Below are 169273 nucleotides of genomic sequence, written 5' to 3' on the forward strand. Positions count from 1 at the left end.
CAGCAGCACCGCCCAGGGCCACCATGGGCACGTCTACATCGACGAGTATTTCTGGATCCGCGACTTCGAAAAGCTGAACAACCTGGCCGGCGCCATGGCGTCGCATGCGAAGTGGCGCAAGACCTACTTTTCCACGCCGAGCGCCGTCACCCATCAAGCCTATCCGTTCTGGACGGGCGAAGAATTCCGTAATAGCAAGCGCGGGAAAAAGACGGCCCAGGAGTGGCCGAGCGAGGCCGCCATTCGCCAGGGGGCGCTGTGCCCGGACGGGCAGTGGCGCAAGGTAATCACCGTCGAGGATGCGGCGGCGGGCGGGTGCGACCTGTTCGATATCGACCGCCTGCGCCTGGAGAACGACGAGGACCGCTTCGACCAGCTCTACATGTGCAAATTCATCGACAGCACACAGAGCGTCTTCACCCTGGCCGACCTCGAACGCTGCTACTCCGATCAGAGCCTATGGAAAGATTACGACCCGGACCCTAAGGCTCTGCGCCCCTTCGGCAACAGCCCGGTCTGGCTGGGCTACGACCCCAGCCGGACCCGCGACGACGCCACCTGCGTGGTGCTCGCCCCGCCTCTGGAGCAGGGCGGCCGGTTCCGGATACTGGAAAAGCATTCCTGGCGCGGCCATTCGTTCACCTATCAAGCGGCCCAGGTGAAGAAGCTCTGCGAGCGCTTCAACGTCCAGCACATCGGGATCGACGTCACTGGTGTGGGCTATGGCGTCTTCGATCTGGTGCGCGACTTCTTCCCCCGGGCGACGCCGATCCACTACAGCCTGGAAACCAAGAACGCCTTGGTGCTCAAGGCCCAGGACACGATCCAGGGCGGACGCCTCGAATGGGACGCGGGCTGGAACGATATCGCCGCCGCCTTCCTGACCATCAAACGCGGCGCCACCGCCAGCGGACAGATCACCTACAGCGCATCCCGCACCGACGCCACCGGCCACGCCGACGTGGCCTGGGCCGTGATGCACGCGCTGGCCAACGAACCCCTCAACACCAACAAGAAGCGGCGCAGCCGCTGGTCGACACTCCCACAAGGCAGTTATGGCAACGCACGCACCGGAAACAACACCGCAGCAATCACCGCGCACTCGGGTCTTTACGTTCGGGGCGCCAGAGTCCGTCCTGACCGGCAACATGGGCGAGTACCTGGGCGTGTTCGCCAGCGACGACGGCCGCCTCTACACCCCGCCGGTGTCTCGCACCGGGCTGGCCAAGCTGCTGCGCGCCAACCCGCACCACGGCACCATTCCGCGCTTCAAGCGCAACCTGCTGTTGCGTGACTTCCGTCCCTCCAGCGGCTGCAGCGCCCACACCATGGGCCGGGCGGCCCTGGACTTCATGGTGTTCGGCGAGGCCTACCTGCAGCGGCTGCGCAACGTCATCGGCCAGGTGGTCGAACTGAAGCATCTGCCGGCCATCAACATGCGCCGCAAGGTGGACGGCGGGTTCGCCATGCTGCTGCCGAAGGGGCAGGCGCTTCACTTCGCCGAGGACGAGGTGGAGCACATCATGGAGTACGACGTGGAGCAGGATATCTACGGCGTGCCGGACTACCTGGGCGGCATGCACTCGCTGTTGCTCAACGAGTCCGCCACGCTGTTCCGGCGCCGCTACTACAACAACGGCGCCCACGCCGGCTATGTGTTCTACACGAACGACCCGGACCTGTCCGAAGAGGATGAAGAAGCCCTGAAAGCCCAGATCAGTGCGAGCAAGGGGGTGGGCAACTTCCGGTCGATGTTCGTCAACATCCCGGGCGGCAGCGAGAAAGCGATTCAGATCATCCCGGTGGGGGACATCGCCACCAAGGACGAATTCGAGCGAGTGAAGAACATCACCCGGGCGGACGTGATCGCGGCTTGGCGCATGAACCCGGCCCTGGCCGGGATCATGCCGGAGAACGCTGGCGGCTTCGGCGATATCGAGAAGATCGACCGGGTGTACACCAACAACGAGATCCGGCCGATCTGCCAGCTATTCCTGCAGGTGAACGCGACGCTGCGCGGAGATCGCCAGATCGCGTTCGACCTGCCCTGAAAGGGCAAACAACGGCACCGGATCAGACCTCACACAGCGCGACGCAGCCGTCCAGATTCTGGACGGCGTCCAAGCGCTCAGCAGGAGGCAGGTTGATGATCAGCCGTTCTTGCCTCGGTGAGACTTCCGCTATCCACCAGCGCACGGGCTGATCCGGATCGGTGCGGTGAACCAGAAGATGGCGATTGGGCGGGCTGAATTGAGCGGCGGCGAAGTGTTCGTTGGGGGCATCGCAAAAACGAACGAACAGGCCTGAGCAGACGACATAACGCTTCGTTGGCAAGAGCATGGCTTCCATTCCATTGAGATGAAACAGGAACACCGTACCAGTCGATCCGAGGCACGACTGCGAAATCCCTGGCTTTCATCGGGTGAAATTGGTCAAGAAATTAGGCTTCGCGATCAGACAGGATCGGGGCCGCACTGCCTCGATGACACAAGATGTTGTGGCAAAATAGGTGTACGTTCGAACACCTTGGAGGCAGCAGTGCGGATTTACTGCAAGGAATGTGGTGGCAAGGCCCGGATCGGTTCGCGTGACGAGCTGTCGGTGGAGTTCGCCCGGCTGTACTGCCAGTGCCTTGACCCTCGGTGTGGCCATACGTTCGTCATGAACCTGACCTATTCGCATCCGCTTCGGCCGGCGGCGGGGGCAATCGATCAATTGCTGTTCGACCGCCTCCGCGAACTTCCCGTGGCGAAACAGCGCCAGCTGTTCGATCAACTGGGATCGTTGGCTTCACCGTAATATCGTAACTTTTCCTCCACGGCGATAATTCGTTGTTGGCTGTAGTGGCCAAATTCCAACAAGCCAACTTGTCCGCGCTCGGATAATGGTATCCCGGAGGCCATTATGTCCACCAAGAGCGCTAGCGAATTCGCGAAGTCTTGAATCTCTCCCCGTAACTCAGTTACGTCGATTGCAGTTGCAGCCATAAACTACGTACTCCCTATCTGGCCGTTACAACGGGGCGGGAGTTTAGATAGTGGCATTTTGATTCGTCAAGGGTCTTTCCGACGAAAAAATTTTGAGACACGTTTTTGAGAAACCCCCTTGGCACAAGGCTGTCCGTGAACTAAGACGTTTTACGGACCGATCCTGTCTCTGTATTCAGATAATTCGGATTTACTCATTTCTTTAAATGAAGAATTCTTCAAGACCGCTTTACTCCGCAAAAGCCAAACAGGTAATTATGGGCAAAATTACTTTTGTACAAAAGTACCATTCCGAGTGATTGGCTTAATAACAAAAGCGTGATCGACCTCATGGACAAACACCTATCTAAATCAGATGAAAGGCATTGTGATTGGGTATAAATGGGATTCGTTTTTTTCATATGAAAACGGTATAAAAAAGGGCGCCGAGGCGCCCTTTGTTTCGGATCAAATATTCAGTTTTGAGCCCATCCCTCCGAATCAGGCAAGCCTTCAAACCGGACAACGCCGTACCGACGAACGCCGACCTGATCCTGCAGCGCTACCAGGAATTCGCCCGGCGGCAGCGCCACCTGGACCACCCCGAAACCGGTATAGAGGTCCAGGACCTGGGAGGCCTCGAACAACTGAAAGGCTGAGCCCAGCCCCAACTGCTCGCGAATCTGGCGCATCCGCTCAGCGCTCACTGGTATGGGTGGTCTGAGCAGTTGGCCCGCCTCGCGGCACAGTTGGCAGAAATCGCAGCTGTCCGAGCCGCAGAAAAAGCACTTATCCATGGGTTTGGATCTCCACGACCAGTCTCTGCACGGGGTGAGTATTGCGGGCCGCCAGGCTGACCAAGTGCAAAAAGGCAGCGCGGATTTGCTGGCATAGAAGCCCCCACATAGAATGCGGACGGGGCCGGCGCATCAATTGGCAATGCAGCAGGATCAGTGCTTCGGAGCGCCGTAGGCGCTGCTGTTGGTAAGGGTTCATGTTGTGCTCCTCTTAGTTGCTCTCTGGTGCCGTAGGGAGGGTGGCCGGCAAGCTCACTCCCTCGGCCCCACCTTTCTCGGCCTGTCCCAGCAGGGTGGCCGTGAAGACCGGGCGCATATCGCGCCGTACCTCGAAAATACCCAGGTCCACCCCGTCCACGTCCTGCAGGTGGATTAGCGTCATCAGCGGCGGGGTTTCAGTGGGGCGGTTACGCCAGAAATCGCTGGCAGCCAGCTCTGCCAAGTCCTCGGCGCGGCAATCCTCGACAAAGCTGGAAGGCAACGGCAACTGGCCGCTGACGCCGTTGGCGCTGTAGTACACGATCATTTCGCTACCGCCCCCGGTGCCCACATGGCAATCAGGCGCTGCCAAATCTCGGCGCCATTCGGAACGCGGTCATGCACTTCCACTTCGGGGGTGTAATCCAGCATCAACACCCGCAGGCTGTCCTCGAACAGTTCCAGATCCAGCAGGCGCAGCTCAGTCAGATCGAACGGGTAGGTGCTTCCGTCGTAGAGGTTCAGCAAAAGACGGGCGACGACCCGGCTTTGGCTGGTGTCTCGCAGGGCGACGGGGATAAGCCGGTGCAGCGCCTGCTCGCCGGCAGTGACGATGGCGGGGCGTTGCAGTTGGTAGGCCAGGGCCTTGGCCAGTGTTGCACTAATGGATCTGCCCATGGTTGCTCTCCTTTCAGTTGCTTGAGGTATCGCGGTAGCTGGCCAGCAGCCCTACCACGACGGTGAAAATCTCATCGCCCAGGTGGGCGGCGCCGAGGTGGCCGTAATGCAGGCCGAATTCACGTTGCAGCCAGGTCGCCCAGCCCGGGTTGGCGAGGCAGGCCATCGTCAGCAGAAGGGATCGGCGTTGAACGTCCAGAACGTGCAGGGCTTTCAGCAGATGCGGCATGCTCGCCAGTTGCAGATCGGCCCAGGTGTTGGCTGTAGGCGACAGCATGGGGAAGGCCACCGCACCGATCAGCTCAGCGCCTTGCCGCCACCAGTCCAGAAAGTCGGTGGATTGGTTCGTCATCCCGGGAGCGTCTGCCGGTAGGGTGTGGGGTTGGTGATAACTGGTCATCGTTGTTTCTCCTGTGCTCTCAATCGATTCAGGCGGACCCGCATGTCTTCGCGGAAGGCTTCGCCGTGCTTCGGATCATTCAGCCACTCGACGATGGCTGCCCGGCGCCAGCAGCTCAGCAGGTGGCGCGCCAGGCAGTCGCGGCGGCGGTGTTCATCGGGGCTCAGCTCGGCCATGGCGGGCACCTTGGCGGCTGAAAGGCGAGCGCGAAAAACAAAACCCCGCGCATGCCCCCGGAACGTCCGGAACATCCGGAACAACGGCAGGGGGGAAAGTCTGGAGCCCGCGCCATTCGGGGCTTTCGCCTGCTGAGAAATGTTCCGGTCCATCCGGAACACTCTGGAACGGTTTTTTCTGGATATCCGCCGTAAGCCGCACGGCACTAGGGCTGCGACGGATTGGGTCGAATCTTGAAAAGCGGAACATCCGAGGAACATGGAGGAACGATTCTGTTCCGCTGTATTCCAGATTGTTCCACTCATTCCGGAACAGGAATTCCCATCTAATACACTGATTTATCTGATGTTTTTTCTTTCTCTTATCGTTGTTCCGGATGTTCCGGACAGATTCAGGCAGTACGCACAAATCCGCTGTACGGCTTCCAGGCACACCCAGGCCTACTTTCATCCCCCGCTTCATCACTCCGCCCCCCGCTTGGCGAACACCCAGCAGTTGAGGGGACGCTTCTCCAGCTTGGAGCGCACCTTGCGCACTTCGATAAAGCGGTGGGTGGTGCTCAGTGGCAGCACGCGGCGCAGGGTGACGGCGGGAATCGCCTCCAGTCCGGCCTGCCGGCAGGCCTGCTGAAAGTGTTCCAGGTTGATGGCGATCAGCTCGCGGTCGTTGCTGTGATTCAGCCGTTCGCGAATCTCTTCGCGTGTGCCGTCGGCGTCGGTGATGGTCACCACGTCCTCGTTCAGGAAGTGGTAGTTCTGCCAGAACTGGGCGGCGCTGCGGTTTTCTGCGCTGATGCTCTGCTGACGCTCCAGGGCGCAGCCTTCCAGGTGTTTGGCCAAGTCCTCCAGGTCGTTGTCCGTCCAGGCCGGAAACAACGCCTGGGTGGCCTTGGCTGCGGCCATCACCTGAGCGTGACATTGCACGATACGGCCATGCTCCACGCCGCTCAGGGCCTGGAAGCGTTGTTCGTAGTGCGTGAATGCGGCGAAATAGCGCTCCAGCCAGCCACGCTCATCGGATAGCGCGGCACGCAGGAAGCCGGCCAGGTTCTCCACGTCCATGCCGCGCAAGCGCTGGGCCAGCGGCTTGAGCGCCGGGCGATGATGGGCGCGGGTCATGTGCAGGTAGACGATACGGGTGATGATCGACTCATGCCCCTCCACCTTGGTGTTCTGGGAAATGCAGATCGCCCCGCGAAACAGTAACGCTTCGGTGTCGCTGTTGGTGCTCTTCACGCCCGTCACACGCAGCTTGGCGTTGTAGTCGAACAGCGACTTGATTTCCTCCCAGTTGTACTGAACGACCACCTCCCGGCCCAGGGCATCCGTGGTCGTCTTGTCCGACTCCAGCAGCACCACCGGAAGGTTGCTGACGGCCGCCATGGCACGCAGCAGGCCGATAGCCGAGGCGCCGCTGCCGCTGGGCTTGATACCTTCTTCATTGCGCCGGCCGACCAGCATCCACAGGAAACGCAGCAGGGTGGACTTCCCCGCACCGGCAGCGCCGGTCAGCTCCAGGAATGGCCAGGATGCCTGCGCTGTACGAATCTGCTGAGCGAACAGTGAGCCGGTCCACCAGGCCAGTGCCGCCAGGCCATTGACGTCGAACACGGCACGGAAGTCGGCGAACCATGCCGGGTCGAAGTCGCCACCGTGTGTCACCGGCAGGGTGCGGATGGAGGTTTTCAGTCCTTCGCCATTGATCTCCAGGTAGCCGTGTTCGTTGCTCATCAGTTCTTTCCCTTTGTGAAAGCCGAAGGTCGGATAGCAATAGGTCGCGGTGTCGTCGTCGTAGCCAATGAAAGGCAGGGTGCGCACGGTGCGGGCGTCGCGCTGCCATTCCTTGCGCAGCATGGCCAGCACCTTCTCGCCACCCTCGAAGGTGCCGAAGGGCGTCTTCTCGATCAGGGCCTTGGCGAAGTTGCGCGGGTCGTTCACTGAGCTGGGCGGCAGGGCCTCGCGGCAGCTACGCCGGGCGTTGGGGAACACGAAGCTGAAAAAGAAGCGCTGCTCGCCGGTAACGGCATCGCGCTCGATGTACTCGAAGCGCGGTACGCAGTTGGCCACCTCCACGATGGTGGTGTGCTTGGCGAACTCGGGCTGGTGGCCCTCGATGTCGTCGCCCTCGATCTCTTTTTGCAGCTCGGTCAGGTTCACCCGGGCTGAATACAGGCAGCTTCCAAACTCCAGCAGGAAGAAACTGGTCCGCTTTTTCAGGTAGATCAGATAGGCCTTCTTCATCGGCGTGGCCGCGCAGAACAAACGGCCCTGATAGCAGGCTTCCTGCAGGTAGGCGTCGTCCAACTGGCCGTCTCGATAAACGTCGTCCCAGTCGCGGTCGGGATCGCCGAGTGCCACCCAGCCGATTTCCTTCATCTTGCGAATCTGCGCCAGGTACTTGGGCACCACGGCGCGCCCGGCCTTGTCGTTGTCCAGGGCGATCACCCAAGTGATCAGCTTCTCCTTGTTGGCCTCGATGATCTGCCAGGGGAAGTTGTTGCAGCTGATGGCGGCAATGGCCTTATAGCCAGCCAGGTGCAAGGCGATGGCGTGGAAGATGCCTTCCACGATGTACACACGATCGTTCTTCTCGAACGTCTGGCCAGGCGGTACCCAGCCCTGCCCCTTGTAGCTCATGCCGTACTTGATGCCGGCTTTGTCACCGTCGTTGCGGGCCACCGCTCGGGCGTCAATCAGGCGCTCCCAGTAGCCATTGCATACCGGGAAGCGCACGGTGTCGCCCCAACTGTCGTCGGCCAGTTGGCGGCGCCCCTGGGTGTACCAGCCTTGCATCTTGCTGGTGTCGAAGCCGCGGTTGCGTTGTAGGTAGGCGTCGGCCGTGGCGGTGGGGTTGGCCTCGGTGCGCGGAAAACGCTCGCTCAGGTTCTCGAACAGGTAGCTGTAGCGCTCGCGGGTCTTCTCGGTGTGGCGGCACTCGTTCAGCCGGTTGCATGCCAACTGATAGGGCTGCTTGCGGCTGATGTACAGGGTTCGATGGCCACACTTCGGGCAGACGCCCTTCTGCAGGTAGGTGTCGCCGATGTCCTTGAAGTCCAGCTGGGTGTCGCGCTCCAAGGCTTCCAACACGTCCAGCCGATAGATGTCTTCGTAATTCATCGTCTGGCCTTAGCGAGTGCTGGCAATGTTCTTGTCGCGCACGCGCTCGGCCTGTTCGGCGGCTTCTATGGCCAGGTGAATCATGTTGATGAAGACCGTGCCCTTCTCTCCGGCTGACTTCTCCCGAACCAGAATCACACCTTGCTCGATCTTGTGGCGGACAGACCGCTCGCTGAGTCCTGCCCGGCGCGCAAACTCGTTTGGTGTTACGTAGGGCGTGTCGATGGTTATCTGCATTTTGATAAGCTCCCCGTAAATATTTTCGGAAAAGGTGTACAAGCGCGACCAAGGTTATGGTCGCGTTCGTACACCTGTCAAGGGGGCATATGGAACTGTTCGAGAAGCTGAAAGCGATCCGTTTGCGGGAGGGGCTCACACAGGCCGAGCTGTGCGAGGCAACGGGTATCAATCTGTCGACATGGAAAAGCTATGAGCTGATGCGTAGGAAGGAAGTCAGTTCGCTGGAACTGCTGAAGCTCACGGCACACCCTCGTTTCATGAAGTACGCGTTGTGGCTTGTGACTGACACAACTGCGCCGGAGTGCGGGCAGATCAGCCCGGTTTAATCACTATGACGATCAAGAAACTAGACGATGGGCAGTGGTTGGTGGACTGTCGGCCGGAGGGGCGCAACGGCCCGCGAATCCGGAAGAAGTTCCGTACCAAGAACGAGGCAATGGTTTACCAGAACCGGATCATGGGGGACGGTGCCAAGGGGGAGTTTGAGAAGAAGCCGAAGCGAGATGAGCGTCGGCTGAGTGAATTGGTGACTCTCTGGTTCACTCTGCACGGTAGCAGCTTGAAACAGGGCGATAAGCGGCGGAGGGAGATGCTGACAACAGTCGAGCGTATCGGGGATCCGAAGGCTTGCCATTTTACCGCCGAGATGTTTGCCGACTATCGGGCTGCACGGCTAGCCGGCCAGTGGGGGCGTCTCAGTGTTGGATCTGGTAAGCGAAAGGGAGAAGACGCCCGCCAAGTGGCCCCCAAGACGTTGAATCACGAACTGACCCATCTGCGAGCGATGTTCAACGAGCTGGAGCGCCTGGGCAAATGGTCTGGGGAGAATCCGCTAAAGAAAGTCCGGGCGCTAAAGCACGATGAGGCTGAGATGGGATATCTAAGCGCCGACGAAATTCCGATCCTTTTGGCGAAGCTTGATCGGCACCCGTCCACAGTTGGAATGGTTGCCAGAGTCTGCCTTGCTACTGGGGCTCGGTGGGCAGAGGCGATGGCTTTGCAGCCTAGCCAGGTACGCGATGGGCGTATCTATTTTGTTCGCACCAAGTCAGCTAGGAACAGGGCGGTGCCAATATCATCCGAACTGCAGAAGATGCTCGAGGAGAGTTTGCCATGGCGCTCATCGTACTCTGCGACTTACAAAGCGTTTGAACTGGCAGTTGCAGAACTTGATTTGAGCTTGCCGAAAGGGCAACTCACCCATGTGCTACGTCATACCTTCGCGAGCCACTACATGATGAATGGTGGGGACATCTTGACCCTTCAGCGGGTGCTTGGGCATTCGAACCTTACGATGACAATGCGCTATGCACATTTCAGCCCGGGGCATTTAGCCGAAGTGGTCAATCTCAACCCATTGGCGAAAGGCTGTGGACACTTTGTGGACAATAAGGCGGATTGTGAAATTGGGGTGGACACTGAGAACGAAGCTGCCGCCTAGATTTCATGCGGTTTTCGTCCTCGCTGTTCTCCTGTCTATTCTCCTTCGTCGAATCTATTGTTGATCAGTTCGATCAAGGCGTTCAGGGCGTCGTCGTCCTGTTCGCCTTCGGTGTGGAGATGAATCGGTGTTCCCTTCCCGGCGGCGAGCATCATGACAGCCATGATGCTCTTGCCATCGACGAGGCTTTCCGGTGAGCGGCCAACCTTGACTTGGCAGGGGAAGCGGCCGGCAACGCCAACGAACTTGGCGGCTGCGCGGGCGTGCAGGCCGAGCTTGTTGATAATGGTGATTTCGCAGGCAGGCATCGCGCTTGAATCCTTCTTTCAGCGGAGGTCGCGGTGGCGAACCTGAACGTTCTTCAGTTGTTCTTTCAGGACTTGGCCTAGCCGTTCCGCCAGGTACACCGAGCGGTGGTGCCCGCCGGTACAACCGATGGCGATGGTGACATAGGCGCGATTGCTCGCGGCGAATCGCGGCAGCCACTTCTGCAGATAGCCGCGAATGTCCTGATACATGTCTTCGACATCGGGTTGCGCTGCAAGATATTCGATCACCGGCTGGTCCAGGCCGGAAAAGTCGCGCAGTTCCGGTTTCCAGTACGGATTCGGCAGGCAGCGCACATCGAATACCAGATCCGCATCCACCGGCATGCCGCGTTTGAACCCGAACGATTCGACCAGAAAGGCCGTGCCGGGCTCCGGCTTGTTCAGCAGGCGCAGCTTGATCGTGTCGCGGAGCTGGTAGAGGTTGAGGTGGGTGGTATCGATCTTGAGGTCGGCCAGATCGGCGATCGGGCCGAGAAGGCCGCCTTCGTCATGGATCGCTTCGGCCAGAGAGCGTGTTTCGTTGGTCAGCGGGTGCCGTCGTCGGGTCTCCGAGAAGCGCTTGAGCAACGTCTCGTCGTCGGCGTCAAGGTAGAGCACATCACAGAGGATGTGGCGGGCGCGGACCTCTTCCAGCAGATCGGGAAAGCGCTGCAGATGGCTGGGGAGATTGCGTGCGTCGATGGACACCGCAACCTGCGGATGCAGCAGTTCGGTATGGAGCAATGCGCGTTCGGCCAGTTCAGGCAGCAAGCCGGCGGGCAGGTTGTCGATGCAATAGAAGCCATTGTCCTCGAGTACGTCGAGGGCAGTGCTCTTGCCCGAACCGGAGCGTCCGCTGACGATGATCAGGCGCATGTCGGAAACCCTATCGGCCGTTCTGGATGTCTACCACCACCTGATACAGGGCTTCGCCGCTCGGCGCCTGGCGCAGACGTTCGCGTACGTCGCCACGGTCGAGCATGCTGGCGATCTGGCGGAGCAGTTCGAGGTGTTCATCGGTGGCTGCTTCGGGAACCAGCAGGACGAACAGCAGATCGACCGGGGCACCGTCGATGGCATCGAAGTCCACGGGGGAGTCGAGTCGGAGCAGGGCACTGATCGGCGAAGTACAGCCGGGCAACCGGCAATGGGGGATCGCGATGCCGTTGCCGAAGCCGGTGGAACCGAGCTTTTCGCGGGCGATCAGGCTCTCGAATATATCCTGGCTATCGAGCTCGGGCACTTCGCGAGCAACCAGGTTGGCTATCTGTTCGAGTACACGTTTCTTGCTGCCTCCCGGCACGTTCACCAAGGAACGGCCGGGGGTCAGGATATTTTCTAGTCGGATCATAAGAAGGGAGAAAGCGTCAGCGGGCCATTGCACCCTGCTGGCGATTGAGCTGCTTTTCCTTGTGCTTGATCAATTGACGATCGAGTTTGTCGGTCAGAAGGTCGATGGCCGCGTACATGTCTTCATGTTCGGCGTTGGCGACGACCTCGCCGCCAGCGATGTGCAGGGTGGCTTCGATTTTCTGCTTGAGTTTCTCAACCTCCATGATCACCTGCACGTTGGTGATTCGGTCGAAGTGGCGTTCCAATCGACTGAGTTTTTCAGCGACATAGTCGCGTAGGGCGTCGGTCACAACCAGTTGATGTCCACTGATGTTGACTTGCATACCGCTTCTCCTTGTTGCCCGTGTGTATTAGAGACAGGCTAACGGGCCTGTCACCGGAACACTTTGGCTTGGGTCAATGCCACGTCACATCAGGCGCTTGCGTTCGCTGGAAGGTGCTATCCCGAGCGACTCGCGGTACTTGGCGACCGTGCGGCGGGCTACTTGAATGCCCTGTGCCTCCAGTAAACCAGCGATCTTGCTGTCGCTCAACGGCTTTTTCGGATTTTCCGCCGCGACCAGTTTCTTGATGATCGCCCGGATCGCCGTGGAGGAGCATTCGCCGCCTTCGGAGGTGCTGACGTGGCTGGAGAAAAAGTACTTCAGTTCGTAGATCCCGCGCGGGGTATGCATAAACTTCTGGGTGGTCACCCGGGAAATGGTCGACTCGTGCATGCCCACCGCTTCGGCGATGTCGTGCAGGACCAGGGGCTTCATCGCCTCTTCGCCGTATTCGAGGAAACCGCGCTGGTGTTCGACGATCTGGGTCGCCACCTTCATCAGGGTTTCGTTGCGGCTTTGCAGGCTCTTGATGAACCAGCGTGCCTCCTGCAACTGATTGCGCATGAAGGTGTTGTCGGCACTGGAGTCGGCACGTCGGACGAAGCCGGCATAATGAGGATTGACCCGCAGGCGCGGCACTGCTTCCTGGTTCAGCTCCACCAGCCAACGGTCGTTGTGCTTGCGCACCACCACGTCGGGCACGACATATTCGGGCTCGCTGGCCTCGATCTGCGAACCGGGGCGTGGGTTGAGGCTCTGGATCAGTTCGATGACCTGGCGCAGTTCGTCTTCCTTGAGCTTCATGCGCCGCATCAGTTGGCTGTAGTCGCGGCTGCCGAGCAGGTCGAGGTAGTCGCTGGACAAGCGCTTGGCTTCGTCCAGCCAAGGCGTGTCGGCGGGTAGCTGGCGCAGTTGCAGGGTCAGGCATTCACGCAGGTCGCGGGCACCCACGCCAGCGGGCTCGAACTGTTGGATGCGGTGCAGGACAACTTCGACTTCATCCAGCTCGATGTCGAGCTCGGGGTCGAAGGATTCGAGGATTTCCTCGAGGCTTTCCTCGAGATAACCGTTGTTGTCGATGCAATCGATGATGGTGGTGGCGATCAGGCGATCGGTGTCCGACATCGGTGCCAGATTCAATTGCCAGAGCAGGTGGCTTTGCAGGCTTTCACCCGCAGAGGTGCGGGAAGTGAAGTCCCACTCGTCGTCATCGCTGCTGGGTAGACTGCTGGCGCTGGTCTGGTAGACGTCTTCCCAGGCGGTGTCGACCGGCAGTTCGCTGGGAATGCGTTCGTGCCACTCGCCATCTTCCAGGGTTTCCACCGTCGGTGCGGCGTCTTGGAAGGATACTTCCTGACTGCCGGGATTGGGCAACTCTTCGCCATCGGCCAATGGGTCGGAGTTGTCGAAGTCGTCACCTTCCTCCTGACGCTCGAGCATCGGGTTGGATTCGAGAGCCTCCTGGATTTCCTGTTGCAAATCCAGGGTGGACAGTTGGAGCAGGCGGATGGCCTGTTGCAGCTGAGGTGTCATCGTCAGCTGCTGGCCCATCTTAAGGACTAGCGATGGTTTCATGGCGACCTTATTTGCCGGCGCGTCTGCGCCATCCACTACAGGGCGCTGAAGCGCCACCAGGAAGCAAATTATATGCCTGACTTCGTCTGCTTTGACTAGGCCGTGTCTTCAAAAATTTCCCTTCTCATGCCGCTCGGGAAGCGGCTCGATGCCGCCGCGGCAGGGAAGGAAAAGGCAGCAGGCGATGCGCTGCATCCGTGCGCCCATCCGGAATCGATCCGGGTGGGGTTACAGGCGGAACTCGTGGCCGAGGTAGACTTCCTTGACCAACTGGTTGGCCAGGATTGTCTCGGCATCGCCTTCGGCGATCAACTGGCCGTCGTTGACGATATAGGCCGTTTCGCAGATATCCAGTGTCTCGCGGACATTATGGTCGGTGATCAGTACGCCGATGCCCTTGCCCTTCAGATGGTGGATGATTTGCTTGATATCGCCCACGGAAATCGGGTCCACGCCGGCAAAGGGTTCGTCGAGCAGGATGAACTTGGGCGAGGTGGCCAGTGCCCGGGCGATTTCCACGCGGCGCCGCTCGCCGCCCGACAGGCTCATGCCAAGGCTGTCGCGGATATGGCTGATGTGGAATTCCTGCAGCAGCGCTTCCAGGGCCTGCTGGCGGCCGGCGCGATCGAGGTCCTTGCGGGTTTCCAGGATCGCCATGATGTTGTCGGCCACGCTGAGCTTGCGGAAGATCGAGGCTTCCTGCGGCAGATAGCCGATGCCTGCGCGGGCACGGCCATGCATCGGCTGGTGGCTGACGTCGCGATCGTCGATCAGGATGCGGCCCTGATCGGCCTGGACCAGGCCGACGATCATGTAGAAGCAGGTGGTCTTGCCGGCGCCATTGGGGCCGAGCAGGCCGACGATCTGGCCGCTGTCGATGGACAGGCTGACGTCGCGGACGACCTGGCGGCCCTTATAGCTCTTGGCCAGGTGCTGGGCTTTCAGGGTGGCCATTACTGGGGCTGCTCCGCAGGCTGTTCCTTCTTCCTCGGCTGGATGACCATGTCGATGCGCGGGCGTGGCGTCGTCACCTCGGCGCCGCTGGCGCGCCCTGCGTTGACGATCTGGCGCTGGGTGTCATAGACGATCTTTTCGCCTTCGAAGGTGTTGCCTTCCTGGATGACCTTGGCCTGGTCGAGCAGGACGATGCGCTCGTTGGCGGCGAAGTACTGAATGGTCAGGCCGTAAGCCTTGACGATCTCCTTGTCCACCGCCGGCTTCTGCTCGTAATACGCGGGCTTGCCGACGGCCGTGAAGACTTCGATGTCGCCGTTCTTGTTCTGCGTGATGGTTACCGTGTTGCCGGTGATCTTCAGGGTGCCCTGGGTGATCACGACGTCGCCGCGATAGACGGCTACGCCCTGCTTGTCGTCGAGCTCGGCGCTATCGGCCTGGACGCGGATGGGTTGATCCCGGTCGCTGGGCAATGCCCACGCGCTCACGCTTCCTAGCGCGGCGCTCAAGCTGAGCAGAAGGGGGAGGGGGTTAACGAACCTCATGCTGGCCTCTTACGTTGGACAGCAGGAGCATCCTGCCATCATTCAAATACGCTTTCATTCCCTGTGCCGTGGTCACCCCGTTGGCGGCCTCGATTCTAACGGCTTGCTGGGTCTGCGCATATTCCTTCTCGGGGAACACGGTCAGACGGCTGGTGGTGAGAATGGTCGGGCGGCCCTTGGCATCGGTGCGTTCGACGCGGACGGCTTCGATCAGCTCGACTTCCTGGCCTTCGGGGGCGACTTCGCCGCGGTCGCTGCGCACGTGCCAGGGCAATTCAGTGCCGCGATAGAGCAGCAGGTCCGGCTTGTTCAGCAGGGTGATGTCCGTGGCCTTGACGTGCTCCAGTCTGTCGGCGCGCATCTCGTAACGAAGTTTGCCGTCCTCCTGGAATTGCACGCTGCGTGCATTGATCGCATAGAAGTCGATGGCGCTTTCGTCGACGGCTGCGACGGGGCGGTCCAGAAAGCTTTCCGGGCGAATGTTCCAGTAGCCCACGGCGGCCAGCAGGGCCGCGATCAGGCTGAGCAGGACGATGAAGCGCAGTTTACGCAGCATGGTCGACCTTACAGATAGGCGGCCTGGGCGGCTTCGAGGCTGCCTTGGGCACGCATGATCAGTTCGCAGAATTCCCGGGCGGCACCTTCGCCGCCGCGAGCCTGGGTCACGCCGTGGGCGTGCTGGCGAACGAAGGCATCGGCGCTCGCTACGGCCATGCCCAGGCCGACGCGGCGGATCACCGGCAGGTCGGGCAGGTCGTCGCCGAGGTAGGCGACCTGCTCGTAGCCGAGGCCGAGCTCGCTGAGCAGTTCGTCGAGTACCGCCAGTTTGTCTTCCCGGCCCTGGTAAAGATGTTGAATACCAAGATTCTGCGCACGTCGCTCGACCACCGGGGTCTTGCGTCCACTGATGATGGCGGTGCGCACGCCGGAGTTGATCAGCATCTTGATGCCGTGGCCGTCCAGGGTGTTGAACGTCTTGAATTCGCTGCCATCGGTGAGGAAGTAGAGGCGGCCGTCGGTGAGGACACCGTCCACGTCGAAGATCGCCAGCTTGATTGCCTTGGCGCGTTGCGACAGGTCGAGGCTCATTACATGACTCCCGCGCGCAGCAGGTCGTGCATGTTCAAGGCACCGATCGGCCGGTCGTCCTTGTCGGTCACCACCAGGGCATTGATCTTGAAGTCTTCCATGATTTTCAGAGCCTCGGCGGCGAGCATTTCCGGGAGAATGGTCTTGCCGTGCACCGTCATCACTTCGTCGATGCTGGCCTGGCGGACGTCGATGCCGCGGTCCAGCGTGCGACGCAGATCGCCGTCGGTGAAGACGCCGGCCAGGCGTCCGTCCTGCTCCAGTACCACGGTCATGCCGAGGCCTTTCTCGGTCATTTCCAGCAGCGCTTCGCGCAGCGATGTGCCGCGTTGAATGCGGGGCAGGCGCTCACCGCTGTGCATCACATCCTCCACCTTGAGCAGCAGGCGACGGCCGAGCGCGCCACCCGGATGGGAGAACGCGAAGTCTTCGGCGGTGAAGCCGCGTGCTTCGAGCAGCGCGATGGCCAGGGCGTCGCCGAGGACCAGACTGACGGTCGTCGAAGAGGTCGGCGCCAGGTTCAGCGGACAGGCTTCCTGCGGGACACGGGCATCCAGGTTGACTTCCGCTGCCTTGGCCAGCGGCGAGTCCGGGTTGCCGGTCATGCTGATGAGCGTGATGCCGAGACGTTTGATCAGCGGCAGGAGGGTCACGATCTCGGCGGTGGACCCGGAGTTGGACAGGGCCAGAACGATGTCGTCGCGGGTGATCATGCCCATGTCGCCGTGGCTGGCTTCGGCCGGGTGTACGAAGAAGGCGGGAGTGCCGGTACTGGCCAGGGTGGCGGCGATCTTGTTGCCGATGTGCCCGGATTTGCCCATGCCGACCACCACGACGCGCCCCTTGCAGGCCAGCAGCAGCTTGCAAGCCCGCTCGAAATCGCCATCGATGCGGGAGAGCAGGGCCTCGACGGCTTCGAGTTCGAGGCGGATGGTGCGTTGAGCGGACTGGATCAGGCTGCTGGGCTGGCTCATGGGTAAATGGCTGTGCTGAACGAAAAGGCGACGATTATACCGGCAAAGGAGAATTCGCTCACCTTTCTTGGTGCAGAACATCTGCGAAGCTGTCTCCAGGCTGAACAAAGACCTTTCCAGCCTTGGGGCACCCAGTGCAGCGATGTTATAGTGCGCGGCTTGTCCGGCCGGCCCGGCAGGCGGGTGCGGTGTCCCCATTGCGGGTCGCGGCGTCTGCCAGGGAGGCTGCATCGATAGGAGTCCAGATGAGCGCCGAGAACGACTATGCGGTCGAACTGAAGGGCGTGACCTTCAAGCGCGGTGCGCGCAGTATCTTCAACAACGTCGACATCCGAATCCCGCGCGGCAAGGTAACGGGGATCATGGGGCCGTCCGGCTGCGGCAAGACGACCCTGCTGCGCCTGATTGCCGCCCAGCTCAAACCATCCGCCGGCGAAGTATGGGTCAACGGACAGAACCTGCCCAGGTTGTCGCGCAGCGAATTGTTCGACATGCGCAAGCAGATGGGTGTCCTGTTCCAGAGTGGCGCCCTGTTCACCGATCTCGATGTGTTCGAGAACGTGGCCTTTCCCCTGCGGGTGCACACCAAGCTGCCGGACGAAATGATCCGCGACATCGTGTTGATGAAGCTGCAGGCGGTCGGGTTGCGGGGTGCCATCGAGTTGATGCCGGATGAGCTGTCGGGTGGCATGAAGCGCCGCGTGGCGCTGGCTCGTGCCATCGCGCTGGACCCGCAGATTCTCATGTACGACGAGCCTTTCGTGGGACAGGACCCGATTGCCATGGGCGTTCTGGTGCGCCTGATCCGTCTGCTCAACGACGCGTTGGGTATCACCAGCATCGTGGTGTCCCATGATCTCGCCGAGACGGCCAGCATTGCCGACTACCTGTTCGTGGTGGGGGATGGCCAGGTACTCGGGCAGGGCACGCCGAAAGAGTTGATGAATTCCGATAACCCGCGTATCCGCCAGTTCATGCAAGGCACGCCGGATGGCCCGGTGCCTTTTCACTATCCGGCGCCTGATTACCGCGACGATCTTCTGGGGGGGCGCTGATGCGCAAGACATCCGTGCTCGAACGCATCCGCCTGCTCGGCAAGGCGGGTATCGACGTGGTCGAGGCAATGGGCCGCTCGACTCTGTTCCTGTTGCATGTGCTGTTCGGCCGGGACGGTGCGGGCAACGGCTTTCAGTTGCTGGTGAAGCAACTGTATGCGGTGGGCGTGCTGTCCCTGGCGATCATCGTGGTGTCCGGGATTTTCATCGGCATGGTGTTGGCGCTGCAGGGCTACAACATCCTGGTCGACTATGGCTCCGAACAGGCCGTCGGACAGATGGTGGCGCTCACGCTGTTACGTGAGCTGGGGCCGGTCGTAACCGGTCTGCTGTTCGCCGGGCGTGCCGGCTCCGCGCTGACCGCCGAGATCGGCAATATGAAATCCACCGAGCAGCTTTCCAGTCTGGAGATGATCGGCGTCGATCCGCTCAAGTACGTGATCGCGCCGCGCCTGTGGGCCGGTTTCATTTCCATGCCGCTGCTGGCGATGATCTTCAGCGTGGTCGGCATCTGGGGTGGAGCGATGGTCGCGGTGGACTGGCTCGGCGTCTATGAAGGCTCGTTCTGGGCCAATATGCAGAACAGTGTCGATTTTTCCGAAGACGTGCTCAACGGCGTGATCAAAAGCATCGTCTTCGCCTTCGTCGTGACCTGGATCGCCGTGTTCCAGGGCTACGACTGCGAGCCGACCTCGGAAGGGATCGGTCGCGCAACGACTCGAACCGTGGTCTACGCCTCGCTGGCCGTGCTGGGCCTGGACTTCATCCTGACCGCCTTGATGTTTGGAGACTTCTGATGCAAATCCGCACCCTGGAAATCGGTGTCGGCCTGTTCCTCCTGGCCGGGTTGCTGGCCTTGCTGTTGCTGGCGCTGCGGGTCAGTGGCCTGTCGGTGGGCAATAACGGCGATACCTACAAGCTCTATGCATATTTCGACAACATTGCCGGTCTAACCGTCAGGGCCAAGGTCACCATGGCTGGCGTCACCATCGGCAAGGTGACGGCGATCGACTTGGATCGCGACAGCTTCACCGGTCGCGTGACTATGGAAATCGAGGACCGTGTCGACAACCTGCCGGTGGATTCCACCGCGTCGATCCTCACTGCCGGCCTGCTCGGCGAGAAATACGTCGGCATCAGCGTGGGCGGCGAGGACGAGTTGTTGAAGGATGGGGGCACCATCCAGGACACCCAATCGGCGCTGGTGCTGGAGGACCTGATCGGCAAGTTCCTGATCAACTCGGTCAATAGAGAACAACCCAAGTGAGGACGTCTTTCATGATCTCTGTTTTGCGTCGCGGCCTGCTGGTGATGCTGGCCGTTCTTCCTCTTTTCGCCGTGGCTGCGCCGAGTGCGCATCAGGTCGTGCAGCAGACGACCGACGAGTTGCTCAGCGACCTGAAAGCGAACAAGGATGCCTATCGCAGCAATCCCAGTGCGTTCTACGATGCCTTGAACCGTATTCTCGGCCCGGTGGTGGATGCCGATGGCATTTCCCGCAGCATCATGACCGTCAAATACTCGCGGAAGGCCTCGCCGGAGCAGATGAAGCGCTTCCAGGAAAACTTCAAGCGCAGCCTGATGCAGTTCTACGGCAATGCGCTGCTGGAGTACGACAATCAGGACATCCGCGTCCTGCCGGCCAAGCAGGAAGGTGCCGACCGCACCAGCGTCGGTATGGAAGTGCGCGACAGCAAGGGGACGGTCTACCCGGTCTCCTACACGCTGGTGAAGATCGACGATCAATGGATGCTGCGTAACGTGATCATCAATGGCATCAACATCGGCAAGCTGTTCCGCGACCAGTTCGCCGATGCCATGCAGCGCAACGGCAACGATCTCGACAAGACCATCGATGGTTGGGCCGAAGTGGTGGCCAAGGCCAAGAATACCGAGGAAGGCCAAAAGGCTGCCGGTCATGAGTGAGGCGAGCGTCAGCCTGGGGGCGAACGGCGAGCTGAGGCTGGCCGGCGTTCTCGATTACAGCACGGGGCCAGCGCTCCGGGCCGAGGGCCAGGCGCTGGTTCGTCGCAGCGAGTCTTCCGAAGTCGTGTTGGACTGCTCCGCCGTGGAGAAATCCAGCAGCGTGGGGCTGGCCCTGCTGCTGGCGTTCATGCGTGATGCCGAGGCGGCAGGCAAGAGCGCCAGGGTGCGTGGCCTGCCCGCTGACATGCGGCAGATTGCCCAGGTGTCCGAGTTGCTCGAGCTCTTGCCGCAGGAGGCTTGAGCGACTCGAGCCGAAGAGGAAGCCCTCCGTCCGGGGCCCGCGTTGCGGGGTTCGCAGGCGGAGGGCTTTTTTGTATGATGGCCGACCCGCGCGCGTAGGGCGCCGATTGAGGTTGAGCATGCAGGCCGTAGAAGTGAAAGACCTCCTGGAGGCAAAAATGCCGGGAACCCAGGTAGAAGTGGAAGGGGAAGGCTGCAACTTCCAGTTGAACGTGATCAGCGACGAGTTGGCCGGCATGAGCCCGGTGAAGCGTCAGCAGCAGGTTTACAGTCACCTGAATGCCTGGATCGCCGATGGCAGCATTCATGCCGTCACCATGAAATTCTTCAGCCGCGCCGCCTGGGGCGAGCGTTCCTGAGGCCTGCCGCCGAGACTCCTATGGACAAATTGATCATTACCGGCGGAACCCGCCTCGACGGCGAAATCCGCATTTCCGGCGCGAAGAACTCCGCCCTGCCGATTCTGGCCGCCACGCTGCTGGCCGACAGCCCGGTCACCGTGTGCAACCTTCCGCACCTGCACGACATCACCACCATGATCGAGCTGTTCGGCCGCATGGGCGTGCAGCCGGTGATCGATGAGAAGCTCAGCGTCGAGGTGGATGCCACCAACATCAAGACCCTGGTTGCACCCTACGAGCTGGTGAAGACCATGCGTGCGTCGATCCTGGTGCTCGGCCCCATGGTCGCCCGTTTCGGCGAGGCCGAAGTGGCGCTGCCGGGTGGTTGCGCCATCGGCTCGCGTCCTGTGGACCTGCATATCCGCGGTCTCGAGGCGATGGGGGCGAAGATCGACGTGGAAGGCGGCTACATCAAGGCCAAGGCTCCCGCCGGTGGTCTGCGCGGCGCGCACTTCTTCTTCGATACGGTCAGCGTGACCGGTACCGAGAACATCATGATGGCCGCGACCCTGGCCAACGGTCGCAGCGTGTTGGAAAACGCCGCCCGCGAGCCAGAGGTGGTCGACCTGGCCAACTGCCTGAACGCCATGGGCGCGCAGATCCGTGGCGCCGGCACCGACACCATCATCATCGACGGTGTGAAGCGCCTGAGCGGTGCGCGCTACAGCGTTATGCCCGACCGTATCGAGACCGGCACCTACCTGGTGGCCGCCGCTGCGACTGGCGGCCGGGTCAAGGTGAAGGATTCCGATCCCACCACCCTCGAAGCCGTTCTGCTCAAGCTGGAAGAGGCGGGTGCCCAGATCGATACCGGCAGCAACTGGATCGAGTTGGATATGAAGGGTAACCGGCCCAAGGCGGTCAACCTGCGTACCGCACCCTATCCGGCATTCCCGACCGACATGCAGGCGCAGTTCATCTCCATGAACGCCATTGCCGAAGGCACCGGTGCGGTAATCGAGACCGTGTTCGAAAACCGCTTCATGCACGTCTACGAAATGAATCGCATGGGCGCGCAGATCCTGGTCGAAGGCAATACCGCCATCGTCACAGGCGTGCCGCACCTCAAGGGTGCTCCGGTCATGGCCACCGACCTACGTGCTTCCGCCAGCCTGGTGATCGCAGGCCTGGTTGCCCAGGGCGATACGCTGATCGACCGCATCTACCATATCGATCGCGGTTACGAGTGCATCGAGGAAAAACTCCAGTTGCTCGGCGCCAAGATTCGTCGCGTGCCGGGCTAGGAATAGTCGGGCGGGGTTTTCGCCTCGCTCGATGTTCGGATTTCCGGAGCCGCCTGGCGGCTCTTGTTGGGCCTGGAGCCGCTATCCGGGCCCGTTTCGAAGGACGCAGTTCATGTTGACCATCGCGCTGTCCAAGGGCCGCATTCTCGACGATACCCTGCCGCTGCTGGCCGCAGCCGGCATCGAGCCGACCGAGAATCCGGAAAAGAGCCGCAAGCTGATCATCCCCACCACACAGGAGGATGTACAGCTGTTGATCGTTCGCGCCACCGACGTGCCGACCTATGTCGAGCATGGTGCCGCCGATCTCGGCGTGGCCGGCAAGGACGTGTTGATGGAATACGGTAGCCAGGGGCTTTATGAGCCGCTGGACCTGAAGATAGCCAACTGCAAGCTGATGACCGCCGGCAAGGTAGGCGCGCCGGAACCGAAAGGGCGCCTACGCGTGGCCACCAAGTTCGTCAACGTTGCCAAGCGCTATTACGCCGAGCAGGGCCGTCAGGTCGAGGTAATCAAGCTGTACGGCTCCATGGAGCTGGCCCCGCTGGTCGGTCTCGCCGACAAGATCATCGACGTCGTGGATACCGGCAATACGCTGCGTGCCAATGGCCTCGAACCGCAGGAGCTGATCGCCACCATCAGCTCGCGGCTGATCGTCAACAAGGCATCGATGAAGATGCAGCACGGGCGTATCCAGGCGCTGATCGATACCCTGCGCGAGGCCGTGGAGCGACACCGGGCCTGACCTCGCCGCGACGCCAGTCGCGCGGTCGCCCTGGATGGGGCGGCCATGCCGAAAACGCAGGAGCATCTTCGGCCCGCCTATCCGTGTCATAGCCAAATTTTCTCGGGTGCCCGCACGGTGGGCTTGGTAGTCTAGCGGCGCCCGAGACATGCCATCACTGTGAGGCCACGCTATGACCGCTCCAATCACCATCCGCCGTCTCAACGCTGCCGATCCGGATTTTGCGCGTCATCTGGATCATCTGTTGTCCTGGGAAAGCGTGTCGGACGAAGCGGTCAACCAGCGCGTGCTGGATATTATCCAGGCGGTGCGAGAGCGCGGCGATGCGGCCCTGGTCGAGTTCACCCAACGTTTCGACGGGCTCGAGGTCGCTTCCATGGCCGATCTGATCCTGCCGCGCGAACGTCTGGAACTGGCACTGACCCGGATCACCCCGGCGCAGCACGAGGCCCTAGAGAGCGCCGCCGCACGGGTACGCAGCTACCACGAGAAGCAGAAGCAGGATTCCTGGACTTACACCGAGGCCGACGGCACCGTCCTCGGGCAGCAGGTCACCCCGCTGGACCGTGCCGGCCTCTACGTGCCGGGCGGCAAGGCCTCCTATCCCTCGTCGGTGCTGATGAACGCCATTCCGGCCAAGGTCGCCGGTGTCGCCGAGGTCGTCATGGTGGTACCGACCCCACGTGGCGAGGTGAACGAGCTGGTACTGGCTGCCGCCGCCATCGCCGGGGTCGACCGGGTCTTCACCATCGGTGGCGCCCAGGCCGTCGCCGCGCTGGCCTATGGCACCGAGAGCGTGCCCCAGGTGGACAAGATCGTCGGTCCGGGCAATATCTATGTGGCGACCGCCAAGCGTCACGTGTTCGGCCAGGTTGGCATCGATATGATCGCCGGGCCTTCGGAAATCCTCGTCGTGTGCGACGGGCAGACCGATCCGGACTGGATCGCCATGGACCTGTTCTCCCAAGCCGAGCACGACGAGGATGCCCAGGCGATCCTGGTCAGCCCGGACGCGGAATTCCTCGACCGGGTCGCCGAGAGCATCGGTAAGCTGCTGCCGACCATGGAGCGCGCCGAGATCATCCGCACGTCTCTGGAAGGCCGCGGTGCCTTGATCCAGGTGGCCGACATGGCCCAGGCGATCCAGGTGGCCAACCGCATTGCGCCCGAACATCTTGAGCTGTCCGTAGCCGACCCGCAGCAGTGGCTGCCGCAGATCCGCCATGCCGGTGCGATTTTCATGGGGCGCTACACCGCCGAAGCGCTGGGCGATTACTGCGCCGGACCGAACCACGTTCTGCCGACGTCAGGGACCGCCCGTTTCTCATCGCCGTTGGGTGTCTACGACTTCCAGAAACGCTCGTCGATCATCTTCTGCTCGGCCGACGGGGCCTCCGCATTGGGCAAGACCGCCTCGGTGCTGGCCCGTGGCGAGTCGCTGACGGCTCATGCGCGCAGCGCCGAATATCGCATCAAGAACTAGCGGCAAGCTTCAAGCGAAAAGCTTCAAGCAGATGGGAGCGCCTGGCGATACCGTCTGCCGCACCGGATTTCACGCTTTGTAGGATGGGGCGGGCCGCGCAGGTGAGTGCAGCGATACCCATCAGTCCATGAACGTATTCGAGGAGAGAAGGGCAGATGAGCAGATTCTGGAGCCCTTTCGTCAAGGACCTGGTGCCCTATGTGCCGGGTGAACAGCCGAAGCTGGCCAAGCTGGTCAAGCTCAATACCAACGAGAACCCCTACGGCCCCTCGCCCAAGGCGCTCGCCGCCATGCAGGCCGAGCTGGGTGACAGCTTGCGCCTGTACCCCGATCCGAACGGCGAGCGGTTGAAGCAGGCAGTGGCTGATTATTATGGCGTCCAGACCAGCCAGGTCTTCGTCGGCAATGGGTCGGACGAGGTGCTGGCGCATGCCTTCCATGGCTTGTTCCAGCACGGCAAACCGCTGCTGTTTCCGGACGTCACCTATAGCTTCTATCCGGTCTATTGCGGACTATACGGCATCGACTACGAAGCCTTGCCGCTGGATGAGCAATTCCAGATTCGAGCCGAAGACTATGCGCGGCCGAATGGCGGCATCATCTTCCCGAACCCCAACGCACCAACCGGTTGCCTGCTGCCGTTGGAAGCCATCGAACGCATCCTGCAGGCCAACCCGGACAGCGTGGTGTTGGTAGATGAGGCCTACATCGACTTCGGTGGCGAGACGGCTATCGCGCTGGTGGACCGCTATCCGAATCTGCTGGTCACCCAGACACTCTCCAAGTCGCGCTCCCTGGCCGGATTGCGGGTCGGTCTGGCGGTAGGACATGCAGACTTGATCGAGGCGCTGGAGCGGATCAAGAACAGCTTCAACTCCTATCCGCTGGACCGCATGGCGATGGCCGGCGCGGCGGCGGCCTTCGAGGATCGGGCTTATTTCGAGCAGACTTGCCGGCAGGTCATCGCCAGCCGCGAGGCGGTGGTGGCCGGGCTGCAGGGCCTGGGTTTCGAGGTGCTGCCATCGGCGGCCAATTTCGTCTTCGCCCGCCATCCGGGGAAAGACGCCGCCCAGTTGGCGGCGGCATTGCGCGAGCAGGGCATCATCGTGCGTCACTTCAAGCAGGCGCGGATCGCCCAGTTCCTGCGCATTACAATCGGTGCGCCGGAGCAGAACCAGGCGCTGCTCGATGCGTTGAAAGGTCTGGTCTGAGATTCCCCACCAGGGTGCGCCCCGGTGGGGAAATGTCATTTCGCTGCGACGAAGCCTACGCCGTTACCGATGGCGCATTCGAACGAAACCTGGTTGACCAGACTGTAGTCGGGCAGGTTGAAAATGGTGGATGTGAAGGTGATGGAGCCATCCTGGCGTACGCGATAGCGCAGGATCTGGTTGATCGGCTTGCCCTGGCTGGAAACGGTGACATGGGTATCGGCGAACGACAGGGTCGAATCGACGACCCGGTAGGACTCGATGCTGGTCAGGCCGCCCACCGTTTGCGAAGCCGCTTGCCCTTCGTTGCTGGGTGTGCAGCGTCTGAGATCGATGGTCACGGCGACGCGCTTGCCCCTGTCGAGAGCGTCGATGATAGAGGCTTGATCGTTCAAGGCGCGGGGTTGCGCATGGGCCGCTGTGGCGAAAGCCAGGGTGACGGCGGAGAGAAGGATCGTCGTTTTCATTGTGGAATCTCCCTATACGGATGGTCGGGCCGGCGCTCCTCGTGAGAGTGGCGGCGACGGACACCGTACAGGGACGATTGCAGGTTTCGATGTGAGGTTTCCCGAGTTCCCTGTGTGAAATGGTTGGGTATTTCGCGGCAGGGATTCAGGGTGATATCACTCGGTCGTGCTGCTGACGGGAGGCCGCACGCCCACTTCCGCCTGAAGTTTCAGCTCTTTGCCGTTGCGCATCACGTCGATGTCGATGACTTCGCCGGGACGTGTCCTGGCTACCTGGTTCATCGATGAACGACCGTCGTTGGCGGGTTCGCCATCGATGCTGAGAATCAGGTCGCCCGGTTGCAGGCCGGCGCGCTCCGCCGGGCCATCGCGGTAGATGCCGGCGACGACGATGCCTGGGCGGCCTTCCATGTCGAAGGATTCGGCCAGCTCCGGCGTCAACGGTTGCACCTCGATCCCCAGCCAGCCACGGATGACCTGGCCGTGTTCGATGATCGCCTGCATCACTTCCATCGCCAGTTTGGCGGGTATGGCGAAGCCGATGCCCTGCGAGCCGCCGGACTTGGAGAAGATCGCGGTATTGATGCCGATGAGGTTGCCACGGGCATCCACCAGGGCGCCTCCGGAATTGCCGGGGTTGATCGCCGCGTCGGTCTGGATGAAGTCTTCGTAGGTGTTCAGCCCGAGCTGGTTGCGCCCGGTGGCGCTGATGATGCCCATGGTCACGGTCTGGCCCACGCCGAAGGGGTTGCCGATGGCCAGGGCGACATCGCCGATGCTGATGTTGTCGGAGCTGCCGAGGGTGATGGCGGGAAGATTTTCCAGGTCGATCTTGAGGACCGCCAGGTCGGTTTCCGGGTCACTGCCGATCACGCGCGCCAGGGTTTCCCGGCCATCCTTCAGCGCCACCACGATTTGGTCAGCGTCGGCGGTGACGTGGTTGTTGGTCAGCAGATAGCCTTCCGGGCTCATGATTACCGCGGAACCCAGGCTCGACTCCATGCGGCGTTGGCGCGGCAGGCTGCGTTCGCCATAGAAGCGGCGGAACACTGGGTCTTCGAACAGGGGGTGGCTCGGCCGGGTGACGACCTTGGCAGTGTAGAGGTTGGCCACAGCAGGTGCGGCCCGGCTGACCGCCTGGGCATAGGAAACCGGCCCTTGCTGGGGCAGCAGCGAAATCGGAGCCTGGCGTACCTGTGCTTCCTGATGCGGGAGGCCGACCCATTGCGGATAGCGCTGAATGATCAGGAGTGCCAGCAGCACACCAACCAGCAGGGGCCAACCGAGAAAGCGCAGGGCCTTGAGCATCGAGAGAAAATCCTTGGGGTTGCGGGGGCGGGAGGGTGCCCTTAAGGTGGCGGCCATTATACGAGGGCGCTGTTAAATAAAGGAGTCGCCATGGCCATTGCGCTGAGCACCCTGGTGGAAGAAGCGGACCGCTATCTCACGGCGGCGCGTATCCAGGATTACTGCCCGAACGGGCTGCAGGTCGAAGGGCGGCCGCAGGTGCGCCGCATCGTCAGCGGTGTGACCGCCAGCCAGGCCCTGCTGGATGCGGCGGTCGAGGCGGATGCCGATGTGGTCCTGGTGCACCACGGTTATTTCTGGAAGAACGAGAATCCCTGCATCGTCGGTATCAAGCAGCGGCGCCTGAAAACCCTGCTCAACCACGACATCAGCCTGCTCGCCTATCATCTGCCCCTGGACGTCCACCCCGAGGTGGGCAACAACATGCAGTTGGCCAGGGTGCTGGATCTGATCGTCGAGGGGCCGCTGGAGCCGGACAATCCCCGCTCGGTCGGGCTGGTCGGTTCGCTGGTGGAGCCCTTGGCGCCGCGCGATTTCGCTCGCCGGGTGCATGAGGCGTTGGGGCGCGAGCCCTTGCTGATCGAAGGCGAAGGGCCGATCCGCCGGATTGCCTGGTGTACCGGGGCGGCGCAGGGCTACATCGACCAGGCCGTCACTGCCGGAGTGGACGCCTATCTCACTGGCGAAGTGTCCGAGCCCACGGTTCATGCCGCACGGGAAAACGGCATCAGCTTCATCGCCGCCGGTCATCACGCGACCGAACGCTACGGCGTGCAGGCGCTGGGTGACTATCTGGCACGGCGTTTTGCCATCGAACATTTGTTCGTCGATTGCCCAAACCCTGTGTAAGGACAGATATAAATCTAGATCATTCCGGTCTAAGCAGCGGCCTGATTAGAAGACAGTGCTGTGCTAGAGTGCGCCCTCGTCCTCGGCCCGCCGGCCGTACAACAAGCAAATCCGTGAGTAGCCATGGTCGACAAACTGACGCATCTGAAACAGCTGGAGGCGGAAAGTATCCACATCATCCGTGAGGTGGCCGCCGAATTCGACAACCCGGTGATGCTGTACTCCATCGGCAAGGATTCCGCCGTCATGTTGCACCTGGCGCGCAAGGCATTCTTTCCGGGCAAGCTGCCGTTCCCCGTGCTGCACGTGGATACCCGCTGGAAGTTCCAGGACATGTACCGCTTCCGCGAGAAGATGGTCAGCGAGATGGGACTTGACCTGATCACCCACATCAACCCCGATGGCGTGGCGCAGGACATGAATCCCTTCACCTACGGCAGTGCCAAGCACACCGACGTGATGAAGACCGAGGGCCTCAAGCAGGCACTGGACAAGTACGGCTTCGACGCTGCCTTTGGCGGTGCCCGCCGCGATGAGGAGAAGTCCCGGGCCAAGGAGCGTGTCTACTCCTTCCGCGACAGCAAGCACCGCTGGGACCCGAAGAACCAGCGTCCGGAGCTGTGGAACGTCTATAACGGCAAGGTGAAGAAGGGCGAGTCGATCCGCGTCTTCCCGCTGTCCAACTGGACCGAGCTGGACATCTGGCAATACATCTACCTGGAGCAGATCCCTATCGTACCGCTGTACTTCGCCGCAGAGCGCGAAGTGGTGGAACTCAACGGCGCCCTGGTGATGATCGATGATGAGCGCATCCTGCAATACCTGACCCCTGAGCAGAAGGCCGGCATCACCAAGAAGATGGTGCGTTTCCGTACCCTTGGCTGCTACCCGCTGACCGGTGCAGTGGAATCCACCGCGACCACGTTGCCGGAAATCATTCAGGAAATGCTCCTGACCAAGACCTCCGAACGCCAGGGCCGCGTGATCGATCACGACCAGGCCGGCTCGATGGAAGAAAAGAAACGCCAGGGGTATTTCTAAGATGTCGCACCAATCCGATCTGATCAGCGAGGACATCCTCGCCTACCTGGCCCAGCACGAGCGCAAGGAACTGCTGCGCTTCCTCACCTGCGGCAATGTCGATGACGGCAAGAGCACCCTGATCGGCCGCCTGTTGCACGATTCGAAGATGATCTACGAGGATCATCTGGAAGCCATCACCCGCGATTCGAAGAAGGTCGGCACCACCGGCGATGACGTCGACCTGGCGCTACTGGTGGATGGCCTGCAGGCCGAGCGCGAGCAGGGCATCACCATCGACGTGGCCTATCGCTATTTCTCCACCGCCAAACGCAAGTTCATCATCGCCGACACCCCCGGTCATGAGCAGTACACGCGCAACATGGCCACCGGCGCGTCGACCTGCGACCTGGCGATCATCCTCATCGATGCCCGCTACGGTGTGCAGACCCAGACCAGGCGGCACAGCTTCATCGCCTCGCTGTTGGGCATCAAGCACATCGTCGTCGCCGTCAACAAGATGGACCTGAAGGACTTCGACCAGGGCGTCTTCGAGCAGATCAAGGCGGATTACCTGAAGTTCGCCGAAGGTATCCAGCTCAAGCCGACCACCCTGCATTTCGTGCCGATGTCCGCCCTGAAGGGCGACAACGTGGTCAACAAGAGCGAGCGTTCGCCTTGGTACGAGGGGCAGTCGCTCATGGAAATCCTGGAGACCGTCGAGGTCGCCGGCGATCGCAATTTCAACGACATGCGCTTCCCGGTGCAGTACGTCAACCGGCCGAACCTGAACTTCCGCGGCTTCGCCGGCACACTGGCGAGCGGCATCGTGCACAAGGGCGATGAAGTGGTGGCGCTGCCGTCGGGCAAGAGCAGCAAGATCAAGTCCATCGTGACCTTCGAGGGCGAGTTGGAGCAGGCCGGTCCCGGCCAGGCCATCACCCTGACCCTGGAAGACGAGATCGACGTTTCCCGCGGCGACATGCTGGTACATGCCGACAACCGTCCGCAGGTGACCGACAGCTTCGAGGCCATGCTCGTGTGGATGGCCGAGGAGCCGATGCTGCCGGGCAAGAAATACGACATCAAGCGCGCCACCAGCTACGTGCCGGGCTCGATTCCGAGCATCGTCCACCGTGTCGATGTGAATACCCTGGAGCAGGGACCGGCGAGCAGCCTGCAATTGAACGAAATCGGCCGGGTGAGAGTGGCGCTGGATGCGCCGATCGCACTGGATGGATACGAGTACAACCGCACCACTGGTGCGTTCATCGTCATCGATCGCCTGACCAACGGCACCGTCGGTGCCGGCATGATCATCGCCGATCCGGTGGGCGCCCAGAGCGGCGGCCACCACGGCAAGCTGGCCCACGTCTCCACCGAGGAACGCGCCGCCCGCTTCGGCCAACAACCGGCGACGGTGCTGTTCAGCGGCCTGTCCGGTGCGGGCAAGAGCACCCTGGCCTATGCCGTCGAGCGCAAGCTGTTCGACATGGGCCGTGCGGTCTACGTCCTCGATGGGCAGAACCTGCGTCACGACCTGAACAAGGGGCTGCCGCAGGACCGCACCGGACGCAAGGAAAACTGGCTGCGCGCCGCCCATGTGGCCAAGCAGTTCAACGAAGCCGGCCTGCTGACTCTGGCCGCCTTCGTCGCGCCGGATGCGGAAGGCCGCGAGCAGGCCAAGGCGTTGATCGGGGCCGAGCGCCTCATCACCGTTTACGTCCAGGCCTCACCGCAAGTCTGCCGGGAGCGCGATCCTCAGGGCCTCTATGCGGCCGGCAAGGACAACATCCCGGGCGAGTCTTTCCCCTACGATGTGCCGCTGGATGCCGATCTGGTGATCGACACTCAGAGCGTCTCGGTGGAAGAGGGCGTCAAGCAGGTACTTGACCTGTTGCGTAGTCGCGGCGCCATCTGACGCGCGTCCGACGTACCCGATGCCCTCGCGGTCCAGGCTGCGGGGGCATCGTCGTTTCAGGGCGTCTCGGTTTCCTGGAGGGCGATGATCAGGCCTTCATGGGGGCGCAGCAGGCAGTGTTCCTTCACATCCAGCTCGTGCCGGCCAGGATGGCTGGACAGCAGGATTTCCCCCCCCAGCATTTCCAGATCGATCCGCTGTTCACAGGGCTGGAAATTCAGCATTACCAGCAGGCGGCGATTGCCCCATTCGCGCATATAGCCCAGCACGCCCGGCGGCGTGCAGAAGCTGCGATAGCGGCCAATGCTCAGCGCGGCTTCACGGCGGCGTAGCTGGATCAGCTCGCGGTACAGCGTCAGCAGGGATGATGGATCTTCCTGTTGCGTTGACACGTTCGTTGTCCGGTAGTCCGGGGCGAGAGGGAGCCAGGGCGTGCCGCTGGTGAAGCCGGCGTTGGCGCTGCCGTCCCATTGCATCGGGGTACGCTCGGGATCGCGCCCCAACCCCAAGCCGGGAATGTTCTTCTCGAACGGGTCCTGTACCTGCTCCGGGTGGATGGTTACGTCGATCATGCCGATCTCATCACCGTAATAAAGGGTCGGTGTGCCGCGCAGGGTCAGCAGCAGCATCGCGGCGATACGGCTGTGCTCGGTGCCGAAGCGGCTGGCCAGGCGGTGGTTATCGTGGTTGCCGAGCACCCAGTTCGGCCAGCCGTGGGGCGGTAGGGCGGCTTCGTAATGGTCCACCGCCTGGCGGATGGTTTCGGCCTGCCAGGGCAGCAGGATCAACTGGAAGTTGAACGGCAGATGTACGCCGTCGCCGCCGGTACCGTAGTAGGTCACCAGGCGTTCCACCGGCAGGTAAATCTCGCCGACCATCATCCGCTCGTCATAGCTGTCCAGCAGTTGGCGCATCTTGCGGATGACGTCGTGCACTTCCGGGCGGTCGGTGGTGTAGGTGGCCAACAGGCGCTTGTGCGACCCGATATCGGGCCGGTAGTCCGGGTTCTCCGGGTTGTTGCGAAAGTCCTCGTCCTTGATCAGGTGCCAGATCACGTCGACCCGGAAGCCGTCCACGCCGCGTTCGAGCCAGAAACGCATCTGTTCGAGCATGGCGTCCTGCACTTCCGAGTTGCGCCAGTTGAGGTCGGGTTGTTCCTTGAGGAACGCATGGTAGTAGTACTGCTGACGCGCTTCGTCGTAGGTCCAGCCGCTGCCGCCGAAATTGGACAGCCAGTTGTTCGGCGGTCCGCCATCGGGAGCGGGATCCCGCCAGATGTACCAGTCGCTCTTCGGGTTGTCCCGCGAGCGGCGCGACTCCTGGAACCACGGGTGCTGGTCCGAGCTGTGGTTGGGTACGAAATCGAGAACGAGCTTCATGCCGCGCCGATGCACGTCCGCCAGCAGGGCATCGAAGTCAGACAGGCTGCCGAATTGCGGATCGATATCCACATAGTTGGACACGTCGTAGCCGAAGTCGGCCATCGGCGACGGATAGATGGGCGACAGCCAGACGGCATCCACGCCCAGCCACTCCAGATAGTCCAGCCGGCTGCGGATGCCCCGCAGATCGCCAATGCCGTCGCCGTTGCTGTCCATGAACGAGCGGGGATAGATCTGGTAGATGATCCCGGACTGCCACCAGAGAGGTTGCTGCATAGTCATCGTCGCTCCGTAGCTGCTCCATGAACCTATGCATGGGGACGCGAAGGAGCCGGGAAAGGTTCCGACCGGTTGGCGGCATTTGCCCCTACTTCGGAACTCGGGCTCCGGCTGGCGACCAAAGTTAGTGAAGCCTATCGAGGCGGTGGTAGCGCCTCTGAGCGAGAGGACTATGGAAGCGAACGATGTCTGGTACGACAACGCGGTTGCCTACCAAGTGGATGTGGCGACCTTCTACGATTCCAACGATGACGGTATCGGCGATTTTCCCGGGCTCACTTCACGCCTGGATTACCTGCGCCAACTGGGGATCAACTGCCTCTGGCTGATGCCTTTCCATCCCTCGTCCGAACAGGACGATGGCTATGACGTGATCGATCACTACGGTATCGATCCGCGCTTCGGCAGCTTTGGCGATTTCGCCGAGTTCCTCGACGAAGCCAAGGTACGCGGTATACGCGTGCTGATGGACCTAGTGGTGAACCATACCTCCGACCAGCACCCCTGGTTCCAGGCTGCCCGGCAATCGAAGGATTCCCCGTTCCGCGACTATTACATCTGGGAGCGGGAGCCGAAGGACCATCAGCGCGACAAGCTGGTATTTCCGGATCGCTACGATAGCGTCTGGAAGTACGATGAGGCGACTGGAGAGTATTACTTCCATCGCTTCCATGACTTCGAGCCCGACCTCAATCACGGCCATCCGGCGGTTCGCGACGAGGTGCGGCGCATCCTCGGCTTCTGGCTGGCGCTGGGGGTGTCCGGCTTCCGTGTCGATGCCGCGCCATTCCTGATCTGGCCCAAGGGGCCGGCCCAGCACTTCGACGATCCCCACGAGTACCTGCGCAAACTGCGTCGGCATGCGGTGCGCTATGGCTCGGGGGCGGTGCTATTGGGGGAGGCCAATGTGGCGCCGGACAAGCTCGGCGAGTTCTTCGGCAACGGCGATGAGCTCAACCAGCTCTTCAACTTCCTCGGGGCCGAGCGGATATTCCTGGCGCTCGCCCGCCAGGACGTCGGGCCGATCTGCCAACTTTCCGATTTGCTGCCGGACCTGCCTCCGGGAACCCAATGGTTGAACTTCCTGCGTCACCACGACGAGTTCAGCCTCGAATGGTTGAGCGAGGAGGAGCGCCAGGAAATCTTCCAGGCTTTCGCCCCCGATCCGTCGATGCAGATATACGGCCGTGGCCTGCGCCGCCGCTTGGCCGGCATGCTCGACGGCGACCAGGCGCGCATCCGACTGGCGCTCAGCCTGCTATTCAGCCGCAGCGGTTCGCCGATGCTGTTCTATGGCGACGAGATCGGCATGGGCGAGGATCTGTCCCTTCCCGACCGTTATCCGGTCCGCACCTGCATGCAGTGGTCGGACGAGGCCAGCGCCGGCTTCTCCAAGGCCCCCCGCAAGTGCCTGACGCGTCCGGTGTTGGAGAAGGGGCCATTCGCGTTCGACAAGGTCAATGTCACCGTCCAGTGGCTGGACCCGAACTCCCAGTTGCATTGGGTTCGCCGGCTGATCGAGGTGCGCCGCGCCTGTCCCGAACTCGGGCTCGGCCAACATGAAGTGCTGGAGTGCGATGGTGGCTCGGGTGTACTGGCGGAGACGTTCTACCTCGACAGCGGGCGGGTGGTCTGCGTGCATAACCTGAAAGACCAGCCTTGCACGGTTCGTATCCAAGACCAGGCGCTGGCGGGGAAGCACTGCTTCGATCTGTTGCGGCGAAAACCCCACGACGCTTCGGCGGACGGGGAGCTGGTCGTCGATCTGGAGGCGTATGGCTATTGCTGGTTGCGGGTGGGCTCGATTTTCGCCCCTACCGAGGTCGGCGCCACCATCGCTAGCGCAATTGCGGAAGCACCTCGCTCGCAAAAGTCTCGATGAAGGTGCGTTGCTCACGGTTGACGTTGTGCAGGTAGAGGCGATCGAAACCTTGCGCGATATCGCCTTGCAGCCAGTCCACGTGGCGAGCCGGGCTGGCCGATATGCGCACCGACCGGTGCATATCCTCCGGGCGAAGATGTGCGGTCGCCAGTTCGAACTGCCTGGGATGACAGAGGTTCTGCGACAGCTCGCCGGGTAGCGCGTTGGTGCGCCATTGGTCATGCGCCCCGGCCAGGGCCGTGGCCTCATCGGTGGCATAGGACAATTTGACCTGCAGGTACAGCGGCTTGCCTTCTCCACCGCCTTCGCGGAACGCATCGATGAGGCGCTGCTGGGTCTCCGGTTCGCTGGAGACGGTAATCAGCCCATCCGCCCATTCGCCAGCCCAGTGGGCAGTCTCCGGGGTCAGGGCGGCGGCGAACAACCTGGGCGCTTCAGCCGGCAGGCTGTAGAGACGTGCACGTTCGACGGTGATCAGGCCGTGGTGCGTGACTTCTTCGCCATTCCAGAGTGCACGGATGATATCCACCGCTTCGCGCAGCATGGCGTTGCGGGTCTCCTTGAGCGGCCAGTGGCGGCCGAGAATGCCCTCGTTGATCGCCTCCCCGCTGCCCACTGCGAGCCAGAAGCGTCCCGGAAACATTTCCGTAAGCGTTGCCGCTGCCTGGGCGATCAAGGCCGGGTGATAGCGAAAGATCGGCGCATTGACCACGCCCAGGTCCAGCGGTGTAGCCTGCAATGCGGTGCCGAGCCAGGCCCAGGCGAAACCGCTATGCCCCTGGTTTTCGCTCCAGGGATGGAAGTGGTCCGAACACATCCCGCTGGCGAATCCGGCTTCGGCGGCCGCTTGGAGATGGCGCAGCAGTTCGCTGGGGGAGAATTGTTCGTGTGAAGCGTGGTAGCCGATCGGGGTCATGGGAGCCTGTCGGGAACAGTCGGTTTTCTTTCGAGGCGGGCGCTCGAACACAAGTTCCGGTCAGTCATGGCGGGCGGCTGAAATGAAAAGCCCCGGTCGGACCGGGGCTCTGTTCGGCGATGAAAGTCAGGACTTGCCTTTCAGTCCGAAGCTCTCGTCGAGCGTGCCGGGGGCGTCTCCGCTCTTGGGTGCATAATCCTTCGGCGCTTCGGTGCCGGCCGGCGGCTTCAGGCGCTCCCGTGGGCTGCGGTAGTCCTCGTCCGCCTGCAGGGCGGCGAGCAGGCGTTGGCGGGTCAGTTCGTCCAGGGCCAGGTTCTTGGCACCTTCGGAGAGATGCTCCTGAACCTCCTGGTAGCTCTGGGTCAGCTTCTTCACCAGGCCGGCGGTGGTCTTGAAGTGGGTGACCACTTCGCTCTGGTAGGTGTCGAAGCGTTCCTGCAGTTCGTCCAGTTGGCGCTGCGTCCGGTTGGGCGCGGCGTTGGGCATCAGGCGCGCCGCCACGAAACCGATGGCGATGCCGGCGAGCAGGGTGAGGGCTGGTAGCAACCAGGCCGTGAGCGTCTGTTCCACGAGTCCTTCCTCTATAAACGGCTTTGCTTTACGTTAACGGCTCTAACCTGCGCTGTATACCGCGATGCTCCATCGGGGTGTCGTGACGTGCAGGTCACTTATGGGCTCCCGGAGCCCAGGCGCCTGCGCCACTCGTCATCAATCGAGTCGCGCGAGGCTTAACCAAGACGAGTCGACCCGATCCGGGGTCACGGAGTTTTCCCGTTTGCTCATGCGTGAAGTTTCCCAGACGCTCGAAGGTCCCTGCGGGGCGCTCGAAGCGCTTTATCTCGATGTACCCGAGGCGCGCGGCCTGGCGCTGATCTGTCACCCCAACCCGATCCAGGGCGGCACCATGCTGAACAAGGTGGTTTCCACCCTGCAACGCACCGCCCGCGATGCCGGCTACACGACCTTGCGCTTCAACTACCGCGGCGTCGGCGCGAGCGCCGGCAGCCATGACATGGGCAGTGGCGAGGTGGACGATGCCGAAGCCGCCGCCCGCTGGCTGCAGGCCCGGCACCCCGGTTTGCCGTTGAACCTGCTCGGTTTCTCCTTCGGTGGCTTCGTTGCCGCCAGTCTGGCCGGTCGTCTGGAGGGACAGGGCATTGCGGTGGACAGGTTGTTCATGATCGCCCCGGCGGTTTCCCGGCTGAAGGCCGACATTCCGCTGTCCCGGCAGGCCGTACTCACCGTTATTCAGCCTGAAAACGACGAAGTGGTTCCGCCGGAAACCGTCTACGCCTGGAGCGAAGCGCTGGATCGTCCCCATGAGCTGCTGAAAGTGGCAGAATGCGGCCACTTTTTTCATGGCAAGCTGACCGACCTCAAGGAGCTGGTGCTGCCGCGCCTGTGATCCGGCGATCCGGAGCGAGGCGGCTCCAGACGCTCCGTCAGCTTGCAAACCGATCCGCCGTACCGCGAATAAGTGAATCGACATGACCACGCGTATCCTCACCGGCATCACCACCACCGGCACTCCGCACCTCGGCAACTACGCCGGCGCCATCCGTCCGGCGATCGTCGCCAGCCGCGATCCGCAGGCCGACTCGTTCTATTTCCTCGCCGACTACCATGCCCTGATCAAGTGCGACGACCCGCAGCGCATCCAGCGCTCGCGCCTGGAGATCGCCGCCACCTGGCTGGCCTGCGGCCTGGACACCGACCGCGTGACCTTCTACCGCCAGTCGGACATTCCCGAAATTCCAGAGCTGACCTGGTTGCTCACCTGCGTTGCCGGCAAGGGGCTGCTCAATCGTGCCCATGCCTACAAGGCGGCGGTGGACAAGAACCTGGAGAGCGGGGAGGATCCGGACGCCGGCGTGACCATGGGCCTGTTCAGCTACCCGGTGCTGATGGCGGCAGACATCCTGATGTTCAACGCGCACAGGGTGCCGGTCGGGCGTGACCAGATTCAGCATGTGGAGATGGCCCGCGATATCGGCCAGCGCTTCAATCACCTGTTCGGCAAGGGCAGAGAGTTCTTCACCCTGCCTGAAGCCGTGATCGAAGAAAGCGTGGCGACTCTGCCGGGCCTCGACGGGCGCAAGATGTCGAAGAGCTACGACAACACCATCCCGCTGTTCGGCAGTGCCAAGCAGCTCAAGGAGGCCATTGCCCGCATCGTCACCGACTCCCGCGCGCCGGGCGAGCCCAAGGACCCGGATAGCGCCCACCTGTTCACCCTCTACCAGGCATTCGCCACGCCGGAGCAGACCACCGGGTTCCGTCAGGAATTGCTCGACGGCCTGGCCTGGGGCGAAGCCAAGCAGCGCCTGTTCCAGTTGCTCGACGCCGAGTTGGGCGAGGCCCGCGAGCGCTATCACGCGCTGATCGAGAAGCCGTCCGACCTGGAGGACATTCTGTTGGCAGGTGCCGCGAAGGCGCGCAGGATTGCCTCGCCGTTCCTCAATGAACTGCGTGAGGCCGTGGGGTTGCGCTCGTTCCGCAGCGACGTGCAGGCCAGCGGCCCGGCGAAGAAGAAGTCCGGCAAGAGCGCCCGGTTCGTCAGCTTCCGCGAGCAGGACGGTACGTTCCGCTTCCGTTTCCTCGCCGCCGATGGCGAGGAGCTGCTGCTGTCGCGTCCGTTCGCCGATCCCAAGGCGGCGGGCGCCATCAGCCAGCAACTCGTGGCCCAGGGGGCCGATGCACTGGAATTGCGGGCCGACGAAGGCGATCGGTTCACCCTGTGGATGGATGGCCAATGCCTGGCCGACAGCCCGGCCTATGCCGATCCGGACGCGCGCGACGCGGCGATGTTGCGCCTGCGCGACGCCATTGCCGGCCTGGCAGAGCAATAACATCGGGAACACTGCCGCCGCTGCGCTATCAAAAAACTGTAGCAGCGGCTCTGGCATGCTGTTCCGGAACCATCTAACGAAGGGCGGCCATCTTGAACGATCTCAGCACATTGCCAACAGCGGAGGGCGCGGCTAAAGTGTCGGCCCCGTTTCACTACCCCGACCCCGCCATGACCCCCCTTGAGCGCTATCAGGCCGACCTGAAACGTCCCGATTTCTTCCATGACGCCGCGCAGGAAAACGCTGTGCGTCACCTGCAGCGCCTGTACGACGACCTGCTGGCCGAGTCTCAGAGCAAGCCGGGCCTGTTCGGCAAACTGCTCGGCAAGCGCCGCGAAGCGCCGGTCAAGGGGCTGTACTTCTGGGGCGGTGTCGGTCGCGGCAAGACCTATCTGGTGGATACCTTCTTCGAGGCCCTGCCGTTCAAGGAGAAGATGCGGACCCACTTCCATCGCTTCATGAAGCGCGTCCACGAGGAAATGAAAACCCTCAAGGGCGAGAAGAACCCGCTGACCATCATTGCCAAGCGCTTTTCCGACGAGGCGCGGGTGATCTGCTTCGACGAATTCTTCGTTTCCGACATTACCGACGCCATGATCCTGGCCACCCTGCTGGACGAGCTGTTCAAGAACGGCGTGAGCCTGGTGGCGACGTCCAACATCGTGCCGGACGGTCTGTACAAGGATGGCCTGCAGCGCGCCCGCTTCCTGCCTGCGATCGCTCTGCTCAAGGAGCATACCGAGATCGTCAACGTCGACAGCGGCGTCGATTACCGCCTGCGTGCGCTCGAGCAGGCCGAGCTGTTCCATTGGCCGCTGGGGCCGGAGGCCGAGGCCAGCCTGGAAAAGAGCTTCAAGAGCCTGCTGCCGGAGCACTGCGGCATCGAGGAAAACGAAACGCTGATGATCGAGAACCGTCCGATCGTCGCGCGCTGGGTGGGCGACGACGTCGCCTGGTTCGATTTCCGCGAATTGTGCGATGGCCCGCGCAGCCAGAACGATTACATCGAGTTGGGCAAGATCTTCCACGCCGTACTGCTGAGCAACGTCGAGCAGATGAACGCGACCAAGGACGACATGGCGCGTCGTTTCATCAACCTGGTCGACGAGTTCTACGATCGCAACGTCAAGCTGATCATCTCCGCCGAAGTCGAGCTGAAAGACCTCTATGCCGGTGGCCGTCTGGAGTTCGAATTCCAGCGTACGCTGAGTCGTCTGCTGGAAATGCAATCGCATGAGTTCTTGTCGCGGCCGCACAAGCCGTAAGAGCCTGTTGGTGAACAGCGAAGCCCGACGGAAATATTCCGCCGGGCTTTTTCGTTTTCTGGGAGGAGGAGCGCTCAGTTGTGCGCCAACTGCTCCTGCGTTTTCAGCAGCTTCTGCGCGTGGGCCACTTCCAGGGCTTCCATGGCACTGATCGGTTTGATCGCCACGGCGCGCTTCAGGTGTTCCAAGACCTTCTTCTGCTCGTCGTCCCCATACACGTAGGTGAGGGCATTGGCGTATTCGTAGTGGCCGATGGGCAGGTCGTCGGCCTGCTTGAAGGAGCGGTTGAAGTACAGCTCCATCTTGTCTGCGCTGACCCCGTAGGTCATCCGGCCGACCATCTTGCCCACCTTGCGGATCACCCCGGCTTCGTAGCCGCCATACAACGCCAGGGCGAAAGGCTGCTGCGGTTGGCGGGCGAGGAGGGCGTCCAGTTCCTTGGGAATCTGGCTGGTGTAGCCGCGCTTGAGTACCACCGGAACCGACAGTTCTTCACCGAGGCGGGCCTTGGCATAGACCCGGCCGAACATGGCGACGATATCGGCCTGGACCAGTTCGCCGGCCTGGTCGGTGTACTCGATGACTTCTTCCAGCAGGCGATGCTTCTCCTCCTGGGTCGGCGCCAGGAACATGGCGTAGAGAACCTGGGCGAACATCGCCGGGACCTGCCCGCCGACGCCCAGCGCGAGGCCTTGCTCCTTGGCTTGGGCGAAATCGCCTCGGAACAGCAGGCGCCAGATGTCCTGCAGCTTGGCTGCATAGGCTTCGGCTTCCTCCGGCTTGCCGGTGAAGCCGGTGCCGCCGGCTACGGTCATCTCCAGGGCCTTGGGATTACGGGTGGCCGTTTCGATGACCCAGTCGGCGTCCGGGAAGGGATAGTCGCCGAAGCCGCGGGTCAGGCGTGGCCAGGCTTCACGCAGCTTGTCGCCGGAATAGTCGTAGGCGCTCTGGTCGTAAGGGAAGGGTTTCCACGAGGGATCGGCAATGGCGCCGAGGCTGAAGAGCATCAGCAGGGCAAGCAGATAGCAACGCATGGCACGGACCTGTTCTTGTTGTTAGGAACGGGTCCGATCATAGGGCGGTACCAAGGTCAGCCAACCCATCCTTGGTTCTGTCGCCCGGCTCAAGCAGCGGTGTCCTTTTGCTGGAACTGGCGCCGGTATTGGTTGGGCGATAGCTCCGTGTGCTGACGGAACAGGCGGGCGAAGAAACTCGCGTCGTCGTAACCCACTTCGTAACTGATGGTCTTGATGCTTTTGCGTGTCGAGGAAAGCAGGCTCTTGGCTGTTTCGATGCGTAACCGTTGCAGGTAGTGCAGCGGCTTGTCACCGGTGGCGGCCTGGAAGCGGCGCATGAAGTTGCGGATGCTCATGCCGTGGTCGCGGGCCACGTCCTCGAAGCGGAACTTGTCGGCGTAATGTTCCTCCAGCCATTGCTGAATCTGCAGGATGGTCACATCCTGGTGCAGCTTCTGCCCGCCGAAACCGATCCGGCCGGGCGTATAGCTGCGCTGTACCTCATAGAGAATGTCGCGTGCCACGCCCTGGGCGACGCCCGCGCCGCAGAAGCGCTCGATCAAGTAGATGTAGAGGTCGCAGACCGAGGTGACACCGCCGGCGCAGTAGAGATTGTCGGCGTCCGACAGGTGCTTCTCGGTGTTCAGCAGCACCTGGGGGAAGCGTTCGGCGAATTCGCGGAAGAAGCGCCAGTACGTGGTGGCTTCCTTGCCATCGAGCAGACCGGCCTGGGCCATCCAGAACACACCGGTGGCTTCGCCGCAGAGGGTACTGCCGGCCGCGTGCTGCTTGCGCAACCAATCGAGGACTTGTGGATAACGTGTGCAGAGCGCGTCGAAGTCGCCCCAGAAGGCGGGCAAAAGGATTACATCCGCCTCGTCCAGCGGGCCGTCCACGGGCACCTGCACATGACTGAAGCTGCGCACGGGCTGGCCATCCGGGCTGACCAGGTGGATCTCGAAGGCGGGCGTGAGGCCGAGGCCTTGCTGCTTGCCATAGCGCAGGCTGGCCATGTGAAAGAAATCTTTCGCCTGCATCAGGGTGGAGGCGAAGACGCCCTCGGTGGCCAGGATGCTGACGCGACGCAGGGTGGCGGATGGTCTGATGGGCATGGTTTTTATTCTTGTCGAGGGTGAAGCGGTCAATTGGCGGCTGGATCGTCTTATTTTTTGTCGCATGTGTCCAGTGCGACCGAGCATTTGCTTGGCCTACAGTCGTGCCCAGCCAAGACAGCCATCAGGTGCCCACCATGATTCCAAGAACCCTGTTCAGTTCGGATCACGAACTCTTCCGCGACAGCGTGCGCAAATTCCTCGAACAGGAAGCGGTTCCCTACCACCACCAATGGGAGAAGGACGGTCATATCGATCGCCAGCTATGGAACAAGGCCGGCGAGGCGGGGATGCTCTGCTCGCACATCCCCGAAGAGTACGGCGGCATGGGGGCCGACTTCCTGTATAGCGCTGTGGTGATCGAGGAGATCAGTCGGCTCGGTCTTACCGGCATCGGTTTCTCCCTCCATTCCGACATCGTTGCGCCCTACATCCTGCATTACGGCTCCGAGGCGCAGAAGCAGAAATACCTGCCGAGGATGGTATCCGGCGAGCTGGTCACTGCCATCGCCATGACCGAGCCAGGCGCTGGTTCCGACCTGCAAGGCGTGAAGACCACCGCGGTCCTGGACGGCGACGAGTACGTCATCAACGGTTCCAAGACATTCATCACCAACGGTTACCTGGCCGACCTGGTGATCGTCGTGGCAAAAACCGACCCCAAGGCCGGTGCCAAGGGCACCAGCCTGTTCCTGGTGGAGGCGGGTGCGCCCGGCTTCGCCAAGGGCAAGCGCCTGGAAAAGGTGGGCATGAAGGCGCAGGACACCTCCGAGCTGTTCTTCCAGGACGTCCGCGTACCCAAGGAAAACCTGCTCGGTCAGGCTGGGATGGGCTTTGCTTACCTGATGCAGGAGCTGCCCCAGGAACGGCTGACGGTGGGGGTCGGGGCCTTGGCCTCGGCCGAGGCGGCGTTGAAGTGGACACTGGACTACACCCGCGAGCGCAAGGCGTTCGGCAAGGCCATCGCCGATTTCCAGAACACCCGCTTCAAACTGGCGGAGATGGCGACCGAAATCCAGGTGGGGCGAGTCTTCGTCGACCGTTGCCTGGAATTGCACCTTGCCGGCAAGCTGGATGTGCCGACCGCGGCGATGCTCAAGTACTGGGGAACCGACCTGCAGTGCAAGGTGCTCGACGAGTGCGTGCAGCTTCACGGTGGCTACGGCTTCATGTGGGAGTATCCGGTCGCGCGGGCGTGGGCCGATGCGCGGGTGCAGCGGATCTATGCCGGCACCAACGAGATCATGAAGGAAATCATCGCCCGCTCGCTTTGATGGGGTAGATCCTGCCGGTGCGGCTAGGCGCCGGCAGGCTGTTCTCGCAACGAACCTGCCGGTAGTGTGCCCGTCCAATGCTTTGGATTTCGGGAGCACAGGCATGACCACACCCCTCGCGCAGATCGAACCTTTCACCGGTTGGGACGGCAGCATCGCTAGTGCGCGGGCGTTGCAGAAGGAACTGGCCGCGCGTGTCCGTCTGGTCGACGACTACCCACCGCTGCATCTGCTGGCCGGACTCGATGTCGGGTTCGAAGAAGGAGGGAGCGTGACCCGGGCGGCAGCCGTCCTGCTGGATGCCCACACCCTGGCGCCGATCGCCACCAGCTTGGTCAGGGTTCCCACCCGAATGCCTTATGTACCGGGGCTGTTGTCCTTCCGCGAACTGCCCGCGCTGTTACAGGCGTTGGGTGAATTGCCGGCGGTTCCGGACCTGGTTTTCGTCGATGGCCATGGGATTGCCCATCCCCGGCGCCTGGGAATCGCCGCGCACCTGGGCGTGGTGACAGGACTACCGACCATCGGCGTGGCGAAGAAGATTCTGACGGGCAACCACGAAGAGCTGGGGCTTCAGCGGGGCGACAGGGTCGACCTGCTGGAGAAGGGCGAAGTGATCGGTACGGTGCTGCGCAGCAAGGACGGAGTGCGCCCGCTGATCGTTTCGCCGGGCAACCGGGTCAGCTTGGCAAGTGCGCCGAGCCTGGTAATGGACTGCCTGACCCGCTATCGCCTGCCCGAGCCGACCCGGCTGGCGGATCGGCTCGCGTCACGACGGGACGCCGGCAAGGAGCCCCGGCAGGGCGAACTGCTGTAGAGGCTCAGGGCGCCGGGTTGGGCTGGGTTACGTGGATCGCCTCGATGGCGGTCAACACCTCGTCCGACAATTCCAGCTCGGCACTGGCCAGGTTGCTTTCCAACTGTTCCAGGCTGGTCGCGCCGATGATATTACTGGTCACGAAGGGCTGGCGGGTGACGAAGGCCAGCGCCATCTGGGCCGGATCGAGTCCGTGGGCGCGGGCCAGCGCTACGTAGCGACTGGTCGCCGCCACGCTCTGTGGATTGTTGTAGCGCTGGAAACGGCTGAACAGGGTCAGCCGCGCGTTGGCCGGGCGCGCATCGTTCTCGTATTTTCCGGAGAGCATGCCGAACGCCAGCGGGGAATAGGCCAGCAGTCCGCATTGTTCGCGCATGGCGATCTCCGCCAGGCCCACCTCGAAGGTGCGATTGAGCAGGTTGTAGGGGTTTTGGATCGAAACCGCGCGCGGCCAGCCACGGCTTTCGGCGAGTTGCAGAAACGTCATGGTTCCCCAGGGCGTTTCGTTGGACAGGCCGATATGTCGGATCTTGCCGGCCTTGACCTGTTCGTCGAGCACTTCCAGGGTTTCCTCCAGTGGAGTGAAGCGCTCTTCCCGGTGGCGATAGCCGAGCTGGCCGAAGAAATTGGTGCTGCGCTCCGGCCAATGCAACTGATAAAGATCGATCCAGTCGGTCTGCAGGCGCTTCAGGCTGGCATCCAGCGCGGCGACGATGTGTTCGCGATTGTGTTTGGGATTGCCGCCGCGAATGTAGTCGATACCGTTGCCCGGCCCGGCGACCTTGCTCGCCAGTACCCACTCGGCGCGGTTGCCGCGGTTCTTGAAATAGTTGCCGATGATGCGTTCGGTGGTGGTGTAGGTTTCGGCTCGCGGCGGCACCGGGTACATCTCGGCGGTATCGATGAAATTGATACCTGCGGCCCTGGCCCTGTCGATCTGGGCGAAGGCATCCGCTTCGGTGTTCTGCTCGCCCCAGGTCATGGTGCCCAGGCAGAGTGCGCTGACCTGGATGTCGGTGCGCCCCAGACGTCGAAATTCCATCCTGCTTCTCCTCGGACATTAGGAAAACGCCCATCAAAGCAGGTTGCTATTTTCGTAGCAATCGGCATAATTCCGCGACTTTCTCGACGGGGATGCCTAGCCCGTTCGAAAAAACAGGTAGGGGATGCCTAGCCTACCGAACCCCGCCGTAGCGGACGCGCTGACCCGAGCCCCCGACAGCGTCTGTTTCCGGCTGCCTTTGACCTTGTCAAAGCAAGCACTATTCAGTAAGATCCGCCGTCTTATTTTCAGGGCGGCCCCTGAGGCTATAACGAATGAAGACTTTTACTGCTAAACCGGAAACCGTCAAGCGCGACTGGTATGTCGTCGACGCTGCGGGTCAGACCCTGGGTCGTCTGGCCACTGAAATCGCTAGCCGCCTGCGTGGCAAGCACAAGCCTGAATACACTCCGCACGTGGATACCGGCGACTACATCGTCGTGATCAATGCCGAGCAGGTTCGCGTCACCGGTGCCAAGACCACCGACAAGATGTACTACTCCCACTCCGGCTTCCCGGGTGGCATCAAGTCGATCAACTTCGAAAAGCTGATCGCCAAGGCGCCCGAGCGCGTGATCGAGACCGCGGTCAAGGGCATGCTGCCGAAGAACCCGCTGGGTCGCGACATGTACCGTAAGCTGAAGGTGTACAAGGGTTCCGTCCACCCGCACACCGCTCAGCAGCCCCAAGAACTGAAGATTTAACGGAATAGTTCATTATGTCGGCGACTCAAAACTACGGCACTGGCCGTCGCAAGACTGCAACCGCACGCGTTTTCCTGCGTCCGGGTACTGGCAACATCTCCATCAATAACCGCAGCCTGGACAAGTTCTTCGGTCGTGAAACCGCCCGCATGGTGGTTCGCCAGCCGCTGGAGCTGACCGAGACCGTCGAGAAGTTCGACGTGTACGTTACCGTCATCGGTGGCGGTGTCAGCGGCCAGGCCGGTGCGATCCGTCACGGTATCACTCGTGCGCTGATCGAGTACGACGAGAGCTTCCGCAGCCCGCTGCGCAAGGCTGGCTACGTTACTCGCGATGCTCGTGAAGTCGAGCGTAAGAAGGTTGGTCTGCGTAAAGCGCGTAAGCGTCCGCAGTACTCCAAGCGTTAATTCGCTGCTACCTTCAAAAACGCCCAGTCTCCTTTGGAGCTGGGCGTTTTTTATGGGCGCAAAATATGTCTGCGACAACTTGCCGCATCGCTGGATGCCCCGTGGTACAAGGCTTGGACCTGTTCTGAAATAAGTTATTACCTTGTCAGAAAAGGGGCTTTTCTTTACCATTTGGCGAATTTTTTGCGCGGCTCGAATTTTTACTTAGAGGCCTGAACAACAGGCCACAAAGCTGATGGGAGACGACTGAATGAGCAATGACGGCGTGAATGCAGGCCGGCGTCGCTTCTTGGTAGCAGCCACTTCCGTGGTGGGTGCTGCCGGAGCGGTAGGTGCTGCGGTTCCGTTCGTGGGGTCATGGTTCCCCAGTGCCAAGGCGAAGGCCGCTGGTGCTCCGGTGAAGGTGAATGTCAGCAAGATCGAGCCGGGCCAGCAGATGGTGGCCGAATGGCGTGGTCAGCCTGTCTTCATCGTTCGTCGCACCGAGGAAATCCTGGGCAACCTGGAAAAGATCGCCTCGAGCGTGGCTGACCCTGAGTCCAAGGAGTCGGTCCAACCCGAATACGTGGATCCCAAGGTGCGCTCGATCAAACCGGAAATCCTGGTCCTGGTCGGTCTGTGCACTCACCTGGGCTGTTCTCCTTCCTTCCGTCCCGAAGTGGCTCCGGCCGATTTGGGACCGGAATGGGTGGGCGGTTACTTCTGCCCTTGCCACGGTTCCCGCTATGACCTGGCCGGCCGTGTCTACAAGTCGCAGCCCGCGCCCTTGAACCTGCCGGTACCGCCGCACTCGTACGAGTCGGATGATGTGATCGTCGTCGGCGTGGACCAGGAGAAAGCCTGATGAGCAAATTCATGGATTGGGTCGATGCGCGCTTCCCGGCGACCAAGATGTGGGAAGACCATCTGTCCAAGTACTACGCACCCAAGAACTTCAACTTCTTCTATTTCTTCGGTTCGCTGGCGCTGCTGGTGCTGGTCAACCAGATCCTTACTGGCATCTGGCTGACCATGAGCTTCACGCCGTCTGCCGAAGAGGCCTTCGCCTCCGTCGAGTACATCATGCGCGACGTGGAGTACGGGTGGATCATCCGTTACCTGCATTCGACCGGGGCTTCGGCGTTCTTCATCGTGGTCTACCTGCACATGTTCCGCGGCCTGCTCTATGGTTCGTACCAGAAGCCGCGCGAGCTGGTGTGGATCTTCGGCATGCTGATCTACTTGGCGCTGATGGCGGAGGCCTTCATGGGCTACCTGCTGCCGTGGGGACAGATGTCCTACTGGGGTGCCCAGGTGATCATCTCTCTGTTCGGTGCTATCCCGGTGATCGGCGATGACCTGACGCAGTGGATCCGTGGTGACTACCTGATTTCCGGTATTACCCTGAACCGCTTCTTCGCCCTGCATGTGATCGCCCTGCCGATCGTGCTGCTTGGCCTGGTCGTGCTGCACATCCTGGCACTGCACGAAGTGGGTTCGAACAACCCGCTGGGCGTGGATATCAAGAAGACCAAGGACGAAGCCGGCGTGCCGCTGGATGGCATTCCGTTCCATCCGTACTACACCGTGAAGGACATCGTCGGTGTGGTGGTATTCCTGTTCGTCTTCTGTGCCGTTGTGTTCTTCTTCCCGGAGATGGGCGGTTACTTCCTTGAGAAGCCCAACTTCGAAGTGGCCAACGCATTCAAGACGCCTGAGCACATTGCTCCGGTGTGGTACTTCACCCCGTTCTACGCCATCCTGCGTGCGGTTCCGGACAAGCTCATGGGTGTTATCGCCATGGGAGCGGCCATCGCCATCCTGTTCGTGCTGCCGTGGTTGGATCGCAGCCCGGTCAAGTCCATGAAGTACAAGGGCTGGTTGAGCAAGATCTGGCTCTGGGTGTTCTGCATCTCCTTCGTCATCCTCGGTGTGCTCGGCGTTCTGGCTCCGACCCCCGAGCGTACCCTGTTGTCGCGGGTGTGCACGTTCCTGTACTTCGCCTACTTCATCCTGATGCCGTTCTACACCAGGATGGAAAAGACCAAAGCGGTTCCGGAAAGGGTGAATGGCTGATGAAAAAGCATTTCGCTGCATTGATTCTCGCTGCACTGCCAGTCTTCGCCTTTGCTGCGGGTGGTCATGTCGAGCTGGACAAGGTTGACATCGATCTGACCGATAAGGCCGCCATGCAGGATGGGGCGCGTACGTTCGCCAACTATTGCATGGGCTGCCATAGCGCACAGTTCCAGCGCTACGAGCGTGTTGCCAAGGATCTGGGTATTCCGGAAGAGCTGATGCTGGAAAACCTGGTCTTCACCGGCGCCAAGATCGGCGACCACATGAAGATCGGTATGAAGCCCGAGGATGCCAAGGTTTGGTTCGGTGCCGCTCCGCCGGACCTGACCCTGGTTGCCCGCGTGCGTGGCAATGACTGGCTGTATACCTATCTGCGCACGTTCTATGAAGATCCGGCCCGTCCGTGGGGCGTCAACAACAAGACCTTCCCGAACGTCGGTATGCCGAACGTCCTGGCTCCTCTCCAGGGCCGCCAGGTGATCGGTTGCAAGCAGGTGCAAGTGGTCGATAACGGCAAGAAGCAGTTCGATCCTTTGACCGGTACGCCGATCACCCACGAGGCGTGCGATCAGCTGACCGTAGTCCCGAAAACCGGCAAGCTGAGCGAGGCGGAGTTCGACGAGAAGGTCAAGAACCTGGTGACCTTCCTGGCCTACTCGGCCAACCCCGTGAAGCTGGAGAGCCAGCGCATCGGTACCTATGTGCTGCTCTACCTTGCCTTCTTCTTCGTGTTTGCCTATTTGCTCAAGCGCGAATACTGGAAGGACGTTCACTGAGAACCCAGCCGTTTCGGCTGTGACGCGCGCGCCCGCTTTGGGCGCGCGCGCTTTTTTGCTTCTTGATAAGCGAGGAGGACGCCATGGGCGTGACCAATAGGTTGGCCTGTTATTCCGACCCCGCCGACCACTACTCCCACCGCGTACGTCTTGTGCTCGCCGAGAAGGGTGTCAGCGCCGAAATCATCGATGTCGAGCCGGGGCGTTGTCCGTCCAGGCTGGCTGAGGTGAACCCCTACGGCAGCTTGCCGACGCTGGTTGATCGTGACCTTGCGCTGTACGAATCCACCGTAGTGATGGAATATCTGGACGAGCGTTACCCGCATCCCCCCCTGTTGCCGGTCTACCCGGTGGCGCGTGCGAACAGTCGATTGCTGATGCACCGTATCCAGCGTGACTGGTGTGCCTTGGTAGACCAGATCCTCGACCCGCGCAGCAAGGAGGCGGTTCGCGCCCAGGCGCGCAAGGAACTGCGGGAAAGCCTGACCGGCGTATCGCCCCTGTTCGCCGATAAGCCGTTCTTTCTTAGTGAGGAGTTGAGCCTGGTGGATTGTTGCCTGTTACCGATTCTCTGGCGCCTGCCCGTTCTGGGGATCGAGCTGCCGCGCCCGGCCAAGCCCTTGCTGGACTACATGGAGCGGCAGTTCGCCCGTGAGGCCTTCCAGGCCAGTCTGTCCACCGTCGAGCGTGATATGCGCTAAGCCGAGGAGGCCCTGATGAAGTCCAGTCGTCCCTATCTGGTTCGTGCTCTTTACGAGTGGATCGTCGATAACGATTGCACGCCCCATCTGCTGGTGAATGCCGAATTTTCCGGTGTTCAGGTGCCGCCTGGTTTCGCCAGCGACGGGCAGATCGTACTGAACGTTTCTCCCAGTGCCGTGCGGCACCTGCACATGGATAACGAGGCAGTCAGCTTCGAAGGCCGCTTCGGCGGCGTTGCACACAGTCTCTATATTCCGACCTCTGCGGTGCTGGCGATCTATGCCCGTGAGAACGGGCAGGGCATGGTGTTCGATCTGGAGCCTCCGATTCCAGAGGAGGATGACGAGGAACCGGGGCCGGACGATGACGGCCCTTCCGGCGGCGAGCCGCCCCGGCCCAGTGGGCGACCCAGCCTGAAAGTGGTCAAGTAACAAAAAAAGGCGATCCGAGGATCGCCTTTTTCATGCCCGCTCGGAGCGGGTGATGGGTCAGTCCGTGTATTCGAACAGCTTGACGATCTTCTGTACCCCGGACACGCCCTGTACGAGGTTGGTGGCACGGGCGGCTTCCGGGCGCGTGACCAGGCCGAGCAGGTAGACGATGCCGTTCTCGGTGACGACCTTGATACGGGAGCTGGCGATATTGCTATCGGCCAGCATCTGCGTCTTGATCTTGGTGGTCAGCAGAGTGTCGTTGCTGCGTGCCAGTGCCGAGGAGGGCTGTATGACTTGCAGTTCGTTGTGTACCTTGCGCACGCCCTGTACCGAACGAGCAGCCCGCTCGGCCATTTCCTTGAGTTCGGCGCGTGGGGTCTGGCCTGCCAACAGGACTACGCCGTTGTAGCTGGTCACCACGATATGCGACGAGTGAACCAAGTCCTGGTGGGCTTCGGCCATGTTGGCCTCGACCCGTCCAGGGATGAACTGATCGTCGATCTTCTTGCCGATGGTGCGGCTACCGCAGCCGCCTAGAACCAGGCTGAGGGCCAGGACAAAAAGGATCAGCGGGTTGCGCATCATTCTTCACTCCCGAACAACTGACTATCGATGAGATCGCACAGGCAGTGGATGGCCAGCAGGTGCACTTCCTGAATGCGCGCGGTGACCTTGGACGGCACGCGGATTTCGACGTCTTCGGGAAGGAGCAGGGAGGCCATGCCGCCGCCGTCGCGGCCAGTCAGTGCCACGACCACCATCTCACGGTCGTGCGCGGCCTGGATGGCCTGGATGACGTTTGCGGAGTTACCGCTGGTGGAAATCGCCAGGAGCACGTCGCCCGGTTGGCCGAGCGCGCGAATCTGCTTGGAAAAGACTTCGTTGTAGCTGTAGTCGTTGGCGATCGAGGTGATGGTCGAGCTATCGGTGGTCAGTGCCACGGCCGGCAGGCTCGGACGTTCGCGCTCGAAGCGGTTGAGCAGCTCGGAGGAAAAATGCTGGGCATCGCCGGCGGAGCCACCGTTGCCGCAGGAAAGGATCTTGCCCTCGTTGAGCAGGGCATGAACCATGACCTGGCTCGCCTGCTCGATGAACGGTACGAGAACTTCCATGGCCTGTTGCTTGGTGTCGATGCTGGCCTGGAAGAGCTGGCGGATACGGGATTGCATGTCCATCAGGTAAGTGACCTTCAGTGGGGCGGCTGATCAGGTATCGAAGGCATTCTGGACCCAGTTCAGGCGCGGGGGCGAGCGACCATCGTCATTGATGGCGACCACATCGAAGCGGCACGGGTATCTGGCCCAGCGCGCCTCCTTCTGCAGAAAAAGCTGGGCGGCGGTGGCGAGCCTGGTGCGCTTGCGCGCATCCACGCTTTCCAGAGCACCGCCCCAGGCGGAATGCCGCCTGTAGCGTACTTCGACGAATACTACTGTATCGCCATCGAGCATGACCAGATCGAGCTCGCCGCGCCGGCAGAGCCAGTTCTGCGTCAGCAGGCGCAGGCCCTGCTGTTGAAGGTGGCGAAGCGCCAATGCTTCGGCGGATCGACCGCTGGCCTGCGTGCTGCCCATCAGTAGCTGTCGTCCGGCAGTCGCTGGACCTGGCCGTCGCGGAATTCCGCCCACGGCAGCTGGCGCTCGATGCGTTGTGCGGGGCTCAGGCTGAGGCGGCCGGAGAGGCCATCAATCTGGGTCTCCGGCAGGGTCTTGAGCTGGCTCAGTCGGGGAGCGAGGCGGTAGGCATCGGCCCCCATGGCATAGAGTCGGCCAAGGCTGCCGCCGGCTTGCGGCCATTGCGCACTGACCTGCTGGCGGAGCGGGTCGCTGACGTTCAACAACCAGGGGGTTTCGCAGAAGCGGATACCGTTCAGGTCGAGGTACTGACGTTGTTCATTGCTGCCGGTGAACAGGTGCGAAGTGGCATAGACGGGCACGTCTCCCGCGTACTGGAAGGCGAGGGTCGGCTTGATCTGCTGGGCCTGTTGTGGGGTGGCGGCGAGGAAGATGAAGTCCACGTCCTGGCGGCGGGTCGGCTGCGCGGCGACCGGAGTACCGAGCACATTCTGCAGGCGCTTGGCGCGTGCTTCGCTCTGGCGCAGTTGGAACAGGTCGGCGATCTGCTGGGCCAGTTGCACCGGCTGCTCGACGTGCTCGGCGGCAATCAGGCTGCCACCGGCCGCTTCCCAGCTCTGCCGGAACGCGCCCAATACCCGGTCGCCCCATTCGCCACGCGGCACCAGGGCCACGGCGCGGCGCATGCCGTCTGCCCAGGCGCGCCGAGCTACTTCGCGGGCTTCATCTTCGGCCGCGAGGCCGAACTGGAACAATTGTGCCGGGCCTTCCTGACCTGCTTCGCTGTAGTTCAACGCCAGGGTTGTGATCGGCAATTGCTCGTGATCGCTGAGTTGCTTGACCAGCGGTTTCTCCAGCGGGCCGACCACCAGTTGTACGCCGTCGGCCTGGGCCTGGCGATAGAAATCGTCCATGGAGCGGAGTTGCGAGCTGTCGTACAACGCGATGTCCGGTGGGGTCTGGCCTGCCTGCTGGGATTGGTAGTGGGCAGCGAGGAAACCGTCGCGCAGAGCGCGGGATACGGACGCCAACTGGCCCTCTTGGGGCAATAGCAGGGCGATTTTGGTGAGTGGTTGACTGGCGAGTTCCTTAAGCTTGACCAGGGCTTCCGGTAGTTGCTGGGCGGCAGGATGTTGAGGATTCTGGGCGCGCCAGGCGTCGATGGCGGCCTGCTGCTGCTCTAGGGTTGCCGAACTTTTGGTGATGCGCGCCAGTTCGAGCCAGCCGGTCAGGTCGGCGTCGCCATTCCCCTGTAGCTGTTCAAGCGGCAGGCTGGAGACCAGTCCCCAGATCGCTTCCTGGTTGGTGGCTTGCGCCTGGCCGCTGAGCAGCGGCGCGATGAATACACGCTCACGGGCGGCGGCCAGCGTCTGGCCGTCAGCCTCCAAGGCGGAGGCGCGCACCAGTTGAGTGCGAATCTGCTGCTCAACCGGCAACTCGCTCAGGTGGTCCAGGCTCGGGTGGCTCAAGGCCTTGAGAGCTGCCTTGGGTTGGTTGCGGGTCATGGCGAGCTCGGCCGCCAGTGTGCTGGCGAAAATCTGTTGTGCCGGCTTGAGTCCGTCCAGCGGCACCTGCTCGAGAATGCGCGTGGCGCGTCCCGTGTCCTTCTGTTTGTAGGCCAGATCGGCCGCCGACAGACGCAGCAGAGCCGCCTGCTCCGGCTTGCTCTCGGCTGCCTGTTGCAGCAGTTGCTCGATACTGGCCTGGGGCGTGCGCGGTAGTTCCCCGAGGCTGGACGTGGGCGAGCTACCGCAGGCGACCAGCAGGCCGGCTAGACACAGGGCGGAGAGCGGGCGCAGGCGAGCGATCATGTAAGCGTTCCTGTTTACTCGTGCAAATGAGTCCCGGATTGTACCCAAGCGTCACCGGGGGTGCGATGCCGATGGCGTGAAACCGGCTACAATGCCCGCTTTCCATGTTGCGAGGTGTGTTGTGACGGCTCCGGGTGCTCTGAATTCCTCTGTCGGCACGCTCTTCGTTGTCGCCACGCCGATCGGCAACCTGGACGACATCAGTGCGCGGGCGCTGCGGGTGTTGCGCGAGGTATCCCTGATCGCGGCAGAAGATACTCGCCATTCGGCCCGACTGATGCAGCACTTCGGTATCTCCACGCCCTTGGCGGCCTGCCACGAACATAACGAACGGGATCAGGGCGGCCGTTTTCTCGCCAGGTTGGAAGCGGGAGAGGATGTCGCGCTGATTTCCGATGCGGGTACGCCGCTGATTTCCGATCCGGGGTTCCATCTGGTTCGGCAGGCGCGCGCGGTCGGAATCCCCGTCGTGCCGGTTCCTGGCGCTTGTGCTCTGATTGCCGCATTATCGGCGGCGGGCTTGCCATCCGATCGCTTCGTCTTCGAGGGGTTCCTGCCGGCCAAGGCGACGGCGCGCCGGGTGCGTCTGGCCTTGCTCAAGGAAGAGCCGCGCACGCTGATCTTCTATGAGGCGCCGCATCGGATTCTCGAATGCATCGAAGATATGGAAGCGACGTTCGGCGGTGACCGGCAGGCTGTCTTGGCGCGCGAGCTGACCAAGACCTTCGAGACGCTCAAGGGGCTGCCCTTGGCTGAATTGCGCGCCTGGGTGGCAGCCGATAGCAATCAGCAGCGCGGCGAATGCGTGGTACTGGTGGAGGGCTGGCAAGCGCCCGAGGGAGACGAGGCCTTGAGTGCCGAGGCTTTGCGCGTGCTCGATCTGTTGCTGGCGGAGTTGCCGCTCAAACGGGCGGCTGCGGTGGCGGCGGAGATAACCGGGGTGCGGAAGAATCTGCTCTATCAGGCGGCTCTGGAGCGTCGGCAGGGATCGGATTGATTGTCGGCGAAAGGTGCCGCGCTTGCAGCTTGTAGCTGGCGGCATTAACCTTGGCGGCGGAGAGTCGATCGGACAGTCGCTGTTCCATTTCGTTCCGCGAAATGGGAGGGAGGAAAGTCCGGGCTCCATAGGGCAGAGTGCCAGGTAACGCCTGGGAGGCGCGAGCCTACGGAAAGTGCCACAGAAAATAACCGCCTAAGCGCTTCGGCGCCGGTAAGGGTGAAAAGGTGCGGTAAGAGCGCACCGCACGGCTGGCAACAGTGCGTGGCTAGGTAAACCCCACTCGGAGCAAGACCAAATAGGGATCCCTTGCGTGGCCCGCGCTGGATCCGGGTAGGTTGCTAGAGGCGGCTAGTGATGGTCGTCGTAGAGGAATGACTGTCCTCGACAGAACCCGGCTTACAGATCGACTCTCCTCCTTTCTTTCTCCCGCGTTTCCCGCTCCGGCTTTTCTATACCAAAAAATTCTTACTCTTCAGACTTTACTTTAAGTTCCAGGCTTAGCTTTCTGGTTGCGTTCGTTTTTGTTCTCAAAACGACTTTCTTTATTCGCTCCGATTCCCTCAAAAGTTATCTAAATCTCCGTCCTGTAAGGATTTTTCCGCTTCGGCGCGCCTTGACGCTGGGGTGGGCGCATTCCTATAGTGTGCGAAAGTGGCATGAAGTGGCATGAAGTGGGTTTTTTGGGCAGGGATAGCTAATCAGAGTGGGGAAGCGCAGCCGTGTTTCGCGGAGCTAACGCCATCAGTCTCGACGCCAAAGGGCGACTCGCGATGCCGAGCCGGTATCGTGACGAGCTCGTTTCGCGTTGTGCCGGGCAGCTCATCGTCACCATCGATGCCGTCGACCCCTGCTTGTGTGTCTATCCGTTGCCGGAATGGGAGCTGATCGAAGCCAAGCTTCGCGAGCTGCCGTCCCTGCGCGAGGAAACCCGCCGCTTGCAGCGTCTGCTGATCGGTAATGCCGTTGACCTCGAGCTGGATGGCAGCGGCCGTTTTCTCGTGCCGCCGCGTTTGCGCGAGTACGCCCGTCTCGACAAGCGGGCGATGCTGGTCGGTCAACTGAACAAGTTTCAACTGTGGGACGAAGACGCCTGGAACGCTGTGGCAGCAGCGGATCTGGCGGCCATTAAAGAACCCGGCGGCCTGCCGGATGAATTGCGTGATCTGATCCTGTGACTATGACCAGCGGCTACCGCCACATCACCGTATTGCTTGACGAGGCTGTCGAGGCTCTCGCCGTGCGCGCGGACGGCTGCTATCTGGACGGCACCTTCGGTCGAGGCGGGCATAGCCGGCTGATCTTGGAGCGGCTTGGTCCGGGAGGGCGGTTGTTGGGCTTCGACAAGGATCCCCTGGCGATCTCGACGGGGCAAGCACTGGCGGCCGAAGACGGCCGCTTCGTCATTGTGCAACGCAGTTTTGCCGAGCTGGGCGACGAGGTCGCTGCGCGCGGTTTGTCCGGCAAGCTGTCCGGCGTTCTGCTCGACCTCGGTGTTTCCTCTCCGCAACTGGACGATCCGGAGCGCGGCTTCAGTTTCCTCAACGATGGCCCGTTGGATATGCGTATGGATCCGAGCCGGGGTATCAGCGCGGCCGACTGGATTGCCAGCGCCAGCGAGGACGAAATTGCCCGGGTGTTCAAGGAATACGGCGAAGAACGCTTCGCCAAACGCATGGCGCGTGCCGTGGTGCAGCGCCGTGCGGAGAAGCCCTTCGAGCGTACCGCCGATCTGGCGGCCGTGCTCAGTGCTGCGAATCCCGCCTGGGAAAAAGGCAAGAATCCCGCTACCCGGGCTTTTCAGGGCCTGCGTATCCATATCAACAACGAGTTGGGCGATCTCGAGCAGGGGCTCGCCGCTGCCCTGGAAGCGCTCGAGGTCGGTGGGCGTCTGGTGGTGATCAGCTTCCATTCCCTGGAAGATCGCATCGTCAAGCAGTTCATGCGTCGCCAGGCCAAGGGCGAGGCGGACAATCTGCCCCGTGACCTGCCGGTCCGTCCTGCAGCGTTCATTCCCCGCTTGAAGTTGCTCGGCAAGCCGCAGTACGCCTCGGAGGCCGAAACCAAGGCCAATCCGCGCTCGCGTAGCGCGGTCATGCGTGTGGCGGAGAAGCTGCGATGAGCCGCGTCCTCCCCAAATCCATGCCAGCCGGCAGCTTTCTGTTGCTGCTTCTGTTCGTCGGGGTGCTGCTTTCCGCCATTGCGGTTTCCTATAGCGCGCATTGGAATCGCCAGTTGCTCAACGCGCTGTACGGGGAGCTGAGCGTGCGCGACAAGGCGCAGGCCGAGTGGGGTCGGCTGATTCTGGAACAGAGCACCTGGACCGCTCATAACCGCATCGAGACGCTGGCGAGCGAGCGTCTGAAGATGCGCATTCCCGAGCCCGCCGAAGTGCGGATGGTGGCGCCATGATCAAGCTGGAGGGCGCGCTCTACCCTTGGCGTTTCCGCCTGGTCCTGGCCCTGCTCGCTTTGATGAGCGGGGCGATCGCCTGGCGCATCATCGATTTGCAGGTGGTGGACCGTGACTTCCTCAAGGAACAGGGTGACGCCCGCAGCATGCGGCACATCCCGATTCCTGCGCACCGTGGCTTGATCACCGACCGCAACGGGGAACCCTTGGCGGTGAGTACCCCGGTCATCACCCTGTGGGCCAACGGCAAGGAATTGCAGGCAGCCCGCGACCAATGGCCCCGGCTCGCCGCCGCGCTGGGGCAGGAACCTACGGCCTTCGCCCAGCGCCTCGAGCAGAATTCCGGGCGTGAGTTCATGTATCTGGTCCGTGGCCTGACTCCCGAGAAGGGGCAGAGCATTCTCGATCTGAAAATTCCGGGCGTTTACTCCATCGAGGAGTTTCGTCGTTTCTACCCGGCTGGCGAAGTGACCGCGCATGTGGTCGGCTTCACCGATATCGACGACCGCGGGCGCGAGGGTATGGAACTGGCGTTCGATGAGTGGCTGGCCGGTGTGCCGGGCAAGCGCCAGGTGCTGAAGGACCGTCGTGGCCGCTTGATCAAGGACGTACAGGTGGTGAAGAACGCCAAGGCCGGCAAGGCCCTGGCATTGTCCATCGACCTGCGCCTGCAATACCTGGCTCATCGCGAACTGCGCAATGCCATGCAGGAATTTGGTGCCAAAGCCGCCAGTCTGGTGATGATCGACGTGAAAACCGGCGAGATTCTCGCCATGGTCAACCAGCCCACCTACAACCCGAATAACCGTCGCAACCTGCAGCCGGCGGCGATGCGCAATCGGGCGATGATCGATGTGTTCGAGCCGGGCTCGACGGTCAAGCCGTTCTCCATCGCCGCTGCGCTGGGTACCGGGCGCTGGAAGCCGGAGTCGACTGTCGACACCTATCCCGGCAGCCTGCAGATCGGTCGCTACACCATCCGCGACGTATCGCGCGGAGGAGTACTCAACCTGACCGGCATCCTGATGAAGTCGAGCAACGTAGGGATCAGCAAGATTGCCTTCGACATCGGTGCCGAGCCGATCTATGCGGTCATGCAGCAGGCGGGGCTCGGCCAGGACACCGGATTAGGCTTCCCTGGCGAGCGCGTCGGCAACCTGCCCAATTACCGCGTCTGGAAGAAGGCCGAGACGGCGACCCTGGCCTACGGTTACGGCCTCTCCGTGACCGCCGTGCAATTGGCTCATGCCTATGCGGTGCTGGCCAACCAAGGGCAGAACGTACCGCTGTCCATGGTCCGTCTGGATAACAAGCCGGCGCCGACCCAGGTGATCGACCGGGAAATCGCCCACACCGTGCTGGGCATGCTGCAGGCGGTGGTGGAAGAGCCGGGTGGTGGCGGCGCGCGCGCCAAGGTGCCGGGCTATCACGTCGGCGGCAAGAGCGGCACGGCGCGTAAGGCGGCGGTTGGCAGCAAAGGTTATGTCGAGCATGCCTATCGCTCGTTCTTCGCCGGCGTTGCGCCGATTGCCAACCCGCGTATCGCGGTGGTGGTGATGATCGATGAACCGAGTAATGGCGCCTATTACGGCGGCCTGGTCTCCGCGCCGGTTTTCGGCAAGGTGATGGCCGGTGCGTTGCGCTTGATGAACATAGCCCCTGACGATCTGCCGCCGGCGGAAACCCAGACAGCGGACGCCAAAGACGGCAAAGGAGGGCGCACCTGATGCCCATGCCACTCAATCAATTGTTGCCCCAGGCCGAGGGTTCCGTGCTGGTTCGCGAATTGACGCTGGACAGCCGGAAAGTGCGCCCGGGCGATCTGTTCCTCGCGGTCCCGGGTGGGCGCCAGGACGGGCGAGCCCACATCGGCGATGCCATCGCGCGTGGCGCCGTAGCCGTGGCTTATGAAGCCGAGGGCGCACCGGCGTTGCAGGCGGACGGCGCGATATTGGTGCCGGTGAAGGAACTGGCGGATCAACTATCGGCCATTGCCGGTCGCTTCTACGGCGAACCGAGCCGTGCGCTACGGTTGGTCGGGGTCACCGGTACCAATGGCAAGACCAGCGTCAGCCAGCTTGTGGCGCAGGCGCTGGATCGGCTCGGCGAGCGTTGCGGAATCATTGGCACCCTGGGGAGCGGCTTCCACGGCGAGTTGAAAAGCGGCCTGCACACGACCCCTGACCCGATAGGTGTGCAAGCGGCCCTGGCGCAGCTCAAGCAGGCCGGTGCCCGCGCCGTAGCGATGGAAGTATCGTCCCATGGTCTCGATCAAGGCCGTGTGGCCGCGCTGGCCTTCGACGTCGCTGCATTCACCAATCTGTCCCGTGATCACCTGGATTATCACGGCAGCATGGAAGCCTATGCTGCCGCGAAGGCCAAGCTGTTCGCCTGGCCGGAGCTGAGTTGCCGGGTGATTAATCTGGACGACGCATTCGGTCGTGAGCTGGCAGGCCGCCATCACGATTCCCGGCTGATCTCCTACAGCCTGACCGATCCGGCCGCTTACCTGTTCTGTCGCGATGCTCATTTCAGTGACGATGGCGTCCGGGCTGACCTGATCACACCGCGCGGCGAGGGCATTCTGCGCAGCTCGCTGCTCGGTCGGTTCAACCTGAGCAATCTGCTGGCGGTGGTCGGTTGCCTGCTGGGCATGGATTATCCGCTGGACGAAATCCTTCGGGTGATGCCCGATCTGCAAGGTCCCGCTGGTCGTGTGCAGCGCCTCGGTGGCGGAGTGGCTCCGCTGGTGGTGGTGGATTACGCACACACCCCGGATGCCTTGGAAAAAGTGCTCGAAGCCTTGCGTCCCCATGCGAGCGGACGCCTGCTTTGCCTGTTCGGCTGCGGCGGCGACCGCGATCGCGGCAAGCGTCCGCTGATGGCCGCTGTCGCCGAACGCCTGGCCGACGCCGTGCTGGTCACCGATGACAATCCGCGCAGCGAAGATCCGGCGCAGATCGTGGCCGACATCCGGGCGGGATTCAGTGAGCCGGAACGCGTTGAGTTCATGCACGGGCGCGGCCAAGCCATCGGCCACCTGATCGCCTCCGCTCAAGTAGGCGATGTCGTATTGCTGGCCGGTAAGGGGCACGAGGACTACCAGGAGATCGATGGAGTCCGTCAGCCATTCTCCGACCTGAACGAAGCCAGCCAGGCGCTGGCCGCTTGGGAGGCCGCCCATGCTTAAGCCATTGCTTCTCAGCGAAATCGCCGGCGCGCTCAGCGGCCGTCTGGTCGGGAATGATGTCGGCTTCTCTTCGGTGAGTACCGACAGCAGAGCGATCCAGCAGGGCCAGTTGTTCATTGCCCTGACTGGGCCGCGCTTCGATGGCCATGATTACCTGGGCGAAGTCGCCGGGAAGGGCGCCGTTGCGGCGCTGGTCGAGCGGGAAGTGCCGAATGTGGTGCTGCCGCAATTGGTGGTGCGCGATACCCGCATGGCTCTCGGTCAGCTCGGTGCGTTGAACCGCCAGGCATTCACCGGCAAGGTCGCGGCGGTGACCGGTTCCAGCGGCAAGACCAGCGTCAAGGAGATGCTTGCCAGCATCCTGCGCACCCAGGGAGCGGTACTGGCGACCCGCGGCAATCTGAACAACGACCTCGGTGTGCCGTTGACCCTGCTCGAGCTGGCGCCCGAGCATCAGGGGGCGGTGATCGAGCTGGGCGCCAATCGGGTCGGCGAGATTGCCTACACCGTCAGCCTTACCCAGCCCCAGGTGGCGATCATCACCAACGCCGGTAGCGCCCACGTCGGTGAGTTCGGCGGTCCGGACAAGATCGTCCAGGCCAAAGGCGAGATTCTCGAGGGGCTGGGCAGCGGCGGCACCGCCGTGCTCAACCGTGATGACAAGGCCTTCTCCATTTGGCAGGCCCGCTCCAAGGGCGACAGGGTGCTCAGCTTTTCCCTAGGCGACGCTTCGGCCGATTTTCGTGCCAGCGAGCTGGCTCGTGATGCTCGTGGTTGTGTGGCGTTCACTCTGCAGGGGCTCGCCGGGATCACGCGTATCCAGCTCAACCTGCTGGGGGCTCACAACGTGGCCAACGCCCTGGCCGCCGCCGCCGCCGCCCATGCGCTGGGCGTACCGCTGGTCGGGATCGTTTCCGGGCTCGAGAACCTGCAGCCGGTCAAGGGGCGCGCGGTAGCGCAGTTGGCGCCGGACGGCACGCGGGTGATCGACGACAGCTACAACGCCAACCCCGCCTCCATGTGCGCGGCCGTTGATATACTCGCCGGTTTTTCCGGGCGCACCGTTCTGGTGCTCGGAGACATGGGTGAATTGGGCGAATGGGCCGAGCGGGGACACCGCGAGGTCGGCGCCTACGCGGCCGGCAAGGTCGATGTTCTCTACGCCGTGGGGCCGTTGATGGCCCATGCGGTGAAGGCATTCGGCAGCCAGGGACGCCATTTCGCCGACCAGGCCACCCTGATCGAGGCGCTACGCGCCGAACAGGGCCAGAACACCACCATTTTGATAAAGGGCTCGCGCAGCGCGGCGATGGAAAAAGTCGTCGCGGCGCTTTGCGGTACCGGCGAGGGGAGTCATTAAATGCTGCTGCTGCTGGCAGAGTATCTGCAACAGTTCTACAAAGGCTTCGCGGTCTTCCAGTACCTGACGCTGCGCGGGATTCTGGGAGTGCTGACCGCGCTGGCACTGTCGCTCTGGCTGGGCCCCTGGATGATCCGCACCCTGCAGATCCGCCAGATCGGCCAGGCGGTGCGTAACGACGGCCCGCAATCGCACCTGTCCAAATCCGGTACGCCGACCATGGGCGGTGCGCTGATCCTGTCCGCCATTACCATCAGCACCCTGCTGTGGGCGGACTTGAGCAACCGTTATGTCTGGGTCGTGCTGGGCGTGACCCTGCTGTTCGGTGGCATCGGCTGGGTGGACGACTACCGCAAGGTGATCGAGAAGAATTCCCGCGGCCTGCCGAGCCGCTGGAAGTATTTTTGGCAATCGGTGTTCGGTATCGGCGCGGCAGTGTTCCTTTATATGACTGCGCAGACGCCGATCGAAACCACGCTGATCCTGCCGCTGCTGAAAAACATCGAGATCCCGCTGGGGATTTTCTTCGTGGTGCTGACCTATTTCGTCATCGTCGGTTCGAGCAACGCGGTGAACCTCACCGATGGCCTGGATGGGCTGGCGATCATGCCGACCGTCATGGTGGGCAGCGGTCTGGGGATCTTCTGCTATCTCTCCGGCAACGCGCGGTTCGCCGAATATCTGCTGATTCCTTACGTGCCGGGTGCCGGCGAGCTGATCGTGTTCTGCGGCGCGCTGATCGGCGCCGGTCTGGGCTTTCTCTGGTTCAACACCTATCCGGCCCAGGTCTTCATGGGGGACGTGGGCGCGCTGGCGCTGGGCGCGGCGCTCGGCACCATCGCCGTGATCGTTCGCCAGGAGATCGTGTTGTTCATCATGGGCGGGGTGTTCGTCATGGAAACCCTGTCGGTGATGATCCAGGTCGCGTCGTTCAAGCTGACCGGCCGGCGTGTGTTCCGCATGGCGCCGATTCATCACCATTTCGAACTGAAGGGCTGGCCCGAGCCTCGCGTGATCGTGCGCTTCTGGATCATTACGGTGATCCTGGTGCTGATCGGCCTCGCCACCCTGAAACTGCGTTGAGGACGAGATGAGCCTGATCGCTTCCGACCATTTCCGCATCGTTGTCGGCCTCGGCAAGAGCGGCATGTCCCTGGTGCGCTTCCTGGCGCGCCAGGGGTTGCCCTTTGCCGTTGCCGATACGCGCGAGAATCCGCCGGAACTGGCCACCCTCAAGACGCAGTTCCCGCAGGTCGAGGTTCGCTGCGGTGCCCTGGACGTGGAATTCCTGTCCCGCGCCGGCGAGCTGTACGTCAGTCCGGGCCTGGCGCTGGCCACGCCGACGCTGCGTGAAGTCGCGGCGCGGGGCGTGAAGATGTCCGGCGATATCGACCTGTTCGTCCGTCATGCCAAGGCACCGATCGTCGCCATCACCGGCTCCAACGCCAAGAGCACCGTGACCACGCTGGTCGGCGAGATGGCCGCGGCAGCAGGGCGCAAGGTAGCGGTCGGTGGCAACCTGGGCACGCCGGCGCTGGACCTGCTGGATGATGCGGTGGAGCTCTACGTGCTCGAGTTGTCGAGCTTCCAGTTGGAAACCACCGAGCGGATGAATGCCGAGGTCGCCACCTGCCTGAACGTCAGCGAAGACCACATGGACCGCTATGACGATCTGCAGGCCTACCACTTGGCCAAGCACCGTATCTTCCGTGGCGCTCGTCAGGTGGTGGTGAATCGTCAGGACGCGTTGTCCCGGCCGCTGATCGCCGATCAGGTGCCGTGTTGGACTTTCGGCCTGGAAAAGCCGGACTTCAAGGGCTTCGGTCTGATCGAGGAAAACGGCGAGAAGTACCTGGCCTTCCAGTTCCAGGCGTTGATGCCGGTGCGTGAGTTGAAAATGCGCGGCGCGCATAACCAGGCCAATGCCCTGGCTGCGCTGGCTCTTGGCCATGCCGTAGGCCTGCCGTTCGAGCCGATGCTGGATACGCTGCGTGGCTTCACCGGCCTGCCGCATCGCTGCCAGTGGGTGCGCGAGCGCAACGGTGTGAATTACTACGACGACTCCAAGGCCACCAATGTCGGTGCGGCGCTGGCCGCCATCGAAGGCCTGGGGGCGGACATTCCCGGCAAGCTGGTGCTGATCGCCGGTGGCGACGGCAAGGGGGCGGACTTCTCCGCCCTGCGTGCACCGGTTGCCCGCTTCTGCCGGGCCGTGGTGCTGCTCGGCCGCGATGCCGAGCGTCTGGCCGAAGCATTGGGCGGATCGGCACCGCTGGTGCGGGTGAAAACGCTCGACGAGGCTGTCCGGAGTGCGGCCGAACTGGCGTCGTCCGGCGATGCGGTGCTGCTGTCGCCTGCCTGCGCCAGCCTGGACATGTTCAAGAATTTCGAAGAGCGCGGACGTCTGTTCGCCCAGGCTGCGGAGGGGTTGCACTGATGCTGTCCCTGCTGCGTCCGTTCCCGTCCCCGCTGTTCAGCCGTCGCGGCCTGGATGTCGACTTCCCCTTGCTGGCCGGTTGTCTGGCGCTGCTTGGCCTGGGACTGGTGATGATCACCTCGGCATCCTCCGAAGTGGCTGCCGCGCTGTCCGGCAATCCGCTGTATCACATGATCCGCCACCTGGTTTACTTGGTGATCGGACTCGGTGTCTGCGGGCTGGTGCTGATGATTCCGCTGTCCACCTGGCAGCGTCTGGGCTGGGTCCTGTTGATCGGCGCCTTCGGGTTGCTGGTGCTGGTGCTGGTGCCTCATATCGGGCGCGAGGTGAACGGCTCCATGCGCTGGATCGGCTTCGGTGCATTCAACGTCCAGCCCTCGGAAATCGCCAAGGTTTTCGTGGTGCTCTACCTTGCCGGTTATCTGGTCCGCCGCCAGGAAGAAGTGCGCGAAAGCTGGGCCGGATTCTTCAAGCCGTTCGTCGTGCTGTTGCCGATGGCCGGCCTGCTGCTGCTGGAGCCCGACTTCGGTGCCACCGTGGTCATGATGGGATCGGCCGCAGCCATGTTGTTTCTCGGTGGTGTCGGCCTGTTCCGCTTCAGCCTGATGGTGGCGCTGGCCGTGGGTGCGGTGTTCGTCCTGGTGCAAACCCAGGAGTACCGCCTGCAACGCCTGATCACTTTTACCGACCCCTGGGCCGACCAGTTCGGTTCCGGCTACCAGTTGACCCAGGCGCTGATCGCCTTTGGTCGCGGCGAATGGTTCGGCGTCGGTCTGGGCAACAGTATCCAGAAACAGTTCTACCTGCCCGAGGCGCATACCGACTTCGTCTACGCGGTGCTCGCCGAAGAGCTTGGCATGGTCGGTGCTCTGGCGACCCTGGGTCTGTTCCTCTTCGTCAGCGTGCGTGCCTTGTACATCGGGTTGTGGGCGGAGAAGGCCAAGCAGTTTTTCGCCGCCTATACGGCCTACGGTCTGGCGTTCCTCTGGATCGGCCAGTTCCTGATCAATATCGGTGTGAACATCGGCCTGTTGCCCACCAAGGGCCTGACCCTGCCGTTCCTCAGCTATGGCGGCAGCTCGCTGGTGATCTGCTGCCTCAGCCTCGGCCTGTTGCTGCGTATCGAATGGGAGCGCCGAACCGTGCTGGGGACAGAGGATGTGGAGTTTGCCGAAGAAGATTTTCCCGAAGACGGCACGGAGGGTGTGAGCCATGCCCGCTAATGTGCTGATCATGGCGGGTGGCACCGGGGGGCATGTGTTCCCGGCACTGGCCTGCGCCCAGGAGTTCAAGGCGCGTGGTTATTCCGTGCATTGGCTGGGAACACCGCGCGGTATCGAAAACGATCTGGTCCCCCAGGCCGGCTTGCCGTTGCACCTGATCCAGGTCAGCGGCTTGCGTGGCAAGGGCATCATGTCGCTGCTGAAGGCGCCGTTCCAGCTGATCAAGGCGCTGTTCCAGGCACGGCGGGTGATGCGCGAATTGCAGCCGGTCTGTGTGTTGGGCATGGGCGGCTACGTGACCGGGCCGGGCGGCCTGGCTGCACGGCTGGCCGGCGTGCCACTGATCATCCACGAGCAGAACGCCGTGGCCGGGACTGCCAATCGTGCCTTGGCTCCGCTTTCGAGCCGGGTGTGCGAGGCCTTCCCGGAAACCTTCGGCGCCTCAGCCAAGCGCCGTACCACCGGTAATCCGGTGCGCGAGGAACTGTTCCTGGAAACGCCACGCCAGATGTTGCAAGGCCGCAAGCCGCGCCTGCTGATCCTGGGCGGCAGCCTGGGCGCCGAGCCGCTCAACAAGCTGCTGCCGGAGGCGTTGGCCCAAGTACCGGCGGAGTTGCGTCCCGAGGTGTTCCATCAGGCCGGCAAGCAGCACCACGAGATCACCGCCGAGCGCTATCGCGCTGCCGGGGTCGAGGCTGAGGTAGCGCCCTTCATCAAGGATATGGCGCGGGCCTACGCCTGGGCCGATCTGGTGATCTGCCGCGCCGGTGCGCTCACCGTCAGCGAACTGGCCGCCGCCGGGCTGCCGTCATTCCTGGTGCCGTTGCCGCATGCGATCGACGACCACCAGACCCGTAACGCCGATTATCTGGCGAAGGAGGGCGCCGCTGTCCTTCTGCCGCAACGCACGACTGACGCCGCCACGCTGGCCGCGCAGCTGACCGAGGTTTTGATGCAACCGGAAAAACTCAAGGCCATGGGCACGACAGCCCGCCGTCTGGCCAAGCCCGACGCCACCCGCAGCGTGGTGGATATCTGCCTGGAGGTGGCTAATGGCTAAATCGCCCGCTGCAGCCAAAGCCGAGATCCGGCGCATGCGCCGCATCCGTCGCATCCACTTCGTCGGGATCGGCGGTGCAGGTATGTGCGGCATCGCCGAAGTGCTGCTCAACCTCGGCTACGAGGTTTCCGGCTCCGACCTTAAGGCCTCTGCGGTGACCGAGCGCCTGGAGAGTTTCGGTGCACAGGTGTTCATCGGCCACCGTGCCGAGAATGCCGAACAGGCCGATGTACTGGTGGTTTCCAGCGCGATCAATACCGCCAATCCGGAGGTGGCGACGGCTTTGGCACGGCGCATTCCCGTGGTTCCGCGCGCCGAAATGCTCGCCGAACTGATGCGCTATCGCCACGGCATAGCGGTGGCCGGCACCCACGGCAAGACCACCACCACCAGCTTGATCGCCTCGGTGTTCGCCGCCGGCGGGCTGGACCCGACCTTCGTCATCGGTGGCCGGCTGAATGCCGCCGGCACCAACGCGCAGCTGGGCACCAGCCGCTATTTGGTGGCTGAAGCCGACGAAAGCGATGCCAGCTTCCTGCATCTGCAGCCGATGGTCGCCGTGGTGACCAACATCGATGCGGACCATATGAGCACTTATGAAGGCGACTTCAACAAGCTGAAGAAGACCTTCATCGAATTCCTCCACAATCTGCCGTTCTACGGGCTGGCGGTGGTCTGCGTGGACGACCCGGTGGTGCGCGAAATCCTGCCGCAGGTGGCGCGTCCGACCCTGACCTACGGCTTCGCCGAGAACGCCGACGTGCGTGCCATCAACGTGCGCCAGGAAGGCATGCGCACCTATTTCACCGTGCTACGCAAGGACCGTGAGCCGCTGGACGTCTCGGTGAACATGCCGGGCAACCACAACGTGCTCAATGCCCTGGCGACCATCGCGATCGCCACCGACGAAGGCATCAGCGACGACGCGATCGTCCAGGGGCTGTCGGGTTTCCAGGGCGTGGGCCGGCGTTTCCAGGTCTACGGCGAATTGCCGGTGGATGGCGGTAGCGTGATGCTGGTGGACGACTACGGGCACCATCCGCGCGAAGTGGCGGCGGTGATCAAGGCGGTTCGCGGCGGCTGGCCGGAGCGCCGGCTGGTGATCGTCTACCAGCCGCATCGCTATACCCGTACCCGCGATCTCTACGACGACTTCGTGCAGGTCCTGGGCGAGGCCAACGTCCTGTTGCTGATGGAGGTCTATCCGGCGGGCGAGGAACCGATCCCCGGCGCCGACAGCCGCCATCTGTGCCACAGCATCCGCCAGCGCGGCCAACTGGACCCGATCTACGTCGAGCGTGGCGTCGATCTGGCACCGACGCTCAAGCCGCTGCTACGTGCCGGCGACATCCTGCTCTGCCAAGGGGCCGGCGACATCGGCGGCCTGGCACCGCAACTGATCCAGAGCCCTCTGTTCGCCGCCAGTGAAGCCGGCGAAAGGAGTTCGAAATGAGTGCTGAACTGAAATCCACCCTCGATCCGAAGGCCTTCGGCCGCGTCGCCGTGCTCTATGGAGGGCGCAGCGCCGAGCGCGAAGTCTCCCTGAAGTCCGGCGCCATGGTGCTGCAGGCCCTGCAGGCTGCTGGCGTGGATGCGTTCGGCATCGATGTTGGCGAGGACTTTCTACAACGCTTGGTGGCCGAGCGGATCGACCGTGCGTTCATTGTCCTGCATGGTCGGGGCGGCGAAGATGGCAGCATGCAGGGACTGCTGGAATGCGCCGGGATTCCCTATACCGGCAGCGGCGTCCTGGCTTCCGCGCTGGCGATGGACAAGCTGCGCACCAAGCAGGTGTGGCACAGCCTCGGCCTACCGACGCCGCGCCACGCCGTGCTCGCCAATGAATCCGACTGCCGGTCGGCCGCGGCGGAACTGGGCTTTCCGTTGATCGTCAAACCGGCCCATGAAGGTTCCAGTATCGGCATGGCCAAGGTGACCAGCGTGGAAGAGCTGGTCGCCGCCTGGCAGGCTGCTAGCAGTTTTGATTCCCAAGTCCTGGTCGAGCAGTGGATCAATGGCCCCGAGTTCACCATTGCCATGCTGCGCGGGCAGGTGTTGCCGCCAATTGGCCTGGGTACGCCGCACAGCTTCTACGACTACGATGCCAAGTACCTGGCTTCCGACACCCAGTACCGGATTCCCTGTGGCCTGGATGCGGCCAAGGAAGACGAGTTGAAGACCCTGACCGCCCGCGCTTGCGAAGCGGTCGGCACCCAGGGCTGGGCGCGCGTCGATGTGATGCAGGACAGCGCCGGCCAATTCTGGCTGCTCGAAGTGAACACGGTTCCCGGTATGACCGACCACAGCCTAGTCCCCATGGCTGCGCGCGCGGCCGGGTTGGACTTTCAGCAACTGGTGCTGGCGATCCTGGCCGATAGCGTCGAGGCGAGGGGCTGAACATGCACGGCGCCACTCTCCGTCACCAGCAACCCGGCAGCGGCCGCGCCTCCATGCGCAAGCCGGCGCCCCGGGGTGCCAGCCGGATGGTGGCCAAGGAACCGTTATCGGCGCGCTTGCCGAAGCCCAACTTCGCGCTGTTCAAGCGTCTGGCCTGGCCGCTGTTGCTGGTCGGGCTGGGGTTCGGTGCCTATGAGCTGGCGCAGCGGTTGTTGCCCTATGCCGACCGGCCGATCGCCAAGGTCAGCGTGGAAGGCGACCTCAGTTACATCAGTCAGCAGGCGGTGCAGCAACGCATCGCGCCGTTCGTCGAGGCGAGCTTCTTCACCGTCGACCTGGCCGGCATGCGCGGCGAGCTGGAGCAGATGCCTTGGATCGCCCATGCCGAGGTGCGTCGCGTATGGCCGGATCAGGTGCTGATCCGCCTGGAGGAGCAATTGCCGATCGCCCGTTGGGGCGACGAGGCGCTGTTGAACAACCAGGGGCAAGCGTTCGCCCCGCGCGAGTCGGCGCACTACGAGCATCTGCCGCAGCTCTATGGGCCGAAGCGTGCGCAACAGCGGGTCATGCAGCAGTACCAGGTGCTCAGCCAGATGCTGCGTCCGCTGGGCTTCTCCATTGCACGCCTGGAACTGCGCGAACGGGGTAGCTGGTTCCTGACAACGGGGGCGGGCAGCGACGGCCAGTCCATCGAACTGCTGCTCGGACGCGATCACCTAGTGGAGAAGATGCGCCGCTTCATCAGCATTTACGACAAGGCGCTGAAAGAGCAGATCGCGAATATAGAGCGCATCGACCTGCGTTACCCCAACGGCCTGGCCGTGGCGTGGCGTACGCCGGTGCCCGACGCGGCGGCGATGACCGCCCGCGCAGAGAATTGAGGAGAACGGAACAATCATGGCAAGCGTGCAGAGCGGCAAGATGATCGTCGGCCTGGACATCGGCACCTCCAAGGTGGTGGCGTTGGTGGGCGAGGTTGCCGCGGACGGCCAACTGGAAATCGTCGGCATCGGGACGCATCCGTCGCGTGGCCTGAAGAAGGGCGTGGTGGTGAACATCGAGTCCACCGTGCAGTCGATCCAGCGTGCCGTCGAGGAGGCCCAGCTGATGGCCGGCTGCCGCATCCACTCGGCCTTCGTCGGGGTGGCCGGCAACCATATTCGCAGCCTGAACTCCCACGGCATCGTCGCCATCCGCGACCGCGAAGTGAGCCCGGCCGATATCGAGCGCGTGCTGGATGCTGCCCAGGCAGTGGCGATCCCGGCTGACCAGCGGGTGCTGCACACCCTGCCGCAGGACTACGTCATCGATAACCAGGAAGGCGTGCGCGAGCCGCTGGGCATGTCCGGCGTCCGTCTGGAGGCCAAGGTGCACGTGGTGACCTGCGCGGTGAATGCGGCGCAGAACGTCGAGAAATGTGTGCGCCGCTGCGGGCTGGAGGTCGACGACATCATCCTCGAGCAACTGGCCTCGGCCTATTCGGTGCTCACCGAGGACGAGAAGGAACTGGGCGTCTGCCTAGTGGACATCGGCGGCGGCACCACCGACATCGCCATCTTCACCGAGGGCGCCATCCGTCACACCGCGGTGATTCCGATCGCCGGCGACCAAGTGACCAACGACATCGCCATGGCCCTGCGTACCCCGACGCAGTATGCCGAAGAGATCAAGATCCGCTACGCCTGTGCCTTGGCCAAGCTGGCCGGTGCGGGCGAGACCATCAAGGTGCCCAGCGTCGGTGATCGTCCGCCGCGAGAACTGTCCCGCCAAGCCCTGGCCGAGGTGGTCGAGCCGCGCTACGACGAGCTGTTCACCCTGATCCAGGCCGAACTGCGGCGTAGCGGCTACGAGGATCTGATCCCCGCAGGGATCGTTCTCACCGGCGGTACTTCGAAGATGGAAGGTGCGGTCGAGCTGGCCGAGGAAATCTTCCACATGCCGGTACGCCTCGGCGTGCCCCACAGCGTCAAGGGGCTGGCCGACGTGGTGCGCAACCCGATCTATTCGACCGGCGTGGGGCTGTTGCTCTACGGCTTGCAGAAGCAGGCCGACGGCGTGCCCATGTCCGGTTTCGGCAGTTTCAGCGATGAACCCAAAACACCTGTCCTGGAGCGGCTCAAACGCTGGGTCCAAGGCAATTTCTGAATGCAATAGCGGTAGGCGTTACAAACTAGAAAAGGAAAGGAGAGGGAAAATGTTCGAATTAGTAGACAACGTCCCACAAAGTGCAGTCATCAAGGTCATCGGCGTCGGTGGCGGCGGTGGCAACGCGGTCAACCACATGGCCAAGAGCAGCATCGAAGGCGTCGAGTTCATCTGCGCCAACACCGATGCCCAGGCGCTGAAGAACGTTGGCGCCCGTACAGTGCTGCAACTAGGTACCGGTGTGACCAAGGGCCTCGGCGCTGGCGCCAATCCGGAGGTCGGCCGTCAGGCCGCGCTGGAAGATCGCGACCGTATCGCCGAAGTGCTGCAAGGCACCGACATGGTCTTCATCACCACCGGCATGGGCGGCGGCACTGGTACCGGTGCGGCGCCGATCATCGCCGAAGTGGCCAAGGATCTGGGCATTCTCACCGTGGCGGTGGTGACCCGTCCGTTCCCGTTCGAAGGCCGCAAGCGCATGCAAATCGCCGATGAAGGCATCCGTGCGCTGGCCGAGAGCGTCGATTCGCTGATCACCATCCCCAACGAGAAGCTGCTGACCATCCTGGGCAAGGACGCCAGCCTGCTGTCCGCCTTCGCCAAGGCTGACGACGTGCTGGCTGGTGCGGTGCGCGGCATCTCCGACATCATCAAACGTCCCGGCATGATCAACGTTGACTTCGCCGACGTGAAGACCGTGATGAGCGAGATGGGCATGGCGATGATGGGCACCGGCTGCGCCAGCGGCCCGAACCGTGCGCGCGAAGCCACCGAGGCGGCGATCCGCAACCCGCTGCTGGAGGATGTGAACCTGCAGGGCGCTCGCGGCATCCTGGTGAACATTACCGCTGGTCCGGATCTGTCCCTCGGCGAATACTCCGACGTGGGTAACATCATCGAGCAGTTCGCTTCCGAGCACGCCACCGTCAAGGTGGGTACCGTGATCGATCCGGACATGCGCGACGAACTGCACGTCACCGTGGTCGCCACGGGCCTGGGCGCGCGCATCGAGAAGCCGGTGAAGGTCGTCGACAATACCGTGCAGGCCACTGTGGCCGCGTCGACCGCTGCCGCACCGCGCAGCGAGCAAGGGGTCAACTACAAGGACTACGAGCGTCCCACCGTACAGCGCCAGAGCCATGCCGGTGCGGCGACCGCGGCCAAGCTCAACCCCCAGGACGATCTGGATTACCTGGATATCCCGGCATTCCTGCGTCGCCAGGCTGATTGATGAAATTTATCAGGACTGTGAAGGTGATTGGTGTTCAGCAAAGGCCGGTTCTGCTATCATCGCCGGCCATTGTTGAAAACAATTCGCAACTAGTGCTATAGCGGCCAATGCCATGATCAGACAACGCACCCTGAAGAACATCATCCGCGCCACGGGCGTCGGCCTGCACTCGGGGGAAAAGGTTTACCTGACCCTGAAGCCGGCGCCGGTGGATACCGGTATCGTGTTCTGCCGTACCGATCTCGATCCGATGGTGGAAATTCCCGCCCGGGCCGAAAACGTCGGCGAAACCACCATGTCGACCACTCTGGTCAATGGTGACGTCAAGGTGGACACCGTGGAGCACCTGCTTTCGGCCATGGCTGGCCTGGGCATCGATAACGCCTACGTCGAACTCTCCGCGTCCGAAGTGCCGATCATGGATGGCAGTGCCGGCCCCTTCGTATTCCTGATTCAATCCGCCGGCCTGCAAGAGCAGGACGCGCACAAGAAATTCATCCGCATCAAGCGCGAAGTGACGGTGCAGGAGGGCGACAAGCGCGCCACCTTCCTTCCCTTCGACGGCTTCAAGGTGAGCTTCGAGATCGACTTCGACCACCCGGTATTCCGGGGACGTACCCAAACGGCGAGCGTGGATTTCTCCAGTACCTCGTTCGTCAAGGAAGTCAGTCGTGCGCGTACTTTCGGTTTCATGCGTGACATCGAGTTCCTGCGTTCGCAGAACCTGGCACTCGGCGGTAGCGTGGAAAACGCCATCGTGGTGGACGAGTACCGCGTGCTGAACGAAGACGGTCTGCGTTATGAGGACGAATTCGTCAAGCACAAGATTCTCGATGCCATCGGCGACCTCTACCTGCTCGGTAACAGTCTGATCGGCGAATTCCGTGGGTATAAGTCGGGCCATGCACTGAACAATCGTCTGCTGCGCACGCTGATCGAGCAGAAAGACGCTTGGGAAGTGGTGACTTTCGACGATCCCAAGACCGCGCCGATCTCCTACATGCGCCCGGTAGCGGCTGTGTAAGCAAGACCCTCCTTTTCCAGACTTCGAGGCCACCCCTGGGGTGGCCTCTTTTTTGCCTGCGCTTTTATCGGGTCGCCACGTGCGGGTGCGTTTTATCGTCGCACCGGCCGAGGGTGGGTCAGCCGTCTTCGGGGGGCTTCACATGGCTGGCCAGACGCTCCAGGGCTGCCTTGAGCCGGGGATCGCTGACGGTCTCGGCGCTCGCCTGGATGCTTTCCGATGCCGAGGGGGAGAGGAAAAGAGTGCGACCGGGTGCACGCCTTTGGGGCGTTGGAGGTTGCACCTTAAGGAGAATTTTCGTTAAGGTCGCGAACTCTTCGAATGCCTGCAGTTGCCGTAGCAGGCGTTTTTGCTGGTAACGCAAGCGGGTGGCCCAATGGCCATCGGTGATGATCAACAACAGGCAACCGTCGCGCCACGAGGCGACATGGCAGTGTTCGCGCGCCGCCGGTTGCAGCTGGCTTTCCAGTAGACGCTGCAGATGAGCGAGGCGTTGGGCTTCGCCGAACAGCGCTTTCAACGGCTTCGCCTCGCTCAAGAGCGCGGCGGGTGTCCGGGCCGGCAAGGGACGAAAAATCATGGCAGGACGCCTGAGATTGGGAGCGGCCATGGTAGCAGAAAGACGGCTACCGATTGCGCTCGGTCACAAGGGGACGTCATGCACATCATTTTCCTGAGCCGCCGTCACGGCGCGACGCGCTCGTACAGCCTCGATCTGCGCCTGCTGTGCGGCGCAGTCTTCCTGTTGATCGGATTGGCTCTGGGGGCCGGCGCAGCGCTGGGGGCCTGGTGGGGTCCGCGTTCGGCTACTGTTCCGCTGGATGAGCCGATGAATGCGCTGCTCGACGAACAGCGCGCGGAGATCAGTGCGACCCGCGAGGATGCGCAGCGCCAACTGGATGCCTTCGCCGCCCACCTGGCGGAACTGCAGGCCCGCCTGACCCGTCTCGATGCCTTGGGCGAGCGGCTCACCGAGCTGGCCAATCTGGATGCCAGCGAATTCGATTTTTCCCTGAACGTGGGGCAGGGCGGCCTCGACGAGCCGCTGGAAGGCTCGGCCTATGCGCCTCCCCCGTTCATGGACAGCCTGGACAGCCTGTCCGAGCGTCTGGACAACCGCGAGCAGTTGCTCGAAGTGTTGGAGCAACTGCTAGCCGAGCGGCGCTTGAGCGAGGCAGAGTCGTTGTCCGGCCGCCCTGTTCTGCAGGGCTATATGTCCTCGCCGTTCGGTCGTCGCAGCGACCCGTTGACCGGACGCCTGAGTATGCACAAGGGCGTGGATTTCGCCGCCAAACCCGGCAGCGATGTGGTTGCCGTGGCGGCGGGTGTGGTCACGTCGTCCGGACGCAAGAGCGGTTACGGCAATGTGGTCGAGATCAGCCACGCCGATGGCTATGTCACCCTTTATGCCCACAACCAGAAGAACCTGGTTCAGGTTGGCGATCTGGTGCAGCGCGGTCAGACGATTGCCAAGGTCGGCAGTACCGGGCGTTCGACTGGTTATCATGTCCACTTTGAAGTGCTGCACAACGGCATGGTGATCAATCCTGCCAGCTTCATCGCCCGTGCCAGCGCGGCGGAATAACCGCCGCTTTCCTCTCTCCCGTTTCCGAGTAGAATGCCCCCTTTGCACGCAGCCGTGGCGGCCCGCGGCCGTGCCTCCATCCCCAGAATGGAAGTCTTTGCCGATATGTTTGCGCCTTTGTTGAAGAAACTCTTTGGAAGCAAGAACGAGCGTGAAGTCAAACGCATGCTCAAGGCAGTACAGGCGATAAACGCACTGGAACAGCAGATGCTGGCGCTCTCGGACGAGCAACTGCGTGCCAAGACCGTAGAGTTCAAAGCCCGTCTGGCCAAAGGCGAAACCCTCGATCAACTGCTGCCTGAGGCTTTCGCGGTCGCTCGTGAGGCCGGCAAACGGGTGATGGGCATGCGTCACTTCGACGTTCAGCTGATCGGCGGCATGACGCTACATGAAGGCAAGATTGCCGAAATGCGTACCGGCGAAGGCAAGACCCTGGTGGCGACCCTGGCGGTCTACCTCAACGCCCTCGAAGGCAAGGGCGTGCACGTAGTCACGGTGAACGACTACCTGGCCCGCCGCGATGCCAACTGGATGCGTCCGCTGTACGAATTCCTCGGCCTTTCGGTCGGTATCGTCACCCCCTTCCAGCCGCCGGAAGAGAAGCGTGCCGCCTATGCCGCCGACATCACCTACGGCACCAACAACGAACTCGGCTTCGACTACCTGCGCGACAACATGGCATTCAGCCTGGAAGACAAGTTCCAGCGTGAATTGAATTTCGCCGTGATCGACGAAGTGGACTCGATCCTCATCGACGAAGCGCGTACGCCGCTGATCATCTCCGGCCAGGCCGAGGACAGTTCCAAGCTCTACCAGCAGATCAACCAGCTCATCCCGCGCCTCAAGCAGCACATCGAGGAAGAGGAAGGCGTCGTTACCCAGGAAGGCCACTTCGCGGTGGACGAGAAGACCCGCCAGGTCGAGCTGAACGAACAGGGCCACCAGTTCATCGAGGAAATGCTCACCCAGGCCGGTCTGCTGGCCGAGGGCGAGAGCCTCTACTCCGCGCACAACCTGTCGCTGCTGACCCACGTCTACGCCGGCCTGCGCGCACATAAGCTGTTCCACCGCAACATCGAATACATCGTGCAGAACAACCAGGTTCTGCTGATCGACGAGCACACCGGCCGCACCATGCCGGGCCGTCGTCTCTCCGAAGGCCTGCATCAGGCCATCGAAGCGAAGGAAGGCCTGCCGATCCAGGCCGAGAGCCAGACCCTTGCCTCGACCACCTTCCAGAACTACTTCCGCCTGTACAAGAAGCTGGCCGGCATGACCGGTACCGCCGACACCGAGGCGTTCGAATTCCATCAAATCTATGGCCTCGACGTGGTGGTGATCCCCACCAATAAGCCGCTGGCGCGCAAGGACTTCAACGACCTGGTCTACCTGACCCAGGAAGAGAAGTACGCCGCGATCATCACCGACATCAAGGAGTGCCAGACCAATGGCCGTCCGGTGCTGGTGGGTACCGCGTCGATCGAAAGCTCGGAGTACGTCTCCCAACTGCTGCAGAAGGAAGGCATCGAGCACAAGGTCCTCAACGCCAAATTCCACGACAAGGAAGCCGAGATCATCGCCCAGGCCGGTCGCCCGGGAGCGGTGACCATTGCGACCAACATGGCCGGTCGTGGTACCGACATTCTTCTCGGCGGCAACTGGGAGGCCGAGGTGGCGGCGCTGGAGAGCCCCGGCGACGAGCAGATCGCCCAGATCAAGGCCGACTGGCAGAAGCGCCACCAACAGGTGATCGAAGCGGGCGGCCTGCATGTGATCGCCTCCGAGCGCCATGAGTCCCGGCGTATCGACAACCAGTTGCGTGGCCGTGCCGGCCGCCAGGGCGACCCGGGCTCCAGCCGTTTCTACCTGTCGCTGGAAGACAACCTGATGCGTATCTTCGCCTCCGACCGGGTGAAGAATTTCATGAAGGCGCTGGGCATGCAGTCCGGCGAGGCGATCGAGCATCGCATGGTGACCAACGCCATCGAGAAGGCTCAACGCAAGGTCGAAGGCCGCAACTTCGACATGCGTAAGCAACTGCTCGAATTCGACGACGTGGCCAACGAGCAGCGCAAGGTGATCTATCACATGCGCAACAGCCTGCTGGCCGCCACCGACGTCGGCGAGACCATTGCCGAATTCCGTGAGGAAGTGCTGACCAACGCCATCAACCAGCACATTCCGCCGCAGTCCCTGCCGGAGCAGTGGGACATCGGCGGGCTGGAAGCGGCCCTGCGCAGCGACTTCGGCGTCGACCTGCCGATCCAGCAGTGGCTCGACGAGGACGAGAAGCTCTACGAGGAAACCCTGCGCGAGCGTATCCTCCAGGCCCTGCTGGATGCCTACAAGGAGAAGGAAGACCTGGCAGGCACCGAAGCGCTGCGGACCTTCGAGAAGCAGATTCTGCTCCGCGTCCTGGACGACCTGTGGAAGGACCACCTGTCGACCATGGACCACCTGCGCTACGGCATCCACCTGCGCGGCTATGCTCAGAAGAACCCGAAGCAGGAGTACAAGCGCGAGTCCTTCAACCTGTTCCAGGACCTGTTGGACTCCATCAAGCGTGACACCATTCGCGTGCTGTCCCACGTCCAGGTCCGTCGCGAAGACCCGGCCGAGGAAGAGGCACGTCTGCGTCGTGAAGCCGAGGCCCTGGCCCAGCGCATGCAGTTCCAGCATGCCGAGGCTTCTGCTTTGCAGCCGCCGCCTGAGCCCCAGGAGGAGGAAGGCGGTGCCGCAGTGGCCCAGATGCCGGTTCGCCAGGAGCCGAAGATCGGTCGTAACGAACCGTGCCCCTGTGGGTCCGGCAAGAAGTACAAGCATTGCCACGGGCAGGTCAACTGAAGCCGGCCCGCCAGTAACGACCAACGCCGCGACCGGCCCAGCCGCTCGCGGCGTTTTTCCAGCCGTGCCGACGGTACGGCATCGCACACAGAACGATTGAAGGAGCGCATCCATGGCTGTTGGTCTTGGCCCTCTGCCTACCCTGCACCCGGTTCCCGGTTTCGAACTCGGCATCGCCTCCGCCGGCATCAAGCGCCCCGGGCGCAAGGATGTGGTGGTGATGCGCTGCGCCGAGGGCTCCACCGTGGCCGGTGTATTCACCCTCAACGCTTTTTGCGCCGCGCCGGTGATCCTGGCGAAGAAGCGTGTGCTCGGCCCGGTCCGCTACCTGCTGACCAACACCGGTAATGCCAACGCCGGCACCGGTGAGCCGGGGCTGGCAGCGGCCGCGCGAACCTGCGCCAAGCTGGCCGAACTGGCCGGGGTCGATGAGACCGCAGTGCTGCCGTTCTCCACCGGCGTGATCGGCGAACCGCTGCCGGTGGAGAAGATCGAGGCGGCGCTGCCCGCCGCACTGGCCGACTTGTCGGAAGGTAACTGGGCCGCCGCTGCCACGGGCATCATGACCACCGATACCTTGCCGAAGGGCGCTAGCCGCCAATTCGAGCACGACGGCGTCGCCATCACTGTCACCGGTATTTCAAAGGGCGCCGGGATGATCAAACCGAACATGGCGACCATGCTCGGTTATATCGCCACCGACGCGAAGGTCGCCCAAGGCGTGCTGCAGGATCTGTTGCGCGATGCGGCGAACAAGTCGTTCAACCGCATCACCATCGACGGCGACACCTCCACCAACGACTGCTGCATGCTGATCGCCACCGGCAAGGCCGGCCTGCCGGAGATCACCCAGGCCAGTGGCCCGTTGTTCGCGGCGCTGAAGCAGGCGGTGCTGGACGTTTCCATGGAATTGGCCCAAGCCATCGTTCGCGACGGCGAAGGCGCCACCAAGTTCGTGACTGTGCAGGTCAATGGCGGCGCCACCCACCAGGAGTGCCTGGATGTCGGCTATGCCGTGGCTCACTCTCCGCTGATCAAGACCGCACTGTTCGCCTCCGACCCGAACTGGGGGCGCATCCTGGCTGCCGTCGGTCGTGCCGGCGTACCCAAGCTGGATGTGTCGAAGATCGATGTCTACCTCGGCGAAGTCTGCATCGCCAGCCGTGGCGGCCGTGCCGCCAGCTATACCGAGGACCAGGGCGCAGCGGTCATGGCCCGCGAGGAGATCGGCATCCGTATCGAACTGGGTCGTGGCACCTGCAGCGAGACCATCTGGACGACCGACCTGTCCCATGAGTACGTGAAGATCAATGCGGAATACCGCACCTGAAGCAGCGGCAAGCTTCAAGCTGTAAGCGGCAAGTCAGAGCGTGAGGCTTGACGATAGCGCCAGGTGAGCGTCCACACTGATTCGCTTGCAGCTTGGGTTTGTCGGAGAGGAAAAGCGATGAAACTGGTAATCGGCAACAAGAACTACTCGTCCTGGTCGCTGCGTGCCGCGCTGGTACTGGAGCTGGCCGAAGAGCCTTACGAAGAGCTGCGCATCCCGCTCTATCAGCCGGACAGTCGGGCCCGGTTGCTCGCCGAGTCTCCGGCGGGCAAGGTGCCGGTGCTGCAGACGGAAGAGGGGCCGATCTGGGACTCCCTGGCCATTGCCGAGTATCTCGCCGAACGCTTCGCCGAATCCCATCTCTGGCCACGCGGCCAGTATGCGCGTGCCGTGGCGCGCTCGGTATGCGCGGAAATGCACAGCGGTTTCGTCGCCCTGCGTAGTCATCTGCCGATGGACCTCAAGCGCAACCAGTCGCTGGCACGCATTCCGGACGAGGCCGCGGCCGACATTGCCCGCGTCTGTGCGCTCTGGGCTGACTGCCGGGCGCGCTTCGGTCAGGACGGCCCTTTCCTATTCGGCCATGCCAGCATTGCCGATGCCTTCTATGCGCCGGTTGCCGCGCGTTTCCGCAGCTACGCCGTAGCGTTGCCTGCGGAGGCGGAGGCCTATGTCGAGACCATCTACCGTTGGCCGGCTTTCCAGCGCTGGTATCAGGCTGCGCTGGAGGAGACGGAGAAGCTCGGATGAAGCGAGTGCATGTCGCCGCCGCGGTGATTCGCGGAAGCGATGGCCGCGTACTGATCGCCCGGCGTCCCGAAGACAAGCACCAGGGCGGACTCTGGGAATTCCCCGGCGGCAAGGTCGAGGAGGGCGAGGCCGTTCAGGCCGCGCTGGGCCGTGAGCTGGAGGAGGAGCTGGGCATCCGCGTGACGAACGCCCGGCCGTTGATTCAGATTCATCATGACTACCCGGACAAGCATGTGCTGCTGGATGTCTGGGAGGTTTCCGGCTTCGACGGCGAACCCCATGGTGCCGAAGGACAACCGCTGGCCTGGGTAACGCCACGGCAGTTGGCGGACTATGAATTCCCCGCGGCGAACCGGCCCATCGTAGCGGCCGCCCGATTGCCGGACCGTTACCTGATCACGCCGGAAAATCTCGGTCCCGCCGAGCTGCTGCAAGGCCTGAAGGCTGTGCTGGACGGCGGTGTCAGGCTGGTCCAGCTACGCGCGCCGGATATGTTCGACGCCGAGTACCGCGACTTGGCCGTCGATGCCCAGGGGCTGTGCGCCGGTCGCGCCCAGCTCATGCTGAAAGGGCCGCTGGAGTGGCTCGGCGATTTCCCAGCGGCGGGCTGGCACCTGACCGCCCGGCAGTTGCGGGAGCTGGTGAGCAGTGGTCGGCCGTTTCCCGCCGAGCGCTGGTTGGCGGCATCCTGCCACAGCGCCGAAGAGCTTGAATTGGCGGCGGAAATGGGGGTGGATTTCGTCACCTTGTCGCCCGTACAGCCGACCCGGACTCATCCCGGCGCCGAGGTGCTGGGCTGGGAGCGTGCCAGCGAGTTGTTGCGTCGGTTCAACCAGCCGGCCTATCTGCTCGGTGGCCTGGCACCGCAGGATCTGCCCCGCGCCTGGGATGCCGGCGCACAGGGTATTGCCGGCATCCGAGGGCTGTGGCCGTGAGACCGGAAGACCTCGAACTGCTGCTCATCCGAACCATGCCGTACGGGAAGTATAAGGGCCGGGCCATCGCCGATCTGCCCGGCCATTACCTGGGCTGGTTCGCCCGGGAAGGTTTCCCCGCCGGCGAGATCGGCCGCCTGCTGGCGCTGATGCACGAGATCGACCACAACGGCCTGGGTGCGCTGCTGGAGCCCTTGCGCCGAAAGCTCCAGCAATCGCAATTACCCGAGGAGCACTGATCAGGCTTCCGGTCCTTCCAACTCTTCGCGAAGGAATTCGTAGGACGGGGCCGCGTGGATGTCCAGCGCCTGGCACAGCTCCAGCACGCGGGGCAGGTCGCAGGTATAGACCAGTACGGTTTGCAGCAGATCATCCAGCGGGTCGCTGAAGTCCATCAGTACGTAGCCGCCCTTTTCCGGGTAGAGGGCGCTGAGCTGGACCTGAATCCGCCGCAGTGCGGTCAAGGCATCGGCCTTGGCCAGTTGCTTGGGTTTGAGGTTGAACGTCACCTGCTTGCCGAACGAGTCCATGATCTGCTGCAACAGGTCGTCGAAGCGGTCTGCCTGGAACAGCACGGTTTCCGGCAGGCTGCCCACCACCACCCACTCGCCCAGAGGGATTGGGAAATCCTCGTCGTAATTGATATCCGGGTTGGCCTTCAGAAAGCCCTGTGGGTCCGCATAGGCCTGGGCGGCTTCGTCGGCGATCCGTTCGATCTCCTCCGGGCCCATACAGCCCGAGCTTATCAGGGTGATCAGTTCGACGAGACGGTCTTTCATGAGGGCATGCCTGAGAGTGGAGGGGCGCGAAGGATAGCCCGGATCGCGCCGATCTTCACTCGGGGGGAGTTGGTGGCGGTTCCGGCCCGACGAAGCGGCTCCAGCGGCGGTCGAGAATCTGCTGCTTGAGGACCTCGATGCTATCGACCAGCAGTTCCTCCAGGGCCAGGTCGGTGTCTTCGTCCTGGTAGAGCCAGGCGTCGAAGCAGGCATCCGCCAGACGAGCGGCAGTGGCCTTGAAGGTATCGGACTGCAGACCGTCGATGGAACCATGAAGCAGGCTCCTGGCGATGCCGGTCAGGGCATCGTCGAGGCTTTCCGCGAGCCGATCGCCCAGCGGCAGCCGGCGTAACCGGGCCAGCTCTCGGTTCTCCGCCAAGGCACGTCGTATGAGCTGGGTGACATGCGCCTCGATGGCCGCCCGGTTGCCGTGGTAGCCCTCCTGCAGCATGGCTTCGAGACGCCGCGAGAGATCGGCGATCAGGCGCTCCTTGCGTGGCCGGATCACGCCGTCCACCAGCCGACGGGTGAGGTCGTCGCTGGTGCCGATCTCCTGTTGCAGGCGTGAGAACAGGCGGACCATGACCCGATCCGACAACTCTTCCAGCAGCAACTGGTAGTAGCGGTTGAAGAAGCCGTAGATCGCCCAGGTGCGCATGTCGATCAGGCCCAGCCGCTGCAGGCGGATGGCCAGGACCAGGATGCGCAGCGCGCGCAGCCAGCGCATGCCGCTCAGTGGGATGCAGCCGAGCACGTCGTACCAGTGGGTGAAGGGGTAGTAGTACCAGCGCGGATAGCGCTTCTCGACGACGGCGACGGTCCAGCCGAGCAACACGTCAAGGATGAAAACGGCGACGAAAGCCAAGTCGATGAACTGGAAGTGAGCGTGCACTGTTTCCGCGTAGAGCCTGTGCAGCTCCGGCACCAGGGCGTTCAGCGCCAGGTTGATCGGCACCAGTTGGAACAGGCTGTCGAACAGGATCAGCCCCAGGTTGAGGCAGACCAGCAGCACGATGAAGGCTTCCCAGGCGGCGTGCAGGCCTTCGCGCCGCCGGGTTTCCGAAGAGAGTGGGGCGCCGGTCACCTGCCCTTGTCCGGTGCGGGCGCCGCCTGCCAAAGCACTTCCTGGACGTGTTGGCGGCGGGCGATCAGACGGGCGGCGACGAACAGCAGGTCGGACAGGCGATTGACGTAGGCCAGGCCGACCCCTTCCAGCGGTTCGACGGCATTCAATTGCTGGCAGCGGCGCTCCGCGCTACGGGCCAGGCTGCGGCATACGTGGGCCTGGGCGACCAGGCGGGAACCGCCGGGCAGGATGAAGTTTTCCAGTGGGCCGAGTTCGTCGTTCCAGCGGTCGATGGCCGCTTCGAGGCGTTCGATTTCCGTCTGGTCCAATGCGCGGTATGCCGGCATCGCCAGTTCGCCGCCCAGGTCGAACAGCCGGTGCTGGCAGGGCGCCAGGACTTCGATCACTTCGTTCAGGCCCGGCCATGTGGCCTGCTGCTCGGCCAGTTCGGCGAGCAGCAGGCCGAGCTGGCTGTTGAGGGTGTCCAGCTCGCCCATGGCCTCGACCCGTGGATGATCCTTGGGTACCCGGCGGCCATCGGCCAGTCCGGTTTCGCCGGCATCCCCGGTGCGGGTGTAGATCTTCGACAGTCGATAGCCCATGTTCAGAGTCCCGTGTTCTCGCTGGCGGCGGCCAAGGGCAGGCGCAGGGTGAAACAGGTGCCCTGGCCGGGCTTGGACTGCACTTCCATCTGTCCCTTGTGATTGTTGGTGATGATGAAATAGGACACCGACAAACCGAGCCCGGTGCCCTGGCCAATCTCCTTGGTGGTGAAAAACGGCTCGAAGATGCGTTTGCGCACCGACTCGGGAATGCCGACGCCGTTGTCCTCCACGAGAATTTCCGCCCACGGCGGGTTGTAGCGGGTGCGCAGCACGATGCGCCCAGGTTCCCGGTTCGGGTTCTCGTCGCGTTGGTGGATGGCCTGAGCGGCGTTCTTCAGCAGGTTGAGCAGCACCTGTTCCAGTTCGTTGCCGGTGCAGGGCACCGGGCCCAACTGCGGATCGAAGTCGCGGACGATGGCCAGGCCCTTGAAGTCGAAGCCCTCCATCAGCGCGAAGTCGTTGCCGGCGATTTCCACCGCCTGGTCGATCAACGTGGGCAACTGGCAGGGCGCCAGCTCGCGATTGCTGCGCCGGCTGAAGCTGAGCATGTGGCTGACGATCTTCGCGGCGCGCGCACCGGCCTGCTGGATGCCGTCGAGCAATCGGGGGACTTCGCGGCTGTCCAGATAGCGGTTGACGGTCTGCAGGTCGATGCCGAGGTCCTCGGCCTGCTGCAGGTTCTTTGCCAGGTCGGGCGACAGGCGCCGGCGGATGTTTTGCACGTTATGCAGGATGGCGCCCAGCGGGTTGTTGATTTCGTGCGCCATGCCGGCCGCCAGGCCACCGACCGAGAGCATCTTTTCCGACTGCACCATCAGCTCTTCCATGGACAGGCGCTGAGTGATGTCGTCGATACGGATCACCGCACCACGGCCCGCACTGCCCACCAGGGGGTAGAACGTCAGGGCGTAGTGATGGGGAATGTCGTCCTTGGTCCAGGTGACCCGGTCGATTTTCTCCACCTTGTGCTGTTCGGCAGTGCGCTTGAGCTGCGGCAGGAACGGCTTGAGCGGCGGGAAGGCGAGGAACACCGGTTGGTTGAGGGCTTCGTCCAGGCGCGTCCCGGAAAGGGCGCTGGCCTCTTGGTTCCATTGGGTGACGTACAACTGCTCGTCGAGAGCGATCAACGCCGAAGGCATGGAGTCGATGATGCTGTTCAGGTAGTTCTGGAAGCCGGTGAGCTTCTTCTCGATCTTGCTGCGGACCTGCACTTCCAGTTCCAGCTTGCGATTGGAGTGGCGGGTCTCCTCGGCCAGGCTGCGGGCCTTGTCGAAGGCCGACTGGGCTTCGTCGCGGGCGCGTCGCAATTGCTGTTCGCGGGCTTCCATGCGCGACAGCATGGTGTTGAACGCGTCCGCCAGGCTGCCGATCTCGTCCTGGTTGCCGCGCGAGGCGCGCAGTGCATAGTTTTCCTCGCGGGTCACCTGACGCGATAGCTCTTCCAGGCGCCGGATCGGCCGGGTGATCAGGCGGCGGATCTGCCGCGCCACCAGCAGCCAGAGCAGCACGCTGATGGCGAGGATCACCAGGCTGGCGGTGAGGGTGCCGGTGTAGAAGGCGCCGGGCAGCTCGCTGGAAGCGACCAGCAGCAGATAGCCGGGGCGCCCCTTGGGTTGCGGCAGCTCGATTACCTGGTTGGCGCGGAACTCGCTGTGTCGCCAGCTTTCCAGCAACTCGATGCGCTCCGGCAGCTCAAGCTTCTCGCCGCGCTTGAGCTGGGCGAGGCTGATACCGTTCTGATCGTAGATGGCTGCGGCGCGCAGCGGCTTGTATTCCTCCAGGCGCTTGAGCACGGCTTCGGCGGCCGCAGGGGAGGATAGCGCCTCCTTGCTCAGGGACGGCGTGGCGATCAGCCGGCCCAGTGTCTGCAAGGCCTCGGGTGCCACGCTTTCCTGGGAAATCCAATAGGCCGCGCTGATGAAGGTCAGGTTGGCCACCAGCAGGACGGCGGCGAGCAGCACCAGCAGGGCGGCCAGCAGTTTCTGACCGACCGAAAGATTTTCGAGGTACTGGCGCAGGGTCATGTCATGGACAGCGTTTGCCTGAGAACAGGCAGGTTAGCGCGGCCTTCAGTCGGTGGGCAATCCGCGGAGCGTCAGGGTTTCCTTCAAGCGTGCCTGCAGCGCGGTCAGGCGCGGCAGCGCCAGGCCGCGGCGATGCCCCTCCGCGCAGGCGCGGTCGAGCAGGTAGCCGATCTCGGTGCGGCGGCCCTGGGCGACGTCCTGGTGCATCGACGAGTAGTTGGCGGCGGTGGCTTGGATCACCCGCCGCACCTCGTCGAGAAGGCCCTCGGCGGCGGCCGTCTGGCCACAGGCGAGCAGCAGCTCGGCAAGCTCTGCGCAGAGGCCGGCGATCTGCTCCGGGTGGTTCGCCAATTCGCCGTTGCGGCAGTCGTGGAGCACGGTCAGCGGATTGATGGCGCAGTTCAATGCCAGCTTGCGCCACAGCCGGGTCAGGATGTCCGCTGTCCAGTCGTGGGGAATGCCGGCTCGCGCCAAGTCCTCCAGCCAGGCCGGAGCGTGGCTCTCGTCCGATGTTCCCAGCCAGGTGTGCCCGCGCCCGGCGAAGACCACCCGGAATGTGCTGTCGCGGAAGGCGCCTTCGGTACTCGAGGCCAGGATGCAGCGTGCCCGGGGGACCCGTGCCGCCACCTCCTGTTGGCTGCCGATGCCGTTCTGCAACAGGATCAACTCGGCTTCCGCGCCCAGGCGCGATGCGATGCTGGCTACCGCGACTTCGGCATCATAGGCCTTGCAGGCCATCAGCAAGCGCCGGATGGGGGTGGAGGCGTCCGCCGTTTCGGCGACGATGGGGTAGAGGCTCGCCTGGCCGTCTTCGACCAGGGTCAGGCCACCGGCGGCCTGGTAGGCAGCCAGTCGCTCCCGATTACGGAGCACCAGCCGCACCGGCACGCCGGCGCGCGACAACCGGGCGGCCCAGAGGCTGCCGAGGCTGCCGGCACCGAGGATGTGCCAGGTCATGTGGGTAAGGGCAGACGCTGCGCCGCCACCCGGCCGCTGGCATAGGACTCTGGCAACAGCTCGGTAGCCAGTTCCATCAGGCGTTCCGGTTCTACCGGCAGCGCCTTGCTGTCCAGGCCGATCAGGCTGATGCCGGCCTTCAGGGTGATGAAGCCCTCGCTGGTCTTGAACGCCTTCAGGTTCAGTCCTTCATGGAGCCGCTTGAAGCTGCTCGGCGAGCATTCATGCAGGTCTTCCAGCAGGGTGATCAGGCCGAAATGGTGGTCGTCCAGCCTCGCCAGGACATCGAGGGGACGAACCAGTTGCTGCAGGCGGCGGGCGATGCCATGCAGCAGTTCGTTGTAGAAGCGTTCGCCGTATTGCTGGCGCAGCTCACCGGCGTTGTGCAGGCCGATGGTCAGGTAGCACAGCGCGCCGCCGCGGGCGTCCACCTGGCGCAGGCTGTCCACCAGTTTCTGGCGCAGGTAACGCGGATTGCCCAGGCCGGTGAGCGGGTCCACCAGGTTACGCTGCTCCAGGCTGGCGATGTTCTGCATTAGCAGGCGCTTCTCCTGCAGCAGGCGTTGGAGGGTGTTGCACAGACGGTCGGCGGCGTAGATGCGCGGGACTAGCTGTTCATTCATCGAGGCCTTGCTGATGAAGTCGTCGACGCCCCTGTCGAAGGCCTCGCTCAGCACGTTTTCGCCCTCCTTGCCGGTGAGCAGGATGACGTAGGTGTAGTGATCGGCCATTTCGTCGATCTGGCGGACCCGGGCGGTCAGTTCCAGGCCGTCCATTTCCGGCATCAGCCAATCGGCCAGAAGCACGCTGGCCGGGCGCGATTCGAGCAGTTTCAGTGCCTCGGCGGCGCTATTGGCGTAGCGCACGTCCTGGTATCCGGCCTGGGTAAGGGCGCGGCCGATCATGGCGCTGGAAAATTTGGCATCGTCCACCACCAGAATGCTGAGATGGGGGTTGGGCATTGAAAGGGCTCACTGCAGGGAAATGGGCGCCGGGTACTTCGCCGGGCGGTATGTGTCCGAGCAGTTATAATGACCGCGCATTTTAACCGTCAAGCCAGGCGCGACTCTTACGTGAACCCGGTTGCGCCGTTTATCTGGAGGAATCCCATGCCCTCGTTCGACGTGGTGTCCGAACTGGACAAGCACGAAGTCACCAACGCCATCGACAATGCCATCAAGGAGCTGGACCGGCGCTACGACCTGCGCGGCAAGGGCAGCTTCGAACTCAAGGACCTGACCGTCAACCTGACCGCCGAGGCCGATTTCCAGCTCGAGCAGATGGTCGAGATCCTCAAGCTCGCCCTGGTCAAGCGCAAGATCGATATCCAGTGCCTGGAGTTCAAGGATGCCTATCCGTCCGGGAAAACCGTCAAGCAGGAAGTCATCCTGCGCGAAGGTATCGACAAGGAACTGGCGAAGAAGATCGTCGCCCATATCAAGGACAGCAAACTGAAGGTCCAGGCTGCGATCCAGGGCGAGCAGGTGCGCGTCACCGGCAAGAAGCGCGACGACCTGCAGGAAGCCATCGCGCACCTGCGTGCCAAGGATTTCGGCATGCCGCTGCAGTTCAACAACTTCCGCGATTGACCCATCCCAACGCCGGTACGGCGTCCGGCCCCTGACAGGCTGCTTCTGGCGAGGACGCACAAGCGCCGCGCTCTCCTCTGTCTGCAAAGGCCTTTCCAGCCGCCATGCATCGATCATGGCGGCCGCATTCCATTCGAAAGGAGAACTCTCATGGAGCTGAACCTCGACTATCTCGTCAGCCTTTCCGAAGCCTGGCTACCGATCGCCCTGCATTACAGCGGCCAGTTGCTGCTGGCACTAGCGACCCTGGCGATCGGCTGGTGGCTGGTCAACCGCTTGACCAACAAGGTCAGTACGCTGCTGAAGAAGCGTAGCGTCGACCAGACCCTGCACGGCTTCATCGGCAGCCTGGCCAATATCGCTCTCAAGGTGCTGCTGCTGGTCAGCGTGGCCTCGATGGTCGGCGTCGAGACGACGTCCTTCATCGCCGCCATCGGTGCGGCCGGCCTGGCCATCGGCCTGGCGCTGCAGGGCAGCCTGGCGAACTTCGCCGGCGGCGTGCTGATCCTGCTGTTCCGCCCGTTCCGAGTGGGCGACTGGATCGAGGCGCAGGGCGTGAGTGGGACGGTCGACAGCATTCAGATCTTCCACACCACGCTGAAGACTGCCGACAATAAGGTAGTGGTCGTGCCCAACGGCAGCCTGTCCAACGGCCACATCACCAACTATTCCCGCGAGGCCAAGCGCCGGGTGGATATCGTCCTGGGCATCGATTACGGCAGCGACATCAAGCTGGCGCGGCAGGTGCTCCTGGAGATCGCCAAGGATTCCCGCGTGCTGGAGGAGCCGGCACCGGTGGTGTTCGTCACCGGCCTGGGCGATAGCGCGGTGAACCTGTCGCTGCGGGTCTGGGTGGCCACCGCCGACTACTGGCCGGTGACTTTCGACTTCATCGAGCAGGCCAAGGAGCGTCTGACGGCCGCCGGCGTCGGCATTCCTTTCCCGCAGCGGGTGGTGCACCTGCAGCAGGCGGTCGGGGAACATCCGGCATCGCGCAAGCTGACCGCCGGCCAGACGGCATAAGAACGACGAGGCGGGCCGTCAGGCCCGCTCCGAGGACGCCATGGGCGCCGAACCGTTCGGTTCGGTGCGATTCCTCCGCCACTGCCAGAGAATCAGCACCAGTGTCGGTACGCCGAGCAGGGCGGTGGCGAGGAAGAACTGCGCGTAGCCGAGTTTTTCCACCATCACGCCGGAATAGCCGCCGATCAGGCGCGGCAGGAGCAGCATGATGGAACTGAGCAGGGCGTACTGGGTGGCCGAGAACTTCAGGTTGGTCAGGCTCGACAGGTAGGCGACGAAGGCCGCCGTGGCGAGGCCGGCGCTGAAGTTATCGCAGGAAATGGTCACCACCAGCATCGGCAGGTGCGCGCCCATGCCGGCGAGCATGAGGAACAGCAGGTTGGTCGCCGCCGAGGCCACGCCGCCGATGAACAGGATCGGCATGATGCCGAAGCGCACGATCAGCAAGCCGCCGACCCCGGCCCCGAGCAGGGTCATGACCAGGCCGAAGAGTTTGCTGACGCTGGCGATCTGGTCCTTGGTAAAACCCATGTCGATGTAGAAGACGTTCGCCATTACCCCCATCACCGTATCCGACATCCGATAGGTCGCCACCAGGCCGAGCAGCAGCAACGCCTGCCAGCGGTAGCGATGGATGAAGTCGTTTATCGGTGTCAGCACTGGCGCCATGCCGCCCCAGAACAGGCTGGAAATGGACAGGCCGGTGAGCAGGGTGTAAAGCAGCGCGCGCAGGAAGGCGCGGTCGTAGAGCAACAACTGCTGCAGGCTGAGTTGGCCGCGCAGCATCAGGTCCAGGTCGCTCTCGTAAAACTGGGTGACCATCGCCGGTATCGAGATCAGCAGAATGATCAGCAGCAGCACCGACAGCAACTGGTGGAAGAAACCATACTTTGCCGCCGCCGTCTTCAGTACCGGTGCCAGCCCGCCCCAGAACAGGCCGGAAGCGCAGATACAGGCCAGGGCGGTGTAAAGCAACGCGCGCAGGAAGGCGCGGTCGTTGTACAGCAGGTCCTGGGGCGTTACGTCGCCCTTGAACATCAGCACCAGGTCGCTCTGATAGAACTGGATGAACAGGGCGGGTACGGAGATCGCCAGGACGATCACAACGAGGATCGACAGCAACTGGTGAAAGAAACCGTGCTTCGGTGGTGCCGCGTGGATATGCGGCGGAGCCGGAGGTTCGCGCATCCACAGGCTGGTAGCCAGCCCCGGTAGCATCAGCAGGGCGAACAGCAGGTAGGTGTTGGCCCAGGCAGCATGCTTGTACAACTGGTTGGTGGAGCCGAACCATTCGGCGAAATACAGCGCGCCGGCGGTGGCGAGCAGGGCGGCGACCCGGTAGCCGGCCATGTAGCTGGCAGCCAGTGCGGCCTGGCGGCTGTCTTCGGCGATCTCCAGGCGGTAGGCATCGATCGCGATGTCCTGCGTGGCCGAGGCGAAGGCCACCAGCACGGCCAGTGCTATCAGCCAGGACAATTGCATCTGCGGGTCGAAGTTGGCCATGCCGATCAGGCCGATGGCCACCAGGCTCTGCGACAGCACCAGCCAGGAGCGCCGGCGTCCCAGCTTACCGAGCAACGGCAGCCGCCATTGGTCGAGCATCGGCGCCCAAACCCATTTGAAGGCATAAGCCAGGCCGATCAGGCTGGCGAACCCGATGGTCTCCCGCGCGACCCCGGCTTCGCGGAGCCAGACCGACAGGGTGGAAAACACCAGCATGTAGGGAAGGCCGGCGGCAAAACCCAGGAGAAGCAGGGCCAGGGTGGCAGGGCTGGCGTAGGCGGCGACTGCATCGCGCCAGGTACGACGGGTCATGTACGGGAGCCTGTGTTCAACACCGTTAGCAGCGGTTCCTGGGTGTGGCAGGCAAGGCACGTTGCGGCGCCATTGCGTGGTAAAGCGCGCACTCTAACCGCTGTGCTCCATCGGACGCCAGCCGTGCCGACGGATATCCACACGATCGTTGTGGATCGTCACGCCCTCCGCCCGCAAGCGTGCCCGCTGTTCGTGGCCCGAAGCCGTGCCGGCTGGCAGACTGAGGCGCCCGCCGGCACCAAGCACGCGGTGCCAGGGCAGACTGGTGCCTTCCGGCAACTGCGAGAGCGTGCGACCGACCCAGCGTGCCGCGCGCCCGAGCCCGGCCAGTTCGGCGAGCTGGCCGTAGCTGACCACCTTGCCCGATGGCACCTGGCTCAAGGTCAGGTAAAGCGCTTCGCGCCTCGCCTCGGCACTTTCCGGCGGCGAAGCGGGCCAGACGGGCGCTGCAGTCCGTTCCTCCCGCTGGTCTTCTGCGTCATCGATCATGCTGCTGCGTGTCCTGTCTCGGTATGCCGTTCTGCCGCCGTAACCTGGGTCGTACGCCGCCAACCGATCGGCGTTGGCCGTGGCGAACAGGCGGAGCGCGTTGGTCGACTGATCTGAACTCACGGAAAAACTGCTGGTCAGTCTTGCTCAGTCGCCGGGCTTGCGGATAATGCCCGGTTTTTCGAATTCTGAGTGCCATTGCCGCCTATGTTGTCCAGAACTCTGCTGTGTATAGCTCTTACCGCCGCCTCGGCGTCCGCTATCGCCGATACCGTATGGTTGAAGAACGGTGACCGCCTGACCGGCAAGATCAAGGTCTTCGACGGGAGCCGCTTGGTCCTCGAGACCGATTACGGCGGCTCCATCCCCCTCGACTGGAAGAAGGTCGCGACGCTGGAAAGCAACCAGCAATTGCTGATCAAGGAGGACGATGTCACCGGCGAGCGTGCCAAGGCGTTGAAGCCGGCGGAAGAGGGCAAGGTTATCCTGGCCAACGGCGACCAGCCGAAGACCGTGGAACTGGCCAGTATCGCTCAGATCATCCGGCCCAAGCCGGTGGTGGAAGACCTGACCTGGACCGGTAATGTCGACGTGTCCATGGACTACAAGCGGGCCGAGTCCGATACCGACGACTACGACATCGATTTCAAGACCAAGGCGCGCCACGGCCGCTGGCGGCATAACGCCAAGGGCGAATACAACCGCGAATTCCAGGACGACGTGAAGAGCACGGACAACTGGGAAGCGGAATATGCCCTCGACCGCTTCCTCGACGAGCATTGGTTCTGGCAGGGCCGCTTCGACTACAAGCGCGACAAGATCGAAGACCTGCGCCGCCAGCGCACATTGGGTACCGGTCCCGGCTACCAGTTCTGGGACAACGAGCTGGGCGCGTTCTCCCTGGCGTCGCTGATCAACCGTGCGGATTATGAGTACGCCGACGGCGAGAAGGACAACTTCTACTCCCTGGCAGTGAAGTGGGACTACAACCGCTACCTGATCGGAAAGACGATCGAGATTTTCAGCAACGGCGAAGTGGGCAAGCCGCTGGGCGGCGTCGCCGATTATTCGCTGGATGCCGAGGCCGGGCTGCGCTACAAGGTGACCGACTGGGCGTCGATGAACATGAAGGTGGAAAAGGACATGGTCAGCGGCTCGGACGGCGATCTCGACGAGACCCGCTATTCCCTGGGCTTTGGCGTCGGCTGGTAATTTCGCCGCCAGAAAGAAAAAGGCTCCGCGGCAATGGCCGCGGAGCCTTTTTTATTGTCGACCTTGATGACACCTTACAGGCGCAGGCCGCCGTCCAGTTCGAGGATGCGACCGGTGTAATAGTCGTTCTCGAAGATGTAGGCCACGGAGTGGGCGATTTCGGTAGGTTTGCCCATGCGCCGCAGCGGAATGCCGGAAGTCATTTTCTCCAGGGCTTCGGGCTTCATGCTGGCGGTCATTTCGGTCTCGATGAACCCCGGAGCGACGCCGGCCACGCGGATGCCGTAGCGCGCCAGCTCCTTGGCCCAGACCACGGTGTCGGCGGCCACACCAGCCTTCGCGGCGGAGTAGTTGGCCTGGCCCATGTTGCCGGCACGGGAAATGGAGGAAATGTTGACGATCGCGCCCTGGTTCTTCAGCTCGATCATCTTCGCCGCCACTTCGCGGGTGCAGAGGAACACGCCGGTCAGGTTGACATCGATTACCGCCTGCCATTGAGCCAGACTCAGCTTGGTCATCTCGCCGTCCTTCACCTTGACGGTGAGGCCGTCACGCAGGATGCCGGCGTTGTTGACCAGGCCGTTGATGGCGCCGAAGTCCTCGGCGATACGGGCCACGGTGTCCACCACCTGCTCTTCGTTGGCAACGTTGCACAGATAGGCGCGCGCCTCGGTGCCCAGTGCCTTACAGGCCGCCACGGCCTGGTCGAGCTTCTCCTGGTTGAGGTCCACCAGCGCCAGCCTCGCGCCTTTGGCGGCCAGGTATTCGCCCATTGCGCGGCCCAGGCCCTGGCAGCCGCCGGTGATAATGATGACCTTGTCTTTCAATTCCATAGCAAATCCCCTCAAAGTATCGGCTGGTCCCCCTCGTTGGCGCCGCGGACCGCAATGCGGGGCGCCCGTCCGTTTTTAGACCGGATTCTTTACAAGGAGTCAGATAGTGAGCGTGAAAGCGGCCAAGCATGCCCGAGAATTGCTGCTCAAGGAATACCGTGGCGTGCTATCCACCCATTCAAAGGCCATGCCGGGTTTCCCTTTCGGATCGGTGGTGCCTTATTGCCTTGACGAAAGGGGTTGGCCGCTGATCCTGATCAGCCGTATCGCCCAGCACACCCACAACCTGCAGAAGGAGCCGAAATGCTCGCTGCTGGTGGGCGAGCGGGGCGCCGAAGACGTCCAGGCTGCCGGGCGTCTGACCCTGCTCGCCGAAGCGCGGCAATTGGACGATCCGGCCGCCATCGAGGCCGCCGCGGCGCGTTACTACCGCTATTTCCCCGGCTCGCGCGATTACCACAAGGCCCACGACTTCGATTTCTGGGTGCTGGAGCCCGTGCGCTGGCGCTACATCGGCGGTTTCGGCGCGATCCACTGGCTCGACGAGGTGGCTTTGGCCAATCCGTTCGTCGGCGAGTCCGAGACCGGCATGGTCGAACATATGAACGCCGACCATGCCAACGCCATTGCCCATTACGTGGAGCTGGCCGGACTACCGACAGGAGAGACCGCCGAGCTGGCCGGCATCGACAGCGAAGGTTTTCACCTGCGTATCGGCCAAGCGCTCTATTGGTTGGCTTTCCCCCAGCCGTGCATCAATCCCGGTGCGGTACGCCAGGCGCTGGTCGCCCTGGCGCGTGCCGAGCGTTGGCCGACGGCCGAGGAGGCCTGAGCCGGGCTCGCCGCCGGATCGTCGAAGCATCCGGTTACAGCTCGTTGCTGCTGTGGGGTTGAATTGGTCCCGCAGCGGCGTCAACTAACGGTTATCGGAAGCCGTTCTTCCGCCAAGGAACCCTCGATGCGTGCTTTTCTTTTCCTGCTGTTGCTGTTCCCGCTGCTCGAACTCGCGGTACTGATCAAGGTCGGCAGCGCCATCGGCGTGCTGCCCACGCTGCTGTTGATCGTCTTCACCGCCATCCTCGGCAGTGTCCTGTTGCGTGTCGCCGGATTGTCCACCGCGTGGCGCGCCCGTGAGCGCCTGGCTCGTGGCGAGCTGCCGGAGCAGGAGATGCTCGAAGGCCTGCTGATCGCCGTGGGCGGTGGCCTGTTGCTGCTGCCGGGCTTCATCAGCGATATCTTCGGCCTGCTCTGCCTGTTCCCCTTTACCCGCCGTCTGATCGTCGCCAATCTGCGCAAGCGCGTCGAAGAGCAGGCCCTGCGCCAGCGCGCCTTCGCCGATGATCTGGCGGCCAGCCAGGGCCGGCCGGGAGTCGGTCGGCCGAACGTGATCGAAGGCGAATACGAGCGCCGGGATCGCTGAGTGCAGTGGTAGCGCTGGCTAAAAACGCCGGCAATCCACCGACTTGCGCAAATTTTTTCAGTCGTCCCCTTGAAATGCTCTTGGCCGCCCTTATGTAGCGGTCACCGCAAGGTCCCTGTCGCATCGGCAGGCTGTCTTCTGCGGCTCGCTCAGCGGGCCGTAACCGGCAATGCCGGATTTGCTAACCCGCCGGTGGGCTCCACCGGAAGCTGGAAATCACTTAACTAGGAGAGATCGACAATGAAGCTTCGTCCTCTGCATGACCGCGTCGTCATTCGTCGCAGCGAAGAAGAAACCAAGACCGCGGGCGGCATCGTCCTGCCGGGTTCCGCTGCCGAAAAACCGAACCGTGGCGAAGTCGTCGCCGTCGGCACCGGTCGCGTGCTGGACAACGGCGAAGTGCGTCCGCTGGCCGTGAAAGTCGGCGACCAGGTGGTATTCGGTCCGTACTCCGGCAGCAACACCATCAAGGTTGACGGCGAAGACCTGCTGGTGATGGGCGAGAACGAAATTCTCGCTGTCATCGAAGCCTGATTTCCGCCCTCCGCATAACCTAACGAATTGAGGATCAATCGACATGGCTGCTAAAGAAGTTAAGTTCGGCGACTCCGCTCGCAAGAAGATGCTGGTTGGCGTGAACGTTCTGGCCGACGCCGTCAAGGCCACCCTCGGCCCGAAAGGCCGCAACGTGGTGCTGGAAAAGAGCTTCGGCGCTCCGACCATCACCAAGGACGGCGTTTCCGTCGCCAAGGAAATCGAGCTGAAGGACCGCTTCGAGAACATGGGCGCCCAACTGGTGAAAGACGTTGCCTCCAAGGCAAACGACGAAGCCGGTGACGGCACCACCACCGCCACCGTCCTGGCCCAGGCCATCGTCAACGAAGGCCTGAAGGCCGTCGCCGCCGGCATGAACCCGATGGACCTCAAGCGCGGTATCGACAAGGCCACCATCGCCATCGTCGCCGAGCTGAAGAACCTGTCCAAGCCGTGCGCCGACTCCAAGGCCATCGCCCAGGTCGGCACCATCTCCGCCAACGCCGACGAGTCCATCGGCCAGATCATTGCCGAAGCCATGGAAAAAGTCGGCAAGGAAGGCGTGATCACCGTTGAAGAAGGCTCGGGCCTGGAGAACGAACTGTCCGTCGTCGAAGGTATGCAGTTCGACCGCGGCTACCTGTCCCCCTACTTCATCAACAAGCCGGACACCATGGTTGCCGAACTGGACAACCCGCTGATCCTGCTGGTCGACAAGAAGATTTCCAACATCCGCGAAATGCTGCCGGTGCTGGAAGCCGTCGCCAAGGCCGGCCGTCCGCTGCTGATCGTCGCCGAAGACGTGGAAGGCGAAGCCCTGGCTACCCTGGTGGTGAACAACATGCGTGGCATCGTCAAGGTCGCGGCCGTCAAGGCTCCGGGCTTCGGCGACCGCCGCAAGGCCATGCTGCAGGACATCGCCATCCTGACCGGCGGTACCGTGATTTCCGAAGAAGTCGGCCTGAGCCTGGAAAGCGCCACCCTGGAGCACCTGGGTAACGCTAAGCGCGTCGTGCTGAACAAGGAAAACACCACCATCATCGACGGCGCTGGCGCCCAGAGCGACATCGAAGCCCGCGTGGCCCAGATCCGCAAGCAGGTCGAAGAGACTTCCTCCGACTACGACAAGGAGAAGCTGCAAGAGCGTCTGGCCAAGCTGGCCGGCGGTGTTGCCGTGATCAAGGTCGGTGCCGGCACCGAAGTCGAGATGAAAGAGAAGAAGGCTCGCGTCGAAGACGCCCTGCACGCGACCCGCGCTGCCGTGGAAGAAGGCGTGGTGCCTGGCGGCGGTGTCGCCCTGGTGCGTGCCCTGCAGGCCATCGCTGACCTGAAAGGCGCCAACGAAGACCAGAACGTCGGTATCGCTCTGCTGCGTCGCGCGGTCGAAGCCCCGCTGCGCCAGATCGTCGCCAACGCCGGCGACGAGCCGAGCGTGGTAGTCGACAAGGTCAAGCAGGGTTCCGGCAACTTTGGCTTCAACGCCGCGACCGGCGAATACGGCGACATGATCGAGATGGGTATCCTCGATCCGGCCAAGGTGACCCGTTCCGCTTTGCAGGCTGCGTCCTCCATTGGCGGTCTGATGATCACCACCGAAGCCATGGTTGCCGAGATCCAGGAAGACAAGCCGGCCCCGGCCATGCCTGACATGGGCGGCATGGGTGGCATGGGCGGCATGATGTAAGCCGCCCGGTCTTCGTACCGAAACGAAGAAGCCCCGCCTTGTGCGGGGCTTTTTCATGGGCGTTGATTTTTTAGTGGGTATGGAATGGATTTTTTGTAGGAGCGAATTCATTCGCAATCAGAGCCTGACGATGCTCCGTTATCGCGACGCTCCCACTGTCCGGGCATAGATTTCGGCCAGGGTGCGCCAGCCGCTTACCGACTGCCAAGGCGTTCGATCGAGGTACACGACTCAACACAAGCGTCGTCCAGGTAGCGGGATAGATGTGGAAAAAGACCCGCAGGCAGGGGCCGCCTGCGGGGTGGACGAGGAGATCAGTCCAGGTTGGAGGAAGGGGAAGCGGGTGTCTGGCTTGCCTCGGCCATGACGGGGGCCGGTCGGCGATAGAGCAACAGGGCGTAGCAGCCGAGGCAGATCAGCCAGTCGAACAGCGCGGTCCAGAGGTTGTGTGAGAGGAAGTGCGCCCCCTGCATCATCCTGGCGATGGAGAACAGCCCGCCGAGGGCGAGGGCTCCGACGAAGGCGGCCCGCGCCAGGCGCGGACGGCGGTCGCGCAGGACGAAGTACAGGGCGAAGAAGGCGAAGCCGCTGGTGGCATGGCCGCCTGGCCAGCAGCGACCGGGCTTGAGGGTCGGTGCGCGTTCGCCGATCAGTGGGCTGTAGCTTTCCACGCCGCCGTAGCGGGTCAGGCTCCAGGGGCAATGCACGCCGGTGATGATTTTCAGCGGCGGCACGATGGCTGTGGACAAGCCCATCGCCAGCACCAGATAGCCCAATGACGCACGCAAGTGACGCCAGGGGGCGTACAGCAGGCTGACCAGGAAGCCGGCGATGGCCAGTATGCCGATCAGGATCACCGCCTGCTTGGCGCGGTCGTGCAGGATGTCTTCGAAGAATGCGCTGCGGCGGGCGATGAACCCTACGCCCGGTTGGTAGAACAGGTCGGCCAGGGCGAAATCCAGGCGGCTCGGATTGCCCAGCAGGAGCAAGGCGATCAGCAGCAATGGCAGGCCCAGGCAGAGTGTCAGGCGCAAGGGACGTGAAAAGGTAGGTGAGGTGGGCATGCCGCTCTCCGGTCGGATCAGCGCTGGCTGATATGCTCGTCTGCCAGCTCAGCAGGTGGTTTGGAAATCGTGGCTCGCGGCCTTGGTCGTAGGGATAAGCCGAGTCAGTCGAAAACCGTGGGGGCGGCCAGGCTGCTCAGCAACTCGCGCAGGTGACACAGGCTGACAGGGCTGGGGCTGCAGCGGCCCTCGGACATGGCCTGACGGATCGCCTCGATATCGGCGTTACGCACGTAGCGTATGGCGTCGGCCATGTCGTCCTGGTTGCCGAAACCGCCTTCGACCATTTCTTGGAGCGCGTCCTCCCTGCTCCAGCCTTGGACCACCGTGCGGTACATGGCGGCGAACAGGCCGGTGCGGTCGCGGCCATGCTTGCAGTGCAGCAACACCGGACCCTGTTGCTGGGCGCTCTGGAGGAGGTTCAGTACGCGAATCACATCGGCGTCGTCGACGCGGTCGGCATGGGTCGGAACGCTGAGGGTGCGCAGAGGGGTGCCGTTCGTCCAAACCTTGTCGTCGGTCTTGATTAGGCTTAGCACCGTACGCATCCCGAGCTGCTCCAGCAGCGGCAGGTTGCGGGCTTCGGGCAGGGCGCTGCGGTAGAGCGTCGGCGACAGGCGGTAGAGGTTGAAGGAGGTATCCACCGGCTGTGCCCAGGTGGCGGGACGTTCGCTGGCGTGCGCGCCAGTGGCGCCGACGAGCAGAGTGATCACGGCCAGCGCAAGAGAGTGGAGGGGCGAAGAAAGGGGCGGGCGCATCATGGGCAACCTTGGCAACGATAGGCGGCAGTCTGCCGAGGCGCTTGTCATGAAGAAGTGAGCGTACGGTGAAAAATTTGTCAAAACCCACCGTTGCGCCCGGGGCCGTGCCATCATCGCCGCGCCGCCGACGGGGAAGCGAGAGGAGCACGTCATGCGCATTCTGCTGGTCGAGGATAACCGCGACATCCTGGCCAACATGTTGGATTACCTGAGCATCAAAGGGTACAGCGTCGACTGTGCCCAGGATGGCCTGTCGGGCCTGCATCTGGCCGCCACCGAGCATTACGACCTGATCGTGCTCGACATCATGCTGCCTGGCCTGGACGGCTACAGCCTGTGCAAGCGCCTGCGCGAAGAAGCGCGTCGCGACACCCCGGTGATCATGCTGACCGCCCGCGACCAGCTCGACGATCGCCTGCAGGGTTTTCGCTCCGGTGCCGACGATTATTTGATCAAGCCCTTCGCCCTGTCGGAGCTGGCGGCACGCATCGAGGCGGTACTGCGGCGTACCCAGGGCGGCGGCCGGCGCCTGCTGCAAGTCGCCGACCTGTGCTACGACCTGGATACCCTGGAAGTCACCCGCGATGGCAAGCCGCTCAAGCTCAACCCCATCGGTCTCAAGCTGCTCGCCGTATTGATGCAGAAAAGCCCCCACGTGGTGCGCCGCGAGGTGCTGGAAGCAGCCGTCTGGGGCGACGATTGCCCGGACAGCGACAGCCTGCGCAGCCACGTCCACCAATTACGCCAGGTGATCGACAAACCCTTCGCCCGGCCCTTGCTGCAGACCGTCCACGGCGTCGGCTATCGGCTGGCAGAGAGTGTCGATGGAATATAAGCAGAGCCTGGCGCGGCGGATCGTTATCGCCTTTCTGCTGCTCACCCTGCTGGTGGCCGGCTCCTTCGCCATGGGCATCATCGGCACCGTGCACCTGGTCGAGGAGCGGTTGATTTCCACTGAGCTGGGCCGTGACCTCGATCGCTTGCTGAAGATGGACAGCATGGAGGAGTGGCGCCATCGGCCCGAGCCGGGCCAACTGTTCTACTTCAGCGACGGCAAGGACGATTTCGCCCTGACGGACGATTTGCGCAATCTGACGCCGGGCTTCCACGAGGTCTTCCGCGACGAGTTGTCGTACCACGCCATGGTGCGCGAGGTCAGCGGCCGTCTGTATGTTCTGCTGCAAGACCAGAGCGATTTCGAAGCGCGCGAACAGGTGTTGTTCGCGGTGGTACAGATCGGCTTGGGGCTCAGCTTGCTGCTCGCCGCGCTACTCGGCTGGCTGCTGGCGCGGCGGGTGATGGCGCCGGTGGCGAGGCTGGCCCGCCAGGTGCGTCACCGCGACCAGTTGTTGACCCTGGCACCGCCGCTGGCGCCGGACTATGCCGCCGACGAGGTGGGGCAATTGGCGGCGGCCTTCGACGATACCCTCGGTCAATTGCGCGAGGCGCTGACCCGCGAGCGCCTGTTCACCAGCGATGTCAGCCACGAACTGCGCACGCCGCTGATGGTGCTGGCCAGCTCCTGTGAGCTGCTGCTGGAAAACCCGCAACTCGATACCCGTGCCCGCATCCAGGTGCAGCGCATGGCCCGTGCCTGCGATGAAATGCGGGGGCTGGTGCACACCTTCCTGCTCCTCGCCCGGGCGCAGAGCGAAGACGATGATCAGACGACCAAGGCCAGTCTGGTCGAAGTGGCCGATGACCTGGCCGCGCAATGGCGTCAGTCGATCGAAGACAAGGGGCTGCGTTTCGATTACCGGAACGACGAACTGCCGGCGGACGAGGCGGGGCGCCGATATAACCTGACCTTCCTGCATACGGTGATGAGCAACCTGCTGCGCAATGCCTTGCATTACACCGAGAAGGGCTGGATCAGCCTGAGCCTGGAATCGCATGGCTTCGTCGTCGAGGACAGCGGTGTGGGCATTCCCGAGGAACAGCGCGAGCGGGTCTTCCAACCCTTCGTGCGCGGCACGGACCGGGGCGAGGGGCTGGGACTGGGGCTGTCGTTGGTGCGGCGGATCTGTGTCAGCCAGGGCTGGACGGTGGAATTGCTGACTGCCGAGTCGGGCGGCTGCCGTTTCCGGGTTCGGCTGGATAGTGAGGATGTGGGCTGCTGAGTCCGTTGCGTTCACGCCAGCTTTGACGTTTTTTTCACATCCCCTTGACCGGTCGTTGACGGTGGGCCGGTTAAGGTCCGGACCATCTTCCCTGGAGGTGGCCCATGAGCAGTCCCATCGAACTGGCGTTTTCGCAAAAGTACGATCAAGCACACGCCCAACAGTATCTGCACAAGCACCAGGACGGTCTCTGGCGGCGTTTGTCGCATTGGCGCGACGAGCAACTGGCGCGCCGTGCGTTGACTCTGGCCGGCGACCCCGGCCTTGTGCTCGATCTGCCCTGCGGTGCCGGACGCTTCTGGCCGCTGCTGGCGGAGAAGGCCAATCGGGTCATCATCGGTGCGGACAACTCGGCGGACATGTTGCGCACCGCCTGCGCCGCTCAGCCGGCGGAAGTGGTGCGAAAGGTACGACCCTTGCATACTTCTGCGTTCGCCATTGACCTGCCCGACAATGCCGTGGACAGCATCTTCTGCATGCGTCTGCTGCACCATATCGGCGAGACGGAACACCGCAGGGCTCTGCTTGGGGAGTGTCGGCGTGTCACCCGAGACAGCCTGATCGTTTCGCTGTGGGTCGACGGCAACTACAAGGCATGGAAGCGCAAGCGCCTGGAGCAACGCCGTCAACGCGAACGTGGGGAGGAAAGTTACCAGAACCGTTTCGTGTTACCGGTCGCCCAGGTCGAAAATGAATTCAGGCAGGCCGGGTTCCAGGTGCAGGAACGTCTGGATTTCCTGCCGCTGTATGCCATGTGGCGGGTCTATGTGCTGCGCAAACAATAACGAATAAGGGCGTGAAGGCCGTGTCGTATTCAGCTCAGGTTGGTGAAAACCAGTTTCAGCAGTGGTGGCAGATGCAGGGCGATTGGGTCGAGGCCCCCAATGTCCGGCGCGGGGGGCAGAGCGGCGTGCAACGCATGCGCATCGGCGACGGTCCCCTGTTGTATGCCAAGCGCCAGGTCGGCCACATCTACCGCAGCCTGCGTCATCCCTTCGGTCGCCCCACCGTTTTGCGCGAGCGCGATGCGCTACTCAGCCTGCAGCAACTCGGGGTGCAGGTGCCGGAAATTCATTTTTGCGGCGTCGAGCGCGACAGCGAGGCGGGATGGCGAGCGCTGCTGGTGACCGTCGATCTGAAGGGTTATCTGGAAATCGACCGGTGGTATGCCGAGGGTGGACGAGAGCGCTATGGTGAGCAGATTCACCGACGTCTGCTCGAGCAGATTGGCATCACTCTAGCCCGCATGCACCGGGGGCGCTGGCAGCATGGCTGCCTGTACGCCAAGCATGTGTTCGTGCGGGTGACCGGCGAGGGCGATGAGGCCCAGGTGGACGTGGCGCTGCTGGATCTGGAGAAAAGCCGGCGCCGTCTAAGCAGTCGACAGGCCGCTCGTCACGATATGCGGCAATTGCGGCGCCATTCGTCATGGAATGAAGCGGACTGGCAACAACTGATCTACGGTTATGAAACGGCGTTTGGCAGCGCTATCAGAGAGTTGCGGTCATGAAGCTAGAAATTGCTCGAGGTTTGTTCCTTGTCGGTGCACTGGGCGTGGCCTCCCTGGCTGCGGCCGCCTGGCATCAGCCGGGCCCTTCGGTCTTGAGCGATAGCGATGGATTTGGCTATTGCCGTATTCCTGCCAACGCTCGAACACATGCGGAACAGGTCAGGCCGGATCAGGATCTGTTGCTGTTCATGTTCAGCCTGACCCAGGGGCTCAAGCCCCAAGGGTGAGCCCCTTCGCCCCATCCACATTGGCTCCGCTTTTCTTAGGAGCCAGCTCTGCTGACGAAGGTCTTGCGGGGCTTAATTTCGCGCGCAGTTGAGCGAATGAGTTCGCCCGGAGAGCCCCTCTTCCGTCGGGGAAGAGGGGCCCGTGGCTCAATGAGCCGGGCTGGGTTGGGCGGCCGGCTGGGTGTCCGGCGAAGCCAGCAGGGTGTAGACGCAGGGCAGCACGAACAAGGTGAATAGCGTACCCACCGACATACCGGTGGCGATCACCAGGCCGATGTCGAAGCGACTCACTGCACCCGCGCCGGTCGCGAGGATCAGCGGCACCATGCCGAACACCATCGCTGCGGTGGTCATCAACACCGGACGCAGGCGGATCGAGGCGGCTTCCTCCACCGCTTCGCGGCGGGACAGTCCCTTCTCATGGCGTAGCTGGTTGGCGAACTCCACGATCAGGATGCCGTGCTTGCTGATCAGGCCGATCAGCGTCACCAGGCCCACCTGGGTGTAGATGTTCATGCTGGAGAAGCCGAGGAACAGCGGCACCAGCGCACCACAGATCGACAGCGGCACCGTTACCAGGATCACCAGCGGATCGCGGAAGCTCTCGAACTGCGCCGCCAGCACCAGGAAGATGATCGCCAGCGCCAGACCGAAGGTGACATAGAGCGCGCTGCCTTCCTGGACGAACTGCCGCGACGCGCCGGCATAGTCGAAGCCGAAGCCCTGCGGTGCCTCTTCTTCGGCGATCTGGCGGATGGTGTCGATGGCTTCGCCCATGCTCACCCCGGGCATGCCCTGGATGATCGCCGAGTTCAATTGCTGGAACTGGTTCAACTGGGTCGGCCGGGCGCGGTCGCTGACCTTGATCAGCGTCGACAGCGGCAGCAGTTCGCCGGCACCGTTCTTCACATAGTAACTGTTCAGCCAGCCCGGATTGTCGCGGTAGGCGCGCTCGACCTGGGCGATGACCTTGTAGCTGCGGCCATCGATGGTGAAGCGGTTGATTTCGCCTTCGCCGAGCAGGGTCGACAGGGTGGTGCCCAGGTCTTCCATGGACACGTCCATCTGCGCGGCTTTCTGCCGGTCGATCTCCACCACCACTTCCGGCTTGTCGAAGGCCAGGTCGACGTCCATGAAGTAGAACTTGCCGGTTTCCATGCCGCGTTGCTTGACCTTCTCAGCTACCTGCAGCAGCGATTGGTAGTCGCCAGGGGTGTTGATCACGAACTGGAACGGCAGGCCTTCGCCGGTACCGGGTAGGGATGGCAGGTTGAAGCCGAAGATCTGCAGGCCGGGAATCTGGTCGAGCTTGGCCTGCACCAGCGGCAGCAGTTCCATCTGGGTCCGCTCGCGCTCATCCCAGGGTTTGAGCAGGAAGCCGCCGATGCCCGACTGCACGCCGTTGAAGCCGTTGATCTGGAACGAGGAGTAGTACTCGGGGAACTCCTTGAAGATCTTCACGAACTGGTCGGTGTTGGCGTTCACGTAGTCCAGGTTGGTGGGCTGCGGCGAGGTGGACATCATGAACACGATTCCTTGGTCCTCGTCCGGTGCCAGCTCGCTCTTGGTGAACATCGGGTTGAGCATGACCGGGATCAGCGCCAGCACGATCAACGCGAACACCACCACCACCGGACGGGTATCCAGGGTCGCGTGGAGCAGATGCTGGTAGCGCACTTTCAGGCGCTCGAATAGATCGTCCAGCTTGTGCGCCAGGCCGGTCGGGTTCTCTTCGTGGCGCAACAGCTTGGCGCACATCATCGGCGACAGGGTGAGCGCGACGATGCCGGAGATGATCACCGCACCGGCGAGGGTGAAGGCGAACTCCTTGAACAGTGCCCCGGTGAGCCCTTCGAGGAAGCCGATGGGAGCGTACACCGCCGCCAGGGTGATGGTCATTGCCACCACCGGTGTGGCGATCTCGCGGGCACCTTCCAGCGCCGCTTCGAACGGGGTCTTACCCTCTTCGATGTGGCGGTGGATGTTCTCCACCACGACGATGGCATCGTCCACCACCAGGCCGATCGCCAGCACCATGGCCAGCAGGGTCAGCAGGTTGATCGAGTAGCCCATCATCTGCATGAAGAACAGCACGCCGATCATCGACAGCGGGATGGTCACCACCGGGATCAGTACCGAGCGGAAGGCGCCGAGGAACAGGAACACCACCACGATCACGATCAGCACCGCTTCGCCGAGGGTCTTGACCACTTCGTCGATGGACGCCTGGATGAACTGGGTGGCGTCATAGGCGATTGACACCTTCAGGTTCGGCGGCAACTGGGCTTCGATCTCGGGCAGAATCTTGCGGACTTCCTTGATCACATCCAGCGGGTTGGCGCTGGGCGTGCCCTTGACGGCGATATAAACGGAGGGGATGCCGTCGAAGGAGCTGATCGAGTCGTAGGTTTCCGCCCCCATTTCCACCCGTGCCACATCGCCGATCAGCACACGGCTGTCGCCTTCGGTCTTCAGCGGGATGGCGGCGAAGGCCTCGGGCGATTTCAGGTCGGTCTCGGCGTTGATGCTGGTGACCACGTACTGGCCCTTCACCTCGCCGGCGGCGGAGAGGAAGTTGTACTTGCGCACCGCTTCGTTGACGTCGGCGGCGGTCACCCCGTAGGCGGCCAGACGCACCGGGTCGAGCCAGAGACGCATGGCGAACACCTGGTTGCCAAGGATTTCCGCCTCGGCCATGCCGGGCAGGGTGGCCAGCTTGGGCTGGATGACCCGCGACAGGTAGTCGGTGATCTGCGGGTTGGACAGCTCGTCGCTGTAGAAGCTGATATACATCAGCGCCGAGGCGTCCGCCGCTTCCTTGCTCAGCACCGGGTCTTCGGCGTCCTGCGGCAACTGGTTCTTGACCTCGTTGGCCTTGGCCAGCAGCTCGGTGAACAGCCGGTCGGTGTTGGCGCCGATGCGCGCGTAGATCGAGATGACCGAGGCGTTCTGCCGGCTGACCGAGGTCATGTAGTCGATGCCTTCGGCGCTGGCCAGGCTCTGCTGCAGCGGCTGGGTGATATAGCCCTGGATCGTCTCGGCGTTGGCGCCCGGGTAACTGGTGGTCACCGTGATGAGGGCGTTTTCCATCTGCGGGTACTGGCGGATGGTCAGCTTGCTGAACGCCTGGAAGCCCAGGAGCACGATCAGCAGGCTGACGACCGTAGCCAGCACCGGGCGACGGATGAACGGATCGGTAAAAGCCATGACGGTTTTCCTTATCGTCGGCCGCCGCTCACTGAGCGGCGCCGGTCTGGCTGTTCGGTTCGGCGGGGAGGGCCAGGCTGTCGACGATGGCCACATGGGCACCGCTGTCCAGCTTCAACTGGCCGTCGGTGACGATGCGCTCGCCGGCCTGCAGGCCCTTGAGGATCACCACCCAGCCGTCGCGGCGTTGGCCGGTCTCGACGAAGCGGCGCTCCACCACCAGGACGGGCTGGCCTTTCTCGTCTTTCTGCACGTTGCCCTGCTCGTCCTTCTTCTCGGCGATCACGTAGACCGAATTGCCGTAGAGGGTATAGGTGATCGCGGTTTCCGGGACGCGTACGCGCGAGGTTTCCTCGGGCAGCAGCACGTCGAGGTTGGCGAACATGCCCGGCAGCAGCTTCTCGTCCGGATTGCCGAGGGTGGCGCGCACCTGCAGGTTGCGAGTGGTGGTTTCCACCTTCGGGTTGATCGCACTGATCTGGCCTTCGAAGACTTCGCCCGGATACGCCGCGACGCTGACCCGGACGCGTTGGCCGATGGCCAGTTGCGGAGCGTTCTGTTCCGGCAGGAAGAAGTCCACGTAGAGCGTGCTGAGGTCCTGCAAGGTGGCGATGGTGGTGCCGGAGGCCAAATAGTCGCCGACATCCACCTGGCGGATACCGATGGTGCCGGCGAAGGGCGCAAGGATGCGCTTCTTGGCCAGGGTGGCCTTCAACTGGGCGACGCTGGCATTGGATTTCTCCAGCGTGGCGGCCAGGCGGTCGAATTCGCTCTTGGATATCGCCTGGCGGCCGACCAGATTGCGGCCGCGTTCGAATTCAACGCGGGCCAGGCCCAGTTCGGCTTCGGCAGTGGCGAGGCTGGCCTTCTCCACGTCGCTGTCCATCTGGATCAGCGGTTGGTTCAGGCTGACCTTCTCGCCGGAGCGGAACAGCACGTCGCGGACGGTGCCGGCGACCTCGACGGTCAGGTCGATGCCCTGGTAGGCCTTCAGCGTACCGATGGCTGGCAGGCGGGTCTGCCAGGGGCCTTCCTCGGCGGTCACGGCACCGACGTTGATCGGCGGCTGCGGCGCGGAGAACTGCTGAATCTGCTGGAAGATGGAGAAGCCTTTGTAGGCGGCGAGGGCGAGAATCACGAGAACGACGACGCCCAACATGATGAGCATGCGGCGGAGCAACATATTCCGTTTCCTTGGCAAAACAGGGGAGGCCTGGGAATAGGCGAGCTGAGCACCTTAGTACCAGTTGACGGGTTAGTCAAAAGCCAGCAATTGCAAAAGATTGCGGTTTTCCAGGCGGGGGCCGACTGTGCCACAGGGAAAGGAGCCGTACTGCCGCGTATTTCCCAGTTCGCGGAGATGCGTCAGGCAAGGTGAACGGCCCCGTCCGTGCAGGCACGGGCGGGGCTGATAGCGATCAGGCGCTGAGGCGGCGGGTCAGGTTGCTGAGCTCGCCGGAGAGACTGTGCAGGTCCTGGCTGGCGGCCTCGGTGCGCTGCACGTTTTCCTGGTTGGTGGTGGCGATGGCGGTGATCTCGGTGAGGTTGCGCGAGATGTCTTCGGCCACCGAAGTCTGCTCTTCGGCGGCGGTTGCGATCTGCCGGTTCATGTCGCGGATCGCCTCCACCGCGCCGGTGATGCGTTGCAGCATGAGACCGGCCTCGGTGACCTGCTCGACACCGGCCTCGCTGCGGCTCTGGCCACTCTCGATGGCGCGTACGGCGTTCACCGCGCCGGTCTGTACAGTGTCGATGATCTGGTGGATTTCCGCCGTGGATTCGGCGGTGCGCTGGGCCAGGGTGCGCACCTCGTCGGCGACCACCGCAAAGCCGCGTCCGGCTTCTCCGGCGCGTGCCGCCTCGATGGCCGCGTTCAGCGCCAGCAGGTTGGTCTGGTCGGCGATGCCGCGAATCACCTCGAGCACCTTGCCGATCCGGCCGCTGTCGTTTTCCAGGCGGCGGATCACGTCGGCCGTGCTGGCGATTTCGCCACGGATGTCGGTGATGGTCTGGATGGTCGAGCGCATCACCGTCTCGCCCTGACGTGCCGAGTTGTCGGCGTCGTCCGCCGCGGCGGCGGCTTCGGCGGCGTGCCGCGCGACCTCCTGGGCGGTGGCGGACATCTCATGCATCGCCGTGGCGACCTGATCGGTGCGCGAAAACTGCTCGCGGGTACCCTGGGCCATCAGCGTGGCGATGGCATTCAACTCGCCGCTGGCGTTGTCCAGGTCGGCGGTGCTGCGTTTGAGGCGGGTGAAGGTATCGGCGAGGAAGTCACGCAAGGTATTGGCGGCTGCGGCCAGCCGGCCCAGCTCGTCGCGGCGGTCGGTGGCGACACGCTCGCCGAAGTGGCCCTGGCTGAGCTGGGCGATGTGATCGATCAGCGAGCGGATCGGGTCGATCAGGTTACGGTTGATCAGCCATAGGCTGAGCAGGCCGATCAGCAGGCTGGAGACCAGCATGACCACGGTGCCGAACAGGATGGTGCGGTCGGCGGAGGCGCTGATGTCGTCGGCGCTGCGGGTGGCGCGGGCGCGGAGTTCGTCCACGAGTGCGCTCATCTGTTCGCTGGCGGCGCGGTCGATGCCTTTCACCGCGGCGTCTCCGGCATGCGGATCGGCATCCGCGCCGACGAAGGCGTCACGACCCTTGCGGTAAGCCGCGCCCAGGGAACGGTGTTCCTCGCGCAGGCGCTCGATGCGATCCTTCAGGCTGGCGTCGAGGTCGGGCAGGTTGGCCAGATGGCCGAGCGTATCCTGGACCTTGCGCTCTTCGGCCTCGAACTGGCTCCAGTATTTATCCAGGTCGGCTGGTTGCCGGCCGCGCAGCAGCACGTTCTTCCATTCTTGCACCTGTACCTTGAATTGCAGGTTGGCCTGGTCGACCAGGCGCGAGGCTTCCAGCGGGCCTTCCAGCAGACCGCGGTAGGTCTGGATGCCATTGGACAAGAAGCTGAAGCAGGCGAGAGCGATCAGCAGGATCAGCGCCAGGCTGCCGCCCAGCAAGGTGAGAATCTGTGCACGCAAGGAGCGTTGCAAGGACATGGTCGAGCCTCGTATAGCCAAAGGAAGGACTGACGCCTAAGGCGTAATCGGGAATGGCACATCCTTGTCGCGGGCGAGCGAGCCCCCGCACCGCCGCCGGGCAAGACCGGTGCGATGCTGAGTATAGGTCGGCGTTAGAAGTCGATTCTTGAGATGCGATTCACATTTTTTGCGTAGTGGATCGCTCTCGGCGGGGGTCAGGCAAGGCGCAGATGGTTGTCCCACAACCCGGCGGGCAGCTCCAGCGGGCGGCCGACGATCTGCTCGCCGCGGCAATCGTAGAGTCGGCAGCGGCCCACGCCGGCGGTGACCACGAAACCATCGGCCACCGCGCCGACGCCAGCGCAGTCTGGCAGCGGCGCCTCCAGGCGCAGCTCGGCGCTGTCCAGGTCCCAGACGAAGAAGCGGTTGCCGCGTGGCGCGGTCAGCGCCAGCAGGCGCAGTTCATCGTGGATTGCCAGGCTGGCGGTGTACTGGTTCATGGTCAGGCGCTGCGCCTCGCCGACCGGGAACGGCTGGAACGGCTGGCCGGGGCGCTTGATCGCCAGCAGCGGCGCGCTGTCCATGGGGTCGCCTTCGTACTGCTGGCCGGAGACGATGGTACCGTCGGCAGCCACCGCCAGGTGACGCACGCTGTTCATCCGCTCGGGCAACTGCTCCTTGCTGATCAGGCTGCCGTCGCGGCGCATCAGCACCAGGCTCGGTTCCATGGCGTCGAGGTTCATCATTACCCGGCTGTCGGCCTCGGTGCGGATGCCGCCGTTGGCCACCACCAGGGTTTCGCCGTCGGGCATCCACAGCAGCTGATGCGGGCCTATGCCATGGGTGGAGTGTTCGGCGCTACGCACCAGGCGCTCGCCGTCCAGCCGATACACGCCGAGCACCCCACGGCCGGGATCGCGGGTGTCGTTCTCGGTGCTGTAGAACCACTCGCCATCCTTGTGGAACTGGCCATGGCCATAGAAGTGGCGGTCCTGGGGCGAGGCCAGCACTTGCAGCAGGCGACCGTCGCGGGTGTCGATCAGGTAACTTTCGCGGCTCGGCCGGCGACCGACGAACACCGCCAGCGGCAGGTGCGGATGCGGCACCACGTCATGGCAGCGTTCGGCGACCGGGGTGGCGAACGCCCGGCTGCCGTCCAGCCGATAGCCGACCGCGTAGTGCTTGCCGTCGCTGTCGTCGCGGGCGGACAGCAGCAGCGGCTGGTGCCCATGGCGGGCCAGGGTCCAGCCACCGAAGGCTGAGGCGGCGAGCAGCGCGCTACCCAGCCCGAGAAAGGCTCTGCGGCGCATGGCTCAGTCTCCGTCGTGGGCGTTGAACCCGAGCTGGATGCCCAGCGCCTTGGCCAGCTCGCCCTCGTGCAGGCGGTGCAGGGTGTTGAGGCTGTCGTAGACCTCGTTCAATGCCTGGCGGCCCTGCTCGTCGGTGATCAGCTCGGTCAGCGGGCGCTGCAGATCGGCGATGCGCTGGCGGGTATCGGCGTAGGCGGCATCCAGGCGCTTCACCAGCTCGGCCTGATCGGCAGGAAGCAGGGCCTTTACGCCGTCATCGTTGGCACCGCGCCAGAGACGCTCGGCGCTCGCCAGGCTGGCGGCGATGCTGGCCAGCGAAGCCTGGCTGCGCCACGCTTCGGCCTGGTACGGCTGCGGGACGCCCTTGCTCTGCCGGCCCAGCGGGGTGCCGAGCTTCTTCTTCAGCGCATCCAGGGCGGTCACCTGGGCGCGCAGCAGCTCGGCCATCGCTTCGCCGGAATCGGCATAGCGGTCGTTGGGGAATTTCTTCAATTGCACGGCCATGCCGGCATCGCCCTGCCACTGGGTGAGCGTCTGGTCGGCGAGGGCCTTCTGGTGTTGGCCGATGGCGACGATCAGCGGGCAGTAGCGGTTCTTCTGGGCGGCGTCGTTGAGGTCGATGGCGCTGTCGAACAGCACGTACTCGTAGGCGGTCAGCCCCTGGACCACCACGCTGGCCTTGTCCAGGTCGGCGACGCCCAGTTCCGGTTTGCTCTTGATCAGTGCTTCCACCTGACGCGCCACCAGGTTCTTCTTGTCCGGCCAGAACTGCACCTGCCAGGTGCGGTTGCCTTCCGCCAGCGGCCCGACCAGCAGCGGCTGCAGGCCGGCCCAGGCGCTCTGCGCGGTGAGGAAGGCCTGGCGCGCGGCCGGCAGGTCCTGGCTGCCGTCGCAGAAGGCCTTGCCGCTGGCGGCGAGCTGATGGTCGGCTTCGGTCCAGGCGGCGTAGGCCGGTAGCAGCACGCTGTCGGCGAGTACGGCGCTGACGCTGCGCTGTTCGTCCTTCGGCGAGCAGGCGCTCAGCGCGAGACCGGTGAGGGTGGCGACGGCAACGCTGATCAGGCGAGGGCGGAACATGGTTCGGCTCCTTAGAGTGAATTCAGGAAGGCCAGCAGCGCGGCGCGCTGCTCGGCATCGAAGCGTAGGACATTCTGCTTGGCGGCCTCGGCTTCGCCGCCGTGCCAGAGGATCGCCTCCAGCAGGTTGCGGGCGCGGCCGTCGTGCAGGAACAGGGTATGGCCGTTGACCGTTTCCGTCAGACCGATACCCCACAGCGGCGGCGTGCGCCATTCGCTGCCGCTGGCCTGGAACTCCGGGCGGCCGTCCGCCAGACCTTCGCCCATGTCGTGCAGCAGCAGGTCGGTATACGGGCGGATGCTCTGGCTGGCCAGCTCCGGCTCGGCGGCGTCGACGGCCGTCTCGAAGCGCGGGGTGTGGCAGTTCTGGCAACCGGCCTGGTGGAACAGCCCCTTGCCGGCCAGCACCTGCGGATCCTCGACCCGGCGGCGTGCCGGCACGCCGAGGTTGCGCGAGTAGAACAGCACGCTGGCGAGGATGTTGTCGCTGACCTCCGGCGAACCGCCGTTGGGTGCGGCGCGGCAGTCGGCCTGCGCCTCGGTGCAATCGTCGGCGGTGAGCAGCGCGGTGGTCAGGCCCATGTCGCCGGCGAAGGCGTGGGCGTTCTGCTGGTTCAGGCTGGGTTGTCCGGCCTTCCAGCCGAAGCGCCCGAGCACGGTGCGCTGCGCGACGTCGTCCCAGACCCGGTTGGGGCGCCCGGAGATGCCGTTGCCGTCGCTGTCGTCGGGATCGGCGTTGGCCAGGATCGCCGCCTCGGGAATGGCTTCCAGCAGGCCGAGGCCGATCATCGGCGGGGCGACGCGGGCGGAGAACATCGTTTGCGGATGCATCGGCCCGTAGCCGAGCTGGCTGACCGCGAGGGTGGGCTTGCGCAGCTCGACTTCGCTGCCATCGGCGAAGCGCACGGTTTCGGTTTCATACTCGAAACGTACCTTGCCTTCCGGGGCGACGCCGGGGATGGCCATGTCCTGCAACTGGCCACCGTAGACCGGCTCGGGCACCACACCCAGGCGCTCGATCAGGTGCGCCTGTTCCGCCGAGGCGGGAATCGACAGGCGTACCAGCATGGACACCGCCTGGATCGCATCCGGCCCCGGTGGGTGGCCGCGGCCGTCCTTGATATGGCAGTTCTGGCAGGCATTGGTGTTGAACAGTGGTCCCAGCCCGTCGCGGGCCGTGGTGGTGGCCGGCGCCATCACCCAGGGATTGCGGAAGAAGCTGTTGCCGACGCTGAAATCCAATCGGCGCGACGGCGAGAGATTCGCCGAGGGCAGGGAAAAGGCATTGCCGTCCTGCTTGTGTACCGTGGCGCTGCCGGCGGAGAGGGCTTCGCCGGGTTCGGCCGCGTCGAAACGGGGCCGGTCTTCACAGGCGGCGAGGCTCAGGGCCAGCAGCAAGGGAGACACGCGAAGCAAGGCAGACATCATGACATCCAGGGGGCGTAAAGGCGGCGGGCAATCTTAGCAGGCCGGGCGGGCGGGAATAAGAGAGATTTGCGTTCGTTACACTTCGTGGCGGCGCTCCGCAAGCGTCCGGTCTCCCGAAAAAAAGCGAGGCCCGGCGCTTTGGCCGGGCCTCGGGGTATTGCACATGCGGCGATGTGCCACATGCCGGGCGACGCGGATCAGAATTCGTGATCGGCGTTGTCCGGGTTCAGGTCGCTGATGCCCAGCTTGGCCGCGGCCTGCTCGATGGCGCCGGTCTGCTTGACCAGGGCAGCGATGGCGTCGCGCACCAGCGTCTGGCCTTCGGTGTTATCGGCGGCGATCAACTGGTCGAAGTGCACGTTGTTCTTCTCGGCACTGTCCACCAGGGCCTGCAGCTTGGCTTCGGTGGCTTCCAGGTCGGCCTTCAGGGTGTTGTCGGCCTGGGCGTCGATCTTCGCCACCAGTTCGGACAGGCTCGGGCCGGTCAGGGTGGTGCCGTCGACACGCTTGTACTCGCCCAGGTAGACGTTGCGGATGCCCTTGCCGTTGTAGAAATGCGAGTGGTGGGTGTTGTCGCTGAAGCAGTCGTGCTCGTCTTCGGTGGAGTTGGCTTCCAGGGCGACCTTCATGCGCTCGCCGGCCAGCTCGCCGAGAGACAGGCTGCCCATGCCGAACAGCATCTTGCGCAGGCCGTTCTCGGCGGCCTCGCCTTCCAGGGTGGCGCGGTAGTTGTCGGCCACGTTCGGCTGCCACTGGGCAACCATGTCTTCCAGGTCTTTCACCAGCAGATCGGTAGCGGCCTTCAGGTAGGCGCGACGACGTTCGCAATGGCCGCCGGTGCAGCCTTCGCCGGTCACGTAGTCGGTAGCCGGGCGATTGCCGGCGCCGGGGTTGGTGCCGTTCAGGTCCTGGCCCCAGAGAAGGAATTCGATGGCGTGGTAGCCAGTGGCAACGTTGGCTTCGGAACCGCCCAGCTCGTTCAGGCTGGCCAGCTTCTCACCGGTGATCTCGGTGACGTCGATCTTGTCTTCGCCGACTTGGATCTCGGTGTTGGCGATGATGTTGGCGGTGGCGCCGGGGTTGCCCAGGGCGTGCTGGTAGTCGCCGGCCACATAGTCGATCAGGCCTTCGTCCAGCGGCCAGGCGTTCAGTTGGCCTTCCCAGTCGTCCACCACCGGGTTGCCGAAGCGGAAGACTTCGCTCTGCATGTACGGTACGCGGGCAGCCAGCCAGGCCTCGCGGGCGGCCTTCAGGGTTTCGTCGCTGGGGTTGGCCAGCAGGGCATCGACCGCCTGCTGCAGCGCCTTGCCGGTGGAGAGGGCATCGCTGAACACGGCCAGGGCGATGTCGGCGTAGTGCTTCACCACGGCCTTGGCGGCGGCTTCGTCGACCTTGCCGGCTGCGGGGGCCGGGGCTGCGCTGCTCTGGCTGGCGGCAGGCGCCGGGGCGGAGGCTTGCGGCGCGGCGGCTTTTTCCTTGTCGTCACCGCAACCGGCGAGGGAAATGGCGATAGCCAACAGACTGGCGGTGGCCAGGGGCATACGAATCATGGGCGAAGTCCTTGCGTCTGAGAGTGGCAATGCGCAGGTGCGCGCGTAAAACCGTAACATAATGCGAAAGATTTGCATTTTTGGAAAGGCCATGCAAAGCGGCAAAGCCAGGCAGGACGTGCGAAAGGTCTCCATTTGCCTCCTCCGGTGCCGTTAGAATGCCATCGTCCAAACAGGGAGAGTCCCCATGAGCCTCGTCAGCGTCGCCATCCTCGTCGTGCTGTTCCTCGCCGCCGCCTATGCGGTCATCCTCTATAACGCGCTGGTACGGCTGAAGCACGGCGTGAGCAAGGCCTGGGCGAACATCGACGTGCTGCTCAAGCAGCGCCACGAAGAATTGCCCAAGCTGGTGGAAACCTGCAAGCAATACATGCAGTACGAACAGACCACCTTGGAAAAGGTCATTTCCGCCCGCAACGCCGTGGCCAGCGCCCGCGAGAAGGGCGACGTCGGTGCCCTGGGCAAGGCCGAAACCGGTCTGCGCGCCGGCCTCGGCCAGCTCTTCGCCCTGGCCGAGAACTACCCGCAACTGAAGGCTAACGACAGCTTCCAGCATCTGCAGCAGCGCATCACCGGGCTGGAGAACGGCATCGCCGACCGCCGCGAGCTGTACAACGAGGCGGTCAACCTGAATAACGTGCGCATCGAGCAGTTCCCCGACGTGATCATCGCCAACCTGTTTGGTTTCAAGGCGGCGGAATTGCTCCAGTTCAGCGAGGCCGAAAAGGCCGACGTGAACATCAAAGCCCTGTTCGGCTGAGCCCATGGACGTTCCAGGGCTGGCCGTCAGCCTGTCGTTCAGTCTCGGCGCCTGCGTTGGCGGCGGCTGGTGGTGCCTGCGTCGCCTGCGCGAGGCGCGCTACCTGCTGGATACGCCGACCTCGAAAATCCGCTCTGCCGCGCAAGGCTACGTCGAGCTGTACGGCATTCTTCACGGGTTGCCGGACGCCGTGATCACCGGCCCGCTGACCGGCAAACCGTGTGTCTGGTGGCGCTTCCGCATCGAGGAGCTTCAGTCCGACGGCAAGAAAAGCCGCTGGCGTGTGGTCGAGAGCGGTACCAGCGAGGCCTGGCTGCGGCTCTCCGACAACACTGGCGAGTGCCTGATCAACCCGCGTGGCGCGGAAGTCCGCCCCGCCACCCGCCAGAGCTGGCAGGGCTCGATGCGCCACCCGCTGCGCATCGAACCCAGCGGCGGATTCTTCGGCTTCCTCACCGGAGGCAAGCAATACCGCTACATCGAAGAGCGTCTGCATGCCGGCGAGCCGCTCTACGCCATCGGCGAGTTCCGCAGCCTGGGAGGTGGTCGCCAGGGCCTGGATGCCAGCGCGGCACAGGCGGCGATCATCCGCGAATGGAAGGGCGATTTCGCTGGTCTGTTGCAGCGTTTCGATGCCGACAACAATGGCCAGCTCGACGAGCAGGAATGGAACCGCGTGCGCCTGGCCGCCCAGCTCGAGGCGGAGGACCGCCATCGCAAAGCCAGCACCCAGCCGACGCAAAACCACATGGTCTGCCCGGAGGAGTCCCAGCCCTTCATCCTGTCCAGCCATGGGGAGGACGAAATCGCCCGCCGTTTCCGCTGGCAGGCCGCCGGCGGCGCCATCCTCTGTCTGGTGGGCGCCGTGGCTACCGTTTACTTGCTACAGGTGGTGGGGTTGGTTTAGCAGGCCGTTGAAAACTACCTGCATTGCCGATACGGCGTTAAAAACGACCTCGGATGCGAGCGCCAGGCTAGGCGCCCCCATCAAAATGCTCATTTACAGCACGTAAAGTCGAATGCGACCCCAGTCGCTTCTTCGGTCGTTTTTGTGGGGCAGCCGAGGCCTTGTCTCGGCTGCCTCGCCTACGTTTTTCAACGGCCTGTTAGCGAGTAGGTGGGAGGGCGGTGCCGCCCTTTCTCATTCGTCTGCCGAGGAGGCATTCAGATCGGCCAGTGCATCCGGGCTGCTCTTGAAAGCCTTGGCGAACACCTCGCGGTTCTTCGCCATGAAAATCCCGATCTCCTCGACCTGCTGTTCGCTCAACGACGGCACTGCCTTCTGCAATACCTCCGCCAGGGACTCCGCCAGTTCCAGCATCTTGTCATGACGATCGGCTTCGGCTTTATCCATGAACAAACGCTCCGGGTCTCGGCTGCTGCGGTACACCACTTCAACGGCCATTCACCACCTCACATGCCTTTGGGGTTCTGAAAATACTGTTTATCCGTACAGTATAGAGAGGTCGTCAGCCAAAGCACAACCCGGCCGACCAGACGAATGCTGGCCGACACGACAGCGCCGTGGCAACTATCGGGCCGCCACGGCGCCTGCGTACATCATGAAAGCCAGCTACCGCCGCTGCGCGAACGCTGCTTCGTACAGCCCGGCCGCATCGCTCAACAAGAGATGGAAAGCCGCAAACACCCGGCTGTCATCCAACTGCTGATCGCCGCAGAACAACACCAGTGCCAACTGCTGCGCCGCATCCAGCCGCTCCTGGGCCGACTCGTACAACTCCAGTGCGCTTTGGCTGGCATCGACGTACAGCACTGGCTTGCCGGCAGGGGTGAAAGAGGGAAGGGGACGATAATCAGGCATGGCACACCTCCGGGCGGAGGCTGACCAAGGGCAACGCATGCGGGAGGCCCGCGAGGATAAAAGGAGGGTAGTCCATTGTCCTTATTTCCTTTCTGGGGTTAAGGAACCGCCTACCCACCGTTGTCACGCGGTATGGAGGCGGACCGTGCGAGGGTGACAATCCGGCCAGAAAGGACGCCGGCCAGGCCGAAGCCTGCCCCGCACGGCCCGCCATAAAGCGCGATAGTTTGGCACACGAAGTGCCAACTATTCAGCAATGACGGAGTGCGTCTTTCTGGAAGCGGGTTGTCACGCCCGGCCACGGGATTGACCGTGACGGGGCTGACTGTAGCGAGATGCGAACGGCGGGCGGGGTGCGACGGTTCGCGTTTTGGCGATTGATTGATAGTTTTTGCATCGAGCGAATAAACGCACTCATATCGAACATCAGCCGCAGGAGACTGAATGCCGTGGATACGACGGTACAACTGGACGAATTGTTGAATGCGTATGAATGGGTCAGCACCGGTGACGCAGCGGCGTTAGGCTGCGAGGCTTATATCAACAGAGCGACAGGGGAGATTCATTGGGTTGGCGAGGGCATTGACGAGGAAGCCCCAAATGATATCGACGATGAAAGCCGATATATCGCTGTGCCAGGAAAGAGAGAGTTCGACCTTGGCCGCCCTCTTGTTATGCGCTTTTGTCGAAGAGCACCTCCCGGACAGCATCGATGCCGTTTACGGGTTCTTCCGCAAGCGCGGTGCATACAGGCAATTCATAGCGTTGCTCGATCATGTCGGCCAGCTCGATGCCTGGCATGCGTATGAACAGCAGGCCACTGAAGACGCATTGCGCGATTGGTGCGAAGAAAACGGTCTCACCCTTGTTTCATAGCCGACCAGGCAGGTCGGCTGGCATTTTTGATGCCCTTGGGCGGGCCTGATGGAGCCCTGCCCCGCGTGAGAGGGCAGGGCGAGTCCGGTCAGAACCACTGATCGTTGCGCTTGCGCCGCACCCGCAACAAGGTCGGCAGGATCAGCCCGGCGAACAGTCCGGCACCGGCGATGCTGCCGCCGTAGACCATGTAGCGCATCAGCACTTGCTGGTTCTCGTCGCCGACCTGGGCTTGCAGTTCGCGCAATTCGGAGCGTGCCCGGCTCAGTTCGAGGTTGAGTGTCGAGCGGGCGGTCTGTAGCTCGTCGATCAGTTTCTTGCGTGAGTCCAGCGTCTCCTGCATGCCTTTCACGCGGGTTTTCCAGGTGTCGTCGATGCCGGCCAGTTCCGCTGTCAGCTCGGCGACTTTCTGCTCCAGCTGCGGCAGGCGTTCGGCCTGACCGGGCACTTCCTGCAGGTCGCGGCTGGGTATCCACACGGCGTTGCCGTTCTCGTTACGCACCTGGCTGTAATCCCCCTGGGTGCTCAGCAGCTCGACCTTCTGCCCGGAGGTGAGGGTGCCGACGATGCGGTAGCCATCGGTCGGGCCGCTACGCACGTAGGTGTTCAGGCTGTCGCTCACCCAGCGCACGTTGCTGGCGGCTTCTTCGGCGTGTAGCGGGGCGGCGAGCAGCATGCCGCCCAGCAGGCAGGCACCGAGGGCACGGGGCATGGATGGGAAAATACGGGCGGGGAGATGGCGGGATAGGGACATGGCGAACTTCACATGGCGATAGAACGAAACCCGCGGAACGGGCGCGAAAACCAGCCTGGCGAATTGTTCTAGGAGCCGGGTGGGAGGCCGTGACGCAGGCATCTGGTGGCGAATGGCAAGCATCCCGCCCGGTGGGCTGGCAGCAGACAGACAGCCGGTGGCCGGGTGAAGTTCAGCCTGGCGGTCAGAAGCGGATAGGCGGCGCGCGACCCGGAGTGAGCCGGGCGCAGTGAAGCCAGGATGGAAAACGCTTCGCGATTCTCCACCCTTCCGTCGGTAACTGAACCGCTGTCAGGGCAATGCCGCTTCGCGCTGACGGATTGCCGTGAAGAGGTCCTGTCCCATGGCAAATGCACGGTCCAAGTGAAGGCGCGGGTCCTGGGTTTCCGAGTCGAGCAAGAGTTCGGAACTCATCACGTGGGCGCCGCAGTAGTCGAAGATGCCGTGGTCGATCTGGGTTTTCATCGCATGGAAATAGCCATGCCGTTCATAGGTGCCCGCGTCGGCACCGCCCACGCCGATGAGGTGGACGTGCAGGTGGCGGAGCTTTTTCTCCAGCTTGGCGTCGAGGCTGAAGTCGAAGGCCCAGCCGTTGGAGAACACGCGGTCGATCCAGCCCTTGAGCAGCCCCGGCATCGACCACCAGTAGACGGGATAGACCAGTACCAAGGCATCGGCGCGGTCGATGCGGGCCTGTTCGGCGGCCACGTCGGCGGGGGGCGGTGCTTGGCGGCGGTGCACGGCGTGGTCGGCCAGGGTGAAGCGTGGGTCGAAGCCTTCCGCCGCGAGGTCGGCGATTTCGGTACTGTTGCCGGAGAGGGCGATGCCTTCGGCAAGCCGTTTCGCGAGGCTGTGGGTCAGCGATTGGGGATCGTGATGCGCGACGACGATGAGGGCGTGCATGGCGGGCTCCTGCGGTTTACGAAAGCAAGACGAGGGTTATACTGAGGTCGTAAGTTACGGGTGGTAACTTACTATTGGTAAGTTACTTTTGGTAGGTTAAAAGTGTCAAGCAGTGAGATCGAAGAGCAGGAGTCCTTTTCGCAGCCGCGCCGTCGCCTTTCCCGGGAGGAGCGGCAGCGGCAGTTGCTGGATGTCGCATGGCAGTTGATCCGGGAAGAGGGCACGGAGGCGCTGACCCTGGGCCGGCTTGCCGAGCAGGCCGGCGTGACCAAACCGGTGGTCTACGATCACTTCGGCACGCGGGCCGGACTGTTGGCAGTGCTTTACCAGGCGTTCGATGCCCGCCAGACAGCGCAGATGGACGCCGCGCTGGAGGCTAGCGAACCGACCCTGGCGGCCAGGGCGGAGGTGATTGCTTCCTCTTATGTGGATTGCGTGCTGCTTCAGGGGCGGGAGATTCCCGGCGTGATCGCGGCGCTCGCCAGCTCGCCGGAGCTGGAGCGGATCAAGCGCGAGTACGAAGTGGTGTTCCTCGATAAATGCCGCAAGGCCCTGGCCCCCTTCGCTGCTCTGGGGGATGTGGGCTTGGCGGGATTGCGGGCGATGCTGGGGGCCGCCGAGGCGTTGTCCCATGCCGCCGCGGTCGGTGAGATCACACCCGGGCAGGCGAAGGACGAGCTGTACGAGATCATCGTTGCGATGGTCGAGAGAAGTGGGCGCGAACGCCGCTGAACAGGGGCGCCTTCAGAACAATCCCATCTGTCCATCGACCAGCCGTTCGAAGTCATCCCCCACGAACGGCAGGATGGCGTCCGCCACGGGTTGCAGTTGACGGCTCACGTAGTGGTCGTAGTCGATGGGCGCGCGGCGGGTTTCCAGGGGTTCCGGGCCGGCGACAGTGATCAGGTAGCTGATCCAGCCGCCGCTCTGGTACTGCCGGGGGCGGCCGAGGCGGTCGTTGTGTTCGTCGGCGAGGCGGGCGGCACGGACGTGCGGCGGAACGTTGCGCTGGTAGTCGTCGAGGCGGCGGCGCAGGCGCTTGCGGTAGACGAGCAGGTCGTCCAGATCGCCGGCCAGGGTGTGGCGCACATAGTCGCGCACATAGTCCTGGTAGGGCTGGCCATTGAAGATGCGCAGGTAGAGTTCCTGCTGGAAGCGCTGGGCCAGCGGCGACCAGTCGGTGCGCACGGTTTCCAGGCCCTTGAACACGATCTCCTCGCCGCCGTCCGGTCGCTGAACGAGGCCGGCGTAGCGCTTCTTGCTGCCTTCCTCGGCGCCGCGCACGGTGGGCATGAGGAAGCGGCGGTAATGGGTTTCGAATTGCAGTTCGAGGGCGCTTTCCAGGCCGAATTCCCGTTGCAGGTGCTCGCGCCACCACTGGTTGACGTGCTGCACCAGGGCGCGGCCGATGCGGGCGGCATCTGCCTCGGCGTGGGCGCTGCGCAGCCAGACGAAGGTGGAGTCGGTGTCGCCATAGATCACGCTGTAGCCCTGGGCTTCGATCAGCTCGCGGGTGCGGCGCATGATCTCGTGGCCGCGCAGGGTGATGGACGAGGCGAGGCGCGGATCGAAGAAGCGGCAACCGCTGGAGCCGAGCACGCCGTAGAAGGCGTTCATGATGATTTTCAGCGCCTGGGACAGCGGCTTGTTGTGCTCGCGCTTGGCCGCCTCGCGGCCCTCCCAGACGCGGGCGACGATGGCTGGCAGGCAGTGCCGCGTGCGGGAGAAGCGCGCGCCGCGAAAGCCCGGCACCGAGGCGCTGTCGTCGGGGTTGCGCAAGCCTTCCACCAGGCCCACCGGGTCGATGAGGAAGGTGCGGATGATCGAGGGGTAGAGGCTCTTGTAGTCGAGCACCAGCACCGAGTCGTAGAGGCCGGGGCGGGAGTCCATCACGAAGCCGCCGGGGCTGGCTTCCGGCATGCGTTCGCCGAGGTTCGGCGCGACGAAGCCCTGGCGGTGCATGAGCGGCATGTACAGGTGGCAGAAGGCGGCCACCGAGCCGCCGCTGCGGTCGGCGGGCAAGCCGGTGACGGTGGCGCGTTCCAGCAAAAAGCGCAGTAGCTCGGTGTGCTCGAAGATGCGCGTGACCAGCTCGCAGTCCTTGAGGTTGTAGCGCGCCAGGGCAGGTTTGTCCTCGGCGAACATGCGGTCGATCTCGTCCATGCGCTGGTAGGGGTTGTCGATGGACTTGCCTTCGCCGAGCAGGGTCTGGGCGACATTTTCCAGGCTGAACGAGGGGAAGCTCCAAGTGGCCGATCGCAGGGCTTCGATGCCGTCGATGATCAGCCGGCCGGCGGCATCGGCGAAGAAGTGGTTGCTGCGGGTGCCGTGCTCGCGCCAGCCCATCTCGTCGCCGCCGCGACCGAGGCGCAGGGGCACCTGCAGCCGCTTGGCGTGCTCGTGCAGCACGCGCAGGTCGAACTGCACCAGGTTCCAGCCGATGAGCGCATCCGGGTCGTGGCGGGCCAGCCAGTCATTGAGCCGTTCCAGCAGCTCGGCGCGGCTGTCGCAGTATTCCAGGTCGAAGTCGCGGGGCGTGTCGGTGCCGTTGGGCGGGCCGAGCATGTAGACCTGGCGCTGGCCGCAGCCTTCCAGGGCGATGGAGTAAAGGTCGCCACGCATGTTGGTCTCGATGTCGAGGGAGACCAGTTTAAGTCTGGGGCGGTAGTCCGGGGCAGGCTTGAGCTGGGCGTCGAGCAGAGCGCCGTTGCCATCTGGTGTGCCATCGAACCACACCGGCGCGGTGATGAAGCGCTCCATCAGATAGCGCTCCGGCGGGCGGATATCGGCTTCGTAGACATCCACGCCGGCCTGGCGAAGCTGCTTGTCCAGCTTCATCAGTTGCCGGTGCTGGCGGCAGTAGAGGCCGAGCACCGGGCGGTGGCGGAAGTCGCTGAGGGCGAGCGGACGCAGCTCGACATCGCGCTCGCTGCGCAACAATGCCTCGGCGCGCTCGCGCTGGGCAGCCGGGATGAAGGCCACCGAAGGCTGGTGGGGCAGGCGTACGTAACGCGGGCCGTCGTCGGTCGCCAACCAGAAAGCGACCTCGGTACCGGCGGGTGTATCGCGCCAGTGCCGTGTCAGGACGAACCCTTGCCGTAACTCCACCGTATGACCTCGTGAACTGATTCACGGTGATTCTACCGGCTTCGGGTGGGTTGGCTGGCGTCTTGTTGGGGAACGCGGGTGGATGAATCCGCCCCGGCGAAAAGCTGGCGATTCGCCGGTTGGTCCGTTCCCGTGCTAGAACGGAGTCGCGAAGGACTTATGGGAGAGCTGCGATGGAGCAAGACAAGGACGCGGTGCTGGGGCGAATCCTGGCGTTCTTCGCGTCGATCGGATTGCCATGCGAGCCGGCGGCGTTGGCTGAGCCGACCTTCCTGCCGGGTATCAGGGTGGAGTGCGGGGGATTGTTGTTCGATGCCGAGCGCCTGGCATTCCCCGGCGACCTGCTCCACGAGGCAGGGCACCTGGCGGTGGTGCCGGCCGAGGAGCGGCGGACGCTGAGCGGCAATATCGACCGTGGCGGCGCGGAGGAGATGGCGGCCATCGCCTGGTCCTGGGCCGCGCTGGTGCATCTGCGATTGGCGCCGGAGGTGGTGTTTCATCCCGACGGGTATCGCGGCGAGGCGGCGGCGATCATCGAGAATTTCAGCGCCGGGCGCTTCGTCGGGGTGCCCTGGCTGCAATGGCGGGGGATGAGCCTGGAGCCGGAGCAGGCGGCGCGCCAGGGCGGAGAGCCGTTTCCGGCGATGCGGCGGTGGTTGTGCGATTAACGGGGTGAGCGTGTGAACGCCGCCCAACATACAAGCCCGGATAAACGCAGTGCAATCCGGGAGCATGTTTCCCGGATTGCGCCAAGGCTTATCCGGACTACGGTCCCGATGTGGGGGCGAATTCATTCGCCTGATGCCGTTTCGTGCCACCGTGTCTTTCCACGGCCATCCTACTTGTCGACGATTCGGGGCATTCTTTGGCAGCGGCGCCAAGGTAGCGCTGCGTTGCGTGCCGCGCTGGGGTTCAATCCTGGCTGGTCTTTTGCTGGATAACCAAACCGTCACCCCGGCGACGCAGAATCCACCCGAACGCAAGGAATCCCGCATCGTGAAACTGAACTGGGCCGAATCGCTCCGCGAGGCCGTGCATGGGCTGGCCGAATCCCTGGGCAATCTGCTGGTGGAGAGTTTCCACTACCTGGCGCTGTTCGCCATCGGCGGGATCACCGCCTGGGCGGCGGTGCAGGCGGTCTGCGGGATGCTGGAGAAAGGCCACATCACGGTGGACGACATCCTCCTGCTGTTCATCTACCTCGAGCTGGGCGCCATGGTGGGGATCTATTTCAAGACCAACCACATGCCGGTGCGCTTCCTCATTTACGTCGCCATCACGGCGCTGACCCGGCTGCTGATTTCCGACGTGTCGCACCACAATCGCCCAGGAATGGAGGTGGTGTACGTGTCCGGCGCGATCCTGCTGCTGGCGCTGGCGATCCTGGTGGTGCGTTTTGCCTCGTCGCGCTTCCCGGCGGTGCAAAGCGATACGCGCCGGGGACGTGACGGCGATGCGCAAACGCTGGACTGATCGTCATGAGCGCCGTGCTGCCGGAGGGGCGGTGCGACCCCGAGGCGGCGGAGTCTTTACAGGCTCCGCCGTTTCTTTCCGGATCAGGACGGAATGGCCCTGGATTGCAGGAAGGAGGCGCCCAGGCCCAGTGGCTGTGGGCGTTCGGCGACCGGCAGGGCATCCGTTCGATCAGGTCCCAGGAAATGATCCCGGCGCCACAGGCGCGCCTGTTCGGCGGTCTGCGCCAGGTAGCGCGATAGCTCCTGCGGTGTCAGCCGGTCCAGGCGCAGGCGAGCCAGCAGCCAGACCTTGCCGTCTTCCGGCGAGAGGCTGAACAGGCTCTCGCTACCCCGGTTGAAGAACAGCAGCATGTTGGCTTCCAGCAGGGCGGCGATGGCGTCGGTGCGCTGGCGTTCCGGCAGGTCGCCATATTCGCAGCAGACCAGCAGAGTGTCTGGTGACTCCGCTTCGTCGTGATCGAAGCGGAAGGCCGTGCCGTTGATGAGCGTGCGCTCGCCGGCGAGCAGCCGGTCCGCGTCGCAGTTGCAGTGCCGGGCCAGTTGGGTGAGCAGGCGGACGTAGGGCGTCTCGTTCATCACGCTGCTCCTCCCGCGGCCTGGGCCGAACCCCTTTCATAGAGCGCGCGGGCCATGGTTGCCTGCATCTCGGTTTCCACCAGGATGCCGCGCAGGTGACGGTAGTCCTCGCCGGCTTCGTGCAGCATGTACTTGGCGAAGGCGCGGGTGTTGGCCGCCAGGTCGGTGCTCGCCTCGTTCCGTTCGCTGTCATAGAGCTTGCCGGTTTGCAGTGCCAGATAACGTTCGCGGCAGAGGGCCAGGCGGTCTTGCGGCGAAACGTCGGAAGAGCTGCCTTCGCCGTTCTGCAATTGTTCGAGATCATGCAGCACCTGGCGGGTCTGCGCGTGCATCAGGGCGATGCGCTCCTGGCTCTGGTCGAGTTGTCCGAGGAAGTCGGCCAGGGCGTGGGCCTGGTCGGTGAGGGGCGAGGGCGCCGCCGGACTCCTTCCGTCGCCCTTCGCCAGTTTGTCGATGTAGCCCTGGCGATTTTCTTCGGCAAAGAGTTCGGCGAGGGTCTTGTGGCCGGGCTCTTCGACCGGGCCGTCTGTCCGCTGGCGAATGCCGGCGTGGACCTCCAGCTTCGCTTCCAGATAGGTCTGCAGCCGTTCCAGGTCCGCCTGCATGAAGGCGATCTGTCGGGTCTGGTGCTGCGGCGCGCTGAGCCATTCCTGGATCTTGCGCGAGCTGAGCTTGTCGACGTTGGCCATGCGAGTGTCTTTCGCCTGGCGAAGCGCTCGCTTCAGGTCGCCGTGCCCCACCGCCTGGAAGAAGGCGCCGGCACCCAGGGCGTTGGCCTTGAAGCGCTGGCTCATGGACGCGTGGCGGTTGCTGTGGGGCGGAGCTTCCGCCGATTGCCCGCGCAGGCGCGCCTTGAGACGGTCCTTCGGCGAGACGAAGCCCGCATCGGTGGAATGCAGTTGCTTGCCGAACACCCGGTTGGTGTCATTGGCGATCTCCACCAGCAGGTCCTGGCGTTCATGGTCGCGCTGTTCGATCAGACCGAAGAACGCCGAGCGCAGCTTCATGCCCTGTTCCGGGCCAGCCAGCAGGTCGGCGGAGGCCAGCAGGTGGCGATCCAGCACGGGCATGTCGGTGGTCAGGTATTCGTCGTAGCGGTGCTGCTTGCCGTGGCCGGTGAGGAACTGATGGGAGGTCAGTGCCATGCCGACTCCGCCGACGGCCCCCGCCGCCACCGTGGCCGCCGCGGTGACCGGGTTGCTCAGCAGGCCGACCCCGGCCAGCGAGGCGCCGACCAGCGCGGCCTTGCCCAGGGCGCCAGCGCCATACAGCGAGCTGGCGCCGAGGAACAGTTTGTTGGAGCGCTCGAACTCTTTGAAGAAGCGCTCGCGCTGGGTGATTTTGGTCTGCAGGAACTGCTGGTACTTGCGCACCGATGCGGCGTCGCCGAGCCCCGGTTTTTCCGCCATCGCCTTGAGGTGCTCGCGGGTGGGCTGGCTGCGTGCCAACAGGGCCTTGTGCTTCTTGTGCGACTTGATGGTGAAGGCCGCGCCGAGGCTGATGGCACCCACTGCCGCGGCAGGGGCGAGGGCCAGGGTGGCGGCGGTGCCCAGAACCGTCGCCGCCGTGGCGGCCGGTGCGCTGCCGGCGACGAAGGCGGAAACCTTGCCGACGCCACCGGCCGCGCTGGCCAGGCCGACCTGGCCGCCGAGCTTGGTGGCGGTGCTCGCCACGATGGCACCACCGGACAGCGCCGAGGAGAAGCCGATGGCCTTGGCCAGTGTGTTCTGCGTCTGCGCCTGGCGCAGGTCGTGGGCTTCCTGGCGACCGAGGGCGATCTCGCCTTCGACCAGCGGTTGCAGGCCCTGCAGTTCCGGATGTTGGCGCACGGCCTGGAGGCCGAGGGCGAGCTTGTCCAGGTTCTCCTGCTTGTCGTGCTGCTTGCCTTTCAGTTCCGCTGCCTTCTCCTTGGCCTCGCCGATCTCGTGGATACCGGCGAACAGCGCCTTGAGCGCCAGCGGCGTGACCAGCACGGTGAGGGCGCTGGCGATGCCGATGTCCACCAGGTTCTCTGGCTGCACCTCATGGCGCATGAAGCTGAATGGCTCGTCGCGGATTTCGTGGGCTTCTTCCTTGAACGCCTTGAGCACCTCCGAGGCACCCTTTTCCACGCCTTTCTTGCCGTAGGCTGCGGCGCTGTAGGCACCATGCACGGCTTCGTCCAGGTCCAGGACGATGGCGCCGTGCTCGCCGAAGTCGGCGTCCTCGGGGTTCAGGTTCAGGTGTTCGCGCACCAGGCTTTGCAGGCGTTCGAGCACCTTGGCGCGCTGGTGGCCGGGAATCACGTCGTGGGCCTCGCGGATTTCGTCCGAATCCGACTCTTCGGCACGGATGTCCAGTCGCCCGATGCCAGGGGGCGTGCCGAACAGGGCCTCCCGCGAGCGGCTGTTGTGCGTCCAGTGGTTCACCAGCGTACGCATGGCTTCGCCGGGGCTTTGCGCGCCTTCCGTATGGCGATTGTGGTGGCTTTCGTCGATGTGCGTATGCAACTGCGCGGTGAGCGCAGAGGAAGACAGTGTGGTGTGCATGAATATCCATCCATCGTGGGTGCGTGGAACGACAAATCACGGATGACGGAGGGAGGGATTATTGAGATTGGAATGGCAGAAGGTTCTGCCCCGCCCGTAGGACCATCGTGGGATGGGTGGTCACGAGAGCGGGGCGGTTCCCTTGCTTTTCGACGAAAGGCGCGTCCTAGAGCGTTTCCTGGTGTTCCAGGTGGGAGAGAATGTTGACCAGATTGCCGAACGGGTCGCGCACGAAGAAGCGCCGCACGCCCCAGGGTTCGTCGGTCAGCGGGTAGGGGATATCGAGCCGGGCCTCCCGGGCGCGCCGGTGGATGTCATCTACGTCATCCACTTCGATGGACAGCGCCGGCACCGGCGTGCCCGAACCGCCTTCGCAGGCGATGCTGACTTGCGCTGCCGCGCTGGCGGGGGATGCGAAGGTGATGAGCCAACCGTGGTCCATCACCCGGTCGAGGCCGAGCAGGTCCGCATAGAACCGCTGTGCCTGGTCGGGATCGGCGGCATAGAGATTGGCGACGATGCGGCGAACGGCCATCTTGGAGACTCCTTTCCGATGAGTCCGGCAAGGATAGCCAACGGTGGGCCGTGTGCCCGTCAGGCGCGGGTATTCACCGTCTGGCCGGCCTTGTCGCCGCCGCTCTTTTCCAGCGCTTCCATCAGCGAGGCATAGGCTTGCTGGAGCGCCGCACTGAGCGTGGCGACCTGTTGCTGCGCCGCCTGCAACGCGGCCTGGGCGGCATCGTCGTCCGGTGCCGCTTCCGCCCGGCGCTGGGCCTCTTCGAGCTGCTGGCGGGCTTCGCGCAACTGCTCCTTGAGGCGCTCGATGGTTTTCTTGATCTGCTCCACCGGGTCGATGCCACCCGATGTGCTCTCGCTCTCATTGGCGGCGGCCGGCCGCTCGGCGTTCAGCGCCTCGCGGGCACTGGCGCCGAAGGCGGCCTTGTCGTTCGCGATGCGTTCGGCGGTGCTGGTGCTGCCGGCGTCCTGGGCTCCGGCACCGTTGGCTGCGTTCGCCCGGTTGGCGAAAGTGACGTTGGCGCGGCTGGCCAGGTTGTCGCTGATGTGGGTCACGATGCGTCCTCGTCGTGGGGTGTCCTTTGCCGGGGTATCGGGCGGGAACGGGAAAACTTGAGCGGTAGCCGCCTGGATTTGTTCGGCCGCCTCGGCTTTACTGTCGGCGCGATCCGGTAAGCCAGGGAGGGAGCGATGGGGCACGACGTATATGCCAATGGACGGAGCATTTCCAGCAAGTCGGCGGACGGCAAGTCTCTGTGCGCCTTTCCCGATGTCTGCCTGACACCGCCAGCGCCGCCGGCCGGCCCGATTCCGGTGCCCTATCCGAACACTGGTATGGCCTCCGACACCACGCGGGGCACGCGCAACGTGAAGATCGCCGGCAAGGAAGTCATGCTCAAGAACCGCTCGTTCTTTCGCAGGAGCACTGGCGACGAGGCTGCCACCCGTTCCCAGGGCATGAACGTGATCACGCACCAGATCAAGGGCAAGGTCTATTTCGTGTCCTGGTCGATGAACGTGAAGTTCGAGGGCGAGAATGTGGTCCGCCATCTCGACTTGACCACCCACAATCATGCTTCCGACCCTCCCGGCACACCGCCCACCGGGCACATCGACAAGCAGACACCGCCGGTGGCGGAGAAGGAGACCTGCGATCCCCATGCCTGGGTGAGGGTATCCCAGGAGTCGCCTGCCGACACCAAGGCCAAGAATGACAACGCCCGTGGCGCCACCAAGCAGGAGGATGCGAAGCGGGGGTATGCCTTCGAGAACAAGGCGATCGACGCCAACATGGTGGAAATGAACATCCAGGCGACTTCTGCGGTGTTCAAGTGCAGCAAATGCGGGGCCGAGCAGGAGGTGGATATTGTCGGCGACCGCCAGTTGGGCGAGGCCAAGTCCAAGTCGGCCAAGCAGGTGAAGAAGAAGGGCTCGCAACAGGCTCGCAATTACCGCTCCATCCAGGCCCAGGTGTTCGGCGAGGGGACCCAGCCGCGCGCTAAGCTGGATGGTGAGCGTGGCGATCATGCCGAGACCCGTGCCGAATTCGAACGGCGGGGATTCCAGGTCGAGATCGTCAACTGACGATACGGCTGTCCGAACAGGTGCTCTCATGTCGCAGGACTACACATTCGTTTTCAGTTGCCGCGAGACGGCGTTCGTCCCGGCGCTCGAACGCCTCCGCGATACGCTCGCGCCGCAAGGATACGCGGTGGGGCCGGCCCTGACCCGGGTCGAGGTGCGCGGCGATGACTTCTTTCTGACCGAGTGCGAGGTGCCGAGCGGCGGGGCGAAGGGCTGGAAGACGGCCCTGCGCGGCTTCAGGGAAGAACCCGGGGTCAATCTGGATTTCACCTCCGAAGCCCTGTCCTTCGAGCTGACGGTGGCTCACTTTCCGTATCGGCACTGTGCGGTACTGATGAGCGTGCCAATGCACGACTGCCGCCGGCTGTACCGGGAGCAGGGAATCGAGAAGCTCCATTTCACCCTGGCGCAAGTGGCCCAGGCGTTCGGTGCCCGCGCGGCGGCTGGCGCCATCGAGTTCGACGGCGACTACAGCCTGCTGACCCCGGACATGCTGGAGGATCTGTTCCGCGCCGGGCGAACGGATGCCATGCGACTGGAAGAGCAGGGGGTCGATCTGATCGCCGGACACCAGTCGCTGCTGCCTGCCGGGGAGGTGCTGGATGCCGCGCAGCCGTTTCATCCGGCCGGTTACGCGCTGGGGTATTGGTTCCTGCAACTCGAATCGACGGTGCGCGTCTTCGGACTTTGATTTCCCAGTAGTCCGCATCTATGCCTTAATGGCTGCTTGTCCGAGCCTTGCCATGGAGGTCGTCATGCTCAGCACAGAGTTCCTGATCACATCCCTGATCGTCGTCCTGATTCCCGGTACGGGCGTGGTGTTCACGCTGTCCGCCGGGTTGTTCCTCGGTTGGCGGGCCAGTCTGTTTGCCGCCTTGGGTTGCACCGTTGGGATCGTTCCGCATCTGCTGGCGAGCATCGTCGGCCTGGCGGCGGTTCTGCACATGAGCGCCGTGGCGTTTACCGCGTTGAAATTCGCTGGCGTGGCCTACCTGCTGTACCTGGCCTGGGCGATGTGGAACGACAAGGGCTCGATCAGCTTTTCCCGGCCGGGCGAGACCCGCGCCTGGAACATCGCGGTCAAGGCGTTCCTGACGAATATCCTCAACCCCAAGCTGTCGATCTTCTTTCTCGCCTTCCTGCCCCAGTTCGTCACGCCCGGTGCCGATTCGCTGGCCCAGATGCTGGTGCTGAGCGGCGTGTTCATGGCCATGACCTTGGTGGTGTTCGTCGCCTATGGCGTGCTGGCCTTCAGCGTACGGCGCTGGTTCCTCGGCTCGCCGAGGCTGCTGGCCTGGATGCGCCGCAGCTTTGCCGCCGTGTTCGCCGGGTTGGGGGTGAACTTGGCGCTCTCCGGACGCTGAGCGCTTTTTTCTCCTCACTCCTCACCCGGTACCGCAATGCTTTCGATGGAGTTCCTGCTGGTCGCGTTGCCGGCCGTGTTTCTCACCGGGTTATCCAAGGGCGGCTTCGGTGGTGCCTTCGGCGGCATTGCCGTGCCGCTGCTGGCGCTGTCGATGGCGCCGACCCAGGCCGCCGCGGTGATGTTGCCGATTCTCTGCGTGGCCGACCTGGTCGGCCTGCGCGCCTACTACGGCAAGTGGGACCTGGCCAACCTGAAGATCATGCTGCCGGGGGCGCTGGTCGGCGTGACCATCGGCGCGCTGACCTTCCACCTGATGAACGAGCGCGTCATTGCCCTGCTCATCGGTGGCATCGCCATTGCCTTCGTGCTGGTCAACCTGCTGGTCCGTGCCGCGGCCACCCCGGCCCCGATACGCCCGAAGCGTGGGCTGGCCCTGTCCACCCTGGCCGGCTTCACCAGCTTCGTTTCCCACGCCGGCGGCCCGCCGATCATGATGCACCTGCTGCCGCAGCAGCTCGACAAGGTGCGCTATGTCGCCACGGTGAACTGCTTCTTCCTGCTAACCAACGCCGTGAAGCTGGTGCCCTACACGCTGCTCGGCCAGTTCAGCCGCGACAACCTGCTCACCAGCCTGGCCCTGGCGCCGCTGGTACCGCTGGGGGTGTGGACGGGCTTGTGGCTGCAGAGCCGGGTGAACCACCTGTGGTTCTACCGCATCGCCCGCCTCGGGCTGCTGGGAACGGGGATTCAGTTGATCGTGAAGAATCTTTGAGTGCGGTTGACGGGCAGACTTCCGTTCGTCGGGAACCCGTGCTTCGCCGTCACGCTTCGCCGGGTGCTTTCTAAGATTGAATCGAGGGCTGCCTGACCGCGTATTAGCCGGAGGCAAGGAACAGGATGTCTGCCCCCTCCTTGGAGTGCTCGCTATTGCAGCCATCGAGCTATCCCCCGATAGCCATCGATCAAGGAGGAATTCATTATGGCTGGCACCTGGGCCGCTTTGGCCAACGAGCCCCCCGCATCCATCGCAACGACCCTGCTCCTGACTGACGGCTCCGTGCTCGCCCAAGGCGTGAGTACGAACCAGTGGTACAGGCTGCGTCCCGATTCGAGCGGTAACTATGTGAACGGCACCTGGACCACGCTGGCCGCCAGCGTCCATGCGCCTCTGTACTATGCCTCCGGCATCCTGCGTGACGGCCGCGCCATTGTGGCCGGCGGCGAATACGACGCGGGCGCCCTGGTATGGCTGCTCAATGTCGAAGCCTACGACCCGGTGGCCAACACCTGGACGACGTTGCCCAATCCGGCGGGCTGGACACGCATCGGCGATGCGCCTGGCTGTGTCCTGCCGGACGGCCGCTTCTTCCTGGGGCAGGTGGGGACTCGTCGCACGGCGATCTATAACCCCGCCACCAACGCCTGGACGGCGGCGGCTGACAAGATCAACGCGGTCGGCGAGGAGAGCTGGTCTCTGCTCCCCGATGGCTCGATCCATGCGGTGGACTGCTCCAATCCACCCAATGCCGAGAAATACATTATTGCCGCCAATACCTGGGTGGCCGATGGCACGACACCTCAGACACTGGTCGACAGCATTTCCGAAATCGGTGCCTCGGTGCTGCTCCCGGACGGGCGATTGTTCGTCATCGGGGCAACCGGCTTCACTGCGCTCTATACGCCGCCGCCTATCGCCAATCAGGTGGGGACATGGGTGCAGGGGCCTTCGATTCCCCAGGTCAATCCGGGCCAGCCGCTGGGCGCCGTCGATGCCCCGGCGTGCCTGCTGCCCAACGGCAACGTGTTGTTCACCGTAGGGCCGATCACCGTTCCGGCGACCTTCCAGGCGCCGACGTTCTTCTTCGAATACGATCCCGATGCGAACACGATCAGCCCCGTTCCGGCGGCGGCGACCTCGTCGAGCGTCCCCTACTGGGGGCGCATGCTGATGTTGCCGACCGGCCAGGTGCTCTATACCGCCGGCAAAACTTCTGTGCAGGTGTATACGCCCAGCGGCAGCCCCGACAGCGTATGGCGACCGACTATCACGGATTGCCCCGGCGCGGTGCGGCGCGGGCGGACGTATCGCCTGCTGGGGCGCCAGATAAATGGCCTGAGCCAGTGCGTCTACTACGGGAACGACGCGACGCAGGCCACCAACTATCCCATCGTGCGGCTGGAGTCGGGCGGGAGCGTCTACTACTGCCGGACGTCGAACTTCTCGACCATGGGGTTGCAGACCGGCACCGTCATCCACGGTTGCGACTTCACCGTGCCCACCTCGGTGCCGGATGGTTCGTACTGCCTGCGGGTGATCGCCAACGGCATCCGCTCTGCCTGCCGGACGGTCAGTGTGACGAGCAAGTTCTTCAAGGAGTTGAAGTACGAGATCAAGGAGAAGCTGGAGATACTGGAGAACATCAAGGCGATTCAGGATGCCCGATCCAAGCGGATTCCCGACTTCATCGATCCGAAGCTTATCCGCGAAGACATCGACATCTTCGAGCGCATTCAGGACGAGTGGGCCAAATCCCTCGGCACCCTCGCGGCCCAGGTGGACCGGACCCATCTCCAGCTCAGCCGCGCGTTCATCGGGCCGGAAGAGCGTCCTCTGGTCGGACCGCCAGAACCCGTGGTCGAGAAACTGGACGTACCGAAGATCTCCGAGGAACGGGCGCGCCGTGAAAGCGAGAAGACCGCCTTCAACGATGGGCGCAAGGAGCTCGCGGTGTCCAAGGAGGCGGAGCGGATACACCGGCTGATCCATGCGATTTCCCGTTCCGGCGGCAAGGGTATCGAAGAGAACGGTACCGCAGGACGGAAACCGGGAAGCGATAGCGCCAAGCCCACACGGCGCAAGCCGAAAAAATCATGATCGTCGTCGTCGGTAGCCGGCACGACCCGGTGGCGATGGCGCTCATCGCCGCCTGGCCCGGGGCTGCGTTGTGTTCGGCGGAGGATCTGGTCAGCCCGGGCTGGGCATGGGCTGTTGGCGATGACGAAGCGCCGACCTGGGTGGTGGAAGGCCGGACAGTGGAGGATAGCGACGTCACGGGCGTGTTCCTGCGGCGCTCGGCGGTGTACCCCGACGAGTTGCTCGGAATTCATCCTGACGACCGAACCTACATGGCCTCCGAAGCACATGCCTTCCTCATCTTCGTACTGGCGTCCACACGGGCGAGGGTGGCCAGTCCAGTGGCCGATGGCGGGTTGGGTGACGATGCCTTGCGTCCGGAACATTGGATGCCCCTCGCTGCTGCCGCCGGGTTGCCATTGGCGCCTTTGCGCCTGCGCTCGAGCCATGTGAAGCGGCGTGCGCCGGACACTCGGATCGTCGAGGTTGTCGATGGGCAGGTCATCGGCGACATGACGCCACGCCGGCAGGCGCGCATTCGTCGTTTCGTGGCGGCCATGCGGCTCGATTGGGCCCAGCTCCTGTTCGACGGGCGCCAGCGGCTCGTGGCTCTCACCTCCATGCATTCACCCACGCCGGAGGCCGTCGCGGCGCTCGGCCGGATGCTGGTGGCTGGAGCACCGTCATGATCCTGGTCTGGGGAAACCTGTCCGACACGCCGGTCGAACGGATCGTCGATGCCCTGCTGGAGCGCGAGTTGGCGTTCTTTCATATCGACGATGCGGCCCTGCCGCTGATGACGCACGATGTTGTCTTCACCATGCCGCCGACGGGCTGGATCGAACTGCGCGGGCAGCGTCTGCCGCTGGATGAAATCCGGGCCGCCTTCATCCGCCCCGGCGAATTGCGCGAGGTGCGGGGGCTCGCAACCGCGTCGATGTTGTCCGCCATCACTGCCAGCCTCGACGCGTGGGTGGTCAATCGTCCTGCCGCCGGCCGCTGCAACTGGTCCAAGCCTTTCCAACTCCGGCTGATCGAGGCTGCCGGTCTGAACGTACCGGAAACATTGGTCACCACCGACCCCGCCAAGGCCCGGGCATTCCTCGCCCGGCATCGGTGTGTCGTCTACAAGTCGGTGAGCGGTGTGCGCAGCATCGTCACCACCCTCGACACTCACCAGGCTGCGCGTCTGGACGGCGTCTCGACCGGGCCGGTGCAATTGCAACGCTGGGTCGCCGGACGCGACGTGCGTGTGCATGTCGTGGGGGATCGATGGTTTGCCACCGCCATCGAGTCCGATGCGGACGATTACCGCTACGCCGCTCGATCAGGCGATTCGACGCACATGGCTGCGACGGACATACCGCAGGCCCTGGGCGAGCGGCTGGTGGGGCTGAGCCACTCGATGGGTCTGCTGTTGTCGGGTATCGACCTGCGCGTCGATCGGCACGGCGAGTGGTACTGCTTCGAAGTCAATCCATCGCCGGGTTTCAGCTATTTCGAAGACATGACCGGGCAACCGATCGCGGCGGCAATCGTGGAACTGCTGGAGGGTAGTCAGCGCCCCACGGTGCTGCCGAGGATGGGCCGCTTGCGATGAGGCGAAGACCGGACATGGCGGGATGAATGTCGAGTGACATATGGCCCCAGTGGCGCTCGGCATCATATCGGAGGGGCAATGTCAGGAGATGGAGATGAAAAAGTTCTCTCTGGAGGCAAAGGCTGAAGGTCCGGTCTTTTTTATGCACAAGAATGCTGCGAAAAAAAATCTGGATATTTCCAACCTGGAAATTGAGAAGTACTACAAGACACCGGAAGAGATCGCTCAATGGGAAAGGCGTATGTATGAAGAAGTGGGCCTCAGGATCGACGGCAACGCCCTGATCGCCAGCGGTGGGAGCTGCTGTGGTACCGGTGGAGGCATGTGCGATGCGGACTAGCGTTCGCCACGGCCGGAGAACCGGCCTTGACGCCTGAGGCTCGCATCAGCGTGTGCATCGTGTCGTTCTCGGGCGATGCACACGCGGAGATCATCGGAGCTCTTCTGGAGAAGAACTATCCGGTCGATCTGACGTTCATCTGCCCGGATCGATGCCAGGACGTGGTGTCCCTGACCTATGCCACCGAGTCGCCAGACGCAAGCGATGGCTATGACGTTACCTGGGTTCGTCGGAAGAACTTCCTCTACGTAAAACCGGAGGCGCGTGGTGATCTCGATTGGGCGATAAACACTGCCCAGGCCAACCAGGATGCGCTGGATGCCTTTATCGCGCGAAACAGCCGTGTCCTGGTCAATCCCCTGGATAAGGCCGCAGCGATAGAGAACAAGGCGACACAATTGAAGATTGCGGCTTTATCCGGGCTGAAAATACCGCCGACATTGATATCGTCGAACTATCGATCCGTTATCGAGTTCGAGCGGCAGCATGGTCCGCTGATCATCAAGTCCATGCGTTCGTTGGGTGGGGCGCCGACCGGCACATTTCTATTGGAGACCCGTCTGCTGTCCCAGGAAGGTTGTGCGCATGCTCCGCTGATTTACCAGCAGGAAGTAAAGGGGAATAAACATCTGCGAGTGGCTGTCTTCGGATCGGAGATTCTTCCGTTCGAATATGAAAGCGATCAGTTGGATAGCCGGTTCGATGCCCGAAATAAGGCCGTTCTGGTACGAGTCGACGAGCATATGAATTCGGCCCTGCTGCGATTCATGGAAATCGCCGGATTGCGTATGGGTATTTTCGATTTCAAGCGCTCCGATGGCGGCGACTGGTATTTCCTGGAGATCAATCAACAAGGCGCTTTCGCCTATCTGGACCCGCTTGCGGGGTACCCGATCTTGAAGCGTTTCGCCCAGTTTCTTATCGCTTCCTCCGGGATACAGGGCCTTGAGAAGTCCTTGGTTCTGGGCGAACAGGCTACCCGTTGAGGCACGGTTCACCTGCCTTCCGTCGGCGAACCGGCAACCGGCGAAAAGGGCGCCTATCGTTTCCCATCGGATGACGGTTCGATAAGGAGGTCCCATGTTCGCCAATGATCGTGAATTCCATCAGCCCACCAGCCGCCTCTGGGCCATGGGGGTGGATACCCGCGCCGAGAACGCCGTGACGGATACCCGCGGCAACGTGCTGCTGCATGCGCAGACGGGCGGGATGATTTCGCCGCAGCGCTACGAGCTGCCCCGCAACACCCAGCTGTATCGCTTCGCCAGCGGCAGCGCACCGATTCCCCGTGCGATCACCGGCGGTTGGTGGGTCGCCGAGCCGGAGTTCGAAAAACTCACCCGTTTCGCCCAGGTCCATGACCTGCACGTGGCCATGGCCGCGCGCTACCTGTGCTGCGTGCCGCCGGAGTGGAGCGACATGGGGCTGCTGATGCGGGTGAGGGTGGAAAAGCCGCTGCTGGCTTATCGCGGGCTGGGCAACAGCGTAGTGGTGCCGAAGTCCGATGGGCTCGGCCACGTGCGCATGGAGCCGAACAACGACATCGCCGCGCGTCGCCTGCACCAGTTGTTCATCCCCGGCCTGCAGGAGTATGCGGCGAAGACGCCGGAACAGGTGGTGCCGGGCGCCCTGGCGCTGGAGCGCTACTGGAAGCTGGAATCCGCCGATACCCAGCGGGGGTGGTTCTATCTCTAGGGGTATCCGCCAGAATTGGCTTCGTCGGGCAAATGAATTGACCCCTACCGCTGGCTATCCGACAAGGCGAAGCACCTCAACCGGCCCCATGCGGCCCCACGAGTGCAATCACCGGCGCCAGCGTTTCGTCCTGCTTCTCCCGCGCCTGTATCCATTCCAGCAACTGCGTCTCCGGCATCGAGGCGGCGAACAGGTGGCCTTGCATCAGGTAGCAACCGAGGGTTTGCAGGCGTAGGCGTTGATGCGGGCTTTCCACGCCTTCGGCGATGACGTGCATGTTCAGTTGTTCGCCGAGGGAGAGGATGACCTTGATCAGGCGCTCGTCGCCGTCGTCGATCAGGTGGGTGAAGGATTTGTCCAGTTTCAGCGCGGACATCGGCAGGCGCTGCAGGCGTTGCAGGGAGGAGTAGCCGGTGCCGAAGTCGTCCAGGTGCAGTTTGAAGCCGGCGTCGACCAGGCTCCGGACCTGGTTCTGCAACAGTTCCAGGCTGTCGGCGAAGGCGCTCTCGGTCAGTTCGAAGTGAATGCTCTGGCGGGGCAGGCCCTGGCTGTCCACCAGCTCGCAGAGTTGCTCGACCAGATCGGCCTGGAGCAATTGCTTGACCGACAGGTTGATGTTCATGGACAGGCCGGGCAGTTGCTTGCGCAGGCGCGGCAGCGAGCCGATGGCGTTGCGCGCGATGTACAGGCCGAGCTCGCCGATCAGTCCCGCTTCTTCGGCGACGGGGATGAATTTCTCCGGCGAGCAGAAACCGTCGATATCGGGCCAGCGGGCCAGGGCCTCGACCATCACCACCTGGTCGTTGCTGCTGTCGATGATGGGTTGGAACCAGACTTCCAGTTGACCCATGGTCAGGGCGTGGCGCAGCCGCTGTTCGAGGAACATGCGTTCCTGCACCTGGGCGTGCATGTCTTCGGAGAAGATCACCTGACGGCTGCGGCCCAGGCGCTTGGCTTCGTACAGGGCGATGTCGGCGTGGCGCAGCAATTCTGCCTGGGGCGTGTTGCGCTCGGCATGGGCGATGCCGATGGAGCCGGTGATGGTCAGGCGGGTGCCGTTGAAGAATACCGGCAGGCTGATTTCTTCCAGCAGGCGCTCGGCGAAGGCGCCAATTCCCAGGTCGCCGTGGCGGACCAGGCTGAGCACGGCGAACTCGTCGCCGCCCATGCGCACCGCCGTGTCGCTGGCGCGCACCAGCGAGCGCAGGCGCAGGGCGATGGCGTCCAGCATGGCATCGCCAGCGGCGTGGCCGAGGCAGTCGTTGATCAGTTTGAAGTCGTCCAGGTCGATCAGATAGAACACCAGCGACTGTTCCGGGTCGCGGTTGCACAGCGCCTGATAGAGCTGCAGGCGTTCGCTGAGGAATTTGCGGTTGCCGAGCCCGGTCAGCGGGTCCTTGCGGGCCTCTTGGTAGAGGTGGCCATGGGCGGTCTGGACCTCGGCCATGAGTTCGTTCAAGGAGTGCGCCAGGACATCCAGTTCATCCCGGCCTCGCACCGGCCAGACGGCGGCGGGTCCTTCGCCGTGGCGCCGGGATTCCGCCAGGTGCGAGAAGTGGCTGAGGCGCTTGAGGATGAGGCGGTCGAGCAGCAGCGCCGCGGCCAGCGCGGCCAGCACCAGAATCAGCAGGGAGTTGGTGAGCAGCAGCAGGTCGCCGGCACGCTGCTGGGAAAGCAGGCTGGGCGGATGCTCGACGATCAGGCGCAGGTCGCTGCTGCCTTGCGAGTCCTGCAGGATCTGGGTGACGGTGAGGGACGCCTGTTCGTCGTCGGCAACGGGGGGCCGATGGGCATCGACCGGCTCAAGGCGGAAGGGGATCGGCGCCTGGCTGCCGAGGACGGAATCGGTGGCTCCCTGGAGCAGGCGGGCCATGACCAGCCAGCCGCGCCGGGGCTGGTGGCCGCTGTTGTCGTGGATCGGGCTGTAGACCAGCAAGGCCGGCGCGTTGCCGAGCCAGCGGAACAGGTAGCCGCCCTTGTCGCGCAGGTGCGGCGACAGGGCGTCATAGCCGGCACGGATGGCATCGATCCGCGTGCTGCCGGCGGGGGTCCGGGACACGCTCGTGCCGGCATGCGGGTCGACGCCGGAATGGAAATGCCCGCCGGCATCGAGGAATACCACCAGGTCGACGCGCAGATTGCCCAGGGATTCGGCGGTGAAATTGCTCGCCAGGTACGCCGGGTCGAGGTCCTGCATGTAGCCGTAGGTGTCGTCCCACAGGCTGTAGTCGAGGCCGCTGCTGAGCAGGGCCTGGGCGTCGGTGGCGAGGACCGCGCGGATGCGTTCCAGCTCGGCCTGGGCCTGGGCGGCTTCGAACTGTTGCAGGCTCTTGTGCAAAAGGCGCGAGGTCGTCAGGTAGCTGGCGAGGGCGAAGACGAACAGCAGCAGCAACAGATAGAACAGCGTGCGGGTGCGCAGGCTCTTGAAGTGCGAAAACATCGGCCCTCCGTGGCAGCCGGCCCGGACTGCTGTGCGACGAAAAAGACAAATGGCCGGCCTCCGAGAGCATCGGGAGAGCCTCGCAGGCAGTATAGCAATAGGCCATGGCGCTACGAGAACGCCGCGACTACCGGCTATTCCTGACGATTGGCGGTGCCGGAGACAACCTGATCGAGGCGACAAAAAAACGCTCTCAATTGAAACGTATTCGCATTATTATGTCGCTTTCGGCCTATGGCGCCCCGCCAGCATCGGCGAGGGGACAGCGCCATGCGACCGGGCTTCGGCATAGGAAACCTCACGTGACAACCCGCACCGCCCTCACACGACTGGATACGGCCGCCCGCATATTGGCCGCGCTCTTCGGGGGATACGCCGTGGTCTACGCGGCGACTGCCTTCCTCAGCGTCTACTTGCCCCTGGCGCGGGCGGACCGGGTGATTTTCGCCGGCCTCGCCTGCTTCATTCTCTATGCTGCCCTGTTCATCTACGCCTTCGCCGCGCGCAGCGCCCTGCGGGTCTGGCTGGTGTTCGTCGGGCTCGGTGTGATGTTTGGTTTGGCGGCCTTCCTGCCCAGCGAATTCGGGGTGCGTCCATGAGCCTGCGGCAAAGCATGAGCGGCCTGCACACCTGGGGCGGGTTGTTGCCGTCCTGGTTGCTCTTCGTGATTTTCTTCGCCGGCAGCCTGGCCTGTTTCGACAAGGAACTGGAGCGCTGGATGCGTCCGGCGCTGCACCAGCCCGGCGTGACCAGCCTGACGGCCGATCAGGTGCGCGACTGGCTGCACGAGCGCGCGCCCAACGCCCATGCCTGGTGGATGCGTCCGCCCAGCGAGCGCGAGCCGTTCTGGTGGGCCGGCTGGGAGCCGGAGGAGGGCGCCGAGTTCCAGCGTTTCGCCCTGGATGCGGCCACCGGCGAGGTGCTCACCGACACCGTCGGCGGCATGTTCTTCTTCACCCTGCACTATGAGCTGCACGCCGGCATGCCCGGCATGTACATCGTCGCTATCGCCGCGATGGCGATGCTGATCGCCCTGGTCAGCGGGGTGATCATCCACCGGCGCATCTTCAAGGATTTCTTCACCCTGCGCCCGGCCGCCAATGGCCAGCGGGCCTGGCTGGACGCACACAACCTGTTCGGTGTGCTGGGCCTGCCTTTCCACCTGCTGATCGCCTATACCGGGCTGGTGATTTTCGTCGTCTTCTATATGCCGGCGGGGCTGAAGGTGGCCTACCAGGACGACTTCGGTGCCCTGTTCCGCGAGTCCACCGGCTATTTCGAGCGCGGCGAGGTGGGCCGTCCGGCCGGGCCGCCAACCTCCCTCGATACGCTGCTGGCCGATGCACGCCAGCGTTGGGGCGGCGGCGAACCGGGCTGGATCAGCGTGCACTATCCCTACGACGAAGCGGCGGTAGTGGACTTGCGCAATTGGGTATCGAGCCGGGTCACCGACTTCCAGTGGACGCTCTCTTACGACGCGAGTAGCGGCGAGCTGTTGCACGAACAGAAGCCCTATGGCGCCGGCTACCAGGCCCAGTCCTGGCTGACCGGCCTGCACATGGCCCAGTTCGGAGGTACGCCGGTGCGTCTGTTGTACCTGCTGCTGGGGCTGGCCGGTTGCGCCATGCTGGTCGGCGGGCTGCGGGTCTGGCTGGCCAAACGCGAGGCGCGCGGCGGCTATGGCATCGTCCTGGTGCGTGCGCTCAACGGTGCGGTAATCGGCGGCCTGCCGTTGGCCAGCCTGGCGCTGTTGTGGGGTAACCGCCTGCTGCCAGCCGGTCTGGCCGAACGCTCGCGGGCCGAGGCGATGGTGTTCGTAGGCGCCTGGCTGCTGGTGGCGCTCTGGGCCGTGCTGCGCCAGGGCAGCGGCCGGTTGGGACGCGATCTGTACGGCGTCGGCGCGGTGTTGGCGCTGGGCCTGCCGCTGTTGAATGCGTTGACCTCTTCCCAGGGCCATCTGGGCGCGACCCTGGCGCGGGGAGACTGGGCGCTGGCGGGGATCGACCTGAGCCTGCTCGGTGTCGGTCTGTTTTGTGCGCTGTTGGGCTGGCGTCACCGCCAGCCGGGTGAGGTCCGCCAAGCCAGCCGTCGCGAATCCCGTCGTCTGGCCGAGGAGGGTGCCTGATGCTCTGGTTGAGTTTTGCCTTGGGCTACCTTGCGTTGACCGCGCTCTGCCTGGCCATGAACCGTCACCACAAGGCGCTGCTCGGTGGAGAGCCCGGCCCGGCGCGTCGACGGGCGCTGCGGGGATTCGCCGTGGGAGCGATCCTGCTGTCTCTGGTCCTCTGCGTGACGGCGCGTGGCGGCGAGATCGGCACGGTGATCTGGCTGTGCCAACTGATGGTGGCCGGCTGGCTGCTGGTAGGCCTGCTCGCCTGGCGCCAGCGCTGGGCCTTGTCCATGGCCGGGGTGTTGCCGCTCGGCGGTCTTCTGCTCGCGCTGTTCGGTTGAGTCAGTCGTTCAGGTAAGCGGCGCGAACAGCGCCGCCAAGTCTTCTTCGCTCAACTTGGTTTCGCCTTGGCCGCTGCCCGCCAGCACGCCCTGGGCCAGGCTGCGCTTGGCCTGTTGGAGCTGCTGGATTTTCTCTTCCACGCTGCCGCGGGCGATCAGCTTGTAGACGAACACTGGCTTGTCCTGGCCGATGCGGTAGGCGCGGTCGCTGGCCTGCGCTTCGGCGGCGGGGTTCCACCAGGGATCGAAGTGGATCACGGTATCGGCGGCGGTGAGGTTGAGGCCGGCGCCCCCGGCCTTCAGGCTGATCAGGAAGATTGGCAGCTTGCCGGCCTGGAATTCCCGCACCGGCGTGCCGCGGTCGCGGGTCGAGCCGGTGAGCAGGGCGTAGGGAATCTTGCGCTGTTTCAGCTCGGCCTCGATCAGCGCGAGCATGCCGGTGAACTGGGAGAACAGCAGCACGCGCCGCCCTTCGGCGAACAATTCTTCGAGCATTTCCAGCAGCGCGCTCAGCTTGCCCGAGTGCTCGCTGCGGTAGGTCTTGTCGTCCACCGGCTCCAGCAGGCGCAGATCGCAGCAGGCCTGGCGCAGGCGCAGCAGGGCCTCGAGGATGACGATCTGGCTGCGCGCCAGCCCCTGGCGCTGGATTTCGTCGCGGACCTTGCGGTCCATGGCCAGGCGCAGGGTCTCGTAGCGGTCGCGCTGGGCCTGGGTCAGTTCGACCCACTGGGTGATCTCGGTCTTCGGTGGCAGCTCGCGGGCGACTTCTTCCTTGGTCCGGCGCAACAGGAATGGCCGCACCCGTGCATTCAATTGGGACAGGCGGGCGGCGTCGGCCTGGCGCTCGATGGGGGTGCGGTAGTCCTGGCGGAAGCTCTCCTCGTTGCCGAGCCAGCCGGGCATGAGGAAGTGGAACAGCGACCAGAGTTCGCCCAGGTGGTTTTCCAGCGGTGTGCCGGTCAGGCACAGGCGCTGCGTGGCGTCCAGTTCGCGTGCGGCGACCGCGGCCTTGCTGCGGGCGTTCTTGATGTTCTGCGCCTCGTCGAGAATCAGCAGGTGGTAGCGCAGTTCGCTGTGCGCCTTGCTGTCTCGGGGCAGCAGGGCGTAGGTGGTGAGGATCAGGTCGAATTCGCCGAGGCGGGCGAAATCCGCCCGGCGCTTCGGGCCGTGCAGGGCCAGCACGCGCAGGTCGGGGGCGAAGCGGGCGGCTTCGTCCTGCCAGTTGGGGATCAGGCTGGTGGGCATGACGATCAGCGCCGGTGCGGTGAGCCGTCCGGCTTCCTTCTCGCAGAGGATGTGCGCAAGGGTCTGCAGGGTCTTGCCCAGGCCCATGTCGTCGGCCAGCACCCCACCGACGTCGAGGGCACGCAGCGCCTGCATCCAGGCCAGGCCCTGCAACTGGTAGGGGCGTAGTTCGGCGTGCAGGCCACGGGGAGCCTCCACGGGGCGCTGCGGCAGGTCGCGCAAGCCTTCGGCAAAGCGCCGCAGTCGCTCGGCGCCCTGCCATTCCAGCGGCAGCGCCGCTTCCAGGCCGGCCAGCCGCGCCGCATCCGGGGTTGCCAGGCGCAGGCGTTCGCCGAGGGATGCCGGCTCCTTGAAGTAGAGTTCGCCGAGGGTCGCCAGCAGCGGTTTGAGCCGGCCGAACGGCAGGGCGACGCGCTGCCCGCCCTGGGCCGGCGGCAGCGGGACCAGCAGCAATTCGTCGTCGCGTCGCCGGGCCAGGGCTTCGGGGGAGAGCAGCCAGGGCGTGTGGCGGATGGCATGCAGCAGGATCGGCAACAGGCTGATGCGCTGGCCGTTCACCTCGATGCCCATCTCCAGCTCGAACCATTCCTGGGTCGGCGATTCCTCGACGGTGGCGTACCAGCCGTCGACATCGGCCAGGTTGAAATGGAAGCCCGGCTGCATGTCGACCCGCCAGCCTGCGGCGCGTAGCGCAGGCAGATGTTCACGGACGAAGCCCAGCCAGGCGGTGTCGTCCGGCAGTTCCAGCATCTCGCCGGCCTGGGCCGGCAGCGCATCGCTCTGCCGCAGTGGCGGCTTGAAGCCGAGTCCGGCGAGGGTCTGGCGCAGGGCGTCTTCGGCCTTGGGCTGGCGGCGGATGCGCAGCCGCTCGCCGGGGCCGACCAGTTGCACGATGTCTTCGACGGGCCTGCCGGAGACCCGCCGCTCGCCATAGAGGAAGGCCAACGCGGCGCGGTGCTGCTGACGCTCGGCCATCTTGCCGGTGCGGGTGTCGTACTGCATGCGTGCGAGGCTGCCGAGGGTCAGCAGCGGCTGCGGTTGTACGTCGTCCACCACGCGTTCGACGGTCGGCGGGCCGGCCAGTTCGGGGTGTTTTTCCAAGGTCAGCAGGGCGGCGACCACATGCTTGCAATTGAAGCTCACCGGACAGGTGCAGCGCCCCTCGACGTTCAACTGGCCCGTGCGGGCCTGTTTCACCTGAATGGTCTGCCGGTAGCGACTGCCGCCCGAGCCCAGGCACTCGGCGAGCACCTGGCCGTCTTCGGCCTTGAGCAGGGTCGAGCGGCCTTGGCCGGCGTAGACCGTGCCGCGTGCCAGGCTGCCTTCGCTGAACGCGTGGGCCCAGTCCGCGCGGCGCAGGTGGCGGAGGTCCTGCGGCATCAGCGGGACCGCCCGGAAGGCGAAAGGCTGGCAAGAGTCGACATGTTCTGTGGTCACGGCCCGAAAAAGAGAAACCAGGAATTCTCTCACGAGCACGGAGGGCTTGGCAGCCCGCAGGGGCTGGACGGGTCACGCCGGACGGGTGACGCGCTACTCAGCCGCGCAATGCGGCGCGGTATTGCCCCGGTGTGCCGCCCAGGGCGGCACGGAAGCGGTTGCTGAAATGGCTGGCGTCGGTGAAGCCGCAGGCCAGGGCGATTTCGCCGAGGGGCAGTGTGGTGGTCCGCAGCAGTTGCCGGGCCCGTTCCAGGCGCCGGGCCAGGAGGTAGCGGTGCGGCGACACGCCGAAGCTTTCGCGGAACATGCGGGCGAAGTGGTACTCCGAGAGCGCGCAGAGCGAGGCGAGATGGCCGAGGGTCAGGGGCTCGGCCAGATGGGCGTCGATGTATTCGATCAGCCGCCGTCGCATGACCGGCGCCAGGCCGCCCTTGAGACGCAATCCTTCGCGCAGGCCGACCTGGGTCAGCAGGGCGTGGTCGATCATCTCGTGGGCGAGGCTGCTGGTCAGCAGGCGTTCGCCGGGCTCCTCCCAGTTCAGGCGGATCAACTGGCGGAAGCGCGCGGCCTGTTGCGGGTCGTCGAGGAAGGTGTACTCACGCAGTTGCAGCTCGCGGGGTTCTCGGTCGAGCAGGCCGACGGCACTGAGGGCGAAGCGCTCCGGGCTGACGTAGAGGTGGGCGAGGTGGATTTCGCCGTTGATCACCCAGGCCGACTGGTGTCCGGCGGGCAGTACGCAGAGCTTGTCCGGCGCACCCTTGCGCTGCGGCCGCTCGCGGCGGAAGGTGCCGGTGCCGCCTGCCAGGTAGCAGCTCAGGGTGTGGTGGCTCGGTGCTTCGTAGTCGCGGGCGTCGTGGTGGTTGTGCCAGAGCGCGCCGGCCAGCCCGTCGCCCAGCTCGGCGCAGCGCTCCAGACGGGCGTTGGGCGAGCTGCTCATGGCTTGAAATACCTGAATGTCTTCGAGCTGCGGCATGACTTTTCCTCCACCTCGAGCATGCTACGCCTCGGCGCGCCCGCTGCCAGCCCGTCGCGACGAATAAGCGCAAGTTCATACAAGCGGCGTTCGCTCCGGCCATCCCAGACTTGGCGGCATCCTGTCGGGAGCTGTCCACATGAACCTGTCGCTGTACCTGCTCACTGTGCTGATCTGGGGCACCACCTGGATCGCCATCACCCTGCAACTGGAGGTGGTCGCCATCCCGGCGTCCATTGCTTACCGCTTCGCCTTGGCCGCCGCCGTGCTGTTCGCCGGGCTGCTGCTGACGGGGCGCTTGCAGCGGCTCGACCGGCGCGTCCAGTGGATCTGCCTGGCCCAGGGGCTGTGCCTGTTCTGTGTCAATTTCATGTGTTTCTACAGTGCCAGCCAGTGGATTCCCAGCGGGCTGATCGCCGTGGTGTTCTCCACCGCGACCCTGTGGAACGCGCTCAACGCCTGGATTTTCTTCGGCCAGCGAATCGCCGCCAACGTGCTGGCTGGCGGCGCGCTCGGGCTGTGCGGGTTGGGGCTGCTGTTCTGGCCGGAACTGGCCGGCCACGACGCCAGCCGCGAGACGCTATACGGGCTCGGCCTGGCGCTGCTCGGCACCCTGTGTTTCTCCGCCGGCAATATGCTTTCCAGCCTGCAGCAGAAGGCTGGCTTCAAGCCGCTGACCACCAACGCCTGGGGTATGTTCTACGGGGCGCTGATGCTGACCGGCTACTGCCTGCTCAGTGGCACGCCGTTCGCCTTCGACGGGAGCCTGCGCTACGTCGGCTCGTTGCTGTATCTCGCCATTCCCGGTTCGGTGATTGGCTTCACCGCCTACCTCACCCTGGTGGGGCGGATGGGGCCCGAGCGGGCGGCCTACTGCACGGTGCTGTTCCCGGTGGTGGCGCTGAACGTGTCGGCCTTCGCCGAAGGCTATCAGTGGACGCTGCCGGCGCTGTTCGGGCTGGTGCTGGTGATGCTGGGCAACCTGCTGGTGTTCCGGCCACGGCGGGAGCCGCAGCCGGTACTGGCGGCGCGCTGATCAGTTGGCGTTTTGGCGCTGGGCGTGGGTCGCGGTCTCTTCGTCGAGGATCGCCCGGATACGCTGGGTCAGGTCGTTGTAGCCGGTGTAGCGCTGGCCATAGCCGAGATTGAAGGCGTAGTCGAAGTCCGGCGGGTTGCGGCCCTGGTTGTGCTGCATGATGGTTTCCAGCTTGTCCAGCGCCTTGGCCAGCCGGGCTTCGGGCGAGCGCGCCTCGGAGTAGTCGTCCCAGAGGTCGAGGATCTTCGCCCGTTGCGCGTCGGGCAAAGGTTGCAGCAGGGTGAGCAGGTCTTCGCGTTCCTGGGCGGCCTTGTCCGGCAGGCCGACCTGGTGAATGGCGGGGATGTCGCCGCTGATGGCCTCGCCCAGGTCATGGATGATGCAGATTTTCACCAGCCTGGCGAAGTCGATCTCGGGGAAGCCGTCTTCCAGCATCATCGCCATCAGGCATAGCCGCCAACTGTGTTCGGCGGTGCTTTCCGGGCGTCCCTGGGAGGTGTGCGAACTGCGCAGCACATTCTTCAATTGCTCGGCCTGCTTGAGAAAACCGAGAATGCCGTCCAATGCTTCGCTGTTCATGTCGATCGGCTCCGCGTCGAAAAGTGAGGCGCCTATGGTAAGCCAAGGGCCGAGAAGAATGCCTGTCACCCGTCCATTTCGCCAAGGGGGCACCCATGTTCGCCGTGACGCCCGAACCGCCGTACTACGCAGTGATCTTCACTTCCACCCGCACCGACGGCGATAACGGTTACGCCGAGATGGCCGGGCGCATGGTCGAACTGGCCGCCGAACAGCCGGGGTTCCTCGGCGTGGAATCGGCGCGCGAGGCGATCGGCATCACCGTCTCCTACTGGCGTGACCTGGAAAGCATCGCCGCGTGGAAACGCAACGCCGAACACCGCGAAGCCCAACGCCTCGGCCGCTCGCAGTGGTACGCCGGTTTCCGGCTGCGGATCGCGAAGGTGGAGCGGGAGTATGGGATGGGCTGATGCGCCGCTGGGCGAATGAATTAGCCTCTACAAGTCGTATTACACCGAACCCGCTTTTCGCAGGAGCCAGCTCTGCTGGCGAAGCTTTTATGTGATCCCATTCGCGAGCAGAGCTCGCTCCTACAAGGAAAGCCCGGACCTCGTCGTAAGGGGCGAATTCATTCGCGATGGACCGGAAGACCGCCCGCGGTGCCACGTTGGCGTAGCGACGTCGGGACGTGACGACGGCCAGGCGGCGAGGTGCTGCACAGGCTGTCCGGCAGGGGATGGGCGGTGACCAGCAGCATTTCACCAAGGGGCTCCCTGCCCAGGCACGAAGCCCGGATTGTGCGTGGGAGTCGCCCCGTTGGCCCGCCGGCGGTCAGTGGCGGCCGGCCAGCAGCGCCTTGGCCCATTCCACCAGGCGGCCGATCTCCCGGCACACCTGTTCCGCCGTAACGGTCTGGCGTGGCAGGGTGAGGAAGGCGAAGTACAGGCCGGAACCAGCATCGAGACCTGCACCGGGCTCTTGGCCGCGCAGTGGATTGAGGGCGGCGCGCAGAATCCGCTGGGGCAGGGCTTCGGGGGTGTCCGCCAAGGCCGGGTCCAGGCCGGCGATCAGCAGCACGCGCTCCGAAGGACGGTCGTAACGCAGCAGCACCGGATACTGCTCGTCGACGAGCAGGGGGTATTCCTGGGCGGTTGTAAGCCCGGTGGTGTCCATGTCCATTTTGTGCAGGACCTCGATGAACAGCCGATGGATGAACGGGTCGCTCATGATCGATCTCCAGGCAGGTATCAGCGGTTGCCTTCGCGCTGGTACTTCCGGAAAGCCTCCTGCGCGATGGCCTCGCTGGGGGTTTCACCGTGGTAGGCGGCGCGGTCCTCTTCTTCCTTCATGAAATCATCGAAAGTCAGCTTGGGTTCCGATGGCTCCTGCCGGGTGTTGCTGACAGTTGGGCGCGAAGCGACCGTGCGCTGCGGTTTTTCCATTTCCAGCGAGCCTGGCTGGGTGTCGTAGGCCCAGCGGGCATTACCCGAGTACGGCACCTCGTTGTGGTAGTCCGCACGGGCTTGCTCGTCACGGATGAATTCACTCATATCGCGACGCGGCACCTGGACTTCGGCCGGTTGCTGGCGGATTGTCGGCGGACGGCGTTGCGGGCGGGAAGCCGGTATTTCTTCGGGGCCCTGTGACTGTCGTTTCAGGTACTCATCGTACGCATCCTGAGCCTTATCCCGATCGAAATATTCGTGGAATTGATCTGCCCGATCCTGCTCGAAACGGATGAAGTCATCGATGGTCAGTTGGGTGGGCGTGCTTGGCCGAGGCGCCGGTCGTGGCGCCGTGTGCGCAGGAGAGTTCTGCAAGGGGTGCGGACGTTCCCCTGGCCTGGCCATGGGTGACGAGGTTTGTGGCCGCGGCTTGGCCGCGGGCGCGTCGAGGGACGCCGTGAAGCGATCCAGCAACTGGTTCCGCCTGTTGGCGTCGCGGGTTTGCATGATGTCGTGCAGCTTGCCGAGCAACTGATCGGCGTGCGCCTGCGGCAATGTCCGGGACTTGGCATCCAGCCGTTCCATGGCTTCGATGGGTTTCTTCCAGTCGGTGGGGGGCAGGCGTTCGATCTGGCTGAGAATGCCGGCGCGCAAAATCTTGCCCTGAGCCGGAGCGGCGGTTGGCTGGGGCTCGGGATGGATGCGGTTGTCGGCCCGCCCGCCTGCTCTCCGCGGGCCGGCGGGGGCCGGCATCGGTTCGCTGTGCCCAGGTCCCCATGCCTTGCTGTTGAGAACTTCGGCGATGCGTTCGCTACGCGACGAAAGAGTTCCCTCCGACAGCCGATGGCTGAACATTTCGCCAGCCGCCTTGAAGAAGCGCCCCGGCGAAAGGGTCGGGCGATTGTCGCGATGAACCTTGAATTCGCCGGTTGGGGAGACCTGCACCCGATACGAGGTGCCGTCCACCGTGAGCTTGCCCTGGCGGGCCAATGCATGGAGGTCGACTGAGGTGTACTTGATCGCGTCGACACTGGAAAAGTGAAAGGACGGGTCGTTCTTGATCATGGAAAACCGCCAAGGGACGAGCGACACCGGGATGATGTCGTCGTCCCTTGAGTGGCTGGGCGAGGTGGGTGAGTTCCCGGTCCCGCTCCTCAGAGCGAAGCGTCCAGGCCGAAACGCTTCTTCAACACGATGTCCAGCAAGCCTTTCGGCAGCCATCGTGCCAGCAGCGGCAAGGCCCGGCTGCCGTTGCCGAGGCGCAGCAGTCGGGGAGGCCGCGGGCGCTGGACGGCGGCGAGCAGGTCGCGGGCGAAGCTGTCGGCGGGGGTGGGGTTGTCCTGCGAGGCTTTGGCGCGGGCGCGAATGCCGTCGCGGATCGGCCACCAGGGCGAATGTTCGTCGATCAGCCGCTCGGCTTCGCGACTGGCGTTGGCGCCGAAGTGCGAGGCGATGGCGCCGGGTTGGACCTCCATCACCTGGATGCCGAACGGTGCCAGCTCCAGGCGCAGGGCATCGGACAGCGCATGGACGGCGGCCTTGGACGCGCAGTAGGCGCCGGCGAAAGGCGTGACCAGCACACCCGAAACGCTGCCGATATTCACCACCAGGCCCTCGCTGGCGCGCAGCAGCGGGAAGCAGGCGCGGGTCAGGCCGATGGGGGCGAAGACGTTGGTCTCGAACTGCTGGCGCAGGGCATCGACGCCACCGTCGAGCAACGGGCCCATGGCACCGTAGCCGGCATTGTTGATCAGCACGTCGAGGCGTCCAGCTTCTTCTGCCAGCCGCTTGGCGAGCCGGGTCACCGCCTCGGCGTCGTTGACGTCCAGCGGTACCGCGACGAAGCCGGCTTCGGTCAGGGCGGCGAGGTCTTCGTCGCGGCGTGCGCTGGCCCAGACCCGGTAGCCGGCGGCGTGGAAGGTTTCGGCGAGGGCCCGGCCGATGCCGCTGGAGCAGCCGGTGATCAGCACGACGGATGACATCTCTGTGTTCCTTTTGTCGAGGCGCCCGGATGGGCGGCGTGCGCATCGAACCCTACAGGGCTCGCCGTCCGCCGGGCAACTCAGTCGGTGAACCGGCCCTGCAGACGCTCGGCGCGGAATTCCAGGGTGCTGGCGCGGTAACCGGGGCGCAGGGGCGGCAGCGGCAGGCAGTCCTGCCAGGCGTCGTTGGGCAGCAGCTCGCCCGGGCCCCGGTAGCGCGGGCTGTCGTACAGGTTTTCGGCGAGGTTGACGCTGTCGCCCGGCGCATAGGCGGCGACCCGCCAGCGCAGCTCGCTCAGGGCGGCATCGCTGCCGTTCTTCAGCTCGACGCTCAGCGGACGGTCTCCCGGGCAGCGTCGGGGATCGTAATGCAGGCGCAGCTCCAGGCGCGCCAGCCGGTGCTCCTCGCGTTGCTCCTGCCAGATCACCCAACTGGCCAGCACCGCCAGCCCGAGCAGGGCGGCGAGGGAAACCGGCAAGGCCTTGACCGGGTAGCGCAGCAGCAGAACCAGCCAAGTCAGTACGAGCAGGGCACCGATCAGCATGGGCGATTCCTGTCGAGGTCGGGACGGGTCCGATCCAGCTTACAGGATGTCCCGACAGGGGCCGAGCGTTGCGAAATGTCAAAACCCGGAACCGCCGCACCCTGGGGGCGTGAACCATTGAGAAGAGAATCAACTAATCACTAGTAAAATACATGCCGCCAATCAGCGACGAGGACACACATGGCTGATCTCATCAGGGAAGGTGATTCCACTTTCAACGACCCCAAGACCATTACCGACCTGGCCGTGCTGGCTTCTCTGGCACGCGAAGGCCTGCTCGGCGGACCGCTCGATATCTATGTCGGCGAACCGTCGGAAACCCTGACCCGGGTGGAGCTGAACCGCCTGCTGGGCAGTACGCGCTGGAGCGAGAAGGGTGATCGCTTCATTCGGATCGCCCGGCGAGCCAATGGAGCGATGTTCTGCCTCTGGCTCTATCCCGGCCTGCGGGGGCGCCCCCCCGTCGTGTTCTTCGGCGGCGACGGCGAGCTGCACCTGGTATCGGCCAACACCACGGATTTCCTGCATCAGTTGTCGTCCGGCTATCTCTACTGGCGTGGGCACTGGATCGTGCCGACGGATGGCGATGCCGTGCGGTTCGACTGGCAGGCTTTGCAAGTGGCGGTCAACGAGCGGCTCGGCGTCGATCGCAGCGATCCCAATGTGCTGACGACCAAGGCGGAACGCCGCAGCCCGGCGTTCCGTGCCTGGGCTACGGCGCGCCGGCTGAAGGTGCGGCGGGAAGCCGAGGGCGACGGCACAAAGAAGTCCCAACTGTTGATTGCCCTGACCAAGTTCATTGGCGGAACCACGATTCGATAAGACGCCACTCAAAGGGAGTGCCCGTCTTTCCGGGCGTTCTCTTTGTTGAAGGCGCCAGCCCATGATTTCACCTCTTGCCCTCTATCACCGAACCCATATCTCTGAGCCGGCCGGGTCAGCAGCGGAGAAGCAGTTCTCGATCCATGGGAGCGATCAAGAACCAACGGCTCCAGATCTTCGCGAAGTATCGCCAGGATCGCTCGAGCGGTTTTCTGCATCCCTGCGTCGCGAAATGACGGGGCGTAATAGCGCGTGGTCCGATCTGGTCGCCATGGCCAAATGCAGTTTCACCCATCCGTTCGACCAGTACGAATTCAAGAAGGTGCTGTTCAAGAAAAGCCCTGAAATCAAGGCCGCCATGGATAAACCCGAAAGCGGACTGTGTTTTGGCCTCTCCTTGTCCTGGTGCCAACAACGCTTGCAGGGAAAAACCGACAAAGCATTCTTCACCGAGCTGCCTCAATGGAAAGACAACAGTCTTTTCCTGCGTAGCCTGGCGTTGCAGTCCATCGAGCAATTGCGTCATCCCGGAGGGTTGGATAAGGACGTCGAGCGCTGCGCAGCATTGGCGGGATTGGAGTGTGTGGCAGTCGACTCCAAGCAAACCGTGCATCGCATAGCGTGCCGCCTGGAAAAGCCGTTTGCCGAGCGATTGGATGCCCTGTTGGGGGACGACGCGCAGCCACGCTGCCTTCTGCTGATGACCGATCGTCACGCTCTGGCGCTGTTCAAAGACCAGGACCGGCAACTGCATTTCTTCGATCCCAACTGTGGTGTCATCAGTAGTACGCATGACAACAAACTGAACATGTACCTCCTCATCCATTCGATGCTCGAGGCCGGAGATGACCTATGGAACGACAAGCATCGACGTACGCCTCGTTTTCTGATGGCCGCCGAGTTGCAGCTACCCGCTCGCCAGGAGGGCGTCCGACCGTTGCACACCTTGGGCCTGTCGCAGGCATCTACGAGCCGGTCCTGACAGGAGACGAAATCCACGTCCATAAAAAAGGGTGCGCCTCGGCGCACCCTGAAGGTTGGCTGACGCCCTCTTCGCGAAGAGGGCAGGGGATCGGTCAGCCGGCGATGGTCTTGGTCTTGACGCCCGCGTCGGTACGGCCGTAGACGTCTTCCAGGCGCTCGATGTCGTCCTCGCCCAGGTAGCTGCCGGACTGCACCTCGATGATTTCCAGCGGGATCTTGCCCGGATTGGCCAGGCGGTGTACCGCGGTGATCGGGATGTAGGTCGACTGGTTCTCGGTGAGCAGGAAGGTCTTGTCGTTGCAGGTCACCTGGGCGGTGCCGGACACCACGATCCAGTGTTCGGCGCGATGGTGGTGCATCTGCAGCGACAGGCTGGCGCCCGGCTTCACGGTGATGTGCTTGACCTGGAAGCGGCCGCCCATGTCCACCGAGTCGTAGGAGCCCCAGGGGCGGTAGACGGCGCAGTGGTTCTGGGTTTCCGGACGCTCTTTCTCGTCCAGGGTCTTGACCAGTTTCTTGACGTCCTGCACGTGGTCCTTGTGAGCGACCATCATGGCGTCCTTGGTCTCGACCACTACTACGTCTTCCAGACCGAGCACGGTGACCAGCTTGCCGTTGCCGTGGACCAGGCTGTTGCGGGTGTTATGCAGCACCACGTCGCCCTTGACTACGTTGCCGTCTTCGTCCTTGTCGTGCACGTCCCAGATCGAGGACCAACTGCCGACGTCGTTCCAGCCGGCGGACAGCGGCACCACGCAGGCGTGCTCGGTCTTTTCCATCACGGCGTAGTCGATGGAGTTGTCCGGGCAGCAGGCGAAGGTGGCCGGGTCGATCTTCACTTCGTCGCCTTCCACCTTGCTGCGCTCCAGGGCGAGCATGCAGGTGTCGTAGATATCGGCGTCGTACTTCTTCAGTTCTTCGAGGAAGCGACTGGCGCGGAACAGGAACATGCCGCTGTTCCAGAAGTAATCGCCGGATTCGACGAAGGCCTTGGCGCGCTGCTCGTCCGGCTTCTCGACGAACTGCATGACGCGGTTGACGCCTTCCGGCAGACCGTCGCGCTCGCTCAGGTCGCACTTGATGTAGCCGTAGCCGGTTTCCGGGCGCAGGGCGGGGATGCCGAACAGCACCATTTCGCCACGCTCGGCAGCGGTGGCGGCGACAGCCAGGGCGCGCTGGAAGGACTTCTGGTCTTCCAGTACGTGGTCGGCCGGGAGGACCAGCAGCAGTTCGTCGCGGCCTTCGGCGACCAGCTTCATGGCGGCGATGGCCACGGCCGGCGCGGTATTGCGGCCGAAGGGTTCGAACAGCATGCCCTGGACGTTAAGGTTCAGCGCGGAAAGCTGCTCCTTGACGATAAAACGATGCTCCTGGTTGCACACCACGAGAGGGGCCTGCATGCCCTCGAAGGAGAGGCGCTGCAGGGTCTGTTGGAACAGGGTCTCTTCGCCGGTCAACGCAAGGAACTGCTTGGGGAACAGCTTGCGCGACAGGGGCCAGAGACGGGAGCCGCTACCACCTGACAAGATTACCGGAATCATAGTTTCTCTCCTGGAATACCTAAGGTTGTCTTTTCTTATGCTTGTCCATGCACGGAGCCTCCGTGCGGTGTGCCGCGCCCGGTACGGCGCGGCACGGTTGCTCAATCACTGACCGGGCGGGTGACCCAGACAGGGGAGTAGTTGCCGTTCGAACCGGTGACGAAGAGGCACACGGTTTCGCCACGGGTCAAGGTGACCGGCTTGAGGTCGCCGACCTTGCGGTCGCCATCGAACAGGGCGAGGCTGACCTTGACCGGGTTGATTTCGCGGTCGCCGTGGGCCGACGGCGCGACGGTCTTGACCACTTCGGTCTTGCCGTCGGCGGTCTTCAGCGTCAGCGGGCTGTCGGTCAGGTTCTGCACGCGGACCAGGGCCTTCTGCTTGTTCTTGAACGGTGGTTCTTCCACCAGCTTGGGTGCGCCGTTGGGCAGATGGACCAGGGTGTAGTAGTGGTCGCTCTCCAGGGTCACCGGCAGGCTCTGGGAGCCGACCTGGGCGGTGTAGTTGCCCTTGGGCATGAAGCCGAAGTCGCTGCTGCCGAGCGGGGCGATGTCGTTCATCTTGACCGTGCCGACAGTCGCGCTGACTTCCTGGTTGGTGGCGTTGTAGAGGCGGATGAAGGTCGAGCCCTTCGGTGCCACGGGGCCGTACAGGGCACCATCGCCGGCATGGGCCTGGATGGCCAGGAGGCCGAATACCAGGGCACAGGTGTGGGCGATCCAGCGCGGGGTTTTAGTCAGTCGAGTCATTCTGTAATACCTCCATGAGGGACTTTTGTGATGTAGAGCTTCAGCCCCATCAGGGCGTAGCGGTTTTTCCGGCCGTACTGGCCAGGCTCTCTGCAGTGCCGGCTTTCTTCAGCTCGGCAATCCAGGACGGGTCGAAATCGCTCAGGTCGTTCTGCATCGGCAGGTAGCGCTCGGGGAATTCCCAAACCACCACCTGCGGCGGCGCGGATTTGAATTCCTCGCTCTGCAGGAACTTGAGCATCGGCAACAGCGGGCCACGGCCATCCTCGGCGTGGTTGACCAGGTCGCTGGCCAGGGACTGGCGCAGGGCGCCGGGGAAGTTCCAGCGCTCGTTGGCGCTGTAGCTGGTGCCCACCAGGGCGACCGGCACTTCGGTGTCGGCGAACAGGGCGTCGCCGCCGGCTTCGCCGTCGTTGGCCGGGTGGGTGCTGCGCTGCTGGAGCTTGTCCGCGGGCGGCAGCAGGTCGCTGAACAACGGATCGAGCGGCAGGAAGTTGAGCAGGTCGCCCTTGTGCGGCTTGATCTCCCCGGTTTCGGTGACGAACTGCTGCGGTTCGCTGCTCAGCAGGGCATCGCCGCGAATGGTGCGGCCGAGGGTCTGGGCGACCACTTCGGCGCCCATCGGGGTCCAGTGGGTATCGGTGCGCAGGAACACTTCGCCGTTGCTCTTGGCCTGCTCCAGCGGCTTCAGCAGGTCGGGGGCGAGAATCCCGGCGCGCTCGGCGGCGGCGTGGAAGTCCTCGTAAAGCCGGGTGCGCATGGCGACCGGCTGGGTTTCGTCGAGGTATTCCGGGTACAGGCGGCTCTTGGCCGGCACTATGGCCAGTACCAGCTTGATGTTCTGCCGGGCGAGCTGGTCGCGCACGCCGCGGACCAGGGCCAGGTTGTCCGCGATGTTCTGTTCGCCATTGACCACCGGCTTGAACTCTTCATCGCTGAACAGCCAGTCGTTGCGGCCGACGATCACACCGGGACGGCCTTCGCCGAACAGCAGGTAATCCAGCGCGGCCCAGACGTTGGTGCCCAGGCGCTTGACCGGGAATTCCTTGTCGTAGTGGCTTTCCACCGCTTTCGCCCACTTGCCGTCGAGCACGCTGGTGTCTGGCGGCAGGGTGACGCTCAGCAGGTTGCGCGCCGACCAGACAAAGAGCAGCGCGAGTACGGCCAGGAAGAGCGCGACGTAGAGTTTGCGTAACTGACGAGTCATGGTTGGCCTCGCTCAGAACTGGAAGTAGAGGAAGGGGGAATAGCTCTGCGCCGACAGCTTCAACACCGAGGCACAGAACAGCAGGAGGATTGCGGCGCGCACAAAATAGCGCGGCAGGGCGGCTGTCCAGGACGGACGCTGCACCAGCATGCCGGACGGGGTCACCTCGAAGCTCGCGGCATCGCCGGGGACCGCCTTGATCATGCGCGGCTGGTCGCTGGCCGGGCCGTCGGCGTCGGTCTTCGGCGCTTTCGGCGACAGCGGGTTGCGGTAGAACTGGCGCAGGCCGCAGAAGGCGAGGGTGACGTAGGCGACCACCAGGGTGGCGACCTGCAGTTCGGTCAGGTTGGCGCGGCCCAGCTCGGAGAGCTGCCAGCCATCGAAACTGAACATGGCTTCATACATGCGCCAGGCGACGTGCACGTTCTCAGCGCGGAAGATCACCCAGCCCAGCATCACCAGGAAGAAGGTGAAGGCCCATTTCAGCGGGTTGATCACCTTGGGCGCGGCGTTGACGCCGAGGGCGCGCTCGATCGCCAGCCAGGTGCCGTGCCAGGCGCCCCAGATGATGAAGGTCCAGTTGGCGCCGTGCCAGAAACCACCCAGCAGCATGGTCAGGAACAGGTTGCGGTAGGTCTTGAAGGTGCCGTGGCGGTTACCGCCCAGGGGCACGTACAGGTAGTCGCGCAGCCAGGTGGACAGGCTGATGTGCCAGCGCCGCCAGAACTCGGTGATGGACTGGCTGATGTACGGCTGGTTGAAGTTCTCCATGAAGCGGAAGCCCATCATCAGGCCGAGGCCGATGGCCATGTCGCTGTAGCCGGAGAAGTCGAAGTAGAGCTGCGCGGTGTAGGCCAGCATGCCCAGCCAGGCATCGCCTGTGCTCGGGTTCTGCAAGGCGAAGCAGTGGTCCACCAGCGGCGCCAGGGTGTCGGCGATGAACACTTTCTTGACGAAGCCCTGCATGAAGCGGGTGGCCCCTTCGGAGAACTTGTCCACGCTGTGGGTGCGGCTGATGAACTGGTCGGCCAAGTCCTTGTAGCGCAGCACCGGGCCGGCGATCAGTTGCGGGAACAGGGCGATGAACGCCGCGAAGTTGACGACGTTCTCGGTCGGCTCGGTATCGCCGCGGTACACGTCGATCAGGTAGCTGATCGATTGGAAGATGTAGAACGAGATGCCGATCGGCAGGATCACCTGGGTGAGCACGAACGGCTCTATCCCGGCTGCCTGGAGCACCGCGTTGATGTTGGCCACGCCGAAGTTGGCGTACTTGAAGTAGCCCAGGGTGGCGAGGTTGCCGACGACGCCCCAGAGCACCCAGCGCTGGGCGTCCTTGCTGCGGGTGCCGGCGCGGTGGATGCGCAGGCCGAACACGTAGTTCCACAGGGTGACGGCGACGAACAGCAGCAGGAAGTCGACTCGCCACCAGGCGTAGAAGGCGTAGCTGCCAATCAGGATCAACAGGTTCCGGTAACGCGGTGCGCTCAGATAATAGAGACTGAGAAACACCGGCAGAAACAGAAACAGGAAAACGTTCGAAGAGAAGACCATTAACCGTGTCTCGCTAAAAGCACTCGATTCAGGTCCTACGGACCCGGCCATTTCCCTCCCCCGGTAACGCAAAAAACTCGTTTCGGCCCGACCGCGTCTGACGCGCGGTTCGGACATCCCTGCCTCTCGCGGGAGGCTCGGGCGGGGCGGCGGCTCTGTTGGCCTGCCTGCCCCGGTGCGCCTGCGGCGCGTTTGATCTGCGTATCCTTCGCCCTACCGGCGCTACGACTTCTCCTCTGTCCGGCGGTTGAACACCCGGGTCACGTCGCCCCCCAGGCGGAATGTCTTGAACGGCTCCATCGATTCCTTCCAGGCGAGGACGGAGGGGGAGCAGCTGTAGAGCGCGCAGTAGGGTTCCAGCCAGGAGTACTTGGCGTCCTTCTTCAGGTCTTCCATGTCCTGCTTCTTGCGCGTCTTCTCGGCGAACTGGTCGGGATCGTCGACGCCGGCCAGCACCCGCTCGGCCAGGCGCCGCAGCGCGCCGTTGTTCTCGTTGCGCAGGTCGACGCCGTTCACCTGGGCGAAGGCGGCGATCATCGCCAGCGGCGGCAGGCTGTAGTTGTGGTAGGCCAGCGCACGCTGTTCGCGTTTCAGTTCGTTGGGCAGGTAGCCCTTGTCGTCGACCTGGTTGGCGGCGACGCGGAACTGCTGTACGGACCAGTCGAACAGGTCGCGGCGGTCGATCGCCACGGCGGTGGCCATCACCGACCAGGCGGCCCAGTACGAGTGGTTGTTGATCTTCTTCAGCGGCAGGCCGCTCCAGTCGCGCACCACCTGGTCGGCCAGCTTGCCGAACCAGGATTCGATGACCCGGGTCTGCTCGCCGTAGGGTTGCAGCGGACGCGAATCGGAGAACTTCAGCCGCAGGTAGGCGCCCGACAGGCTGCCCAGCGCCCATTTGCGCATGGACTTGCCGGTGTGGTTGAACTCGGTGGAGAGCAGCGCATCGGCCTTGGCCCAGGTGGTGAGCCACTGCAGCGCGCAGTCGAGCTGCTGCGGGTGGCCGTCGCGCATGTAGTGCATGACCAGCTTGTTGAAATCCTTCTCCAGCGCGGTGATGTCTTCGGTCTGGCTGCGGAAGGTCTTTTCCGCCGCGACGTTCAGCGTGGCGCGCGCTTTGTCCGATCCCTGGTACTTGCTGGTGAATTCCAGTTTGCCGGTGTACGGCGTGGGAGCAGCCGGGCAGGCGTCGGGTTCACCCTTGCGGGTTTCCACCGGCGCGTAGTAGCCCAGCGGCGGCCGCAGGGCGGCCTGCGCGGCGTCGGCCAGCAGCAGGGCGCCGAGCAGGCAGGACAGGGTGGTCAGCTTGAACGTCGGCATAGGCACCTCAGGAGCCCGCCCCGTTCTGGGCGGTGAGCTTGTTCGGACCGGGGCCGCGCTTGCAGACCCGGGTCTCGACTTCAACCGGCTCCGTCATGCCTTCCGGCGACTGGATTTCGAGGGCGAAGAAGTCCATGTCGCCCCAGTCCTCGTCGTCGCGCATCTCGAAGGCGAAGCGGCCATCGGTGTCGTAGGTGTTGGGTTTTTCGATCTTCAGCTTCTCGCGGCGTCCGCTGAGGTACCAGAGGGTGGCCTCGAGGGTCTTCACCGACGGATCGCTGAAGCGGATATCCATCAAGTGGCTCTTGTTCGGCAGCGTTACCAGCGAATTGTTCTTGCCGTTGACCAGCACTTCGTTGGCGCCGGGGCGCAGCTTGGTCTTGCTGGCCAGCAGCACGTCCTTCTGGTCGCAGCCGTCTTCCAGCACGGCCATCATCTGCCGGTGGATCTTCTTCGAAGCCAGGTCGTAGAGCGGGGAGAATTCCCAGATCAGGACTTTGGGCGGGTTGTCATGGAATTCCTGGCTGCCCAGGTACTCGATCATCGAGCCTTCCAGACCGCCGCCGGGGAAGGCGACGTTGAGGATTTCGGAGCCGATGTTCTCTTCGAGGAAGCCGGCGAAGTTGTAGTTCTTGCCGCTATGGCTGGTGCCGACCAGCGCGATCTGCGGGTTCGATGAATCGCCGAACAGATCGTCGCTGCTGCTCTCGTCCTTGGGCTCGGTGGCGAACTGGTCCATGTACTGGATGGCATAGCTGGTGCCGCACAACTGGCCGGCGACGTTCTGCATGGTGCCGCGCTTGCCCATGCGGCCGATCTTGCGGCTGACGAATTCCTTCTTCGGCAGGTCGTCGTAGCCGGGAATCTGCTTGACCGTCTCGGCCACGACGCGCGCGGTACGCTCGGCACCGTAGGGCGTCCAGTGCTGGTCGCGGGCGAAATAGAAGGCGCGCTCGTTGTCCGCCTGTTCGTCGGTCAGCGGCGAGAGGTCGGGCACCCAGAAACCGATCTCGCGGAAGCGGTCCAGAGCCGCGCGGTAGTTCTTCAGCGCACGGTCATAGTCGAAGCGGGCCTTGTCTTCCGGGCGCAGCTTGTCGCGGTTCACCAGGCCGCGGGTGGGCTGGTAGACCAGCACCACTTCGATGCCGCGGGCCTTGAAGGCGTCGCGCAGCTCCTTGAGCATGCGGTAGCCCTCCGGCGTGGTGCCGAACTCGGTGCGCAGGTCTTCCTGGGTACGGAACAGCCATTCGTCCTGCGCATCGATCAGTGTCAGGAAGTTCTTCATGTAATTGGTGGTGTACAGGCTGGCGTCATGCGCCGCCGGGCACAGGGTGCAGCAGCCTTCGGCCTTGAACACCGGTCCCTGGCTCTGCTCTTCGGCGCGCAGCCCGATGCTGGCCAGGCAGATCGCGGCGGCCAGGGAAGAGAGACCGATCCATTTCATGTCGCGTACTTTCATGGGTAACAACCTCGTTAATCGTGCAGGTCGGCCTGCGTCTCGACCGGGTCGATGAGCACGGCCTTGCCGCGACGGACCATCAAGTCGAGGATTTCTTCCTGCTTTTCGCCCAGGATGCCGGCGAAGCTGATGCCGGAAGACTTGGACGGGGCCAGCAGTTCCACCCGGTAGAGTTCCACGCTCAACGGCGAGTCGATGGACAGCGGGGCGGAACCGTTGCCGGCGAGCTTGCCGCCGACCACGATCATCGAGACCTGGGTGTCGAAGGGGTCGAGTTCGATGTTGCGGTCGGTGTTGGACAAGTCCTTGATGTGGCCGTACACGCCGGACAGCTTGTTGCCGGCCGAGAGGTTCTCGTACAGGCGGATGTTGGTACTGTTGCGCAGGCGGATGCCGTGGCGCTGGTTGGCCAGGACCTTGTTGCCCCAGATGAGGTTGTCCGAGCTTTCATACACCGTGATGCCATCGGAATGGTTCTGGTAGATCTCGTTGTAGGCCACCAGGTTGTTCACGCTGTTACGGTCGAGGACGAGGCCGGAGAGCTTGTTGTCATACGACTTGTTGTTGATCAGCCAGCTGTTGTTCACCTCACGGGAGATGATGATTCCGTGTTTCTTCTTGGTCCCGAACACCGTGTTTTCGGCGATGATCAACCGCTCCGAACGGTCGTGCGGGTCGATGCCGTAGACGATGTTGTCGCGGTAGGTGTTGCCTTTGACCACCACGTCTTCCGCTTCGTAGCAATAGAAGCCGTACCAGTGGTCGACGAACTCCGAGTCGATCAGCCAGCCGGTGGGGTGCGGGCGCTTCAGGCGTGCCTGGGTGCCGGGCGTGTACTGGGTGATGGAGACGCCGTAGGACTTACTCTTGTTGTAACCAAGGCTGGTGATGGTGCTGCCGACGATGTACAGCTCGCTGCCGCCCCAGGACACCAGGAACGGGCGGAAGTCGTCGGGCTTGCGGAATGTGGCCGGGCCATTGGCCGCCTCGCGCCAGGCGGTCACCTTGGTGTCGGTGATGAACATCATGCCGTCGTTGACCAGGAACGAGCCGCGCTCTTCGGAGAGGCGCAGTTCCTTGGTGTCCTTGTCGATGTGCAGGGTCGCACCCTGCGCCACGACGATCGGCAAGCGGGCCAGGTAGACACCTGGCTCGACCTCCTCGAACTGGTTCTTCGGCAACTTTTCGGCCAATTGGCTCAGCTTGACGTAGCCACCTTCGATGAAAATGGCATGCGGCATACCGCGCTGGCGGGTGATCCACTCGCGCAGACGCCCGCTACCGCCGGTGAAGTCCTTCAGGGTGTCCTGTTGCAACATCCGGCGTACCACCACCTGGCCCGCCTTGCTCCGGTCGATCTTGGCGTTGACCGCCTCGGCGGTGTAACCGCTGAGGTCGGGGAGCTTCGGCGGATCGAGGTGCAGCTGTTCGACCGGCGCGGTGGTGACGGTGTACGTCTTCGCCTGCTGCAACTCCTTGGTCTTGTCGGTCTCTTCGGCCTGGGCTTGGGCCTGCGCCTGGGGAGCCGCGGCCTCGTTGGCCTGCGCCCAGGCGCCGCCGAGCAGCAAGGCACCGGTGAGCAGGTGCCTGGCCAGGGGTTGCAGTGGGAATCGTGGGCTGTTCATCGTCATTTCCTCTTCACGCGCCGGTCGCATCAGAAACGCCAGATGAAATCGACGAAGGCGCGGTGCATGACCGAATCGGCCTGGCTGCCATACGCATCGCCGGGGAAGAACAGGCCGCCGCGGAAGCGGACCAGCGCGGAACGCTCGTCGATGCTCTGACTCATCGACGCCGGCAGCAGGCCTTGTTTGAAGTAGCGGGTCACCACCAGGTCGACTTCCTGGCCGATGTCCTTGTCGTCTTCCACCAGCGCGGCGTTGACGCCGGCCTGGCCGATCGACTGGTCCGAGTCGACGCGCCAGAAGCGGTGGTAGACCAGGCTGGCGTCGTAGTCTTCGCGCAACGTCCAGGAGGTGAAGGCGGTGACCGATTGCAGGTTGCTCAGCTCGCCGCGGAAGGCCTCGCCGAAGCGGTGCAGGCGCGACTGGGTGCCGGTGAAGTTGGAGCGGTTGCTCTCCATGCCGGTTTGCACGAACTGGTCGGAGCCGTCATCGCCGCCACCGCTGCCGCGGGCATAGGCGCCGCCGATCTTCCAGTTCTGGTCGATGGTCCAGCGCAGGCCGAGGTCGATGGCCCAGGCGCTGACGTCGGCGTCCTGCTCGCCGGTGACCACGCGCTGGCCGTTCACCGCACCTTCGGTGATGGAATCGCGCTGGCCGGTGAGCCAGGTCAGTTGCGCCCAATAGTTGAGCGGCATGGTGGAGCGCGGGTTGAAGAACTCGCCGTCGGCATTGATGCCGAGCCAGGTGAGGTCGCCCTTGTAGGTCTTGGTCAGCTCGTCGACTTCCTCGCCGACGTTCGGCAGGTCGCCGTCATCGCGGCTGTGGTGGGCCTTGAGGCCAACCCAGTGGCCGGGCGCGAGCTGGGTGGAGATGCTGCCGAACAGGTGCTGGCGGTCTTCATCTTCCGGCGCCAGGTCGTCGAGATCGGTGCGGTAGTCGGAGAAGCGCTCGGCCACGCCCAGGTTGGCGCGCAGCAGGGTGGTGTCGAAGGTCCAGTTGAGGGCTTCGATGTTGGTGTCCCACCAGGTGCCTTCGTCGCTGCGCACGCGCTGGCGGCCGAAGCGCAGGTGTTCGCCGGGGTAGGCGGTGAGGCCGGCGTAGTCGACCCAGAACTCGCGCAGGGCCAGGTAGTTCTTGTCCGGCTCGCGGCGGTTGGAGGTGCTGGTGGTGTCTTCCTCGGTGTTCTCGGAGATCGGGTCGGTTTCGACGATATCGGTGGAGGCCACGGCCTGGGCCATCACGTAGGCGCTCCAGTTGCCGCTCTGGCCATACAGCCAGGGGCGCAGGTCGAGGGCGAAGCCGTTCACGTCGCCACCGTCGCGGGTGCCGAGGTCACGGTCGTCTTCGGATTGGCCGGTAACCTTCACGTCCAGGCCGAAGTTCTTTTCGGCGTCGTAGGTTGCCGCCCAGGCGGGGGCGCTGGAAATCAGGGTGACGCTCAGGCCCAATCCAGCACCGATCCACGGGTTCTTCTTCTGATTCTTCTTCATCGCGTGTTCCTTATTGGGATTGCATGGCTTGCATCTGCACGGATTCGAGCCAGGCGGTTCCACGAAGCTGCTTTTCCTGGCGCAGCAGTTCGTCGCCTCGGGCTCTCTCGGCAGGGAGCAACTGGGGTTCGAGTTCCTGCATCAGCACCTCGGCCTGAGGTGCGCCCCTGAGTATGGCCAATTGCCCAAAAACGTAAGCGTTCACGCGGTCGATCTTGATGCCGCGGCCTTGGGAGAACATCTGCGCCAGGGCGAAATCGGCGCTGTTCTGCCCACCCCGCGCGGCATACAGCAGGTGGTCCAGCGCTTTCTGCGGGTAGACCTTGCCGAGGAAGCCCCGGCGGTAGAGCTGGCCCAGGTAGTAGTGGGCGCTGAGTTCGGTTTCGGCGGCCTTGGTCAGGTGCTCTTCGGCCTTGAACGGGTCCATGGGGACCAGCTTGCCTTCGTAATAGAGCTTGCCGAGCAGCAGTTCGGCGCGCGGCTGGGCTGCGGCGCGACCCTGATCGAGGTACTCCATCATCTTGTCGGCATCGCCCAGTTCGGGGTACTCGTAGAGCAGCCGGGCCAAGCTGACCCAGGCGGCGGGGTACTTCGGGGCGATTTCCTCGAGCAGCTCCTGGGCAGTCTTCTCGTCGGTCTTGCCCAGCTCGGAGTTGGCCAGCACACCGGCGACGCCATCGACGCGGTTGGCCGATACCGTACCGGCGCGGTAACCGGACATCAGGCGCTCGATCAGGGCCTTCTGCTGGTCGGCCTGCTCGCGCTTCTGGTAGACGGTCGCCAGCTCGACGTAGCAGACGTCCATCTGGTTCAGCATGCGCTGGCAAATCTGCTCGATCTCGCCGAGGTGCTGGTCGTAGGTGCCCTGGCTGCGGTAGTAGATGACCTGGGCCATTTCCGCCTGCGGGTAGCCTTCGGCTCGCCACTGGGCGATGCGTTGCTGCAGGTTGACTCCGGGGAAGAGCTGCGGGTACTGCAGGTACAACATCGTCAGCGGCAGCAGGGCGCTTTGTTCGCCGGCCTCGAACGATTCGCTCAACAGTTTTTCCGCTTCCCGGCGTTCGGCGTCGCTGGCGTCCACCTTGGCCGCCAGGAGTTTGCCCAGGCGCGCCTTGGCACGCGGCGAGCTGTCCAGGGCGCTGCGGTAGGTCTGCTCGGCCTTGCGCAGTTGCTCCGGATCGCGGCTCGCCACCTGCAGGTCGGCGAGACCGACCGCAGCATCGGCATAACCCAGCTCGGCGAGCTGGCGGTAATGCCGTTCGGCAGTGGCGGTATCCCCGCGCTTGAGGGCTTCATTAGCCAGCTGCTGGTCCGGCAGGCTGGTACAGCCGGCCAGACCGAGCGCTGAAAGAAGCAGGATTTTTGTTGTGCTGTTCACCTGCGTATACCTCTTAGAAACCAGCCGCCAGTGCCTTGTCGATCAGCCAGTCGAAGGAGGGGCCGCGGTCGATGGTCACTTCCACCGGCTGGCCAGCCAGGGCGCTGTCCAGCGGCTGGTCGGGCTGGATGGTCACGCGGATATCGGAGGACAGGCCCCCTTCGAGCAGGGTGCTGCTGACGATCTGGCCATGACGCGGCTCGTCTTCTCCGGCGACCATGAAGCTGACGCGGGCACCCGGCTTGGCCTGGGCAAAGTTGCGATAGGGGAAGCGCGCCTCGACGGTGGCGTTGCTGTCGCGCGGCACCAGTTCGAAGATCACCTGGCCCTTGCTGGCGTACTGGCCATCGGCGACCAGTTGCTGGGCGACCTTGCAGTCGCACGGGCTGGTCAGGGTGCCTTTCATCTGCTGGCTGAACAGTTGCTCGACGTTCTTCGGATTGAGCTGCTCTTCGTTCAGGTGACCCTTGAGCATTTCCAGCATGGTGGCGGAGAAGGAGGCGATCGGCGCGCCGTTCTTGACGATGCCGTCCGGGCCCACGAGGCTCTGCACCGTGCCTTCGCGCGGCATGGTCACTTGCATGCTGGGCACGCTGACCTGGCCGGATTCGGCATGGGTGACGAAGTACAGGCCATACAGCTGCTTGAGGATCAGGGCGAAGGCACCGAGGCCGACGATGAAGATGCCCAGGCTGAAGGTGACCGCGCGCAGGCGGGCGATGACGCCCATGCCGGAGCCGCCGTCCTTGTTCTTGCGGGCCTTGGTGAAGTTATCGCGCTGCAAGGTGCTGAGCAGGTCGCCCAGGTTGACCAGCTCACCGGACAGGTGGGCGGTGATCAGGTGGCGCAGCGTGGCGATCTCGCGCGGTTTGAGGTTCTGGAACTGGCAACCGATGCGGCCGCTGTCGAAGTCCACCGAGCGGACCTGGAACTCGACGTCGATGGCCAGGCCCAGGTTGTCGATCTGGAACAGCAGCTTGCCCTTGTGATAGTCGCCGCTGCGGGCCGCCTGGCCATTGCCGGCGATGAAGCTGAAGCCCCCGGCCGACAGGTCGATCAGGCGCTGCTCGACCACTTCGCGGTTGCCGCTGGCATAGCGGATCTTGGCGGGCAGCTTGACGCGCGCATGCTGTCGCTGGGCTTCGGATTCATGTACTACGTTCACGTTGACGGCTGTATTCATGGCTTCATACCTACTCGTTGTTCAAGGTGCCCTGAGAGGGCAGCAATCCGTTATGCCCGGTCACACCACCGTCAGCAGCACAGCGATGAACACGCTGGCGGCCGAGAAGGTCATGGCCCGTGACGACCAACTGTTGAACCAGCGCTGGAAGCTGGCGAGATCACGCGTGAGCTTGGTGTCCTGGCGGGTCCACGACTGCTGATCCAGGCGGAAGAACACGTAGACCTTCACCAGGGCGCCAACGATCTGGTTGTAATAAAGGATCGTGGGGTAGGCCGGACCGATGTGGTGCCCGGATGCAATGAGCAGGATGCTCAAGATCAGGCGGGTCAGACCGATCCACAGCAGATAGACCAGCAGGAAACCGATGCTGTACTTGAGGCTGGCGATGATCGCTACCGCCAGGCCCAGAAGGCACGTCCACATCGAGATGCGCTGGTCGAACAGCACCAGGCTGGTGAACCAGCCCAGACGTCGCGGCCCCAGGCGCAGAGCGCGCGAATTCTGACGAAGGTTGTTGCCGTACCAGCGGAACATCAGCTTGCGGCTGGCCTTGATGAAGCTCTTCTCCGGCGGGTGCTCCACGGTATTGATGGCGGCGTCCGGCACGTAGAAGGTGTCGTAGCCGAGGCGCATCAGGCTGTACCAACTGGATTTGTCGTCACCGGTGAGGAAGCGGAAGCGGCCCAGGCGCCAGTGCTCCAGATGGTCGGATTCCACGTCGGCGATGAACTCCGGCTCGGTGACCACCTGCGCGCGGAAAACCGACATCCGGCCGGTCATGGTCAACACGCGTTTGGACAGGGCCATCGAACACATGTTGATGTGCCGCTGGGCGAAACGCAGCTTGTGCCACTCGCTCATGATGTAGCCGCCGCGCACTTCGCAGAATTCGTTGGTAGTCAGGCCACCGACGTTCGGGAACAGCTTGAACCAGGGCACGGTCTTGCGTACCACGCCGGGAGTCAGGACGGTATCGCCATCGATCACCGCCACCACGGCGTGCTCGTCCGGCAGGTGCCGGGAAATGGCGCGGAAGCCGTAGGCCAGCCCGTCGCGCTTGCCGGTGCCGGGAATCCGCACGAAATCCAGCTTGACCCGCTCCGGTGGGTTCAGCTTGGCCCACAGGCTCTTGATCAGGAGTTCGTCGGACATCTCCACGATGGAACAGACCACGGTGGTCGGGTAGCCACAGTCGATGGCTTCCTGAATCACCGAGCCATAGACCTGGGCGGTGGTCAGGGCCTCGATGCGGAAGCTGGTGACCATCAGGAACACGTGCGACGGATCGGCGGCGCTGCCCAGCTTGCGTACCTGGCGGCGGTAGTAGGGGTACACCAGATAGAGGAAGATCAGCCCGCGGATGTAGTGCATGGCGCCCATGGAATAGCGCCAGATGCCGACTGCGCCGATGATGAACAGGAAGTGCTTCGAATCGGGATCGAAGACATCCCTGGGCAACGCCAAGGCGAGCAGCATCAATAAACTGACGTAAAGAAGCCAGCCGGTGGCCTCGGTAAGACCTTGCTTTAGCCTGTCCATATCTGCGTCCGTTGTTCTTTTCACGGGGGAGCACAGATATGGGCGGCGCTTTGTTGTTGTTTTGCGCTCGCCCTTCTGAGTCAGCCCGGTTGGGTTAAGGCAGGCTTGGAGTTACCAGCAGATGCCTTCAGTCGCACCGCGGGTCGCGTGCGGCATGAAGCCGATCAGGTCGACGACCTGCTTGCCCTCGGGTACCTGCTGCGCCAGGGAGGCGAATTGCTCGTCACCGTTACCCAGGACGATGACATCGGCGTTCTTCACCACTTCATCGAAGTCGGAGTGCAGCAGCGAGGAAACGTGCGGAATCTTCGACTCGATGTAGTCCTTGTTGGCGCCATGGACGCGGGCGTATTCCACGTTGCGGTCGTAGATGCGCAGGTCGAAACCCTTGCCGATCAACATTTCCGCCAGTTCCACCAGCGGGCTCTCGCGCAGATCGTCGGTGCCGGCCTTGAAGCTCAGGCCGAGCAGAGCGACTTTGCGCTTGTCGTAGCTGGAGATGATGTCGAAGGCTTTCTGGACCTGAGCCGAGTTGCTGCGCATCAGCGAGCCGATCAGCGGCGCTTCCACGTCCAGCGAGTTGGCGCGATAGGAGAGGGCGCGCACGTCTTTCGGCAGGCAGGAGCCGCCGAAGGCGAAGCCCGGACGCATGTAGTACTTGGACAGGTTCAGCTTGTTGTCCTGGCAGACCACATCCATCACCTCACGGCCATCGACGCCCACCGCCTTGGCGATGTTGCCGATCTCGTTGGCGAAGGTGACCTTGGTGGCGTGCCAGACGTTGCAGGTGTACTTGATCATCTCGGCGACTTCGATGTCCTTGCGGATGATCGGCGCGTCGAGTTCCTGATAGATTTCCTGCAGCATGTCGCCGGATGCGTCGTCCAGTTGACCGATGACGGTCATCGGCGGGAAGTTGTAGTCCTTGATCGCGGTGCTTTCGCGGAGGAACTCCGGGTTGACCGCCACGCCGAAGTCGACGCCGGCCTTCTTGCCGGAGCAGTCTTCGAGAATCGGGATGACGACGTTCTTGACGGTGCCCGGCAGCACGGTGCTGCGGACCACGACAGTGTGGCGCTGGCTCTTGTCACGCAGGGCCATGCCGATTTCGCGGCAGACCGACTCCATGTAGTTCAGCTCGAGGTCGCCGTTCTTCTTGCTGGGCGTACCGACGCAGAGCATGGACAGGTCGGTGTTGCGAATCGCGTCGGCGACATCGGTGGTGCCGCGCAGGTTGCCGGCCTTGATGCCTTTGCTGAGAAGCTCTTCGAGACCGGGCTCGACGATGGGGGATTTACCGTTGTTGATCAGGTCGATCTTGTGGGTGGAGATATCCACGCCAACAACTTCATGGCCGCGAGCCGACAGGCAACCGGCGCATACTGCACCGACGTAGCCCAAACCAAAGATGCTGATGCGCATCGCATTCACCTCATTCTTTTATCACGCCGTTACATATGGCGATTTTTTGATCGCCGTCGTTTGGGCGCTCGGTTCAATATTTCATTTGGCCGAACGCAGGCATAATAAGTCCGGAGCGCCGGGGAAATTGGCACTCAAACTGGGCATGTTTTAAAAACGTTGCCCTTATTTTTAAGAGGACGCTCCTTAAAGGGGCGTTCAGCCTTGCGAAGGCTCTATTTTGGGCTACTCTGTGGTTGTATCCCCCTTTTCCTTACAGCGTTTTTATTGCAGTTGATTTAAAGGGCGCCTCGGGTACCGCCGATGGGCCTTATATAAGAGACGGGATTTCCCTCGCTCGGTTGTAGGGAAATGTCGTCACGCGGTTATGATCATTTCCCTACCTCTAAGTTCCCACCATTCGTCCAGTTTGTGACACGGATTGAAATATGTTTGGAAAGTTACGTAATTGCATATTGATGGCAACTCGTGTGAAAGCCGGCGGCCGCAAAAACTGAGTGCAACACCTGACCTTTCCGGTACGGTGCTGCCCCTATGTCTTATTCCGAACTCAGCGTCGAAGAGCGCGCCACCATTC

The 169273-nt window shown here is 63.5% G+C and carries 167 protein-coding genes, 1 other RNA gene and 1 pseudogene; 90 read left to right on the plus strand and 79 right to left on the minus strand.

Features of this window, described 5'->3' with window-relative positions; translation table 11 throughout:
* Together BZL41_RS19030 and BZL41_RS29160 are read left to right on the plus strand one after the other, a co-directional pair.
* The coding region (locus tag BZL41_RS19030; protein ID WP_218224575.1) for a terminase large subunit domain-containing protein at positions 1–1294 on the plus strand (1294 nt) is incomplete at its 5' end.
* Positions 1206–2051 carry a phage portal protein gene (locus BZL41_RS29160; RefSeq protein WP_256578205.1) on the plus strand — a complete coding sequence of 282 codons (846 nt, stop codon included), beginning with the start codon at positions 1206–1208 and terminating at the stop codon, positions 2049–2051. The genes BZL41_RS19030 and BZL41_RS29160, both read left to right, overlap by 89 nt.
* Positions 2052–2073: 22 nt before the next feature.
* Here BZL41_RS29160 and BZL41_RS19040 read toward each other — a convergent pair whose 3' ends face one another.
* The gene (locus BZL41_RS19040) at positions 2074–2373 is read right to left on the minus strand and encodes a hypothetical protein (RefSeq protein WP_143518124.1); all 300 of its coding nucleotides are present in this window, start codon (positions 2371–2373) and stop codon (positions 2074–2076) included.
* Positions 2374–2538: 165 nt separating this feature from the next.
* Between BZL41_RS19040 and BZL41_RS19045 the strand changes: the two genes are divergently transcribed.
* The gene (locus BZL41_RS19045; RefSeq protein WP_095600757.1) at positions 2539–2799 is read left to right on the plus strand and encodes an ogr/Delta-like zinc finger family protein; all 261 of its coding nucleotides are present in this window, start codon (positions 2539–2541) and stop codon (positions 2797–2799) included.
* 643 nt (positions 2800–3442) lie between these two features.
* Here BZL41_RS19045 and BZL41_RS19050 read toward each other — a convergent pair.
* From BZL41_RS19050 to BZL41_RS19085, 7 genes are all read right to left on the minus strand, one after another.
* Positions 3443–3658 carry a hypothetical protein gene (locus BZL41_RS19050; protein WP_174706186.1) on the minus strand — a complete coding sequence of 72 codons (216 nt, stop codon included), beginning with the start codon at positions 3656–3658 and terminating at the stop codon, positions 3443–3445.
* A 316-nt stretch (positions 3659–3974) separates the two neighbouring features.
* Entirely contained in the window at positions 3975–4289 is a 315-nt protein-coding gene (locus BZL41_RS19060) for a hypothetical protein (RefSeq protein WP_095600759.1), read from the minus strand.
* A complete protein-coding gene (locus BZL41_RS19065; protein ID WP_095600760.1) occupies positions 4286–4639 on the minus strand; it encodes a hypothetical protein in 354 nt (117 codons plus the stop codon). Before BZL41_RS19065 ends, BZL41_RS19060 begins: the two co-directional genes overlap by 4 nt.
* A gap of 13 nt (positions 4640–4652) precedes the next feature.
* Positions 4653–5039, minus strand: coding sequence for a hypothetical protein (locus BZL41_RS19070; RefSeq protein ID WP_095600761.1), 387 nt, complete (start codon positions 5037–5039; stop codon positions 4653–4655).
* Positions 5036–5215: a hypothetical protein gene (locus tag BZL41_RS19075; RefSeq protein WP_095600762.1), complete on the minus strand. Its 180-nt coding sequence runs from the start codon at positions 5213–5215 to the stop codon at positions 5036–5038. The genes BZL41_RS19070 and BZL41_RS19075 overlap by 4 nt, the downstream gene beginning before the upstream one ends.
* A gap of 462 nt (positions 5216–5677) precedes the next feature.
* Positions 5678–8332, minus strand: coding sequence for a toprim domain-containing protein (locus BZL41_RS19080; protein ID WP_095600763.1), 2655 nt, complete (start codon positions 8330–8332; stop codon positions 5678–5680).
* 9 nt (positions 8333–8341) lie between these two features.
* Positions 8342–8569, minus strand: coding sequence for a hypothetical protein (locus tag BZL41_RS19085; RefSeq protein ID WP_095600764.1), 228 nt, complete (start codon positions 8567–8569; stop codon positions 8342–8344).
* A gap of 89 nt (positions 8570–8658) precedes the next feature.
* Here BZL41_RS19085 and BZL41_RS19090 point away from each other — a divergent pair, with 89 nt between their 5' ends.
* Together BZL41_RS19090 and BZL41_RS19095 are read left to right on the plus strand one after the other, a co-directional pair.
* Positions 8659–8898 (plus strand): DNA-binding transcriptional regulator, encoded by a 240-nt coding sequence (locus tag BZL41_RS19090; RefSeq protein ID WP_095600898.1) that lies wholly within the window; start codon positions 8659–8661, stop codon positions 8896–8898.
* A gap of 5 nt (positions 8899–8903) precedes the next feature.
* A complete protein-coding gene (locus BZL41_RS19095; protein WP_095600765.1) occupies positions 8904–10013 on the plus strand; it encodes a tyrosine-type recombinase/integrase in 1110 nt (369 codons plus the stop codon).
* Between the two features lie 35 nt (positions 10014–10048).
* Here the strand turns inward: BZL41_RS19095 and BZL41_RS19100 are convergent, their stop codons facing one another.
* From BZL41_RS19100 to BZL41_RS19145, 10 genes are all read right to left on the minus strand, one after another.
* Complete coding sequence (locus BZL41_RS19100; protein WP_095600766.1) at positions 10049–10321, minus strand: HPr family phosphocarrier protein; 273 nt, start codon at positions 10319–10321, stop codon at positions 10049–10051.
* 18 nt (positions 10322–10339) lie between these two features.
* Positions 10340–11197, minus strand: a complete 858-nt coding sequence (gene rapZ, locus BZL41_RS19105; protein ID WP_084336538.1) for an RNase adapter RapZ — start codon at positions 11195–11197, stop codon at positions 10340–10342.
* Between the two features lie 10 nt (positions 11198–11207).
* Positions 11208–11672: a PTS IIA-like nitrogen regulatory protein PtsN gene (gene ptsN, locus BZL41_RS19110; protein WP_095600767.1), complete on the minus strand. Its 465-nt coding sequence runs from the start codon at positions 11670–11672 to the stop codon at positions 11208–11210.
* A gap of 16 nt (positions 11673–11688) precedes the next feature.
* The gene (hpf, locus tag BZL41_RS19115; protein WP_084336540.1) at positions 11689–11997 is read right to left on the minus strand and encodes a ribosome hibernation-promoting factor, HPF/YfiA family; all 309 of its coding nucleotides are present in this window, start codon (positions 11995–11997) and stop codon (positions 11689–11691) included.
* A gap of 84 nt (positions 11998–12081) precedes the next feature.
* Positions 12082–13572 carry an RNA polymerase factor sigma-54 gene (locus tag BZL41_RS19120; protein WP_095600768.1) on the minus strand — a complete coding sequence of 497 codons (1491 nt, stop codon included), beginning with the start codon at positions 13570–13572 and terminating at the stop codon, positions 12082–12084.
* A gap of 228 nt (positions 13573–13800) precedes the next feature.
* A complete protein-coding gene (gene lptB, locus BZL41_RS19125; protein WP_084336542.1) occupies positions 13801–14526 on the minus strand; it encodes an LPS export ABC transporter ATP-binding protein in 726 nt (241 codons plus the stop codon).
* A complete protein-coding gene (gene lptA / locus BZL41_RS19130; RefSeq protein ID WP_095600769.1) occupies positions 14526–15071 on the minus strand; it encodes a lipopolysaccharide transport periplasmic protein LptA in 546 nt (181 codons plus the stop codon). Before lptA ends, lptB begins: the two co-directional genes overlap by 1 nt.
* Positions 15058–15627 carry an LPS export ABC transporter periplasmic protein LptC gene (gene lptC / locus BZL41_RS19135; protein ID WP_095600770.1) on the minus strand — a complete coding sequence of 190 codons (570 nt, stop codon included), beginning with the start codon at positions 15625–15627 and terminating at the stop codon, positions 15058–15060. The genes lptA and lptC overlap by 14 nt, the downstream gene beginning before the upstream one ends.
* 8 nt (positions 15628–15635) lie before the next feature.
* Positions 15636–16160: an HAD family hydrolase gene (locus BZL41_RS19140; RefSeq protein WP_095600771.1), complete on the minus strand. Its 525-nt coding sequence runs from the start codon at positions 16158–16160 to the stop codon at positions 15636–15638.
* Positions 16160–17134 (minus strand): KpsF/GutQ family sugar-phosphate isomerase, encoded by a 975-nt coding sequence (locus BZL41_RS19145; RefSeq protein ID WP_095600772.1) that lies wholly within the window; start codon positions 17132–17134, stop codon positions 16160–16162. Before BZL41_RS19145 ends, BZL41_RS19140 begins: the two co-directional genes overlap by 1 nt.
* Positions 17135–17379: 245 nt before the next feature.
* On the opposite strand from BZL41_RS19145, the gene BZL41_RS19150 reads away from it, so the two are divergent.
* The 10 genes from BZL41_RS19150 to hisC all read left to right on the plus strand — a co-directional run bounded on the left by BZL41_RS19150 (position 17380) and on the right by hisC (position 25499).
* Positions 17380–18189 carry an ABC transporter ATP-binding protein gene (locus BZL41_RS19150; RefSeq protein WP_084336546.1) on the plus strand — a complete coding sequence of 270 codons (810 nt, stop codon included), beginning with the start codon at positions 17380–17382 and terminating at the stop codon, positions 18187–18189.
* On the plus strand, positions 18189–18986 hold the full coding sequence (mlaE, locus tag BZL41_RS19155) for a lipid asymmetry maintenance ABC transporter permease subunit MlaE (RefSeq protein WP_095600773.1): 798 nt from the start codon (positions 18189–18191) through the stop codon (positions 18984–18986). Before BZL41_RS19150 ends, mlaE begins: the two co-directional genes overlap by 1 nt.
* Positions 18986–19456, plus strand: coding sequence for an outer membrane lipid asymmetry maintenance protein MlaD (mlaD, locus tag BZL41_RS19160; RefSeq protein WP_095600774.1), 471 nt, complete (start codon positions 18986–18988; stop codon positions 19454–19456). Before mlaE ends, mlaD begins: the two co-directional genes overlap by 1 nt.
* Positions 19457–19467: 11 nt before the next feature.
* On the plus strand, positions 19468–20115 hold the full coding sequence (locus tag BZL41_RS19165) for a phospholipid-binding protein MlaC (RefSeq protein WP_095600775.1): 648 nt from the start codon (positions 19468–19470) through the stop codon (positions 20113–20115).
* Positions 20108–20416, plus strand: coding sequence for a lipid asymmetry maintenance protein MlaB (locus BZL41_RS19170; protein WP_095600776.1), 309 nt, complete (start codon positions 20108–20110; stop codon positions 20414–20416). Before BZL41_RS19165 ends, BZL41_RS19170 begins: the two co-directional genes overlap by 8 nt.
* 118 nt (positions 20417–20534) lie before the next feature.
* On the plus strand, positions 20535–20774 hold the full coding sequence (locus BZL41_RS19175; RefSeq protein ID WP_095600777.1) for a BolA family protein: 240 nt from the start codon (positions 20535–20537) through the stop codon (positions 20772–20774).
* A gap of 20 nt (positions 20775–20794) precedes the next feature.
* The gene (gene murA, locus BZL41_RS19180) at positions 20795–22060 is read left to right on the plus strand and encodes a UDP-N-acetylglucosamine 1-carboxyvinyltransferase (RefSeq protein WP_084336552.1); all 1266 of its coding nucleotides are present in this window, start codon (positions 20795–20797) and stop codon (positions 22058–22060) included.
* A gap of 112 nt (positions 22061–22172) precedes the next feature.
* Positions 22173–22805 carry an ATP phosphoribosyltransferase gene (gene hisG / locus BZL41_RS19185; protein WP_084336553.1) on the plus strand — a complete coding sequence of 211 codons (633 nt, stop codon included), beginning with the start codon at positions 22173–22175 and terminating at the stop codon, positions 22803–22805.
* Between the two features lie 172 nt (positions 22806–22977).
* Positions 22978–24288 carry a histidinol dehydrogenase gene (gene hisD / locus BZL41_RS19190; RefSeq protein WP_095600778.1) on the plus strand — a complete coding sequence of 437 codons (1311 nt, stop codon included), beginning with the start codon at positions 22978–22980 and terminating at the stop codon, positions 24286–24288.
* Between the two features lie 155 nt (positions 24289–24443).
* Positions 24444–25499 (plus strand): histidinol-phosphate transaminase, encoded by a 1056-nt coding sequence (gene hisC, locus BZL41_RS19195; RefSeq protein WP_095600779.1) that lies wholly within the window; start codon positions 24444–24446, stop codon positions 25497–25499.
* A 35-nt stretch (positions 25500–25534) separates the two neighbouring features.
* Here the strand turns inward: hisC and BZL41_RS19200 are convergent, their stop codons facing one another.
* Positions 25535–25966 (minus strand): VirK family protein, encoded by a 432-nt coding sequence (locus BZL41_RS19200; protein WP_095600780.1) that lies wholly within the window; start codon positions 25964–25966, stop codon positions 25535–25537.
* A 156-nt stretch (positions 25967–26122) separates the two neighbouring features.
* Complete coding sequence (gene algW, locus BZL41_RS19205) at positions 26123–27274, minus strand: Do family serine endopeptidase AlgW (protein ID WP_095600781.1); 1152 nt, start codon at positions 27272–27274, stop codon at positions 26123–26125.
* A 90-nt stretch (positions 27275–27364) separates the two neighbouring features.
* Here algW and BZL41_RS19210 point away from each other — a divergent pair, with 90 nt between their 5' ends.
* The 3 genes from BZL41_RS19210 (at position 27365) to cysN (ending at position 31064) form a co-directional block, all read left to right on the plus strand.
* Positions 27365–28123, plus strand: a complete 759-nt coding sequence (locus BZL41_RS19210; protein ID WP_095600782.1) for a Nif3-like dinuclear metal center hexameric protein — start codon at positions 27365–27367, stop codon at positions 28121–28123.
* 123 nt (positions 28124–28246) lie between these two features.
* Entirely contained in the window at positions 28247–29164 is a 918-nt protein-coding gene (cysD, locus tag BZL41_RS19215; protein WP_095600783.1) for a sulfate adenylyltransferase subunit CysD, read from the plus strand.
* A gap of 1 nt (position 29165) precedes the next feature.
* Positions 29166–31064 (plus strand): sulfate adenylyltransferase subunit CysN, encoded by a 1899-nt coding sequence (gene cysN / locus BZL41_RS19220; RefSeq protein WP_095600784.1) that lies wholly within the window; start codon positions 29166–29168, stop codon positions 31062–31064.
* Between the two features lie 56 nt (positions 31065–31120).
* Here cysN and BZL41_RS19225 read toward each other — a convergent pair whose 3' ends face one another.
* Entirely contained in the window at positions 31121–32728 is a 1608-nt protein-coding gene (locus BZL41_RS19225; protein WP_218224578.1) for an alpha-amylase family glycosyl hydrolase, read from the minus strand.
* Between the two features lie 169 nt (positions 32729–32897).
* Here BZL41_RS19225 and BZL41_RS19230 point away from each other — a divergent pair, with 169 nt between their 5' ends.
* Positions 32898–34607: an alpha-amylase family protein gene (locus tag BZL41_RS19230; RefSeq protein ID WP_095600786.1), complete on the plus strand. Its 1710-nt coding sequence runs from the start codon at positions 32898–32900 to the stop codon at positions 34605–34607.
* Here BZL41_RS19230 and BZL41_RS19235 read toward each other — a convergent pair.
* Both BZL41_RS19235 and BZL41_RS19240 read right to left on the minus strand, forming a co-directional pair.
* Positions 34564–35523 carry a TIGR03885 family FMN-dependent LLM class oxidoreductase gene (locus BZL41_RS19235; RefSeq protein WP_095600787.1) on the minus strand — a complete coding sequence of 320 codons (960 nt, stop codon included), beginning with the start codon at positions 35521–35523 and terminating at the stop codon, positions 34564–34566. The two genes, BZL41_RS19230 and BZL41_RS19235, sit on opposite strands and share 44 nt — an antisense overlap.
* 126 nt (positions 35524–35649) lie before the next feature.
* Complete coding sequence (locus tag BZL41_RS19240; RefSeq protein ID WP_084336565.1) at positions 35650–36093, minus strand: YhcB family protein; 444 nt, start codon at positions 36091–36093, stop codon at positions 35650–35652.
* A 211-nt stretch (positions 36094–36304) separates the two neighbouring features.
* On the opposite strand from BZL41_RS19240, the gene BZL41_RS19245 reads away from it, so the two are divergent.
* From BZL41_RS19245 to zapE, 3 genes are all read left to right on the plus strand, one after another.
* A complete protein-coding gene (locus tag BZL41_RS19245) occupies positions 36305–36928 on the plus strand; it encodes an alpha/beta hydrolase (RefSeq protein WP_095600788.1) in 624 nt (207 codons plus the stop codon).
* Between the two features lie 82 nt (positions 36929–37010).
* Positions 37011–38372, plus strand: a complete 1362-nt coding sequence (locus tag BZL41_RS19250) for a tryptophan--tRNA ligase (RefSeq protein ID WP_095600789.1) — start codon at positions 37011–37013, stop codon at positions 38370–38372.
* A 170-nt stretch (positions 38373–38542) separates the two neighbouring features.
* On the plus strand, positions 38543–39637 hold the full coding sequence (gene zapE, locus BZL41_RS19255; protein ID WP_095600790.1) for a cell division protein ZapE: 1095 nt from the start codon (positions 38543–38545) through the stop codon (positions 39635–39637).
* Between the two features lie 74 nt (positions 39638–39711).
* Here the strand turns inward: zapE and BZL41_RS19260 are convergent, their stop codons facing one another.
* Both BZL41_RS19260 and BZL41_RS19265 read right to left on the minus strand, forming a co-directional pair.
* A complete protein-coding gene (locus BZL41_RS19260) occupies positions 39712–40671 on the minus strand; it encodes a hypothetical protein (protein WP_095600791.1) in 960 nt (319 codons plus the stop codon).
* Positions 40672–40760: 89 nt separating this feature from the next.
* A complete protein-coding gene (locus tag BZL41_RS19265) occupies positions 40761–41666 on the minus strand; it encodes a GlxA family transcriptional regulator (RefSeq protein ID WP_168191039.1) in 906 nt (301 codons plus the stop codon).
* 227 nt (positions 41667–41893) lie between these two features.
* On the opposite strand from BZL41_RS19265, the gene BZL41_RS19270 reads away from it, so the two are divergent.
* Together BZL41_RS19270 and nfi are read left to right on the plus strand one after the other, a co-directional pair.
* Entirely contained in the window at positions 41894–43039 is a 1146-nt protein-coding gene (locus BZL41_RS19270; protein ID WP_174706188.1) for an acyl-CoA dehydrogenase family protein, read from the plus strand.
* A gap of 103 nt (positions 43040–43142) precedes the next feature.
* On the plus strand, positions 43143–43856 hold the full coding sequence (gene nfi, locus BZL41_RS19275) for a deoxyribonuclease V (RefSeq protein WP_095600794.1): 714 nt from the start codon (positions 43143–43145) through the stop codon (positions 43854–43856).
* Positions 43857–43860: 4 nt separating this feature from the next.
* On the opposite strand, the gene BZL41_RS19280 is transcribed toward nfi, so the two are convergent.
* Positions 43861–44898, minus strand: coding sequence for an NADP(H)-dependent aldo-keto reductase (locus BZL41_RS19280; protein WP_095600795.1), 1038 nt, complete (start codon positions 44896–44898; stop codon positions 43861–43863).
* A gap of 275 nt (positions 44899–45173) precedes the next feature.
* On the opposite strand from BZL41_RS19280, the gene rplM reads away from it, so the two are divergent.
* The 7 genes from rplM (at position 45174) to BZL41_RS19315 (ending at position 49976) form a co-directional block, all read left to right on the plus strand.
* Positions 45174–45602 carry a 50S ribosomal protein L13 gene (rplM, locus tag BZL41_RS19285; RefSeq protein WP_084336578.1) on the plus strand — a complete coding sequence of 143 codons (429 nt, stop codon included), beginning with the start codon at positions 45174–45176 and terminating at the stop codon, positions 45600–45602.
* A gap of 14 nt (positions 45603–45616) precedes the next feature.
* Entirely contained in the window at positions 45617–46009 is a 393-nt protein-coding gene (rpsI, locus tag BZL41_RS19290) for a 30S ribosomal protein S9 (RefSeq protein ID WP_095600796.1), read from the plus strand.
* A gap of 250 nt (positions 46010–46259) precedes the next feature.
* Positions 46260–46853 (plus strand): ubiquinol-cytochrome c reductase iron-sulfur subunit, encoded by a 594-nt coding sequence (gene petA, locus BZL41_RS19295; RefSeq protein ID WP_095600797.1) that lies wholly within the window; start codon positions 46260–46262, stop codon positions 46851–46853.
* Positions 46853–48064, plus strand: coding sequence for a cytochrome bc complex cytochrome b subunit (locus tag BZL41_RS19300; protein ID WP_095600798.1), 1212 nt, complete (start codon positions 46853–46855; stop codon positions 48062–48064). Before petA ends, BZL41_RS19300 begins: the two co-directional genes overlap by 1 nt.
* Positions 48064–48843 carry a cytochrome c1 gene (locus BZL41_RS19305; protein ID WP_095600799.1) on the plus strand — a complete coding sequence of 260 codons (780 nt, stop codon included), beginning with the start codon at positions 48064–48066 and terminating at the stop codon, positions 48841–48843. The genes BZL41_RS19300 and BZL41_RS19305 overlap by 1 nt, the downstream gene beginning before the upstream one ends.
* An 83-nt stretch (positions 48844–48926) precedes the next feature.
* Positions 48927–49544, plus strand: coding sequence for a glutathione S-transferase N-terminal domain-containing protein (locus BZL41_RS19310; RefSeq protein ID WP_095600800.1), 618 nt, complete (start codon positions 48927–48929; stop codon positions 49542–49544).
* A 15-nt stretch (positions 49545–49559) separates the two neighbouring features.
* Positions 49560–49976 (plus strand): ClpXP protease specificity-enhancing factor, encoded by a 417-nt coding sequence (locus tag BZL41_RS19315; protein WP_084336590.1) that lies wholly within the window; start codon positions 49560–49562, stop codon positions 49974–49976.
* Between the two features lie 57 nt (positions 49977–50033).
* On the opposite strand, the gene BZL41_RS19320 is transcribed toward BZL41_RS19315, so the two are convergent.
* The 4 genes from BZL41_RS19320 to BZL41_RS19335 are packed head-to-tail and all read right to left on the minus strand — an operon-like array spanning position 50034 to position 53361.
* Entirely contained in the window at positions 50034–50564 is a 531-nt protein-coding gene (locus BZL41_RS19320) for a BON domain-containing protein (RefSeq protein WP_084336592.1), read from the minus strand.
* A complete protein-coding gene (locus BZL41_RS19325; RefSeq protein WP_084336594.1) occupies positions 50561–51154 on the minus strand; it encodes a phosphoheptose isomerase in 594 nt (197 codons plus the stop codon). Before BZL41_RS19325 ends, BZL41_RS19320 begins: the two co-directional genes overlap by 4 nt.
* A gap of 30 nt (positions 51155–51184) precedes the next feature.
* Positions 51185–51550, minus strand: coding sequence for a YraN family protein (locus tag BZL41_RS19330; protein ID WP_095600801.1), 366 nt, complete (start codon positions 51548–51550; stop codon positions 51185–51187).
* Positions 51550–53361: a penicillin-binding protein activator gene (locus tag BZL41_RS19335; RefSeq protein WP_095600802.1), complete on the minus strand. Its 1812-nt coding sequence runs from the start codon at positions 53359–53361 to the stop codon at positions 51550–51552. Before BZL41_RS19335 ends, BZL41_RS19330 begins: the two co-directional genes overlap by 1 nt.
* 91 nt (positions 53362–53452) lie before the next feature.
* Here BZL41_RS19335 and rsmI point away from each other — a divergent pair, with 91 nt between their 5' ends.
* The 18 genes from rsmI to lpxC all read left to right on the plus strand — a co-directional run bounded on the left by rsmI (position 53453) and on the right by lpxC (position 72837).
* Positions 53453–54358 (plus strand): 16S rRNA (cytidine(1402)-2'-O)-methyltransferase, encoded by a 906-nt coding sequence (rsmI, locus tag BZL41_RS19340; protein ID WP_168191038.1) that lies wholly within the window; start codon positions 53453–53455, stop codon positions 54356–54358.
* 60 nt (positions 54359–54418) lie between these two features.
* Positions 54419–54776: RNase P RNA component class A (gene rnpB, locus BZL41_RS19345), an RNA gene on the plus strand.
* Positions 54777–55080: 304 nt separating this feature from the next.
* Entirely contained in the window at positions 55081–55536 is a 456-nt protein-coding gene (mraZ, locus tag BZL41_RS19350; protein WP_084336600.1) for a division/cell wall cluster transcriptional repressor MraZ, read from the plus strand.
* Positions 55537–55538: 2 nt separating this feature from the next.
* Positions 55539–56480, plus strand: a complete 942-nt coding sequence (gene rsmH, locus BZL41_RS19355; protein WP_095600804.1) for a 16S rRNA (cytosine(1402)-N(4))-methyltransferase RsmH — start codon at positions 55539–55541, stop codon at positions 56478–56480.
* Entirely contained in the window at positions 56477–56770 is a 294-nt protein-coding gene (gene ftsL / locus BZL41_RS19360) for a cell division protein FtsL (protein ID WP_095600805.1), read from the plus strand. Before rsmH ends, ftsL begins: the two co-directional genes overlap by 4 nt.
* On the plus strand, positions 56767–58497 hold the full coding sequence (locus BZL41_RS19365) for a penicillin-binding protein 2 (protein WP_095600806.1): 1731 nt from the start codon (positions 56767–56769) through the stop codon (positions 58495–58497). Before ftsL ends, BZL41_RS19365 begins: the two co-directional genes overlap by 4 nt.
* Complete coding sequence (locus tag BZL41_RS19370; RefSeq protein ID WP_095600807.1) at positions 58497–59960, plus strand: UDP-N-acetylmuramoyl-L-alanyl-D-glutamate--2,6-diaminopimelate ligase; 1464 nt, start codon at positions 58497–58499, stop codon at positions 59958–59960. Before BZL41_RS19365 ends, BZL41_RS19370 begins: the two co-directional genes overlap by 1 nt.
* On the plus strand, positions 59953–61320 hold the full coding sequence (murF, locus tag BZL41_RS19375) for a UDP-N-acetylmuramoyl-tripeptide--D-alanyl-D-alanine ligase (protein ID WP_095600808.1): 1368 nt from the start codon (positions 59953–59955) through the stop codon (positions 61318–61320). Before BZL41_RS19370 ends, murF begins: the two co-directional genes overlap by 8 nt.
* Complete coding sequence (gene mraY, locus BZL41_RS19380) at positions 61321–62403, plus strand: phospho-N-acetylmuramoyl-pentapeptide-transferase (RefSeq protein WP_084336612.1); 1083 nt, start codon at positions 61321–61323, stop codon at positions 62401–62403.
* 7 nt (positions 62404–62410) lie between these two features.
* A complete protein-coding gene (gene murD, locus BZL41_RS19385; RefSeq protein ID WP_095600809.1) occupies positions 62411–63757 on the plus strand; it encodes a UDP-N-acetylmuramoyl-L-alanine--D-glutamate ligase in 1347 nt (448 codons plus the stop codon).
* Positions 63757–64980 carry a putative lipid II flippase FtsW gene (ftsW, locus tag BZL41_RS19390; protein WP_095600810.1) on the plus strand — a complete coding sequence of 408 codons (1224 nt, stop codon included), beginning with the start codon at positions 63757–63759 and terminating at the stop codon, positions 64978–64980. Before murD ends, ftsW begins: the two co-directional genes overlap by 1 nt.
* Positions 64970–66040 (plus strand): undecaprenyldiphospho-muramoylpentapeptide beta-N-acetylglucosaminyltransferase, encoded by a 1071-nt coding sequence (gene murG / locus BZL41_RS19395; protein WP_095600811.1) that lies wholly within the window; start codon positions 64970–64972, stop codon positions 66038–66040. The genes ftsW and murG overlap by 11 nt, the downstream gene beginning before the upstream one ends.
* Positions 66033–67493, plus strand: a complete 1461-nt coding sequence (gene murC / locus BZL41_RS19400) for a UDP-N-acetylmuramate--L-alanine ligase (RefSeq protein WP_084336620.1) — start codon at positions 66033–66035, stop codon at positions 67491–67493. Before murG ends, murC begins: the two co-directional genes overlap by 8 nt.
* A complete protein-coding gene (locus BZL41_RS19405; protein WP_095600812.1) occupies positions 67490–68437 on the plus strand; it encodes a D-alanine--D-alanine ligase in 948 nt (315 codons plus the stop codon). Before murC ends, BZL41_RS19405 begins: the two co-directional genes overlap by 4 nt.
* A 2-nt stretch (positions 68438–68439) precedes the next feature.
* Positions 68440–69318 (plus strand): cell division protein FtsQ/DivIB, encoded by an 879-nt coding sequence (locus BZL41_RS19410; RefSeq protein ID WP_095600813.1) that lies wholly within the window; start codon positions 68440–68442, stop codon positions 69316–69318.
* Between the two features lie 16 nt (positions 69319–69334).
* Positions 69335–70582, plus strand: coding sequence for a cell division protein FtsA (gene ftsA / locus BZL41_RS19415; protein ID WP_084336626.1), 1248 nt, complete (start codon positions 69335–69337; stop codon positions 70580–70582).
* A 49-nt stretch (positions 70583–70631) separates the two neighbouring features.
* A complete protein-coding gene (ftsZ, locus tag BZL41_RS19420) occupies positions 70632–71813 on the plus strand; it encodes a cell division protein FtsZ (protein ID WP_095600814.1) in 1182 nt (393 codons plus the stop codon).
* Positions 71814–71925: 112 nt separating this feature from the next.
* Positions 71926–72837: a UDP-3-O-acyl-N-acetylglucosamine deacetylase gene (gene lpxC, locus BZL41_RS19425; protein ID WP_084336630.1), complete on the plus strand. Its 912-nt coding sequence runs from the start codon at positions 71926–71928 to the stop codon at positions 72835–72837.
* 118 nt (positions 72838–72955) lie between these two features.
* Here lpxC and BZL41_RS19430 read toward each other — a convergent pair whose 3' ends face one another.
* Positions 72956–73417, minus strand: coding sequence for a DUF721 domain-containing protein (locus BZL41_RS19430; protein ID WP_095600815.1), 462 nt, complete (start codon positions 73415–73417; stop codon positions 72956–72958).
* 78 nt (positions 73418–73495) lie between these two features.
* Here BZL41_RS19430 and BZL41_RS19435 point away from each other — a divergent pair, with 78 nt between their 5' ends.
* From BZL41_RS19435 to BZL41_RS19460, 6 genes are all read left to right on the plus strand, one after another.
* On the plus strand, positions 73496–74422 hold the full coding sequence (locus tag BZL41_RS19435) for a M23 family metallopeptidase (protein ID WP_095600816.1): 927 nt from the start codon (positions 73496–73498) through the stop codon (positions 74420–74422).
* A gap of 105 nt (positions 74423–74527) precedes the next feature.
* Positions 74528–77266 carry a preprotein translocase subunit SecA gene (secA, locus tag BZL41_RS19440; RefSeq protein ID WP_095600817.1) on the plus strand — a complete coding sequence of 913 codons (2739 nt, stop codon included), beginning with the start codon at positions 74528–74530 and terminating at the stop codon, positions 77264–77266.
* Between the two features lie 112 nt (positions 77267–77378).
* Entirely contained in the window at positions 77379–78596 is a 1218-nt protein-coding gene (gene argJ, locus BZL41_RS19445; protein ID WP_095600818.1) for a bifunctional glutamate N-acetyltransferase/amino-acid acetyltransferase ArgJ, read from the plus strand.
* A gap of 117 nt (positions 78597–78713) precedes the next feature.
* The gene (locus tag BZL41_RS19450; RefSeq protein WP_095600819.1) at positions 78714–79346 is read left to right on the plus strand and encodes a glutathione S-transferase family protein; all 633 of its coding nucleotides are present in this window, start codon (positions 78714–78716) and stop codon (positions 79344–79346) included.
* The gene (locus BZL41_RS19455) at positions 79343–80281 is read left to right on the plus strand and encodes a Nudix family hydrolase (protein WP_095600820.1); all 939 of its coding nucleotides are present in this window, start codon (positions 79343–79345) and stop codon (positions 80279–80281) included. Before BZL41_RS19450 ends, BZL41_RS19455 begins: the two co-directional genes overlap by 4 nt.
* On the plus strand, positions 80278–80520 hold the full coding sequence (locus BZL41_RS19460; RefSeq protein WP_095600899.1) for a DUF3820 family protein: 243 nt from the start codon (positions 80278–80280) through the stop codon (positions 80518–80520). Before BZL41_RS19455 ends, BZL41_RS19460 begins: the two co-directional genes overlap by 4 nt.
* Here the strand turns inward: BZL41_RS19460 and BZL41_RS19465 are convergent, their stop codons facing one another.
* From BZL41_RS19465 to BZL41_RS19490, 6 genes are read right to left on the minus strand one after another with little or no spacing between them, the layout of a single operon-like run.
* Entirely contained in the window at positions 80521–81060 is a 540-nt protein-coding gene (locus tag BZL41_RS19465) for a hypothetical protein (protein ID WP_095600821.1), read from the minus strand.
* Between the two features lie 55 nt (positions 81061–81115).
* Complete coding sequence (locus BZL41_RS19470) at positions 81116–82177, minus strand: ion transporter (protein ID WP_371916553.1); 1062 nt, start codon at positions 82175–82177, stop codon at positions 81116–81118.
* Positions 82141–82728, minus strand: a complete 588-nt coding sequence (locus BZL41_RS19475; RefSeq protein ID WP_095600822.1) for a cob(I)yrinic acid a,c-diamide adenosyltransferase — start codon at positions 82726–82728, stop codon at positions 82141–82143. The genes BZL41_RS19470 and BZL41_RS19475 overlap by 37 nt, the downstream gene beginning before the upstream one ends.
* Before the next feature lie 2 nt (positions 82729–82730).
* The gene (locus BZL41_RS19480; RefSeq protein ID WP_095600823.1) at positions 82731–84755 is read right to left on the minus strand and encodes an ATP-binding protein; all 2025 of its coding nucleotides are present in this window, start codon (positions 84753–84755) and stop codon (positions 82731–82733) included.
* Positions 84756–84800: 45 nt separating this feature from the next.
* Positions 84801–85712, minus strand: a complete 912-nt coding sequence (locus tag BZL41_RS19485) for a putative 2-dehydropantoate 2-reductase (protein WP_095600824.1) — start codon at positions 85710–85712, stop codon at positions 84801–84803.
* A complete protein-coding gene (locus tag BZL41_RS19490) occupies positions 85709–86674 on the minus strand; it encodes a response regulator (RefSeq protein WP_095600825.1) in 966 nt (321 codons plus the stop codon). The genes BZL41_RS19485 and BZL41_RS19490 overlap by 4 nt, the downstream gene beginning before the upstream one ends.
* 147 nt (positions 86675–86821) lie before the next feature.
* Between BZL41_RS19490 and BZL41_RS19495 the strand changes: the two genes are divergently transcribed.
* Both BZL41_RS19495 and BZL41_RS19500 read left to right on the plus strand, forming a co-directional pair.
* Entirely contained in the window at positions 86822–87301 is a 480-nt protein-coding gene (locus BZL41_RS19495) for a YajQ family cyclic di-GMP-binding protein (RefSeq protein WP_084336658.1), read from the plus strand.
* Positions 87302–87451: 150 nt separating this feature from the next.
* On the plus strand, positions 87452–88324 hold the full coding sequence (locus tag BZL41_RS19500; protein ID WP_095600826.1) for a mechanosensitive ion channel family protein: 873 nt from the start codon (positions 87452–87454) through the stop codon (positions 88322–88324).
* Between the two features lie 18 nt (positions 88325–88342).
* Here the strand turns inward: BZL41_RS19500 and BZL41_RS19505 are convergent, their stop codons facing one another.
* Together BZL41_RS19505 and BZL41_RS19510 are read right to left on the minus strand one after the other, a co-directional pair.
* Complete coding sequence (locus BZL41_RS19505) at positions 88343–90139, minus strand: AmpG family muropeptide MFS transporter (protein ID WP_095600827.1); 1797 nt, start codon at positions 90137–90139, stop codon at positions 88343–88345.
* Between the two features lie 93 nt (positions 90140–90232).
* Positions 90233–90628 (minus strand): MGMT family protein, encoded by a 396-nt coding sequence (locus BZL41_RS19510; protein ID WP_095600828.1) that lies wholly within the window; start codon positions 90626–90628, stop codon positions 90233–90235.
* Positions 90629–90835: 207 nt separating this feature from the next.
* Here BZL41_RS19510 and BZL41_RS19515 point away from each other — a divergent pair, with 207 nt between their 5' ends.
* On the plus strand, positions 90836–91840 hold the full coding sequence (locus tag BZL41_RS19515; protein ID WP_095600829.1) for a DUF481 domain-containing protein: 1005 nt from the start codon (positions 90836–90838) through the stop codon (positions 91838–91840).
* A gap of 74 nt (positions 91841–91914) precedes the next feature.
* On the opposite strand, the gene BZL41_RS19520 is transcribed toward BZL41_RS19515, so the two are convergent.
* On the minus strand, positions 91915–92673 hold the full coding sequence (locus BZL41_RS19520) for an SDR family oxidoreductase (RefSeq protein WP_095600830.1): 759 nt from the start codon (positions 92671–92673) through the stop codon (positions 91915–91917).
* Between the two features lie 106 nt (positions 92674–92779).
* On the opposite strand from BZL41_RS19520, the gene BZL41_RS19525 reads away from it, so the two are divergent.
* The 4 genes from BZL41_RS19525 (at position 92780) to groL (ending at position 96311) form a co-directional block, all read left to right on the plus strand.
* Positions 92780–93505, plus strand: coding sequence for a HugZ family protein (locus tag BZL41_RS19525; protein WP_095600831.1), 726 nt, complete (start codon positions 92780–92782; stop codon positions 93503–93505).
* Between the two features lie 126 nt (positions 93506–93631).
* Positions 93632–94093, plus strand: coding sequence for an FxsA family protein (locus BZL41_RS19530; RefSeq protein ID WP_095600832.1), 462 nt, complete (start codon positions 93632–93634; stop codon positions 94091–94093).
* Positions 94094–94333: 240 nt separating this feature from the next.
* The gene (locus BZL41_RS19535; protein ID WP_084336674.1) at positions 94334–94627 is read left to right on the plus strand and encodes a co-chaperone GroES; all 294 of its coding nucleotides are present in this window, start codon (positions 94334–94336) and stop codon (positions 94625–94627) included.
* A 43-nt stretch (positions 94628–94670) separates the two neighbouring features.
* Positions 94671–96311, plus strand: coding sequence for a chaperonin GroEL (groL, locus tag BZL41_RS19540; protein WP_095600833.1), 1641 nt, complete (start codon positions 94671–94673; stop codon positions 96309–96311).
* Positions 96312–96625: 314 nt separating this feature from the next.
* Here groL and BZL41_RS19545 read toward each other — a convergent pair whose 3' ends face one another.
* Together BZL41_RS19545 and BZL41_RS19550 are read right to left on the minus strand one after the other, a co-directional pair.
* A complete protein-coding gene (locus tag BZL41_RS19545; RefSeq protein ID WP_095600834.1) occupies positions 96626–97375 on the minus strand; it encodes a phosphatase PAP2 family protein in 750 nt (249 codons plus the stop codon).
* Positions 97376–97479: 104 nt separating this feature from the next.
* Complete coding sequence (locus BZL41_RS19550) at positions 97480–98136, minus strand: tyrosine-protein phosphatase (protein ID WP_371916554.1); 657 nt, start codon at positions 98134–98136, stop codon at positions 97480–97482.
* 151 nt (positions 98137–98287) lie between these two features.
* Here BZL41_RS19550 and BZL41_RS19555 point away from each other — a divergent pair, with 151 nt between their 5' ends.
* From BZL41_RS19555 to BZL41_RS19575, 5 genes are all read left to right on the plus strand, one after another.
* Positions 98288–98971: a response regulator transcription factor gene (locus tag BZL41_RS19555; RefSeq protein ID WP_095600836.1), complete on the plus strand. Its 684-nt coding sequence runs from the start codon at positions 98288–98290 to the stop codon at positions 98969–98971.
* Positions 98961–100256, plus strand: a complete 1296-nt coding sequence (locus BZL41_RS19560) for a HAMP domain-containing sensor histidine kinase (protein WP_095600837.1) — start codon at positions 98961–98963, stop codon at positions 100254–100256. Before BZL41_RS19555 ends, BZL41_RS19560 begins: the two co-directional genes overlap by 11 nt.
* A gap of 104 nt (positions 100257–100360) precedes the next feature.
* Positions 100361–101041, plus strand: a complete 681-nt coding sequence (locus tag BZL41_RS19565; RefSeq protein WP_095600838.1) for a class I SAM-dependent methyltransferase — start codon at positions 100361–100363, stop codon at positions 101039–101041.
* A gap of 71 nt (positions 101042–101112) precedes the next feature.
* The gene (locus tag BZL41_RS19570) at positions 101113–101766 is read left to right on the plus strand and encodes a lipopolysaccharide kinase InaA family protein (protein WP_095600839.1); all 654 of its coding nucleotides are present in this window, start codon (positions 101113–101115) and stop codon (positions 101764–101766) included.
* Entirely contained in the window at positions 101763–101993 is a 231-nt protein-coding gene (locus BZL41_RS19575; protein WP_095600840.1) for a hypothetical protein, read from the plus strand. The genes BZL41_RS19570 and BZL41_RS19575 overlap by 4 nt, the downstream gene beginning before the upstream one ends.
* Positions 101994–102140: 147 nt before the next feature.
* On the opposite strand, the gene BZL41_RS19580 is transcribed toward BZL41_RS19575, so the two are convergent.
* The 8 genes and pseudogenes from BZL41_RS19580 to BZL41_RS19610 all read right to left on the minus strand — a co-directional run bounded on the left by BZL41_RS19580 (position 102141) and on the right by BZL41_RS19610 (position 113590).
* Complete coding sequence (locus tag BZL41_RS19580) at positions 102141–105200, minus strand: multidrug efflux RND transporter permease subunit (RefSeq protein WP_095600841.1); 3060 nt, start codon at positions 105198–105200, stop codon at positions 102141–102143.
* Between the two features lie 28 nt (positions 105201–105228).
* Positions 105229–106383, minus strand: a complete 1155-nt coding sequence (locus BZL41_RS19585) for an efflux RND transporter periplasmic adaptor subunit (protein ID WP_095600842.1) — start codon at positions 106381–106383, stop codon at positions 105229–105231.
* A gap of 235 nt (positions 106384–106618) precedes the next feature.
* The gene (locus tag BZL41_RS29485; protein WP_371916555.1) at positions 106619–107386 is read right to left on the minus strand and encodes a methyl-accepting chemotaxis protein; all 768 of its coding nucleotides are present in this window, start codon (positions 107384–107386) and stop codon (positions 106619–106621) included.
* A gap of 165 nt (positions 107387–107551) precedes the next feature.
* Positions 107552–108244 (minus strand): annotated as a pseudogene (locus tag BZL41_RS29490) (methyl-accepting chemotaxis protein); the annotation flags it as partial.
* A 197-nt stretch (positions 108245–108441) separates the two neighbouring features.
* Entirely contained in the window at positions 108442–109536 is a 1095-nt protein-coding gene (locus tag BZL41_RS19595; RefSeq protein ID WP_095600844.1) for a DUF1513 domain-containing protein, read from the minus strand.
* A gap of 3 nt (positions 109537–109539) precedes the next feature.
* Positions 109540–110613: an imelysin family protein gene (locus BZL41_RS19600; protein ID WP_095600845.1), complete on the minus strand. Its 1074-nt coding sequence runs from the start codon at positions 110611–110613 to the stop codon at positions 109540–109542.
* An 11-nt stretch (positions 110614–110624) separates the two neighbouring features.
* Positions 110625–112040, minus strand: a complete 1416-nt coding sequence (locus tag BZL41_RS19605; protein WP_095600846.1) for a di-heme oxidoredictase family protein — start codon at positions 112038–112040, stop codon at positions 110625–110627.
* Positions 112041–112237: 197 nt separating this feature from the next.
* On the minus strand, positions 112238–113590 hold the full coding sequence (locus BZL41_RS19610) for an imelysin family protein (RefSeq protein ID WP_095600847.1): 1353 nt from the start codon (positions 113588–113590) through the stop codon (positions 112238–112240).
* A gap of 187 nt (positions 113591–113777) precedes the next feature.
* Between BZL41_RS19610 and BZL41_RS19615 the strand changes: the two genes are divergently transcribed.
* Both BZL41_RS19615 and BZL41_RS19620 read left to right on the plus strand, forming a co-directional pair.
* The gene (locus tag BZL41_RS19615; protein WP_095600848.1) at positions 113778–114350 is read left to right on the plus strand and encodes a LemA family protein; all 573 of its coding nucleotides are present in this window, start codon (positions 113778–113780) and stop codon (positions 114348–114350) included.
* A gap of 4 nt (positions 114351–114354) precedes the next feature.
* Positions 114355–115257 carry a GIDE domain-containing protein gene (locus tag BZL41_RS19620; RefSeq protein WP_095600849.1) on the plus strand — a complete coding sequence of 301 codons (903 nt, stop codon included), beginning with the start codon at positions 114355–114357 and terminating at the stop codon, positions 115255–115257.
* A gap of 234 nt (positions 115258–115491) precedes the next feature.
* Here the strand turns inward: BZL41_RS19620 and BZL41_RS19625 are convergent, their stop codons facing one another.
* Both BZL41_RS19625 and BZL41_RS19630 read right to left on the minus strand, forming a co-directional pair.
* On the minus strand, positions 115492–115755 hold the full coding sequence (locus tag BZL41_RS19625; RefSeq protein WP_084336708.1) for a YebG family protein: 264 nt from the start codon (positions 115753–115755) through the stop codon (positions 115492–115494).
* A gap of 168 nt (positions 115756–115923) precedes the next feature.
* On the minus strand, positions 115924–116172 hold the full coding sequence (locus tag BZL41_RS19630; protein WP_095600850.1) for a hypothetical protein: 249 nt from the start codon (positions 116170–116172) through the stop codon (positions 115924–115926).
* A gap of 612 nt (positions 116173–116784) precedes the next feature.
* Between BZL41_RS19630 and BZL41_RS19635 the strand changes: the two genes are divergently transcribed.
* On the plus strand, positions 116785–117048 hold the full coding sequence (locus BZL41_RS19635) for a hypothetical protein (RefSeq protein WP_143518125.1): 264 nt from the start codon (positions 116785–116787) through the stop codon (positions 117046–117048).
* 88 nt (positions 117049–117136) lie between these two features.
* Here the strand turns inward: BZL41_RS19635 and BZL41_RS19640 are convergent, their stop codons facing one another.
* Together BZL41_RS19640 and BZL41_RS19645 are read right to left on the minus strand one after the other, a co-directional pair.
* Entirely contained in the window at positions 117137–117802 is a 666-nt protein-coding gene (locus tag BZL41_RS19640; RefSeq protein WP_095600852.1) for a TIGR04211 family SH3 domain-containing protein, read from the minus strand.
* A 291-nt stretch (positions 117803–118093) separates the two neighbouring features.
* Positions 118094–118705, minus strand: a complete 612-nt coding sequence (locus BZL41_RS19645; RefSeq protein WP_095600853.1) for an NAD(P)H-dependent oxidoreductase — start codon at positions 118703–118705, stop codon at positions 118094–118096.
* 117 nt (positions 118706–118822) lie between these two features.
* Here BZL41_RS19645 and BZL41_RS19650 point away from each other — a divergent pair, with 117 nt between their 5' ends.
* Positions 118823–119437: a TetR/AcrR family transcriptional regulator gene (locus BZL41_RS19650; RefSeq protein ID WP_168191041.1), complete on the plus strand. Its 615-nt coding sequence runs from the start codon at positions 118823–118825 to the stop codon at positions 119435–119437.
* 12 nt (positions 119438–119449) lie between these two features.
* Here the strand turns inward: BZL41_RS19650 and BZL41_RS19655 are convergent, their stop codons facing one another.
* Positions 119450–121813 (minus strand): DNA polymerase II, encoded by a 2364-nt coding sequence (locus tag BZL41_RS19655; protein ID WP_095600855.1) that lies wholly within the window; start codon positions 121811–121813, stop codon positions 119450–119452.
* A gap of 173 nt (positions 121814–121986) precedes the next feature.
* Here BZL41_RS19655 and BZL41_RS19660 point away from each other — a divergent pair, with 173 nt between their 5' ends.
* A complete protein-coding gene (locus tag BZL41_RS19660; RefSeq protein ID WP_095600856.1) occupies positions 121987–122481 on the plus strand; it encodes a hypothetical protein in 495 nt (164 codons plus the stop codon).
* Between the two features lie 328 nt (positions 122482–122809).
* Positions 122810–123286, plus strand: a complete 477-nt coding sequence (locus tag BZL41_RS19665) for a phosphate-starvation-inducible protein PsiE (protein WP_095600901.1) — start codon at positions 122810–122812, stop codon at positions 123284–123286.
* A gap of 83 nt (positions 123287–123369) precedes the next feature.
* Here BZL41_RS19665 and BZL41_RS19670 read toward each other — a convergent pair whose 3' ends face one another.
* From BZL41_RS19670 to BZL41_RS19685, 4 genes are all read right to left on the minus strand, one after another.
* Positions 123370–123864 carry a CesT family type III secretion system chaperone gene (locus tag BZL41_RS19670; RefSeq protein WP_095600857.1) on the minus strand — a complete coding sequence of 165 codons (495 nt, stop codon included), beginning with the start codon at positions 123862–123864 and terminating at the stop codon, positions 123370–123372.
* Positions 123864–126392 carry a hypothetical protein gene (locus BZL41_RS19675; RefSeq protein ID WP_095600858.1) on the minus strand — a complete coding sequence of 843 codons (2529 nt, stop codon included), beginning with the start codon at positions 126390–126392 and terminating at the stop codon, positions 123864–123866. Before BZL41_RS19675 ends, BZL41_RS19670 begins: the two co-directional genes overlap by 1 nt.
* 166 nt (positions 126393–126558) lie before the next feature.
* A complete protein-coding gene (locus BZL41_RS19680; protein WP_095600859.1) occupies positions 126559–126927 on the minus strand; it encodes a VOC family protein in 369 nt (122 codons plus the stop codon).
* A gap of 59 nt (positions 126928–126986) precedes the next feature.
* Entirely contained in the window at positions 126987–127463 is a 477-nt protein-coding gene (locus BZL41_RS19685) for a hypothetical protein (RefSeq protein ID WP_095600860.1), read from the minus strand.
* 135 nt (positions 127464–127598) lie between these two features.
* On the opposite strand from BZL41_RS19685, the gene BZL41_RS29290 reads away from it, so the two are divergent.
* The 10 genes from BZL41_RS29290 (at position 127599) to BZL41_RS19735 (ending at position 136347) form a co-directional block, all read left to right on the plus strand.
* Positions 127599–128492: a DUF4150 domain-containing protein gene (locus BZL41_RS29290; protein ID WP_095600861.1), complete on the plus strand. Its 894-nt coding sequence runs from the start codon at positions 127599–127601 to the stop codon at positions 128490–128492.
* A 28-nt stretch (positions 128493–128520) separates the two neighbouring features.
* Positions 128521–129183 (plus strand): hypothetical protein, encoded by a 663-nt coding sequence (locus BZL41_RS19695; RefSeq protein ID WP_095600862.1) that lies wholly within the window; start codon positions 128521–128523, stop codon positions 129181–129183.
* 64 nt (positions 129184–129247) lie between these two features.
* Entirely contained in the window at positions 129248–129856 is a 609-nt protein-coding gene (locus BZL41_RS19700; RefSeq protein ID WP_084336307.1) for a LysE family translocator, read from the plus strand.
* Positions 129857–129892: 36 nt separating this feature from the next.
* Positions 129893–130630: a sulfite exporter TauE/SafE family protein gene (locus tag BZL41_RS19705; protein WP_095600863.1), complete on the plus strand. Its 738-nt coding sequence runs from the start codon at positions 129893–129895 to the stop codon at positions 130628–130630.
* Positions 130631–130837: 207 nt separating this feature from the next.
* Complete coding sequence (locus BZL41_RS19710; RefSeq protein WP_095600864.1) at positions 130838–132733, plus strand: hypothetical protein; 1896 nt, start codon at positions 130838–130840, stop codon at positions 132731–132733.
* Positions 132730–133401, plus strand: a complete 672-nt coding sequence (locus BZL41_RS19715; RefSeq protein WP_095600865.1) for a hypothetical protein — start codon at positions 132730–132732, stop codon at positions 133399–133401. The genes BZL41_RS19710 and BZL41_RS19715 overlap by 4 nt, the downstream gene beginning before the upstream one ends.
* Positions 133398–134312 carry a RimK family alpha-L-glutamate ligase gene (locus BZL41_RS19720; RefSeq protein ID WP_095600866.1) on the plus strand — a complete coding sequence of 305 codons (915 nt, stop codon included), beginning with the start codon at positions 133398–133400 and terminating at the stop codon, positions 134310–134312. Before BZL41_RS19715 ends, BZL41_RS19720 begins: the two co-directional genes overlap by 4 nt.
* A gap of 94 nt (positions 134313–134406) precedes the next feature.
* Entirely contained in the window at positions 134407–134652 is a 246-nt protein-coding gene (locus tag BZL41_RS19725) for a hypothetical protein (RefSeq protein ID WP_143518126.1), read from the plus strand.
* Positions 134653–134678: 26 nt separating this feature from the next.
* A complete protein-coding gene (locus BZL41_RS19730) occupies positions 134679–135638 on the plus strand; it encodes a hypothetical protein (protein ID WP_095600868.1) in 960 nt (319 codons plus the stop codon).
* A 94-nt stretch (positions 135639–135732) separates the two neighbouring features.
* On the plus strand, positions 135733–136347 hold the full coding sequence (locus tag BZL41_RS19735; RefSeq protein ID WP_095600869.1) for a hypothetical protein: 615 nt from the start codon (positions 135733–135735) through the stop codon (positions 136345–136347).
* A 76-nt stretch (positions 136348–136423) separates the two neighbouring features.
* On the opposite strand, the gene BZL41_RS19740 is transcribed toward BZL41_RS19735, so the two are convergent.
* Positions 136424–138787: a bifunctional diguanylate cyclase/phosphodiesterase gene (locus BZL41_RS19740; RefSeq protein WP_095600870.1), complete on the minus strand. Its 2364-nt coding sequence runs from the start codon at positions 138785–138787 to the stop codon at positions 136424–136426.
* Positions 138788–139089: 302 nt separating this feature from the next.
* Between BZL41_RS19740 and BZL41_RS19745 the strand changes: the two genes are divergently transcribed.
* From BZL41_RS19745 to BZL41_RS19755, 3 genes are read left to right on the plus strand one after another with little or no spacing between them, the layout of a single operon-like run.
* Positions 139090–139386: a DUF3649 domain-containing protein gene (locus BZL41_RS19745; protein ID WP_095600871.1), complete on the plus strand. Its 297-nt coding sequence runs from the start codon at positions 139090–139092 to the stop codon at positions 139384–139386.
* Complete coding sequence (locus tag BZL41_RS19750; RefSeq protein ID WP_095600872.1) at positions 139383–140912, plus strand: PepSY domain-containing protein; 1530 nt, start codon at positions 139383–139385, stop codon at positions 140910–140912. The genes BZL41_RS19745 and BZL41_RS19750 overlap by 4 nt, the downstream gene beginning before the upstream one ends.
* Positions 140912–141238 (plus strand): DUF3325 domain-containing protein, encoded by a 327-nt coding sequence (locus BZL41_RS19755; protein ID WP_095600873.1) that lies wholly within the window; start codon positions 140912–140914, stop codon positions 141236–141238. Before BZL41_RS19750 ends, BZL41_RS19755 begins: the two co-directional genes overlap by 1 nt.
* Before the next feature lie 9 nt (positions 141239–141247).
* On the opposite strand, the gene BZL41_RS19760 is transcribed toward BZL41_RS19755, so the two are convergent.
* Together BZL41_RS19760 and BZL41_RS19765 are read right to left on the minus strand one after the other, a co-directional pair.
* Complete coding sequence (locus BZL41_RS19760) at positions 141248–143863, minus strand: DEAD/DEAH box helicase (RefSeq protein WP_095600874.1); 2616 nt, start codon at positions 143861–143863, stop codon at positions 141248–141250.
* Positions 143864–144017: 154 nt separating this feature from the next.
* Positions 144018–144893: a helix-turn-helix domain-containing protein gene (locus BZL41_RS19765; protein WP_095600875.1), complete on the minus strand. Its 876-nt coding sequence runs from the start codon at positions 144891–144893 to the stop codon at positions 144018–144020.
* A gap of 139 nt (positions 144894–145032) precedes the next feature.
* Between BZL41_RS19765 and BZL41_RS19770 the strand changes: the two genes are divergently transcribed.
* Positions 145033–145929, plus strand: coding sequence for a DMT family transporter (locus BZL41_RS19770; protein WP_095600876.1), 897 nt, complete (start codon positions 145033–145035; stop codon positions 145927–145929).
* On the opposite strand, the gene BZL41_RS19775 is transcribed toward BZL41_RS19770, so the two are convergent.
* Positions 145930–146508: an HD family hydrolase gene (locus tag BZL41_RS19775; protein WP_095600877.1), complete on the minus strand. Its 579-nt coding sequence runs from the start codon at positions 146506–146508 to the stop codon at positions 145930–145932.
* Between the two features lie 95 nt (positions 146509–146603).
* Between BZL41_RS19775 and BZL41_RS19780 the strand changes: the two genes are divergently transcribed.
* A complete protein-coding gene (locus tag BZL41_RS19780) occupies positions 146604–146918 on the plus strand; it encodes an antibiotic biosynthesis monooxygenase (protein WP_095600878.1) in 315 nt (104 codons plus the stop codon).
* Positions 146919–147279: 361 nt separating this feature from the next.
* Here BZL41_RS19780 and BZL41_RS19785 read toward each other — a convergent pair whose 3' ends face one another.
* The 4 genes from BZL41_RS19785 to BZL41_RS19800 form a co-directional block, all read right to left on the minus strand.
* A complete protein-coding gene (locus BZL41_RS19785; RefSeq protein WP_095600879.1) occupies positions 147280–147675 on the minus strand; it encodes a hypothetical protein in 396 nt (131 codons plus the stop codon).
* Between the two features lie 20 nt (positions 147676–147695).
* Positions 147696–149114: a hypothetical protein gene (locus BZL41_RS19790; RefSeq protein ID WP_143518127.1), complete on the minus strand. Its 1419-nt coding sequence runs from the start codon at positions 149112–149114 to the stop codon at positions 147696–147698.
* Positions 149048–149875: an SDR family oxidoreductase gene (locus BZL41_RS19795; protein ID WP_095600881.1), complete on the minus strand. Its 828-nt coding sequence runs from the start codon at positions 149873–149875 to the stop codon at positions 149048–149050. Before BZL41_RS19795 ends, BZL41_RS19790 begins: the two co-directional genes overlap by 67 nt.
* Before the next feature lie 80 nt (positions 149876–149955).
* Entirely contained in the window at positions 149956–150420 is a 465-nt protein-coding gene (locus tag BZL41_RS19800) for a multidrug transporter (RefSeq protein ID WP_095600882.1), read from the minus strand.
* A gap of 180 nt (positions 150421–150600) precedes the next feature.
* On the opposite strand from BZL41_RS19800, the gene BZL41_RS19805 reads away from it, so the two are divergent.
* Both BZL41_RS19805 and BZL41_RS19810 read left to right on the plus strand, forming a co-directional pair.
* Positions 150601–151242 carry a hypothetical protein gene (locus BZL41_RS19805; protein WP_095600883.1) on the plus strand — a complete coding sequence of 214 codons (642 nt, stop codon included), beginning with the start codon at positions 150601–150603 and terminating at the stop codon, positions 151240–151242.
* Between the two features lie 61 nt (positions 151243–151303).
* A complete protein-coding gene (locus tag BZL41_RS19810; RefSeq protein ID WP_095600884.1) occupies positions 151304–152224 on the plus strand; it encodes a YopT-type cysteine protease domain-containing protein in 921 nt (306 codons plus the stop codon).
* A gap of 94 nt (positions 152225–152318) precedes the next feature.
* Here BZL41_RS19810 and BZL41_RS19815 read toward each other — a convergent pair whose 3' ends face one another.
* The 12 genes from BZL41_RS19815 to BZL41_RS19870 form a co-directional block, all read right to left on the minus strand.
* On the minus strand, positions 152319–153767 hold the full coding sequence (locus BZL41_RS19815; RefSeq protein ID WP_095600885.1) for a mannose-1-phosphate guanylyltransferase/mannose-6-phosphate isomerase: 1449 nt from the start codon (positions 153765–153767) through the stop codon (positions 152319–152321).
* Between the two features lie 101 nt (positions 153768–153868).
* On the minus strand, positions 153869–154516 hold the full coding sequence (locus tag BZL41_RS19820) for an alginate O-acetyltransferase AlgF (RefSeq protein ID WP_095600886.1): 648 nt from the start codon (positions 154514–154516) through the stop codon (positions 153869–153871).
* A 49-nt stretch (positions 154517–154565) separates the two neighbouring features.
* Positions 154566–155723, minus strand: a complete 1158-nt coding sequence (locus tag BZL41_RS19825; protein WP_095600887.1) for an alginate O-acetyltransferase — start codon at positions 155721–155723, stop codon at positions 154566–154568.
* A gap of 12 nt (positions 155724–155735) precedes the next feature.
* Positions 155736–157277, minus strand: coding sequence for an MBOAT family protein (locus BZL41_RS19830; RefSeq protein WP_095600888.1), 1542 nt, complete (start codon positions 157275–157277; stop codon positions 155736–155738).
* A gap of 222 nt (positions 157278–157499) precedes the next feature.
* Entirely contained in the window at positions 157500–158597 is a 1098-nt protein-coding gene (locus BZL41_RS19835; protein ID WP_095600889.1) for a mannuronate-specific alginate lyase, read from the minus strand.
* A gap of 7 nt (positions 158598–158604) precedes the next feature.
* The gene (locus BZL41_RS19840) at positions 158605–160056 is read right to left on the minus strand and encodes an alginate O-acetyltransferase (RefSeq protein WP_095600890.1); all 1452 of its coding nucleotides are present in this window, start codon (positions 160054–160056) and stop codon (positions 158605–158607) included.
* Positions 160057–160070: 14 nt separating this feature from the next.
* Complete coding sequence (algG, locus tag BZL41_RS19845) at positions 160071–161681, minus strand: mannuronan 5-epimerase AlgG (RefSeq protein ID WP_095600891.1); 1611 nt, start codon at positions 161679–161681, stop codon at positions 160071–160073.
* Between the two features lie 29 nt (positions 161682–161710).
* On the minus strand, positions 161711–163171 hold the full coding sequence (locus BZL41_RS19850) for an alginate export family protein (protein ID WP_095600892.1): 1461 nt from the start codon (positions 163169–163171) through the stop codon (positions 161711–161713).
* A gap of 10 nt (positions 163172–163181) precedes the next feature.
* Complete coding sequence (algK, locus tag BZL41_RS19855) at positions 163182–164549, minus strand: alginate biosynthesis TPR repeat lipoprotein AlgK (protein ID WP_305884112.1); 1368 nt, start codon at positions 164547–164549, stop codon at positions 163182–163184.
* Positions 164550–164562: 13 nt separating this feature from the next.
* Entirely contained in the window at positions 164563–165732 is a 1170-nt protein-coding gene (locus tag BZL41_RS19860) for an alginate biosynthesis protein Alg44 (protein ID WP_095600894.1), read from the minus strand.
* A gap of 60 nt (positions 165733–165792) precedes the next feature.
* Positions 165793–167274: a mannuronan synthase gene (gene alg8 / locus BZL41_RS19865; RefSeq protein ID WP_095600895.1), complete on the minus strand. Its 1482-nt coding sequence runs from the start codon at positions 167272–167274 to the stop codon at positions 165793–165795.
* A gap of 111 nt (positions 167275–167385) precedes the next feature.
* The gene (locus BZL41_RS19870) at positions 167386–168696 is read right to left on the minus strand and encodes a nucleotide sugar dehydrogenase (protein ID WP_095600896.1); all 1311 of its coding nucleotides are present in this window, start codon (positions 168694–168696) and stop codon (positions 167386–167388) included.
* Between the last annotated feature and the right edge of the window lie 577 nt (positions 168697–169273).

It is taken from the genome of Pseudomonas sp. PIC25 (assembly GCF_002286785.1).
Taxonomy (GTDB): domain Bacteria; phylum Pseudomonadota; class Gammaproteobacteria; order Pseudomonadales; family Pseudomonadaceae; genus Pseudomonas_M.

Coding starts and splice junctions, on each gene's coding strand:
- BZL41_RS19795 (WP_095600881.1), bottom strand. CDS start 149,875: ATGTCATCCGTCGTGCTGATCACCGGCTGCTCCAGCGGCATCGGCCGG.
- nfi (WP_095600794.1), top strand. CDS start 43,143: ATGACCACACCCCTCGCGCAGATCGAACCTTTCACCGGTTGGGACGGC.
- hisD (WP_095600778.1), top strand. CDS start 22,978: ATGACCGCTCCAATCACCATCCGCCGTCTCAACGCTGCCGATCCGGAT.
- murF (WP_095600808.1), top strand. CDS start 59,953: ATGCTTAAGCCATTGCTTCTCAGCGAAATCGCCGGCGCGCTCAGCGGC.
- BZL41_RS19050 (WP_174706186.1), bottom strand. CDS start 3,658: ATGCGCCAGATTCGCGAGCAGTTGGGGCTGGGCTCAGCCTTTCAGTTG.
- rsmH (WP_095600804.1), top strand. CDS start 55,539: ATGACCAGCGGCTACCGCCACATCACCGTATTGCTTGACGAGGCTGTC.
- BZL41_RS19225 (WP_218224578.1), bottom strand. CDS start 32,728: ATGACTATGCAGCAACCTCTCTGGTGGCAGTCCGGGATCATCTACCAG.
- BZL41_RS19780 (WP_095600878.1), top strand. CDS start 146,604: ATGTTCGCCGTGACGCCCGAACCGCCGTACTACGCAGTGATCTTCACT.
- cysN (WP_095600784.1), top strand. CDS start 29,166: ATGTCGCACCAATCCGATCTGATCAGCGAGGACATCCTCGCCTACCTG.
- BZL41_RS19245 (WP_095600788.1), top strand. CDS start 36,305: ATGCGTGAAGTTTCCCAGACGCTCGAAGGTCCCTGCGGGGCGCTCGAA.
- BZL41_RS19465 (WP_095600821.1), bottom strand. CDS start 81,060: ATGAAAGACCGTCTCGTCGAACTGATCACCCTGATAAGCTCGGGCTGT.
- algG (WP_095600891.1), bottom strand. CDS start 161,681: ATGAACAGCCCACGATTCCCACTGCAACCCCTGGCCAGGCACCTGCTC.
- BZL41_RS19165 (WP_095600775.1), top strand. CDS start 19,468: ATGATCTCTGTTTTGCGTCGCGGCCTGCTGGTGATGCTGGCCGTTCTT.
- BZL41_RS19330 (WP_095600801.1), bottom strand. CDS start 51,550: ATGGGCAGCACGCAGGCCAGCGGTCGATCCGCCGAAGCATTGGCGCTT.
- BZL41_RS19815 (WP_095600885.1), bottom strand. CDS start 153,767: ATGATTCCGGTAATCTTGTCAGGTGGTAGCGGCTCCCGTCTCTGGCCC.
- BZL41_RS19755 (WP_095600873.1), top strand. CDS start 140,912: ATGCTCTGGTTGAGTTTTGCCTTGGGCTACCTTGCGTTGACCGCGCTC.
- BZL41_RS19715 (WP_095600865.1), top strand. CDS start 132,730: ATGATCGTCGTCGTCGGTAGCCGGCACGACCCGGTGGCGATGGCGCTC.
- BZL41_RS19640 (WP_095600852.1), bottom strand. CDS start 117,802: ATGTCCCTATCCCGCCATCTCCCCGCCCGTATTTTCCCATCCATGCCC.
- BZL41_RS19520 (WP_095600830.1), bottom strand. CDS start 92,673: ATGGAATTGAAAGACAAGGTCATCATTATCACCGGCGGCTGCCAGGGC.
- BZL41_RS19370 (WP_095600807.1), top strand. CDS start 58,497: ATGCCCATGCCACTCAATCAATTGTTGCCCCAGGCCGAGGGTTCCGTG.
- BZL41_RS19565 (WP_095600838.1), top strand. CDS start 100,361: ATGAGCAGTCCCATCGAACTGGCGTTTTCGCAAAAGTACGATCAAGCA.
- BZL41_RS19620 (WP_095600849.1), top strand. CDS start 114,355: ATGGACGTTCCAGGGCTGGCCGTCAGCCTGTCGTTCAGTCTCGGCGCC.
- BZL41_RS19060 (WP_095600759.1), bottom strand. CDS start 4,289: ATGATCGTGTACTACAGCGCCAACGGCGTCAGCGGCCAGTTGCCGTTG.
- BZL41_RS19585 (WP_095600842.1), bottom strand. CDS start 106,383: ATGTTGCTCCGCCGCATGCTCATCATGTTGGGCGTCGTCGTTCTCGTG.
- BZL41_RS19315 (WP_084336590.1), top strand. CDS start 49,560: ATGAAGTCCAGTCGTCCCTATCTGGTTCGTGCTCTTTACGAGTGGATC.
- lptA (WP_095600769.1), bottom strand. CDS start 15,071: ATGAGGTTCGTTAACCCCCTCCCCCTTCTGCTCAGCTTGAGCGCCGCG.
- BZL41_RS19505 (WP_095600827.1), bottom strand. CDS start 90,139: ATGACCCGTCGTACCTGGCGCGATGCAGTCGCCGCCTACGCCAGCCCT.
- BZL41_RS19230 (WP_095600786.1), top strand. CDS start 32,898: ATGGAAGCGAACGATGTCTGGTACGACAACGCGGTTGCCTACCAAGTG.
- mraY (WP_084336612.1), top strand. CDS start 61,321: ATGCTGCTGCTGCTGGCAGAGTATCTGCAACAGTTCTACAAAGGCTTC.
- BZL41_RS19430 (WP_095600815.1), bottom strand. CDS start 73,417: ATGATTTTTCGTCCCTTGCCGGCCCGGACACCCGCCGCGCTCTTGAGC.
- BZL41_RS19720 (WP_095600866.1), top strand. CDS start 133,398: ATGATCCTGGTCTGGGGAAACCTGTCCGACACGCCGGTCGAACGGATC.
- mlaD (WP_095600774.1), top strand. CDS start 18,986: ATGCAAATCCGCACCCTGGAAATCGGTGTCGGCCTGTTCCTCCTGGCC.
- BZL41_RS19485 (WP_095600824.1), bottom strand. CDS start 85,712: ATGACCTGGCACATCCTCGGTGCCGGCAGCCTCGGCAGCCTCTGGGCC.
- murA (WP_084336552.1), top strand. CDS start 20,795: ATGGACAAATTGATCATTACCGGCGGAACCCGCCTCGACGGCGAAATC.
- BZL41_RS19645 (WP_095600853.1), bottom strand. CDS start 118,705: ATGCACGCCCTCATCGTCGTCGCGCATCACGATCCCCAATCGCTGACC.
- BZL41_RS19735 (WP_095600869.1), top strand. CDS start 135,733: ATGTTCGCCAATGATCGTGAATTCCATCAGCCCACCAGCCGCCTCTGG.
- BZL41_RS19600 (WP_095600845.1), bottom strand. CDS start 110,613: ATGTTCCGCCCTCGCCTGATCAGCGTTGCCGTCGCCACCCTCACCGGT.
- BZL41_RS19595 (WP_095600844.1), bottom strand. CDS start 109,536: ATGCGCCGCAGAGCCTTTCTCGGGCTGGGTAGCGCGCTGCTCGCCGCC.
- BZL41_RS19675 (WP_095600858.1), bottom strand. CDS start 126,392: ATGCACACCACACTGTCTTCCTCTGCGCTCACCGCGCAGTTGCATACG.
- BZL41_RS19530 (WP_095600832.1), top strand. CDS start 93,632: ATGCGTGCTTTTCTTTTCCTGCTGTTGCTGTTCCCGCTGCTCGAACTC.
- BZL41_RS19435 (WP_095600816.1), top strand. CDS start 73,496: ATGCACATCATTTTCCTGAGCCGCCGTCACGGCGCGACGCGCTCGTAC.
- rpsI (WP_095600796.1), top strand. CDS start 45,617: ATGTCGGCGACTCAAAACTACGGCACTGGCCGTCGCAAGACTGCAACC.
- BZL41_RS19235 (WP_095600787.1), bottom strand. CDS start 35,523: ATGACCCCGATCGGCTACCACGCTTCACACGAACAATTCTCCCCCAGC.
- lpxC (WP_084336630.1), top strand. CDS start 71,926: ATGATCAGACAACGCACCCTGAAGAACATCATCCGCGCCACGGGCGTC.
- BZL41_RS19085 (WP_095600764.1), bottom strand. CDS start 8,569: ATGCAGATAACCATCGACACGCCCTACGTAACACCAAACGAGTTTGCG.
- BZL41_RS19070 (WP_095600761.1), bottom strand. CDS start 5,039: ATGACCAGTTATCACCAACCCCACACCCTACCGGCAGACGCTCCCGGG.
- BZL41_RS19265 (WP_168191039.1), bottom strand. CDS start 41,666: ATGGCCAGCCTGCGCTATGGCAAGCAGCAAGGCCTCGGCCTCACGCCC.
- BZL41_RS19140 (WP_095600771.1), bottom strand. CDS start 16,160: ATGAGCCTCGACCTGTCGCAACGCGCCAAGGCAATCAAGCTGGCGATC.
- BZL41_RS19075 (WP_095600762.1), bottom strand. CDS start 5,215: ATGGCCGAGCTGAGCCCCGATGAACACCGCCGCCGCGACTGCCTGGCG.
- BZL41_RS29290 (WP_095600861.1), top strand. CDS start 127,599: ATGGGGCACGACGTATATGCCAATGGACGGAGCATTTCCAGCAAGTCG.
- BZL41_RS19680 (WP_095600859.1), bottom strand. CDS start 126,927: ATGGCCGTTCGCCGCATCGTCGCCAATCTCTATGCCGCCGATCCCGAC.
- BZL41_RS19120 (WP_095600768.1), bottom strand. CDS start 13,572: ATGAAACCATCGCTAGTCCTTAAGATGGGCCAGCAGCTGACGATGACA.
- BZL41_RS19100 (WP_095600766.1), bottom strand. CDS start 10,321: ATGCCTGCCTGCGAAATCACCATTATCAACAAGCTCGGCCTGCACGCC.
- BZL41_RS19660 (WP_095600856.1), top strand. CDS start 121,987: ATGGAGCAAGACAAGGACGCGGTGCTGGGGCGAATCCTGGCGTTCTTC.
- petA (WP_095600797.1), top strand. CDS start 46,260: ATGAGCAATGACGGCGTGAATGCAGGCCGGCGTCGCTTCTTGGTAGCA.
- BZL41_RS19500 (WP_095600826.1), top strand. CDS start 87,452: ATGGAGCTGAACCTCGACTATCTCGTCAGCCTTTCCGAAGCCTGGCTA.
- BZL41_RS19790 (WP_143518127.1), bottom strand. CDS start 149,114: ATGGCTGCCGAAAGGCTTGCTGGACATCGTGTTGAAGAAGCGTTTCGG.
- ftsZ (WP_095600814.1), top strand. CDS start 70,632: ATGTTCGAATTAGTAGACAACGTCCCACAAAGTGCAGTCATCAAGGTC.
- BZL41_RS19810 (WP_095600884.1), top strand. CDS start 151,304: ATGATTTCACCTCTTGCCCTCTATCACCGAACCCATATCTCTGAGCCG.
- BZL41_RS19065 (WP_095600760.1), bottom strand. CDS start 4,639: ATGGGCAGATCCATTAGTGCAACACTGGCCAAGGCCCTGGCCTACCAA.
- BZL41_RS19610 (WP_095600847.1), bottom strand. CDS start 113,590: ATGATTCGTATGCCCCTGGCCACCGCCAGTCTGTTGGCTATCGCCATT.
- BZL41_RS19250 (WP_095600789.1), top strand. CDS start 37,011: ATGACCACGCGTATCCTCACCGGCATCACCACCACCGGCACTCCGCAC.
- BZL41_RS19825 (WP_095600887.1), bottom strand. CDS start 155,723: ATGACTCGTCAGTTACGCAAACTCTACGTCGCGCTCTTCCTGGCCGTA.
- BZL41_RS19710 (WP_095600864.1), top strand. CDS start 130,838: ATGGCTGGCACCTGGGCCGCTTTGGCCAACGAGCCCCCCGCATCCATC.
- BZL41_RS19835 (WP_095600889.1), bottom strand. CDS start 158,597: ATGCCGACGTTCAAGCTGACCACCCTGTCCTGCCTGCTCGGCGCCCTG.
- BZL41_RS19200 (WP_095600780.1), bottom strand. CDS start 25,966: ATGAAAACGACGATCCTTCTCTCCGCCGTCACCCTGGCTTTCGCCACA.
- ftsW (WP_095600810.1), top strand. CDS start 63,757: ATGCTGTCCCTGCTGCGTCCGTTCCCGTCCCCGCTGTTCAGCCGTCGC.
- BZL41_RS19095 (WP_095600765.1), top strand. CDS start 8,904: ATGACGATCAAGAAACTAGACGATGGGCAGTGGTTGGTGGACTGTCGG.
- BZL41_RS19870 (WP_095600896.1), bottom strand. CDS start 168,696: ATGCGCATCAGCATCTTTGGTTTGGGCTACGTCGGTGCAGTATGCGCC.
- BZL41_RS19175 (WP_095600777.1), top strand. CDS start 20,535: ATGCAGGCCGTAGAAGTGAAAGACCTCCTGGAGGCAAAAATGCCGGGA.
- BZL41_RS19550 (WP_371916554.1), bottom strand. CDS start 98,136: ATGATGCGCCCGCCCCTTTCTTCGCCCCTCCACTCTCTTGCGCTGGCC.
- BZL41_RS19740 (WP_095600870.1), bottom strand. CDS start 138,787: ATGTTTTCGCACTTCAAGAGCCTGCGCACCCGCACGCTGTTCTATCTG.
- BZL41_RS19785 (WP_095600879.1), bottom strand. CDS start 147,675: ATGAGCGACCCGTTCATCCATCGGCTGTTCATCGAGGTCCTGCACAAA.
- ftsA (WP_084336626.1), top strand. CDS start 69,335: ATGGCAAGCGTGCAGAGCGGCAAGATGATCGTCGGCCTGGACATCGGC.
- BZL41_RS19770 (WP_095600876.1), top strand. CDS start 145,033: ATGAACCTGTCGCTGTACCTGCTCACTGTGCTGATCTGGGGCACCACC.
- BZL41_RS19145 (WP_095600772.1), bottom strand. CDS start 17,134: ATGAGCCAGCCCAGCAGCCTGATCCAGTCCGCTCAACGCACCATCCGC.
- BZL41_RS19325 (WP_084336594.1), bottom strand. CDS start 51,154: ATGGACATGCAATCCCGTATCCGCCAGCTCTTCCAGGCCAGCATCGAC.
- BZL41_RS19475 (WP_095600822.1), bottom strand. CDS start 82,728: ATGGGCTATCGACTGTCGAAGATCTACACCCGCACCGGGGATGCCGGC.
- BZL41_RS19455 (WP_095600820.1), top strand. CDS start 79,343: ATGAAGCGAGTGCATGTCGCCGCCGCGGTGATTCGCGGAAGCGATGGC.
- BZL41_RS19545 (WP_095600834.1), bottom strand. CDS start 97,375: ATGCCCACCTCACCTACCTTTTCACGTCCCTTGCGCCTGACACTCTGC.
- hisG (WP_084336553.1), top strand. CDS start 22,173: ATGTTGACCATCGCGCTGTCCAAGGGCCGCATTCTCGACGATACCCTG.
- BZL41_RS19625 (WP_084336708.1), bottom strand. CDS start 115,755: ATGGCCGTTGAAGTGGTGTACCGCAGCAGCCGAGACCCGGAGCGTTTG.
- BZL41_RS19335 (WP_095600802.1), bottom strand. CDS start 53,361: ATGATCGCTCGCCTGCGCCCGCTCTCCGCCCTGTGTCTAGCCGGCCTG.
- murG (WP_095600811.1), top strand. CDS start 64,970: ATGCCCGCTAATGTGCTGATCATGGCGGGTGGCACCGGGGGGCATGTG.
- murD (WP_095600809.1), top strand. CDS start 62,411: ATGAGCCTGATCGCTTCCGACCATTTCCGCATCGTTGTCGGCCTCGGC.
- hisC (WP_095600779.1), top strand. CDS start 24,444: ATGAGCAGATTCTGGAGCCCTTTCGTCAAGGACCTGGTGCCCTATGTG.
- BZL41_RS19090 (WP_095600898.1), top strand. CDS start 8,659: ATGGAACTGTTCGAGAAGCTGAAAGCGATCCGTTTGCGGGAGGGGCTC.
- BZL41_RS29485 (WP_371916555.1), bottom strand. CDS start 107,386: ATGGCCCAGGGTACCCGCGAGCAGTTTTCGCGCACCGATCAGGTCGCC.
- argJ (WP_095600818.1), top strand. CDS start 77,379: ATGGCTGTTGGTCTTGGCCCTCTGCCTACCCTGCACCCGGTTCCCGGT.
- BZL41_RS19305 (WP_095600799.1), top strand. CDS start 48,064: ATGAAAAAGCATTTCGCTGCATTGATTCTCGCTGCACTGCCAGTCTTC.
- BZL41_RS19170 (WP_095600776.1), top strand. CDS start 20,108: ATGAGTGAGGCGAGCGTCAGCCTGGGGGCGAACGGCGAGCTGAGGCTG.
- rplM (WP_084336578.1), top strand. CDS start 45,174: ATGAAGACTTTTACTGCTAAACCGGAAACCGTCAAGCGCGACTGGTAT.
- murC (WP_084336620.1), top strand. CDS start 66,033: ATGGCTAAATCGCCCGCTGCAGCCAAAGCCGAGATCCGGCGCATGCGC.
- BZL41_RS19080 (WP_095600763.1), bottom strand. CDS start 8,332: ATGAATTACGAAGACATCTATCGGCTGGACGTGTTGGAAGCCTTGGAG.
- BZL41_RS19850 (WP_095600892.1), bottom strand. CDS start 163,171: ATGAAGAAGAATCAGAAGAAGAACCCGTGGATCGGTGCTGGATTGGGC.
- BZL41_RS19800 (WP_095600882.1), bottom strand. CDS start 150,420: ATGCTGATCGGTGCCCTGCTCGTACTGACTTGGCTGGTTCTGCTGCTG.
- BZL41_RS19840 (WP_095600890.1), bottom strand. CDS start 160,056: ATGAAAGTACGCGACATGAAATGGATCGGTCTCTCTTCCCTGGCCGCC.
- BZL41_RS19670 (WP_095600857.1), bottom strand. CDS start 123,864: ATGAACGAGACGCCCTACGTCCGCCTGCTCACCCAACTGGCCCGGCAC.
- BZL41_RS19405 (WP_095600812.1), top strand. CDS start 67,490: ATGAGTGCTGAACTGAAATCCACCCTCGATCCGAAGGCCTTCGGCCGC.
- BZL41_RS19575 (WP_095600840.1), top strand. CDS start 101,763: ATGAAGCTAGAAATTGCTCGAGGTTTGTTCCTTGTCGGTGCACTGGGC.
- BZL41_RS19210 (WP_095600782.1), top strand. CDS start 27,365: ATGGCCATTGCGCTGAGCACCCTGGTGGAAGAAGCGGACCGCTATCTC.
- ftsL (WP_095600805.1), top strand. CDS start 56,477: ATGAGCCGCGTCCTCCCCAAATCCATGCCAGCCGGCAGCTTTCTGTTG.
- BZL41_RS19695 (WP_095600862.1), top strand. CDS start 128,521: ATGTCGCAGGACTACACATTCGTTTTCAGTTGCCGCGAGACGGCGTTC.
- BZL41_RS19765 (WP_095600875.1), bottom strand. CDS start 144,893: ATGCCGCAGCTCGAAGACATTCAGGTATTTCAAGCCATGAGCAGCTCG.
- BZL41_RS19480 (WP_095600823.1), bottom strand. CDS start 84,755: ATGACCCTGCGCCAGTACCTCGAAAATCTTTCGGTCGGTCAGAAACTG.
- BZL41_RS19300 (WP_095600798.1), top strand. CDS start 46,853: ATGAGCAAATTCATGGATTGGGTCGATGCGCGCTTCCCGGCGACCAAG.
- zapE (WP_095600790.1), top strand. CDS start 38,543: ATGACCCCCCTTGAGCGCTATCAGGCCGACCTGAAACGTCCCGATTTC.
- BZL41_RS19280 (WP_095600795.1), bottom strand. CDS start 44,898: ATGGAATTTCGACGTCTGGGGCGCACCGACATCCAGGTCAGCGCACTC.
- BZL41_RS19570 (WP_095600839.1), top strand. CDS start 101,113: ATGCAGGGCGATTGGGTCGAGGCCCCCAATGTCCGGCGCGGGGGGCAG.
- BZL41_RS19830 (WP_095600888.1), bottom strand. CDS start 157,277: ATGGTCTTCTCTTCGAACGTTTTCCTGTTTCTGTTTCTGCCGGTGTTT.
- BZL41_RS19450 (WP_095600819.1), top strand. CDS start 78,714: ATGAAACTGGTAATCGGCAACAAGAACTACTCGTCCTGGTCGCTGCGT.
- BZL41_RS19535 (WP_084336674.1), top strand. CDS start 94,334: ATGAAGCTTCGTCCTCTGCATGACCGCGTCGTCATTCGTCGCAGCGAA.
- alg8 (WP_095600895.1), bottom strand. CDS start 167,274: ATGGACAGGCTAAAGCAAGGTCTTACCGAGGCCACCGGCTGGCTTCTT.
- lptC (WP_095600770.1), bottom strand. CDS start 15,627: ATGCTGCGTAAACTGCGCTTCATCGTCCTGCTCAGCCTGATCGCGGCC.
- BZL41_RS19750 (WP_095600872.1), top strand. CDS start 139,383: ATGAGCCTGCGGCAAAGCATGAGCGGCCTGCACACCTGGGGCGGGTTG.
- BZL41_RS19365 (WP_095600806.1), top strand. CDS start 56,767: ATGATCAAGCTGGAGGGCGCGCTCTACCCTTGGCGTTTCCGCCTGGTC.
- BZL41_RS19805 (WP_095600883.1), top strand. CDS start 150,601: ATGGCTGATCTCATCAGGGAAGGTGATTCCACTTTCAACGACCCCAAG.
- BZL41_RS19260 (WP_095600791.1), bottom strand. CDS start 40,671: ATGCGTTGCTATCTGCTTGCCCTGCTGATGCTCTTCAGCCTCGGCGCC.
- BZL41_RS19630 (WP_095600850.1), bottom strand. CDS start 116,172: ATGCCTGATTATCGTCCCCTTCCCTCTTTCACCCCTGCCGGCAAGCCA.
- lptB (WP_084336542.1), bottom strand. CDS start 14,526: ATGGCCACCCTGAAAGCCCAGCACCTGGCCAAGAGCTATAAGGGCCGC.
- rapZ (WP_084336538.1), bottom strand. CDS start 11,197: ATGCGCCTGATCATCGTCAGCGGACGCTCCGGTTCGGGCAAGAGCACT.
- cysD (WP_095600783.1), top strand. CDS start 28,247: ATGGTCGACAAACTGACGCATCTGAAACAGCTGGAGGCGGAAAGTATC.
- BZL41_RS19860 (WP_095600894.1), bottom strand. CDS start 165,732: ATGAATACAGCCGTCAACGTGAACGTAGTACATGAATCCGAAGCCCAG.
- BZL41_RS19515 (WP_095600829.1), top strand. CDS start 90,836: ATGTTGTCCAGAACTCTGCTGTGTATAGCTCTTACCGCCGCCTCGGCG.
- secA (WP_095600817.1), top strand. CDS start 74,528: ATGTTTGCGCCTTTGTTGAAGAAACTCTTTGGAAGCAAGAACGAGCGT.
- BZL41_RS19510 (WP_095600828.1), bottom strand. CDS start 90,628: ATGATCGATGACGCAGAAGACCAGCGGGAGGAACGGACTGCAGCGCCC.
- BZL41_RS19615 (WP_095600848.1), top strand. CDS start 113,778: ATGAGCCTCGTCAGCGTCGCCATCCTCGTCGTGCTGTTCCTCGCCGCC.
- mlaE (WP_095600773.1), top strand. CDS start 18,189: ATGCGCAAGACATCCGTGCTCGAACGCATCCGCCTGCTCGGCAAGGCG.
- BZL41_RS19410 (WP_095600813.1), top strand. CDS start 68,440: ATGCACGGCGCCACTCTCCGTCACCAGCAACCCGGCAGCGGCCGCGCC.
- BZL41_RS19760 (WP_095600874.1), bottom strand. CDS start 143,863: ATGCCGCAGGACCTCCGCCACCTGCGCCGCGCGGACTGGGCCCACGCG.
- BZL41_RS19705 (WP_095600863.1), top strand. CDS start 129,893: ATGCTTTCGATGGAGTTCCTGCTGGTCGCGTTGCCGGCCGTGTTTCTC.
- BZL41_RS19150 (WP_084336546.1), top strand. CDS start 17,380: ATGAGCGCCGAGAACGACTATGCGGTCGAACTGAAGGGCGTGACCTTC.
- BZL41_RS19320 (WP_084336592.1), bottom strand. CDS start 50,564: ATGATGCGCAACCCGCTGATCCTTTTTGTCCTGGCCCTCAGCCTGGTT.
- BZL41_RS19495 (WP_084336658.1), top strand. CDS start 86,822: ATGCCCTCGTTCGACGTGGTGTCCGAACTGGACAAGCACGAAGTCACC.
- BZL41_RS19635 (WP_143518125.1), top strand. CDS start 116,785: ATGAAAGCCGATATATCGCTGTGCCAGGAAAGAGAGAGTTCGACCTTG.
- BZL41_RS19580 (WP_095600841.1), bottom strand. CDS start 105,200: ATGGCTTTTACCGATCCGTTCATCCGTCGCCCGGTGCTGGCTACGGTC.
- BZL41_RS19560 (WP_095600837.1), top strand. CDS start 98,961: ATGGAATATAAGCAGAGCCTGGCGCGGCGGATCGTTATCGCCTTTCTG.
- BZL41_RS19820 (WP_095600886.1), bottom strand. CDS start 154,516: ATGACTCGACTGACTAAAACCCCGCGCTGGATCGCCCACACCTGTGCC.
- groL (WP_095600833.1), top strand. CDS start 94,671: ATGGCTGCTAAAGAAGTTAAGTTCGGCGACTCCGCTCGCAAGAAGATG.
- BZL41_RS19490 (WP_095600825.1), bottom strand. CDS start 86,674: ATGCCCAACCCCCATCTCAGCATTCTGGTGGTGGACGATGCCAAATTT.
- BZL41_RS19700 (WP_084336307.1), top strand. CDS start 129,248: ATGCTCAGCACAGAGTTCCTGATCACATCCCTGATCGTCGTCCTGATT.
- algW (WP_095600781.1), bottom strand. CDS start 27,274: ATGCTCAAGGCCCTGCGCTTTCTCGGTTGGCCCCTGCTGGTTGGTGTG.
- BZL41_RS19725 (WP_143518126.1), top strand. CDS start 134,407: ATGAAAAAGTTCTCTCTGGAGGCAAAGGCTGAAGGTCCGGTCTTTTTT.
- rsmI (WP_168191038.1), top strand. CDS start 53,453: ATGCCCGCTTTCCATGTTGCGAGGTGTGTTGTGACGGCTCCGGGTGCT.
- BZL41_RS19555 (WP_095600836.1), top strand. CDS start 98,288: ATGCGCATTCTGCTGGTCGAGGATAACCGCGACATCCTGGCCAACATG.
- ptsN (WP_095600767.1), bottom strand. CDS start 11,672: ATGATCCGACTAGAAAATATCCTGACCCCCGGCCGTTCCTTGGTGAAC.
- BZL41_RS19605 (WP_095600846.1), bottom strand. CDS start 112,040: ATGATGTCTGCCTTGCTTCGCGTGTCTCCCTTGCTGCTGGCCCTGAGC.
- hpf (WP_084336540.1), bottom strand. CDS start 11,997: ATGCAAGTCAACATCAGTGGACATCAACTGGTTGTGACCGACGCCCTA.
- BZL41_RS19310 (WP_095600800.1), top strand. CDS start 48,927: ATGGGCGTGACCAATAGGTTGGCCTGTTATTCCGACCCCGCCGACCAC.
- BZL41_RS19775 (WP_095600877.1), bottom strand. CDS start 146,508: ATGAACAGCGAAGCATTGGACGGCATTCTCGGTTTTCTCAAGCAGGCC.